The sequence below is a fragment of the Aeromicrobium sp. SORGH_AS_0981 genome, assembly GCF_031453195.1.
In the GTDB taxonomy this organism is placed as follows: domain Bacteria; phylum Actinomycetota; class Actinomycetes; order Propionibacteriales; family Nocardioidaceae; genus Aeromicrobium.
The window spans coordinates 615134-840712 of sequence record NZ_JAVIZD010000001.1; the positions used below are offsets into that span (position 1 = coordinate 615134).

At 71.8% G+C, this 225579-nt stretch carries 212 protein-coding genes, 4 tRNA genes and 1 pseudogene (2 of these 217 only partly in view); 99 read left to right on the forward strand and 118 right to left on the reverse strand.

The genetic code is table 11. From position 1 onward, the window contains the following. The 3 genes in view from QE370_RS03260 to QE370_RS03270 are tightly spaced (each overlapping or abutting the next) and all read right to left on the reverse strand, a layout consistent with a single transcriptional unit that may run on beyond the window. On the reverse strand, positions 1-360 hold the 5' portion of the coding sequence (locus QE370_RS03260; protein ID WP_309633408.1) for a hypothetical protein. It extends 243 nt beyond the left edge of the window; 360 of the gene's 603 nt are visible here — the first part of the coding sequence; its start codon is at positions 358-360; its stop codon lies off the left edge, out of view. Beyond that, the gene (locus QE370_RS03265; protein WP_309633409.1) at positions 357-1289 is read right to left on the reverse strand and encodes an FAD:protein FMN transferase; all 933 of its coding nucleotides are present in this window, start codon (positions 1287-1289) and stop codon (positions 357-359) included. The genes QE370_RS03260 and QE370_RS03265 overlap by 4 nt, the downstream gene beginning before the upstream one ends. Then, positions 1286-1552 carry a hypothetical protein gene (locus tag QE370_RS03270; RefSeq protein WP_309633410.1) on the reverse strand — a complete coding sequence of 89 codons (267 nt, stop codon included), beginning with the start codon at positions 1550-1552 and terminating at the stop codon, positions 1286-1288. The genes QE370_RS03265 and QE370_RS03270 overlap by 4 nt, the downstream gene beginning before the upstream one ends. Positions 1553-1683: 131 nt before the next feature. Between QE370_RS03270 and QE370_RS03275 the strand changes: the two genes are divergently transcribed. Continuing rightward, the gene (locus QE370_RS03275) at positions 1684-3030 is read left to right on the forward strand and encodes an FAD-linked oxidase C-terminal domain-containing protein (protein WP_309633411.1); all 1347 of its coding nucleotides are present in this window, start codon (positions 1684-1686) and stop codon (positions 3028-3030) included. A 7-nt stretch (positions 3031-3037) separates the two neighbouring features. Here the strand turns inward: QE370_RS03275 and QE370_RS03280 are convergent, their stop codons facing one another. Then, on the reverse strand, positions 3038-4735 hold the full coding sequence (locus QE370_RS03280) for an acyl-CoA dehydrogenase family protein (RefSeq protein WP_309633412.1): 1698 nt from the start codon (positions 4733-4735) through the stop codon (positions 3038-3040). Between the two features lie 74 nt (positions 4736-4809). On the opposite strand from QE370_RS03280, the gene QE370_RS03285 reads away from it, so the two are divergent. Together QE370_RS03285 and QE370_RS03290 are read left to right on the forward strand one after the other, a co-directional pair. Continuing rightward, positions 4810-5532 carry a PaaX domain-containing protein, C- domain protein gene (locus tag QE370_RS03285; RefSeq protein ID WP_309633413.1) on the forward strand — a complete coding sequence of 241 codons (723 nt, stop codon included), beginning with the start codon at positions 4810-4812 and terminating at the stop codon, positions 5530-5532. Between the two features lie 106 nt (positions 5533-5638). Then, the gene (locus QE370_RS03290; protein ID WP_309633414.1) at positions 5639-6031 is read left to right on the forward strand and encodes a tautomerase family protein; all 393 of its coding nucleotides are present in this window, start codon (positions 5639-5641) and stop codon (positions 6029-6031) included. Between the two features lie 59 nt (positions 6032-6090). Here the strand turns inward: QE370_RS03290 and QE370_RS03295 are convergent, their stop codons facing one another. The 8 genes from QE370_RS03295 to QE370_RS03330 all read right to left on the reverse strand — a co-directional run bounded on the left by QE370_RS03295 (position 6091) and on the right by QE370_RS03330 (position 10779). Further along, positions 6091-7284: a hypothetical protein gene (locus tag QE370_RS03295; protein ID WP_309633415.1), complete on the reverse strand. Its 1194-nt coding sequence runs from the start codon at positions 7282-7284 to the stop codon at positions 6091-6093. Further along, positions 7277-7804 (reverse strand): SigE family RNA polymerase sigma factor, encoded by a 528-nt coding sequence (locus tag QE370_RS03300; RefSeq protein WP_309633416.1) that lies wholly within the window; start codon positions 7802-7804, stop codon positions 7277-7279. Before QE370_RS03300 ends, QE370_RS03295 begins: the two co-directional genes overlap by 8 nt. 75 nt (positions 7805-7879) lie before the next feature. Beyond that, positions 7880-8665 (reverse strand): membrane protein insertase YidC, encoded by a 786-nt coding sequence (gene yidC / locus QE370_RS03305; RefSeq protein WP_309633417.1) that lies wholly within the window; start codon positions 8663-8665, stop codon positions 7880-7882. Between the two features lie 52 nt (positions 8666-8717). Further along, positions 8718-8993 (reverse strand): hypothetical protein, encoded by a 276-nt coding sequence (locus tag QE370_RS03310; protein ID WP_309633418.1) that lies wholly within the window; start codon positions 8991-8993, stop codon positions 8718-8720. A gap of 42 nt (positions 8994-9035) precedes the next feature. Then, a complete protein-coding gene (locus tag QE370_RS03315; protein WP_309633419.1) occupies positions 9036-9455 on the reverse strand; it encodes a hypothetical protein in 420 nt (139 codons plus the stop codon). Positions 9456-9509: 54 nt separating this feature from the next. After that, complete coding sequence (locus QE370_RS03320; protein ID WP_309633420.1) at positions 9510-9704, reverse strand: hypothetical protein; 195 nt, start codon at positions 9702-9704, stop codon at positions 9510-9512. Positions 9705-9838: 134 nt separating this feature from the next. After that, positions 9839-10501, reverse strand: a complete 663-nt coding sequence (locus QE370_RS03325; protein WP_309633421.1) for a hypothetical protein — start codon at positions 10499-10501, stop codon at positions 9839-9841. Positions 10502-10692: 191 nt separating this feature from the next. Continuing rightward, positions 10693-10779, reverse strand: a tRNA-Ser gene (locus QE370_RS03330). Positions 10780-10857: 78 nt separating this feature from the next. Here QE370_RS03330 and QE370_RS03335 point away from each other — a divergent pair. Continuing rightward, positions 10858-11496, forward strand: a complete 639-nt coding sequence (locus QE370_RS03335) for a nucleoside/nucleotide kinase family protein (protein WP_309633422.1) — start codon at positions 10858-10860, stop codon at positions 11494-11496. Between the two features lie 101 nt (positions 11497-11597). Here the strand turns inward: QE370_RS03335 and QE370_RS03340 are convergent, their stop codons facing one another. After that, a complete protein-coding gene (locus QE370_RS03340) occupies positions 11598-12746 on the reverse strand; it encodes an aminotransferase class I/II-fold pyridoxal phosphate-dependent enzyme (protein ID WP_309633423.1) in 1149 nt (382 codons plus the stop codon). Between the two features lie 88 nt (positions 12747-12834). Here QE370_RS03340 and QE370_RS03345 point away from each other — a divergent pair, with 88 nt between their 5' ends. From QE370_RS03345 to QE370_RS03355, 3 genes are all read left to right on the forward strand, one after another. Next, on the forward strand, positions 12835-13248 hold the full coding sequence (locus tag QE370_RS03345) for a hypothetical protein (RefSeq protein WP_309633424.1): 414 nt from the start codon (positions 12835-12837) through the stop codon (positions 13246-13248). Positions 13249-13272: 24 nt separating this feature from the next. Next, complete coding sequence (locus QE370_RS03350) at positions 13273-14358, forward strand: dipeptidase (protein WP_309633425.1); 1086 nt, start codon at positions 13273-13275, stop codon at positions 14356-14358. Positions 14359-14433: 75 nt separating this feature from the next. Then, positions 14434-16053 carry an AMP-binding protein gene (locus tag QE370_RS03355; protein ID WP_309633426.1) on the forward strand — a complete coding sequence of 540 codons (1620 nt, stop codon included), beginning with the start codon at positions 14434-14436 and terminating at the stop codon, positions 16051-16053. A gap of 37 nt (positions 16054-16090) precedes the next feature. Here QE370_RS03355 and QE370_RS03360 read toward each other — a convergent pair whose 3' ends face one another. Beyond that, positions 16091-17158 (reverse strand): hypothetical protein, encoded by a 1068-nt coding sequence (locus tag QE370_RS03360; protein WP_309633427.1) that lies wholly within the window; start codon positions 17156-17158, stop codon positions 16091-16093. A 121-nt stretch (positions 17159-17279) separates the two neighbouring features. Between QE370_RS03360 and QE370_RS03365 the strand changes: the two genes are divergently transcribed. Beyond that, positions 17280-18515, forward strand: a complete 1236-nt coding sequence (locus QE370_RS03365; protein WP_309633428.1) for an alpha/beta hydrolase — start codon at positions 17280-17282, stop codon at positions 18513-18515. Between the two features lie 7 nt (positions 18516-18522). On the opposite strand, the gene QE370_RS03370 is transcribed toward QE370_RS03365, so the two are convergent. The 12 genes from QE370_RS03370 to QE370_RS03425 form a co-directional block, all read right to left on the reverse strand. Further along, the gene (locus QE370_RS03370) at positions 18523-18822 is read right to left on the reverse strand and encodes a DUF2277 domain-containing protein (protein WP_309633429.1); all 300 of its coding nucleotides are present in this window, start codon (positions 18820-18822) and stop codon (positions 18523-18525) included. 78 nt (positions 18823-18900) lie between these two features. Further along, positions 18901-19509, reverse strand: coding sequence for a CE1759 family FMN reductase (locus tag QE370_RS03375; RefSeq protein ID WP_309633430.1), 609 nt, complete (start codon positions 19507-19509; stop codon positions 18901-18903). Further along, positions 19506-20615, reverse strand: coding sequence for an LLM class flavin-dependent oxidoreductase (locus QE370_RS03380; RefSeq protein WP_309635227.1), 1110 nt, complete (start codon positions 20613-20615; stop codon positions 19506-19508). The genes QE370_RS03375 and QE370_RS03380 overlap by 4 nt, the downstream gene beginning before the upstream one ends. Positions 20616-20783: 168 nt before the next feature. Next, the gene (tadA, locus tag QE370_RS03385) at positions 20784-21254 is read right to left on the reverse strand and encodes a tRNA adenosine(34) deaminase TadA (RefSeq protein ID WP_309633431.1); all 471 of its coding nucleotides are present in this window, start codon (positions 21252-21254) and stop codon (positions 20784-20786) included. A gap of 716 nt (positions 21255-21970) precedes the next feature. Continuing rightward, the gene (araA, locus tag QE370_RS03390; protein WP_253023869.1) at positions 21971-23479 is read right to left on the reverse strand and encodes an L-arabinose isomerase; all 1509 of its coding nucleotides are present in this window, start codon (positions 23477-23479) and stop codon (positions 21971-21973) included. A gap of 20 nt (positions 23480-23499) precedes the next feature. After that, positions 23500-24174 carry an L-ribulose-5-phosphate 4-epimerase gene (locus tag QE370_RS03395; RefSeq protein ID WP_309633432.1) on the reverse strand — a complete coding sequence of 225 codons (675 nt, stop codon included), beginning with the start codon at positions 24172-24174 and terminating at the stop codon, positions 23500-23502. Further along, positions 24171-25889, reverse strand: coding sequence for a ribulokinase (araB, locus tag QE370_RS03400; RefSeq protein WP_309633433.1), 1719 nt, complete (start codon positions 25887-25889; stop codon positions 24171-24173). Before araB ends, QE370_RS03395 begins: the two co-directional genes overlap by 4 nt. After that, positions 25886-26932, reverse strand: coding sequence for a LacI family DNA-binding transcriptional regulator (locus QE370_RS03405; protein WP_309633434.1), 1047 nt, complete (start codon positions 26930-26932; stop codon positions 25886-25888). The genes araB and QE370_RS03405 overlap by 4 nt, the downstream gene beginning before the upstream one ends. Then, on the reverse strand, positions 26929-27933 hold the full coding sequence (gene yjfF, locus QE370_RS03410) for a galactofuranose ABC transporter, permease protein YjfF (protein WP_253023877.1): 1005 nt from the start codon (positions 27931-27933) through the stop codon (positions 26929-26931). The genes QE370_RS03405 and yjfF overlap by 4 nt, the downstream gene beginning before the upstream one ends. Continuing rightward, positions 27930-28967: an ABC transporter permease gene (locus tag QE370_RS03415; RefSeq protein ID WP_253023879.1), complete on the reverse strand. Its 1038-nt coding sequence runs from the start codon at positions 28965-28967 to the stop codon at positions 27930-27932. Before QE370_RS03415 ends, yjfF begins: the two co-directional genes overlap by 4 nt. After that, entirely contained in the window at positions 28960-30588 is a 1629-nt protein-coding gene (locus QE370_RS03420) for a sugar ABC transporter ATP-binding protein (protein WP_309633435.1), read from the reverse strand. The genes QE370_RS03415 and QE370_RS03420 overlap by 8 nt, the downstream gene beginning before the upstream one ends. A gap of 88 nt (positions 30589-30676) precedes the next feature. Next, positions 30677-31669: an ABC transporter substrate-binding protein gene (locus tag QE370_RS03425; protein ID WP_309633436.1), complete on the reverse strand. Its 993-nt coding sequence runs from the start codon at positions 31667-31669 to the stop codon at positions 30677-30679. Between the two features lie 204 nt (positions 31670-31873). On the opposite strand from QE370_RS03425, the gene QE370_RS03430 reads away from it, so the two are divergent. From QE370_RS03430 to QE370_RS03455, 6 genes are all read left to right on the forward strand, one after another. Further along, complete coding sequence (locus QE370_RS03430) at positions 31874-33115, forward strand: D-arabinono-1,4-lactone oxidase (protein ID WP_309633437.1); 1242 nt, start codon at positions 31874-31876, stop codon at positions 33113-33115. 115 nt (positions 33116-33230) lie between these two features. After that, on the forward strand, positions 33231-33872 hold the full coding sequence (upp, locus tag QE370_RS03435) for a uracil phosphoribosyltransferase (protein ID WP_253023548.1): 642 nt from the start codon (positions 33231-33233) through the stop codon (positions 33870-33872). An 11-nt stretch (positions 33873-33883) separates the two neighbouring features. After that, the gene (locus QE370_RS03440; protein ID WP_309633438.1) at positions 33884-34480 is read left to right on the forward strand and encodes a hypothetical protein; all 597 of its coding nucleotides are present in this window, start codon (positions 33884-33886) and stop codon (positions 34478-34480) included. Between the two features lie 62 nt (positions 34481-34542). Then, positions 34543-35202, forward strand: coding sequence for a hypothetical protein (locus tag QE370_RS03445; protein ID WP_309633439.1), 660 nt, complete (start codon positions 34543-34545; stop codon positions 35200-35202). Positions 35203-35280: 78 nt separating this feature from the next. Further along, positions 35281-36726 carry an MFS transporter gene (locus QE370_RS03450; RefSeq protein WP_309633440.1) on the forward strand — a complete coding sequence of 482 codons (1446 nt, stop codon included), beginning with the start codon at positions 35281-35283 and terminating at the stop codon, positions 36724-36726. A gap of 73 nt (positions 36727-36799) precedes the next feature. Next, positions 36800-37825 (forward strand): GTP-binding protein, encoded by a 1026-nt coding sequence (locus QE370_RS03455; RefSeq protein WP_309633441.1) that lies wholly within the window; start codon positions 36800-36802, stop codon positions 37823-37825. Positions 37826-37832: 7 nt separating this feature from the next. Here the strand turns inward: QE370_RS03455 and QE370_RS03460 are convergent, their stop codons facing one another. The 4 genes from QE370_RS03460 to QE370_RS03475 all read right to left on the reverse strand — a co-directional run bounded on the left by QE370_RS03460 (position 37833) and on the right by QE370_RS03475 (position 41541). Continuing rightward, positions 37833-38153 carry a hypothetical protein gene (locus tag QE370_RS03460; RefSeq protein WP_253023561.1) on the reverse strand — a complete coding sequence of 107 codons (321 nt, stop codon included), beginning with the start codon at positions 38151-38153 and terminating at the stop codon, positions 37833-37835. Further along, on the reverse strand, positions 38150-38467 hold the full coding sequence (locus QE370_RS03465; RefSeq protein ID WP_253023564.1) for a helix-turn-helix transcriptional regulator: 318 nt from the start codon (positions 38465-38467) through the stop codon (positions 38150-38152). Before QE370_RS03465 ends, QE370_RS03460 begins: the two co-directional genes overlap by 4 nt. 114 nt (positions 38468-38581) lie before the next feature. Further along, positions 38582-39979 (reverse strand): Re/Si-specific NAD(P)(+) transhydrogenase subunit beta, encoded by a 1398-nt coding sequence (gene pntB / locus QE370_RS03470; RefSeq protein WP_396127829.1) that lies wholly within the window; start codon positions 39977-39979, stop codon positions 38582-38584. After that, a complete protein-coding gene (locus QE370_RS03475) occupies positions 39976-41541 on the reverse strand; it encodes a Re/Si-specific NAD(P)(+) transhydrogenase subunit alpha (protein WP_309633443.1) in 1566 nt (521 codons plus the stop codon). The genes pntB and QE370_RS03475 overlap by 4 nt, the downstream gene beginning before the upstream one ends. Before the next feature lie 131 nt (positions 41542-41672). Here QE370_RS03475 and QE370_RS03480 point away from each other — a divergent pair, with 131 nt between their 5' ends. Continuing rightward, the gene (locus QE370_RS03480; RefSeq protein ID WP_309633444.1) at positions 41673-42104 is read left to right on the forward strand and encodes a hypothetical protein; all 432 of its coding nucleotides are present in this window, start codon (positions 41673-41675) and stop codon (positions 42102-42104) included. Between the two features lie 139 nt (positions 42105-42243). Here the strand turns inward: QE370_RS03480 and QE370_RS03485 are convergent, their stop codons facing one another. From QE370_RS03485 to QE370_RS03510, 6 genes are all read right to left on the reverse strand, one after another. After that, entirely contained in the window at positions 42244-42912 is a 669-nt protein-coding gene (locus tag QE370_RS03485; protein WP_253023569.1) for an HNH endonuclease family protein, read from the reverse strand. 100 nt (positions 42913-43012) lie between these two features. Next, positions 43013-45637, reverse strand: coding sequence for a bifunctional diguanylate cyclase/phosphodiesterase (locus QE370_RS03490; protein WP_309633445.1), 2625 nt, complete (start codon positions 45635-45637; stop codon positions 43013-43015). Between the two features lie 90 nt (positions 45638-45727). Continuing rightward, a complete protein-coding gene (locus QE370_RS03495) occupies positions 45728-46420 on the reverse strand; it encodes a DUF4272 domain-containing protein (protein WP_309633446.1) in 693 nt (230 codons plus the stop codon). Beyond that, entirely contained in the window at positions 46417-47148 is a 732-nt protein-coding gene (locus tag QE370_RS03500) for a suppressor of fused domain protein (RefSeq protein WP_309633447.1), read from the reverse strand. Before QE370_RS03500 ends, QE370_RS03495 begins: the two co-directional genes overlap by 4 nt. Before the next feature lie 67 nt (positions 47149-47215). Further along, on the reverse strand, positions 47216-47557 hold the full coding sequence (locus QE370_RS03505; RefSeq protein WP_309633448.1) for a hypothetical protein: 342 nt from the start codon (positions 47555-47557) through the stop codon (positions 47216-47218). A gap of 52 nt (positions 47558-47609) precedes the next feature. After that, entirely contained in the window at positions 47610-48554 is a 945-nt protein-coding gene (locus QE370_RS03510; protein ID WP_309633449.1) for a 1,4-dihydroxy-2-naphthoyl-CoA synthase, read from the reverse strand. Positions 48555-48648: 94 nt separating this feature from the next. On the opposite strand from QE370_RS03510, the gene QE370_RS03515 reads away from it, so the two are divergent. Beyond that, entirely contained in the window at positions 48649-49569 is a 921-nt protein-coding gene (locus tag QE370_RS03515; protein ID WP_309633450.1) for an SDR family oxidoreductase, read from the forward strand. 235 nt (positions 49570-49804) lie between these two features. Here QE370_RS03515 and QE370_RS03520 read toward each other — a convergent pair whose 3' ends face one another. Continuing rightward, positions 49805-50446, reverse strand: coding sequence for an amino acid-binding protein (locus QE370_RS03520; protein ID WP_253023580.1), 642 nt, complete (start codon positions 50444-50446; stop codon positions 49805-49807). A 56-nt stretch (positions 50447-50502) separates the two neighbouring features. Between QE370_RS03520 and QE370_RS03525 the strand changes: the two genes are divergently transcribed. Continuing rightward, positions 50503-50907 (forward strand): DUF3817 domain-containing protein, encoded by a 405-nt coding sequence (locus QE370_RS03525; RefSeq protein WP_309633451.1) that lies wholly within the window; start codon positions 50503-50505, stop codon positions 50905-50907. Here QE370_RS03525 and QE370_RS03530 read toward each other — a convergent pair. Beyond that, the gene (locus QE370_RS03530) at positions 50898-51818 is read right to left on the reverse strand and encodes a GGDEF domain-containing protein (RefSeq protein WP_309633452.1); all 921 of its coding nucleotides are present in this window, start codon (positions 51816-51818) and stop codon (positions 50898-50900) included. The genes QE370_RS03525 and QE370_RS03530 overlap by 10 nt on opposite strands. Positions 51819-52052: 234 nt before the next feature. Here QE370_RS03530 and QE370_RS03535 point away from each other — a divergent pair, with 234 nt between their 5' ends. From QE370_RS03535 to QE370_RS03560, 6 genes are all read left to right on the forward strand, one after another. Beyond that, positions 52053-52541, forward strand: coding sequence for a hypothetical protein (locus QE370_RS03535; RefSeq protein ID WP_309633453.1), 489 nt, complete (start codon positions 52053-52055; stop codon positions 52539-52541). Between the two features lie 99 nt (positions 52542-52640). Continuing rightward, a complete protein-coding gene (locus QE370_RS03540; RefSeq protein WP_309633454.1) occupies positions 52641-53483 on the forward strand; it encodes a Ku protein in 843 nt (280 codons plus the stop codon). Positions 53484-53492: 9 nt separating this feature from the next. Next, positions 53493-55988, forward strand: coding sequence for an ATP-dependent DNA ligase (locus QE370_RS03545; protein WP_309633455.1), 2496 nt, complete (start codon positions 53493-53495; stop codon positions 55986-55988). A gap of 126 nt (positions 55989-56114) precedes the next feature. Continuing rightward, positions 56115-57512, forward strand: coding sequence for a glucose-6-phosphate dehydrogenase (zwf, locus tag QE370_RS03550; protein ID WP_309633456.1), 1398 nt, complete (start codon positions 56115-56117; stop codon positions 57510-57512). Continuing rightward, entirely contained in the window at positions 57509-59431 is a 1923-nt protein-coding gene (locus QE370_RS03555; protein ID WP_309633457.1) for a glycoside hydrolase family 15 protein, read from the forward strand. Before zwf ends, QE370_RS03555 begins: the two co-directional genes overlap by 4 nt. A 720-nt stretch (positions 59432-60151) precedes the next feature. Then, positions 60152-60727, forward strand: coding sequence for a hypothetical protein (locus QE370_RS03560; RefSeq protein WP_309633458.1), 576 nt, complete (start codon positions 60152-60154; stop codon positions 60725-60727). Between the two features lie 144 nt (positions 60728-60871). Here the strand turns inward: QE370_RS03560 and QE370_RS03565 are convergent, their stop codons facing one another. The 3 genes from QE370_RS03565 to QE370_RS03575 all read right to left on the reverse strand — a co-directional run bounded on the left by QE370_RS03565 (position 60872) and on the right by QE370_RS03575 (position 65828). Beyond that, a complete protein-coding gene (locus tag QE370_RS03565; RefSeq protein WP_308207040.1) occupies positions 60872-62998 on the reverse strand; it encodes a DEAD/DEAH box helicase in 2127 nt (708 codons plus the stop codon). A 796-nt stretch (positions 62999-63794) separates the two neighbouring features. Then, positions 63795-65255 carry an MDR family MFS transporter gene (locus tag QE370_RS03570; RefSeq protein ID WP_309633459.1) on the reverse strand — a complete coding sequence of 487 codons (1461 nt, stop codon included), beginning with the start codon at positions 65253-65255 and terminating at the stop codon, positions 63795-63797. 141 nt (positions 65256-65396) lie between these two features. Further along, on the reverse strand, positions 65397-65828 hold the full coding sequence (locus QE370_RS03575) for an SRPBCC family protein (protein ID WP_253023597.1): 432 nt from the start codon (positions 65826-65828) through the stop codon (positions 65397-65399). Positions 65829-65984: 156 nt separating this feature from the next. Here QE370_RS03575 and QE370_RS03580 point away from each other — a divergent pair, with 156 nt between their 5' ends. The 8 genes from QE370_RS03580 (at position 65985) to QE370_RS03615 (ending at position 72645) form a co-directional block, all read left to right on the forward strand. Further along, positions 65985-66470, forward strand: a complete 486-nt coding sequence (locus QE370_RS03580) for a pyridoxamine 5'-phosphate oxidase family protein (protein WP_309633460.1) — start codon at positions 65985-65987, stop codon at positions 66468-66470. A 25-nt stretch (positions 66471-66495) separates the two neighbouring features. Beyond that, the gene (locus QE370_RS03585) at positions 66496-66813 is read left to right on the forward strand and encodes a hypothetical protein (RefSeq protein ID WP_253023599.1); all 318 of its coding nucleotides are present in this window, start codon (positions 66496-66498) and stop codon (positions 66811-66813) included. A 241-nt stretch (positions 66814-67054) separates the two neighbouring features. Next, a complete protein-coding gene (locus tag QE370_RS03590) occupies positions 67055-68149 on the forward strand; it encodes a glycosyltransferase (RefSeq protein WP_309633461.1) in 1095 nt (364 codons plus the stop codon). Then, the gene (locus QE370_RS03595; RefSeq protein WP_309633462.1) at positions 68146-69222 is read left to right on the forward strand and encodes a glycosyltransferase; all 1077 of its coding nucleotides are present in this window, start codon (positions 68146-68148) and stop codon (positions 69220-69222) included. The genes QE370_RS03590 and QE370_RS03595 overlap by 4 nt, the downstream gene beginning before the upstream one ends. Further along, positions 69219-70241: a glycosyltransferase gene (locus tag QE370_RS03600; RefSeq protein WP_253027462.1), complete on the forward strand. Its 1023-nt coding sequence runs from the start codon at positions 69219-69221 to the stop codon at positions 70239-70241. Before QE370_RS03595 ends, QE370_RS03600 begins: the two co-directional genes overlap by 4 nt. Further along, positions 70238-71119: a galactosyltransferase-related protein gene (locus QE370_RS03605; RefSeq protein WP_309633463.1), complete on the forward strand. Its 882-nt coding sequence runs from the start codon at positions 70238-70240 to the stop codon at positions 71117-71119. Before QE370_RS03600 ends, QE370_RS03605 begins: the two co-directional genes overlap by 4 nt. After that, positions 71116-71733 (forward strand): MarC family protein, encoded by a 618-nt coding sequence (locus QE370_RS03610; RefSeq protein ID WP_309633464.1) that lies wholly within the window; start codon positions 71116-71118, stop codon positions 71731-71733. Before QE370_RS03605 ends, QE370_RS03610 begins: the two co-directional genes overlap by 4 nt. 459 nt (positions 71734-72192) lie before the next feature. Then, positions 72193-72645: a hypothetical protein gene (locus QE370_RS03615; RefSeq protein ID WP_309633465.1), complete on the forward strand. Its 453-nt coding sequence runs from the start codon at positions 72193-72195 to the stop codon at positions 72643-72645. 15 nt (positions 72646-72660) lie between these two features. Here QE370_RS03615 and QE370_RS03620 read toward each other — a convergent pair whose 3' ends face one another. After that, positions 72661-72945, reverse strand: a complete 285-nt coding sequence (locus QE370_RS03620; RefSeq protein WP_067860540.1) for a winged helix-turn-helix domain-containing protein — start codon at positions 72943-72945, stop codon at positions 72661-72663. Between the two features lie 158 nt (positions 72946-73103). Between QE370_RS03620 and QE370_RS03625 the strand changes: the two genes are divergently transcribed. After that, positions 73104-74150 carry a sodium-dependent bicarbonate transport family permease gene (locus QE370_RS03625; protein ID WP_253025145.1) on the forward strand — a complete coding sequence of 349 codons (1047 nt, stop codon included), beginning with the start codon at positions 73104-73106 and terminating at the stop codon, positions 74148-74150. Continuing rightward, positions 74147-74944, forward strand: coding sequence for an SDR family oxidoreductase (locus QE370_RS03630; RefSeq protein WP_309633466.1), 798 nt, complete (start codon positions 74147-74149; stop codon positions 74942-74944). Before QE370_RS03625 ends, QE370_RS03630 begins: the two co-directional genes overlap by 4 nt. A gap of 116 nt (positions 74945-75060) precedes the next feature. Here the strand turns inward: QE370_RS03630 and QE370_RS03635 are convergent, their stop codons facing one another. Continuing rightward, positions 75061-75345, reverse strand: a complete 285-nt coding sequence (locus QE370_RS03635) for a hypothetical protein (RefSeq protein WP_309633467.1) — start codon at positions 75343-75345, stop codon at positions 75061-75063. 257 nt (positions 75346-75602) lie between these two features. Continuing rightward, positions 75603-75675, reverse strand: a tRNA-Arg gene (locus tag QE370_RS03640). A 194-nt stretch (positions 75676-75869) separates the two neighbouring features. On the opposite strand from QE370_RS03640, the gene QE370_RS03645 reads away from it, so the two are divergent. Beyond that, positions 75870-77762 (forward strand): hypothetical protein, encoded by a 1893-nt coding sequence (locus QE370_RS03645; protein ID WP_309633468.1) that lies wholly within the window; start codon positions 75870-75872, stop codon positions 77760-77762. Between the two features lie 79 nt (positions 77763-77841). Here QE370_RS03645 and QE370_RS03650 read toward each other — a convergent pair whose 3' ends face one another. Together QE370_RS03650 and QE370_RS03655 are read right to left on the reverse strand one after the other, a co-directional pair. After that, on the reverse strand, positions 77842-78849 hold the full coding sequence (locus QE370_RS03650) for a phosphoenolpyruvate carboxylase (protein WP_309635228.1): 1008 nt from the start codon (positions 78847-78849) through the stop codon (positions 77842-77844). A 55-nt stretch (positions 78850-78904) separates the two neighbouring features. After that, a pseudogene (locus tag QE370_RS03655) lies at positions 78905-80701 on the reverse strand (phosphoenolpyruvate carboxylase); the annotation flags it as partial. A gap of 259 nt (positions 80702-80960) precedes the next feature. Here QE370_RS03655 and corA point away from each other — a divergent pair. The 3 genes from corA to QE370_RS03670 all read left to right on the forward strand — a co-directional run bounded on the left by corA (position 80961) and on the right by QE370_RS03670 (position 83980). Then, positions 80961-82112, forward strand: coding sequence for a magnesium/cobalt transporter CorA (gene corA, locus QE370_RS03660; protein ID WP_309633469.1), 1152 nt, complete (start codon positions 80961-80963; stop codon positions 82110-82112). A gap of 77 nt (positions 82113-82189) precedes the next feature. Beyond that, positions 82190-82633, forward strand: coding sequence for a hypothetical protein (locus tag QE370_RS03665; protein ID WP_309633470.1), 444 nt, complete (start codon positions 82190-82192; stop codon positions 82631-82633). 180 nt (positions 82634-82813) lie between these two features. Beyond that, positions 82814-83980 (forward strand): nucleotide sugar dehydrogenase, encoded by a 1167-nt coding sequence (locus QE370_RS03670; protein ID WP_309633471.1) that lies wholly within the window; start codon positions 82814-82816, stop codon positions 83978-83980. A 1694-nt stretch (positions 83981-85674) separates the two neighbouring features. Here the strand turns inward: QE370_RS03670 and QE370_RS03675 are convergent. The 4 genes from QE370_RS03675 to QE370_RS03690 all read right to left on the reverse strand — a co-directional run bounded on the left by QE370_RS03675 (position 85675) and on the right by QE370_RS03690 (position 89930). Further along, complete coding sequence (locus QE370_RS03675; RefSeq protein WP_309633472.1) at positions 85675-86826, reverse strand: hypothetical protein; 1152 nt, start codon at positions 86824-86826, stop codon at positions 85675-85677. After that, positions 86823-87653: a C39 family peptidase gene (locus tag QE370_RS03680; protein WP_309633473.1), complete on the reverse strand. Its 831-nt coding sequence runs from the start codon at positions 87651-87653 to the stop codon at positions 86823-86825. The genes QE370_RS03675 and QE370_RS03680 overlap by 4 nt, the downstream gene beginning before the upstream one ends. Before the next feature lie 152 nt (positions 87654-87805). Then, positions 87806-88102, reverse strand: coding sequence for a helix-turn-helix transcriptional regulator (locus tag QE370_RS03685; RefSeq protein WP_067860570.1), 297 nt, complete (start codon positions 88100-88102; stop codon positions 87806-87808). Positions 88103-88106: 4 nt separating this feature from the next. Then, complete coding sequence (locus tag QE370_RS03690) at positions 88107-89930, reverse strand: phosphoenolpyruvate carboxykinase (GTP) (protein ID WP_253025169.1); 1824 nt, start codon at positions 89928-89930, stop codon at positions 88107-88109. Between the two features lie 276 nt (positions 89931-90206). Between QE370_RS03690 and QE370_RS03695 the strand changes: the two genes are divergently transcribed. Together QE370_RS03695 and QE370_RS03700 are read left to right on the forward strand one after the other, a co-directional pair. Beyond that, positions 90207-90632, forward strand: coding sequence for a hypothetical protein (locus QE370_RS03695; protein WP_309633474.1), 426 nt, complete (start codon positions 90207-90209; stop codon positions 90630-90632). Positions 90633-90698: 66 nt separating this feature from the next. Then, complete coding sequence (locus QE370_RS03700; RefSeq protein ID WP_253025173.1) at positions 90699-91016, forward strand: hypothetical protein; 318 nt, start codon at positions 90699-90701, stop codon at positions 91014-91016. Positions 91017-91195: 179 nt separating this feature from the next. Here QE370_RS03700 and QE370_RS03705 read toward each other — a convergent pair whose 3' ends face one another. Continuing rightward, positions 91196-91918, reverse strand: a complete 723-nt coding sequence (locus QE370_RS03705; protein ID WP_309633475.1) for a hypothetical protein — start codon at positions 91916-91918, stop codon at positions 91196-91198. 194 nt (positions 91919-92112) lie between these two features. Here QE370_RS03705 and QE370_RS03710 point away from each other — a divergent pair, with 194 nt between their 5' ends. From QE370_RS03710 to QE370_RS03735, 7 genes are all read left to right on the forward strand, one after another. Next, on the forward strand, positions 92113-93804 hold the full coding sequence (locus tag QE370_RS03710) for a sigma-70 family RNA polymerase sigma factor (RefSeq protein ID WP_309633476.1): 1692 nt from the start codon (positions 92113-92115) through the stop codon (positions 93802-93804). A gap of 560 nt (positions 93805-94364) precedes the next feature. Beyond that, complete coding sequence (locus tag QE370_RS03715) at positions 94365-95927, forward strand: sugar transferase (protein WP_309633477.1); 1563 nt, start codon at positions 94365-94367, stop codon at positions 95925-95927. Positions 95928-95993: 66 nt separating this feature from the next. Next, a complete protein-coding gene (locus tag QE370_RS03720) occupies positions 95994-96965 on the forward strand; it encodes a glycosyltransferase family 1 protein (RefSeq protein ID WP_309633478.1) in 972 nt (323 codons plus the stop codon). Between the two features lies 1 nt (position 96966). Then, complete coding sequence (locus tag QE370_RS03725) at positions 96967-97899, forward strand: glycosyltransferase family 2 protein (RefSeq protein WP_309633479.1); 933 nt, start codon at positions 96967-96969, stop codon at positions 97897-97899. A gap of 2 nt (positions 97900-97901) precedes the next feature. After that, positions 97902-98408, forward strand: a complete 507-nt coding sequence (locus QE370_RS03730) for a hypothetical protein (RefSeq protein WP_309633480.1) — start codon at positions 97902-97904, stop codon at positions 98406-98408. A gap of 56 nt (positions 98409-98464) precedes the next feature. Further along, positions 98465-99004, forward strand: a complete 540-nt coding sequence (locus QE370_RS18135) for a glycosyltransferase family 4 protein (RefSeq protein WP_396127795.1) — start codon at positions 98465-98467, stop codon at positions 99002-99004. A 236-nt stretch (positions 99005-99240) separates the two neighbouring features. Beyond that, positions 99241-100047: a hypothetical protein gene (locus QE370_RS03735; RefSeq protein WP_309633481.1), complete on the forward strand. Its 807-nt coding sequence runs from the start codon at positions 99241-99243 to the stop codon at positions 100045-100047. On the opposite strand, the gene QE370_RS03740 is transcribed toward QE370_RS03735, so the two are convergent. From QE370_RS03740 to rfbB, 5 genes are all read right to left on the reverse strand, one after another. Then, positions 99992-101338 carry a hypothetical protein gene (locus QE370_RS03740; RefSeq protein WP_309633482.1) on the reverse strand — a complete coding sequence of 449 codons (1347 nt, stop codon included), beginning with the start codon at positions 101336-101338 and terminating at the stop codon, positions 99992-99994. The two genes, QE370_RS03735 and QE370_RS03740, sit on opposite strands and share 56 nt — an antisense overlap. Next, a complete protein-coding gene (locus QE370_RS03745; protein ID WP_309633483.1) occupies positions 101308-102228 on the reverse strand; it encodes a glycosyltransferase family 2 protein in 921 nt (306 codons plus the stop codon). Before QE370_RS03745 ends, QE370_RS03740 begins: the two co-directional genes overlap by 31 nt. A 42-nt stretch (positions 102229-102270) precedes the next feature. Beyond that, on the reverse strand, positions 102271-102870 hold the full coding sequence (locus QE370_RS03750; protein ID WP_309633484.1) for a hypothetical protein: 600 nt from the start codon (positions 102868-102870) through the stop codon (positions 102271-102273). Between the two features lie 770 nt (positions 102871-103640). Then, on the reverse strand, positions 103641-104735 hold the full coding sequence (locus QE370_RS03755) for a glycosyltransferase (RefSeq protein WP_309633485.1): 1095 nt from the start codon (positions 104733-104735) through the stop codon (positions 103641-103643). Between the two features lie 184 nt (positions 104736-104919). Continuing rightward, a complete protein-coding gene (gene rfbB, locus QE370_RS03760; RefSeq protein ID WP_309635229.1) occupies positions 104920-105918 on the reverse strand; it encodes a dTDP-glucose 4,6-dehydratase in 999 nt (332 codons plus the stop codon). 60 nt (positions 105919-105978) lie between these two features. On the opposite strand from rfbB, the gene rfbA reads away from it, so the two are divergent. After that, a complete protein-coding gene (gene rfbA, locus QE370_RS03765; RefSeq protein WP_309633486.1) occupies positions 105979-106842 on the forward strand; it encodes a glucose-1-phosphate thymidylyltransferase RfbA in 864 nt (287 codons plus the stop codon). A 12-nt stretch (positions 106843-106854) separates the two neighbouring features. Here the strand turns inward: rfbA and QE370_RS03770 are convergent, their stop codons facing one another. Next, positions 106855-108192 (reverse strand): bifunctional dTDP-4-dehydrorhamnose 3,5-epimerase family protein/NAD(P)-dependent oxidoreductase, encoded by a 1338-nt coding sequence (locus tag QE370_RS03770; RefSeq protein WP_309633487.1) that lies wholly within the window; start codon positions 108190-108192, stop codon positions 106855-106857. A gap of 174 nt (positions 108193-108366) precedes the next feature. On the opposite strand from QE370_RS03770, the gene QE370_RS03775 reads away from it, so the two are divergent. From QE370_RS03775 to QE370_RS03785, 3 genes are all read left to right on the forward strand, one after another. Next, entirely contained in the window at positions 108367-109995 is a 1629-nt protein-coding gene (locus tag QE370_RS03775; protein WP_309633488.1) for a polysaccharide biosynthesis tyrosine autokinase, read from the forward strand. A gap of 250 nt (positions 109996-110245) precedes the next feature. Then, the gene (locus QE370_RS03780; RefSeq protein ID WP_309633489.1) at positions 110246-110809 is read left to right on the forward strand and encodes an LPXTG cell wall anchor domain-containing protein; all 564 of its coding nucleotides are present in this window, start codon (positions 110246-110248) and stop codon (positions 110807-110809) included. A 124-nt stretch (positions 110810-110933) separates the two neighbouring features. Then, positions 110934-112745 carry a DUF4012 domain-containing protein gene (locus QE370_RS03785; RefSeq protein WP_309633490.1) on the forward strand — a complete coding sequence of 604 codons (1812 nt, stop codon included), beginning with the start codon at positions 110934-110936 and terminating at the stop codon, positions 112743-112745. A 331-nt stretch (positions 112746-113076) separates the two neighbouring features. Here the strand turns inward: QE370_RS03785 and QE370_RS03790 are convergent, their stop codons facing one another. Beyond that, on the reverse strand, positions 113077-113385 hold the full coding sequence (locus QE370_RS03790; protein WP_309633491.1) for a GIY-YIG nuclease family protein: 309 nt from the start codon (positions 113383-113385) through the stop codon (positions 113077-113079). Between the two features lie 1307 nt (positions 113386-114692). On the opposite strand from QE370_RS03790, the gene QE370_RS03795 reads away from it, so the two are divergent. Genes QE370_RS03795 through QE370_RS03815 form a run of 5 tightly spaced genes read left to right on the forward strand, consistent with a single transcriptional unit; the run spans position 114693 to position 120726 of the window. Then, the gene (locus QE370_RS03795; protein ID WP_309635230.1) at positions 114693-115406 is read left to right on the forward strand and encodes an ATP-binding cassette domain-containing protein; all 714 of its coding nucleotides are present in this window, start codon (positions 114693-114695) and stop codon (positions 115404-115406) included. Next, positions 115403-116188 (forward strand): ATP-binding cassette domain-containing protein, encoded by a 786-nt coding sequence (locus QE370_RS03800; protein WP_309633492.1) that lies wholly within the window; start codon positions 115403-115405, stop codon positions 116186-116188. The genes QE370_RS03795 and QE370_RS03800 overlap by 4 nt, the downstream gene beginning before the upstream one ends. Then, entirely contained in the window at positions 116185-117465 is a 1281-nt protein-coding gene (locus QE370_RS03805; RefSeq protein ID WP_309633493.1) for an MFS transporter, read from the forward strand. The genes QE370_RS03800 and QE370_RS03805 overlap by 4 nt, the downstream gene beginning before the upstream one ends. Then, entirely contained in the window at positions 117462-118973 is a 1512-nt protein-coding gene (locus QE370_RS03810; protein ID WP_309633494.1) for an ABC transporter substrate-binding protein, read from the forward strand. Before QE370_RS03805 ends, QE370_RS03810 begins: the two co-directional genes overlap by 4 nt. Next, entirely contained in the window at positions 118966-120726 is a 1761-nt protein-coding gene (locus tag QE370_RS03815) for an ABC transporter permease subunit (RefSeq protein ID WP_309633495.1), read from the forward strand. Before QE370_RS03810 ends, QE370_RS03815 begins: the two co-directional genes overlap by 8 nt. On the opposite strand, the gene QE370_RS03820 is transcribed toward QE370_RS03815, so the two are convergent. From QE370_RS03820 to QE370_RS03830, 3 genes are read right to left on the reverse strand one after another with little or no spacing between them, the layout of a single operon-like run. After that, positions 120713-121600 carry a hypothetical protein gene (locus QE370_RS03820; RefSeq protein WP_309633496.1) on the reverse strand — a complete coding sequence of 296 codons (888 nt, stop codon included), beginning with the start codon at positions 121598-121600 and terminating at the stop codon, positions 120713-120715. The two genes, QE370_RS03815 and QE370_RS03820, sit on opposite strands and share 14 nt — an antisense overlap. A gap of 54 nt (positions 121601-121654) precedes the next feature. Then, positions 121655-121975 carry a Dabb family protein gene (locus QE370_RS03825; RefSeq protein ID WP_309633497.1) on the reverse strand — a complete coding sequence of 107 codons (321 nt, stop codon included), beginning with the start codon at positions 121973-121975 and terminating at the stop codon, positions 121655-121657. Continuing rightward, positions 121972-122775, reverse strand: a complete 804-nt coding sequence (locus QE370_RS03830; RefSeq protein ID WP_309633498.1) for an MBL fold metallo-hydrolase — start codon at positions 122773-122775, stop codon at positions 121972-121974. Before QE370_RS03830 ends, QE370_RS03825 begins: the two co-directional genes overlap by 4 nt. A 71-nt stretch (positions 122776-122846) precedes the next feature. Between QE370_RS03830 and QE370_RS03835 the strand changes: the two genes are divergently transcribed. Further along, a complete protein-coding gene (locus QE370_RS03835) occupies positions 122847-123269 on the forward strand; it encodes a VanZ family protein (RefSeq protein WP_309633499.1) in 423 nt (140 codons plus the stop codon). 70 nt (positions 123270-123339) lie between these two features. Beyond that, positions 123340-123426 (forward strand) — tRNA-Ser (locus tag QE370_RS03840). A 733-nt stretch (positions 123427-124159) separates the two neighbouring features. Here the strand turns inward: QE370_RS03840 and QE370_RS18140 are convergent. The 6 genes from QE370_RS18140 to QE370_RS03865 form a co-directional block, all read right to left on the reverse strand. After that, the gene (locus QE370_RS18140; protein ID WP_396127796.1) at positions 124160-124378 is read right to left on the reverse strand and encodes a DUF6959 family protein; all 219 of its coding nucleotides are present in this window, start codon (positions 124376-124378) and stop codon (positions 124160-124162) included. Positions 124379-124380: 2 nt separating this feature from the next. Continuing rightward, positions 124381-125898, reverse strand: coding sequence for a polymorphic toxin-type HINT domain-containing protein (locus tag QE370_RS03845; RefSeq protein WP_309633500.1), 1518 nt, complete (start codon positions 125896-125898; stop codon positions 124381-124383). A gap of 159 nt (positions 125899-126057) precedes the next feature. Further along, positions 126058-126282 carry a hypothetical protein gene (locus tag QE370_RS03850; RefSeq protein ID WP_309633501.1) on the reverse strand — a complete coding sequence of 75 codons (225 nt, stop codon included), beginning with the start codon at positions 126280-126282 and terminating at the stop codon, positions 126058-126060. Positions 126283-126390: 108 nt separating this feature from the next. Further along, positions 126391-127191 carry a hypothetical protein gene (locus QE370_RS03855; protein ID WP_309633502.1) on the reverse strand — a complete coding sequence of 267 codons (801 nt, stop codon included), beginning with the start codon at positions 127189-127191 and terminating at the stop codon, positions 126391-126393. A gap of 71 nt (positions 127192-127262) precedes the next feature. After that, positions 127263-128036, reverse strand: a complete 774-nt coding sequence (locus tag QE370_RS03860; RefSeq protein WP_309633503.1) for a hypothetical protein — start codon at positions 128034-128036, stop codon at positions 127263-127265. An 83-nt stretch (positions 128037-128119) separates the two neighbouring features. Then, positions 128120-128818 (reverse strand): TetR/AcrR family transcriptional regulator, encoded by a 699-nt coding sequence (locus tag QE370_RS03865; protein WP_309633504.1) that lies wholly within the window; start codon positions 128816-128818, stop codon positions 128120-128122. A gap of 64 nt (positions 128819-128882) precedes the next feature. Between QE370_RS03865 and QE370_RS03870 the strand changes: the two genes are divergently transcribed. After that, entirely contained in the window at positions 128883-129638 is a 756-nt protein-coding gene (locus QE370_RS03870; RefSeq protein WP_309633505.1) for an SDR family oxidoreductase, read from the forward strand. 17 nt (positions 129639-129655) lie between these two features. Continuing rightward, on the forward strand, positions 129656-129988 hold the full coding sequence (locus QE370_RS03875) for a nuclear transport factor 2 family protein (RefSeq protein ID WP_309633506.1): 333 nt from the start codon (positions 129656-129658) through the stop codon (positions 129986-129988). A gap of 130 nt (positions 129989-130118) precedes the next feature. Here the strand turns inward: QE370_RS03875 and QE370_RS03880 are convergent, their stop codons facing one another. The 7 genes from QE370_RS03880 to QE370_RS03910 all read right to left on the reverse strand — a co-directional run bounded on the left by QE370_RS03880 (position 130119) and on the right by QE370_RS03910 (position 136208). Further along, on the reverse strand, positions 130119-130562 hold the full coding sequence (locus QE370_RS03880; RefSeq protein ID WP_309633507.1) for a MarR family transcriptional regulator: 444 nt from the start codon (positions 130560-130562) through the stop codon (positions 130119-130121). A gap of 27 nt (positions 130563-130589) precedes the next feature. Further along, positions 130590-131825, reverse strand: coding sequence for an FAD-dependent monooxygenase (locus QE370_RS03885; RefSeq protein ID WP_309633508.1), 1236 nt, complete (start codon positions 131823-131825; stop codon positions 130590-130592). A gap of 100 nt (positions 131826-131925) precedes the next feature. Further along, positions 131926-132330: a hypothetical protein gene (locus QE370_RS03890; RefSeq protein WP_309633509.1), complete on the reverse strand. Its 405-nt coding sequence runs from the start codon at positions 132328-132330 to the stop codon at positions 131926-131928. Positions 132331-132663: 333 nt separating this feature from the next. Next, positions 132664-132751, reverse strand: a tRNA-Ser gene (locus QE370_RS03895). Between the two features lie 50 nt (positions 132752-132801). Beyond that, positions 132802-133866: a hypothetical protein gene (locus QE370_RS03900; RefSeq protein ID WP_253021359.1), complete on the reverse strand. Its 1065-nt coding sequence runs from the start codon at positions 133864-133866 to the stop codon at positions 132802-132804. Continuing rightward, the gene (locus QE370_RS03905; protein WP_253021360.1) at positions 133863-134657 is read right to left on the reverse strand and encodes a carbon-nitrogen hydrolase family protein; all 795 of its coding nucleotides are present in this window, start codon (positions 134655-134657) and stop codon (positions 133863-133865) included. Before QE370_RS03905 ends, QE370_RS03900 begins: the two co-directional genes overlap by 4 nt. Before the next feature lie 90 nt (positions 134658-134747). Beyond that, positions 134748-136208, reverse strand: a complete 1461-nt coding sequence (locus tag QE370_RS03910; protein WP_309633510.1) for a cryptochrome/photolyase family protein — start codon at positions 136206-136208, stop codon at positions 134748-134750. A 711-nt stretch (positions 136209-136919) separates the two neighbouring features. Here QE370_RS03910 and QE370_RS03915 point away from each other — a divergent pair. From QE370_RS03915 to QE370_RS03930, 4 genes are read left to right on the forward strand one after another with little or no spacing between them, the layout of a single operon-like run. Further along, positions 136920-137891 (forward strand): NAD(P)H-quinone oxidoreductase, encoded by a 972-nt coding sequence (locus QE370_RS03915; RefSeq protein ID WP_067860711.1) that lies wholly within the window; start codon positions 136920-136922, stop codon positions 137889-137891. A 51-nt stretch (positions 137892-137942) separates the two neighbouring features. Further along, positions 137943-138494 (forward strand): bacterial proteasome activator family protein, encoded by a 552-nt coding sequence (locus QE370_RS03920; RefSeq protein WP_309633511.1) that lies wholly within the window; start codon positions 137943-137945, stop codon positions 138492-138494. A gap of 35 nt (positions 138495-138529) precedes the next feature. Beyond that, the gene (locus QE370_RS03925; RefSeq protein WP_309633512.1) at positions 138530-139084 is read left to right on the forward strand and encodes an HTH domain-containing protein; all 555 of its coding nucleotides are present in this window, start codon (positions 138530-138532) and stop codon (positions 139082-139084) included. A 19-nt stretch (positions 139085-139103) separates the two neighbouring features. Continuing rightward, a complete protein-coding gene (locus QE370_RS03930; RefSeq protein ID WP_309633513.1) occupies positions 139104-139496 on the forward strand; it encodes a VOC family protein in 393 nt (130 codons plus the stop codon). Between the two features lie 4 nt (positions 139497-139500). Here the strand turns inward: QE370_RS03930 and QE370_RS03935 are convergent, their stop codons facing one another. Together QE370_RS03935 and serS are read right to left on the reverse strand one after the other, a co-directional pair. Beyond that, positions 139501-140286, reverse strand: a complete 786-nt coding sequence (locus QE370_RS03935) for an HAD family hydrolase (RefSeq protein ID WP_309633514.1) — start codon at positions 140284-140286, stop codon at positions 139501-139503. Further along, positions 140283-141551, reverse strand: coding sequence for a serine--tRNA ligase (gene serS, locus QE370_RS03940; protein WP_309633515.1), 1269 nt, complete (start codon positions 141549-141551; stop codon positions 140283-140285). Before serS ends, QE370_RS03935 begins: the two co-directional genes overlap by 4 nt. 209 nt (positions 141552-141760) lie before the next feature. Here serS and QE370_RS03945 point away from each other — a divergent pair, with 209 nt between their 5' ends. Continuing rightward, on the forward strand, positions 141761-142750 hold the full coding sequence (locus tag QE370_RS03945) for a hypothetical protein (protein WP_309633516.1): 990 nt from the start codon (positions 141761-141763) through the stop codon (positions 142748-142750). An 80-nt stretch (positions 142751-142830) separates the two neighbouring features. Here QE370_RS03945 and QE370_RS03950 read toward each other — a convergent pair whose 3' ends face one another. From QE370_RS03950 to QE370_RS03960, 3 genes are all read right to left on the reverse strand, one after another. Continuing rightward, complete coding sequence (locus tag QE370_RS03950; RefSeq protein WP_309633517.1) at positions 142831-143523, reverse strand: hypothetical protein; 693 nt, start codon at positions 143521-143523, stop codon at positions 142831-142833. 102 nt (positions 143524-143625) lie between these two features. Next, a complete protein-coding gene (locus QE370_RS03955; RefSeq protein ID WP_309633518.1) occupies positions 143626-144561 on the reverse strand; it encodes a DUF808 domain-containing protein in 936 nt (311 codons plus the stop codon). Positions 144562-144642: 81 nt separating this feature from the next. Next, positions 144643-146085, reverse strand: coding sequence for a CCA tRNA nucleotidyltransferase (locus QE370_RS03960; protein ID WP_396127797.1), 1443 nt, complete (start codon positions 146083-146085; stop codon positions 144643-144645). 113 nt (positions 146086-146198) lie between these two features. Here QE370_RS03960 and QE370_RS03965 point away from each other — a divergent pair, with 113 nt between their 5' ends. Continuing rightward, positions 146199-148289, forward strand: a complete 2091-nt coding sequence (locus tag QE370_RS03965) for a DUF6049 family protein (protein WP_309633519.1) — start codon at positions 146199-146201, stop codon at positions 148287-148289. After that, positions 148282-149919: a murein biosynthesis integral membrane protein MurJ gene (murJ, locus tag QE370_RS03970; protein WP_309633520.1), complete on the forward strand. Its 1638-nt coding sequence runs from the start codon at positions 148282-148284 to the stop codon at positions 149917-149919. The genes QE370_RS03965 and murJ overlap by 8 nt, the downstream gene beginning before the upstream one ends. Before the next feature lie 13 nt (positions 149920-149932). Here the strand turns inward: murJ and QE370_RS03975 are convergent, their stop codons facing one another. Then, positions 149933-150853, reverse strand: a complete 921-nt coding sequence (locus QE370_RS03975) for a siderophore-interacting protein (protein ID WP_309633521.1) — start codon at positions 150851-150853, stop codon at positions 149933-149935. A 99-nt stretch (positions 150854-150952) separates the two neighbouring features. Between QE370_RS03975 and QE370_RS03980 the strand changes: the two genes are divergently transcribed. After that, on the forward strand, positions 150953-152101 hold the full coding sequence (locus QE370_RS03980) for a peptidoglycan bridge formation glycyltransferase FemA/FemB family protein (RefSeq protein WP_309633522.1): 1149 nt from the start codon (positions 150953-150955) through the stop codon (positions 152099-152101). 115 nt (positions 152102-152216) lie between these two features. Continuing rightward, positions 152217-153263, forward strand: coding sequence for an alanine racemase (locus QE370_RS03985; RefSeq protein ID WP_253021374.1), 1047 nt, complete (start codon positions 152217-152219; stop codon positions 153261-153263). A gap of 65 nt (positions 153264-153328) precedes the next feature. On the opposite strand, the gene QE370_RS03990 is transcribed toward QE370_RS03985, so the two are convergent. Next, a complete protein-coding gene (locus QE370_RS03990; protein ID WP_253021375.1) occupies positions 153329-155500 on the reverse strand; it encodes a transglycosylase domain-containing protein in 2172 nt (723 codons plus the stop codon). A gap of 1154 nt (positions 155501-156654) precedes the next feature. Between QE370_RS03990 and QE370_RS03995 the strand changes: the two genes are divergently transcribed. From QE370_RS03995 to QE370_RS04005, 3 genes are all read left to right on the forward strand, one after another. Next, the gene (locus QE370_RS03995) at positions 156655-157230 is read left to right on the forward strand and encodes a PadR family transcriptional regulator (protein WP_253021376.1); all 576 of its coding nucleotides are present in this window, start codon (positions 156655-156657) and stop codon (positions 157228-157230) included. Between the two features lie 50 nt (positions 157231-157280). Then, complete coding sequence (locus tag QE370_RS04000) at positions 157281-158387, forward strand: inositol-3-phosphate synthase (RefSeq protein WP_309633523.1); 1107 nt, start codon at positions 157281-157283, stop codon at positions 158385-158387. 133 nt (positions 158388-158520) lie between these two features. Then, positions 158521-160134, forward strand: a complete 1614-nt coding sequence (locus QE370_RS04005; RefSeq protein ID WP_309633524.1) for a phosphatase PAP2 family protein — start codon at positions 158521-158523, stop codon at positions 160132-160134. Positions 160135-160149: 15 nt separating this feature from the next. On the opposite strand, the gene QE370_RS04010 is transcribed toward QE370_RS04005, so the two are convergent. From QE370_RS04010 to QE370_RS04025, 4 genes are all read right to left on the reverse strand, one after another. Next, a complete protein-coding gene (locus QE370_RS04010) occupies positions 160150-161178 on the reverse strand; it encodes an adenosine deaminase (RefSeq protein WP_309633525.1) in 1029 nt (342 codons plus the stop codon). Continuing rightward, complete coding sequence (locus tag QE370_RS04015) at positions 161175-161609, reverse strand: hypothetical protein (RefSeq protein ID WP_067860746.1); 435 nt, start codon at positions 161607-161609, stop codon at positions 161175-161177. Before QE370_RS04015 ends, QE370_RS04010 begins: the two co-directional genes overlap by 4 nt. A 167-nt stretch (positions 161610-161776) precedes the next feature. After that, positions 161777-164314 (reverse strand): glycosyl hydrolase family 65 protein, encoded by a 2538-nt coding sequence (locus tag QE370_RS04020; RefSeq protein WP_309633526.1) that lies wholly within the window; start codon positions 164312-164314, stop codon positions 161777-161779. Next, positions 164314-165024: an HAD family phosphatase gene (locus QE370_RS04025; RefSeq protein WP_253021381.1), complete on the reverse strand. Its 711-nt coding sequence runs from the start codon at positions 165022-165024 to the stop codon at positions 164314-164316. Before QE370_RS04025 ends, QE370_RS04020 begins: the two co-directional genes overlap by 1 nt. A 246-nt stretch (positions 165025-165270) precedes the next feature. Between QE370_RS04025 and malQ the strand changes: the two genes are divergently transcribed. The 12 genes from malQ (at position 165271) to QE370_RS04085 (ending at position 185430) form a co-directional block, all read left to right on the forward strand. Next, positions 165271-167235 (forward strand): 4-alpha-glucanotransferase, encoded by a 1965-nt coding sequence (malQ, locus tag QE370_RS04030; RefSeq protein ID WP_309633527.1) that lies wholly within the window; start codon positions 165271-165273, stop codon positions 167233-167235. A gap of 38 nt (positions 167236-167273) precedes the next feature. After that, a complete protein-coding gene (gene glgX, locus QE370_RS04035; protein WP_309633528.1) occupies positions 167274-169385 on the forward strand; it encodes a glycogen debranching protein GlgX in 2112 nt (703 codons plus the stop codon). Next, complete coding sequence (gene treY, locus QE370_RS04040; protein ID WP_309633529.1) at positions 169382-171673, forward strand: malto-oligosyltrehalose synthase; 2292 nt, start codon at positions 169382-169384, stop codon at positions 171671-171673. The genes glgX (QE370_RS04035) and treY overlap by 4 nt, the downstream gene beginning before the upstream one ends. Before the next feature lie 134 nt (positions 171674-171807). Continuing rightward, positions 171808-172812, forward strand: coding sequence for an aldo/keto reductase family protein (locus tag QE370_RS04045; protein WP_309633530.1), 1005 nt, complete (start codon positions 171808-171810; stop codon positions 172810-172812). A gap of 2 nt (positions 172813-172814) precedes the next feature. Then, positions 172815-174488 carry a malto-oligosyltrehalose trehalohydrolase gene (gene treZ, locus QE370_RS04050; protein ID WP_309633531.1) on the forward strand — a complete coding sequence of 558 codons (1674 nt, stop codon included), beginning with the start codon at positions 172815-172817 and terminating at the stop codon, positions 174486-174488. Between the two features lie 25 nt (positions 174489-174513). Further along, on the forward strand, positions 174514-174654 hold the full coding sequence (locus tag QE370_RS04055; RefSeq protein ID WP_309633532.1) for a hypothetical protein: 141 nt from the start codon (positions 174514-174516) through the stop codon (positions 174652-174654). Positions 174655-174857: 203 nt separating this feature from the next. After that, positions 174858-176984 (forward strand): glycogen debranching protein GlgX, encoded by a 2127-nt coding sequence (glgX, locus tag QE370_RS04060; RefSeq protein WP_309633533.1) that lies wholly within the window; start codon positions 174858-174860, stop codon positions 176982-176984. A gap of 91 nt (positions 176985-177075) precedes the next feature. After that, positions 177076-179046 (forward strand): maltotransferase domain-containing protein, encoded by a 1971-nt coding sequence (locus tag QE370_RS04065; protein WP_309633534.1) that lies wholly within the window; start codon positions 177076-177078, stop codon positions 179044-179046. A gap of 29 nt (positions 179047-179075) precedes the next feature. After that, positions 179076-180908, forward strand: coding sequence for a maltose alpha-D-glucosyltransferase (treS, locus tag QE370_RS04070; protein WP_253021391.1), 1833 nt, complete (start codon positions 179076-179078; stop codon positions 180906-180908). After that, positions 180905-182290: a maltokinase N-terminal cap-like domain-containing protein gene (locus QE370_RS04075; protein WP_309633535.1), complete on the forward strand. Its 1386-nt coding sequence runs from the start codon at positions 180905-180907 to the stop codon at positions 182288-182290. Before treS ends, QE370_RS04075 begins: the two co-directional genes overlap by 4 nt. A 1-nt stretch (position 182291) precedes the next feature. Continuing rightward, entirely contained in the window at positions 182292-184235 is a 1944-nt protein-coding gene (gene glgB / locus QE370_RS04080) for a 1,4-alpha-glucan branching protein GlgB (RefSeq protein WP_309633536.1), read from the forward strand. Positions 184236-184245: 10 nt separating this feature from the next. Next, positions 184246-185430: an arginine deiminase gene (locus tag QE370_RS04085; protein ID WP_309633537.1), complete on the forward strand. Its 1185-nt coding sequence runs from the start codon at positions 184246-184248 to the stop codon at positions 185428-185430. A 198-nt stretch (positions 185431-185628) separates the two neighbouring features. Here the strand turns inward: QE370_RS04085 and QE370_RS04090 are convergent, their stop codons facing one another. The 4 genes from QE370_RS04090 to QE370_RS04105 form a co-directional block, all read right to left on the reverse strand. Continuing rightward, the gene (locus QE370_RS04090; protein WP_309633538.1) at positions 185629-186150 is read right to left on the reverse strand and encodes a cysteine hydrolase; all 522 of its coding nucleotides are present in this window, start codon (positions 186148-186150) and stop codon (positions 185629-185631) included. Positions 186151-186160: 10 nt separating this feature from the next. After that, positions 186161-187639 (reverse strand): cytosine permease, encoded by a 1479-nt coding sequence (locus tag QE370_RS04095; RefSeq protein WP_309633539.1) that lies wholly within the window; start codon positions 187637-187639, stop codon positions 186161-186163. A 117-nt stretch (positions 187640-187756) separates the two neighbouring features. Then, a complete protein-coding gene (locus tag QE370_RS04100) occupies positions 187757-188602 on the reverse strand; it encodes a DUF5926 family protein (RefSeq protein ID WP_309633540.1) in 846 nt (281 codons plus the stop codon). Between the two features lie 119 nt (positions 188603-188721). Then, positions 188722-189165 (reverse strand): ATP-binding protein, encoded by a 444-nt coding sequence (locus tag QE370_RS04105; protein WP_309633541.1) that lies wholly within the window; start codon positions 189163-189165, stop codon positions 188722-188724. Positions 189166-189280: 115 nt separating this feature from the next. On the opposite strand from QE370_RS04105, the gene QE370_RS04110 reads away from it, so the two are divergent. Beyond that, positions 189281-189589: a rhodanese-like domain-containing protein gene (locus tag QE370_RS04110; protein ID WP_067860774.1), complete on the forward strand. Its 309-nt coding sequence runs from the start codon at positions 189281-189283 to the stop codon at positions 189587-189589. Between the two features lie 72 nt (positions 189590-189661). On the opposite strand, the gene QE370_RS04115 is transcribed toward QE370_RS04110, so the two are convergent. The 3 genes from QE370_RS04115 to QE370_RS04125 form a co-directional block, all read right to left on the reverse strand. Beyond that, positions 189662-189934 (reverse strand): HU family DNA-binding protein, encoded by a 273-nt coding sequence (locus tag QE370_RS04115; RefSeq protein ID WP_202967795.1) that lies wholly within the window; start codon positions 189932-189934, stop codon positions 189662-189664. Positions 189935-190019: 85 nt separating this feature from the next. Next, positions 190020-190709 carry a leucyl/phenylalanyl-tRNA--protein transferase gene (gene aat / locus QE370_RS04120; RefSeq protein WP_309633542.1) on the reverse strand — a complete coding sequence of 230 codons (690 nt, stop codon included), beginning with the start codon at positions 190707-190709 and terminating at the stop codon, positions 190020-190022. Between the two features lies 1 nt (position 190710). After that, positions 190711-191379, reverse strand: a complete 669-nt coding sequence (locus tag QE370_RS04125; protein WP_309633543.1) for a phosphotransferase — start codon at positions 191377-191379, stop codon at positions 190711-190713. A gap of 358 nt (positions 191380-191737) precedes the next feature. Between QE370_RS04125 and QE370_RS04130 the strand changes: the two genes are divergently transcribed. Further along, a complete protein-coding gene (locus QE370_RS04130; RefSeq protein WP_309633544.1) occupies positions 191738-192424 on the forward strand; it encodes an EcsC family protein in 687 nt (228 codons plus the stop codon). A gap of 145 nt (positions 192425-192569) precedes the next feature. On the opposite strand, the gene QE370_RS04135 is transcribed toward QE370_RS04130, so the two are convergent. Both QE370_RS04135 and QE370_RS04140 read right to left on the reverse strand, forming a co-directional pair. After that, complete coding sequence (locus QE370_RS04135; protein ID WP_309633545.1) at positions 192570-193190, reverse strand: GyrI-like domain-containing protein; 621 nt, start codon at positions 193188-193190, stop codon at positions 192570-192572. Further along, positions 193187-193732 carry a CGNR zinc finger domain-containing protein gene (locus QE370_RS04140; protein WP_253021405.1) on the reverse strand — a complete coding sequence of 182 codons (546 nt, stop codon included), beginning with the start codon at positions 193730-193732 and terminating at the stop codon, positions 193187-193189. Before QE370_RS04140 ends, QE370_RS04135 begins: the two co-directional genes overlap by 4 nt. Positions 193733-193771: 39 nt before the next feature. Here QE370_RS04140 and QE370_RS04145 point away from each other — a divergent pair, with 39 nt between their 5' ends. Next, entirely contained in the window at positions 193772-194803 is a 1032-nt protein-coding gene (locus tag QE370_RS04145) for an EamA family transporter (protein ID WP_309633546.1), read from the forward strand. A 133-nt stretch (positions 194804-194936) separates the two neighbouring features. On the opposite strand, the gene QE370_RS04150 is transcribed toward QE370_RS04145, so the two are convergent. From QE370_RS04150 to QE370_RS04170, 5 genes are read right to left on the reverse strand one after another with little or no spacing between them, the layout of a single operon-like run. Further along, positions 194937-195509, reverse strand: coding sequence for a helix-turn-helix domain-containing protein (locus QE370_RS04150; RefSeq protein ID WP_067860788.1), 573 nt, complete (start codon positions 195507-195509; stop codon positions 194937-194939). Then, positions 195506-196255 carry a hypothetical protein gene (locus QE370_RS04155; RefSeq protein ID WP_309633547.1) on the reverse strand — a complete coding sequence of 250 codons (750 nt, stop codon included), beginning with the start codon at positions 196253-196255 and terminating at the stop codon, positions 195506-195508. Before QE370_RS04155 ends, QE370_RS04150 begins: the two co-directional genes overlap by 4 nt. A 56-nt stretch (positions 196256-196311) precedes the next feature. Beyond that, complete coding sequence (locus QE370_RS04160) at positions 196312-197475, reverse strand: WXG100 family type VII secretion target (RefSeq protein WP_253021409.1); 1164 nt, start codon at positions 197473-197475, stop codon at positions 196312-196314. Next, a complete protein-coding gene (locus tag QE370_RS04165; protein WP_067860794.1) occupies positions 197472-197780 on the reverse strand; it encodes a hypothetical protein in 309 nt (102 codons plus the stop codon). The genes QE370_RS04160 and QE370_RS04165 overlap by 4 nt, the downstream gene beginning before the upstream one ends. Beyond that, a complete protein-coding gene (locus QE370_RS04170; protein WP_067860796.1) occupies positions 197777-198073 on the reverse strand; it encodes an SAV_915 family protein in 297 nt (98 codons plus the stop codon). Before QE370_RS04170 ends, QE370_RS04165 begins: the two co-directional genes overlap by 4 nt. Before the next feature lie 136 nt (positions 198074-198209). Here QE370_RS04170 and QE370_RS04175 point away from each other — a divergent pair, with 136 nt between their 5' ends. After that, positions 198210-199790 (forward strand): bifunctional NAD(P)/FAD-dependent oxidoreductase/class I SAM-dependent methyltransferase, encoded by a 1581-nt coding sequence (locus QE370_RS04175; protein ID WP_309633548.1) that lies wholly within the window; start codon positions 198210-198212, stop codon positions 199788-199790. 106 nt (positions 199791-199896) lie between these two features. On the opposite strand, the gene QE370_RS04180 is transcribed toward QE370_RS04175, so the two are convergent. Genes QE370_RS04180 through QE370_RS04195 form a run of 4 tightly spaced genes read right to left on the reverse strand, consistent with a single transcriptional unit; the run spans position 199897 to position 205792 of the window. Continuing rightward, on the reverse strand, positions 199897-201321 hold the full coding sequence (locus tag QE370_RS04180; protein ID WP_253021410.1) for an NAD(P)/FAD-dependent oxidoreductase: 1425 nt from the start codon (positions 201319-201321) through the stop codon (positions 199897-199899). A gap of 40 nt (positions 201322-201361) precedes the next feature. Further along, positions 201362-202324 (reverse strand): hydroxymethylglutaryl-CoA lyase, encoded by a 963-nt coding sequence (locus QE370_RS04185; protein ID WP_309633549.1) that lies wholly within the window; start codon positions 202322-202324, stop codon positions 201362-201364. Then, a complete protein-coding gene (locus QE370_RS04190) occupies positions 202321-204177 on the reverse strand; it encodes a biotin carboxylase N-terminal domain-containing protein (RefSeq protein ID WP_309633550.1) in 1857 nt (618 codons plus the stop codon). The genes QE370_RS04185 and QE370_RS04190 overlap by 4 nt, the downstream gene beginning before the upstream one ends. Positions 204178-204184: 7 nt before the next feature. Beyond that, complete coding sequence (locus QE370_RS04195; RefSeq protein WP_309633551.1) at positions 204185-205792, reverse strand: carboxyl transferase domain-containing protein; 1608 nt, start codon at positions 205790-205792, stop codon at positions 204185-204187. Positions 205793-205837: 45 nt separating this feature from the next. Here QE370_RS04195 and QE370_RS04200 point away from each other — a divergent pair, with 45 nt between their 5' ends. Next, a complete protein-coding gene (locus tag QE370_RS04200) occupies positions 205838-206386 on the forward strand; it encodes a TetR/AcrR family transcriptional regulator (protein ID WP_309633552.1) in 549 nt (182 codons plus the stop codon). Between the two features lie 124 nt (positions 206387-206510). Here the strand turns inward: QE370_RS04200 and QE370_RS04205 are convergent, their stop codons facing one another. Next, complete coding sequence (locus tag QE370_RS04205; protein WP_309633553.1) at positions 206511-207395, reverse strand: EamA family transporter; 885 nt, start codon at positions 207393-207395, stop codon at positions 206511-206513. Between the two features lie 72 nt (positions 207396-207467). Between QE370_RS04205 and QE370_RS04210 the strand changes: the two genes are divergently transcribed. From QE370_RS04210 to QE370_RS04225, 4 genes are all read left to right on the forward strand, one after another. Further along, positions 207468-208361, forward strand: coding sequence for a LysR family transcriptional regulator (locus QE370_RS04210; RefSeq protein ID WP_309633554.1), 894 nt, complete (start codon positions 207468-207470; stop codon positions 208359-208361). A 140-nt stretch (positions 208362-208501) separates the two neighbouring features. Next, entirely contained in the window at positions 208502-209074 is a 573-nt protein-coding gene (locus QE370_RS04215) for a hypothetical protein (protein ID WP_309633555.1), read from the forward strand. A 10-nt stretch (positions 209075-209084) separates the two neighbouring features. Further along, on the forward strand, positions 209085-209303 hold the full coding sequence (locus QE370_RS04220; protein ID WP_309633556.1) for a hypothetical protein: 219 nt from the start codon (positions 209085-209087) through the stop codon (positions 209301-209303). A gap of 15 nt (positions 209304-209318) precedes the next feature. Beyond that, the gene (locus QE370_RS04225; RefSeq protein WP_309633557.1) at positions 209319-209528 is read left to right on the forward strand and encodes a hypothetical protein; all 210 of its coding nucleotides are present in this window, start codon (positions 209319-209321) and stop codon (positions 209526-209528) included. Between the two features lie 19 nt (positions 209529-209547). Here QE370_RS04225 and QE370_RS04230 read toward each other — a convergent pair whose 3' ends face one another. Next, positions 209548-211131, reverse strand: a complete 1584-nt coding sequence (locus QE370_RS04230; protein ID WP_309633558.1) for an MFS transporter — start codon at positions 211129-211131, stop codon at positions 209548-209550. Between the two features lie 148 nt (positions 211132-211279). On the opposite strand from QE370_RS04230, the gene QE370_RS04235 reads away from it, so the two are divergent. Together QE370_RS04235 and QE370_RS04240 are read left to right on the forward strand one after the other, a co-directional pair. Then, positions 211280-211807: a TetR/AcrR family transcriptional regulator gene (locus tag QE370_RS04235; RefSeq protein ID WP_309633559.1), complete on the forward strand. Its 528-nt coding sequence runs from the start codon at positions 211280-211282 to the stop codon at positions 211805-211807. Between the two features lie 62 nt (positions 211808-211869). After that, the gene (locus QE370_RS04240) at positions 211870-212997 is read left to right on the forward strand and encodes a glycerophosphodiester phosphodiesterase (RefSeq protein ID WP_309633560.1); all 1128 of its coding nucleotides are present in this window, start codon (positions 211870-211872) and stop codon (positions 212995-212997) included. A gap of 7 nt (positions 212998-213004) precedes the next feature. Here QE370_RS04240 and QE370_RS04245 read toward each other — a convergent pair whose 3' ends face one another. The 6 genes from QE370_RS04245 to QE370_RS04270 all read right to left on the reverse strand — a co-directional run bounded on the left by QE370_RS04245 (position 213005) and on the right by QE370_RS04270 (position 218466). After that, positions 213005-213556, reverse strand: coding sequence for a dihydrofolate reductase family protein (locus QE370_RS04245; RefSeq protein ID WP_309633561.1), 552 nt, complete (start codon positions 213554-213556; stop codon positions 213005-213007). Continuing rightward, the gene (locus QE370_RS04250) at positions 213553-214503 is read right to left on the reverse strand and encodes a helix-turn-helix transcriptional regulator (RefSeq protein ID WP_253021424.1); all 951 of its coding nucleotides are present in this window, start codon (positions 214501-214503) and stop codon (positions 213553-213555) included. The genes QE370_RS04245 and QE370_RS04250 overlap by 4 nt, the downstream gene beginning before the upstream one ends. A 52-nt stretch (positions 214504-214555) precedes the next feature. Continuing rightward, positions 214556-215155 (reverse strand): YigZ family protein, encoded by a 600-nt coding sequence (locus tag QE370_RS04255; protein ID WP_253021425.1) that lies wholly within the window; start codon positions 215153-215155, stop codon positions 214556-214558. A gap of 17 nt (positions 215156-215172) precedes the next feature. Further along, positions 215173-215934 (reverse strand): class I SAM-dependent methyltransferase, encoded by a 762-nt coding sequence (locus tag QE370_RS04260; protein ID WP_067860826.1) that lies wholly within the window; start codon positions 215932-215934, stop codon positions 215173-215175. Positions 215935-216645: 711 nt separating this feature from the next. Continuing rightward, a complete protein-coding gene (locus QE370_RS04265) occupies positions 216646-217449 on the reverse strand; it encodes a crotonase/enoyl-CoA hydratase family protein (RefSeq protein ID WP_253021426.1) in 804 nt (267 codons plus the stop codon). A 36-nt stretch (positions 217450-217485) separates the two neighbouring features. After that, positions 217486-218466, reverse strand: coding sequence for a MerR family transcriptional regulator (locus tag QE370_RS04270; protein WP_309633562.1), 981 nt, complete (start codon positions 218464-218466; stop codon positions 217486-217488). A gap of 178 nt (positions 218467-218644) precedes the next feature. Between QE370_RS04270 and QE370_RS04275 the strand changes: the two genes are divergently transcribed. Then, entirely contained in the window at positions 218645-218941 is a 297-nt protein-coding gene (locus QE370_RS04275) for a WhiB family transcriptional regulator (protein ID WP_067860831.1), read from the forward strand. A gap of 21 nt (positions 218942-218962) precedes the next feature. After that, positions 218963-219523, forward strand: a complete 561-nt coding sequence (locus QE370_RS04280) for a type 1 glutamine amidotransferase domain-containing protein (RefSeq protein WP_396127798.1) — start codon at positions 218963-218965, stop codon at positions 219521-219523. 96 nt (positions 219524-219619) lie between these two features. Here the strand turns inward: QE370_RS04280 and QE370_RS04285 are convergent, their stop codons facing one another. The 6 genes from QE370_RS04285 to QE370_RS04310 form a co-directional block, all read right to left on the reverse strand. After that, positions 219620-219931 (reverse strand): DUF4235 domain-containing protein, encoded by a 312-nt coding sequence (locus QE370_RS04285; protein ID WP_253021429.1) that lies wholly within the window; start codon positions 219929-219931, stop codon positions 219620-219622. 47 nt (positions 219932-219978) lie between these two features. After that, the gene (locus QE370_RS04290) at positions 219979-220119 is read right to left on the reverse strand and encodes a hypothetical protein (RefSeq protein WP_309633563.1); all 141 of its coding nucleotides are present in this window, start codon (positions 220117-220119) and stop codon (positions 219979-219981) included. A gap of 3 nt (positions 220120-220122) precedes the next feature. Then, the gene (locus QE370_RS04295; protein WP_309633564.1) at positions 220123-221481 is read right to left on the reverse strand and encodes an FtsX-like permease family protein; all 1359 of its coding nucleotides are present in this window, start codon (positions 221479-221481) and stop codon (positions 220123-220125) included. Then, on the reverse strand, positions 221478-222170 hold the full coding sequence (locus QE370_RS04300) for an ABC transporter ATP-binding protein (RefSeq protein ID WP_253021432.1): 693 nt from the start codon (positions 222168-222170) through the stop codon (positions 221478-221480). Before QE370_RS04300 ends, QE370_RS04295 begins: the two co-directional genes overlap by 4 nt. Then, the gene (locus QE370_RS04305) at positions 222167-222721 is read right to left on the reverse strand and encodes a PadR family transcriptional regulator (RefSeq protein WP_253021433.1); all 555 of its coding nucleotides are present in this window, start codon (positions 222719-222721) and stop codon (positions 222167-222169) included. Before QE370_RS04305 ends, QE370_RS04300 begins: the two co-directional genes overlap by 4 nt. 113 nt (positions 222722-222834) lie before the next feature. Then, positions 222835-223755, reverse strand: a complete 921-nt coding sequence (locus QE370_RS04310) for an NADP-dependent oxidoreductase (protein WP_253021434.1) — start codon at positions 223753-223755, stop codon at positions 222835-222837. Positions 223756-223819: 64 nt separating this feature from the next. Between QE370_RS04310 and QE370_RS04315 the strand changes: the two genes are divergently transcribed. Continuing rightward, entirely contained in the window at positions 223820-224299 is a 480-nt protein-coding gene (locus QE370_RS04315; RefSeq protein ID WP_253021435.1) for an NUDIX domain-containing protein, read from the forward strand. Between the two features lie 47 nt (positions 224300-224346). Here the strand turns inward: QE370_RS04315 and QE370_RS04320 are convergent, their stop codons facing one another. Then, positions 224347-224967, reverse strand: coding sequence for a LysE family transporter (locus tag QE370_RS04320; RefSeq protein WP_253021436.1), 621 nt, complete (start codon positions 224965-224967; stop codon positions 224347-224349). Positions 224968-225106: 139 nt separating this feature from the next. Between QE370_RS04320 and QE370_RS04325 the strand changes: the two genes are divergently transcribed. Both QE370_RS04325 and QE370_RS04330 read left to right on the forward strand, forming a co-directional pair. Beyond that, positions 225107-225544, forward strand: coding sequence for a DoxX family protein (locus tag QE370_RS04325; protein WP_253021437.1), 438 nt, complete (start codon positions 225107-225109; stop codon positions 225542-225544). A 34-nt stretch (positions 225545-225578) separates the two neighbouring features. Continuing rightward, position 225579: a 1-nt sliver of a universal stress protein gene (locus tag QE370_RS04330; RefSeq protein ID WP_067860848.1), read on the forward strand. Its footprint extends 386 nt past the window's final position; just 1 of its 387 coding nucleotides falls inside the window; only part of the start codon is in view: it crosses the right edge, with 1 base visible at position 225579; its stop codon lies beyond the right edge, outside the window.

Consider the following 225579-nt stretch of genomic DNA (forward strand, 5'->3'; position numbering starts at 1 on the left):
GACCCGCGAGCCCGCGAGGCGGCCCCGGGACAGTCCGCTCAGCGCAGTGGCCACGAACGCCCACACCCCGAGGGTGCCGAGCCCCACGGCGAACGGCGCGAAGCCCGACGTGAAGGGCACGACCACCGAGGTGAGCGACAGCGCCACGTGGGTGTCGAGCACGAGCAGCCCGACGTGCAGGGCCAGGGCGCCCAGCGCCACGAGCGCGACCGAGCGGTGCGCGAGCTGGCGGACCGCGCGTTGCTCGAGCGCACGACCGCCGCGCCCCGTCGACGAGGCGAGCGCGCCGAGGCACACGGACGCGGTGAAGCCGAGGAGGGCCACCATGCCGAGGGCACGGGCCAGGAACCAGAGCGTCATGCCGCGACCTCCGTCTCGGGCGGCCAGCCGCCGACGTGCTCGACGGCACCGTCGAGCGTGACCACGCGCGCCGCCACGTCGTCGCGCTCGAGCCAGGGCCGTGCCTCCGGGCCGCGGACGACCGCGGCCGTGCTGAGGGTGTTCGCCAGCACCGCGGTCGGCGCCCAGACCGTGACCGTGCGCCAGGGTCCGTCGGCGGGTCGGCCCGTGCGGGGGTCCAGCAGGTGGTGGGCCGGCGTGCCGTCGGCGGTGGTCCAGCGGCGCTCCTGGGTCGACGACGTCGCGAGCCCGCCGTCGGTCAGCGCCACGCGCGTGCCCGCCTCGCCGCGTAGCTCGGCGACGTCGACCTGCCACGGTCGGGACGGTCGGCCCGCGAGAGCGAGGTCGCCGCCGATCTCGACGAGGGCGGCGTGACCGTCGAGCGCGTGCACCCGTCGGGCCGCCTCGTCGGCCGTCCACGCCTTCGCCACGGCACCGAGGTCGAGCCCGACCCCGGCCGGGACCCCCACCAGCCGCAGCTCGGGGTCGACCCGGACGCTGCGCCAGCCAGGTCGGTGGGGCTCGTCGGGCCCGCCGTGCCTCGTCCCGGCCGAGCGACCTCGGGGCGCGCCACGCACCACGTCGAGGTCGGCGTCGTAGCCGAGAGCCGCCAGGTCGGCGCCGAGGGTCGGGTCGACGGCACCGTCGGTCGCGCGCGCGGCCTGCAGAGCCACCTGGACCAGCTCGACGGTCAGCGCCGACGCCGGCACCAGCCGGCCGCCGTGCCGAGCGACCCGCACCAGCTCGGCGTCGTCGCGGAACCGGCTCACGGCGGCGTCGACGTCGGCCATCAGGTCGCGGACGACACGCTCGGCACGGTCGGGCGATCCGCCCTCCACGGTGACGGACACGGTGCACGACCAGGCGTCCCACCGACGCACGACGCTCATGACGCGTTGCTCGACGCGTCGCCCTGGCCGCTGGAGCTGCCATGCTGCAGACCACTCCCGCCCTGGTCGGACGAGCCACCCTGGCTCGAGTCCTGCGACGACGCGCTCCCCGACGACGTGCTCGAGAGCGTGCTCTGCCCGGCGCTCGCGGCGGTGGAGCTCGTCTGCGCGACGACGGCCGCGAAGCCGCCGGTCGCCACGACGCCCAGCACGCCGGCGCCGACCGCCACGCGGCGGGCCCTGGTCCTCACGTCGGTCCTCATGGTGTCCTCCTCGTCGGTGCCGCTCCTGCGGCGGCACCCCGAGCATCGGACGGGACGGGTCAGCCCCAACCCAACCGGACCTCAAATCCACGTCAAGAACGGCGAGCCGTCGCGCGTGGCACGATCGACGGGTGAGCCTCGACGACCTCCCCCCGGCGATCGTGCAGACCGACCCGGACCTCGTGGCCGGGTTCGCGCACGACGAGGCGCGACTGGTGGCGCGCTCGACGCCCGTCGCCGTGCTGTCGCCGCGCGACACCGACGAGGTCGCCGCGTGCCTGCGGGCCGCGCGCGCGGCCGGGCTCGCGGTCGTCACGCGCGGCGCCGGCACGGGCCTGGCGGGCGGCGCGAACGCTCCGGCGGGCTCGGTCGTGCTGAGCACCCGACGGCTCGACCGCATCGTCGCGGTCGACGTCGAGGAGCGGGTGGCCGTCGTGCAGCCCGGCGTGCTGACCGGCGACCTCCGCGCGGCGGTGGAGGAGGTCGGACTGTTCTACCCGCCCGACCCCGGCAGCGTCGCCATCTCGACCATCGGCGGCAACGTCGCGACCGACGCCGGCGGCATGTGCTGCGTGAAGTACGGGGTGACGGGCGACTACGTGCTGGGGCTCGAGGTCGTGCTGGCCGACGGGCGGGTCCTGCGGACCGGGCGCCGCACGGTCAAGGGCGTCGCCGGCTACGACCTGACCCACCTGCTCGTGGGCTCCGAGGGGACGCTCGGGGTGATCACCGAGGTCACGCTGCGGCTGCGGCCGGCTCCCCCGGCACCCGCCACCGTCGTCGCGACGTTCGCCTCGCTGCCCGACGCGGGTCGGGCGGTGGAACGGATGACCGCGGACGCGCTCGACGTGTCGCTGCTGGAGCTGCTCGACGCGACCACGCTCCGGGCGATCGACGCGCACACCGGCATGGGGCTCGACGCGGCCGCGATGCTGCTGGTGCAGTCGGACCAGCCCGACCCCACGGCGACGCTCGCGGCCGTGCAGCGGGCGTGCGAGGGAGCCGGAGCGGTCGACGTCGCGGTCACGACCGACGTCGAGGAGGGGCGGCAGCTGCTCGAGGCCCGACGTCAGGCGCTGCCCGCCCTGGAGCGGCTCGGCGACTGGCTGCTCGACGACGTGTGCGTCCCGCGGCGCGCGATCGTCGCGCTCGTGCAGGGCGTCGAGCAGGTGGCCCGCACCGAGGGGCTGACGATCGGCGTGTTCGGCCACGCCGGCGACGGCAACATGCACCCGACGGTGATCTTCGACCAGCAGGACCCGGAGTCCGAGGCGGCCGCCCGGCGCGCGTTCGACGCGATCACGGCGCTCGCCCTCGATCTGGGCGGCACGGTGACCGGCGAGCACGGCGTCGGTCGGCTCAAGGCCGGGTGGCTGGCTCGCGAGCTCGACCCGGTCGCCCTCGACGTCCACCGCGCCGTGAAGGCCGCTCTCGACCCGGAGGGCCGGCTCAACCCCGGGAGCGTCCTCGACGGCTAGAGCCGGGTCAGGCGCTGGCCAGACCGGGCAGGGCCCGCTCGAGGATCGCGCCTGCGTCGACGTCGGCGTCGAGCGTGCCGAACGCCAGCCCGCCGTGCCCGTCGAGCCGGCTCGAGCAGAACGCGTCGGCCACGGCGGGCGAGGAGTGCCGCACCAGCAGCGACGCCTGCAGCGTCAGGGCCATCTGCTCGACGAGCCGGCGCGCCCGGAACTCGATGCTGCCGAGGTCGCGCGCGGCAGCGGCGAGGTCGGCGCCCAGGCGGTCGGCCGCGGCGTCGAGGCGGGCGTCGCCACCGCGGGCGAGGCCGATCTCGTGCATCAGGGCGTCGGCCACGACGGGCTCGCGGCCGAGCGCCCGCAGGACGTCGAGCGCGTTGACGTTGCCCGAGCCCTCCCAGATCGAGTTGAGCGGCGCCTCCCGGTAGAGCCGCGGCATGCCCGACTCCTCGACGTAGCCGTTGCCCCCGAGGCACTCCATGGCCTCGGCCGTGAAGGCGGGGCCACGCTTGGTGATCCAGTACTTCCCGACCGCCGTGCCGATGCGTCGGAACGCCTGCTCCTGCTCGTCGCCGCGCAGGGCGCGGTCGGCGGCGCCCGAGAGCCGCAGGGTGAACGCCGTCGCAGCCTCCGACTCGAGGGCGAGGTCGGCGAGGACGTTGCGCATGAGCGGCTGGTCGACCAGCCGGCGACCGAACGCAGCCCGGTGCTGCACGTGGTGGCCGGCCTCGACGAGCGCCTTGCGCATGAGCGCGGCGCTGCCCGTCGCGCAGTCCAGCCGGGTGCAGCTGACCATGTCGATGATGGTGCGCACGCCGCGGCCCTCCTCCCCCACGAGCCAGGCGACGGCGCCGTCGAGCTCGGGCTCGGAGGAGGCGTTGGAGCGGTTGCCGAGCTTGTCCTTGAGCCGTACGACGTGGAAGCGGTTGCGCGACCCGTCGGGGAGGATCCGCGGGACGAGGAAGCACGACAGGCCGCCCGGCGACTGCGCGAGCACGAGGAACACGTCGCACATGGGCGCCGACGTGAACCACTTGGCACCGTGCAGCGTGAAGACGCCGGGCTCCTCGGTCGACTGCGCGACGGTGGTGTTGGTGCGCACGTCGGAGCCGCCCTGACGCTCCGTCATGCCCATGCCGGCGAGCAGTCCCTGCTTCTCGGTGGGCACGCGCAGACCGGGCTCGTACACACGCGACGTCAGGAGCGGCTCGTACACCTCGGCCAGCGCCGGGGCGTGCCGCAGCGCTGGCACGACGGCGTAGGTCATCGTGACCGGGCAGCCGTGGCCGGCCTCCGTGTGCCCCCACACGAGGCTGCCCGCCGTGCGGGCGACGTGGGCGCCTGCTCGCTCGTCGGCCCAGGCGGCGCCGCCGAGGCCCTCGGAGATCGCGGTGTCCATGAGCTGGTGCCAGGCGGGGTGGAACTCGACCTCGTCGACCCGGTTGCCGTAGCGGTCGACGACGCGCAGCTCCGGCTCGAAGCGGTTGGCGTCCTCCGCCCAGCGCTGCGCCTCGGGACTGCCCGCCAGGCGGCCGAGTCGGCGTACGTCGTCCTCCGCCCAGCCGGCGCCCTCGCGGTGCAGCGCCTCGACGAGCGCGACGTCGGCCGACGCGTCGTAGGGCGCCAGCGGCGGCGCTTGGTTGGCGTCGGCACCGGTGACCGTGCCGGGGCGGACGTCGCTGACGGTGCGGGGCGGGGTGAGCGTCATGGTCCAAGCATTGCATCATCGTGACAGTTGTCAAGGATCTGCAAGGCCGATCTGCAAGGATGGAGACTGTGCGCATGGACGTCCGCCCCCTCAGCGCCCGGTCGATCGTGCTGAGCCTCATGCTCGCGGTGCACCCCCCGGAGATGACGCCGGCGCAGCTCGTGGCCTCCGGCGACGTCTTCGACGTCCCCGAGTCGACCCTTCGCGCAGCCCTGACCCGCCTGGTCGCGGCGGGCGACCTCGAGCGCTCGGGCGGCACCTACCGCATCGGCGCCCGGCTGCAGGAGCGTCAACGTCGGCAGGACGCCGCCCTGGACCCGCCGTACCGGCCGTGGGACGGCACGTGGGAGACCGCGGTCGTGGTCGCCGCCGGCCGGTCGGCGCCGGACCGCGCCGCGCTGCGCCAGGAGATGGAGAGGCTGCGGCTCGCCGAGCTGCGCGAGGGCGTCTGGACCCGCCCGGCGAACCTCGACCGGCCGCTCCCCACCTGGCCCGACGACCTCGTCGTCGTGGCGAGCTCGCGCCCGCTCGACGAGCAGGGGCTCACCGCTCGCCTGTGGGACCTCCCCGCCTGGACGGACACCGGCGCCCGACTGCTCGCGGCCCTCGACGAGCCACGACCGCCCGTGGAACGCCTGGCCGTGGCCGCCGCGCTGGTTCGGCACCTGCGGACCGACCCGGCCCTGCCGCCCGAGCTGCGACCGTCGGGCTGGAACGCGCCACGTCTGGTCGAGGCCTACGCCGCCTACCAGGCCGAGCTGGCGGCGTCCCTCGGTCGCCCGAGCCCCGCCACCTGACCGGTCGCGGCGGGGGCGGGGTGCCGGACCTCACGCCCGCTCGGGTCGCGCGCCGCACCGAGCGTGCCGACGATGAGGTGACCGCGTCCCGACGTCAGGAGCCCCCGTGCCGCTCGTCCACCTGCACCTCGTCGAGGGTCGACGCACGCCCGAGGAGGTCCGCCGCCTGGCCGACGTCGTCCAGCAGACCCTGCTCGACGTGTTCGCCGCGCCCGAACGCGACCGCTACCAGCTGATCTCCGAGCACAAGCCGGGCTTCATGATCGCGGAGGACACCGGGCTCGGCATCGAGCGCACCGACGACCTCGTGATCCTGCAGATCACCCAGCAGGGCCGCGACCTCGACCAGAAGCGCGCGCTCTACGCGACCCTCGCCGAGCGGCTCGAGGCCCAGTGCGGCCTCGCCCCGTCCGACCTGATCGTGTCGCTGACGGAGAACACCAAGGAGGACTGGTCCTTCGGCCACGGCGTGGCGCAGTTCGTGGAGGGCCTGCTCTAGGTGCACGAACGCCGTCGCCCGTCCTCTCGTGGGGACGGGCGACGGCGTCGCAGTCGTCGTCAGGAGCCGACGTAGGTCCCGGCGACGCGGATCTTTCCGGGGCCGTCCGGCACCGTGCGGGTCGAGCAGTCTCCTGTGGCGGCGTCGCACGTGGTGACCCGGCTGCCCTCGACCTTCACGAGCCGGCCGTCGGGAGTCCAGCCGTAGGTGAAGCCGTCCCCGGGCAGCGTGATCCGCCGGCCCGTGTCGAGGTCGGTGACGTGCACGACCGGGTTCCGGACCTCGTCGCCGTCCACCCCGTCGACGACCGTCCTGGTGCCGTCCTCGTCGGTGCTCACGAAGGTCGTCGTGGTCTGGACGAAGCGGCCGTCGGGCGACAGCTCGTTCGAGGCCCAGCGTGCGTCGCCGGAGCCCACGGTGAGGTCGGCGGTGGACCGCAGCTGACGCGAGTCACCCAGGCGGTAGGCCGTCGACCCGTGGTCACCACCGAGAGCGCGTCCGCCCCCGGTCGACGGGAGCTGCTCGCCGGGGACCGAGGCGACCTCCCGGCCGGTGCGCCAGTTGAGCACCTTCTGCGCCTCGTTCGTGCCGACCACGACGTAGTCGCCCGTGAGGCCGATGGGCGGGACGCTCCACCCGGCCCACGTGTACCCGCCGTCGAACGGCACCACGGCCAGCTCGTCGCCGGAGGACGCCTCGACGACGTGCACCTCGTACCCGCTGCCGGCCTTCGTGACGTACGCGAGACGGTCCGCGGAGGCGTCGGCGCCGGGCACGACCTTGCGCGGCAGGTCGAGCCGACGGACCGTGCCGTCGGTGCCGACGTACACCCAGCCGCGGGGCGCGTCGCCCGCGTCGTCGTCCGACACGGCGGCGATCACGCCGTCCGCCGTGTAGTACAGCGTCTGGACGGCCGTGCCGAGGTCGACGGAGTAGTCCGGGTCGCTGAACCAGACGGTGTCACCTCGTGAGAAGGCACCGCCCGTCCGGTACGCGCTGGACACGAGGTCGACGTCGGAGGCGGAGATGCTGCTCTCGACCTGCAGCGACGATCCGGCGTCGCGGCCCACGCCGCTGACGGCGACCGCGGTGCCGGCGACCGCCCCGATGGCGAGGGTCGCGACGGAGCGGCGGACCACGGCGCGACGACGACCGGCCCGACGGCCGCTGCGGATCACCCCGTCGAGGTCGAGCTCGGGGACGGGCTGGGAGGTGGCGTGCTGTCGGATGAGGTCGGTGAGGTTCTCAGTCATCCTGGGCTCCTTCGGTGACGAGGTCGGCGCGGGCTCGCAGTGCCGCGAGGGCGACGACGGTCTGGCTCTTGACGGTGCCGGTGGACACGTTCAGGAGGTCGGCGGTCTCCTGGACGGACAGGTCCTCGAGGAAGCGAAGGACGAGCACGGAGCGCTGCCCGAGGGGCAGGGCCCGTAGGGCGTCGGCGAGGGTGATGCGGTCGGCGAGGTCGCCGGCAAGGTCGGCCGTGTGGTCTGCGGCGCCTGCGGCGGACTCGTCGACGTCCCGGACGTCCTCGTGGTTCCATGCGTGCTTGCGGAACCAGTCGCGCGACACGGTGACCATCACGCGTCGGGTGTAGGCCCTCGCCTTCTCGGGCTCGCGCAGTCGGGGCCAGGCCAGGTAGGTCTTGACCAGGGCCGACTGCACGAGGTCCTCGGCGAGCTGCCGGTCCCCGACGATGAGCACCGCCGTCCGGTAGAGGTGCGGCCACGCAGCTCGAGCGAACTCGCTGTACGCAGCCTCGGTCGTCCGTCGCACGTGCACTCCTCGTCCCGTTGAACTCTGTCACCTCCTAGACGGGATGGGGGCGCGATTCGGTTGGGACGCCGCACGTCAGGAGCGTCGGCTCGCCGCCCGCGTCCCGGGCGTCGGGAACCAGCGCCACACCACGAACGACTGGCCGAGCGTCCACACCTGGCTGGCGACCCAGTAGACGAGCAGGCCGACGGGCACGAACGTCCCGGCCAGCAGGAGCCCTCCGGCCGAGAGGGTCGGCATCATCCGGGTGGCCTGCTGCATCGCCTCGGGCATCCCGTCCGTCGGGGTGTTGGGCATCACGAAGAGATGCTGGGTCGCGAACGAGACCAGCGCGGCCACGGCTGCGAGCGTGAGGACGACGGCCAGGTGGAGCCCGCCATGGCCGAGCATGCCGCTGTCGGCCAGACCGACGCCGAACAGCTGGGCACGGTCGAAGAGCGCCACATGCTCGGCGTCCATCGAGCCGACCGGCGAGCCGGCCGCGACGTCGGAGAGCAGGTGGTAGAGCGCGATCCACAGCGGTAGCTGCAGCAGCACGGGCAGGCACCCGAGCCGGGAGACGCCGTGCTCGGCCGACACGGCGCGACGCTCCTCCATCATGGCGCGCACGCTCTCGGTGTCGGTGCGGCCCTTGTACCGCTGGGCGATCTCCTGCATCTGGGGTCGCGCGTGGGCCGACCGGCGCGCGTTGCGGACCGTGTGCACCGTGATCGGCAGGAGCAGCGAGCGCACCACGACGACGATCGCGGCAATGCTCAGGCACCAGCCGACGGCACCACCGGGGTCGGCCCCGAGGTGCGTGAGGAGGGCGTGGGTGTGGGACAGCAGGGCGGACAGGACGTCCTTCAACGGGTCGAGCATGGGGTTTCTCCTGGTCTGAGGATCGGATCGGGCACGTCGCCCGAAGGCGACCTCAGACCAGACCGGGAGCGCGCGGACGCACCGGCTGCCGCACCGGGTCCGCGATGCGCGAGGAGAGCACGGGCACCAGCCGCACGGCCTCGCCAGGCCGCACCCCGACCCCCGTGACACGGTGCTCGACGACGACGCGCGAGCCCACCGCCACCACCAGCGCCGCGGCGATGAGCACCGCCACCCCCGCTGCTGCAGTGGACTCCGACGGCGCCGCGAGGCACAGGACGAACGCGAGCAGCCCGGTCACCCGGCTCAGCGTCGCGGTCTCGAACACCTCGTCAGCATAGACCTGCGGGGCGCAGGGGCGCGAGGACGACTAGTCCGGCCGCACGGCTGACTGCGCCTGCTCGACGTCGGCCTTGGTGTAGCCAAACTTCTTTCGAAGGATCCTGGAAACCTCGGTATGCAGTATCTCGTCATCGCCTGTCAGCCCAAGACGAACTGCCGCCTCTGCCTGCTCGCGTGGTTTCAGCTGTGCAGCTCGCTCGATCAACGCGTACCTGGAGAATCCCAGGCTCGTGTCCAAGATCAGCTCCGTCAGGAGAGGGAGGTCGCTGTCCACAACGGAAAGGTCCGCGATGGCGCCCGCGAGCGCCTCGCCCGCCCTCGTGTCGCCCTCGCCGCGCAGGAGGTCCACGAGCTCGTCGTACACGGCGTGGGCCGCCTTCGTCCCGGGTGCTCGGGCTGCGCCTGTCCTCAGCACCTCGTCCAGAGACTGGTCGACGACCATCTCCATCAGCACGTCGATCGCGGGCGCCAGGTCGATGACTCCACGGAGGGGATGCAGACCTTATGCCGAGTCCACGTTGTATCCCAGCCCTCGTAGCCTCGCCACGTACGGAGCCTCGGCCACTCGGCGCGCTTCGGCGATGCGCTCGAGCTCCGCCGCCTTGGCTTCTCGCTTTCGGACGTTCTCCGGGTCGTTCCAGCCCGGGATGTTCTCCGACAGGAGGCGCTCGAGGCGCTCCTCCTCGGACTCACTCATCGCTCAGACTCCTCGACCGATCGTCGGTCCAGTGGCGATCGCCACGATCGCTTCCTCGCGTCACTCGTTTGGCCGCCCCGCTGGCGCAATCGTGGAACCAGCATGGTCGGAGAAGGATGGCACGACTGTGCTGACTAGCGAGGTTTCCCGGTCTTCTGTGCCTGGACGACCTCGGCACGGCTGTAGCCGAAGGTCTTCCTGAGTGCCTTGGCCGCCTCCAGCTCGAGCCCTTCATCTGCGAGAGCCGCGACGATGGCGGCCTCAGCCGTCTCCTTCGGCCGCAGTCTGGCGATCCGTTCGATGAAGAGGAGTCGCTCTCCACCCAGGTGCTCATCGTTCAGGAGCTCGATCAGCAGCGGGAGGTCGCTATCGGCCACGGACAGGTCGGCGATCGCGGCCGCCAGCCCCTCTCCGACCGTGCTCTCCCCGTAGTGACGCAACAGGCTGACGAGCTCGTCGTAGACGGAATGCCCGGCCTTCGTGCCCATGGCTCTGGCCGCGCCTGACCTCACCCACTCGTCGACCGACTCGTCCTGGACCACCTCCAGCAGGATGTCCAAGGCGTTCGTGAGATCCAGCGCACCGTGCACCTGGACCAGGTCCCAGACCGATTTAAGGACGAAGCCGCGATCCCGCAGGAGCTGCACGTACGGCGCTTCCGACTCTCTCCTCTTCCGATGGATTCTCTCGAGCTCGTCGTCTCTGTCCTGACGCTTCTTGACGTTCTCGGGATCGTTCCATCCCGGAATGTGTTCCGTCAGCAGCCGCTGCAGACGCTCTTGCTCAGACTCGGTCATCGACTCACATCTCCGGAACCAGACGTAGGTCGATCCATCAGAAGAGATCGACCGCAGCAGTCATTCTCCTCGACGCGTCGCTGCCATCGCGTGCCGCGTGGGCCGACCCACGGAGCTCACTGGTGGGATCCGACACGAAAGAACCCCCGACAGGCATCAACCTGTCGAGGGTTCTCACGTGACTCATTCGGCGGTGGCGGTGGGATTTGAACCCACGGTGGGTTTGACCCCACACATCATTTCGAGTGATGCACCTTCGGCCGCTCGGACACGCCACCGCGGGGTACCTTACCGGACCCCTGCACGCCACCCGGCGGTGGGTTTGGCGAGCGGGAGCGACCCCGTGCAGGAGGAGGATGAGCGTCGTGGACCTCGACGACCTTGCCGCGCGAGTGGCCGCGCTGGCTGAGGCCAACCCGGCCCGTCGCGTGCTGCTCGGCCTCGTCGGCGCCCCGGGGAGCGGGAAGTCGACGCTGGCCCGACGACTCGCGAACCGGCTGACGGCGCGCGGGGTCCCGGCCGTGCGGGTGCCGATGGACGGGTTCCACCTCGCCGACGCCGCCCTGCTCGAGCGCGGGCTCCGCGCCCGCAAGGGTGCCGTCGAGACGTTCGACGCACACGGGTACCTCGCGCTCCTGCGTCGCCTCCGCGCGGAGACCGACCACGACGTGCTGGCGCCGGGCTTCGAGCGCGACCTCGAGCAGCCGATCGCCGCGTCGATCACGGTCACGCCGGAGCACCGTGTGGTCGTGACCGAGGGCAACTACCTCCTCGACGCCGACGAGCCGTGGCCCGACGTCCGGCGCGAGCTCGACGCCGTCTGGTTCGTCGACCTCGACGACGGACGTCGCCGGTCGCGCCTGGTGATGCGGCACGTCAAGCACGGGAAGTCGCGCGAGGACGCGCAGGCGTGGGTCGACGGCGTGGACGAGCCGAACGCCCGGCGCGTGCTCGCCCGGCGCGAGCAGGCCGACCTCGTCGTCCCCTCCCCCTGACCCCCACCGCGGTCCCCGCGTTCTGCGGAGCTGATGACGGTTCTGCGCCGGAGAACCGTCACCATCTCCGCACAACGCGGCCCCAGGCGCGGCGGGCGGGGTCAGGGCAAGGCGGAGGCGACGCGGGCGACGATCTCGCGCAGCACGTCGGGCGGGGTGGCGTAGGTGAGGCGCGCGCGGCCGTCGCCGACGCGCGAGGTGCCGCCGAACGTCGGGCCGGGGCCGAGGGCGACCCGACCCTGCTCCAGCAGGCGCACGGCCGGGTCGTCGCCGACGTCGTACGCGCGCAGGTCGAGCCAGGCCGTGTAGGTGCCGGGCCCGGCGACCAGCCGCGCTGACGGCAGGTGCTCGTCCACGAGCGCCTCGAGCAGCTCGCGGTTCGCGCGGAGGTCGGCGCGCAGCGCGTCGAGCCAGTCGCGACCCTCGCGCAACGCGGTCGTGTGCGCCAGCGTTCCGAGGTGGCTCGGACCGTGGCTGACGATCTCGAGGACCGCCGAGCGCTCAGCAGCGGTGGCCGCCCCGCCGACGACCACGGCAGCCTTCAGGCCCGCCAGGTTGAACGCCTTCGACGCCGACAGCACGGCGTAGGCGTCGTCGGTCCCCTCGACCGACAGGTACGGCACGAACGCGTCGGCCTCGCCCGACACCGGCGCGAGCGGCGCGTGGATCTCGTCGACCACGACCCGCACGCCGTGCTCTGCGGCCAGCCGGGCCACGGTCGACAGCTCCTCGTGGGTGTGCACGACCGCGGTGGGGTTGTGCGGGCTGCACAGCAGGTAGGCGGCGCCCGGGTGGCGGGCGAACGCGGTGGCCAGGCCGTCGAGGTCGAGCCGTCCGTCAGCACCCAGCGGCACCTCGACGCGCGAGCGCCCGACGTGCGCGACCGCGTCGTAGAAGGGCGGGTACACGGGCGGGTTCAGGATGACGGGCACGTCCGGGGCGTCGTGCAGCCGCAGCACCTCCTCGAGCCCGACCATCACGTCGGCGACGTCGAGCGTGCTGGCAGGGTCGAAGGTCCAGCCCCAGCGGTCGGCCGCGAACGAGGCCAGCGCCTGCGCGTACGTCCCGGCCTTCGGGTAGCCGGTGTCGCCGAGCGCGACGGCCTCGGACAGCGCCCGCGCGACGGGCTCCGCGAGCGGCACGTCCATCTCGGCGACGAACGCGGGCAGCACGTCGGGCGCGTAGAGCGTCCACTTGACGCTCGTGCGGCGACGCAGGTCGGCCAGGGTCAGCTCGTGCAACGGGTGCATACGACCCACCCTGCCACCGGCGTCGAGCCTTGACACCGCAGCCGACGCCACGGGACAGTCACGTCGACCCCGAGCCCCGAGGTGGCCCGTGACAGAGCACCGGACGACGGCAGACCCTTCGACGTCCCGAGGTATCGCCCTCGCATGGGCGTCCTGGGTCGCCGGGCTCCTCGCCTACCTCTGGACGGTCGCCACCGGCTTCAGCCTCGACGGTCTCACGCCGTCCGAGGAGACGAAGGTGCTCGTGGGCGCCACCGTCGCCATGGCGCTCACCACGGTGCTGCCCTTCATGGGCCTGTGCCTGGCGCTCGTGCAGGGTCGCGCCCTGGCCGCCGTCGGGCTCGGTCTTGCGGTGGCGCTGGCGCTCGTGCCCGTCGTGGCCGTGGGACCGGACGCCGCACGCGACTGGCGCGACCGCGCCGCACCCGAGCCGACGCCCGCACGACCGAACGGCGGGTGCGCGGTGCACAGCGGCGGCAGCAACACCTGCCCGGGCGGCTGACGCCCGGCGTCCTACCGTGGAGGCATGGACGCGACCCTCGGCTCCCTGCTCACCGAACCCGCCGCCCAGGAGGCCGTGCGCGTCGCACCCCTCGTCGACGGCCACGACGACCTCGCGTGGGAGGCGCGGGAGGCGGCCGGGTACTCCGTCGAGGGGCTCGACGCCGACCGCAGCGCCGACGGCGTCGAGCCGACGTTCCACACCGACCTCGCCCGGCTGCGCGCCGCGGGCGTCGGCGGGCAGTTCTGGTCGGTCTACGCGCCCTGCGAGCGGCGTGGGGCCGACGCCGTCACCTACACGCTCGAGCAGGTCGACTGGGTGCATCGCCTGGCCGCCCGCTACCCCGAGCGCACGGCGCTCTGCTGGACGGGCGACGACGTCCGCGCCGCCTGGGCCTCGGGGCGGCTCGCGTCGCTCCTCGGTGCCGAGGGCGGGCACAGCATCGACGGCTCCCTGGCGGTCCTGCGCCAGCTCGCGCGCCTCGGCGTGCGCTACATGACGCTCACCCACAACGAGAACACGCCGTGGGCCGACTCGGCCACCGACGAGCCGCAGCACGGCGGCCTCACCGCCTTCGGCCGCGACGTCGTGCGCGAGATGAACGCCGTCGGCATGCTCGTCGACCTCTCGCACGTCGCCGCGACGACCATGCACGACGCGCTCGACGTCAGCAGCGCGCCGGTGATCTTCAGCCACTCCTCGTGCCGCGCCGTCACGGACCACCCGCGCAACGTCCCCGACGACGTGCTGGAACGGCTCGCCGGCAACGGCGGGCTCGTGATGGTCACCTACGTGCCGTCCTTCGTCAGCGCCGAGTTCGCGGCCTGGTTCGAGCAGTACGAGACCGACCCCGCCACGGCCGGCGAGAAGCCCGTCGTCACCGTCGAGCACGTCGCCGACCACGTCGACCACGCCCGTGAGGTGGCCGGCGTCGAGCACGTGGGGCTCGGCGGCGACTACGACGGCTTCGACCACTTCCCGGTCGGCATGGACGACGTCACCGGTCACGCCGCGCTGCTCGACGCGCTCGCCCGACGCGGCTGGTCCGCCGACGACCTGTCCCGCCTCACGGGACGCAACATCCTGAGGGTGCTCGACGCCACCTCCTGAGGTGTGGCCGAGGGTGCGTCGTCGGCGCGTGGCAGACTCGACGTGACCCAGCACACACCGCCTTCGGGGGGACCGATGACAGCCCGACCCAGCCACGCGACCGGCAGCACCGACGTCCCGCTGCTCGAGACCACCATCGGCGCCGACCTGGCCGCCACCGTCGCGCGCGTGCCCGACGGCGAGGCGCTCGTGGAGTGCGCCACCGGACGGCGCTGGACCTACCGAGAGCTGTGGGACGACGTCACCGCGGTGGCGCGGGGGCTCGCGTCGCTGGGGCTGGAGAAGGGCGACCGCGTCGGCATCTGGGCGCCGAACTGCGCGGAGTGGACGCTCGTGCAGTACGCCACGGCGCGCCTCGGCGTCGTGCTGGTGAACGTCAACCCCGCGTACCGCGCCCACGAGCTCGGCTACGTCGTCGGCCAGTCGGGCATGCGCGCGATCGTGGCGGTGCCCGAGCTCAAGGGGGCCTCGTTCGCCGCCATGATCGAGCAGGTCCGACCCGACCACCCGCACCTCACGGACGTGGTGTTGATCGGAACCCCCTCCTGGGAAGCCATGACCGACGCCGGCCGCGCGAGCGACCTCGACGTCGACGCCGTGGAGGCCACGCTCGACCCCGGCGACCCGATCAACATCCAGTACACGTCGGGCACCACCGGCTTCCCCAAGGGCGCCACCCTCTCGCACCGCAACATCCTCAACAACGGCTTCGCGGTCGGTGAGCTCCTGCACTACACGGCCGACGACCGGATCGCGATCCCCGTGCCCTTCTACCACTGCTTCGGCATGGTCATGGGCAACCTCGCAGCCACGTCGCACGGCGCGACGATGGTCGTCCCCGCGCCCATGTTCGACCCCGCCGCCACGTTGCGCGCCACGGCCCAGGAGCGGTGCACGTCGCTGTACGGCGTGCCCACCATGTTCATCGCGATGCTGTCCGACCCGTCGTTCGACGAGCACGACCTGTCCGCGCTGCGCACCGGGATCATGGCCGGCTCCCCGTGCCCGGTGGAGGTGATGAAGCAGGTCATCGAGCGGATGGGCGCCGAGGAGGTCTCGATCTGCTACGGCATGACCGAGACGTCGCCCGTCTCCACCCAGACCCGCACCGACGACTCGGTCGAGCGTCGCGTCAGCACCGTCGGACGCGTGCACCCCAACCTCGAGGTCAAGGTCGTCGACCCGCTCACCGGCGACGTCGTCCCCCGCGGCACGGCGGGCGAGCTGTGCACCCGCGGGTACTCGGTGATGCTCGGCTACTGGGAGGAGCCGGCCAAGACCGCCGAGGCGATCGACGCCGACGCGTGGATGCACACCGGCGACCTCGCCGTCATGGACGACGACGGGTACGTCAGCGTCACGGGTCGCATCAAGGACGTCGTCATCCGCGGCGGCGAGAACATCTACCCGCGCGAGGTCGAGGAGTTCCTGCTCACCCATCCCGACGTGCTCGACGTGCAGGTCGTCGGCGTGCCCGACGAGCGCTACGGCGAGGAGCTCATGGCGTGGCTCCGGCTGCGCGAGGGCGTGGGCACGCTGACGGTCGAGGCGGTGCGGCAGTTCTGCGACGGACGCCTGGCCCACTACAAGGTGCCGCGGTACGTGCACGTGGTCGAGCAGTTCCCGATGACGGTCACCGGCAAGGTCCGCAAGGTCGAGATGCGCGAGGAGTCCCGGACCCTGCTCGGCCTCTGACCGCCGTCGACGCGGGTCGCCCGTCGCGGGTCGTGGGTCAGGCGGGCGGGTCCGGACGCACCCACCGGTCGACGTCGATGCCGTACGCCCAGCGACGCCCGGGCCACTCGGTGAGCGTCCACAGCTGACCTCGCTGGGGCCACCACGTGATGTCCTCCGGACCGGTCGGCAGCACGCCGCGGTGCCGCTTGAGCGCGCCAGGACGCCCGACCCACAGGTCCCCCGCGACGTCCTCACCGGCGCTCGCCGTGATCACCCACGTGCCGTCGACGAGCACGGCTCCCTGCATGCGCGGAGCGACGCCGTCGTGGGCCTCGACCGGCTCGGCCGGGCCCGCCTCGCCGCCACGCAACAGCTGCGTCTCTCGGTCCAGCTCGTAGCGCAGGAGACGGTGGGTGGCGCCCTTGCGGCCGTACTCGCCGGCCACCAGGTGGTCCACGTCGCCCGCGCGGTCGAGCGAGAGGAAGGAGTAGGTCATCGGTCGCGCGTCGCCCGTGGTCGACGCGTCGTAGGTCGTCCGCTGGGGCAGGACGTACCGGTAGCCGCGCGTGCGCCAACGGTTCCGCACGCGCACGACGTCGTCGACGCCGAACACGCGGATGCCGCGGGAGCTGCCCGCCACGAACAGGTGGTCGCCGTACCAGACGATCCCGCCCGCGTGCACCCGCACGGGCCGCAGCCGGTGCAGGCCGAACCGGCGCCGTGGCTCCACGAGCAGCACGTGCCGGTAGCGAGGGTCCGCGGGATCCGTGAGGTCGACGACGGACACCCGCGACCCGAGCGTCAACCAGCCGAGCGCTCCGTGGGCGTACCAGCTCGCGAGCAGCACCAGGCGGCCCGCGTAGGTGCCCGACTGCGGGTCCGGGCCGTACGCGTCGGCCGACGTCGTCACGCCCTGCGGCCACCAGCGGTCGGTGGTCGCGTCACGGTCCTCCCACGTGATGCCCTCCGCCGCGGCGTCGCCCGGGACCTGCGCCGGCGTCGCCCGACGGTCGAGGTCGGCCAGCACGCCACGCAGCCCGACCCGGCGGAACCGGCCGAAGAACCGTTCGCTCAGCCGACGTTCCGCGCGGGCGGGGACGAGCCGGTACGGGGAGGCGACCATCCCTCCACGGTAGGGCCCGGGGCCCCGCTCGCGACCTGGGCCGACCACGGGTACGGTCGCGGCCGGGGGGCCGGACGAGGAGAGGGACGACGTGGCAGCGGATCGGGCGGGAGGCGGAGCCGTGCGTGGGCTCGGCCGCACCGTGCTGGTGGTGCTCGTGCTCGTCACCGTGCTCGGTCAGGTGGTCGCCTGGACCCGGCCCTCCTGGTGGGAGCCCGTGCTCCAGCACCATGCCGCGCAGTACGTGGTCGTCGCCGTCGGCGTGTGGCGCGACGCGCTGGGTGTCTGGAACGTGGTGCTCGCGGCCCTGCTGCTCGTCATCGCGCTCGTGGGTGCCCGACGTCGCGGGCTCGACCCGTGGCGGCCGCTCCCGGTCGTCACGGCGGTCGCACTCGTCTCGTCGCTCGGGCTGTGGACCTACCAGGTGGTCGACGCGCAGAGGGTCGGCGCCGACGTGGGCGTCTTCGCGCCCACCCTGCCGTTCCAGCGGGGCGTGGTGCAGCCCGACCGGACCGTGACCGTCGGGCGGGTCGACGGCGACGCGCTGTCGGCCGACCTCTACCTGCCGCGGGGCGCCTCGGCCGACCGTCGCGTGCCCGTCGTCGTGAACGTGCACGGCGGCGGCTTCACCAGCGGAGCCCCGCGCCCCACCCCCTACTTCCCGCCCCTGCTCGACCGCGGGTACGCCGTCCTCGACGTCAGCTACCGGTTGGCGACCCGCGACCGCCAGACGTGGGACCTCGCCGTGGCCGACGTCGGCTGCGCCCTGACCTGGGTCACCCGACGGGGCCCGCGGGTCGGCCTCGACCCCGACCGCGTGGGGACGATGGGCGACTCCGCCGGAGGTCAGCTGGCGATCAACGCGGCGAACCTGGGCCGCAGCCTCGACCCGTCGTGCGGGTCGCGCGACGACCTGCCGCGGGTGTCCGCGGTGGTCGGGCTCTACCCGGCAGTCGACGGGTCGGCCGCCTACGACGAGTCGGCGCTGGGACGCGGCTACGGCGACCTGTACGTCGGCGGCTCGCCACGGGAGTTCCCCGAGCGGTACGCGTTCACCGACTCCGCCGAGCACGTCGAGGAGCCCCTGCAGCAGTGCCGGACCGTGGTCGGGGCGTGCGATGGTGCTCCGGTCCTCGTCGTCCAGGGCGGCGCCGACCACCTGATCCTCCCGGACCCGGTGCGTCGGTTCGCCGACGCGTCGCGCCGGGCCGGCATCACGACGCGCTACGTCGAGCTGCCCGGCCAGGAGCACACGCTCGGTCGAGGCCTGGGGACGTTGTCGTTCGGCACGCTCGTGGCGCGCGACCTCGTGCTGCAGTGGTTCGAGGAGCACCTGCCCGCGTCGACGTCCGGCTAGCGGTCTCCTAGGACGCGGCGCCGGTGCGCAGCCACACCTCGCGCTCCATGCGCTTCTCGTGCCGCTCGCGGCCCTTGACCGCCTCGACGTCCCGGTCGCGCGGCGGGGCGCTCGTCACGAGGTCGTCGAGCATCCGCCGGGTGGCCGCCGCGATCTCGTCCACCGCTCGCTCGAACGCCTCGGCGTTCGCGCGCGAGGGCCGGGTGGAGCCGCTCGTCTTGCGCACGAACTGCAGCGCGGCCTCACGCACCTCGTCGTCGGTGGTGGGCGGCTCGAAGTTGTGGAGCCTGCGGATGTTCCGGCACATCCTCCGACCGTACGCCCGACGACGTCGCCGCGGAAGACGTCCGCCACGGGAGCTGGGCGACGGTCCGGGGACGTGAGGTCAGGGTCGACGCTGCGGGTCGGAGATGCTCAACATCGTGTCGCTGAACAGGTCGATGTCGTCGTCGCGGGTGCGCCCCGTGCCGGCACCGCCCAGCAGGCTCATGAGCTCGCCGACGGCGCGGTCGACCCGGGTCGTCAGCGCCCCCTCGCCGTCGGCGCTCCAGTCGTGCGGCGATGCGAACACGCCGGTGGGCACCGGCACGGCCTGCAGGTAGGCCATCAGCGGACGCATCGCGTACTCGACGGCCAGCGAGTGCCGGGCGGTGCCGCCGGTGGCACCGAGCAGCACCGGCTTGCCGATGAGCGCGTCGGGCTCGAGGACGTCGACGAACGACTTGAACAGGCCGCTGTACGACGCCTGGAAGACAGGGGTCACGAACCCGACCGCGTCGGCCGCGGCGAGCTGGTCGATCACGTGCTGCAGCCGCGGCGACGCGAAGCCGCTGAGCGTGGCGTCGACGACGTCGTGCGCCAGGGGTCGCAGCTCGACGACCTCGATCGACGCGGTGACGTCGGCGCGCTGCACGCCGGCGGCGAGCTGGTCGGCGAGCAGGCGGGTGGTCGAGGGGTTGCCGAGGCCGGCGGAGACGATGACGACCCGCGTCATGCGCGCACCTCCTCGTCGCTGCTCTCGGCCTGCGCGGCGTCGCGGGCGGCCACGCGCGAGGCGTGGGTGGGCGCGTCGGGGACCCCAGCGGGCCGGCGGGCCTCGAACTCCTTGCGCAGCGTGGGCAGCACCTCGCCGATCATGTCGATCTGGTGCAGCACCTCCTTCTGCGGGAGTCCGGCGTGGTCGACGAGGAAGAGCTGACGCTGGTAGTCGCCGAAGTAGTCGGCGAAGGTCAGCGTCTTCTCGATGAACTCCTGCGGGCTGCCGACCGTGAGCGGCGTCTGCGCGGTGAAGTCCTCCAGGCTCGGCCCGTGGCCGTAGACCGGCGCCTTGTCGAAGTAGGGGCGGAACTCGCGCATCGCGTCCTGGCTGTTCTTGCGCATGAACACCTGGCCGCCGAGCCCGACGATCGCCTGCTCCGGCTCGCCGTGCCCGTAGTGGGCGTAGCGCTGCCGGTAGAAGTTGATCAGCCGGATGTAGTGCTCCTTCGGCCAGAAGATGTTGTTCGCGAAGTAGCCGTCGCCGTAGTAGGCGGCCAGCTCGGCCACCTCGGGGGTGCGGATCGACGCGTGCCAGACCATGGGCGGCACGCCGTCGAGGGGGCGCGGCGTGGCGGTGAAGCCGCGCAGCGGCGTGCGGAACCGGCCCTCCCAGTCGACGACGTCCTCGTCCCACAGGCGACGCAGGAGCTGGTAGTTCTCGACGGTGAGCTCGACGGCACGGGTCGGGTCCTGGCCGAACCACGAGTAGACGGGGGCGGAGTTGCCGCGCCCGAGCATGAGGTCGACGCGGCCGTCGGACAGGTGCTGCAGCACGGAGTAGTCCTCGGCCAGCCGGACCGGGTCGTTCGTCGTGATCTGCGCGATGGCCGTGGAGAACACGATGCGCTCGGTCTGCGCGGCCATGTAGGCCATGAGCGTGGTCGGCGACGTCGTCACGAAGGGCGGGTTGTGCTGCTGCCCGCTGGCGAAGACGTCAAGCCCGACCTCCTCGGTCTTCTTCGCGATCTCGACGAGCGCCTTGATGCGCGCGTTCTCCGTGGGCGTCGTCCCGTCGGTGGGGTCCTGGGTGACGTCGCCGACGGTGAAGATGCCGAACTGCATGCTGCTCATGGAAGCCTCCTGGTCCTCATGCTCGCACCAACTAGTTCAACTTTCAACTTATTCCGCGGTGGCGCCGCGCGCTGGTTCCCATGACCTCAGGGGAACCAGCGCCCTGCACCCTGGACGGGACCACACTCCCGAACCCGGAGGAAGGCACCGGGACGGCGCTCAGCGACGCTCGGCGAAAAAGGCGCGCAGGAGGGTGGACGACTCCTCCGCCAGCACGCCCGACGTCACCTCGGGGCGGTGGTTGAGGCGACGATCGCGCACGACGTCCCACAGGGACCCGACCGCCCCGGCCTTGTCGTCCCACGCCCCCAGCACGAGCCGACGGACCCGCGACGACACGATCGCGCCAGCGCACATCGTGCACGGCTCGAGCGTGACGACCAGCGTGCAGTCGTCGAGACGCCAGGTGCCGAGCCGCGACGACGCCGACCGGAGGGCCACCAGCTCCGCGTGACCGAGCGGGTCCTGGTCGCGCTCCCGCGTGTTGAAGCCCTCCCCCACGACCTCGCCCGCGGGGTCGAGCACGACCGCACCCACCGGCACGTCGTCGGCCGCGAGCGCCCGCTCTGCCAGCACGAGCGCGCGACGCATCGCCGCCGCGTCGTCGACCCGCCGCACCCCGCTGCTCACGCCTTGATCGTCCCAGACGGGGCGGGGGTCGGTGGGGGTGCGCTGCCTGCGGTGGTCTGGCCTTGCTGCTGCGCTGCCTGCGGGGGTCCCGACCTGCTGCTGCGCTGCCTGCGGGGGTCCCGACCTGCTGCTGCGCTGCCTGCGGGGGTCCCGACCTGCTGCTGCGCTGCTTCGGCTGGCACTGGGGGTGGCTTCCGAAAAGGCCTCGACCGGGCGGCTGGCACCTGCGCTGGTCTGGGGTCTCGGGCTGCGGCTTGGGCACGGGATGAGCGCAAGGTTCTGCGTTTGCTACGGGATCCCGTCGTGAACGCAGAAGTGTTCGATCTCCGAGCGCGGACGCAGCATCGTGCACGCCTGGAGGGGTGGGGGCGACGGAACTTTCTGCGTTCGTGTCGCCCGGGCGACACGAACGCAGAGACTTTCGCGCCGACAGCCCGCTATCGGTGGATCTGCAACCGCAGAACGGCTTCTGCGGTTGCAGATCCACCGATCGGACGCGCCAACGCAGAACGGTGGGTCAAGAACGCAGAAACGAAGAATCGTGCGTCACCCGAGAGCCCAGACCAAACCCCGAGACCCGAAGTCACCCCCGGGCCCGCTGCCGGTCGAGGCTCTTTCGGAGGCCGCCCCCAGCGAATGCCGAGGCAGCGCAGCGGCAAGTACAGACCCCCCGCAACCAGCGCACCAGCAAGGTCACGACGACCGCCGGGAACGCCTCAGATCCCGTCCGCCAGCCGGTAGTACGCCGCGTTCCAGCGCAGCTCCTGCAGGAAGCGGTGGGGGGTGGTGTCGGCGTCGATGTGCACGAGCTCGGTCCGCAGGATCTCGGCGAGGTCGCGGAAGGCCTCGATGCCGACGGCGGTGGTGAGCACCGTGTGGTGCGGTCCGCCCGACATCAGCCACGCCTCGGCGGCCGTCGGGAGCGACGGGTGGGCCTGCCACACGGCGCACGCGACGGGCAGGTTCGGCAGGGGCGCGTCGGGCTCGACCAGCGTCACGTCGTTCGCGGTGAGCCGGAAGCGGTCGCCGAGGTCGGCCAGGCCGACCACGACCGCCTCGCCCGGGTCGGCGACGAAGCGCAGCCGCACGGGGTCCTCACGGTTGCCCATGCTGAGCGGATGCGCCTCGGCCGACGGCCGCTGCGAGCTGATCGTCGGGCACACCTCGAGCATGTGCGCACCCAGCGACTTCTGGTTGCCGGGCTCGAGGTGGTACGTGTAGTCCTCCATGAACGACGTGCCGCCGGGCAGCCCCGCGGTCATCGTCTTGGTGGTGCGCACCAGCACCGACGTCTTCCAGTCGCCCTCGCCGCCGAAGCCGTAGCCGTCGGCCATGAGCCGCTGCACCGCGATGCCCGGCAGCTGGCGGAGCCCGCCGAGGTCCTCGAAGCTCGTCGTGAAGGCGCCGTAGCCGCCCTCCTCCAGGAAGCGGCGCAGCCCGACCTCGATCTGCGCGGCGTCACGCAGCAGGTGGTGCCGGTCGGCGCCCGCGTGCAGGTCGGACGCGACGTCGTACAGGTCTTCGTACTCCGCGACGACCTTGTCCACCGCGCCCGGCTCCACCGCGTCGACGACGTCGACGAGGTCGTTCACGCCGAACGTGTTCACCGAGACGCCGAAGCGACGCTGCGCCTCGACCTTGTCGCCCTCGGTGACGGCGACGTCGCGCATGTTGTCGCCGAAGCGCGCGAGCCGCAGGGTCCGCACGTCCTGCGCCGCCGTGGCCGCCCGCACCCAGGTCGCGATCCGCGCGCCGACGCTCGGGTCGCTGACGTGGCCCGCCACGGTCTTGCGCGCCACCCCCAGGCGGGTCTGCACGAAGCCGAACTCGCGGTCGCCGTGCGCCGCCTGGTTGAGGTTCATGAAGTCCATGTCGATGGACTCCCAGGGGATGTCGCGGTGCCACTGCGTGTGCAGGTGCAGGAACGGCTTCTGCAGCGCGTCGAGACCCTGGATCCACATCTTCGCCGGGGAGAAGGTGTGCATCCACCCGATCAGCCCGACGCACGCGTCGTCGGCGTTCGCCTCGAGCACGACCCGCCGGATCGCGTCGGCCGTGGTGAGCACGGGCTTCCACACGACGGGCACGGGGATCCGGTCGTCGCCGTCGACCATGGCGGCGACCTCGCGCGACTGCGACGCCACCTGCGCGAGCGTCTCCTCGCCGTAGAGGGACTGGCTGCCGGTCAGGAACCAGACCTCGCGCGTCTGCTGCTGGGTGCTCATGCGGTGCTCTCCCTCGGGGCTCATTGGCCGTAGACGTTCTGGTAGCGGTCGAACAGGCTCGTCACCTGCTGCTCGGGGATCGGCACGGGCTCGCCGAGCTGGCGCGCCACGTGCACCGTGCGGGCGACGTCCTCGCACATGACGGCGGCCTTGACCGCGGCGCGGGCGTCCTTGCCGATGGTGAAGACGCCGTGGTTCTGCATGAGGACGGCCGGTGAGCGGCTGTCGCGCAGCGTCTCGACGATGCCGCGCCCGATCGAGTCGTCGCCGATCAGCGCGAACGGCCCGACGGGGATCTCGCCGCCGAACTCGTCGGCCATCATCGTCAGCACGCACGGGATGGGCTCGGCGCGCGACGCCCACGCGGTCGCGTACGTGGAGTGGGTGTGCACGACCCCGCCGACGTGCGGCAGGTGCCGGTAGACGTAGGCCTGCGCGGCGGTGTCGGAGCTGGGGGCGAGGTCGCCCTCCTTGACCTGGCCGTCGAGGTCGCAGAGCACCATGTTGTCGGGCGTGAGGTCGTCGTAGGAGACGCCGCTCGGCTTGATCACCATGAGGTCGTGGCCGGGCACCCGCGCCGACACGTTGCCGGCCGTCCAGACGACGAGCTCGTAGCGGGTGAGCTCCGCGTGCAGCGCGCTCACCTGGGCGCGCAGCGTCCGCAGCGTCTCGGTGACGTCGGCGGTCACGGTCATGAGGCGTCCTTCCTGGTCCGGCGACGCCGTACGGCGTCGCGCCGCACCGCACGCAGGCGGTGCATCACGTCGTTGCCGCCCCGGCCGAAGTGGTCGTGCAGCGCGGTGTACTCGGCGAACAGGGCGTCGTACGCGAGCGCCGACTCCTCGTCCGGGACGAACACACCGCGCTGCACGGACCCCATGGCCTTCGCGGCGGCGCGTATGTCCGCGTACGCGCCGGCCGCGACGGCGGCATGGAGAGCAGAGCCCAGGGCTGGGCCCTGCTCGGACCCGACGACGGACAGCGGCAAGCGCGTCACGTCGGCGTAGACCTGCATGAGCAGGTGGTTCTTCGACAGCCCGCCGGCCACCACGAGCTCCTCGACGGGGACGCCGGAGGAGGTGAAGGCCTCGATGATGGTGCGGGTGCCGAAGGCCGTCGCCTCGATGAGGGCGCGGTACACGTCCTCCGGCCGGGTCGCGAGGGTCTGGCCGACGACGAGACCCGAGAGCTCGTGGTCGACCAGCACGGAACGGTTGCCGCTGTGCCAGTCGAGCGCGACGAGCCCGTGCTCGCCGACCTCCTGCTCGGCGGCGAGGGCGGTGAGGTGCTCGTGCACGCTGCGGCCGGCGGCGGCCGCCTCGGCGTGCACGTAGGGCGGCACGCCGTGCTCGACGAACCACCCGAAGATGTCGCCGACGCCGCTCTGCCCGGCCTCGTAGCCCCAGCTCCCGGCCACGATGCCGCCGTCGACGACACCGCACATCCCGGGCACCTCGCGCAGCACCCCGGCGCTCATCACGTGGCACGTGGAGGTGCCCATGATGGCCACCATCTGGCCGTGGTCGACGGCCTGCGCGGCGGGGGCGCTGACGTGCGCGTCGACGTTGCCGACGGCCACCGCGATGCCCTCGGGCAACCCGGTCCATGCGGCGGCACGGGCGGACAGGGAGCCGGCGCGGTCGCCGAGCTGGCCGATCGGCTGCTCGACCTTGGTCTCGACGTAGTCGGCGAACGCCGGGTTGAGCGCTGCGAGGAAGTCGGCCGAGGGGTAGGCGCCGTCCTGCAGGACGCCCTTGTAGCCCGCGGAGCACGCGTTGCGCACGTAGGTGCCGCACAGCTGCCAGACGATCCAGTCGGCCGCCTCGACCCACCGCTCCGTGCGGGCGTAGACGTCGGGGTCCTCCTCGAGCAGCTGCAGCCCCTTGGCCAGCTCCCACTCCGACGACAGCAGGCCGCCGTAGCGGGCGAGCCACGACTCCCCCCGCTGCTCGGCGAGCGCGTTGATGCGGTCGGCCTGCGCCTGGGCGGCGTGGTGCTTCCAGAGCTTGACGTAGGCGTGCGGCCGGTCGGCGTACCCGTCGACCTCGTTCAGCGGCGTGCCGTCGGCCCGGGTCGGGACCATCGTGCAGGCGGTGAAGTCGGTGGCGATGCCGATGACGCGGCTCGGGTCGACGCCGGCGGCCTCGACCGCGGCGGGGACGGCGACCTGGAGCACCTCGCGGTAGTCCTGCGGCACCTGCAGCGCCCAGTCGGGCTCGAGCGCGACCTCGGCGCCGCCGGTCAGGCTGGACGGCAGGCTCCGCTCCAGCACCGCGTGCCGGTAGGGGTGCACGGCCGAGCCCAGCTCGGTGCCGTCGGACACGCGCACCACGAGGGCGCGCCCCGAGAGGGTGCCGTAGTCGACGCCGACGACGTAGGCGCCGTCGTGGTCGTGCTGGTGCTCGCTCATCGCGCTCCTTCGGCGGGGCGGTCGCGCGGGACGCGCGGGGTGGTGCTGGCGCGGACCACGAGCGTGGGCTCCACCAGCCGGTCGACGTCCTCGGTACCGCCGACGATGGCCGCGTGGAGCACGGCGATCGCCCGACGTCCGACCTCGGGGAAGTCCTGGTGCACGGTCGTCAGCGGCGGGATCAGGTAGCCCGCCTCGGGCGAGTCGTCGAAGCCGACGACGCTGACGTCGTCGGGCACCGACAGCCCCGACTCCTGCAGCGCGCGGAGCACGCCGATCGCCATCTGGTCGTTGGCGACGAAGACGGCGTCGACGTCGCGCAGCACCGCGAGCTCGAGACCGAGCGCGTAGCCCCGCTCGGCCGTCCAGTCGCCCTCGAGCAGCGGCCCCGGTTGCAGGCCCGCCGCGGCGACGGTGTCGCTCCAGCCCTGGGCACGAGCCTCCGCCTCGGTCCAGCCGTGCGGTCCGCTCACGTGGGCGATCCGGCGACGACCGAGGTCGACGAGGTGCTGGGTGGCGATGACGGCGCCCCGGTGCTGGTCGACCCCGACGGCGAACGTCGCCCGCGACAGGTCGCCCTCGACGACCACGAGCGGGACGCCCGGGTCGGACCGACGCACGAGGTCGAGGGCCTCGTGCTGCGCGGCGATCATGACGATGCCCTCGACGGACTGGCGGCGCAGGTGGTCCACGGCGGCGGCGAGGCCGTCGGCGGTGATCGTCTTCAGCCCCACCGAGCCGGCGAAGTAGCCGGCCTCGCGTGCCGCCTCCTCGACCGTGCGGTGGATGCTGTTCGGCCCGTACAGCCCGGTCTCGGTGCTGATGATGCCGATGATCGACGACCGGCGGGTCACGAGCGTCCGCGCGGCCGTGTTGGGCCGGTAGTCGAGCTCCTCGATCGCGGCGAGCACCCGCTGCCGGGTGGCCTCGCCGACGTGCGGGAGCCCGTTGACGACCCGCGAGACGGTCTGGTGCGAGACCCCGGCGAGCGCGGCCACGTCGGCCATCACGGGGGTGCGGGACTGGTCCGGCCTGACGGTCATGCCTGCCTCCTGGTGAAGAAGCGCTGCATGACGACGAAGACCAGCAGGAGGACCCCGATCGAGATCTTGGTCCACCAGGAGCTCAGCGTGCCGTCGAAGGAGATGAACGTCTGGATGGTCCCCAGCACGAGCACCCCGAGCAGCGACCCCAGCACCATCCCACGTCCGCCGACGAGCAGCGTGCCGCCGATGACGACCGCGGCGATGGCGTCGAGCTCCATGCCGACCGCGTGCAGGCTGTACCCGGAGAGCATGTAGAGCGAGAACAGCAGCCCGGCCAGGGCCGAGCAGAAGCCGCTCACGACGTAGACCCCGACCTTGACCCGCGCGACGCGCAGGCCCATGAGCAGCGCCGACGCCTCGCTGCCACCGACGGCGTAGACGGTGCGGCCGAAGCGGGTCAGGTGCAGCACCCAGGCGGCGACGGCCACCACGCCGAGCGCGAGCAGCGCCGTCCACGTCACGTACACCCCGCCCGGCAGGGTCACGGTGCGGCTCGCGAGGTCGGTGAAGAACGGGTCGCGGATCGGGATCGACTCGACGTCGATCAGGTAGCAGAGCCCGCGGGCGAGGAACATGCCGGCGAGCGTCGCGATGAAGGGCTGGATGCCGAGGTAGTGGATCACCACCCCGTGGAAGAGGCCGATCACGACACCGGTCGCGAGCACCGCGGCGATGGCGAGGCCCGGGTTCCAGCCGGCCTGCAGCGTCGACGCGGCCACCATGGTGGACAACGCGACGACCGAGCCGACGCTGAGGTCGATGCCGCCGGTGAGGATGACGAACGTCATGCCGACGGCCAGCACGATGAGGAACGCGTTGTCGACGAACAGGTTGGCCACCACCTGCGGCGACGCGAACCCCTCGTAGCGGATCGACCCGAGGCCGAACATGCCCACGAAGACGGCGAGGGTGGCGACGACCGGCAGGTAGCGGTCGGGGGGCGTGAAGCCCTTGAGCCGGTCGATGGCCGAGCCGGCGGGGACGGTCGCGGTGGTCATGCGGGGACACCTGCCTTCGCGCGGGAGGGGGTCGTGCGGCGGGCCGCGAGCGTGCTGCGGACCTGCGGGGACTGCAGCAGGCAGACCGCGATCACGGCGACGGCCTTGAACAGGTAGTTCGTCTCCGCCGGGATGCCGATGCTGGGGATGGTCGTCGCGAGGGTCTGGATGAACAGCGCCCCGACGAACGTGCCGGCCAGCGAGAACCGGCCGCCGGCGAGCGAGGTGCCGCCGATGACGACGGCGAGGATCGCGTCGAGCTCGATCCAGAGGCCGGCGTTGTTGGCGTCGGCCGCGCTCGTGTTCGAGGCGATCATCAGGCCGGCGACCCCGGCGCAGAACGCGGCGAACACGTAGACGGTCCAGATGATCGTGCGGCTGCGGACCCCGGCCAGCCGGCTGGCCTCGGGGTTGATGCCGACGGCCTCGATGAGCATGCCGAGCGCGGTGCGTCGGGTCAGGAGCGCCGTGGCCGCGAAGACCGCCAGCGCGACGAGGACCGCCACCGGCACGGCCAGGAAGAAGCCGGCGCCGATCAGCTTGAACGTCGGGTTCGTGACCGTGGTGATCTGCCCGTCGGTGACGAGCATCGCCAGCCCGCGGCCCGCGGTCATGAGCACCAGCGTCGCGATGATCGGCTGGATGCCCAGCACGGAGACGAGGAAGCCGTTCCAGAGGCCGAGCAGGACGGCGACGGCGAGCGCCGTCGTCATCGCGACGATCGCCGTGCCGGCGGCGGACTCCTGGTTCGAGCCCGCGATCTGCACGCAGGCCACCGCCCCGGAGATCGCGGCGATCGCACCCACCGAGAGGTCGATGCCGCGGGTCGCGATGACGAGGGTCATGCCGAGCGCGACGAGCAGGACCGGGGCGCCGTTGCGCAGGATGTCGATGACGCTCCCGTAGAGCCGACCGTCCTGCAGACGCACCGACAGGAAGCCGGGGTTGACGACGACGTTGAGCGCCACGAGGGCGAGCAGGGCCACCACGGGCCACACGAGAGAGCTGCGCAGGAGCGCACGGACGTCAGGCACGGGGAGCCTCCTCGGAGTCGGGCACGACCTCGAGCGCCACGGCGGACTCGCCGGCGCCCGCGATGGTGCGGAGCACGTCGGAGACCTCGAGTCCGTCGTTGACCTGCTCGGCCACCTTGCGACGGTCGCGCATGACGACGACGCGGTCGGCGAGCCGCAGGACCTCCTCGAGCTCCGCGGAGATGAACACGACCGCCATCCCGTCGGCGGCCAGCTCGGCGACGAGCTGCTGGATCTGCGCCTTCGCGCCCACGTCGATGCCGCGGGTGGGCTCGTCGAGCACCAGGAGCCGCGGCTCGGTGATCAGCCAGCGGGCGAGCAGCACCTTCTGCTGGTTGCCGCCGCTGAGGTTGCGCATGAGGGCGTTCGGGTCGGCCGGCCGGATGTCGAGGGCCTCGATGTAGCGGCGGACGAGCTCGTCCTTCGTGCGCTGCGGCACGGGGCGCAGCCAGCCACGCGTCGCCTGCAGCGCGAGGATCATGTTGTCGGCGACGGTCAGGTCGCCGACGACGCCCTCGGCCCGCCGGTCCTCGCTGGAGAACGCGACGCCGGCGTCGATGGCCTGGCGCGGGGAGCGCCAGGGGCGGGTCCGGCCGCGGACCTGCACCTCGCCGCGGTCGGCGGCGTCGGCGCCCACCAGCAGTCGCGCCAGCTCGGTGCGACCCGAGCCGAGCAGCCCGGCCACGCCGACGACCTCCCCCTCGTGCAGGGCGAGGTCGGTGGCCTCGAGCTCGCCGGAGCGGCCCAGGCCGACGACCTTCAGCACGGGCTCGGCGGCGGGGGCGGCCGGGTCGGCGGGCTGGCGGTCGAGCCGCTCGAGCACCTCCAGCTCGCGGCCGATCATCTCCTGCACGAGCTCGAGCTGCGTGATCTCCGCCGTCCGGTGCTCGGCGACGAACCGACCGTTGCGCAGCACCGTCATCCGGTCGGACAGCTCGAAGACCTGGTCGAGGAAGTGCGACACGAAGAGCACCGCGACGCCCTGGTCGCGCAGGGAGCGCACGACGTCGAAGAGCACGCGGACCTCGTCGGCGTCCAGGCTCGACGTCGGCTCGTCGAGCACGAGCACCTTGGCGTCGACGTCGACCGCCCGCGCGATGGCGACGAGCTGCTGCACGGCGATCGGGTGGCTGCCGAGGGTCGAGGTCGGGTCGACGTCGAGACCGAGCCGCGCGAGCACCTCCGCGGCCCGGCGGTTCATGGCCCGGGTGTGGATGCGTCCGAGCCGTCGCGGCTCACGTCCGAGGAGCATGTTCTCCGCGACCGTGAGGTTCGTGCAGAGGTTGACCTCCTGGTAGACCGTGCTGATCCCCGCGGCCTGGCTCTCGGCCGGGCCGGAGAACCGGTGCTCCTGACCGTCGACCTTGAGGGAGCCGGCGTCGATGGCGTACACGCCGGTCAGCGCCTTGATCAGCGTCGACTTGCCGGCGCCGTTCTCGCCCATGAGCGCGTGCACCTCCCCCGGCAGGAGTCGCAGACTCACGCCGTCGAGCGCCTTGACGCCGGGGAAGCCGATCTCGATGCCGGTCAGCTCGACCACGGGCTCCACCGCGCTGTCGGCGGGCGGAGCGGGTCGGGCGGCGGGGGTCTCGGCCCTCGCTGCGGCGGTTCCTGCGCTCATGACGTGCTCCTCACGGTCGAGCGGACGGACGGTCGGGGGTGGGACGGGGCGAGGTCGTGGCAGCGACCCCGCCCCGTCACGGGCAGGCTCAGTACTGGCGGTCGGCCAGCACCTGCTTCGCCTGGTCCTGGGTGAAGGTCGTCTCCTCGGTGACGACCCGCTTCGGCACGTCCTCACCGGCGACGACCTTCTTCGCCAGCTCCATGAGCTGGGGTCCGAGGAGCGGGTTGCACTCGACGATGAAGTTGATCTTGCCCTCGCTCAGCGCGGTCATCCCGTCCTTCACGGCGTCGACCGTGATGATCTTGATGTCCGTGCCGGGCTTCTTGCCGGCCGCCTCGATCGCCTCGATCGCACCGAGACCCATGTCGTCGTTGTGCGCGTAGACCACGTCGATGTCGTCGTGGGACTGCAGGAACGCCTCCATGACCTTCTTGCCGCCGTCGCGGGTGAAGTCGCCCGTCTGGGAGGCGATGATCTTGATCGCGTCGTCGGAGGACGTGACGTCCTCGAAGCCCTTCTTGCGGTCGATGGCCGGCGCGGCACCCGTGGTGCCCTGGAGCTCGACGACGTTCACGTCGCCGTCCTTGTCGACGTCGGCGTCCTGGGCGTTGTCGACGAGCCACTGGCCGGCCTTCTCGCCCTCCTCGACGAAGTCGGAGCCGAGGAACGTGACGTAGAGCGAGTCGTCGTCGGAGTCGACGGCGCGGTCGGTCAGGATGACCGGGATCTTGGCGCGCTTGGCCTCCTGCAGCACCGCGTCCCAGCCGGTCTCGACGACCGGGCTGAAGGCGATGACGTCGACCCTCTGCTGGATGTAGGAGCGGATCGCCTTGATCTGGTTCTCCTGCTTCTGCTGGGCGTCGGAGAACTTGAGGTCGACGCCGTCCTTCTTCGCCGTCTCGCGGATCGACGTCGTGTTGGCGGAGCGCCAGCCGCTCTCGGCACCGACCTGGGCGAAGCCCATGGTCAGGCCGTCGCCACCGGATCCACCGTTGCCGCCGTCCGAGCTGCTGCCGCACGCCGTCATGCCACCGAGCAGGGCCAGGCCTGCCGTGACCGTGATGACCTTCTTGAACACTGCTTTCCTCCATCTGGTTCGGCGCCGGGACGGCACCTGCGGGGGGCTCGTGTGGCGGGCGGACAACCGGACACACTGGCGACGCGGGCACGTGACCTGCATCACTGATGCCTGATTGTTAACGCTCACAACGGGACGCGTCAAGCACTTCGGGAAAGAAATTGTGAGCGCTCACAATGGCCGACCTCCGTGGGAGGATGTGTCGTGACCACCACCCCGCGCCGCACCAGCTGGTCCGGCACCGTCCCGTACCACTTCGCCGCCGAGCACCGCCCCGACGACCTCGACGCACTGCGCCGCCTGGTCACCACCACGCCGCGACTGCGCCCGGTCGGCACCGGGCACACCTTCAACGACGTCGCCGACGGCGCCGAGGCGGTCGCGCTGACCGCCTTCGACACGGTCGAGGTCCTCGACGACGGCGCCGCCGTGCGGGTCGGCGCCGGGCTGACCCACGCACGACTGGCCGAGGAGCTCGCGCCGCACGGCCTGGCCCTGGCCAACCTGGCCTCGCTGCCGCACCTCAACGTCGCGGGCGCGGTCGCGACCGCGACGCACGGGTCGGGCACGCACACCGGCAACCTCGCCACGCAGGTGCGCGCCGTCGAGCTCGTGCTCGCCTCCGGCGACGTCCTGGGCGTCCGCCGCGGCGACCCCGACTTCCCCGGCGTCGTCGTCAACCTCGGCGTGCTCGGCGTGGTCACCGCCCTCGAGCTCGACGTCGTGCCCGCCGTCGACCACCGCCAGGTGGTGCTCCCCGACGCCGACGTCGCGAGCCTGGCCGACCGGCTCGCCGACCTGCACCGGCTGGGCCGCAGCGTCAGCGTCTTCACCCGCTGGGACGACGCACCGAGCCACGTGTGGGTGAAGTGGCGCGACGGTGACCCCGACCCCGCCCCGGGGTGGGAGGCGCTCGGGCTCAGGCCCGCCACGGAGGAGCTGCACCCGATCCCCGGCCTCGACCCGGTGCACTGCACGGCCCAGCAGGGCGTGCCTGGGCCGTGGGTGGAGCGGCTGCCGCACTTCCGACCCGGGTTCCTGCCGAGCGCGGGCGACGAGGTGCAGTCGGAGTACCACCTGGCGGCCGAGCACGGACCCGCGGCCGTGCGCGCCCTGCAGGAGGTCGGGCACCTGCTCGACTCCGCCCTGCTGACGTCGGAGATCCGCGCCGTCGCGGCGGACGAGCTGTGGCTGAGCCCGCAGTCGGGGCAGGACACCTGCTCCTTCCACTTCACCTGGACGGCCGACCTCACCCTCTCCTCGGCCGCGGCCCTCGTGGTCGAGCACACGCTCGAGCCGTTCGCGCCGCGCCCGCACTGGGGCAAGCACTTCGCGCTCGACGTGCGCGGCCTCTACCCGCGTCTGCCCGACTTCGAGGCGCTGCGCCGACGCCTCGACCCCGACGGCGTGCTGGCCGGCCCCTGGTACGACCGCGTCCTGGCCTAGCCCGACGACAGACGTCTCCACGATGCGGAACGTGGTGGCCCGTTCTCGCGCCCGGAACGGGCGATGGGGTTCCAAATCGTGGGGAGCGGACGGCGCTGGCACTAGGCTCGGCGTCATGCACGTCCACGTCGCCGACCACCCGCTCGTCTCCCACAAGCTCACGGTGCTGCGCGACGCGTCCACCGACTCCCCCACGTTCCGTCGGCTCGCGGACGAGCTGGTGACGCTGCTGGCCTACGAGGCCACGCGCGACGTCCGCGTCGAGACGGTGCAGGTGACGACGCCTGTTGCGCAGGCACAGGGCGTCCGGCTCGCCGACCCGCGTCCGCTCGTCGTGCCGATCCTGCGCGCGGGCCTGGGCATGCTCGAGGGCATGCAGCGACTGCTGCCGACGGCCGAGGTCGGCTTCCTCGGGATGGTGCGCAACGAGGAGACGCTCGAGGCCGACACCTACGCCGAGCGGCTGCCCGACGACCTGTCCGGGCGCCAGTGCTACGTGCTCGACCCGATGCTCGCGACCGGCGGCAGCCTCGCCGCCGCCATCCACTTCCTGGTGAAGCGCGGGGCCGACCACATCACCGCCGTGTGCCTGCTCGCCGCCCCGGAGGGCATCGAACGGATCGAGCGCGAGATGGCGGAGGTCGGCGTGCCCGTCACCCTCGTCGTCGCCGGACTCGACGAGCGGCTCGACGAGAACGGCTACATCGTCCCCGGTCTCGGCGACGCCGGCGACCGCCTCTACGGCGTGGCCGACTGACCGTGAGGCCGGTGCAGGAGCTCCGTCCGGGCGGCTGGGACTCCCGCGACCGTCTGGAGAACGTCCGCCGCTCCTGGCCGGCGCTCGTGGCTGCCGTGGCCCTCCTGCTCGTGGCGTCGCGCTCGTTGTCCGGGGGGACGCTGCTGGTCGTCGCCGGGCTCACCGTGCTGGTGACCGTGCCCGTCGCGCTGCTCTTCGAGCGGCTCGGCTACCAGCGCGAACGTCTGCTCGTGTCGCCCGACGCCGTCGAGAAACGACGCGGCACGAAGCTCCTCGCGCGCCTCGACCGCACCACCGGGACGCTCCGCGCCCTGCGCTTCGTACCCGAGTCCGCGGGCCGGACGATCGGGTTCGAGCAGCTGCTCCTGACCGACGGCGCCCAGCACCTGCGTCTCACCAGTGCTCGCTGGCACTCCCAGCACGGGGCGGTGCTCGACGCAATCGGCCTCGACGCCCCGCTCCTGCGCGCACCGGACGCCCACCGCGAGGTGCCGGGCGCCTTCGCGCTGTGGGAGCGCCGACCGAACCTCGTCGCCGGTCTCTCGGTCCTCGGCGTCATCGTCGCCCTCCTCGTCGGCGTCGTGGTCCTCGCCCTCGTCTCCGGCTGATCGGACGGGCCGTCCGGTGAATCGGCTGCGGTGACGACCGCGGGCGTGCGAGGGTGTGCGCCATGACCGAGCAGGGTCCTGACGCGGACGCATCAGCGCTCGTGCTGCGCCCCCTGGGCTGGCGCGAGGCCGACGGCGTGGCGCGGCTGTGGCGGGACCTGCTGGTGCTGGCCGTGCCGTTGACACCCGGGGTCCTCTGGCTGGCCCTCGGGAGCGAGCAGCACCCGTTGGTCGCAGTGGTGGTGCTGGCGGGCGTGCTGGCGGTGCTCGGGGCCTACGCGACGGAGCTGCTGATGGTGCGCCATGAGCGGGTCGTCGTCACCGCGAGCACGGTGGAGTGGTGGCGCGGGAAGCGGTTACGTGCCCGTCTCCGACGAGGTCCGACCCTGCGGGCCGCGCGCTACGTGCCCTGGCCGGTCGGCCGGCCCCTGGGCCTCATCCACCTCGCCGTCTCCGACGGGACCACGGGCTTCCGCCTCGGCGACGCACGCTGGATCGCCCACTTCGGGGCGATCACGCTCGCCGCCGAGGTGCCCGCGCCGCGGCTGACCCACACCAGAGCCCGGCGACGCATGCCGGAGTGCTTCACCGCCGTCGAGCGACTCCCCGACGCGCTCCGTGCGCAGGGCTCGACCCGAGTCGCGGTGGGTGTCGTCGTGCTCGTGTCAGCGAGCCTGGTCGCCGGCTACCTGATCGGGGCCCTCACGGGCGCAGGGCCATGAGCGACCCCGGTGCCGTGATCTGATCCCACGCCACACCGTTCGGCTTGCGCCGACCCTGGACTCGGCCACGCTGGTCTGGTGAGCGAGGAGCCGGTCGACACCCACGAGGACCGACCGACCACCTCGGACGAACCGAACCCGGCGCGCTGGCGGATCCTCGCGGTCACCCTCGTCGTCGGCTTCATGTCACTGCTCGACGTCACCATCGTCAACGTCGCGATCCCCTCGATCCAGGAGGGGCTCGAGACGTCGGCCTCGACCGTGCAGTGGGTGGTCTCCGGCTACGCGCTCACCTTCGGCCTGACCCTCGTGGCCGGCGGACGCCTCGGCGACGCCTACGGGCGCCGACGCCTCATGCTGATCGGCCTGGGCGGGTTCGTCGCGTCGAGTGCCGCGGTCGGGCTCGCTCCCACCGCCGAGCTGGTCGTCGTCGCGCGACTGCTCCAGGGCGCGTCGGCCGGGCTCCTCACGCCCCAGAGCTCGGGCCTCATCCAGCAGCTGTTCTCCGGCGCCGAAAGGGGCCGCGCGTTCGGCTACTTCGGCCTCACCGTCTCACTCGCGTCGGCCACCGGACCGCTCCTCGGCGGCCTCGTCATCGGCCTCGTCGGCGAGGACCTCGGCTGGCGGCTGGTGTTCCTCGTCAACGTGCCCATCGGTGTGGTCGCCGCGATCGCCGTCGCCCGCATGGTCCCCGGACGCGAGGACGACAGCACGCCCGGCCGCATCGACACCCTCGGCGCGGCGCTTCTTGGGGTGTCCGTGCTCTGCCTGCTCTACCCGCTCGTCAGCCTCGAGTCGGGGGCGCGCTGGCCGCTCGCACTGCTCGTCGGCGTGCCGGTGTTCGCGTGGGCGTTCGTACGCTGGGAGCACCGCGAGAAGCGGCTCGGGCACGATCCCCTGCTCGACCTCGACCTGCTGCGCCGCCTCCCCGGGTATGGCAACGGGCTGCTCGTCGGCACCGTCTACTTCACGGGCTTCACCGGAGTGTTCCTGGTCGCGTCGGTCTGGCTGCAGGACGCGCGCGACGTCAGCGCGCTGCACGCCGGTCTGCTGCTCACGCCGTTCGCCCTCGGGTCGGCGATCACCTCCCCACTCGCCGGACGCCTGGTCAGCACGGTCGGTCGACCACTGACCGTCATCGCGCTCGGCGTCATGATGGTCGGCGTCCTCGGTGCCGCGCTGGTCGCGCCCGGTCGCCCCACCGACGACCTCTGGTGGGCGCTCTCCCCGTTCCTCCTGCTCGCCGGTCTCGGCGGCGGCGCCGTCGTGTCGCCGAACATCACGCTGACCTTGCAGGAGGTGCCGCCGCGGATGGGTGGCGCGGCCGGTGGGGCCCTGCAGACGGGCCAGCGCATCGGCTCCTCGCTCGGCGCGGCCCTGCTGGCCACGACCTACCAGGTGGTCGCCGGCCGTTCCGACGGCGACGCCGGCATCCAGGTCTCGCTGCTCGTCGCGCTCGTCGTGCTGGCCCTCGCCCTCGCGGCGGCGCTGCTCGCCTGGCGCACCGCCCGCCAGCCCCGCTGACCGTGACGTTCCGGCCCTCGAACGGGGCCATCCGGGGCCAGATCGTCACGGTCAGGGTCCGTATCCTCGGGCCATGTCCGCCACCGTCCCCGTCGTCGCCCTCACCGGCAGCCTCGGGAGCGGCAAGACGACGATCCTCAACCACCTGCTCGCCCACCGGGGCCGACGTCGGGTGGGCGTGCTGGTCAACGACTTCGGCGCCGTCGACGTCGACGCGCTGCTCGTCGACGCCGGCTCGGCGGCCACCCTCTCGCTGGCAGGCGGGTGCGTCTGCTGCCGGGTCGACGACGACACCCTCGACTCGACGCTGGAGCAGCTGACGTCGCCACGGGCCGGGCTCGACCTGGTGCTGGTCGAGTCCAGCGGGGTGGCCGACCCGGCGACGCTCGCCGCTCGTCTCCACCGCGCGGTGCGCCACCCGGGGCAGGTCGGCGGGCTGCTGCACGTGCTCGACGCGCGCGCGTGGTCCGAGGACGTAACGGTGCTCGACCCCGCCGCGCTGGCACGCGCCGACCTCGTCGCGCTCACGAAGACCGACCTGCCCGGCTCCGTCCCGGTCGGCGAGGCGCGACGTCGGCTCGAGCCGATGCTGCGCACCGGGGTGCCCATCGTCGACGCCCCGCACGGCGCCGTCGACCCCGACCTCTTCGCCGACGCCTCGGCGCCGCTGGACGACGGCCCCCGTCAGTTGTCCCTCGCGGAGGCCCTCCCCCTCCCCGGCGGCCACCAGCACGTCCACGCGAGCACCTGGGAGCACGACGGGCTCGTGCACCCGCGTCGTCTCGCCGAGCTGCTCGACGGCGGGCTGCCGTCGGCCTACCGGCTGAAGGGCGTCGTCCGGCTCGACGTGCCGTGGGGTGCACGCTGGTGGACGGTGCACCGGGTCGGCGGGCTGCCGCGCGTGACCCCGGCACCGAGGCCCGCGCCGACGAGCCGCCTCGTGGCCCTCGGCCCGACGCTCGACGAGCGCGCGGCGGAGGTCGCCCTGACGCACGTCGGGCGCGACCTCCAGGAGGAGGTCGCGCCCGACGACCACGCGGCGCTCATGCGCTGGGTGCCCGACGACCTGCGCCCGGAGTGGGCGCGGATCGAGGGCTGAGCCCGGCTCAGGCGGCGTGCTTGCAGGTGCTGCAGGTGCAGTCGCTGCACACGCAGTTGGCGCAGCTGTCCGAGCAGTGGGCGCAGGAGCACGTGTTGTGGTTGCAGGTCGCGCACGTGCAGTCGGTGCAGGTGCAGGTCGCACAGCTGTCGCTGCAGTGCGCACAGGAACAGGTGGCGCACTCGTCGTAGTGGCCGTCGTGCTCGCGGTGCACGTGGCCGTCGTGGAGGTAGTCGACGTGGTCCTCGTGGACGACGGCGTCGTGGCCGCAGCCCGGGCCGTGCGTGTGGTCGTGCTTCTCGGCCTCGCGGTGGTCGATGACGGTCATGGGTGGTTCTCCTGGGTGTGCTGGAAGGCGTCGAGGAGCACGTGGGCCACGTGCTCGTCGGTGAGGGAGTAGACGACCTCGCGTCCGCGGCGCTCGCCCGAGACGAGACGTGCGGTGCGCAGGATCCTCAGGTGCTGCGACACGAGCGGCTGCGACCGCCCGGTCCACTCGACGAGGTCGCCGACGGTCTGCTCCCCCGCGCACAGGCGGTGCACGAGAGCGGCGCGCAGCGGCGTCGACATCGCGTCGAAGAGTGCAGCGACGGCGGCGTAGGCGTCGATGTCCCCCCGGCCGACGTCACCCCGCTCACTCATGCACACATCCTTATATAGCAATTCATGCATGTCAACCTCATCCGTCGTCCCTTCTCCCTCGGAGCACGACGGCCGGCCGCCCCCGTGGGCGACCGGCCGTCGTGCACCTCCGACTCACAGCGCGCGCAGGATGTCCTCCACGCGGTCCTTCGCGTCGCCGAACAGCATCTGGCTGTTCTCCCGGAAGAACAGCGGGTTCTGCACCCCCGCGTACCCGGCGGCCATCGAGCGCTTGAACACCACCACGTTCGACGCCTCCCACACCCGCAGCACCGGCATGCCGGCGATCGGGCTGGTCGGGTCCTCCGCGGCGGCCGGGTTCACGGTGTCGTTGGCGCCGATGACCAGCACCACGTCGGTGTCCGCGAGGTCGTCGTTGACCTCGTCCATCTCCAGGACGATGTCGTACGGGACCTTCGCCTCGGCGAGGAGCACGTTCATGTGCCCGGGCAGGCGGCCGGCGACCGGGTGGATGCCGAACCGCACGTCGACGCCGCGCTCGCGCAGCTTGCGGGTCAGGTCGGCCACGGGGTACTGCGCCTGCGCCACGGCCATCCCGTAGCCCGGGGTGATGACGACGCTCGACGCGTCCTTCAGCAGCTCGGCCACGCCCTCGGCGTCGACCTCGCGGTGCTCGCCGTAGTCCGTCGCCTCGCCGGCCGGGGCCTCGATGCCGAAGCCGCCCGCGATCACCGAGATGAACGAGCGGTTCATCGCCTGGCACATGATGTAGCTCAGGTACGCACCCGAGGAGCCCACGAGCGCTCCGGTGACGATCAGCAGGTTGTTGCTCAGCAGGAAGCCCGCCGCGGCCGCAGCCCAGCCCGAGTAGCTGTTGAGCATCGACACGACGACCGGCATGTCGCCGCCGCCGATCGAGGCGACGAGGTGCCAGCCGAGGGCGAGCGCGAGCGCCGTCACGAGGATCAGCAGCCAGATGTTCGGGCTCGCCACGAACACGACGGTCAGCACGAAGAACAGCACGAGCGCGCCGATGTTGAGGTAGTTCTTGCCCGGCAGCACGAGCGGGGACGACTTGATCCGTGCGCTCAGCTTCAGGTACGCGACGATCGACCCGGTGAACGTCACCGCGCCGATGAAGACGCCCACGAAGACCTCGGCCGAGTGGATCCGCTCGAGCGACTCCAACGGGTACACCGGGTGCTCCAGGTAGCCGTTCCAGCCGACGAGCACGGCCGCCATGCCGACGAAGGAGTGCAGGAGCGCGATGAGCTCCGGCATGCCGGTCATCTCGACCTCGCGGGCCCGCCAGATGCCGATGCCCGCGCCGATCGCGATCGCGCCGACCAGCAGGACGACGCCGACCGTCTCGGCGTCCTCGACGGCCAGCACGATCGTCGCGACCAGGGCGATGGTCATGCCGGCGATGCCGTAGGCGACGCCGGAGCGTGCCGTCTCGTGCTTGCTCAGCCCGGCGAGGCTGAGGATGAACAGCAGGGCGGCGACGATGTACGCCGCGGTCGCGATGCTCTGTGCGGTCACTGCGATCAGCCCTTCGCCACGGTGTCTTTGGAGAACATGCCGAGCATGCGGCGGGTCACGGCGAAGCCGCCGAAGATGTTGATGGAGGCCAGCAGCACCGCGACGAACGCGAGGAGGCGGATCGCCCACGCGTTGTCGGCCCCGTCGCCGACGCCGATCTGCAGCAGCGCACCGACCACGATGATGCCGCTGATGGCGTTGGTGACGCTCATGAGCGGCGTGTGCAGGGCGTGGTGGACCTTGCCGATCACGTAGTAGCCGATGACGACCGACAGCGTGAGCACGAAGAAGTGCTCGGGCAGCGGCGGCGGCGCGTACGCGTTGACGAGGAAGAGGGCGGCGATGCCCGCGGCGATGAGGAGGTACTTGCCGCGCTGGGTGAGGCCGGGGCGCGGCTCCGGCTTCTCCTGGACGGCGGGCATCTCGGCCGTCGGGGCGGGTGTCGCCGAGACCTGCACGGGCGGCGGCGGCCAGAGGACGTCGCCGTCGTGCACCACGGTCACGCCACGCTGCACCACGTCGGAGTGGTCGAGGACGAGCTGGCCGTCCTTGGCCGGCGTGAGCAGCGTCAGCAGGTTGACGAGGTTCTGCCCGTACAGCTGCGAGGCCTGCGTGGGCAGGCGACCGGCGAGGTCGGTGTAGCCGAGGATCGTCACGCCGTTCGCGGTGACGACCTTCTCGCCCGCCACCGAGCCCGCGACGTTGCCGCCCTGCGCCGCCGCCATGTCGACGATGACGCTGCCGGGCTTCATCGAGGCGACGTCGGCCTCGGTGAGCAGGCGCGGGGCCTGACGTCCCGGGATGAGTGCGGTGGTGACCACGATGTCGACGTCGGCGGCCTGCTCGGAGTAGATCTCCGCGGCGCGGCGGTCGTACTCCTCGCTGGTGGCCTTCGCGTACCCGTCGGTGGACTTCTCGACCTCGACGTCGACCGCGAGGTACTCGCCGCCGATCGACTTCACCTGGTCGGCGACCTCGGGGCGCGGGTCGGTGGCGCGCACGATGGCGCCGAGGCTGGACGCGGCGCCGATCGCCGCCAGCCCGGCGACGCCGGCACCCGCGACGAGCACCTTGGCCGGCGGCACCTTCCCGGCGGCCGTGACCTGCCCGGTGAAGAACCGACCGAACTCGTGGGCCGCCTCGACGACCGCGCGGTAGCCCGCGATGTTGGCCATCGACGACAGGACGTCCATCGACTGCGCCCGCGAGATGCGCGGCACGGCGTCCATCGCGAGGACGGTCAGCGGCCGGGCCGACAGCGCCTCGAGCAGCTCGGGGCTCGTGGCCGGCGCGATCAGGCTGACCAGTGTCGCGTGGTCGTTGAGCCGGTCGATCTCGGCCGTCGTCGGCGGGTTGACCTTGAGGACGACATCAGCCGTCCAGGCCTCCTCCCCCGCGACGACGGAGGCACCGGCCTCCGCGAACGCCTCGTCGGCGAACGCGGCCTTCGCCCCGGCCCCGGACTCGACGCTCACGTCGTACCCGAGCTTCAGCAGACGTGCGACCGTCGCGGGAGTCGCAGCGACCCGGGTCTCCCCGGCACGCGACTCGGCGACCACTCCGATCCTCATTCCGCGGACACTAGCGGAGGCCTCGGGAACCGACCACTGGATGAGACCGGTGTCTCAGGTACTGGCGGTATCTGAAACTTCCGGCCAGCCGGACGGCGTCGTGGGAGGCTGACCCCGACACGAGGGAGACCATGACCGACCTGCAGGACCGGGCCAGCCGGACGCCGCGCCCCGAGCTCACGCCCGAGCAGAGCCGGGTGTTCCTGTGGTTCTGCCTGCAGTCGATCCTCCTCGTGCCGGCCGTGGTCGACCCCACCTTCTGGCGAGACGTGCCGCATCTCGCGTGGCGCGACGCCGCGGTGATGCTCCCCGTCGTCGGGCTCCTCTCGTTCATCCTTGCCCGGACGACGTGGCGCATCGCGCGCCTTCCGTGTCCGGTGGCACGCGGCGGGTACGTCGTGATGGGCAGCCTGCTGGTGTTCCTCTCCTCCGGGCCGCTGTTCTGGTCCACGAACCCGGACCAGAACCTGCGCGGCGCGGTCACGCTCGCCCTGGGGCTCCTGCTCTGGACCTTGGTCGCCAAAGACGTCCTTGCCCACCGACGCGCCCGCACCGCCGCCTGATTCCCATCAGTTCATGGGAACCAGCAGCCCACCATGGTTTCCCTCGCTCACCTGCGGATGCAACCGCAGGTGAGCGAGGGATTCCCATCCCTTGATGGGAATCAGCATCGACGGCGACGGCGACGGGTCGAGCCGGGCGTCAGCACCCGGCCAGGACGTCCTGCAGGGCCGACTTCTCGGCGGAGTCGACGCTGAGGCCCCACCGGTACTTCACCGCGATCCAGTCCGACACGTACGTGCAGCGGTAGCCGGTGGCGGGCGGCAGCCAGGAGTCCGGGTCCTGGTCGCTCTTCGACCGGTTCGTCGACGCCGACACGGCGATCAGGCTGCGGGCGTCGCCGAGGTCGTTGGCGAACGACTCGCGCCGGCTCGCCGTCCAGCCGGACGCACCGGAGATCCAGGCCTCCTTCAACGGCACCATGTGGTCGATGTCGAGGCTTCCCGCGTCGGTGAAGCGCACGTTGTCGTAGCGCGACAGCCACGAGCCCGACGTGATCGTGCAGGTGCCGGTGCGCCCGGTCGCCGACGACGACTCGTCCATCAGCACCTCGGCGCGCGTGTTGCAGCCGTCGCCGTCCGCATCGATCCAGTGCCGGAACGCGTCGCGGTCGTAGGTGGAGCCGTCCGACTCCGCCCGGACCGTGAGCTCGGCGAGCTGCGACTCCGGCGACGCCGACGCGGCCGGCGCGACGAGGACGGTCGCGACGAGCGTCGCGACCAGCACGCCGACGACGTGGGCGAGGCGGTGCCGTCGCCGCACGACGGCGGGACGGACGTGGACGGTGGACGTGGCAGCACGAAGCGGCATGGTGGGACTCCCCCCGAAGTCACTGGTCAGGTCGAGAGGACCCTAGGCCGCGCCGTCGTCCGCACGGAAGCCTCGGAACCAGACGTTCACCCGAACGTCATCAACCGCGTCCCTGCGCGCCCACACCGGCCGTCGGCGGCGCGGCGGGAGCCGGCCGACCCAGGTGGTATCCCTGGAGCAACCGGTAGCCGAGGGACTCGAGCGCCGTCTGCTGCTCCGCCGTCTCCACCCCCTCGGCCACGACGTCGATGCCGATGCCCTGGGCCATCGCGACCACGCCGGCACAGACCGAGCGCGCCCGACGCGAGTGCGTCATGCGGGCGACGAACGAGCCGTCGAGCTTGACGACGTCGACGGGCAGGTCGACGAGGTGCGCCAGGGTGCTGTAGCCCGTCCCGAAGTCGTCCACCGCGATCCGCACCCCGTGGTCGCGCAGGGCGAAGAGGTCGACGACCAGACCGCCCGTCACGTCGAGCAGCTGCGTCTCGGTGATCTCGAGGACGAGCATCGACGGCGGGAGCCCGACCTCGTCGAGCACCGACAGCACCCGTGCCACCAGGCCTGCCCTGCCCAGCTCGACGGCCGAGACGTTCACGTGCACCGGCACCGGCGTGCCCTGCGCGGCCAGCGAGGCCGCGTGCGCGCACGCCGCGCGAAGCACCCCGTCGCCCACCTGGTGCATCAGGTCGCTGACCTCGAGCACGGGCATGAAGTCGCCCGGGCGCAGCTGGCCCCGGATCGGGTGGTCCCAGCGCAGCAGGGCCTCGACCGCGTGGAGGTAGCCGGTGGCGACGTCGACGATCGGCTGGAAGACCAGCGAGAACTCGCCCGACGCCTGCGCCCGCTCGAGGTCGACGAGCAGCCGCGCCGACGACTCGATGCCGGCGTGCACGGTCGGGTCGTAGAACTCCGCCCGGCCGCGACCGCGGTCCTTTGCCGCGTAGAGCGCCTGGTCGGCGTGACGCAGGAGCAGGGGCGCCTCGGCCTGCTCGTCGGCGGCGGCGATGCCGATGCTGACGGTCACCGAGACCGCGGCGCCGTCCTGGAGCACGACGGGCTCGGACAGCCGGTCCATGATCCGCTGCGCCTCGGCGGCGAGCTCCTCGCGCGTCCCCGCCGACGTGCACAGGACGACGAACTCGTCACCGCCGAGCCGGGCGACGGTCGCCCCGTCGCCGACGAGGGCCGAGAGTCGCTCGGCGAGCTCGACGAGCACCGCGTCGCCGACCGCGTGGCCGCGGCCGTCGTTGACCTGCTTGAAGCGGTCGACGTCGATGAACATGACCGCCAGGGCGGACCGCTCGGACCCGACGCCCTGCGCGGCGCGCTCCAGCGAGTCCGCCCAGAGGGCTCGGTTGGCCAGGCCCGTGAGGTCGTCGTGGAGGGCAGCGTGGGCGAGTGCCTGCTCGGCCTCCTTCTGCGCCGTCACGTCGATCATCTGCAGCGTGATGGCCGCCGACGACGCGCCCGACCCTCCGAGCGAGAGGCTCGGGTCGAGGTCGGGGTCGACGAGCGCCAGCGCCACGTCGACCCATCCACCGCCCCACGCGTCGTCGAGCCGCAGCTGGGTGCGCCAGCCAAGCGCGCGGCCCAGCGTCAGCTCGCAGATGCCCTGGCGGAACGCCTCGACGTCGTCGTCGACGAACCAGTCGCGCGGGTCGACCCCGAGGAGCGCGTGGCGGGGTCGACGGGTGAGCGTCACGAGCGCCGTGTTCACGGCGTCGACGTGCACGAACCCGTCGGGGTCGACCACCACGTGCGCCGATGCCAGCAGCGCCGCCTCCATGTGGTCCTGCAGCTGGTCGCGGTCGCGCCGGCTCTGCACGAGCGCGGCGTCGCGGGCGTCCTCGAGCGTCGCGAGCACCACGCCCACGACGGCCAGCACGAGGACGAAGGCCTGCGCCGCGACGACCCTCGCCTGGGGGTCGTCGAGCGACGCGAACTGTCCGTTGCCGGCGACCGTCGCGGCGACGACGAGCACGCCCTGCAGCGCCACCAGCACCGACGTCGCCTGCGCGCCGCAGCGCAGCGCCACGACGACGACGATCGGCACGATGGCGAAGTCGACCGGCCACGGCAGCCAGAGCAGCACGCCCGTGACGGCGAGCGCCGCAGCCATCGTCAGCGGGCACTCCGCGCCGCGCTCGCGCCGCGTGCGCCAGAGCTTGGGCAGCGCCAGCAGCGCGTTCAGCACCACGAAGGAGCTGACCACGTTGCGGAAGCCGATGATCAGCAGGCCCTCGAGGAACGGCTCGTCGAAGCGCCACCACGCGACCAGCGATCCCAGCAGGCCGCTGGTGGCGGCAGCCGCGGCTGCCACGGCGAGCAGCACGCCGACGTCGCCGAGCGTCGTCCACGTCGAGCGGAGCCACGCGGGACGCCAGCGGTGCAGCAGAGCCGCACCCACGGCGCCGTGCGACAGGTTGACCAGGCCGAAGAGCCAGGCGCCGAGGGGCTCGGTGCCGGTGAGCTGGTTGAGGACACCGCTCACCACGATGACGACGACGCACGCGACGAGCCGCTCGAGCGAGCTGCGGGCCACGAGCAGCCAGAGGATGACCACGCCGGCAGCGGGCCAGGCGAGCGCCAGCTGCGCCGGGGGCACGCGGGTCGCGCGGCCGGCGAGGAACGCGAGGGCGAAGAGCACGGCGAAGCCCAGCGCCAGCGCCGCGGATCGCGTCCGCGTGCGCGGGGCGCTGCTCTCGAGGCCGAGCAGCCGCTCCATCTCAGGCAGTCCCCTCCCGACGTTCCACCTGCGGAGAAGCGTAGACCTCGGTGAGGCCACGCGGGTAGGGATCGAGGCTCGACGTCCCGCTCAGGTGGACAGGTCCACGACGTCCCACGCGTCGTGGCCGCCGCTGCCGACGGTCCACTCCAGGGCGCGACGTCGCTCCCAGAGGACGGACGGATCGACGTGTCCGGGGTGCGGTCGGCCCGCGAGCCGTGCGTCGGCGATCCCCCACGTCAGGGCGAGGTGCAGGTCGAGCACGGGGAGCACCTCCTCGACGTATCGGCGCCGAGGGCCCGTGCGGGAGCGCCACGCCGTCACCGGCTCGCCGGTCCGCAGGTCGGGCATCAGCGACGCGAGCTGGTCGCCGCACGGTGTGCCCGCGTCGAGGTCGGGCACGAGCCCGAGCACCCAGGCCAGCGCCCACAGGGCCTCGACCTGCGCCTCGTCCGAGTCGTCCGGCTCGACCTCGCCTGCGACGAGGTGACGCTCGCGCGGGCTGAGGGACGCGAGCAGTCCCTGCTCCGCCAACCAGGTCCGCGCGAGCTCCGGCGGCATGCCGAGCGCCAGGTTGACGCGCACCGTCAGCACCAGCGCACGCTGCACCACGTGCTCCTCGTCCACGAGCACGAGGGGATCGGCAGCGTCGGCCACCAGGGGCAGGTGCGACGGGGGCTGCGGGAAACCGAGACCGGACAGCGCCGCGAGCGTACGGCGACGAGCCTCGGTGGCCGCGTCGTCGCGCTCACGCCGGGCGTCCCGACCTCGAGACCACCTCACCGTGGAGGGCCGAGGACGCTCGGCCGGTGCGGGTCCAGCAGCTCCGTCACGCCGTGCGCGTCGAGGCCGTCGAGGAGGCCGTCGACCCCCTCCGTCAGCTTCACCTCGAGCTCGTCGGGCAGGAGCGGCAGCATCGCCAGGAAGGCGACGTCTCGACCGTCGTCGGTGCGGAAGGTCCGCGCCTCCTGCGGCAGCCGGATCGGCGGGGCGAGCATGAGGCCGCAGAAGCGGGTGTCGTCAGCGTACGGCTCGGCCGGGTCGCCGTTCGGCAGCGAGTGCCAGGCACCCAGCCAGGTCCCGTACTCGTGCGGGAAGCGGGCGAGCACCTTCAGCGCGCGCACGGGCCAGTAGGAGCGCTCGTCGACCCAGGACGCCTCGTCGACCGGCCAGTCCGGCGGGAGCATGACCATGACCTCGAGCCGGTCCGGCACCTGCCCGCGCAGGTTCTCCGGCACGGTCATCCTGCGATCGGACATGCCCGACGTCGCCAACGTGTGGAACGGCCGACCCTCGCCGGCCGGCACGAGGTGCACGTCGACGTGCACGAGGTCCGACACGATCTCGTGGAACACCGTCTCCACGGGCCCGACCCACTGCTCCAGGTGACGGTCGACGGCGTCCACCGTCTCCGAGCACCCGAGGCCTGCCGGCTCGAACGGTCGCTCCCGCTCCTGGTGACGGAGGGTCGTCGGGTGCTCCCGACGCCGCGCGCGCCTGCGTCCGAACACGAGCCCTCCGTCCCTCGGTTCTCCCGGTGGGCACGACCCTAGCGTCGCTGCGGTGCCGGATCCAGGGTCAGCGGAACACCTGCACGACGTCGATCGTGCCGACGATGTGCTCGTTCAGCCCGGCGAGGTCCTCGGCAGGTATCCAGTACTCCAGGATGGTGTCGCCGCCCGCCTGCTGGACGTCGTACGCGTCGAGGAACGACGTCTCGACCTCGAAGCGCGTCACGTAGCCCACACCACTCGCCGGCACGTTCCAGTCGCGCGCGATCCGCACGGCGTAGTCCTCGTTCAGGACGGGGTAGAAGATCGGCTGGTCGGGCAGCCGTGGCGGCCACGCGCGCCACCCCGAGGCCTCGACCAGGGCGAGCTCCTGCGGCCCGGTCGGCCTCCAGAGCGTCGTCGTGTCCACCGCGCCATCCTGCCGCAGGACACGGTGGCGGACCCAGCGACGTCCGGCCCGCTCAGTAGTACCAGGGGAACGGCGACCAGTCGGGGTCGCGCTTCTCCAGGAACTGGTCGCGACCCTCCTGCGCCTCGTCGGTCATGTAGGCCAGGCGGGTGGTCTCGCCCATCAGCACCTGCTGGCCGACGAGCCCGTCGTCGATGAGGTTGAAGGAGTACTTGAGCATGCGCTGCGCGGTCGGGCTCTTCGCGTTGATCTTGCGCCCCCACTCCAGGGCGGTCGCCTCGAGCTCGTCGTGCGGGACGGCCCGGTTGACGGTGCCCATGCGGACGCCGTCCTCGGCGGAGTACTCGTCGGCGAGGAAGAAGATCTCGCGGGCGAACTTCTGCCCGACCTGGCGGGCCAGGTACGCCGACCCGAAGCCGCCGTCGAAGCTGCCGACGTCGGCGTCGGTCTGCTTGAAGCGGGCGTGCTCGGCCGAGGCGAGGGTCAGGTCGGCGACGACGTGGAGGCTGTGCCCGCCGCCCGCCGCCCAGCCCGGGACGACGCAGATGACGATCTTCGGCATGAACCGGATCAGGCGCTGCACCTCGAGGATGTGCAGCCGCGCGAGGCGGGCCTTGTCGATCGGCGACGGCTCCTCCGCACCCGTGTCGGACCCGGACGCCTCGCCGTCCTCGTACTGGTAGCCGAACCGGCCGCGGATGCGCTGGTCGCCACCCGTGCAGAACGAGCGCTTGCCGTTCTTCTCGCTCGGGCCGTTGCCGGTGAGCAGCACGCAGCCGACGTCGGCCGACGTGCGCGCGTGGTCGAGCACCTGCAGCAGCTCGTCGACCGTGTGCGGGCGGAACGCGTTGAGCACGTCGGGCCGGTCGAACGCGACCCGCACGGTGCCGTGCGTGCGGGCGCGGTGGTAGGTGACGTCCGTGAGGTGCTCGAAGCCGGGCACCTCGTCCCAGGCGGACGGGTCGAAGGTCTCGGACACACCGGGCAGCGCACTCATGGCCGCGAGGCTACTGGTGGGCGGCTGCAGGGCGCGCGTCGGGAATCGGTCACACCCGCGTGACGCGCTCAGATACCGTCGGTATCTTGACGCCATGGCACTGTTCGCCCGCAAGGGCTTCACCGGCAAGGTCCTGCTCGTCACCGGCGCCGCACGCGGCATCGGCGCGGGCGTGGCACGGGCGTACGTGGCACAGGGCGGCAAGGTCGCGCTGCTGGGCCTGGAGCCCGAGCTGCTCGAGGCGCTCGCCGCCGAGCTCGGCCCGGCCGCGGCGTGGTGGGAGGCAGACGCGCGCGACGGTCGCGCGATGACCGAGGCGATCGACGCCGCCGCCGCGCACTTCGGCCGCATCGACCACGTCCTCGCGAACGCCGGCATCGCGTCGTACGGCACCGTCCGCCAGATCGACGAGGCGTCGTTCGAGCGGGTCGTCGACATCAACGTCAACGGCGTCTACCGCACGCTGCACGCGTCGATCCCGCACCTGGAGCGCACCCGCGGGTACGCCCTCGTCGTCGCGTCGCTGGCCGCCTTCACCAACCTCGCGGGGCTCGCGTCGTACAACGCCAGCAAGGCCGGCGCCGAGTCGCTCGCCCTCGCGACCCGCCAGGAGGTCGCCCACCTCGGGATCAAGGTCGGGGTGGCGCACCCGTCGTGGATCGACACCGACATCGTGCGTGGCGCCGAGGCCGACCTGCCGACGTTCAAGCTGATCCGCGGCAAGCTCCCCTACCCCGCCAACAGCACCACCACCCTGGCCGACTGCGTCGACGCGATCGTCGCCGGCCTACGTCGTCGCAAGACCCGCGTGTACGTGCCGCGGGGCGTGCTGATCGCCAACTGGACGAAGCCGCTGCTCAACTCCCCGGTCGCGTGGCTCTTCATGCGTCCGCAGCTCAAGCGCCACGTGCCCGACCTCGAGCGCGAGGTCGCCGCCCTGGGCCGCTTCCAGCACGCGCACGTCCCCCTCACCGACCCCAAGAAGCCGCTCGAGGAGACCCCCTCCGCCCCCTGACCCACCCCGGCCGCCCTTGGGGTAGGGCCCCACCCTAGGTGTGACTCCCCCACCCAGCGCTGGGGTGGGACGCACCGTTGGGGTGGGGCCCCACCCCAAGGTCAACTCCCCCACGCCAACGACGGCCGAAAGCGCGCGTTGACGTGGGGCCCCACCCAAGGGGTTCATCCCACCCCAGCGCTGGGGTGGGAGGACACACTTGGGGTGGGGCCCCACCCCAAGGGTGAAGCGGGGGTCAGGCCTGGACGGACCCCGCGAGCGAGGTCATGTGGCCCAGGCGGGCGAGCTCGGAGGCGAGGAACTCCGGGCCCCCGTGCCGTCCGACGACGACGACGAACCCGCGACCCTGGCGGTCCTTCGCGTGCGTGCCGGCGAGCAGCGTCGACGACCACGCCTCGACACCCTCCAGGCGCGACGACGAGCGGATCGACAACCACTCCGCGGCCTCGGGCACGAGCTTGGGCGCCGACGGCGACGCGAACAGCACCGACGCCTCGCCGTCGACGCGACGCAGCGCCATGGCCCAGTCGGTGCGGAACGTGGCCGGCACGACCTCGACGAGCCGCTCCAGCGCGTGCTCAGGCTCGGACGTGAACTGCTCGACGGCCTCGAGGTCCATGCTCAGGTTGGCGCCCGCGTTGTAGCGCGAGATCCAGTGCACCCGCACGCCGTCGAGCTCGTGGCACGCCGTCACGAGGGCGTCGGCCATCACGCTCGGCGGCAGCTCGAGCAGCACGTCGTCGACCGCCTTGCCGTCGGCACGGTGCTCCACGATCTCGATCGCCTCGATGTCGGCACCCGCACCACCGAGCGCCGTTGCCAGCGCACCGAGCGAGCCCGGGACGTCGGGCAGCTCGACGCGCAGCAGGAAGGCCATGTCCCCATCTCACCACGAGGCTGTTTCCTTTGTGTGACGCCACTACGCTGTGGGTCGTGACCGATCCTGCGGCCTCCGAGACCGTCCCCCAGCCTCACGACCGGGCCCGGTCGGTGCGGCGCTGGTTCCGCATCTTCGCCTTCGCCGAGGCGGTGTCGTGGGGCGCGCTGCTCGTCGCGATGTTCTTCAAGTGGGTCGTGCAGGACGACCCGCACACCGGCCTGGAGGGCGGTGTGCCGATCGTGGGCCCGATCCACGGCGTCCTGTTCCTCGCCTACTGCTCGCTCGCGGTCGTGGCGTGGTCGACGTTCCGCTGGAACCTCAAGACCCTCGCCCTGGCGCTCGCGGCGTCCATCCCGCCGTTCTTCACGATCTGGTTCGAGACCTCGGCGGAGCGCCGCGGGCTGCTCACGTCGGTCGCCGACGACCCCGACCCTGCCCCCGGCGTCAGTCAGGTCTGATCCGGCTCCGGGCGACGCCCCTGCTTCTGCGCGTACATCCGGTCGTCGGCCCGCGCGAGCAGCGACGCGACGTCGTCGTCGGCGCGCGCCTGCGCCACCCCGCACGACCACGACGCCGGGGCACCCACCTGCAGCCGCCGCGCGACGACGTCCGCGACGCCGTGGTCGGCTCCAGGCATGACGACGAGGAACTCGTCGCCGCCGAGGCGGCCCAGCACGTCACCCTCGCGCAGCCCCGCCCGCAGGTGCTCGACGACCGACGTCAGCAGCCGGTCGCCCGCCGCGTGACCACCGAGCGTGTTGACGGCTCGCAGGTCGTCGACGTCGAGGGCGAGGACGGTCAGCGGCGTGCCCAGCCGGCGGCGCCGGACCAGCTGCGCGTCGACCACGGCCTGCACGCCCCACCGGTTGAGCGCGCCGGTGAGCTGGTCGGTGCGGGCGAGGCGGTCGAGCCGGCGCCGCAGCCGACCCAGGACCTCGGTGCCCACCAGCACCTGCACGACGACCCCGACCGTCGGCCCGAGCATCTGCGGATCGTGGTGCGACGCGACGGCGAGCACCCACAGCGCGGTGCCGACGTACGACACCACGCGTGCCAGCGCGAGCGGAAGGAACCACACGGCGAAGACGGCCAGGGTCGGCGTGCTCGTGCCGTTGGCGAGGACGGCGATCTGGCGCTCGGTGCCCCAGGTCAGCACGGCGAGCGCCACGAAGCAGAGCGAGACCATCACCGCGACCTCGCGCGGCTCGAGCAGCGGACCGCGCCTGACCGTCCAGCCGAGTCCGCCGAGCGCCACGACCACGAGGAGGTAGAGCACCCATCGCGGGTTGTTGTCCGGCTGCCAGGTGGCGAGGGTGAGCGCGAGCATGCACAGGGCGGTCAGGCTGAGCAGCACCGTCGCCGAGGTCATGGCCGGCCATCCCACGGCCCTCCGCAGCCCGGAGACCTTGCGCAGCACCTGGACCTCCCCTGGACGGCACTCCGACGACGCCCGCCATGATCGCAAGAAGGGGGTCTCTCGCGCCGCCGAACGTCGAAAACTGGGTGAATGTCCGGTCGCGTCGACGGCCAGGGTGCGTCGCCCAGGCCCCGGCGATAGTGTCGTGAGCAGAAGCATCCACGCCGACCGAGGAGCCGTGCCAGCATGTCGCTGAGGAAGAACAAGACCGTCCGGGACAAGGTCCAGGAGCGCCTCGAGGGCCGCCTCGACGACCTCGTCGCCCAGGCCGACAGCGTCCGCCAGCAGCTCGCCGACCGTGCGCCCGAGGTGCGCGACACCGTCGTCGCCAAGGCGCAGTCCGGTGTCGCCGACCTGCGCGAGCGTCTCCCCGAGATCGGGCACGACCTGCTCGACCGCGCGCCGGAGCTGAGCGAGAAGACCTACGACCGCCTCCCCAAGGGCGTCGCCGACCGTCTCCCCGACGAGGTGAAGCCGAAGAAGAAGCGTCGTCTGCGCCGCATCGTGGGGATCGGCCTGATCCTCGGCGCGGGCGCTGCCGCCTTCGCGACGCTGAAGGGCAAGCAGACGCCGCCCCCGCCGCCGTACCAGCCGGCGACGCCCCCGCCCACCCCGCCGAAGCCGGCCGCCCCGGCCGACTCGCTCGACTCCGTCGACGCGCCGGGCACGAACTAGTCGACCGCATCACCCCACGCACGGGCCGGGACCTTCGGGTCCCGGCCCGTCGTGCGTCACGGAGTGGCCGCCGACGTTCCAGTGCGGAACACTGATCCCATGCGTTCGCTCTGGAAGGGGTCGATCAGCTTCGGCCTGGTCAACGTGCCGGTGCGTGTCTACAGCGCCACCGAGAGCCACGACGTCTCGCTGCACCAGGTGCACGCGGAGGACGGCGGACGCATCCGCTACCAGCGCCGGTGCGAGGTCTGCGGCGAGGTCGTCGCCTACGAGGACATCGCGAAGGCGTACGACGACGGCGAGAACACGGTGGTGCTGACCGCCGACGACCTCGCGTCGCTGCCGGCGGAGTCGGCCAAGGAGATCGAGGTGCTGGAGTTCGTGCCGGCCCAGCAGATCGATCCGATCCGGCTCGACAAGGCGTACTTCCTGGAGCCCGACAAGACCGCGATCAAGCCCTACACGCTGCTGCGCCGCGCCCTCGAGGACACCGACCGCAGCGCGGTGGTGAGGTTCGCGCTGCGGCAGAAGTCGCGTCTGGCGGTGCTGCGCGTGCGCGACAAGACGCTGCTGCTGCAGACGATGCTGTGGGACGACGAGGTGCGCACCGCCGACTTCGACGTGCTGGAGACCGTGCCGCGGATCAGCGCGAAGGAGCGCGACATGGCCTCGCAGCTGGTCGACTCGCTCGCGGCCGACTTCGACGCGTCGCAGTTCACCGACGACTACCAGGAGCAGCTGCGGACGCTGGTGGAGGCGAAGCTCGAGCAGGGCGACACGATCGACACGGCGGCCACGTTCGGCACGAGCGACGACGAGGGTGACGACGCCGAGGTGGTCGACCTGATGGAGGCGCTCAAGCGCAGTGTCGAGCGGAGCAAGGAGCGTCGCGGCCAGGGTGGCAGCAGCGCGTCGAAGTCGCGCGCTCGCAAGAAGGCCTGACCCGGCGGCATGCCCAGCCGCGGGTCGTCGAGCAGCCAGACCGTCACGATCGACGGTCGGCGCCTGCGTCTGACGAACCCCGACAAGGTGCTGTACCCGGCGACGGGCACCACCAAGGCCGAGGTGATCTCCTACTACGTGGCCGTCGCGGACCGCCTCCTCCCGCACGCCTCCGGACGACCGGTCACCCGCAAGCGCTGGCCGGACTCCGTCGGCACGATAGATCGACCAGGCGACCTCTTTTTTGAGAAGAACCTGCCGGACTCCGCGCCCGACTGGGTGCGCCGCGTGGTGGTGCGCCACAAGAGCCACGTGAACGTGTACCCGCTCGTGGACGGTCCGGCGGCGCTGGCGTGGCTGGGCCAGGTGTCGGCGCTGGAGCTGCACGTGCCGCAGTGGCGGGTGGAGGCCGACGGGACGCCGCGCCACCCGGACCGCCTGGTGCTCGACCTCGACCCCGGCCCGGGCGTGGGGCTGGCGGAGTGCGTGGAGGTGGCGCACGCGGCGCGCGACCTGCTGTCCGACGTCGGGCTGGAGGCGTTCCCGGTGACGAGCGGCAGCAAGGGCCTGCACCTGTACGCGCACCTGACGGGCGAGCACGACGCCGACTACGTGAACGCCTTCGCGAAGCAGGTGGCTGCGGCGCTGCAGGACGAGCTGCCCGACCTCGTGGTCTCGTCGATGAAGAAGTCGTTGCGCGAGGGTCGGGTGCTCGTCGACTGGAGCCAGAACAACCAGGCGAAGACGACGATCGCGCCGTACTCGCTGCGCGGTCGCGCCGCGGCCGACGGGGAGGGTCCGTTCGTCGCCGCGCCGCGGTCGTGGGACGAGCTGGGGCCCGACCTGCGCCACCTGACGATGGAGGAGGTGCTGGAACGTGACGACGACCCGCTCGCGGGGCTGGACCCGCAGCCGACGTCGGGCGACGAGAGGCCTGCGGCCGCGCCGGACCGGCTGACGGTCTACCGCTCGATGCGCGACGCGTCGCGCACTCCTGAGCCGGTGCCCGCGGAGGCGCCCACGAAGCGCGGCGACGACCCGATCTTCGTGGTGCAGGAGCACCACGCCACCCGCCTGCACTACGACGTCCGGCTCGAGCGCGAGGGCGTGCTCGTGTCGTGGGCCGTGCCGAAGGGGCCGCCCACCGACCCGAGCCGCAACCACCTCGCCGTCCCCACCGAGGACCACCCGATGGAGTACGCGACGTTCGAGGGGACCATCCCGAAGGGCGAGTACGGCGCGGGCCAGGTCAGCGTCTGGGACCACGGCACGTACACGCTGGAGAAGTGGAAGGAGGGCGAGGTGATCGCCGTGCTGCACGGCTCCGCTGGCGGCGGGCTGGGCGGCAGCGTGCGGTTCGCCCTCCTCCGCACCGGTGAGAACTGGCTGATGCACCGCATGGACCCGCCGGCGGCCCCCGACCCGGAGACGGCCGACCCGGCGACGCCGGAACCAGAGGCGCGCGACGCTGCGACGACGGACGAGCCCGACGGCGGGAGCCCGCCCGACGCCGGCCGTCTCGGGACCGTCGCACCCATGCTCGCGAGCCGGCCCGACGGCCTCGACCCGCACCGCGACGCCGACGCCTGGGCGTTCGAGATGAAGTGGGACGGCGTCCGCGTGGTGGCGACGTGCGACGGCGAGGCCGTGCGCCTCGTGGGACGCAGCGGCAAGGACGTGACGACGACGTACCCCGAGGTCGCCGAGGCCCTCGCCGGGCTGCACCTCGACGACGCCGTCGTCGACGGCGAGGTCGTCGCGCTCGGCGACGACGGGGCGCCGTCGTTCGGGCGCATCCAGCAGCGCATCGGGCTCGTCCGGCCGCGCGACGTCACGGCTGCGCGCCGGGCCGTCCCCGTGCGGTACGTCGTCTTCGACCTGCTGCGGCTGGGCGGGGCCGACGTGAGGGGCCTGCCCTACGTGCAGCGACGCGAGCTGCTCGAGGGTCTCGACCTCGACGACGCCGACCGGCTCGACGTGCCCGTCGCCTTCGACGGCGACCTCGACGCCGCGCTCGCGTCGAGCCAGGAGCTCGGCCTCGAGGGCGTGGTCGCGAAGCGGCGCAGCAGCCGGTACCGACCCGGCAGCCGCTCGGCGCACTGGGTGAAGCTCAAGCACGAGGACCACGTGGAGGTGGTCGTGGTCGGGTGGCGACCTGGCCGAGGCGGGCGCACCGGCGGGGTGGGCTCGTTGCTCGTCGCGGTGCCTGACGCGACCGGCGGCCTGCGCTACGCGGGTCGGGTGGGCACCGGGTTCGACGAGCGCGCGCTGACCGACCTCGCGCGACGGCTCGAGCCGCTGCGGCGTGAGCAGCCGACCGTCCAGGCTCCGCGCGACGTCGCCCGGGAGGCGGTGTGGACCGCGGCCGAGCTCGTCGGCGAGGTCACCGCGGCGGGCTGGACCGACTCCGGCCACCTGCGCCACCCCGTCTGGCGCGGTCTGCGCGCCGACAAGACCGTCGCCGACGTCGAGACCGTCCCGGACCCCCGACCCGGCCCGACCTGACGCTGCTCCCGCCGGACCACCACGGGCGTCCGTCGCACGACCACGTCACGTCCAGTCGGCATGCGCTCCACCACGGTCGCTCCTAGCGTGGAACGTGACCCCGTTCCCCTGACGCCAGGACGTGTCGTGAGCTCCTCCTCTTCCCTCCCTCCGCAGGTCGTCGTGCTGTTCGGCGCGACCGGTGACCTCGCCAAGCGCAAGCTGTTCCCCGGTCTCTACCGGCTGGCGCTCGCCGACCGGCTGCCCGCCGACTACCGCGTCATCGGGTCCGGGCGCCACGAGCCGAAGAAGGACTTCCGCGAGCAGGTGATGGACGGGCTCAAGGAGTTCGTCGACGACCTCGACGTCGACGTCGCCGAGCAGCTCGTGTCGCGCACCAGCTTCCAGACCTCCGACGCCGACGACGGCAGCGACCTCGCGGCCGCCGTGCGCGACGCCGAGTCCGAGCTGGGCGGCGACGCACGCCGCCTGGTCTACCTGTCCGTCCCGCCCGCGGCGATGGAACCGATGATCCGCATGCTCGGCGAGACGGGCATCGCCGACGGCGCACGCATCGTCGTGGAGAAGCCGTTCGGCACCGACCTGGAGTCGTCGCGTTCGCTGCAGGCGACGCTCGACGAGGTCGCCGGCGAGGACAGCGTGTTCCGCATCGACCACTTCCTCGGCAAGGAGGCCGTGCAGAACGTGCTCGCGCTGCGCTTCGCGAACGGTCTGCTCGAGCCGTCGTGGGACGCCGAGCACGTCTGCGCCGTGCAGATCGACGTGCCGGAGGAGCTCACCATCGAGGGCCGCGGCAGCTTCTACGAGGCCACCGGCGCGCTGCGCGACATGGTCTCGACGCACCTCTCGCAGGTGCTCGGTTTCCTGGCGATGGAGCGGCCCGAGAGCATCGACGCCGATCACCTCCGCGACGCGAAGGCCGCGGTGTTCGCCGACGTGCAGCCGCTGCGCCCCGAGGACGTCGTCCGGGGCCAGTACGAGGGCTACCGCGACGAGGAGGGCGTCGACGACGACTCCGAGGTGGAGACCTTCGTGGCCGTCCGCGTGCACGTCGACAACGACCGCTGGCGCGGCGTGCCGTTCCTGCTGCGCACCGGCAAGGCGATGGCGGCGACCCGCCGCACCGCGACCCTGTTCTTCCGGGCGCCTGAGCCGCTGTTCGACGAGCGTCAGGACGGCGACGACCGCCTCGTGCTCGAGCTCGGCGAGGCGCCCGAGGTGACGGCCGCGCTGCACGTCAAGCGCCCCGGCCCGACGTTCGAGCTCACCCGCGCGTCGGCGACCTTCACGCTGCCCGAGGACGACCCGGAGCACCGCCCGCTCGAGGCGTACGAGCGGTTGCTGCTCGACGTCATGCACGGCGACCAGACGCTGTTCACGCGAGGCGACGAGGTCGACCGGCTCTGGCAGGTCATCACGCCCGTGCTGGAGGACCCGCCGCCGGTGCAGTCGTACGAGAAGGGCTCGTGGGGCCCGCAGGCGGCGCTCGACCTTGCGGGCGAGCGCGGCTGGCACCTGCGATGACGGGAATCCCACCGGGTCCGACGTCGGGGCCGCTGCCGATCTCCGACCACGGCCTGGTCGGGGACCTGCGCACGGCCGCGCTCGTCGGCACCGACGGGACCATCGGCTGGTTCTGTCCCGGGCGCTTCGACGCGCCGAGCGTGTTCGCGTCGGTGCTGGACGACGAGCGCGGCGGGGCCTGGGAGCTCGAGCCGGTCGACGGGTCGGTGCGGTCGCAGCAGTTCTACTTCCCCGACACCGCGATCCTCGCCACCCGCTTCCTCACCGACGACGGCGTCGTCGAGGTGCACGACTTCATGCCCGTGCTCCGCGCGGAGGACCCCGACCACCGCCAGCGCCTCGTGCGTCGCGTCGTGGCCGTCCGCGGACGCTCCGTGGTCCGCACCCGAGTGGCGGCCCGCCCCCACTACGGGCGCACGACGCCCGACCTCGAGCCGCTCGACGTGGCGTCGGGCCACGGGGTCTCCCTCACCTGCGAGGGCCGGGGTGACGACCCGGGCGTGCGCATGGCGTTCGGCGCGACGGTGCCGCTCGAGGTCGATGCGGGCGACGTGACCGCCGAGTTCACGCTCGAGGAGGGCGAGCGGGCCCTGTTCGTGCTGGAGGTGCTCGACCCGCACGCCGACACCCCCACCGACGGCTGCGACGACACCGACACGTCGGCGCTGTTCGAGGCGACGTCGCAGTTCTGGCGCAGCTGGCTGTCGCAGTCGACGTACGCCGGACGCTGGCGCGAGACGGTGCACCGCTCCGCCATCACCCTCAAGCTGCTCACCCACGAGCCCAGCGGCGCGGTCGTCGCCGCCCCCACGACGAGCCTGCCGGAGACGATCGGCGGCACCCGGAACTGGGACTACCGGTACGTGTGGATCCGCGACGCCGGCTTCAGCCTGTACGCGCTGCTGCGCCTGGGGTTCACGTCGGAGGCTAACGCGTTCACGCGCTGGCTGTCGGAGCGGCTCGGCGAGGAGCGCGACGACGAGGCCGAGCTCGGACCGCTGCGCGTGCTCTACGACATCGACGGATCGGCCCCCACCGACGAGCACGAGCTCGACCACCTGGCGGGCTACCGCGACTCGCGTCCGGTGCGCGTCGGGAACGCCGCCGTCGACCAGCTGCAGCTCGACATCTACGGCGAGGTCATCGACGCCGTCTACCTGTTCGACAAGTACGGTCCGGGCATCAGCCACGACGCGTGGAACGACCTGCGGCGCGTGCTCGACTGGGTGCTCGAGCACTGGGACGCCGACGACGCCGGCATGTGGGAGATCCGCGGCGACGTGCGCGCCCACACCACGAGCCGGCTCATGTGCTGGGTCGCGGTCGAGCGGATGATCCGCATGGCTCGGCGCCGCGGGCTGCCCGGTGACGTGGGCGCGTGGTCGCGGGTGCGCGACGAGATCCACGAGCGGATCCTCAGCGACCACTGGGACCCGCACCACGAGACGTTCCTCATGGCCGAGCACGACCCGGACGCCGACCCCGACGCCGACCCGGTGCTCGACGCCGGCGTGCTGCTGATGCCGATGGTGAAGTTCTGCTCGCCCGTCGACCCGCGGTTCCTGTCGACGTTGGCCGCCGTCGAGGAGCAGCTCGTCGCCGACAGCCTCGTCTTCCGCTACGACGTCCACGCCGCGCCCGACGGCATCGAGGACGCCGACGCCGACGGCGACGGAGTGGGCGACGGCGAGGGCACCTTCAGCCTCTGCTCGTTCTGGTACGTCGAGGCCCTCACCCGCGCCAGCCGTCTGCGCGAGGCCGAGGTCGCGCTGGAGAAGATGTTCACCTACGCCAACCACCTCGGCCTCTACGCCGAGCAGATCGGCGCCACCGGCGACCAGCTCGGCAACTTCCCCCAGGCCTTCACCCACCTGTCCCTCATCAGCGCCGCCATCAACCTCGACCGCGCGCTGGCCTGACGCGGGGCCTTTCCAGGCCGGTGCGCTTGCTGCGGGGGTCTCGTCCTGCTGCTGCGCGGCCTGCGGGGGTCTCGTCCTGCTGGTGCGCTGCCTTGGCTGGCGCTGGGTCTGGCCTCCGAGAGGGCCTCGACCGGCAGCGGGCCGGGGGCTGCCTCGGGTCTCGGGGTCTGGCTTGGGCCCGCCCTCGGCGCACGATTCTTCGTTTCTGCGTTCTCGGGCCAAGGTTCTGCGTTGGCGCGTGCGGGCGGTGGATCCTCCACCTTCTGAGCCCGTGTTCGGTGGCAGATCCACCGCTGGCGGGCGCGAGCGCGGAAGGATTCTTCCTTCTCGTGGACCGGTCCACGAGAAGGAAGAATCGTGCGACTTCCCACGGCAAACCGCGGCCACGATGCTGCCTTCGCGCGTCGACGCTGAACGCTTCTGCATTCGCGACGGGATCCCGTAGCCAACGCAGAACCGTTGGACCCTCAGCGCACCAATGCAGCATCCTGCGTCCACCCCGAGCGAGACCCGCAGCCCGAGACCCCAGACCAGCGCCGCCGCCAGCCGCCCGGTCGAGGCCCTTTCGGAGACCAGCCCCAGCGCCAGCCGAGGCAGCGCAGCAGCGAGTCGAGACCGCCTGCGGCAGCGCAGCAGCAGGCCGCGCCTGCAGCAGGCAGCGCACCAGCAGGACGACCCACCCCGCTACGGCACGACCCCGAAGATGCCAGGATCTCCCGCATGGGCACCCCGACGACGACGCGCCGTGGCTCGAGGGCGAGAGGCATCCGGGCAGCGCTCGTGGTCCTCGTCGCGCTCGCGGGCTGCGGGGCTCCCGGCGGCCCGCGCCACGACATCCCTCACGACGCGGAGTCGGGCGGGCAGACGTTGCGCCAGGCGCAGGCTGCCGTCTCGAGCATCCCCGGCCTGACGATCGACCTGGCCGGGGGCGAGCCGCCGAACATCAAGGGCAACACCGGCTACGACGTCCGCGTCACGGTCGCGCCGGGGTACCGGATCGTCGACGGGCCCGCGCTGGTCACCTTCCTCGTGGAGTCGGCGTGGTCGGTGCGCACCGGGTACCTGCCGAACACGCAGATCACGGTCAGCGTCGACACCGGCGACGGACCCGAGTTCGAGGTCGACGCGGCAGCGGCCGAGGCCGGGTGGGTGGAGCGCGGCGAACCCGTGCCGGGACAGACGACCTTCAGCCTCGTCAACGTCCGCACGGACGACGGCTCACCCGGTCGCGAACGGCTGGGCGACTGGCCCGGCGACGTCCCCGACGTCCCGCGCGACGTCACCGCCCGGCGCTGATCCGCGCGGCCCCCGTCCGCCTCGCGTCCGCCGGCCCGTTTGCGTGGGGCCCCACGCAAACCCGCTCCCCCCACCGCAACCATGCGTCGTTCTTGCACGTTCGGGTGGGGCCCCACGCAAACGCGCGGGTGGAGGCGGGTCGGGTCAGCGGCGACGCGAACGGAGCGAGTCCGACAGGATGCCGACGAGTGCCTCGAGCTGGACGTCGGTGACGTCGACCTCGGTGTCCTCGCCGTCGAGGGCGCGCGCGGCGAGCCCGGCCTTGCTGTCGATGAGCTCCACGATGCGCGTGTCGATCGTCTGCGAGGCGATGATGCGCCACGCGGTGACCGGCTCCTCCTGGCCGATGCGGTGCACGCGGTCGATCGCCTGCATCTGCTCGGCGTCGGTCCACGACAGCTCCGCGAGGACGACGTTCGACGCCACCTGCAGGTTGATGCCGACACCGGCCGCCGTGAGCGAGCAGACGATGATCTGCGTGCCCGGGTCGTTCTGGAACGCGTCGATCGCCTTCGCCCGGGCCGCGGCGGTCTGGTCGCCGCGGATCGTCGAGTAGCCGATGCCGCGCTCCTCGAACGCCTTCTGCGCGGCGTCCATGACGTCGAGGTGCTTCGCGAAGAACACGACCTTGCCGACGCTGCGCGCCAGCTGGGCGGTGTAGTCGGCGGCCAGACCGGCCTTGGCCTGGCCGATGCGACGCACCATCGAGAACACGTTCTCGCCGGTCGACTCGTTGGCCTCCTCGCGCTCCCACGCGGCGACCTTGCGGACGAGGTCGAGGTCGAGCACCTCGGCCACCGGGTGACCGGCCTCGACGCGCGCGGCGGCCGCCCGGTCGTAGCGGGCGACGAGCCGGCGGGCCAGCTCGGCCTCGGCGGCGCGGATGGAACGGCCGGCCTCGCCGTCGAGCTCGACGGGCATGTCGGCGATGCGGCGGGCGGGGATGTCGGCGGCGACGTCGATCTTGCGACGGCGGACGATGCCCATGTCGATGACGGCCTGCCGGGCGGCGGGGAAGAAGCCGGGGTCGAGCGGCGTCAGGCCGGTCTCGTCGAGCCGGTGCATCAGCTCGGGCAGCGGCTTCTTCTCGTCGATCCAGCCGAGGAACTGCCAGATGGCGCGGAAGTCCTCGACGTCGTTGATGAGCGGGGTACCGGTGAGCGCCATCATGAGCGGTCGCGCGGTGCGGCTGCGGATGCGGTCGGCGATGCGGAGCACGTGGCGCGACCGCTGCGACGACGTGTTCTTGATGAAGTGGGCCTCGTCGAGCACCATGCCGCGGAAGCCGAGGTCGCCGAGCCAGCCGGCGTGGCGGTCGAGGATCTCGTAGTTGACGACGACGATGTCGGCGAACGCGTCGATGTCGTCACCGTTGCCGTGCACGACCGTGACGGCGCGCTGCGGCGTCCACAGCCCGACCTCGCGCGCCCAGTTCGCCTTGACGACGTTCGGCACGACGACGAGCAGCGGGTACGCCTGCGCGGCGTGCGCGGCGAGCAGCGACTGCGCGGTCTTGCCGAGGCCGGGCTCGTCGGCGAGCAGGAACGTGCGGTGTCCCTCGGCGGCGGACGACACGAGCTGGGCCTGGTGACGCATCAGCTCGGGTCCGCGGTGGTTCAGCGGCAGGGGCTCGGGGAGCTCCATGCAGGCGGGCGCGCCGGCGGCGGCCCGCTCGAACGACGACAGCAGAGGGCCGATGAGCTCCCACGTCGCGAGTCGGCTCGGCCCGGTGCGGGGCGGCGGCTCGGGGGAGAACTCCGGCGGCATGAAGGGGTTCGCGAGCTGGCGCGCGACGACGGAGCGGGGCACGACGGAGCGGTCGACCCGCAGCTCGGTGGTGGAGGCGGGCGGCTCGGCGGCCAGCTCGAGGCCGGCGGCTGCCATCAGCTCACGCTTGAGGGCGAGGGTCGAGCTGGAGATCTCGGCGTCGTCGGTGAGCAGCATGAGCAGCGCGGGCTCGCGCGTCGCGGTCTTGGCCAGGATGGTGGCGACGCCGTCGAGGCGCTTGAGCTGGTCGGCGCGCTGCGGCTCGGTGAGGTCGGGGTCGGTCTTCACGCGGGCGCGCTCCTCGCGCACCAGCAGGCCGACGGCCTGGAAGGTGGCGCGGGTCGACGCGGTGACGCGTCGTCGCTGCACGGCGTTCTCGACCTCGCGCACCGCCTTCGCGAGCACGGGCATGAGTCCGGTGTCGTCGTCGTGCTTCTTGCGCCGGGCCCCGCTGCCGTTCTGGCGTGCCTTCTGCGGGTTCCGCTGCTGCGTTCTCGTGGCCAACAGGCTCCTCCTCCACGGCCGGACGTCTGCCTCGGCCGGCGGCGGACGGGTCGTGCCCGTCACCGCGACAGGGCGTACGGCGACTCGGCCGCCAGTGATCTCGGCGGCGGGTCGGTGGCTGAGCACCCACCCACGAGTGCGGGCCGTACGGCTCCTGCTCCGGCAAGTGTAGACGAGAGTGGTTCCTTTGGCGCGTTCTGCCCAGTTGTGGCGCCGGATCCACGTGGTCCCGACGGGGTGGTGCCCGTCGGGTCTCGTCCTGCTGGTGCGCTGCCTGCGGTCGTCGTGACCTTGCTGGTGCGCTGCCTCGGCCTTCGCTGGGTCTGGCCTCCGAGAGGGCCTCGACCGGCAGCGGCTCTGGGGCTGGTTTCGGGTCTCGGGGTCTGGTCTGGGCTCTCGGGTGATGCACGGTTCTTCGTTTCTGCGTTCTCGGGCCAAGATGCTGCGTTGGCGCGTCTCATCGGTGGATCAGCAACCGCAGGAGCGCTTCTGCGGTTGAGAATCCACCGATGAGGGGCGTCGCGGCCGAAGGCTTCTGCCTTCACGACGGGATCCCGGAGCAAACGCAGAACTTTTCGAGCTCCGATGCGCGAACGCAGCATCCTGCGTCCACCCCAGCACCAACCCACAGCCCGAGACCCCGGACCAGCGCCGCCGCCAACCGCCCGGTCAAGGCCCTTGCGGAGACCACCCCCAGCGGGGGCCGAGGCAGCGCAGCAGCACGACGAGACCCCCTGCGGCAGCAGACCAGCAGGACGAGACCGACCGCAGGCAGCGCACCAGCAAGGTCAGACCCTCAGTGCACGACCTCCCCCGACCCACTCGCCTTGCGCAGGAAGGGGGAGAAGGCGACGAGCACGAGGCTGAGGATCGCGCCGACGAGGAACGCGCGCTGCACGCCGTCGACGAAGGCGGGACCCTCGCCGAGCCCGGCGTCGACGCCGCTCGCGGAGACGACGGTCATGATGGTGATGAACAGGGCTGCGCCGGCCGCGCCGGCCACCTGCTGCAAGCTGCCGACGACGGCGCTCGCGTAGGAGTACAGACGAGGCTCGACCGACCCGAGGGCGGTCGTCATGAGCGGCGTGAACGTGGCCGACAGACCCAGCATCAGCACCAGGTTGGCGCCCACCAGCCACGCGACCGACGTGTCCGCGTCGACGTCGACCAGCAGCCACAGGCCCGCCGACACGAGCAGCGAGCCCGGCACGACGAGCACACGCGGGCCGAACCGGTCGTAGAGCCGGCCGACGAACGGTCCGGTCACGCCCATCACGACGCCGCCGGGCAGGGTGATGAGTCCGGTCTCGAGCGCGCTGAGGCCGAGCGCCTGCTGCGCGAACAGCGGCAGCAGGAGGAACGAGCCGAACATGGCTGCCATGGCGATGAGCATCGCGCCGGTGGCGATGCGGAACTGGCCCGACGTGAACACGCGCAGGTCGAGCAGGGCCCGGTCGTCGCGCTGCAGCTGCAGCTGGCGGGCGACGAAGGCGGCCAGGGCCACGCCGCCGACGACGAACGGCAGCCAGGTGGGCGTGCCCGACGACCCCTGCGCGTGCTCGCCGATGCCGACGAGTCCGTACACGAGGCCGCCGAGGCCGAGCGCCGAGAGCGGCACCGACACGACGTCGATCCTCTGGTCGCCCGTGGCTGCCACGCTCACCACGTACCGGGCGCCCACCACGAGGGCGGCGAGCGCGACGGGTGCGACGACGCCGAAGATCCAGCGCCACCCGAAGTGGTCGAGCACGAATCCCGAGAGCGTCGGGCCGAGCGCGGGGGCGACCGCGATGACGACCGTGATGTTGCCCATCATCGCACCGCGCCGGGCGACGGGCACGATCGTCATGACCGTCGTCATGAGCAGCGGCAGCATCACGGCGGTGCCCGACGCCTGCACGACCCGCGCGACCAGCAGCATCGCGAAGCCCTGCGACGCGAACGCGAGCACCGTGCCCGCCGTGAACAGCGACATCGCCGCGACGTAGAGCGTGCGGGTCGCGACGCGCTGGATCAGGTAGCCGGTGAGCGGGATGACGACGGCCATCGTGAGCATGAACGCGGTGGTCAGCCATTGGCCCGTCGACGGCGGCACGCCGAGGTCGTCCTGGAGCACCGGCACCGCCACGCTCATGACCGTCTCGTTGAGGATCACCACGAACGACGCCACCAGCAGCGTGCCGATGACGAGCAGGTGCTCGCGCGGCAGCGGCGGCGTGTCCGTCGTCGCGGTCGGGTCGGTCGTGGCGGTGCTCATGCGGTCCCCTGGGGTCGGTGCCGGGCGTGCTCGTGGCGCGCGGACTCCATCGTCGACCACGGCGCGGACCTGGGGGTGAACGTCAGGAGGCAGCGGGATGTTCCCGCCCCGCCCCCGAGGTCCGGTCCAGCAGCAGATGCCTCAGAGCCGGTTGAGCACCTGCACGAGGTCGTCCTCGGTGTCGCTGCCGATCTTCTCGAAGACCAGCTTGACGACAGGCGTCGCGAGCTTCGCGGCACCCTTGAGCTGGATGTCGGCGACGTAGGTGATCTCGCTGCCCGAGCCGTGCGGCTGGACGGTGATGGTGTCGGTCGAGTGGGCGGTGTCGTTGGTGCCCACGAACTGCACGTGCGTGTCGTCGAGCTCGGTGAGCTCGTACTCCAGCTCGGTGCTCACGCCCGCGATCTTCGACGTGTTGCGCCACCGGCTGCCGACGGCCACCGGACCGTCGTCGATCCGCTGGCACGACTCCGTGCCCGGGTCCCACTCCTCGGCGTGCGAGAAGTCCTTCAGGTAGTCCAGGACGGTCGACGGAGCGGGCTGGACGGTGAACGTGCGGCTGATCTCGGTCATGCCTCCAGGTTCGGCGACGATCCCGACCCCTGCACCTCGAGCCGCCGCAGCGCCACCCGCGCCGCACGCCGTCCGGGTCCAGGCCCGCGGCGTTCGGGAGGCGCACCTGCCGACCCCGTCCTACGGTCGAAAGGACCCCCGAGACGAGGAGCCACCATGAGCGACACCACCGACGAGAAGACCCTCGACGACCTGCTGACCGACCTGCGGATCGCGATGTTCACGACCATCACCGACGACGGCACCCTGCGCAGCATCCCGATGGCGCGCCAGGACACCGACCTCGACCCCGCCGAGCTGTGGTTCATCACGGCGAAGGACACCGAGCACACCCGCGACGTCGCACAGCGTCCCGACGTGCAGCTGACGTTCAGCTCGTCGGACTCCTGGGTGGCGCTCACGGGCCACGCGGAGGTCGTCGACGACCTCGCCAAGCTGAAGGAGCTGTGGAACACCTTCGCCGAGGCGTGGCTGCCCGAGGGCCCCGAGGGCGACAACTCGACGCTGATCAAGGTGCGCGTCGACAAGGCGGAGTACTGGGACACGCCCGGCAGCAAGGTGGCGTCCGCGATCAGCCTCGTGAAGTCGAAGCTGACCGGCGAGCCGTACAAGAGCGACCACGGCGTCGTCGAGAACCCCTGATCAGCCTGACGGAGGAGGTCCGACGATGAGCGAGGGCAAGCACCAGCCGCCGAAGGGCGTGCAGGAGACCGCACAGCGCGCGGTCCGCTGGATCGAGGACGGCAAGGCCGGCAAGGGCTTCACCGACACCGGCGACCACCGGGCCCACCAGCTCGCGAACGGCGAGAAGCTCACCGACGAGCAGGCCACGAAGATGCGCGCCTACTTCAAGCGGCACGACGTCGACAAGGACGCCGAGGGCTTCAAGAACGGCTCCGACGGCTTCCCGTCGCCCGGTCGCGTCGCCTGGGACGCGTGGGGCGGCGACGAGGGCGAGCGCTGGGTGGGCACGCTCGACCTCTGAGCCCCACCCCCGATGGGCCGAGGGCTCGCAGCAGGGGGAGAGCGTCGAGCGACGCTCTCCCCCTGCTGCGTCCGCGGAGGGGTTGACCCCCTCGGGCACGGGTACCTCCTGGGACGCGACCGGTCCGCGGTCGCCCACAGCCTCGAGGGGGTCAGTCAGCATGCCGCTCGCCGACACGGAACCGTCCAGCGGGCAGTCCACGGCCTCACGCCAGGGTCGGCCCGAGATCAGGATCGCGTCCGTGCCCTCCGGGCACGTGTACGTGCGGCACCTGTCGTCGCCCGACCGCGACCTCGACGACCCCGTCCGCCGCCTGGCCGACCCCGCGCCCGGGGGTGGCCCGGCCGCCGCGGGCCAGCCGTGGTGGCCGCCCGCCATGCTCGACGCAGCCTGGGTGGAGCGGTCGCACGACTCCTTCGACCTGATGCACGTGCACTTCGGCTTCGATGCCCTCGCCCCGGCGCAGCTGACCGCGCTGGTCGAGGCGCTGCGCACGCACGGCAAGCCGCTCGTGCTCACCGTGCACGACCTGCGGAACCCTCACCACCTCGACCGTGCCCTGCACGACGCCCAGCTCGACGTGCTCGTGCCCGCGGCGTCGGTCGTCGTCACCCTGACCGACGGAGCGGCGGCCGAGGTGCGCCGGCGGTGGGACCGCGACGCGCTGGTGCTCCCCCACCCGCACGTCGTCGAGCCCACCACGATGGAGCGGCTCGCCCGACACCGTCCCGCACCCGCGGAGCGCGGCGGCGAGTTCCGCGTCGGCCTGCACGTCAAGAGCCTGCGCGCCTGCATGGACCCGGCCACCCTCCTGCCCACGCTGCTCCGCGCCGTCCAGCAGGTGCCGGGCGGCGTGCTGCAGGTCGACGGCCACACCGACGTGCTCGACCCGGGCGGCGCGCGCTTCGACGCCGACCTCGCCGCCTGGCTCGCCGACGCCCCCGTCGTCGTCGACGTGCGCGTGCACGACTACTTCACCGACGACGAGCTGGTCGACTACCTGGCGTCGCTGGACCTCTCCGTGCTGCCCTACCGCTTCGGCACCCACTCGGGCTGGCTCGAGCTCTGCCGCGACGTCGGCACCCCCGTCGCCGCTCCGAGCTGCGGCTACTACGCCGACCAGGGGCCGGTGCACGCGTTCACGTTCGACGAGCACCGGTTCGACGCCGACAGCCTCGTGGCCGCGGTGCGCGACGCGTGGACGTCGACGCCCACCCCCGCACCCACCGTGGCGCAGCGGCTGGCGCAGCGTCGCCAGCTCGCCGAGGCCCACGCCACCGTCTACACCGACGCCCTGACGGGTGCGTGCAGCATCGCGACCGTGGGTGGCCGATGAGGATCTGCCTCGTCGCGTCCGCCCGCTTCCCCGTCGCCGAGCCGTTCCAGGGAGGCCTCGAGGCGCACACGGCCACGCTGGCCCACGCGCTCGCCGACCGCGGCCACCGGGTGAGCGTCTTCGCCGCACCCGGGTCCGACCCCTCACTCGACGTCGAGGAGCTCGACGTGCCGCCGTTCGAGCCGAGCGCGGCGGCGCGCGCCGACGTGGGGGCCCATCCGGACGCATGGATGCGCGAGCACCACGCGTACCTGGCGCTCATGCTCCGGCTCGCCCGCGGCGGGCAGTCGCGCTTCGACGTCGTGCACAACAACAGCCTCCACCACCTCCCCGTCGCGATGGCGCCGATGTTGTCGGTGCCGATGGTGACGACGCTGCACACCCCGCCGCTGGGCTGGCTCGAGTCGGCCATCGCGATGTCGGGCGACGCGTCGACGTTCGCCGCGGTCAGCCGGCACACCGCCGCCGCCTGGTCCCACGCCGTGCAGGCCGAGGTGGTGCCCAATGGCGTCGACACGTCCCGGTGGCAGCCTGGGCCGGGGGGCGGGCGGGCGGTGTGGACCGGCCGGCTGGTGCCGGAGAAGGCTCCGCACCTGGCCATCCTCGCCGCCCGACGCGCCGGGCTCGCGATCGACCTCGCGGGACCCGTGCTGGACGCCGACTACGTGCGTCGCGAGGTCGAGCCGCTGCTCGGCGACGACGCCCGCCTGGTCGGCCACCTGCACACCGACGCCCTCTGCGACCTCGTCGGGCGCGCCGGCGTGGCGCTCGTGACGCCGCAGTGGGACGAGCCGTACGGCCTCGTCGCGGCGGAGGCCATGGCCTGCGGCACCCCGGTCGCGGCGTTCGCGCGCGGCGCTCTGGCCGAGGTGGTCGGGGTCTCGGCCGGGCGGCTGGCCCGGCCCGACGACGTCGACGACCTCGCCCGAGCCGCCCGCGAGGCCGTGGCGCTCGACCGCGCCGCCGTCCGCGACCACGCGGTGCGGCTCTGCTCCGTGCACCGGATGGTCACCCGCTACGAGGAGCTGTACGCCCGCGCCTCGAGCCCGACCCGGCCGGCCGAGGCCTCATGATCGGCTACTACGTGCACCACCACGGGCACGGGCACGTCATGCGGGCGACGACGCTGCTGCCCCACCTCGTCGGGCACGAGGTGACCGGGCTGTCGACGCTGCGCGCCCCGCGCAGCTGGCCGCAGCTGTGGATCGGGCTCGACCCGGACGCCGACGACGACCCGTTCGAGCTCCCGCCGGACCCGACCGCCGGTGGCGTCTTCCACTGGGTGCCTCGCGGGCACGACGGACTGCGCTCGCGCATGTCGACGATCTCGCGGTGGATCGACGCGACCGACCCCGACGTCGTCGTCGTGGACACGTCGGTCGAGGTGGCTGCTCTCTGCCGCCTGCACGGCGTGCCCGTGGTGCAGATGCTGCAGCCCGGCGTGCGCACCGATCGGCCGCACCAGCTGGCCCTCGACCTCGCCGACCGCATCGTCGCACCGTGGCCTGCCGACGTCGCAGGCGTCGTCGAGGGGGTCGCCGCCGACGACCCACGACTCGTGCACGTGGGCGCGTTCTCCCGCTTCGACGACCGGCCGGAGCCGGACGCCGTCGCACCACCGGCCACCCGTCAGGTGACCGTCCTGTCGGGCACCGGTGGACCCGGCATCGACGACGCCTCGCTCGAGCGCGCCCGACGCAGCACCCCCGGCTGGACGTGGACGGTGCTCGGCGGCCACGCCGGCACCTGGCTCGACGACCCGTGGCCCGCCCTGCTGCGCGCCGACGTCGTCGTGACCCACGCCGGGCAGAACGCGCTGGCCGAGGTGGCCGCGGCCCGTCGACCCGCCGTGGTCGTGCCGCAGGAGCGCCCGCACGACGAGCAGCGGACCACCGCTGCGGCGCTGCGGGCCGACGGGCGACTGCCGGTCGTCGTCGCCGAGGCGCCCGCCGACGACGACTGGGCCACCCTGCTGGAGCAGGCGGTACGTCGCGACGGCCGCGACTGGGAGGTCTGGAACGACGGCAAGGGCGCCGCCCGCGCCGCCGAGGTCGTCCTCGAGGTGGCGCACGCACGGACGGCCGACCGATGACGCCGCAGGGTCCGGGCCGGGTCGCGGTCGTCACGGTCGTGCACGGGCGGCACCGACACCTGTGGCTGCAGCAGCGGTCGCTCGCGGAGGGTGCCGTGCCACCCGACGACCACGTCGTGGTCGCGATGGACGACCCCCGCGCCGCGTCGTGGCCGGCGCCCGGGCGACGTCCGCACGTCGTGCACCTGCCCCGCACCGACGAGCGGCTGCCACTCGCCGCGGCCCGCAACCTCGGGGCGCGCACGGCCATCGAGCGCGGAGCCGACCTGCTCGTGTTCCTCGACGTCGACTGCATCGCCTCCCCCGGGCTCGTCCTCGCCTACGAGGAGGCGTCGCGGCGTCCACTCACCGAGGACGCGGTGCTCTGCGGACCGGTCTCCTACCTCCCCCCGCCACCAGCCGGCGGCTACGACCTGCACACGGTGCACGCCCTCGCGACCCCTCACGCCGCTCGCCCCTGTCCGTGCCCCGGTGACGTCGTGGTCGACACCGACGGGCACGACCTGTTCTGGTCGCTCTCCTTCGCCCTCACGCCGCAGACCTGGGAGCGGGTCGGCGGGTTCGACGAGGCGTACGCCGGCTACGGCGCCGAGGACACCGACTTCGGGCAGCGGGCGGCGGCCGCCGGGGTGCCGCTCGCGTGGGTGGGCGGCGCGCGGGCCTCGCACCAGCACCACCCGACGCAGACCCCGCCGGTGCAGCACCTCGACGACGTGCTCCGCAACGGCCGCCTGTTCCGCGACCGCTGGGGGCGGTGGCCCATGCAGGGCTGGCTGGACGCCTTCGAGGAGCAGGGCCTGGTGCGTCGCACCGGCGACGGGGACTACGAGAGGGCCGACGCGCCCGCGTCGTCCGTGGCTGCCACGATGGAGGCGTGACGTCCGTCTCCGTGGCCATCGCCGCCCTCGCGGCGCTGCTGCCGATCACCAACCCGCTCGGGGCCGTGGCCGCCTTCGCGGCCCTCACCGAGGGACAGCCCGCCGACCAGGTGCGACGCCAGGCGTGGCGCACCGGCATCTACGTGGCGGCCATCCTGGGCGTCTTCGCGCTCCTCGGCAGCCTCGTGCTGAGCGCCTTCGGCATCACGATCGCCTCGCTGCAGATCGCCGGCGGCCTCGTCGTGGCGCACTCGGGCTTCGGCATGATCGTGCCGCGGGAGACGAGCACGGACGCCGAGAAGGAGCATGCCGCCGCGAAGGCTGACGTGTCTTTCTCGCCCATGGCGCTGCCGCTGGTGGCCGGGCCCGGGGCGATCGGCGTGGTCATCGCGCTGTCCGCGCGCCACCCCGACCCGCTCGACCGCGTCGGCATCCTCGTCGCGGGCCTCGCGATCGGTCTGCTCATCGCGCTCGCGCTGCGCTTCGCCACGCCGGTCGTCGACCGGCTCGGCCCGACCGGCATCGGCGCCCTCACCCGCGTGATGGGCTTCCTCATCCTCGCGATCGGCGTCGAGCTGTTCGTGCACGGCGTGCTGGCCGTCCTGCCCTCGTAGGCTCCCGAGCACCGCCAGCTGCACGTCGATCACGAGGAGCTTGATCCAGACTCGACCGCGCGAACCGCCCGGGACGTCATGCGCCACCATGGGTTCATGTCATCGACATCTGCACGATCACGGGTAAATCGTCAGTTCCTCGCCGGCGTCCTGGTCGGGTGCGCGTTGACGACTGTGGCGATAGTGATCGCAGCCGCGTGGATGGGCCGTGGAGATCTTGCTCAGCGATGCCTTGAGGCCGCGCCGAGTGATCTTGAGGTCTCGCAGGCGTCTCTGGCGTACGACGCCGACTACCTCAAGGCGGCGTTGACGTGCACATGGAGCGGGGAGGGAGGCCGCGGGCCTTCCCGAACGATCACGATCCCGCTGTACCGGTGATGTGGCCGGCACGGGGCAGCTCGTCCCTCGACTTCGCCGACCTGGACCGTCCGCGGCACTCGCCCTCGTAGGCTCCTGCCCATGAGGGAGGCCGAGATCTTCGACGTCGACGGCACGTTGTGCGACGTCTCGGGCGTCCGGCACCACGTGCGTGGGGAGCGACGCAACTTCGAGGCGTTCCACGAGGCTGCGCTCGGCTGCCCGCCGCACGCCTGGGTCGTCGACGGCGCACGGGCCGCGGCGCGGGAGGGTCGGGCCGTCGTCGTGGTGACCGCCCGCCGCGAGCACTGGCGCGCGGGCACGTCGTTCTGGCTGGCGCTGCACGACGTGCCGTCGGACCACCTGTGCCTGCGCGGCGAGCACGACGGCCGCCCCGACGTCGAGGTCAAGCGCGACGTCCTGGCCCAGGTGCGCCAGCGCTACCGCGTCGTCCGCGCCTGGGACGACAACCCGAACGTCATCTCGCTGTGGGAGTCCGAGGGCATCGACGTCGTCGTCGTGCCCGGCTGGGACGACGAGCCGTCCCGCCCGTAGAGGCCGACGCGCCGCTCAGCGGCCGAAGGCGGCGAGGAGGTCGCTGACCATGGTGGTCGACTCCTCGGGGTGGCGCAGGGGACCGTCGGGGTGCACCTCGTAGCGGTTGCGACGTCCGACCTTGGTGCGCGTGAGGTACCCGGCCTCCTCGAGGTCGCGCAGGATCGTGCGGGCGGCGCGCTCGGAGATGCCGACCCGCTCGCTGAGGCTGGTGAGCAGGATGCCCGGCTCACGCGCGACGAGGACGAGCACGTGGCCGTGGTTGCTGAGAAAGGTCCACGAGGAGCGCTCCGACGTCACGCGCACAGCCTAGCCGCGGAGGTGTCGTGCCTCACGTCTGCCACACCGGCATCTCAATACCGGTATCGTGCTTCCCGTTAACGATCTCTCACCGCTCGGCGCCGGACGGGGTGGCGACACCGCGCGGACGAGATCCCCCTGCCAGCCCAGGAGTCCCCATGGATCTCTCCATGCTCAGCAACCTCACCGACCCGGTCATCCTGTTCTTCGTCCTCGGGCTGCTCGCCGGCACCCTGCGCTCGAACCTCGAGGTGCCGCCTGCCGTCACGAAGTTCCTGTCCCTCTACCTGCTCATGTCGATCGGCTTCAAGGGCGGCGAGGCGCTCGCGGCCACCGGCATCACCAGCACCGCCCTCACCGTGATGGGTCTCGCGGTGCTCCTGTCCGTCGTCATCCCGGTCGTCGGGTACCGCGTGCTGCGGCGTCGGGTGGCGCCCTTCGACGCGGCGGCGATCGCGGCCACGTACGGCTCCGTCAGCGCCGTCACCTTCGTCGCGGCGACGCAGTTCGTGACCTCACGCGGCGACGAGCCGGGCGGCTACATGACCGTGGCGCTCGTCATGATGGAGACGCCCGCGGTGGTCATGGCCGTGCTGCTCGCCACCTGGGTGCGCGCGCAGCGGCAGGTGGCCGAGCCGGCCCTCGTGGCCGCGCGGGCCACCGACTCCGGACCCGACGCCCCCACGCCGCCGACGTCGGACCTGCCCCCGGCCGGCACCACCGTGGGCAGCGTCCTGCGCGGGGCGTTCACGGAGGGCACGTTCCTGCTCCTCGTCGGCTCGCTGGTCATCGGCGTCGCCTCCGGCTCGACCGGCGCCGAGACCATGGCACCGCTGCTGCACGACCTCTTCAAGGGGCTGCTCGCGTTCTTCCTGCTCGACATGGGCCTCGTCGTGGCCCGGCAGCTGCGCGAGGTCAAGGGGGTCCCGCCGTTCCTGATCGGCTTCGCCGTCGTGATGCCGCTCTTCGGCGCGACGCTCGCGCTGGTCCTGGGCGTCCTGACCGGTCTGTCCGTCGGCGACCTGACGCTGCTGACCGTGCTGGCCGCCAGCGGCTCGTACATCGTCGTCCCGGCCGTGGCGCGCCACGCGATCCCGGAGGCGCTGCCGTCGCGCTACCTCACGATGTCGCTCGGCATCACGTTCCCGTTCAACATCGTCCTCGGCATCCCGCTGTACCACGCGATCGCCGGGGTGCTCGCGTGAGCGCGGGGCTGCTGGTCGGCAAGGTCGTGCTGGTGACGGGCGTCGTCACCACCGAGAGCATCGCCTACGGCGTGGCCCGACGGGCCCGCGACCTGGGCGCCGAGGTCGTGCTCACCGCCCTCGACCGCGACCTCGAGCGCGCGACGGAGGCCGCGCAGTCGCTCGACGTCGACACCGTCCTCACCTACGACGTCACCCGACCGGGCGCGGGCGTGGAGCTGGTCGAGGCCGTCGGCGACCGCTACGGACGTCTCGACGCGGCGCTGCACGCCATCGCGTTCGCACCGAGGGCGGCGCTGTCGGGCTCGATGCTGGGGGTCGACCCCGCCCAGCTCGAGCAGGCGTTCCGCACGAGCACCGTCTCCTACGCGGAGCTGGCGGAGGTGCTGCGCCGTCTCAGTCCGGCGTCGGGGGCCAGCCTCGTCGGTCTCGACTTCGACGCCGCCGGCGCGTGGTCGGTCTACAACTGGATGGGGGTGTGCAAGGCGGGGCTGGAGTCGCTCAACCGCTACCTCGCCCGCGACCTCGGCGCGATCGGCATCCGTACCAACCTGGTAGCGGCCGGCCCCGTCCACACCCGCGCCGCCAGCGGCATCCCCGGCTTCGAGGAGCTGCTCGGCGCGTGGGAGCAGCGGTCGCCACTGCCGTGGGACCCCCGCGACACCAAGCCCGTCGCCGACTCGGTCTGCTACCTCTTCTCCGACCTCGCACGAGCCGTCACCGGCGAGATCCTGCACGTCGACGGCGGCTACCACGCCATGGCCGGCCCCTTGAGGGGACCGAGGCGGGGGTGAGGGGACGGCTGGACGCAGGATTCTGCCGTCCTGCGTCCAGCCCCGAAGGATGCTGCGTTCGTGACGGGATCCCGTGGCCAACGCAGCATCCTTCGACCCTTGGCACGAGCGCGGAGTCAGTCACGGACGCGTCCGGCCTTGATGGAGCGGCGCGCTGCGCGCGGCTCGACCCCCGCGTGCCAGAGGGCGAGCGGCACGGCGAGCCGAGGGTCGTCGAGAGGCGCGTAGGCGCCGGGAACCGAGCGGCGCTTCATCTCCTCGAGGAGCAGATCGGGACCCGCGTCGCCGTTCGTCCCACGCTTCTTCCATGCCGCTCGGTACGCCGCGGCGGGGGTCTGGGAGCGGTCGAGCCGGTCCAGGACCTCGCAGACGATGTCCAGAGCCAAGAGAGAGTCGAGCATCGCCTGCCCCTCCCAGCCATCTCGATACCTGCTCCGTGCATTGAGACCGACCTTACGGTCCTCCGTCGAGGTCCACGGCACCCGACGATGCTGCGTTCACGACGGGATCCCGTCGCGAACGCAACATCCTTCGACCGTGGCACGCGGACGCAGAGTCGTGCGTCCACCCCGGACTGCCCCCGGTCCCCCACGACGCCCACGAGGCCCACGAGGCCCACGAGGCCCGGAGCATCCTCAGATGCTCCGGGCCTCGTCTGCGCGCCCGTAGGGATTCGAACCCCAAACCTTCTGATCCGTAGTCAGATGCTCTATCCGTTGAGCTACGGGCGCACGTCCCGAAGGACAGCGAAGAGTCTACGGGACGCCCCTCGGCGTCGTGCAACCGGGGCCGTCGCTACGCAAAGTCCCGCCCGGTCCACCGACGACAGGTGTCTGTTTGGTGAATCCGCCCAGGAACCACGTCCGCGCCCACTACGGTGAGCGCAGCCGCCCCGTGGTGGGGCACCGTGGAGAGAGAAGGACCCATGACCAGCAGTCGTCTGGCGCTGCCGGCGCTGTGCGCATCCGCCGCACTCGTCGCCAGCACCGTCGGCCTCGTGGCCGCGCCCGCCCAGGCCGAGCCGACCGACGCCCCCTCGTCGTCCGCCGCGTGCGAGACGTACCCCGCCGACCAGCTCGAGGAGGGTCAGGAGGTCACCGGTCTCACCACCGCCGGCGTCACCCCCGGTCGCCCGTCGTCGAAGGTCGAGCCGGAGTCGTTCACGGGCACCTACCTCGACACCCTGAGGAGCGACGACGGCGACACGCTCGTCTTCGACCTCAAGGGCTCGCGCATCACCAAGGCCGACGGCACCATCGACGCCGGCGTCTGGTCGGGCATGTCCGGCTCCCCCGTGTACGCCGCCGACGGCCGCCTCATCGGCGCCGTCGCCTACACGTTCGGCGGCTCGCAGGGCTCCTCGATCGCCGGCGTCACGCCCGCCGCGGCCCTGCAGGCCCTGCGCGCCAACGGCGGCCAGGCGCCCGCCAGCATCCGCCTGACGTCGCGCGAGAAGAACCGCCTCGTCGCCGCCGGCGCCGACCGCAGCGAGCTCGGCACCGGCGCGCGCAGCATCAAGCCCGTCACCGCCATCACGCTGCCCAGCAGCCTCGGCCGCGGCTACGCCAGCATCGCCAAGCGCGCCGGCAACACGGCCCGCACCGTCATCGCGGGCGCCAGCGGCGGTGCCGCCGCCGACGCACCCATCGTCGCGGGCGGCAACCTGGCCGTCGCCGACTCCTACGGGTCGATCGCCTCCTACGCGCTCGGCACCGCGTCGCTCGTGTGCGACGGCGACGTCGTCGGCTTCGGCCACCCCATGGAGTTCGCGAACGCCCAGCGCACCCTGCACAACGCGTCGACGGCGCTGATCCAGGCCGACGGCGGCGAGTCGTACAAGCTGGCCAACCTGGGCGCCCCGCAGGGCACGCTCCTGCACGACGGCCTCGCCGGCGTGTTCGGTCGCCTCGGCGCACTGCCGCTCACCACGACCGTCACCTCGACGGCCTCGTCCGACGGCAAGCCGGCCCGCACCTACCTGTCGTCCGTCCCCAACCCGGACGCCCTGGCCGAGATCGCCGCCACGCACGCCTACCGCGACGCCGCCCTCGCCCAGGACCAGCTGGCCGGCGGCGAGTCGCTCGTGACCTGGACGGTCAAGGGCACGAGCACCGTCAACGGCAAGCCCGTCGAGATGCGCCGCACCGACCGCTACAGCCGCCGGGACTACCTCGCGGAGTTCGTCGGCACCGGTGTCGCGTCGAACATCGAGGCGCTGCAGGACAACCCGTTCTCGAACATCGACGTCACCGACGTGACCATCGACGACACCCTCACGTCGCCGTACAAGGCGCTCAAGGTCACGGCCGCCGAGCGCTACGACACGAAGAAGCGCCGCTGGGTGAAGCTGCGCGAGGGTGGCACCATCACCGCCACCAAGGGACGCACGATCAAGCTGCGCATCACCCTCGACCGCGCGAACCGGTACTCGAAGGCCACCAAGCGCTACGTGACCACCGAGGTGCGTCCCGCGTCGACCGCGATCGGCACCGGCCGCATCGTCATCACCGGTGGCAACACCAACAACTGGGACGACGAGGACTACTACTACGACGACTTCGCTCCCTGGGACGACGAGGACTACTACTACGACGACGAGGACGAGCTGTCGCTCCCGGCCAAGCAGCCGACGTCGGCGCAGGGCGTGGCCGACCAGCTCGCGAACGACGTGCGCAACGACGACCTCCTCGTGTCGCAGGACTACTTCACGAAGCCGTCGAAGCGCTCGAGCAAGCGCGTGCTGGTGAACCAGGACAAGCGCCTGCGCCAGACGTCGATCGTCGACGGACTGCTGTACTTCAGGGTCCGCTACCGCTGACCCCCGCGTCACCCGCACACGACGACGGCGCTGCCTCCCGCTCGGGGAGGCAGCGCCGTCGTCGTGGTGGCGGGACCGCTCAGCCGGTGTTGCGCAGACCGGCGGCGATGCCGTTGATCGTCAGCAGCAGCGCCCGCTCGGTCTCGGCCGACGGCGACTCCGCCGACCGGGCCCGACCGAGCAGCGACACCTGCAGCGCGTGCAGGGGCGCGAGGTAGGCGTCGCGCAGCTCGAGCGTGCGACGCAGCACCGGCGCCGACTCCAGCAGCGACGTCTGGCCGGTCACCCGCAGCACCTGCCCCACGGTGCGCTCGTGCTCGGCACGGATCACGTCCATCAGGTGGCGGGCGTCGTCGGGCACCAGCGCGTCGACGTAGGACGAGGCGATCTCGAGGTCGGTCTTCGCGAGCGTCATCTGCACGTTCGACAGGAACGTGCGGAAGAACGCCCACGACCCGTACATCTCGCGCAGCGTGTCCTCACGGCCGTCGTCGAACGCAGCCTGCAGGCCCGAGCCGACGCCGAACCAGCCGGGCAGGATGATCCGCGACTGGGTCCACCCGAAGACCCACGGGATGGCGCGCAGGTCGTCGAGGCCACCGGCACCGCCCGGGCGCTTCGCCGGGCGCGAGCCGATGTTCATCTTGCCCAGCTCGTCGACCGGCGTCGCGGCCACGAAGAACGGCACCAGCGCGTCGTCGCGCACGAGCGCGCGGTACGCCTGCTTGCCCTGCTCGGCGACGACGTCCATCGTGCCGTTCCAGCCGTCGAGCACCTCGCGCGGCAGCAGCGACGTGCGGTGCAGCGCCGACGCCTCCACGACCGCGGCGAGCGCGCCCTCGAGGTTGTGCCGGCCGAGGCCGGGCAGGGCGTACTTGTCGGAGATGACCTCGCCCTGCTCGGTGATCTTGATGGCGCCGTCGAGCGAGCCGTACGGCTGGCTCATGATCGCCTCGGCCGTGGGACCGCCTCCGCGGCCCACGGACCCGCCGCGACCGTGGAACAGCCGCAGCCGGACGCCGTGCTCGCGGGCGACGTCGCGCAGGGCGCGCTGGGCGCGGTGGATCTGCCACTGCGACGCGGCGATGCCGGCGTCCTTCGAGGAGCGGGAGGAGCGGCGAGCAGGGGGGGTCGGAGTAGCCGAGCATGATCTCCTGCAGGTCGCCTCGCGCCGCGACCACGCGGCGGTACGACGGGTCCGACAGCAGCGCGTCGAGCAGGGGTCCGGCCGACTCGAGCTCGGCGACGGTCTCGAACAGCGGCGCGAAGCCGATGCGCGCCACCGGCTCCTCGCCTGTCAGGTCGACGAGACCGGCCTCGCGGGCCAGCACGACGACGGCGAACAGGTCGTCCACGTCGTGCGTCATCGAGACGATGTAGGTCTCGACCACCTCCGGCCCGTACGTGTCGAGCGCGGTGCGGATGGTCTCCATGAGCGCCAGCGACGCCGACGCCGCGTCGCCGAGCCGCTCGCGGTCGGCGGCCGCCGCGGCACCCAGCAGCGGACGCGCGGACCGCAGCTCCTCGGCGAGCCGCTCGATGCGCTGCGGGCGCTCGAGGTCGCCGTACCCGGTCTCGCCGACCCTGGCGTAGAGGTCGGCGAGGGCCGCATGGTGCTTGGCGGAGTGCTCGCGCACGTCCATCGTGGCCAGCCCCGCCCCGAACGTGACCGCGGTGCGCAGCAGGCGACGGATGGACCCGTTGCCGGTCAGGTCGTCGCCGGCCGCCAGCATCGAGTCGCGCACGAGCGCGAGGTCGCGCACCAGCTCGTCGAAGCCGAGGTAGTCGCGACCGGGCTCGTGCGGGGTGTCGTCGACGAGACGGTCGCGGGTGCGCAGCAGCCGCACGCGCACGAAGCTCAGCTTGAGACGGTAGGGCTCGTCGGCATTGAGGCGACGGATCGTGCTCCACGTGATCGGCAGCGCCTCGGCGTCCTCCGCGAGGCTGTCGAGCAGCTCCTGGCTGGCCTCGACCACGCGCGTCGACGCGGTCATCTCGGTGAGCAGGTCGTCGACCATCGTCACCAGCTCGGCGAGCCCCGACGTGTGCTGCAGGTGCAGCACGTCGAGCGTGACCTCCGGCGTGACGTTCGGGTTGCCGTCGCGGTCGCCGCCGGCCCACGTGCCGAAGCGCAGCGGTCGGGCCGCCGGCGCCAGCTCGACGCCGACGCGCGCGGTCTGCCGGTCGAGCTCGTCGAGCAGGCCCGGCACGACCTCCGACGCGATCGAGCGCAGGTAGTAGACGGCGGTACGCGCCTCGTCGAGCGGCTCGGGCTTGACGACCCGCAGCTCGTCGGTCTGCCACAGCAGGTCGACCAGCTCGGCCAGACGTCGCTCGTCGGCCGCGGCGTGCGCGGCGGGGCGACGCGGGTCCTCGAGGTCGCGCACGACCTCGGCGACCTTGCGCAGCAGCCGCAGCACCGTGCGCCGGCTCGCCTCGGTGGGGTGGGCGGTGAACACGGGGCGGTACTCCACGCGGGTGAGCACGTCGGCCAGCTCCTCGGCCGACAGGCTGCCGTCGGCGAGGGCCTCCTCGATGCGCCCGAAGGTGCTCGCGAGCGGGCCCTCGCTGCTCAGCGTCAGCTCCTGCCAGCGGTGCAGCTGCTCGGTGATGTTGACCAGCTGGAAGTACAGGGCGAACGCCCGGGCCAGCACCACGGCGCGCTCGGGCTCCAGGCCGTCGAGCGCCTCACGCAGCTCGCCCGACCCCGCGCCGGGCCGTCGCGCGAGGTGCCGCACCCGCTCCACCAGCTCGAGCAGCTCCGCGCCCTCGTGGCGGGTGAGCGCCTCGCCCAGCAGCGTCGTCAGCTGTCGCACCGACGCCCGCAGCGCCGCGTGCTCCTCGTCGGAACCGACCCCTCCGGCGAAGAGGGCGACGTCGGGCTCACGGCGGTCGGACGCGAGGATCTGCTCGGTCGACCGGGTGCTGGGGGAGGTCATGGCACCATCCTGCCGTCCCGAGGTTTCTCGCGCGTGACGCCCGTCCGCCGTACGGACGAGTAGGCGCGGCGGACGAGCTACCCTGGTCGGTGGAACGTCCGCAGGCTGACGAGGGAGGTGGTTGCCGTGTCCGGTGAACCTCCCAGTCGACGACCGCGCTCCTGAGCGCCGTCGTCGCCCCGGTCGCCCGCACCGGGACCAGCACCGTCGTCAGCACCGGCCCGCCGCAGCCCTGCGGCCCACCCCGACGGAGTCCGTCATGTCCGATCGTTCCTTCACGTCCCTGCGCACCCTGACCACCCGCGTGCGCCGCCAGCACCCGACCCCCGACCGTCGCCGCGCGGACCTGCCGCCCGCGGACCAGACCACCGACCGCCAGGCCGACGGTCGCGAGAGCCTCGTCGACAGCGCCGTCTACGTCGACGGCGACCGCGTCGCGTCGCCCCGCACGCTCGCCGACACCTACGGCGCACTGCGCGAGCACGCCGACGCCTTCGCGTGGGTGGGCCTCTACCGGCCCGACCAGCACGAGCTCGGGTCGCTCGCCGACGAGCTCGACCTGCACAGCCTCGCCGTGGAGGACGCGATCGTCGCCCACCAGCGGCCCAAGCTCGAGCGCTACGACGACACCCTCTTCGTCGTGCTGCGCGCCGCCCGCTACCTCGACGACGTCGAGGAGGTGGAGTTCGGCGAGGTGCACGTGTTCGTCGGGCCCGACTTCGTCGTCACGCTGCGGCACAGCGAGGCACCCGACCTGTCGGCCGTGCGTCGCCGGCTCGAGAGCAACCCCGACCTGCTGCGGCTCGGCCCGGAGGCCGTCCTCTACGCGGTGCTCGACCGGGTGGTCGACGGCTACCTGCCGGTGGTGGCGGGCCTCTCCAACGACATCGACGAGATCGAGACGGAGGTCTTCTCCGGCGACCCACGCGTCTCGCGGCGCATCTACGAGCTGACCCGCGAGGTGATCGAGTTCCAGCGCGCCGCCGCACCGCTCGCACGCGTGCTGCGCTCGCTGGCCGGCGGCTTCACGAAGTACCGCATCGACGACGAGCTGCAGCGCTACCTGCGCGACGTCGAGGACCACCTGACCCAGGTGACCGAGCAGATCGACGGGTTCCGCCAGCTGCTGCGCGACATCATGACCGTCAACGCCACGCTGGTGGCGCAGAAGCAGAACGAGGAGATGAAGGCGCTCACGGAGGCCAGCCTCGACCAGAACGAGGAGGTCAAGCGGATCTCGGCCTGGGCGGCCATCCTGTTCGCGCCCACCCTCATCGGCACCGTCTACGGCATGAACTTCGACCGCATGCCCGAGCTGCACTGGCGGCTGGGGTATCCGTTCGCGCTGCTGCTGATGGGCTGCGTGAGCGTCGGTCTGTGGGCCGTGTTCCGTCGGCGCCGGTGGATCTGACGCACCGTCAACCTCTCCAGATGCTCCGCACGGCGCGTTGAGATGCGCGTGCCCTCCAGGATGCTTACCGTCAAAACATGATCGCGGAGGAGTACCAGATCGCGTCGCCCCAGACGCGTGCCCAGCTGTGGGCGAGCCTCCTGCGTCTGGAGACCCTCGGCGAGTGGAGTGCCGTCGGCCGCTGCCTGTCCACCGACACCGACGTGCTCGCGCAGGCGCAGTCGTACCTGTGCGTCCTGCAGCACCGCGACGAGGAGCTCGACGCGTCGATCGTGGTCACGAACCTCGACCCGCCGCACGAGTTCGCGCTGCGCACGGCGTCGCCGATGGCGGTCGTGAACGAGCGCATCGTGCTCGAGCCCGACGGTCGCGGCACGATGGTGCGCTACACGGCGGCGGCGACGTCGTCGATGTTCGGCCCGGCCGTCACGGTGTGGCTGCACGACCACGTGGCGCTCGTGCAGGAGCGGCTGACCCGCTTCGTCCAGCGGACCGACGCCTACGCGGTCGACGAGTCCTGACCCGCTGAGGGCGACGACGAGGCCCCGCCGCCTTCTCCAGGGGTGAGGAAGGCGACGGGGGTGCGATCATCGTAGCGGCGTGGACGGGTGCCGCGACAGCACCTGAGGGGGCCTGTCGCAGCACGACGTCACACCACCGCGTGCGGTCTGGGCCGCTGAGGCGGACGTTAGGCTGCGGCCATGAAGATCGCAGTGGTGGGAACCGGCTACGTCGGCCTGTCGAACGCCGTCATCCTCGCCCAGCGCCACCAGGTGGTGGCCGTCGACATCGACGCCGCCAAGGTGGAGCAGATCAACGCGCGCACGTCGCCGATCGAGGACGTCGAGCTCGAGCAGTACCTGGCCGAGAAGCCGCTCGACCTGACCGCCACCACCGACGCCGCGTCGGCGTACGAGGACGCGGCGTTCGTCGTGGTCGCGACGCCCACCGACTACGACCCGCAGTCGAACTACTTCAACACGCGCTCCGTCGAGAGCGTCGTGGCGGCGGTCGGCGAGGTGAACCCGGCTGCGGCGATCGTCATCAAGTCGACCGTGCCCGTGGGGTTCACGGCCCGCATCCGCGAGCAGCACCCGGACCTGACGATCCTGTTCTCGCCGGAGTTCCTGCGCGAGGGTCGGGCGCTGTACGACAACCTGCACCCGTCGCGGATCGTCGTGGGCGCCCGTACCGCCGAGGGCGAGGCGTTCGCGGAGCTGCTGCGCGAGGGCGCGCTGGAGGACGACGTGCCGGTGCTGCTGACCGACTCGACGGAGGCCGAGGCGATCAAGCTGTTCGCCAACACCTACCTGGCGCTGCGGGTCGCGTACTTCAACGAGCTCGACACGTACGCGGCGATCCACGGCCTCGACTCGCGGCAGATCATCGAGGGCGTGGGCCTGGACCCGCGCATCGGCAGCCACTACAACAACCCGTCGTTCGGCTACGGCGGCTACTGCCTGCCGAAGGACACGAAGCAGCTGCGCGCGAACTTCGAGGACGTGCCGCAGAACCTGATCGGCGCGATCGTCGACGCCAACTCGACCCGCAAGGACTTCGTCGCCGAGGACATCCTGCGTCGTCAGCCGAAGACGGTCGGCATCTACCGGCTGGTGATGAAGTCGGGCTCGGACAACTTCCGCGCGTCGAGCATCCAGGGCGTCATGAAGCGGCTGAAGGCGAAGGGCATCGAGGTGCTGGTGTACGAGCCGCTGCTGCCCGACGAGCCGTTCTTCGGCTCGGAGGTCCTGCGCGACCTCGAGGAGCTGAAGCGTCGCAGCGACGTCATCGTCGTCAACCGCCACACCCCCGACCTCGCCGACGTGGCCGACAAGATCTATACCCGCGACCTCTTCGGCAGCGACTGACCCCCCGACCGCTGCTCGAGCGGCCCACCCGACCGCTGGTCGAGTAGCGCGGAGCCGCGACGAAGGAGCGTGCTCCGTGCGTATCGAGACCACCCCACGCCATCACTGGGGGCCGACCCACGCTGAACCGCCGCCGAACGGTCTCGCTCCGTCGCAAGGACCCCACGGCTCGACCAGCGGCGGGTTTCGTTGGTCGAGTAGGCCGACCGGCGACGAAGGAGCGTGCTCCGGGCGTATCGAGACCACCCCAAGCCGACGCTGGGGGCCGACCCACGCTGAGCCGCCGCCGAACCATCTCGCTCCGTCGCAGGGACCCCACGGCTCGACCAGCGGCGGGTTTCGCTGGTCGAGTAGGCCGACCGGCGACGAAGGAGCTCGGTCGGACGTATCGAGACCACCCCACGCCACCGCTGGGGGCCGACCCACGCTGAACCGCCGCCGAACCATCTCGCTCCGTCGCAAGGACCCCACCGCTCGACCAGCGGCGGGTTTCGTTGGTCGAGTAGGCCGACCGGCGACGAAGGAGCTCGGTCGGACGTATCGAGACCACTCCACGCCATCGCTGGGGGCCGGCCCGCGCTGAGCCGCCGCCGAACGGTCTCGCTCCGTCGCAAGGACCCCACGGCTCGACCAGCGGCGGGTTTCGTTGGTCGAGTAGGCCGAGCCGGCGACGAAGGAGCTCGGTCGGACGTATCGAGACCACCCCACGCCACCGCTGGGGGCCGGCCCACGCTGAGCCGCCGCCGAACGGTCTCGCTCCGTCGCAGGGACCCCACGGCTCGACCAGCGGCGGGTTTCGTTGGTCGAGTAGGCCGACCGGCGACGAAGGAGCTCGGTCGGACGTATCGAGACCACCCCACGCCACCGCTGGGGGCCGACCCACGCTGAGCCGCCGCCGAACGGTCTCGCTCCGTCGCAGGGACCCCACGGCTCGACCAGCGGCGGGTTTCGTTGGTCGAGTAGGCCGACCGGCGACGAAGGAGCTCGGTCGGACGTATCGAGACCACCCCACGCCACCGCTGGGGGCCGACCCGCGCTGAGCCGCCGCCGAACGGTCTCGCTCCGTCGCAGGGACCCCACGGCTCGACCAGCGGCGGGTTTCGTTGGTCGAGTAGGCCGACCGGCGACGAAGGAGCTCGGTCGGACGTATCGAGACCACCCCACGCCATCACTGGGGGCCGACCCACGCTGAGCCGCCGCCGAACCATCTCGCTCCGTCACAGGGACCCCACCGCTCGACCAGCGGCGGGTTTCGTTGGTCGAGTAGGGCGACCGGCGACGAAGGAGCTCGGTCGGACGTATCGAGACCACCCCACGCCACCGCTGGGGGCCGACCCACGCTGAACCGCCGCCGAACGGTCTCGATACGTCACAGGGACCCCACGGCTCGACCAGCGGCGGGTTTCGTTGGTCGAGTAGGGCGACCGGCGACGAAGGAGCTCGGTCGGACGTATCGAGACCACCCCACGCCACCGCTGGGGGCCGACCCACGCTGAACCGCTGCCGAGTGGTCTCGATACGTCAGGACCTCGCAAGCTCGTCCTGACTACTCGACCATCGAAACCCCTCGCTGGTCGAGCAAACCGCCCCACCCCACGCCACCGCTGGGCGCTGGCCCACTCTGATCCCGTGCCGAGCGGCCGCGCTCCCTCGCAGGGACCTCGCACGCCCTGCCCGTCCCGTGGCCGAACGCGTCATCCGACCCAGCGCGCGATCCGGTACTCGACGTCGCCGTGCTCGTCCTCGACAGCCCAGGCGACGGTGTCGTCCGACGCGTGCACGACGCTGAGCCCCGGAAGGTCGCCGAGTCTCCAGATGTCGTGGTCGTCGAGGTCGAGCAGGTACTGGCCCGCATCACCAGGGGCAGACCCGTTGCCCCAGACGGCGAACGTGTCGGTGAGCTGCAGGCTCATGGTCGGCAGACCGGGCTGGTGCAGCTCGACAGCCTGCTCGTCGCCCGTGGCTCGGTCGTGGACGACGAGTGACGAGCGTCCGTCGTCACCTGCCACGACCCACGAGAGATGCGTCGGCGTCGCAGCGAGCGCGTTGACCTGCTCACCGTCGTCGAGGGGGATGGTGAGAACACGGTTCGACGAGCCCGTCTCAGGGTCGACACTCAGCACGTGCGCGGGGCCACCGTCCGCCCGCCCCTGGGAACGTGGCGAGCTGAGGACGAGCAGGTGCGCGCCGTCCGAGGCGGGTAGCTCCACGTCCTTGAGTCGGCGCACCTCGCCGTGACCGTCGAGGTCGCGTCCGAGCACGACCTGGCGGACGTCGCTGCCACGACCGTCCGTGGCTGCCCAGTAGGCCGTGCTGCCGGCGATCACGGGGCGCGTCTCGCCGACGGCTCGCGCGACGCTGTCCGTGAGCCGACGGGAGTCGCCGAGGAGCGTGCGACCGCTGCCGTCGCTGGACCACACACGCCAGTCGAAGGCGTCCATCGTGGTGCTCGACGTCTCCACCCACACCCGATGCCGTCCGTTGTGTGAGAGCGCGGTGACCTGCGTGGCGCGCGACGGCGCCGTGTCGTACGAGAGCGTCCGATCCCCCGCGTCACCCAGGGTCCCGACCCGAGGCGTCCCGAGGTCCGTGCCGCTTCCTTGGGAAGTGGCGATGTCGAGGTCGCCCGACGCCTGCGTTCCGAGCACGGTGACTCCAGGGCGACCCGGCCTGGTGCCGAGGACCCGTAGCTCGTCGGCGCCGGCCGGCTGTGCGTCGGGCAGGGCTGTCAGAGTGGGTCTGGCCGACGGTGCAGCGTTCTTCGACGGGGCCTGCGGGGAGCAGCTGGTGAGCGTGGCGGTGGCGACGAGCGTCGCCACCGCCACGCCGACGATGCGCACGGTCACCAGGCGATCCCGTTGTGGCGCAGCCACTGCGACGTGAACGAGCTGGTTCCCCACTCGAAGTAGGGCACCGTCCCGTAGCGGTCGCCCCAGATGCTGGACGACGGATCAGCGATCTGCAGGAAGTCGCCGTTGGTGTGGTACCCGTAGAAGACGATCCAGTGGCCGATGGTCTGGTTGACCGGGTGTCCGTTGTAGTGCCGCTCACCGGCCAACTCGACCGTGTCGGCGGCAACCGGCATCCCCTTGCGGCCGATGTTCGAGAGCACGGCCGACCGCACCTGGCTGCTGGTCGGGGTGTTGAGCTGTTGGTAGTGGTCGGCACCGAGCCAGGCGTTCAACCCCTTCACGAAGTTGCCGCTGCCCCAGCTCGTCTTGCCGTTGGCCGCGGTCTTCATGTGGCTGGAGTTGCCCATCGCGTCCTGCGACAGCGCGGCACCCGTAGCCCTGCTGGCGGTGGAGACGTTCCGCGCGGCGAGGTAGGCGTGGGCGATCATCTGGCCGGACGCGGGGCCGCAGAAGTAGCCGTTCTTCTGTCCCCAGTGCTTGAACGGGAGCTTGCGTGCAGCAGGTGTCGGGGTGGGGACGTCGTCAGACGCGGCGGCGGTCCTCGAGGTACTGGTCGAGCCGACGGAGTCGAAGGTCTGGGCGGAGATCTCTCCTCGCTCCACCTTCTCCTGCAGCTGCTTCTGCTGGGTGATCGTGAGACCCGCGGCAGCGGGCTCGACGTCCACCGCCTGGGCGGGGAGTGGTCCGAGCGCGAGCCCCGCCGCAGCGAGTGACAGCGTCGCTCCCGCGGTGGCACGCCTCAGGGTCGGACTGATGGGCATGACTTCCTCCTTCGGCCCGCCCGGCGCGGGCCACCGCTCCACCGTCCCGGCGCTCGCTGCGAAACCACTGCGACGCGGTCGCAGCCGTTCGTCGGACGCAGACGCACGCGACCCCGCCCAGCGGACGCTGGACGGGGTCGGGTGGGGGTGGGTCAGGGCAGGACGTTGAGCAGGGCCCTGCCGGCGGCGAGCAGCTCGGCGACGCGGTCGGTCGCCAGCGCGTACTCGACGGTGCCGCCGCGTCGGGTCGACGTCACGAGGTCGGCCCGACGCAGGACGGCCAGCTGCTGCGACAGCGACGACGACTCGACCTCGATGTCGGCGAGCAGCTCGCGTACCGCCATCGGCCGGTCCTCCAGCAGCTCGAGCACCCGGATGCGGACCGGGTGCCCGAGCGTGCGGAAGAGCTCGGCCTTGCTGTGGTGCAGCGGCGCGCTCGTGGCGGACACCGGCTCAGGCGTCGTCGAGTGCCGCGGCGACGCGGCGGTGCGCCTCCCAGATCTCCTCGGGCAGTCCGTGGAACTGCTCCAGGTGCACCTGGCGGTGGCCGATCTCCTCGCGCCAGCGGTCGACGTCGATCGTGAGGATCGTGTCGAGGTCGGCCAGGGCCTGCTCGTCCAGACCCTCGAGGAGCAGCTCGTCGCGCTTCGGGATGACGCCGACAGGCGTCCGCTCGCCCTCGACCTCGCCGTTCATGTACTGCATGAGCCACACGAGCGGGCGCAGGTTCTCGCGGTAGCCGGGCCACAGGAAGCGGCCGTCGTCGCCGCGCTGGAACCAGTTGACGTGCGCGAACACGGGCTTCTTCTGGGCGCGGGAGAAGACCTCGAGCCAGTGGGCGGCGTAGTCGCCCTCGGAGTAGGACATGAACGGACGCATCGACATCGGGTCGTAGCGCAGGACGCCCTCGAGGCCGTCGGCGGCGGCCGTGGCCTCGGCGCCGAGGGTCAGGCCGTCGTAGACGCCCTCGGCGACGTCGTCGATGGCGCGGACGAGCGGCTCACGGTCGCGGGTGCGGCCACCGAAGATCACGCCGTGGATCTCGACGCCCTGCGGCTCCTCGAAGTCCTTCGCGACGTTGGGCACGTTCTCCAGCGTGGTGGTGAAGCGGCTGTTGGGGTGGGCCCACGGCGCGTCGACCTCCTCGCCCTGACGGTCGGCGATGAGGTCGCCCTTCCAGTCCTCCCAGCCGTCGAGGTCGGTGGGCTTGTCGCCCTTGCCCTCCCACCAGACCTCCTGGGTCTTGGGGTTGTAGGCGACGTTGGTGAAGATGGCGCCGGTGCCCTCGACGATGGAGTCGACGGCGGTCGGGTTGGTCTTCTCGTTGGTGTCCTTCGCGACGCCGAAGACTCCGTTCTCGGGGTTCATGCCGTAGAGCTTGCCGTCGTCGCCGACCCACAGCCAGGCGATGTCGTCGCCGTAGAACTCGACGTAGTAGCGGTCGCCGAGGGCGTCGGGGGCGAGCGTCATGGCGAGGTTGGTCTTGCCCGACGCGGACGGGAAGCCGCCACAGATGTGGTACTTCTTGCCGGTCTCCTTGTCGACGATGCCGAGCAGCATGAACTGCTCGACGAGGAAGCCGTTCTTCCAGCCGTCGTAGGAGCCCTGGCGCAGGCCGTGGGCGATCTTGCCGAGCAGCGCGTTTCCGCCGTAGGAGGAGCCGAAGTGCAGGATGGTGCGCTCGTCGGCGACGGTGACGAAGTACCGCTTGTCGTCGGGGGTGCCCTGGCCGAGGTTCTCCAGGTCGCCGGTGACGTGCACGGCGCGGACGAAGGAGTCGCCGAGGTCGTTGATGTACTCGGCGCCGACGCGGGCCATGCGGATCATCTGCAGCACGACGTTGCGGTTGTCGGTGAGCTCGACGCCGGCGGCGTACTCCTCGAGGGGCGAGCCCTTCGGTGCCATGAGGTAGGGGATGACGTACATCGTCTTGCCCTCGGAGGCGCCGGTCATGAGCCCGACCAGCTTCTCCTTCATCTCGGTGGCGGGGCGCCAGTTGTTGTAGACGCCCTTGTCGGCCTCGTCGTGCGTGGCGACGATGGTGCGCTCCTCGGCGCGTGCGGTGTCCTTGAAGTAGGAGCGGGAGTAGTAGCGACCCTCGCCGGCGGGGAGGAGCTCCCCGGCGTCGAGCGCCTCCTGGATGAGTCGGGCGTCGTCGGCGGCCGAGACGACCTCGATCTGCGAGGCGCCGGTCACCCCCGCCCAGTGCTCCACGTACTCGCGCACGTGCGTGTTGGTCAGTCCGGCCTTGTCGAGCGCCGCCGCCACGTCTGCCATCGTGTCGTTTCCTCTCGTTGCCCCGTCCGGGGACACGTTCCGGGGGGTCCTCCCCCGCAATCGGTTGGAGCGACCGTACCGGAGTTGAAGAACTTTTCATCTACCTGGTCGTAACAAGTGGGAAATGTCACGGGTGCCTGCACGTCGTGGCGCCTGTGCTGCCAGCGCTCGCCGGGGGAGGAGCGCCGACGCTCGCGCGCTCCAGCCCCGCAGATGATTGAGGTTTCAATGGTTTCTCGCACTGCGGACGCGCCGAACCGGACCTACCGTTCAAGGATGCTCATCGATGGTCACGAGATCGAGTCCTCGCTCGCCCGCGAGCGACTGTGGGACGAGCTCGTGTCCCTGGAGAACATCTCCGAGTGGAGCGCGCTGGAGGAGTGCGTCTCCACCGACAGCCCGGTCCTGGATCCTGCGTCGTCGTACGTGTGCAAGCACCACAACGGCCTGCACGGCGTCGACGCGACGGTGCACGTCGCGGACTTCAGGGCGGGTCAGTGCCTCGCGCTGCGCACCGAGACGCCGATGGCGGACCTGCTGGAGACGATCGAGCTGCACGACCACCTGACGGGCAGCCGCCTGACGTACTCGGTCGACGCGACGTCGGCGTCGTTCGGTCCCGCAGCGACCGTGTGGCTGCACCGCCACGTCGTGTTCGTCTGCGAGAAGCTGAACCAGTTCGCCAACCGCGAGCTGGTGTGACCTGGTCGGTGAACAAATTTTCAACCAGAAGTTGGTCAGAACCTGTTCAGTGAATAGGTTAGGGACATGTCCCTCCTGATCAACCAGCAACCGACGCCCTCGGGGACGCCGGTGCCGCTGGCGAACCCCCGGCCCGTCTGGGTCGGCTGCCTCTGGGACCACGGCGGCGAGCAGGTCAAGGAGCTCGTGCCCGCCATGGCAACCCACACCTACGAGAGCCTCGTGCTCTGCGACTTCTGGGATCCGCGCACGGGCGCGAACCGCCTGCACTGGATGGAACGCGAGTTCGTCCGAGATCGTCCGACGTCGATCGCACCCCCGAAGCGACCGACGTCCGAGCACCCTGCCGCTGCACCGTCGCCGAAGTTCGACGTCGGCAGCTGATCCTTCGCACGCGTCGCCGGCGGCGACCGCCGTTGCTCCCGGTGCTGCTCCCTCCGCAGCACCTCTGAGCCGGTCGGTCGCCGCCGGCGTCTTCATGTGCGCCGTCCCCCCGAGGGAGCGTGCTCCCCACCGCGGACCTGCACCCCTGGTCACGTCCGTGGACGGCGGTCTCGTTCGCCTCACATGGCGAGGTCCCTGACGAGCGCGCCCCGTGCGCCCGCTTCGGACGGCACCGGCTCGAACCAGGCGGCGACGTCGATGTCGGCGCGCCACCGTCCGAGCCAGCGACGTGACCGGCTCACCCCGGCCACGAGGGCCGCGACGTCGGCGACGTCGACGAGGGCCGCGAGCCGGTGCGGGCCCAGGCGCGACCAACGCCCGCAGTGCCGATGGTCGGTGGCGCCCAGCTGGTCGTCGAGGACGGCGCGCACCAGCGCGAGACTCAGCTCGGCCTCCACATCACGCAGCGCGCCACGGTCGCACTGCACCAGCTCATCGACGATCACCTCGGCCACCAGCACGCGCGGCGACGCCGCGAGGCACACCCGCTCGAGCTGGCCACGCAGGTGCTCCGCCCCCGGCGTGCCGGTGAGCGGGTTGTCGACGTCCTCGCCGCGTCGGCACCGCTCCTTGGTCCATGCCTCGAGCGCCGCGCGCGCCACGTGCGGCGTGGCCGGCGAGCGGCCGGCGGCGAGGAGGGTGTCGTCGATGCAGGCGAGCAGGCCGTGCAGGTCGGCGCCCTCCTGGGCGTGCAGCCGTCCGAGGCGTGCCGCGAGCGTGGGCTGCCAGCCGCCTCCCGGCGTGCAGCGCGCCAGCAGTCCGGCGACGTGCGCGATGTCGTCGCCGGGACCCCCGACGAGACGCAACGTGGGGGGTCGGCAGGGCAGGGCTCGGATGCTCACGGTGTGCCGCTTCCTCTCGCCCCTGGAATGACGGGACGTTCCCGCCGACGAGAGGAAAGGAGTGGGTCACGGTGGGACGATCACGCGGATCTCCTTGATCTTTTTTCCGAATTTTGCGTGACGGGACGATGACGACGCACTCTTGGTGACAGGGCTACCCCCCAGATCCCTCTTCACCAGCCGAATGGCGACCCATGCCTGACCTCTTTCTCGACCCGAGCGACGCCGAGCTGATCCAGCGCTACCGCGATGGAGACGACGACGCCGCAGGTCCCCTGTTCGAGCGCCACCACCCCCCGGCCGTCCGTCTCGCGACGGCCCTGGCCGGCCGCTCCGCCGCCGACGACCTCGCCTCCGAGGCGTTCGTCGGTGTGCTCCGCGCGATCCGCAACGGCGCCGGACCGGAGTTCGCGTTCCGCCCCTACCTGCTCACGTCGGTGCGCAACGGCTTCTACCGCGCGTCGAAGGCAGCGTCGCGGGTCGACCTCTACGAGGACGTCGACGAGGCGCCGGTTCCGGCGGCGGGCGACGGCGTGGACCTGCGCGAGGAGTCGAGCCTGCTGGCCCAGGCGTTCGCGACGCTCCCAGAGCGGTGGCAGGCGGTGCTGTGGCACACGACCATCCACGACGAGTCGCCCGAGCAGGTGGCGCAGACGCTGGGGATCCGCCCGAACGCGGTCTCGTCGCTGGCGCTGCGCGCCCGTGAGGGCCTGCGGAACGCGTACCTCACCGCGCACCTGGGCCAGACCGACGACCCGGAGTGCCGCGAGGTGCGCGAGCTGCTGCCGGCCTACGACCGCGGGAAGCTGCGGCCGCGCGCGCTGGCCAAGGTCGAGGCGCACCTCGAGCACTGCGAGGGCTGCAACGAGGCCGCGCTGATGGTCGGCGGCATCACCGCCAACCTGGGCCTGCTCCTGCTGCCCGCGCTGCTCGGCGCGCCGGGCGTGGCCGCGTTCGGCGCCACGAGCAGCACGGTGGGCACCGGTCTGGTCGCGACGTCGTCGACGACCGGCGGTTCGTCGTCGGGCGGCTCGTCGTCGTCCGGCGGCGCCGCTGGCGCGTCGGGGGTGGGCGGCCTGGCCGGTGCCGGCCTCGGCGTCGTCGCCGCCGTGGCCGCGACCGTGCTGGTCGCGGCAGTGGCGGTGGGCGCCGTGCTCGTGTCGCGCCAGGACGACTCCTCACGGGTGACCGCGAAGGAGTCCCCCGACGCCGTGACCACGCTGCCCGAGGTCACGCCTGAGGCGTCCGAGTCCCCCACCGTCGAGCCCACGGTCGCGCCGTCCCTCCGACCGCTCGCCTCTACCGTGCCGCAGGCGACGCCCTCGGCGTCCCCGCCCGCGGCACGGCCGGCCCCAGCCGATCAGCACGCCCGGCCCCAGCCTGCACCGGTGAAGCCCGTGCCCACCCCGCGGCCGGCGCGCCCCGACCCGACGCCGAAGCCCACCACCGAGCCCACCCCGGAGCCCACGCCCGAGCCGACCACCCAGCCAACCCCGGAGCCGACCACCGAACCCACCCCTGAGCCGACGCCTGAGCCCACTCCCGAGCCGACGCCCACGCCGGACGAGGACCTGTCGATCTCGGCGACGGTGGAGAGCACCGCACTCGAGCGCATCGTGCGACTGACGGTGGTGGCGACGCGCGACGTCCCGCAGGTGACGCTGACGTTCCCGCAGGAGCTCTCGGTGGGCTGGGTGCAGCAGAACGGCTGGTCGTGCACCGGAGGCGGGACGTCGAGGGTCGTGATCTGCACGGCGTCGGGGCCGAACCCCGGACCGCTCGTGGCGTCCTGGTCGCCCCCCGAGGCTTCCGGTTTCTTCGCGACGGTCACGTCGCCCGGTCGCACCGACCCGAACCTGAGCAACAACACGGTCTCGGTCGACTGACGGTCGTCAGCGCTTCCGCGTGCCGAGGCCCTTTCTGCCCTCCCTGGTGTGCAGCTCCAGGTGGGGGCAGGCGTATCCGTACTTCAGCCGGCAGCGCCAGCGCCTCCAGGTGCGTCTCATCACCCTCCTCCTTCTGATCCGAAGGTAGGGAAGAAAGATGACAAGAACGTGTCACTTCCAGGTGGGCTGCGTCACCAGCGGAAGCGCGGTTCCGGCATAGAGAAACCCCGCTGATCTCGGGGGGTGAATCAGCGGGGCTTCGAGAAGAACACTACCCACCGCCTCCACGCGCGTCAGCGTTTTCTCCACATTCGTCTCGACGTTCTCCGATCCCGTCCGACCCGACTGCATCCGCGCTGACTTTCGCCCGCACGCCGTCCGGGTCGATTGCCCTGTCGTTGCAGGAGGCACAGGTCCCGGAGGTGTCGGGGATCACCGTTTGCCGCATGTGATGTCACACCTCGTTCACACAAAGTGGTCGTTTCTCCCTGGAATTCCCCCTAACCTGAGCGGGTGCTGGCCCGGGGGAGCACACTGAAGAAGCTCGGAGAACGGTGCACATGACCATTCAGGACGTCAGTCGGACGACCTCAACCCATGCGGACCTCTCGAGAGCGCGGCGAACTCAGGAGCCTGGTGTCGCCGTCGAACCTCCAGAGGACCCCGCCATCGACAGCTCAGCGACACATCGCGCGCCCTGGCACAAGCAGGTCGCGCACCGCGTCTTCCTGTCCGACACCGCTGTTCTCTTCGCCGTGGTCATCCTGGGAGCCGTCCTGCGCTTCGGCGCTGACGCCGAGGTCACCACCAACGGCCCGCTCTCCGTCTCGTACTGGACGTTCGGCGCCACTCTTGCCGTGGGTTGGTCGGTCGCCCTGCAGGCCTACCGCACCCGCGACAGCCGCGTCCTGGGCGACGGCGTCGAGGAGTACCGCCGCATCGTCCGCGCGTCCGTCACGTTCTTCGGGCTCGTGGCCATCGCGTCCCTCGTCTTCAAGATCGACTCGTCGCGCGGCTACCTCGCCATCACGTTCCCTCTCGGCCTCCTGGGGCTGATCGTCACCCGCCGCGTGTGGCGCTCGTGGCTGAACCGCCAGCGTCAGCGGGGCGCGATGATCACGAACGCCCTGGTGATCGGCGGCATGCGATCGGCCGAGGACATCACGCGCCACCTCGGCAACAGCCCGCAGTCTGGTGTCCGCGTGACGGGCGTGTGGGTCCCGGACCGCGCTACATCGCTGTGCGAGTGGCTCCCGGTGCCGGACGCCTTCGTGCCCGTGATGGGGACCGAGCGCAACCTCGACGCCGCGCTGAGCGTGGCGGAGGCTGAAATGGTGATCGTCACCGACACGGAGCACCTGGGTCACGCCGGCCTGAAGGAGCTGACCTGGGAACTGGAGAGTCTTGACGTTGATCTCCTCGTCTCGCCCAACGTGGTCGACGTCTCGGGATCTCGCATTCAGCTCAGTCGTGTAGGGACGATGCCGTTCCTCAGCGTTGACAAGCCGACGTACGGCGACGCTGCAACATGGCCCAAGCAAGTTTTCGATCGCCTCGGCGCCACAGCACTACTGGTCTTGACGTCCCCTCTGCTCGTTGGCGCAGCTCTCCTGGTCAGGCTCACCAGCGCTGGCCCCATCTTTTATCGACAGGAACGCATCGGTAAGGACGGGCAGCCCTTCGCCATGATCAAGTTCCGGTCGATGCATCCTGACGCCGATCAGAGGCTCGCGAGCCTGATCAAGGCGGAAGGAGCAGAGGTTGGGCCTCTCGCCAAGCTGACAAACGACCCCCGCCTGACGCCAGTGGGGGGATTCCTCAGGCGATTCTCTTTGGACGAGCTACCTCAGCTTTTTAACGTCCTCACCGGCTCGATGAGCCTGGTCGGGCCTCGCCCGCAACGACAGTTCGAGGTCGACCTGTACGACCACATCGCCCGACGGAGGCTGGCAGTCCTACCCGGCATGACCGGGCTATGGCAGGTGTCCGGTAGATCGGACCTTTCGTGGGAAGACACCGTCAGACTCGACACGTACTACGTGGAGAACTGGTCGCTGGTCGCTGACCTGGCAATCTTGTGGAGGACAGTCCGAGCGGTTCTGGGTCGCTCAGGCGCAAGATGAGACCTGGCGCGTATCCGCCGCGGGCGCCCCGCCGATCGTCCGCCGCCCATGAAGGATGTTGAACACGTGAGTCGCTTGCTAGTTGACGATCGGTACACGGGTCAGCACGGGATCGGCCGTTACGCTCGCGAAGTTCTCTCTCGCTTGAGTATTCGCTGGGAGCCCCTCGGGCTTGGCGGACACCCTGCGTCCCCGCTCGATGCGCTGAGATCTCTGAAGAGCCTCGAACAGGACCAGGTCATCTACTCACCTGGCTACGCCGCCTTCGCCTCCAGACGCCACCAAATCCTCACGCTGCACGACCTCATCCATCTCGAGACTTCCTGGCCCGGCCGTGCAAAGTACAACGCGTACTACAACCTCGTCATCCGTCCGCGAGCGAAACAAGCGGGCTTGGTGTTCACGGTCTCGTCCACCTCGGAAGAAGCAATTCGACGCTGGATTGGCGATGACTCCGTTCACATCGTCAACACCGGTAATGCCTGCTCTGACGCATTCAGTCCGGGAGCCCCGCGAGAAGAGCCAGCCGTTCCGTACATCCTCTTCGTGGGCAACCTCCGCGCGCACAAGAACTTTCCGATCGTTCTGAAGATCCTCGCCGCTCTAGAACGATTGGAGGCTCGGGTGCTCGTGCCACTCGGCGAACGAGCGAGCGGGGAGGCGCTGGCCTCGGCCGCGGGTGTTTCGACCCGGATCAGGTGGCTCTCGTCGCCTAGCGACGAACAGCTCGCGGAAGAGTATCGAGGCGCAACGGCCACGCTCGTGCCTTCAAGCACCGAAGGGTTCGGGCTGCCAGCTCTGGAGAGCGTTTCGTGCGGCACGCCTGTCGTGCACTGGCGCGGCTGCCCTGCCTTGAGCGAGGCTTCCCTCGGTTGCTCGGTGACCGTGAGCGAACTTGACGACATCGAGGCGTGGGTCGAGGCGGTCACGGAGCTTCTCGAACATCCAACGAGGGTGACTCCGCCCAGTCGCCCCACCTGGGACGAGGTGGCCGGACGGGTCGACGTCGGCCTTCAGCGTGCATTGGAGAGGAGGTAGCGTGACGTTCGATCAGACCATCTCTGACGAGGGACGAAGCATCAAGATCGATGCACTCCTTTTGAACTGGCACGACGAGGAACGGACGACCGAGGCCATCAACCGGCTTCTCGACGAGGAACTCGTGCGGAATGTCATCGTCGTCGACAACGAGAGCTCGGGGCGCTTGCGTCCCCAGGTGCGCCCACGGGTCGGACTCATCGAGCAAGCAGAGAACCGAGGCTTTGCTGGCGGCATCAACCCGGGTTTGAGGTCGTCGCTCGAGCGCGGCGTCGACGCGGTGCTGGTGATCAACACCGATGCCTATCTTCTACCGGGCGCCCTCGAACGGTTGCGCGACGCCTTCGAGGTCACGCGTAGCGATGGGGTTCCCGTGGGACTCATCGCCCCTAGAGTCATGAATACGGACGGTAGCCCGCAATCAACAGGCGGCTCATTCAATCCTTGGTTCGCTTCGACCGACGACCTCAGCAGCCGCGCGATCGATTACCTCACCTGGGCGTGCGTGCTCGTCCCATCGACCTCGCTGGAACGCATCGGATTGTTAGACGAGTCATTCTTCATGTACTGGGAAGACGTCGACTACGGACTACGGGTGCTGGACGGCGGCCTGCACCTCCTGACCGTCCCGGATGCGATCGCCGTGCACGAGAAGTCTGTCTCCCACTCGAAAGCCGGAGGGGTTATCGACCGGTACAGTGCTCGCGGCCTTACAGTGCTCTGCTTGAAGAGGCGGGGCCCGGCCCTCTGGTTTGGCCTTCCGTTCCGTGTCGCAGGGCGACTCCTCATACGGTTGGTGACACGGAGATCTCCGCACTTCGTGGCGCAGGGTGTATTTGATGGGGTCCGTGCTCATCGGCAGGCGAAAGACCACCGGCGTGCGGTCAATGGTGGTTCCGCGCACGACCTCACCCCGTCGAGAGAGATTCCGTAAGCATGAGCGTTGCCCGGTACTACCGAGTGGCTCGCACTGCTCACCTCGAACGACTGCACGACATGGTTCCCGGGGACTTCTTCTATCGCAAAGCGATGTACGACTTCGATCTCACGAGAGCCCCCACGCACGCCCGAGTCAAAAAAGTGTCGTTGTCCCAGGTGCTCCGCGACGCCTGGCGGGGAACGTATGACACGATGGAAATTGTCGAACCCTTAGCTCCGAGCGCCATTGTGGAGACCGTTGCGATCTCGCTCGTGACCCGCCTTCGTGGCAGACGCAATGGGACGCGTTTGGTCACGTACGCGATCGAGAATGCCGATCTACCAGAGAAGCTCGCCGCGAAGCTGCCGATTCCTGTCACTCTGGCTCGACTCGCTTATCGCAGCCTCTCTGGGTTTGGATACCGCTCGATGACGAGAGTGTGCTTCGGGACTACCGACGCCGAACGAAACTACCGGCGGCTCCTCGGTACACGCGCACTGTCGCGCGCGCCGAAACCCGCGTGATCCCCGCGTTGCCCTCACCGCACGAAATCGACCCTGCGCCGACCCGTCTTGACAGCGTGATCTTCGTCGGGACCTTTGAGCACAGGAAAGGAATCATTCAGCTCCTCGAGGCTTGGCCGGAAGTAAAACGCCTCCAACCCACCGCCCGTCTGACAGTCCTTGGGCGCGGCTCGCTTGAAGCTGAGGTCCGAACGCAATGTAGGGATCTGCGAGATGTTGACCTGCAGGTTGCACCGCCCCGAGAGCTAATTTGGAGGTCTCTCGCCTCGCATCACGTGCTCTGTCTGTTCTCGCAGCCTTCGCTTCAGTGGAAAGAGCAAGTCGGCTTGCCCATCGTAGAAGCGCTGAGCTTGGGGCTCGAAGTTGTTGCAAGCGACGAGACAGGTCTCGCGGAGTGGCTCGAGAGCCACGGCCACATCGTCGTGCCATGGTCCTCAACTGCAATGGAGCTCGCGCGTGCGATCTCAGACGCCATAGGCAGCCCGAGGACGAGGGCCAGCATCCAGGCCGCTCTTCCGGAAACGGACGGTCGCCTGGAAGCCGACAGGTGGCTGCACAGCGATCCAGCCCGAGACGTGGGCGGCCAATCTGCATGAGACGATCCGCAACGCTGGCCGCGGACGGCATTCGCCCTCTCCGCGTTCTCTCGAGCGAACCCAATAATCGCCCGCCGTCCAACCCCTACATCGCACAGCTCTTCGACGCTGTGAACGCGCTCCCCGACACAGTGCTGATCCCGATGTCTGCCGGCGCGGTTTTTCGGCCGTTCGATGCACTCCACGTTCACTGGCCAGAGGTCCTCGTACGGAAACGGTCGAGGACGCGCAGCTCCGTGGCCGTGCTCCTGTTCGTCGTGCTGCTCATTCGCGTCAAAATCGGCAACAAGCCCGTTGCAAGAACAGTCCACAACCTCGACGCCCACGCGCCACTTGGGCCCTTCCGCTCATGGCTGTTGAGTCGCTTGTTCGGAGCGCGGACGGCTGAGATTCACCTCAGTGCATGGACTGTGGCCGAGACGCCGGCTGAAACCAAGGTTCACATCCCGCATGGTCACTATCGCGATTGGTTCGCACGGTACGAGACAACCGAACGGGTTAGAGGGCGATTCGTGTACTTCGGCCTCCTTCGGGCTTACAAGGGCGTCCCGGCATTAGTCGCCGCCTTCCAAGAGCAACCTGGACCAGAATTCAGTCTCCACCTCGCCGGCGCCCCCGATACCGCGACGTTCCACGCAGCGCTCGCCGCGGAGGTCGATCGGGACGACCGCATCAGCCTCGACGCCAGGTTCTTGCCGGAAGACGAAACAGCGATGATCATCAGCGCGGCCGAGCTCGTAGTCCTGCCGTACGACTACGTGGTGAATTCGGGAGCGGCTCTACTCGCGCTCTCGCTCGGCCGACCTGTGCTGCTGCGCGACGGTCCAACAGCACGTGAACTCCGCGACGAGTTCGGCGAATCGTGGGTGCACACCTTCACCGGCGTCTTGTCAGGAACTGACCTGACGTCAGCCTTGGACCGCGCGAGAACCGCTCCAGGAGATTCTGAACCCGATATGGCCGCTCGAGAGTGGCCGGACGCAGCGGTCAAGCACGCAAAGTTCTTCCACGCCCTGATGGTGGCCTCACGCCATCACCCCTGACCAATCCTGCGTCGACTTGTACGGGGCTCTTCGAGCGCGCGACGACCGCGGCGATGAAAGCAAACTCGAGCAGATTCGAATAGATCGGGGAGAAGAGCACGTGCCAGACCCCCCAGACGCAGAGGAAGATGGTGAGCAGCTCCGGGCTCCTATGCCGGAGAGCCGTCGAAAGGCCAGTACCGACCAGGATCAGCATGAGTCCTGCGGCGCAAAGGCCCGCGATCCCAGCGTTGACCCAGAGATCGCCCCAGAACGAGTGCAACTTGATGTGGCCCGCGAACGAGTAGGTGTCGAGATAGTTCACGTTCGCGTCCACAAGCCTCTGGTACGCACCCGCGTAGTAATCCTGGGCGGTTGGCACGTATCCGGGCCCATAGCCCCACGGGTTGTCCCGCATGAGGCCGAGAGCGATTGGCGCCTCGGCGCGTCCGCCCAGGATGATCGAGCCGAACTGAGCAATCTGGAGCTCGGTCTTGAGTTGTAGCGACTCCCCGAAGGCGCCTCCTAGAAGGAGCTTCTCAACCGCCTTGTACGTCAAGTACGTGAGGAGAACGATCGGGGGTCCGATCTTGAGGAGATCTCGGCCGAGAGCCTTTGTAGTGAGTGCCTGACCTCTCCGGGCCGTGAATCTTGCAAGGAGGAGCAGCGCCACACTCAACGTCAGGAACGCGACGAGCGCGCGGTACTCGGCAATCGCTGCGATCGCCAGCACCCCGGTCGCCATGAGGCCGATCGCTAGCCTCCTTTCGAGACGAGAGACGAAAGCCAGCAAGAGAACGACCATCCACCACGAGAAGTGATACTTCAACTGAACTGCGTCAGTCGTGATTCCATAATCGACGAAGGCTCTGAGCAGCCCGAGCGCCCCGTAGACAAACGCGAGGTTGATGATTCCTAGGACCGAACGGCACCAAACGAAGACCCCGAACGCCACCCCGGCGCGCGCGATCAAGGTGAGGTCGCCCACCGCATTCGAAGCACTGTAGGAACCTTCCGCGGGGTTCACCACCCACAGCACGAGAGCACCGCAGACGCAGGCTGCCATGGCCACGAAGAAGAGCCGCGCGTAGTCGAACCTGCGAAGAGTGGGAAACCAGATCGGCGAAGCGACGAGAGCAGCAAGGGCGCCAATGGGACCGAGGAATTGGGTGAGGACAAGGACTAGCGCGACGAGGACGGCTAGAGCGTCCCGCTGATCCCCCTCCAGCCTAGGTTGGCTGCTCAGGACGGCGCGCTCGGTGCTGCCGCTCAATCCTGAACTCATCTGTGCCTCCACCGCCGGCTTACCCACTGAGCATCCGAGAAGAACTCCGCGATTGCAGCGAGAAACGCGAAAACGTAGGTCCGGAGGTAATGATCGCTGGCGGGACCTCCAGGTTCCGGTCTGCTGACGCGGATCATGCTGAACATGTAAGTCGGTGTCAAGAGCAGCCACCAGAGCCGGTGCGCAGGAGACAAATTCTTCCGACAGAAGCGTCCTCGATTGGCGAGGTTGTAGAAGACGTAGACCTGCGACTTCTGTCGATGTCCTGGCTGCGACGAGCCGACACCGTGCGTCGCCTCCACGTCCGTGGCGACGATGAGATCGCCACCCAGCTTCTTCCAACGGAATGTGAGGTCGACGTCCTCCCAGTAGAGGAAGTAGGAGACGTCGAAGCCGCCGACTCTCTCCCACGCGGCTCGCGAGACCAGGAGACAGGCCGCCGTGAGCCAGTCGATTTCCCGGCCGACATCACCGGAACTCGTGTGTCTTGCCCGCCCTCGCACAGAATCCAGCACGCCGCCCGAGAACCATGTCGATCCACCACTCTCGCGAAGAATCACCGGCGACACCATCGCGTCGGGGTGCTCCATGCCGGTCCTCCAGAGACGCTGGAGGGACGAGCGATCGATGCTGGCGTCAGGGTTGAGGAACAGCACATGGCTACAGCCCCGATCGAACGCCCGATGCGCGCCCGCGTTGCAGGCGGCCCCGAAACCCGTGTTCTCTGCATGCGCGATGAAGATCCAGCCTCGGTCCTCCGCGAGACGACGAGCGTCCTCCTGCTCTTTCAACGAGTGGAAGTTGTCGACAAGAACGATCAAGACGCTTTGGTCGTACATACCAGCTGGCAGTCGAGCAGCGACCTCTTGTGTCGTCCCGTAGTTGACAACCACCACCCCGAGCCTCTCGGTTGTCATCGGCTATCCCCTCGCGTCGACAGAAACATGGCTCGGAGGCATCTACCCATTCTTCTTCTCCTTCAGGATGAAAGCTCCGAACGGGACGATCTGGAAGATCAGAGTGGAGAGCGCGACAGACAGAGGAACCGAAACGATCCCCAGGGACGGTGCGAAGAAGGTGACCAACGCGAGCGACGAAACGCATACCAACACCGCGGGTACCACCTGAAACCGGATCCCCCTCGGGCTCATCAGATACATGCCCAGCGGGTAGAGGGCGGCCTGCGCTGCCATCTGTAATCCGAAGCACAGGACAACAGCGCGTGATGGTTCTACCGTCCCACCAGTCATGGCGTCGAACAGCCATGGAGCCACGGCTACCCAGCCGAAGACACCGACCGTCGCCGCAGCCAGGAAGAGCGCCGAGAGCTGGAAGGGACCGCGAACGTCCCGCCCTTCGCCACGAGCGCCCGAGTAGTACGGCCACAGCGTGATGCCAACGGCGCTAACCAGCCCCATGGCAGGTATCAAGATCTGCATGAGCACTCCGTACTCAGCCAGCGCCGTGACGGAGACAGTCTGGGCAACGATGAGCCTGGTCACCTGGGTGGTGATCGGTGGCGTCAATAGTTGAACCAACATCGGAAGGCCCACGTTCATGACGCGACTCCCTCGTGCGGAGGAACCGCAGGACTTGCCGCATCGCTGCCCCAGGAATCCGTTCACTCTCGCGGCTGGCGGCAAAGAACCCGATGCTCGAGACGATGAAGATCGATAGGTAAGCACACGTGACGACGAACTCTTGATGCTTTCCCGGAGCGTGCTGGAGGTAGACCCATGTCAGTAAGAGCGTGAGGGGAGCCTGTGCTCCCTGGATCAGGATTGTCCAGTGATTCTTGCTTAGACCTAGGAGGATCTTCGTCCACATCCCGAGGGGCGCAGACAGGCAGAACGACGTCACGCATACGAAGGCGACGAGAGAGGAGTTATCGGCCTCGCCAGCGGATCCGAGTACTCGGCTCCACCCGTCGGTCGCGTAGAGCACTGCGTTCAATGCCATCAGAGCGCACGCGAACCCGACCGAAATGCGGGCGACCGCGAGAGTCTGAGATTTGAGTAGATCGTTCCCCACTGACCTGCGCAGCGCGAAAGAGTTGACGAGGACAGCGCCCGAGCCGAGGTCTGTGAAGGGCACCAACGCGGGCAGTGCAACGACCAGCGAGTACAGCGCAAAGTTCTCGACGCCCGTCGAGGAAAGGATCAAGCGTGTTGTCAGCAGTGCACACAGGAACCCGGACACGAGCGTTCCGAGCCGAGCAACAAACGATGCTGCCGCCGTCATGCGATCAACAAACGCGTGAGGCGCTCCCGGGGGAGAGCGACGCCGATAGGGAGGGGCATGGACGTGCCGCCCGGCTGGTCACCCGCCATCAACGAGCGCCTACCCATGCGCGCACAGCGCTCCGGAACTCCTGGTCGTCAAACGATGCGACTGACTCGAGTCCAGCTTCGCCTTTTCGCTCGATCGCGCTCAAAGCGGCTCGCGTTACCCCGTCCCAGTCCCGCGGATCGCACCTCTCTCCAGCTTGCGTTCGCGCGACCCCTTCCCACGCACCACCCCGCGAGTTCACCAGCACTGGCGCGCCCGCTGCTACTGCCTCCAAAGGCATGATGCCGAAGTCCTCAACCGGCAAGAACACGTACAACCGTGCTCTACGAAAAAGCTCATAGAGGGCCCGATCACTCACACGCCCCAGAAAGTGGACGTCGACGTCCAGTTTCCGTGCGTATGCCTCCAAGTCCCCCCTCGCAGGACCGTCACCAGCGATGACCGCTGGGCACCGCAGGGACTCGGCTAGGCGGAGAACCAGATCGAGACGCTTGTAGTCGACCAGTCTGGATGCGCCGAGGATGAAGTTGGAAGGAAGCTCTGAGAGGACTCGCTTATCGTCGGGGCTGAGCTCAGTCGAAAGAGTCTTGCCAATCTCCACCACTCGGATGGGCGGGTGGATGACCTCTCCGCCTACCCCCCAGCTCTTCAGCATCCGGTCGCGGACGAACACACTGTTTGCCGCGTAACTCACCTTCGGGCTCACCGTCCGCCGGTCTAGCACGCGCTGGGGCTTCGCCAAGGTGCGGACGACCCGGCCCTGTCCACGCCGATCTTCTTCGGGTGACCAGATGTATCGAGCAGGCGAGTGGACGTAGGCGAACGCGGGGCGACCCGCGCGCGCCGCCCGGGTCGCGAAGTAGTGCCCGAAGGCGTGCGAGCTGCTAAGCACGGCGTCGTAGCCGCTCAGATCCACTCCGCGTATCGCCTGCCGTTCGAACGCGAGCGCCAGTGGCTTGCTGCGCCTGAGAGGCGTCCTGCCCAACCAGGTCTCACGAGCGTCGGGGAACCTCTGCTCGTCGTCGTTCCACAGACACACCTGATCAGCGTCCGGGAACTCTCGCACGAACTGTTCGAACACATTCTCAGAACCGCCCGCACCGGCGATCCACTCGTGCGTGAGCAGCAGGCTCATTGAGCACGCCCTGGCTGCGAGTCCGGAGCACCACACGACGAAGCCCTCCACGGCTGGGTCCGCGGTAGCACCATCACGGGCCGGCGACATGCGTTCCGGCGAAGATCATGTCGATTCGAGAGCACAGCTCGATTGACACCATCCGCTGCAGCGCGATCGCCCGTCCGGCGCTCGGCGGGCGCGATCACTTGCGCGCCTCAGAGTAGGCGCGTTCCACGGCTTGTTTGTCCTGCTGCCACCATTTCGCATTCGACCGATACCAGTCGATCGTCGCGGCCAAGCCCGACTCGAAGTCCCCCACGGACGGCGTCCATCCAAGCTCTGCGCGGAGCCTCGACGAGTCGATCGCGTACCGCAGGTCGTGTCCAGCTCTGTCTGTCACGTGGTCGAAGGCATCCTCAGATTGGTCGAGGAGCCGCAGAATCAACCGCACGACCTCGAGATTGTTCTTCTCGCCGTCCGCGCCGATCAGGTAGGTCTCGCCCATCGCACCCTTCTCTAGGATCGTGAGGACTGCAGAGCTGTGGTCGTCGGCGTGGATCCAGTCGCGCACGTTCAGTCCAGCGCCGTAGAGCTTCGGACGTCGACCATCGAGCACGTTGGTGATCTGGCGAGGGATGAACTTCTCGATGTGCTGACGCGGGCCGTAGTTGTTCGAACAGTTGCTGATCGTGGCGCGTAGACCGAACGAGCGCACCCAGGCCCGGACGAGCAGGTCCGAACCCGCCTTCGTCGACGAGTAAGGGCTCGACGGGTTGTAGGGGGTCGACTCGGTGAACCGCGCCGGGTCGTCGAGCTCGAGGTCGCCGTAGACCTCGTCGGTGGAGATGTGGTGCAGCCGCACGTCGTGCTTGCGGCACGCCTCGAGGATCACGTACGTGCCGATGATGTTCGTGTCGAGGAAGGGCCTCGGATCGCGCAGCGAGTTGTCGTTGTGGCTCTCGGCCGCGTAGTGGACGACGGCGTCGTGCGACGACACCAGGTCGTCCATCAGGTCGGCATCGGCGATGTCGCCCATCACCAGCCGCACGCGGTCCTCGGGAAGTCCGTCGAGGTTGGCGCGGTTGCCTGCGTAGGTCAGCTTGTCGACGACCGTCACGACGAGGTCGGTGTGCTCCACCACGTAGTGGACGAAGTTGGAGCCGATGAACCCGGCACCGCCCGTGACCAGGATCCGCTGCATGTGGCAGACGTTACCGTCGAGATGGTCCGCGGAACTCCGGAAATCCGTATGGTTCGTCACATGAAGGGGATCATCCTCGCCGGCGGTACAGGCTCGCGACTCCACCCGATCACGCAGGGCATCAGCAAGCAGCTCATGCCGGTCTACGACAAGCCGATGATCTACTACCCGCTCTCCACGCTCATGCTCGCCGGCATCCGTGACGTCCTCGTGATCACGACGCCGCACGAGGCGAGCGGCTTCGAGCGGCTGCTCGGCGACGGCAGCCAGTTCGGCATCTCGATCACCTACGCACAGCAGCCGTCGCCCGACGGGCTCGCCCAGGCCTTCACGATCGGCGCCGACCACGTCGGTGACGAGAACGTCGGCCTGGTGCTCGGCGACAACATCTTCTACGGCGCCGGTCTCGGCTCAACCCTCGGCCGCTTCGACGACCTCGACGGCGGGGCCGTGTTCGGGTACCACGTGGCCAACCCCACCGCCTACGGCGTGGTGGAGTTCGACGACACCGGCCGCGTGATCTCCCTCGAGGAGAAGCCCGAGAAGCCCAAGAGCAACTACGCCGTGCCAGGGCTGTACTTCTACAGCAGCGACGTCGTCGACTATGCCCGCGAGCTGCAGCCCTCGGCCCGCGGCGAGCTGGAGATCACCGACCTCAACCGGGTCTACCTCGAGCAGGGCCGCCTGAAGGTCGAGCTTCTCGAGCGAGGGACCGCCTGGCTCGACACCGGCACCATCGACGACCTCAACGACGCCGGCAACTTCGTGCGGTCCGTCGAGAACCGACAGGGCCTCAAGATCAGCTGCCCGGAGGAGATCGGCTGGAGCCTCGGCTACCTCAGCGACGACGACCTCCACCGCATCGCCCAGCCGCTCGTCAAGAGCGGCTACGGCCGCTACCTGCTGGGGCTGCTCGACCGCTGAACCGTCCGCTGCTCACTCCAGGGTGCTGAAGCGCGGGCGCGGAGCCAGCTGCTTGCCTCGCCCGTACTCCTCCGTGCTCGTCGGCGAGACCCGCTGCGGGTCGTGGCCGGCGTCCGCGAACGCCTGGCGCGCGATCTCGAACCACGAGCGCGGCTCGCCGCCGCTCGTCACGTTCACCGTCCCGTAGGGCGCGTGCTGACGCAGCAGCGTGATGATGCCGTCGGCGAGGTCCGACGTGTAGGTCAGACGTCCGACCTGGTCGTCGACGACCGCCGGATCCACGCCCTTCTCGGCCAAGGACTGCATGGTGCGGATGAAGTTCGCACCATCGCCGATCACCCAGCTCGTCCTCACCACGTAGTGCTTGGGCACCACGCTCACGGCGACGTCGCCGGCGGCCTTCGACTGCCCGTACACGCCGAGCGGCGCGAACGACTCGTCCACCGCATGGGTCTCCCGCTCACCGTCGAAGACGTAGTCGGACGAGACGTGCACGAGGGTCAGGTCGTGCGCCACCGCGGCCTTCGCCAGGTGGGCCGGGGCGTGCGCGTTGGCCAGCCAGGCCGCCCGCCGTCCCTCCAGCGTCTCCGCGGCGTCGACAGCGGTGTACGCGGCGGCGTTGATGATCGTGTCGAACTGCGACCAGTTGACGGCCCAGACCGCGCCCGGGTCGGTGATGTCGAGGTCCGCGACGTCCCACGCGGTGGCGTGCGGCAGGCGCTCGACCAAGGCACGGCCCAGCTGGCCGCCGGCCCCGATCACGAGCGTCCGCGGCGAGTCGACCTCGAGCAGTGCCACCTCGTCGGTAGCGAAGGGCGTCACGTCGGCCAGCGGTGGGTGGCGACGGTCCTTCTCCGACAGCTCAGCGTCCGACAGGGCGATCGGCCACTCGATGCCGAGCGTCTCGTCGGCGAGGTTGACGAAGGTGTACGACGCCTCCGGGCTCCAGTGCTCGTTCACGAGGTAGCTGTAGATCGTCTCGTCCTCGAGCGCCTGGTAGGAGTTCCCCACCCCCTTCGGCACGAACACCGCCTGGTCCACCCCGAGCTCTAAGGTCGCCACGCGACCGAACGTCTCGCCCTCCCGCAGATCGACCCAGGCGCAGAACGCGCTGCCGTTGACGATCGAGATGAGCTTGTCCCAGGGCTCCGCGTGGATGCCCCGCGTGGCTCCTCGGTTGGCGTTGAACGAGACGTTGTTCTGCACGGGCTCGAAGTCCGGCAGACCGTGCGCCGCCATCTTCTCGCGCTGCCAGTTCTCCTTGAACCAGCCGCGGTTGTCGCCGTGGACCGGCATGTCGACGATCCACAGGCCCGGTATCTCGGTTCCTCGCACGGCAAGCTCCCTCATGCGCCCATCCTGGCAGCCCGCACAGGTCCCTCATCGCGCTTTGGTTGTGCAACGCCCCACGTCCTGCGGCACGACGTCACAGCCAAGTCGTCCACGATCACCACGCGCCTCGCCTAGAGTGAGGCGCATCCCTCGGTCTCGGGGGCCGCCGTCATCACCACTCGGGAGCTGTACGTGGACCTGCGGGACTACCTGACCATCCTTCGTCACCGTTGGTTGCTCATCGCGTCCGTCGCCCTCGGTGTCGTCGCCCTGGCAGCGCTCGCCACTTGGCGCACCACGCCGCAGTACGCGTCGTCCACCGACCTGTTCATCTCCACCTCGCAGGCCGCTGACGACAGCCAGGCCTTCCAGGGCAGCCAGTTCTCGCTGCAGCGCGTGAAGAGCTACGCCGAGATGGTCAACCAGAACGAGATCACCCGTCGCGTCATCCGCGACCTCGACCTCGACGAGACCCCCGCCGAGCTGAGCCAGCAGATCACCGCCACGTCGCAGCTCGACACCGTCATCCTGACCATCACGGTCACCGACCCGTCGCCCGAGCGCGCGCAGCGCATCGCCGAGACCACCGCCGACGTGTTCGTCGGCTACGTCGGCGAGCTGGAGACGCCGCCCGGCAAGGATCAGGCCACCATCAAGGCCACCGTCACCAACCAGGCCACCGCGCCGACGTCGCCCGTCTCGCCCCAGCCGCTGCGTAACCTCGGCCTCGGACTCATCCTCGGCCTGCTGCTCGGCGCCGGCATCGCCGTGCTGCGCGAGACCCTCGACTCGTCCGTCAAGACGCACAAGCAGCTCGAGGAGCTCGCCGAGGCGCCCGTCATCGGCGCGATCCCGTTCGACAACGCCGCGGACGGCGCCCCGCTCATCTCCGAGATCGACACGTACTCCCCGCGCGCCGAGGCCTTCCGCGTGCTGCGCACCAACCTGCAGTTCATTGACCCCGACGCCAACAAGAAGGTGTTCGTGCTCTCCAGCGCGCTGCCGGGCGAGGGCAAGAGCACCACGGCCGTCAACCTCGCGCTCGCGCTCGCCGAGGGCGGCCAGAAGGTCGCGCTGATCGAGGGCGACATGCGCCGACCGCGCGTGGCGCAGTACCTCGGTCTCGTCGAGGCCGTCGGCCTCACCACCGTGCTCGTCGGCCGTGTGGAGCTGCCCGACGCCATGCAGGAGACCGGCGTCTCTGGCCTGTCGGTGCTCTCCAGTGGCAAGACGCCGCCCAACCCGGCCGAGCTGCTGCAGTCGCGCGCCATGGTCGCGGTCGTCGAGCAGCTGCGTGCCGAGTACGACGTCGTCCTCATCGACGCCCCGCCGCTGCTCCCCGTCACTGACGCCGCGCTGATCTCCAGCGTCGTCGACGGTGCCGTCCTCGTCGTCCGCCACGGCAAGACCACGGCCGACCAGGTACGCGCAGCCGTCGACCGGCTCGAGGGCGTCGGCGCCAAGCCCGTCGCGGCGGTCTTCAACATGACGCCCGTGAAGTCCGGTCGCTACGGATACGGCTACGGGTACGGGTACGGCTACGCGCCCACGGACTCCGACAGCGTGGAGGCCGCGGAGGACCGTCCCGAGCCGATGTCGACCCGACGCGGCTCGAAGCGTCGCGCCGACACCACCCAGCAACAGCAGCAGCGTCAGGCCCACCTCACCGCGCCCCGGCGCACGGACCGTTCAGGTGACCTCGACGCCGTCCAGGACGCCGTCGGACGCCAGTCGCGCACCCGGCTCGACGCGAGCCGCGGCCTGGAGGACCCCGAGCCCGAGACCGACCACCAGCGCGGCGAGCGCGACGACGAGAGCTGAGTCTGCAGGCTTTTCCCCGTTCTCAGTCCGTACGGACGGGTCGCCCGCACCACTGGGCTTGTGTCATGAGTCACATGGCGGGTTCCTGAAAAGACGGGAAAAATCTCGGCGACGCGCCGTCGGCGAGTTGGCCCGTGTTGCGTCCGTGTGAATAGTTTGGACAAGTTTGGTTCGTGACGGGATTTCACCGCTACTGTTAGCCGGGAACCACAGGTCTCGTGGTCGTCTTCTACATCCCTCGGAGCTTCACATGCGCAGCACTCGTCTGGCCATCGCTGGCCTCGTGGCCGGTCTGGTCACCCTCTTCTCCGCCGGCTCGGCGTTCGCCTACGGCGACGAGCCCGTCCTCACCCCCGCGGGCGGAGGCGGCGCGACCGTCACCGCTGCCCCCGGCGGCCCCTTCACCAAGTCGGGCAGCTTCGGTGGCGCCGAGGTCCAGTCCTACAGCGCCACGCTGCTCGGCCAGGGCGTCGGCAGCGGCCAGAACACCACCACGTGGACCGTCAACGGCACGGCTCCCGCGGAGGAGGGCACCTACGACATCGTCTTCACGGTCGAGACCAACGAGGACTTCAACGTCAGCGCCTCCGGCCTCTCCTCCGCGTTCAAGCCGGCTCAGGCCACCTACACCCGCACGCTCAAGCTCGTCGTCGGTGACGGCGTCGCCGGCAACGGCGCGGCTTCCGGCGGTGGCGACAACGCCAGCGGCGCGCTGCCCGACACGGGCGGCTCGAACGTCCTCCTCCTCGCGGGTGGCGCAGCCCTCGTGCTCGCCGGCGCCGGCGTCATCGTCGCCCGCCGTCGTCACAGCTGATCGCGTCGCTCCGCGAAGCACGACCCTGACGTCCGCCACCTCCACCAGCCTCCGGGCTGGGGAGGTGGCGGAGTCATGTCTGCGCCGAAACCGTCGGCTCGACCCGCGACCCTAGGATCACGCCATGGCCTCCCGTACCCGCTCGTCGCGCTCCTCAGGCAGCGCACGGCGCAAGAGCCGCAAGCAGCGCAACCGCAAGCCGCTGTGGATCGGCCTCGGCGTCGTCGTCCTCGTCGTGATCGGTGTCGTCGGCTGGATGGGCTACGAGGCGTCGCAGGCGCAGAAGGCCATCACCTCGGCCACCGGTGAGGCGCAGGACCTTCAGTCCCAGATCACCAGCGGCGACACCGACCTCGCGCGCAACACCCTGCGCGCCCTGCAGCAGAGCACCACCACCGCCCGCACCCGCACCGACGGGCCCCTCTGGGGCGCCGCCACCCACGTGCCGTTCGTCGGCTCCAGCGTCGACGCCGTGCAGACCGCCGCCGACGCCCTCGACGACATCGCCCAGCGCGCCCTGCCGCCCGTCGTCGACACCGCGCAGTCGCTCGACGCCAACACCTTCCGGCCCAAGGACGGCCGCTTCCCGCTCCGCGAGTTCGCCGGGCTCGTCCGTCCCGTCAGCACCGCCGCGAACGTCCTCACCGAGAACCGTCGCCGCATCGACGCCATCGACGACTCCGCCATCGTCGGCCCCCTCCGCAAGCCGGTGCAGGAGCTCAAGGACAAGCTCGGCACCGCGCAGCAGGCCGCCGACGCCGCCGCCAAGGCGCTGCGCATCGCCCCCCGCATGCTCGGCGCCGACGGGACGCGCACCTACCTGGTCCTGTTCCAGAACAACGCGGAGTCGCGCTCGCTCGGCGGCATCCCCGGCGCGCTCGCGCTCGTCACCGCCCGCAACGGTCGGCTCAGCTTCAACCAGCAGTTCACCATCCGCGAGCTGGGCGAGTTCAACGACCCGGTCGTACCCGTCAGCGATGACGAGGAGCGCACCTTCGGCAGCCTCATCGCCGAGGACATCCGCGACACCACCATCACCCCCGACTTCCCCCGCGTCGCCACCATCGCCCGCGCCATGGTGCAGCGCTCGCTCGGCACCAAGGTCGACGGTGTGCTGTCGATCGACCCCGTCGCCCTCTCCTACGCGCTCGAGGGGACCGGCTCCATCCGGCTCACCGACGGCACCACGCTCACGTCGGCGAACGCCGTCGAGATCCTGCTCAACACCGTGTACGCGCGGTTCCCCGACCCGCAGGTGCAGGACCTCTTCTTCGCCGACGCCGCCCAGCGCATCTTCAGCTCCGTCCTCGGCGGACGCGGCGACTCCCGCAAGACCCTCGAAGGGTTGACGAAGGCCGTCGACGAGCGCCGCATCCTGCTGTGGAGCGCCGACCAGACGGTCGAGGACGACCTCGCCGGCACGCACCTGTCCGGGGAGCTGCCCGAGCCGAGCACCACGCCCCACGTCGGCGTGTACCTGAACGACACCACCAGCTCGAAGATGCAGTACTACCTCGACTGGAGGACGACCGTGAAGTCCGAGGGGTGCCGCACCGACGGTCGCCAGACCCTGGTCGCCACCACCACCATCACCTCGAATGCGCCGGCCGACGCCGCCGACCTGCCGCAGTACATCACCGGCAACGGGAACCGGGCACCGCGCGGCGACCAGCAGCTGACCGTCCGCGTCGTCGCCCCCGCCGGCGGCACCGTCGACGAGGTGCAGGCCGACGACGCCATCTCCCTCGACGAGAGCGGCCGGCTCGGCACCCGCCCCGTCGCCTACACGGCCTACGTCATCAAGCCCGGCCAGACCGTCACCATCCGCACCACCATGACGACCGGCAAGGACCAACGTCGCGGCGCGGTCGTGACGACCACGCCAGGGGTCCAGTCCTTCACCCAGGACCGCCGCTTCCCCACCTCCTGCTCCTGACCCCGCTGGTCGAGCAGCGAACGGTTTCGCTGGCCGCGTATCGAGACCACCCGGCAACGGATCAACGCGACCCGGCTCCCAGCGACGGCTTGGAGTGGTCTCGATACGTCTCCGTCTGCTCCTTCGTCGCGACGTCGACGACTCGACCAGCGAAACCCTCCGCTGGTCGAGTAGCGGCCACGCGCGACGTAGGAGCGCCGTGGCCGCGTATCGAGACCACCCGGCAACGGCCCAGCGCGGGCCGGCTCCCAACGTCGGCTTGGAGCGGTCTCGATACGCCCAAAGCACGCTCCTCCGTCGCGGCTCCGGGCTACTCGACCAGCGGTCAGGCTCAATCGCGCCAGGGGCGCGGGTCGCGTCGACGGAAGTCCTTGCGCGCGAGGGTGGGGAGGAGGTCGTAGTCGCCGCGGATCAGCGCCTCGCGCTTCGCCCGCGACCACCCCTGCACCCGCTTCTCCGCGGCGTAGGCGTCGGCGACGTCCTCGAACTCGTAGGCGTAGACGAGCTCGACCGGTCGGCGACAGCGGGTGTACTCCGCGCCGATCCCCGTCTGGTGCTGGTAGAGACGTGACTCGAGGTTCCGGGTGCTGCCGACGTAGTAGCTGCCGTCGGAGCAGCGCAGGATGTACATGTAGGCCATCCAGTCAGTGCATCGACGTCGGCGGAGTCGGTCGAGCTGTCGTCCACAGCTCTGGCCTGGCTCCTACCGACTGCCAGGCATTGGGGCAGCGTGGGCCGGCTTCCAGCGTGCGCTTGGAGTGGTCTCGATACGTCCGCCCGAGCTCCTTCGTCGCCGGTCGGCCTACTCGACCAGCGAAACCCACCGCTGGTCGAGTAGACGTCACGGCGAGCGCCAGCGAGCGCGTGACGGCCTATCGAGACCACCCGGCAACGGCTCAGCGCGAGTCGGCTCCCAGCGACAGCTTGGGGTGGTCTCGATACGCCTCCGCCTGCTCCTTCGTCGCGACGTCGGCTACTCGACCAGCGAGGCCCTCCGCTGGTCGAGTAGACGTCACGGCGAGCGCCAGCGAGCGCGTGACGGCCTATCGAGACCACCCGGCAACGGCTCAGCGCGGGCCGGCTCCCAGCGACAGCTTGGGGTGGTCTCGATACGCCTCCGCCTGCTCCTTCGTCGCGACGTCGGCTACTCGACCAGCGAGGCCCTCCGCTGGTCGAGTAGACGTCACGGCGAGCGCCAGCGAGCGCGTGACGGCCTATCGAGACCACCCGGCAACGGCTCAGCGCGGGCCGGCTCCCAGCGACAGCTTGGGGTGGTCTCGATACGCCTCCGCCTGCTCCTTCGTCGCGACGTCGGCTACTCGACCAGCGAGACCTTCCGCTGGTCGAGTAGACGTCACGGCGAGCGCCAGCGAGCGCGTGACGGCGTATCGAGACCACCCGGCAACGGCTCAGCGCGAGTCGGCTCCCAGCGACAGCTTGGGGTGGTCTCGATACGCCTCCGTCTGCTCCTTCGTCGCGACGTCGGGCTACTCGACCAGCGAGACCTTCCGCTGGTCGAGTAGACGTCACGGCGAGCGCCAGCGAGCGCGTGACGGCCTATCGAGACCACCCGGCAACGGGTCAGCGCCGGCTAGCTCCCAGCGACTGCCCGGAGTGCTCTCGATACGCCTCCGCCTGCTCCTTCGTCGCGACGTCGGGCTACTCGACCAGCGACGCCCTCCGCTGGTCGAGTAGACGTCACGGCGAGCGCCAGCGAGCGCGTGACGGCGTATCGAGACCACCCGGCAACGGCTCAGCGCCGGCTAACGCCCAGCGACAGCTTGGGGTGGTCTCGATACGTCGGGCTCCGGCTCGTTCCTCGCCAAGCCCGACTACTCGACCAGCGAACTCTTCCGCTGGTCGGTCAGCGAAGGGTGGTTGCGGCGGGAAACCTCGACGTGGGGTGGCCTCGGGACGCCACATCGAAGTGACTACCATTCCCATGTGATGGCGCAGGGAGCGGTGGAGGTGGAGGGCCTCTCGGTGTGGGTGGGGGCGACCCCGCTCGTGCGCGACGTGTCGTGGCAGCAGGCGGCCGGGGAGCGCGTGGCGCTGCTCGGACGTTCCGGCTCCGGCAAGTCGACGATCGCGCGTGCCGTCGCCGACGTCAGCCCGCCGACGCTGCGCGTCCAGGGGCGGGTCAGCGTCGGTGGCAGCCAGCCCGACCGCCCCCGCGCGTCGCTCGTCGCGCAGGACTCTCAGGTCGCGCTGAACCCGCTCACCCCCGTCCGGCGACAGCTGGCCCGACCGCTGCGCTCCGCGGGCCTGCGCGGCGACGCCCTCGACGCACGCCTCACCACCCTGCTCGCCGACGTCGACCTCGACGCCGCCGCGGTCCTCGACCGGCTGCCCGCGGAGCTGTCCGGTGGCCAGCGCCAGCGGGTGTGCATCGCGCTCGCGATCGCCGTCGACGGTCCCCTGCTGGTCGCCGACGAGCCGACCAGCGCGCTCGACGTCGTCACGCGTCGCCAGGTGGTCGACGCGCTGCGCGCCACCCGGTCGACGCTCCTACTCATCACCCACGACCTCGAGGTCGCGCAGGCGCTCTGCACCCGGGCGCTGCTCGTCGACGGCGGCCGCCTCGTCGCCGACGTCGACCTCAGAACGCTGCTCGACGGACCCGACCGGTACCTCACGCACGACCTCGGACTCGTCGCATGAGCACAGCCACCCTCACCCCAGCCGCGACCAGCCCCACGGTCGACGCGCAGGGGGTCGGCGTCCGCCTGCCCGACGGCACCGACGCCCTGGCCGACGTCGACCTGCGGCTCACGTCGGCGACGTCGCTCGGCCTCGTCGGACGCTCCGGAGCCGGCAAGTCGACGCTGGCCCGCGTGCTGCTCGGCCTGCAGCGCCCGACGTCGGGCGAGGTGCTGCTCGACGGCGCCGCGCTGCCCCGACGTCGCGCGGGCCTGCGACGGTTCCGGCGCTGCCTCCAGTACGTGCCGCAGGACCCCGCCGGCAGCCTCGACCCACGCCGCGACGTCGCCGCTTGCCTCACCGAGCCGCTGCGCAGCCTGGCCATCGACGACGACCACGACACCTGCGTCGAGCGCGCCCTCGACGCCGTCGGGCTCGACACGACGTTCGCGCGACGTCGCTGCTCGAGCCTGTCCGGCGGGCAGGCACAGCGGGTCGCGATCGCCCGCGCGATCGGCACCGGCGCGACGTTGCTCGTGGCCGACGAGCCGCTCAGCTCCGTCGACGTCGGCCTGCGTCGCGACCTCGCCGCGCTGCTGCACCACCTGCACGTCGACCACGACCTCGGGCTGCTGCTCATCACCCACGACCTGCACGCGGTCTCGTCGGTGTGCAGCACGGCGGCCGTGCTGCACGAGGGCCGCGTGGTGGAGCACGGCAGTACCGCGCAGGTGCTCGACGCACCCACCCACCCCGCGACCCGGGCGCTCGTCGACGCGTCCCGTCCGGGGGCGTTGGGGTGACACGCCGTGCCACGGCTGCACCCCTGCTCGGGGCGCAGCTGGTCTTCAACGTGGGCTTCTACGCCGTCGTGCCGTTCCTGGCGATCGTCCTGCGTGACGACTACCTGCTGTCGGGGGCGGCGATCGGCCTCGTGCTCGGCGCTCGCACGTTCGCCCAGCAGGGCCTCTTCCTCCTCGGCGGCGTGCTGGTCGACGCCCTCGGCGCACGTCGCCTGATCCTCACCGGCTGCGCGGTGCGGGTGGCCGGCTTCGGCACGCTGGCGCTCGCCGACGACCTGCCGACGTTCGTCGCCGGAGCCGTGCTCACCGGCCTCGGCGGGGCGCTGTTCTCCCCCGCGATCGAGACGCTCGTGGCCACCGCCGAGCAGGCGCGCCCCAGCGCATCAGGCGCCCGGGCGACGCTCTTCGCCTGGCTCACCGTGGTCGGGGAGACCGGTGCCGTCGTCGGCCCGCTCGTGGGGGCGCTGCTGCTCGACTGGGGCTTCTCGACCGTGGCGGGATCGGGTGCGGCACTGTTCAGCGTCACGGCCCTCGCGCTGGCACGACTGCTGCCCGCCGACCCCGCCCGACCCGACGGCCACACCCTGCGCGCCGGCCTGCGCGACGTCGGCTCGGGCCTCAGCCTGCGGCACCGCACCTTCGTCCTGTTCGCCGTCGTGCACGCCGTCAACCTGCTCGCCTGGAACCAGCTGTACCTCGGGCTGCCCGTCGAGCTGGAGCGCGTGGGACGCGGTGCCGGCACCTACGCCGCGCTGTTGGCGGTGGTCTCGGCCGTCACCATCGGCCTGCAGCTTCCCGTCGCACGCCTCGCCCGCCGCCTCCCCAGCCGCATGGTGCTGCCCGTCGGTTACGGGCTGCTCGCGTCGGCGTTCGGCACGCTCGCCGTCGCGTCCGCCCTGCCGGCGGCGTCAACGTCGGTCGCCCCGGTCACCACCTCGGTCGTGCTGCTGACCCTCGGCCACCTCGTCGTGGGGCCGGCCGCGCTCGACCTCGTGCCGACGTTCGCTGCCGGCCGTCGGCTCGGCTCCTACTACGGCCTGTTGGCGACGTGCGGCGGCGTGGCCGTGCTGGTGCTGTCGGTCCCGCTCGGCGCGCTGTACGCCGACGCCGGCACGACGTCGCTCACGGCGTCGCGTCCGTGGGCACTGCTCGCCGCCCTCGCGCTCTGCTCGAGCGTGGCCGCCGCCGTCCTCCTGCGCCGTCCCCTCGCCGCACCACCTCTCGACCCCCAGAGCTCCGCACCACCCACCCCCTCCCCTTCGAAAGGACCTCGATGACCCCCCTCCGTCCCCTGCTGTGCACCGGCGCCGCCGCTCTGGTGCTCACCCTCGCCTCCGGCTGCTTCGCCGGCGGTGGCGGCGACCAGGCGAGCGACGGCCGCATCTCCGTCGCCATGCTGCAGCCGCCGCGCTCGGGCCTCTCCCCGCTCAGCGACGACGCCTTCAAGCTGTCGCGCTGGAGCACCGCCGAGACGCTCGTGCAGCTCGACGCCGACGGCGTGGCTCAGCCGATGCTGGCCACCTCCTGGCAGCGCACCGACGACCGCACCTGGACGTTCGAGCTGCGTAGTGACGTCACCTTCCACGACGGCACGCCCCTGACGTCGAAGGAGGTGGTGGCGTCGCTGCAGACCGCAGCCCAGGCGTCGCCCGTGCCGCGCATCCTCGACGGCGTGGAGCTCACCGTCGAGGCGTCCGGCCCCGACACCGTCGTCGTCACGACGGCCGTGCCCGACCCGCTCGTCCCCCAGCGGCTCTCGAGCCCGCAGCTGTCGGTCCTGGCGCCGAAGGCGTACGCGGCCAAGGCCGTCGACCCGGTCGGCGCCGGCACCGGCCCGTTCGAGCTCACCAAGGTCGACGGCACCTCCGGCGCGACCCTCGACCGCTACGACGACTACTGGGGCGAGAAGGCGAAGGCGTCGGGCATCGACGTGCGCTTCGTTCCCGACGGCACCGCCCGCGCGGCCGCGCTGCGCACGGGCGACGCCGACGTCGTCGAGGCGGTGCCGGTGGGCCAGGTGGCGCAGCTCGACGAGGACCTCGTCGTCGAGGTGCCGATGCCGCGCACGAACACGCTCTACCTCAACACCAAGAAGGGGCCGTTCAAGGACCCGGCCGTCCGCGCCGCCGCACGCGAGGCGATCGACCGCGCCCGCCTCGTGAAGGACGTGTACGAGGGGCGCGCCGACGAGGCGAGCGGCCTGCTCGGTCCGGCGCTGCCCTGGGCGGCCGACCTGCGCGCCGACCCCGAGTACACCGAGCTCCTCGCCCAGCGCGCGGAGCCCGCGAAGGTCGACGGCGTGCGGATCACCCTCGGCACGTTCACCGACCGCGCCGAGCTGCCCGAGGTGGCGGTGCTGCTGGAGCAGGAGCTCGAGGCCGCCGGCTTCGTCGTGCAGCAGGACGTGCGCGAGTACCAGTTCATCGAGGCCGACGCGCTCGACGGCGCCTTCGACGCGTTCATCCTGTCCCGCGCCACGGTGCTCGACTCCGGCGACCCGGTGGCCTACATGGCGTCCGACTTCGGCTGCGAGGGCGGCTTCAACATCGCCCAGCTCTGCAACGACGACGTCGACGCCGCGCTCGACCGCGCAGCCCGCGTGGAGCCCGGCGCGGAGCGTCAGCGCCTGACGATGCTCGCGGAGGCGCAGGTGCTCGGCCTCGACGCCGCCGTCCCGCTGCTGCACGAGCGCGTCATCCAGGGCGAGGCGCAGGGCGTGTCGGGGGTCGAGCGCGACCCGCGCGAGCGCGACCTGATCGACAGCGACAGCAGCGCCGGTGCCTGAGCCCCGGCCGCGCCGCGACGCCGTCGTCACGGCGGCGTCGCGGCTGCTGGCGGCGTCGGGCCTGCTGGCCCTGGTCGGCGCGCTGCCGTGGCTCGCCTCGCGCGACCCGGCGCTCACCGTGCTGCGCGCCCGGTACGCCGACCGCGAGGCGACACCCGAGGCGCTGGCCGCGGTCCGCGCCGAGCTCGGCCTCGACGCCGGACCGTTCACCCTGCTGGGGCAGTGGGTGTCGGGGCTGCTGCGCGGCGACCTGGGCACGTCGTGGATCAGCGGACGTCCGGTCGGGCCGGGCCTGCTCGACAACCTGAGCGTGTCGCTGACGCTCGTCGGCTTCTCGCTCGTGGTCGCGTTCGTGGTGGCCACCGTGAGCGTCGCCGTGGCGATGCGGGCGGGTCTGCGCGGGCGTCCGTCGTTCGGGTCCGGGTCGGGCTCGGTGCTGCTGACCGCCCTGCCGGAGTTCCTGCTGGCGACGGTGCTGCTGCTCGTCGGTGCCGTGTGGCTCGGCTGGTTCCCGCCGTTCGGCTGGGACGGCCCGGGCCAGGCGGTGCTGCCGGCCCTGGCGCTCGGCCTGCCGGCGGGCGGTCTGCTCGGCCGACTCACGGCGACCGCGGTGACGGCCGTGTTCACGGAGCCGTGGGTGACGACGTGGCGTGGCGCCGGCTTCAGCCGCCGCGAGGTGGCGCTGGCGGTGCTGCGTCGCGCGGTGCCGTCGGTGCTGCCGCAGCTCGGTCTCGTGGTCGTGGGCCTGACGGGCGGTGCGGTGGCGGTCGAGGAGATCTTCGCGATCCCGGGTATCGGTCGCGCGCTGCTCGGAGCGGCCGCCGCGCAGGACCTGCCCGCCCTGCAGGCCGGTCTGCTGCTCCTCGTGGTCGTCGCCGCCGTCGCGGGCGGGCTGGCGTCGCTGGTCGGCCGGCTGATGCTCGGTCGGGCGGTGCGGCTGTCGGCGCTGTCGCTGCCGGAGCCGGTGGTGGTCCTGCGTCGTCGCGACCTCCTCGTCCCCGGCGTGGCCGGTGCGCTCCTGCTCGTCGTCGTGGTCGCTGGCCTCCTCGGCGATCCGTCGACGTCGGCGCACCCCCGCCTCGCGCCGCCGTCGCCCGGGCTCTGGCTGGGTGCCGACGCCAGCGGTCGCGACCTGCTCGCTCGGGTCGGTCACGGCGCGCTCACGACCGTCGGCACGGGGATCGTGGTGCTGGTCCTGTGCCTGCTGATCGGGCTGGCGGTCGGGTGTCTCTCGCACGCCGCCACCGGGCCGATCGAGATCGCGAACGCCGCCCCGCCGGTGCTCGCGGGCCTCGTCGTGGCCGCGGTCGCCGGACCGTCGCAGCTGGGTGCTGCGGTGGCGGTGACGGCGGTGAGCTGGGCGCCGCTCGCCGCGCACACGTCGGCGTTGCTGCGCGAGGCGAGGTCACAGCCGCACGTGGCCGTGCTGCCGGTGCTGGGGGTGGGGCCGGTGCGCCGCCTCGTGCGGCACACGCTGCCCGCCGTCATGCCGGCCGTCACCCGCCACGCAGCGCTGCGGCTCCCCGGCATCGTGCTCGCCCTGGCGTCGCTCGGCTTCCTGGGGCTCGGCGCACGGCCTCCTCGGCCGGAGTGGGGGCTGGTGCTCGCCGAGGGCTCGGCCTACGTCGAGCGTGCCCCGTGGACGGTGCTCGGCCCGGCCGGCGCTCTGGTGCTCGTGTCGGTGCTGTCGGTCGGCGCGACGGCCGTCCTCACCACCCGCCGGAGCGGGCGCGCCACCCCTACGGCTGCGTGAACTTCTGGCCCTGGTCGTCGCTGACGTAGCTCTGCGGGTCCTCGCCGACCACGGCCGCGACGAGGGTGTCGTTGGCGGCGATGCCGCGGGCGGGATCGCCGACGATGCAACCGCCCGGCGCCCAGGTGCGGCCCGAGTCCTTCGTGCTGAACAGCTGGGCGGCGCAGCCCTCGAAGCGGGCGAGCGCGTAGCCGGCGTTGAACGTCGTGAACACGGCGGTGCGGCTGTTGTCGAGGCGACCGAGCAGCAGCCACTTGCCGCCACCGTCGCCGCTGCCGACGACGTCGCCGTCGATGCAGGTGACGCGCGCGAAGTCGTCGTCGATCTGCGACAGCGACGAGAAGGTGCACCCGGGCTTGGACTCACCCTTCGAGGGCGACACGGCGACGGTCGGGTCGGACGGCGACGTGTACCAGCGGGTGATCGTCGGGTCGTCGACCCAGGTGGCGCCGCCGTCGGTGGACGAACGCTGGCGGGCCTGGCAGTCCTCGCCGGCGCCGACGACGGTCAGCTCGCCGCCCGAGCGTGCCTGGACTGCGGTGATGACCTTGAGCTCGGGGTCGCGCTTGGTGGGCGAAGCGCCGTTCTTCGTGGAGGTCCAGAGCGTGGCGTTCGTACGTCCCTCGCAGGCGCCACGGGTGGCGAACACCCAGGTGCCGTCGTTCGCGAGGTCCATGGAGGCAGCCTGGGCGGGCTTGAAGTCGAACGCCTGCTGGTTCGTCTTGCGCTCCGGGGTGGGCGACTCCGTGGCGGCGGCCGGGCCGAGGCCGCTGCCGGGCGGCGCGCGGTGGACGTGCTGGAAGACCAGGACGACGAGCACGACGTCGACGAGGACGAACGCGACGAGCGCGATCAGGGACAGGGGCTTCGGCACGTGGCCGAGTCTAGGGGCCGGACGGCCCACCGGGGCCTACTCGCGCAGACCGGGTCACGTGATGTCGTCGGCGTCCCGGCCCTGGGGTTCGGGGTAGTCGCCCACCCACCAGTCGGCGGTCTCGCGCAGCAGCGCTCCGGCCTCGGCGTGCCGCGGGTGGGCCTGGAACGCCCGGAACGCCGCCTCGCTCTCGAAGAGCGCGTTCTCGACGACCACGACGCCCTTGCGAGTGTCGTCAGAGACCCGCACGGTCCACTCGAGGACGCCCGGCAGGTCGTGCAGGCTCGCGAGCGCCGCGACGGCCGCGTCGCGGGTGGCGTCGTCGGTGCCGTCGTGCAGCCGGAAGAGGACGACGTGCCGGTAGGCGTCGCTCACGTGGCGGGGCCGTCGACGAGCTCGTCGGTGATGCGTCGGTCGTGCGCGGGGACGACGAGCACGTCGGGCAGGGAGGACAGACGTCGCAGCTCGCGGTGGTTGGCGCGGATGCGGGCGCGGTCGCGGCCGACGGTCTGCTCGAACGCGCGCAAGGTGCGCACCGGCGAGAGACGCTGGCCGTGCGGGCTGTGGTCGCTGACGTGGCTGGCGTCGAAGACGGCGTCGCCCGCGTGCACGACGACCCCGTCGGGGGTCTCGACGGCGACGGCCGCGTGCCCGCGCGAGTGGCCGGGCATGGGCACGAGCACGATGCCGGGCAGCACCTCGTGCCCGGTGAGCCCGTAGCGCCACTCGTCGCCGCGGCCCTCGTGCAGGACGAAGCGGGGCCCGTGCTCGAGCTGCTGCGGCCGGTAGCGGGTGCGGTCGAGCAGGTCGGGGTCGGTGACGGCGGCGTGCTCGTCGGCGGTGGTGTGCACGGCCGCGTCGGGGAAGTCGGAGAGTCCGCCCGCGTGGTCGAGGTCGAGGTGGGTGAGCACGACGTGGGCGACGTCGGACGCGTCGAGCCCGCGGGCCCGCAGCTGGTGCAGGACGGTGCGGTCGGGGTCGCCGTCGGGTCGCAGCAGGTGACGGATGGGCCCGAAGCGACGGGCCGGGTCGGCGACGTCGGCGGTGCCGAAGCCGGTGTCGACGAGGACGAGGCCGTCGTCGGTGTGCAGCAGGAAGACGTGTGCGGGGAGCCCGGGGAGGGTGAGGGGGTTCATGACGGCTGCCCTGAGGTGCTCGACGCGCATGTCGCTCATGGTGGCAGAGGTGCGGTGTGTTGGGTCACGAACGGCGGTGGCCGGGTGGGGGCTCGCCCTAGGCTCGGGGGATGCGCCGCTCCCCCACCCACGTCGTGCTGGCGCTCGTGTACCTGGCGGTGCTGGCGGCGATCGCGTTCTGGCCGACCCCGGTCGACCAGGGCGTCGACGTGCTGAACTCGTGGCCGGTGCGCTGGCTGGAGTCGTCGTTCGGGATGCCGCGCCCGACGGGTTACGACGTGGTGCAGACGGCGGCGAACGTCGTGCTTTTCGTGCCGCTCGGCTGGCTGGCGGTCGCGTTGACGCGGCTGTCGTGGTGGCAGGTCACGGCGGCGGGCTTCGTGCTGTCGTCGGGCATCGAGGTGGGCCAGGCGCTGCTGCGTCCGGAGCGGTTCGCGACGGTGTCGGACGTCGTCGCGAACACGTCGGGGGCGCTGCTGGGCGCGGTCGCGGCGACCGTCGCCCTGCGTCGTGGCGTGCCGGCGAGAGCCTGAGGGTCGGCCCGATTCGTCCTGCGCGGCGGGGCCTCGCTATCCTGTACCGGTTGCCGCCCGGCGGCGACGTGGAGATGTCGCATAGTGGCCTAGTGCGCCCGCCTGCTAAGCGGGTTGAGGGTTAAACCTCTCGCGGGTTCAAATCCCGCCATCTCCGCCGAATGCCGAAGGCCCCCAGCGCTCTTTGCTGGGGGCCTTCGGCATTCGATGAAGGACGTCGGGATTTGGGAGGAGCGGCGAGGGACGAGCCGCGACGGCTCCCGCCATCTCCGCAGACGCGAGAGGACCTCCAGCGCTCTTTGCTGGGGGCCTTCGGCATTCGATGAAGGACGCCGGGATTTGGGAGGAGCGAGGAACGAGCGACGGTTCCCGCCATCTCCGCAGCCCCGCCGGCCTCAGTCCGGTTTACCCCACCGGATCCACTTGTCGTCGCGGACCGAGGAGAGCAGCAGCAGTGCACAAGGAGCCCATAGCAACGCATGCAAGTCCAACGAAGAGTCGACTGTTGCTCTCCGACTCGCCTCATCGCATGAAGAGAACGAGCGCGAGACAACAGACCGTGCGAAGAATGGCTTGTATCGCGGCGCACCCCACCGTCTCGCAGCGTTCCACCGGACGAGTTACCCCAGGTCGCATATCGTCTGTAGGTTCAGCAGTCGCAGGCGACGCTCTCGAAGTTCGGAGTCTCGCGCGCCGAGCTCTTCCGACTGCCGCCGTTGCCTGCTCGGGCGGTCCACTTCAAAGGCCCGTTGCTGTGTGGTCACATACGGCAGTGAGTCTGTCGCCGGTGTACCCGACCCGCGATAGTTGCTGCCAGCGCTTGACTTGTGGGAGGGCGCTCGAATTCCTCGATCACATCCCGCAGGCGCACTGGGACGGCGTGCGAAATCTCAATACGGAAGTCGTAGCCCTCTAGCCGACATGAGTTCCTCATATGCACTGATCCATTGCTGAACGGTTTCCAACGCGAAGCTTCCGGGCGCTTCTTCCTGAAGATCTGACAGCAGGACACGGAGCGTGTCCCCCTGGATCAGGAGTCCCGGAAACTTGCGCTCCAAGTCTCGCGCCAACTGCACGTTCCCAGCGCGGCCCAAAGCTTCGATCTCCATTGCTATCTTCTCCTGGGATTGAAGGTGATGTGTGGGAGGGTCTCGTCCAGTTCTGCGTCGAAGATGTCAAGCCGTCGTCCAAAGCCTAGCTCTTCCGGTCCGCGCGGAAGAGAACTCGAGACCGAGTGCTTCGTGCGAGAACGGACGCCGGTGATCACGTAGTCCCAGTCCGATATGGCGTTGGCCGTTCCGCTTGCGCGGCTCCCCACGACTGAGATCGGAAGCCCGATACGATCCGCCGCGTTCTGGATTCGTTTGGATTCACCGACAGAGATGTTCTCGAGCGAGGCCCCTCCGCCCGTTCTGGCGGTGCCGCAATTGTGGACCAGGACGCTTGCCTGGCCCACGTGATAAGTGTGGAGTTCCTCGACAGTCAGGTTGTAAGCCGTACCTCCCGACCACGTCGGGTCGTCCAGCCCCACTGCTCGAACGGCATGGCCATCGCTTCTGAGCAGACTTTCACCGATCCAGAGCTCTTCGGCGTCCTTGAACCGGCCCTCGCTCTCGGACCAGAACGGGTGGTCCTCGGTCGTGGTGATCGTCTCGCCGTCGACCTTCAGATCCACCAGCGCATCACGGTGCTTCCACACGTGCGTGACCGTCCGTCGACCCTTCTCGCCGGTCTTGGGATCAGTGGCCCAGACCTTCTCGCCGACCCTGACCTTCTCGATGGGCTTCTTGGACTTGTCCCCCATCAACACCAACGTGCGACCAGCGAACGAGTTCAACGAACAGGCGTGTTCGCGCGGGCCCGAGCTCTTGCTGCTACCCCCACCCCCGCGCCTCGGAGCCTCCGTCTTCGCGCTCGCCTTGCGCGCACCACCAGCACCACTGCTCGGCGAACGCTTCACCTTCGCCGCCAGCGACTTCAGCTCCGCAGCCTGCTTCGAGATCTGACCATCGAGCTTGCTCAACGCCGCCGACGCAGCCCGCTTCGCAGCGTTGAACGAGCGGACGTTGTCGATCAGGTTCTTGACCTTCTTGATCGTCTTGCCGGCCTTGAAGATCGCCGCCCCAGCCGTCCCCGCGACGGCCCACGCGCACGCGCCGACATCGCGGTCCATCACGCACCGCTTGATGTCACCCAGACCCGAGGCCTCCACCCCCAGGTCGACCAACGCGCCCTTCCAGTCGAACTCCGCAGCAGCCTTCTTCGCCAACGCCTCGCGACGCGACATCGACGCCGCCAGCTCCGCCTCACCCCGACGCTGCAGCTCAGCCGCCGTGTAGATCGACCCGTCCGGACGGACCGTCTTGCCCGTCTCACGGGTCTTCCCGTTCTCCGTCACGCTGCACGGACTCGGCCCCTCCGTGCAAGTCACCCGGTGACCATCGGGATCCATCATGTTCACCGGATTGCCGTTCACGTACGTGTACGTGTTCGCCGTCAACGGATCCGTCGTCACCGACAGGTCCGTCGGAGGCGCAGCCACCCGATACGTGTCCGGCGTCGTGAACGCCGCATCCGACGGGTCGTAGGTGCGCGTGCCCAGCTGGTACGAACCCGTCGACCGCGTCACGCGCCTGACCCCGATACCAGAGGCTGTTCGCCGTGGCACTCATCGCCGTCCCCGAGCGGCAGACGTCGTTGCCGCCCGTGGTCGCCGGGTTCACCGGGTTGCCGAACGGATCCAACGGCGCAGCACATTGCACCGCATCATCGGTCCCGACGACGGTCGTCACGTTGCCCCGACCATCGGTGTCCAGGAACGCCTTGCCCGCACCGCACCGGACTGCTCGTAGGCCATCGCCTGACCATCGGCACCCAGCTGGTAGACGATGTCCGGCGCCGAGTTCGCGCCGTTGACCGCATCGGTCTGACCCACCATGGTCGTCGTCATGCCGTCATAGACGTTGCGGGTCGTCACGTTCGCTGCCGCGACGCTGTCGCCCGTGACCGCCATCGAGCGCTGACGATCCAGCCCGTCATAGGTGTACGTCGTCGAGCGCCCGCCATCGGACCCGCAGCGTTGCGCCCCGGACTGGTCCTGGGTCTTGATTGGCGGTAACGGCTAGAAGACGAAGAGGTCCGCCGTCGGCGACCAGACCACTGACACGAACCGGCCGTCGGAGCGGACGGCGGCCCGCCAGCCCGTCCACGACGTCTCGGCCTCGACGGCGCACGACTCTCCCTCGAGCACTGGGCTCTCGAGAGCCGGTCGGCCCGACCAGCGCTCGAACCGGTGGGCGAGCTCGGAGCAGGTGACCTCGGAGTCGTCCCACACCCGCAGCGCCTGGGGCGGCTCGTCGGGTGACGAGTCCGCGGCAGGCTCGTCGGGCTGCGCCGGTCGGCTCTCGCCCTCGGACGGGAAGTCGGCAGCTGCCGACGCGAGGCGCGCCTCCACCCGGGCGGCGTAGAACGCCATCGCTCCGCCGACGAGGACCGGCACGAGCACGGCGGCGGCGCAGAGCGCGGTGGCGAGTCCACGCCGGCGCGGGAGGAGCAACGCCGTGACCACGGCCAGCGCCGCACACGCGAGACCGATCCAGCCAGCCCACCACATGACCGTCCCTGCGGCGTCCGACGTCCCGAGTGCGATCCAGAAGCCCGCGGCCCCGCACACCACCGGCACAGGCGTGGCGAGGACGGCGAGGGCTGCGCGGGGCACCCTCCGCCGACCCGCCTGCGGGGCAGGGCCGAACAGCGCCACCAGCACCTCGACGAGACTCCAGGCCAGCAGCCCGACGCCGATGCCGGACCACAGCGCCGACTCCAGCACCTCGATGCCGGAGCCCAGCGTCGCGACCACGGGGATGCCGACCGCGGGCGCCACGAAGCTCCCGACGAACCTCCACCACCCGGCCGATGCCATGAGGCACGCTAGCGCCCGGACGGTGCACTGCGCCTCGGCTCGTGAGCCCTGACGGAGCTACGGGTCGCTGACTACTGCGCGACCCACGACGCCGTCGGCGACCAGGCGGCGACGAGCAGGGTCCCGTCGGGACGGAGCGCGGCGCGACGGCCGAGCCATGCCGAAGTGTGCTCGAGCCTGCACGTGCGGTCGCCAGGAACGGACGCCACGGCACGTCCCGTCCAGTCCTCGAACCTCCGCGCGAGGTCGGCGCAGGTCAGATCAGCACCAGGCCACGCGCGGACCACCTCGACCATCTCGTTCTCGGAGAGATCGACCGCTTCGTCTCCGTCCGCCGGGCGGCTCGGGCCGCGCGCCGGGAAGTCGTCCACGGCCGCCTCGACCCGCTCGTCGGTACGCAGGGCGACGATCCCCATCGGGACGGCGACAAGCACCGGGACGACGGCCCCGACGAGGCACAGCCCCACGCTCACCTCGCGGGTGCGCGGCCCGAGCAAACCGAGGACCGCCGCGACGAGCAGGCAGCACGCTCCGACCTGCACCCCACGGACGATCCAGTCGCCTGCCGCCTCGGACCTCCCCAGGCCGACCCAGATGCTCACGACGAAGCAGACCGCCGGGCCCACCGCCGCAGCGAGCACCAGCGCCAGGACCGGCGTCGGCCGTCCGAGCGACCCGGCGTGCTGCGACGAGGACACGGCCCACCCGACCAGGCCCGTCAGCACCCCGTTCGTCGCGGCCACACCGACGTTCTCGACGCCGAGCGCGAGGGCGAGCAGGACGGTGGTCACGACGGCGGGCAACAGGCCCGCCTGCACGAGACGTACCCACCCGTCCGGCTTCATCCCTGCACGCTAGTGGGACCACAGTGCCGTGGGCGGCGTCGTCCGCCGGCGATGGGGTGGGCGCACCGCCGGCGATGCAGGAGTCAGCCGTCCGACCCCGCAGCCAGGAGACGGCTCAGCCACTTCGTGAGCAGCGCCGTCTCCTCCCCTCCGAGGAGGTCACGCTGCGTCACGGCGTGCTCGAGGACGCGACGCACGTCGGCCTGGAGGGACGGCGACGAGCTCGCGGAGCCGGTGATGGCGGCGATCACTCCCTCGCGCACGGCGATCGAGAGATCTCGGTCCTCGGTCGCGAGGACGATCTGGCGGAGGGTGACGCCGATGTTCGTGACGAGCACGTGCGCTGCCGCCTGCTCCGGGGTCGTGCAGAGTCGTCCCTGCTCGTGCGCCTTCTTCGTCAGCTCGCGCAGCAGCTCGCTCGGCCGGGCCTGCGCCGACGGCGAGTAGCCGGGGCGGACCTTCCCGTACATGAGCGTGTAGAACCCGGGGTTCCTCAGGCCGAACGCGACGTGGGCGTCCCACCCGTCGCGGATGTCCTGGATCGGGTCTCCCGTGCTCTCGCCAGCCGACTTCTCGGCGAGGTAGAGGTCGAACCCACGCTCGACGACGGCGTCGGTCAGGCCCTGCTTGTTGCCGAAGAAGTGGTAGAGCGTCGGCATCTGCACGCCGGCCGCAGCGCACACCGCCCTGAGCGAGACCTCCTCGCCGGGAGCGCTCGCGATCATCTCGGCGGCCGCGTCGAGAAGACGAGTCCGTGTATCGGCTCGCACTTCCTCTGTCATATCGCTACAGTACTCGTGTATCGATGATACACGTTCCTATCCACCCGACACAGAAGGAGTGACCATGTCCACCCACACGTTGGAGGGCAAGACCGTCCTCGTCGCCGGAGGTGCCAAGAACCTCGGAGGACTCATCAGCCGACAGGCCGCCGAGGCGGGCGCGAACGTCGCCCTGCACTACAACTCCGCGTCCACGCGCGCCGACGCCGAGGAGACGCTCGCCGCGGTCGAGGCCACCGGCAGCAAGGGCGTGATCCTCACCGGCGACCTCACCGTCCCCGACAACGTCGCGACGCTGTTCGCCGACGCCGAGTCGGCGCTCGGGCGCGTCGAGGTCGCGGTCAACACCGTCGGCAAGGTGCTGCGCAAGCCCATCGCGGACACGACCGAGGCCGAGTACGACGCGATGTTCGACATCAACAGCAAGGCGGCCTACTTCTTCATCAAGGAGGCCGGCCGGCACGTCGCCGACGGCGGCAAGGTCATCACGATCGTCACGTCGCTCCTCGGCGCCTTCACCGACGGCTACTCGACGTACGCCGGAGGCAAGTCGCCGGTCGAGCACTTCACGCGCGCCGCGGCGAAGGAGTTCGCCGAGCGGGGGATCTCCGTCACCGCCATCGCACCGGGCCCGATGGACACCCCGTTCTTCTACGGCCAGGAGACGCCCGAGCGCGTCGAGTTCCACCGGTCGCAGGCGATGGGCAACCAGCTGACGCAGATCGAGGACATCTCCCCGATCGTCCGCTTCCTCGCGACCGAGGGCTGGTGGATCACCGGCCAGACCATCTTCGCCAACGGCGGATACACGACCCGCTGACCCTGAGGAGACCTCCCATGACTGCACCACACCTGCCCGAGCCCGTGGCCTCCTTCGTGGAGACCGTCAACCGCCACGACGACGAGGGCTTCCTCGACGCGTTCGCCGCCGGCGCCGTCGTCGACGACTGGGGTCGCACCTTCACTGGTCGCGACGAGATCAAGGCCTGGAGCGATCGGGAGTTCATCGGCTCCCAGGGCGTCCTGACCGTCGAGGAGGTCAGCATCCAGGACGACAGCCACGTCACGGTCGTGGGCGACTGGCGCTCCACCCACGCCAACGGTCGCTCCCGCTTCGCGTTCGAGGTGGCGGGCGACCGGCTCACCCGCATGACGATCCGCGATGGCTGAGCGCCGACGCGCCTGGCTCCGGCGTCGGCTCAGAACAGCCGGCCGACGTCGACCAGGCGCGGCCACGTCGCGACGTCGTCCTCGAGGCTCAGGAGCGAGCCGTCACCAGGACCACGCAGCGTCAGGTGGGTCAGGGATGACGCGGGAGGACGGCGGCGAAACGGTCGAGGGTGGCGCGGACGGCGTCGAGGACAGTGTCGTCGTGCTCCGCGAGCAGCGCCTGCAGCGCCAGCCCCGCCTGCGTCGTGAACTCCTCGGCTCGACGTCGCGCGGCCGGCGTCGGGCGCAACGTGACCACCCGACGGTCGTCGCTCTCGCGGCTGCGAGCCACCATCCCGTCGCGCTCGAGCCGGTTGACCAGGGCGTTCGTGGCGCCCGACGTCAGCCCGACCCGCTCCGACAGGCGCGCCGGCGACATCGGCCGCCCCGTCGCCTCCGCCCACAGGACCTCGCCGAACGCGGCACCGTCGGACAGTGGCAGGCCCATCCAGCGCGCGAGGTCCTGGACCGACTCCTGGTACGCGACCACGTAGCCACGCAGCGCCTCGAGCATCCTCGCCGCCGACTCGGTCATCCAGCACCTCCTGGTCGGAGCAGGACTCTACGCCGCCGGACGCCCCTCGCGCCGGGAGAACGCGTAGTCCGGGAGGATCGGCTCACCCTTGCGGTCGGGCAGGAACACGCGATCGAGCAGGGAGCTCAGCGGCTTCGTCCCCGCCAGCCGGAACATCGTGTTGATCACCCGCACCCCGAAGCGCGACGACGGGTGCATCACCCGGGCACCGCCGGGCGGCAGCGACTGGTGCCGGTCGACGTAGGCGCGCAGCATCGACTCGTACGTCGCGAAGGCGTCGGCGTGGGTGCGCTCCTCGTGCAGTGTGCGCTCTAGCTCCCCGGCGAGGACGTACGCGCCGACGAGCGCGAGCGTGGTGCCCATGCCGGTCGGACCCGAGCCCCACGCGGCGTCGCCGAGGAACGCGACCCGGCCCTCGCTCCACGTCGGGAGCACGATCTGCGCGAACCGCTGGGCGTAGAGCTCCTCCGGGTGCTGCTCGAACCCGTCGAGGACGCGCTCGGTCTGCCAGCCGGCGTCAGCGAAGCGCTCGCGCAGCACCGTGAGCTGGGCGTCGGTGTCGAGCCGCTCGAACCCGAACGGCTCGCACGCGAAGGTCAGCGTGGCGCGGATCGTGCCGACGTCGTCGGGCCGCAGGGTGACGGACCGGCCGCGCGGGGCGGTGTACCAGTCCCAGAAGTCGGTGTCGTCGGGGCGACGGTCGATCGTGCCGTACGCCATCGAGACGCCGGCGTCGCGGACCTCGGTGCGGTCGCCCATCACGAGCCGGCGGGTGCGCGACCCGCGCCCTTCGGCGACGAGGAGCAGGTCGTACCGCTCTCGCGTGCCGTCGGCGAGCTCGACGTCGACGCCGTCGGCATCCTGCGCCACGGCCGTCACGTAGGTGCCCCACCGCTGCTCGACGTCGGACGGCACGGTGCCGAGCACGATCTGCGACAGACGTCCGCGGAGGATCTCGATCTCGGCGGTGGGACCGTCGACGTCGGCGCCCTCCTGCTTCGGCAGCACGGAGACCGGGGTCCCGTCCGGGCCGATGAAGCGGGTGCCGTCCTCCCCGGTCAGGTGCGCCAGCACCTCCTCCTCCACCCCCATCCGACGCAGGACCTGTCGGCCGAGGCCGCGGACGTCGATGTTCTGGCCGGTCGTGCGCGGCTCGGGCGAGCGTTCGAGCACGGTGACGTCGAAGCCGGCGCGCGACAGGCCCCACGCCAGCGCGGGTCCGGCGATGCTCGCGCCGGTGACGAGCACGGTGGGTCGGGTCATGGGTTGCTCCTCAGCGAGTGGACTCACTTCACTGTGAAGCGTTCTCGCGCATCGCGCACCCCGAATGGAACGGGGGCGGGAGGTCCGGACGACCCGCCGGTCACTCGAAGCGGCGGTAGCCGTGCGCGGTGTTCAGCCGGTCGTACACCTCGCGCACGAGCTCTGGCGCCCGCGCACCCACCGTCGCGAGCGAGAGCCGCAGCGCCTTCTGGTCCGCCCCCTCCTCGCCCAGCGCGAGCAGCAGCATGCCGTCGCGCACGGACACGTCGGCGACGTCGACCCAGCGCTCCCGCGCCCGACGCGTGCGGATGCCGTGCTCGTCGAGCCGCGCCACCACGGGCGGCCTCGCCACGAGCACCACCGCCGCGAGCAGGAGCAGCACCGTCACCACCCCGGCGAGCGCCGACGTCGCCACGAACGCGACGAAGCCCGTGACCGCCGCGACCACCACGACGACCCCCACCACGGCGAGGGCGGGGGCGCGGTCGAGGCGGTAGGTGGTCATGAGGTGCTTCAGTCTGCCCTACCCCGCTGAGTGTGACGTTTGGGGCCCGATTCGTGGTATTCGGGGCCCGAAACGTCACGCTCAACGGGGGTGGGGCGCTGCGCGGCGCAGAGCAGAGGGGGCGGGACTCCGTCGCGCACGACGAAGCAGGCGCTGCGCGCAGGGCGTCGCGCGCTCCTCCCCGAATCCGGAGCCCTCTGCGAGGGGCCGCTGCGCGGAGCTGAGCAGAGGGGGCGGGACTCCGTCGCGCACGACGACGCAGGCGCTACGCGCAGGGCGTCGCGCGCTCCTCCCCGAATCCGGAGCCCTCTGCGAGGGGGCGCTTCGCGCCGGTGGCAGAGGGGGCGGGATTCGAACCCGCGGTAGCTCTCGCTACGACCGCTTTCAAGGCGGTTCCGATCGGCCACTCCGGCACCCCTCCACGGCAGCCGCCAGGTCAGGACCGAGGCGACGCCACCGCCGATTCTCGCACTACTTCAGCGGCGCGATCCGGCCAGGCTCCGAGCGCAGCGTCGGCATCAGCACCCGCGACGACCGCGACCCGCGCTCGCGCACCAGCAGGAACCGCGCCACCAGGCCCACCAGCACGCCCAGCACCACCGAGTACGCCGTCGACAACGCGATGTACGACGGGTAGGCCCCCGGCGACACCAGCGACGTCGTCAGCACGCCCGTGCCCAGCACCGCGAACACCAGCACCCACCAGCCGTCGCGCCGCTTCGACCGCAACGACACCCCGACGATCAGGGCCGGGAAGCCGATGAAGACCTCCACCGGCCGGGGCACGCCACCGACCGTCTCCCGCATCCACGTGACGGCGTTCGAGATGCCCTCGACCAACGACTCCGAGCCGTGCGTGCGCACCACGCTGGAGTAGGCCAGCAGCACCACCAGCACCATCGCGACGCCCGAGATGATCGCCAGGTTCTGCTTGCCGAGCCCGTGCAGACCGGCGCCGAGGTTCCAGACGAACGCGATCGCCACCGTCAGCGACGCCGCCAGCACCACGAGGTTGAACCGCTGGTAGGCCACCGGCGCGTTCCACGCCGCCACCGCCACCGTGCCGCTCAACGCCACGAGCAGCGCGATCGCGAACTCCTTCACCGCACCGACTGCGGTTCGTGCGGGCCTGGTCGCGACCACCGCCCACACGCTCGCCAGGATCGCCGACACCGCCGCCGCGGAGGCCACGAGCAGGTTCACGCCCGTCGCCAACGCTGCCACGGCGAGCACCGACGACGCGACCGTCCAGATGCGCATGTGGCCACCACCGCGGTGCGTCAGGCCGATGCTGAACACGACGAGCAGCAGCGCCGCACCCACCCGCTCGATCCACTGCGGGTGCGCGACCGCCACGAGGGACGAGCCCGCGGCCACCACACCCACGACCCACGCGACGATCGTGGCCGCGAACGCGTACCGGGTGGCGGTCGGCGACTCCAGCCGCGGCTGACGGACCGGGACGTCGTAGTCGACCGGCACCGAGGTGTCGAGCCGACGGCGTCCGCCGCTGCTCGTGGCGTGCGTGCGGCTCACCGCTGGCCCATCCGTCGGTTGGCGAGCGACGGGTTGACCTCGCGGGCTCGCGCGACGTCGGCGGGGTCGATCTCGGCGGTCACCACGGCGTCCTCTCCTGCATCCCCCTCGGCGAGGGTAGTGCCCCACGCGTCGAGGACGAGGGAGTGTCCCGTGTACCGCTCGCCACCCTGCGCGGCCGCCACCACGGGCACGACGTCCTCCACCGCGCGGGCGGTGAGCAGCGTGCGCCAGTGGTGCAGCTTGTGCTCGCCCGCCACCCAGGCGGCCGGCACCACGAACGTCTCGGCACCTGCGTCGACGAGGGCGCGGCCCAGCTCGGGGAAGCGCAGGTCGTAGCAGGTCATGAGGCCGACCGACGTCGAGGAGCCGTCCGCCACCGGCACGTCCACGACCACCGGATCGACGTCGCCGCCGCGCAGCCGCGAGGACTCCGTGTAGCCGAAGGAGTCGTAGAGGTGGATCTTGCGGTACGTGGCGCGCAGGCCGCCGTCGGCACCCAGCACCACGAGCGTGTTGTAGGGCAGGTCGTCGGTCTCCTCGAACATGCCGGCCACGACGGTCGCGCCCAGACGTCGGGCCTGCGCGGCCAGCGTCGCGACGAAGGGTCCGTCGAGCGGCTCGGCGACCGCGGCGAGGTCGTGGTCGGCGGGACCGAAGTCGTGCATGGTCGCCTCGGGCAGGACGACGAGGTCGAGGTCGGCGGGGAGCGCGCCCAGGCGGGCCTCGACGAGGCCCCGGTTCGCGGTGGAGTCGATCGTCGACGCCACCTGCACAGCCGCCACACGCATGCCGTCCAGTGTGACAGGGGCGGACTGAGAGCGGGATGAGACCGGTTCCCGACGACCTTCGGGTGCCGGTCAACCCTGCAATGCCAGGCGTCAGTCGCGCAGGAACGGCGCGGCGGCCCGGGTGTGCGCGGCCTTCGTCGCGGGCTCCATGCCCTCGTAGGAGCGGGCCATCATGCGCGAGCGCGGGTTGGTCGCGAAGACGTCAAGGTGGTCGCGGACGAACGTCCAGTAGAGGCCGTCCCACGCCTCGCACCAGTCACCCTTCGGCAGGTCGGACATGCGGCGCAGGTACGCCGACCCGGACACGTACGGCTTCGTGGTGACCAGCGGACCCGCCGCGAACTGGCTCATCGCGTACACGTTGGGCACCATCACCCAGTCGTAGGCGTCGACGAAGAGCGCCATGAACCACTCGTAGGCGTCGTCGGGGTCGATGCGCATCAGGCACATCGCGTTGCCGACGACCATGAGCCGCTCGATGTGGTGCGCGTAGCCGCTCTCCAGGACCCGCTCGAGCACGACGTCAACGGGCGCCAGGCCCGTCGTCGCGTCCCACCAGCCGCTCGCGAGCGACCGGGTGTGGCCGAGGTGGTTGGTACTGCGCATCCGCCGTCCGTGGGTGACGTAGACGCCGCGCATGTACTCGCGCCAGCCGATCACCTGGCGGACGAAGCCCTCCAGCGACGCCAGCGGCACGTCGTGGTCGTCGGCGTGCGCGAGCACGCGGTCGAGCACCTGCTGAGGCGTGAGCAGCCCGATGTTGAGGGCCGGGGTGAGGACCGAGTGGAACACGGTCGCCGACCGGGTCGTGATCGCGTCCTCGTAGGGACCGAAGGTCTCGAGCCGCTCCTCGACGAACTGCTCGAGCATCTCGGCGGCCTCGTCGTGGTCGGTCGGCCACGCGAAGGCGTCGACGTCGCCGGGCGCGTCGGGGAAGGCCTGCTTGACCCAGGCGATCGCGCCGTCGACCGCGTCGACACGCTCCGGTCGCGTCACGTCGGGCACGTCGACGCCCTTCGGCAGCTTCTTGCGGTTGTCCTCGTCGAACGACCACTTCCCGCCCACGGGCTGGTCGCCGTCGACGAGGACGTCGAGACGCTGCCGCTGCCACGCGTAGAAGTGCTGCATGCGCGGTCGCTTGCCGCCGAGCTGCTCGCGCACCTGCTCGCGGGTCGTGAGGAAGCAGGGCGTCTCCAGCCACTTCAGCTCGACGCGCACGTCGTCGGCGCACGCCTCGAGGTCGCGCTCGAGCCAGTCGTCGACGACGTCGTACACGCTCACCTCGTCCGTCGCCCGGAGCTCGCGCGCCAGCGCAGCCCGGCTCGTCGTCCGCCCGTCGGTCCGCACCCACACGACCTCGTGACCGGCGTCGGCGAGCCGCTGTGCGAACCGCTCCATCGACGCCCGGTGCAGCACCAGCTTCTGCGCGTGGAACGCGTACTGCCGGAAGAGCAGGTCGTGCTCGACCAGGACGAACGTCGTGCCCGAGGGCGCCTCCAGGTGCTCCAGGAACAGCTGGTGGGGCAGCACCAGGCGGATGCGTCGACTCACGCGTCCACGCTAGGGCGGGGTGCGGGGGTCCGCCTGTCCAGTGGGGTGCAGCTCTCTGCTCGGGTGGGGCTGCGCTGGCGTGGCTTCTCTCTCGGGTGGGGCTGCGTCGGTGCGGCTTGTCGTGGACCTGCGCTCCGAAAGGCCTCGACCGGGCGGCTGGGCGGGCGCCGGTCCGGGGTCTCGGGCTGCGGGTCGGTGTTGAGGGTCGAGCGGTGGGTTTGCCACCGCATCGCCGTTGGCGGTGGATCTGCCACCTTCTGAGCGCTGTACAGGTGGTAGATCCACCTCCGAGGGGTCAGACGTGGCAGAGGTTCTCCCTTCTCGTGGACCGTGCCACGAGAAGGGAGAAGCACTGCCCACCCCACCCCCAAGTCCACCCACGATTCTTCCTTCGTGCGTCGAAGGTCGAACGCTTCTGCATCGATGACGGGATCCCGCAGAAAACGCAGAAGTCTTGGCCCTCCGACGCACGAACGCAGATTCTTGCGCCCCACGCGGCCCGCAGCCCGAGAACCCGAGCCGCCGAAGCACCCAGCCGCCCGGTCGAGGCCCTTGCGGAGACCACCCCCAGCGACGGCCGAGGCAGCGCACCAGCACGACAAGACCCGCGCAGGCGGCGCACCAGCACGACGAGACCCCCACACACCACCCCACCCGTCCATCCCGTGACCGCCGAGGCGTACCCAAGGTGGCGCGGCTAGCCTCGGACGCATGCGTGCTGTCGTGGTTCCGGAGCCGGGTGGGGTCGAGGCCCTGCAGGTCGTCGACGTCGAGACGCCTGAGCCGGGGCCCGGTGAGGTGCTGGTGCGGGTCACCGCGGCCGGCGTCAACCGGGCCGACCTGATGCAGCGCCAGGGGTTCTACGACCCGCCGGAGGGTGCGACGCACGTGCTGGGCCTGGAGTGCTCGGGCGACGTGGTCGCGCTGGGCGAGGGCGTCAGCGAGTACACGGTCGGCGAGCACGTCGTGGCGCTGCTGTCCGGCGGCGGCTACGCGGAGTACGTGGCGGTGCCGGTCGGGCAGGTCGCGATGGCGCCGCGCGACATCGACCTCGTCGACGCGGCCGGCCTCATGGAGGTGGCGGCCACCGTCTGGTCGAACGTGTTCATGATGGCCAAGCTGCAGCACGGCGAGACGCTGCTGGTGCACGGTGGCGCGAGCGGCATCGGCACGATGGCGATCCAGCTGGCCAAGGCGTTCGGCGCGCGGGTCGTGGTCACCGTCGGCAGCGAGGAGAAGGCGGCCTTCTGCCGCGACCTCGGCGCCGACCTGGTCGTCAACTACCGCGAGACCGACTTCGTCGACGCGCTCGACGAGGCGGGGCTCAAGGCCGACGTCATCCTCGACATCATCGGCGCGAAGTACCTCGACCAGAACGTCCGCGCGCTGAACACGGCCGGACGTCTGGTCGTCATCGGGCTGCAGGGCGGCGTCAAGGGCGAGCTGAACCTCAACCGGCTCCTCATGAAGCGTGCGGCGGTCATGGCGACGTCGCTGCGGGCACGACCGACGCAGGAGAAGGCGGCGATCGTGTCGGCGATGGTGGCGCAGGTGTGGCCCCTGGTGGCCGAGGGCACCGTGCGTCCGATCATCCACGCGCGCCTGCCGTTGGAGCAGGTGCGCGACGCCCACCAGCTGCTCGAGGACTCCTCGCACACCGGCAAGGTGCTGCTGACGCTCTGAGCGACGCGCGGCCGAGGGGTGCGTGTCGGCGTGCTCTCCTAGGGTGGGGTCATGAGTGATGCTCCCCGTGAGTCCGCGATCCCGCCCCAGGTGATCGGCCCCGACGGTTCCCCCGTGCACGGCTCGGCCGCGCCCGGCGGCGACGTCGAGCCGCAGCAGCGTGGCACCGCGCTGGGCGACCTGGTGGAGCAGCCGGCGAAGGTCATGCGCATCGGCGGCATGATCCGTCAGCTGCTGGAGGAGGTGAAGGCCGCACCGCTCGACGACGCCAGCCGCGTCCGTCTGCGCGAGATCCACCGCCAGTCGGTGAAGGAGCTCGAGGACGGCCTGGCGCCGGAGCTGGTGGCCGAGCTGCAGCGGCTCAGCCTCCCGTTCGAGGACGAGGCGCCCTCCGACGCCGAGCTGCGGATCGCCCAGGCGCAGCTGGTCGGCTGGCTCGAGGGGCTGTTCCACGGCATCCAGGCCGCGCTCTACGCGCAGCAGGTGCAGGCGCAGGCGCAGTTCCAGAACATGAGGCTGGCACTTCCGCAGTCAAACGGCACCGAAGGTGACCAAAGTACCGATTCGTCGCAATCGGCTCCCACGGGAGGCATGTACCTCTAGGGTGTCGCCAAAGGATGCGAACGGGAGAGGGACCCATGACCATCGTGACCGACATCGACGCGCCTCCGTGCACCCGGGAGCCCGTCTTCCGTGACGAGCGCCTGTACCTCGGCGCCCACGAGCTCGACGCGGCCAGCCGCGCCGGGATGGGCGAGGTGCTGGCGCAGGCGCACCGCCGCTGCGCCGGCTGCCCCATGCTCGTCGACTGCCTCTACCGCGCGGTCGTCGAGGTCGACGTGTCCGGCTTCGTCGCCTGCACCACCGAGGCCGACCGCGCGGCCATCCGCGACAGCCTCGGCATCGTCGTCGACGCAGCACCCACCGGCTCGTACGGCCCCGCCCGCAGCGGCGCCGGACCCGTGAGCCACGAGGCGGTCCTCACGGCGCGCACCACGCACCCGAAGGACACCTGCCAGCAGCTCGCCGAGCGGCTGGGCTGCTCGACGTCGACCATCAAGCGCCACCTGCGCCGGGCCCGCGCCGAGGCCGCCCAGGCCGACGTGCAGGTCGCGCCCAGCCCCCGCCGGGTGCCGACCGTCGACGACGTCCTCGACGCGTTCGACACGCTCGATGCCGCGCGCCTCGCCTGACCCCCTGGACCGGACGACGATGGCCAGCGGGCTGCACCACGTCGAGCTCTGGGTGGCCGACCTCGACAGCGCGCGACCCCGGTGGGCCTGGCTGCTCGAGCGGCTCGGGTTCGAGCTCGACGACTCCTGGCCGGCGGGCTCCTCCTGGTCCGCCGGAGGCGCCTACCTCACCGTCACCACGCCGCCCGCCCTGTCCGGCGAGCCGCACGACCGCCGCCGGCCCGGCGTCAACCACCTGGCGTTCCGAGGCGGCTCACGATCCGACGTCGACGCCCTGATGGCCGACGCGCCGGCGCACGGCTGGCAGCCGCTGTACCACGACCGCTACCCGCACGCGGGCGGCCCGCAGCACTACGCGGGCTGGCTCGAGGACGCCGACGGGTTCAAGGCCGAGGTCGTCGCGGACGACTGAGCCCTCAGAGCCAGCGACGCAGCTCGGTGGCCAGGCCGTCCTCGAGCACCGTGCCGGTGACGTCGTCGGCCACGGCCTTCAGCTCGTCCGAGCCCTGGCCCATCGCGACGCCGCGTCCGGCCCAGCGCAGCATCTCGTAGTCGTTCATGCCGTCACCGACGGCGAGCACGTCGGCCCGGTCCACGCCGAGCCGCTCGCAGACGACCTCGAGGCCGGACGCCTTCGAGACGCCGTCGGGGGCGATGTCGAGCCAGGCCGTGTAGCCGATGTTGTAGTTCACCTCGTTCAGCCCGAGCCCGTGCACGAGCCGGCCGAACTCCTCGACGTCGTGCTCGGGGGCGCGGATGATGACGCGGGTGACCGGCTCGGCGACCAGCTCGTCGACCGTCTGGATGGTGACGGTGCCGTCGATCTCCCACTCCGGGAACGGCGCACTGATCCGGTAGCCGGTGCCGACCTCCTCGACGGCGACGAGCGCGTCGGGGATGTGCTCGAGCACGCGGCGCACGGCCTCGCTCGCGTCGAAGGTGACGGTGTGCACGACTTCCACGGGCGAGTACGTGTGCACGACCGCGCCGTTGCTGGCCACGGCGATGCCGTCGTCGAGGCGCAGGTTGCGGGCCGCGTCGAGCACGCCCGGGATGGCGCGACCAGTGGAGATGACGACGTGGACGCCGGAGTCCTTGATGGCGTGCACGGCCTCGCGCACCGTGTCGGTCATCCGGTTCTCCCAGTCGACCATGGTGCCGTCGACGTCGAGCGCGACGATCTTCGGACGCCAGCCCGTCATGCGCGCGCCCCGACCGGCTGCAGCACCTCGCCGAGGAAGGGGTGCAGCGCCGCCGGCAGACGCACCGAGCCGTCGGCCTGCTGCCCGTTCTCGAGCAGCGCGACGATGATGCGCGGCATGGCGCAGAGCGTGCCGTTGAGGGTGGCGGTCGGCTCCGTGCCGCCGTCGTCGAGCCGGTTGCGGATGTCGAGGCGACGGGCCTGGAACTGCGTGCAGTTCGACGCGGAGCTGACCTCGCGGTACTTGCCCTGCGTGGGGATCCACGCCTCGCAGTCGAACTTGCGGACCGCCGAGAGGCCCAGGTCGCCGGCGGCGACGTCGATGACCCGGTAGGGCAGCTCGAGCAGGTCGAGCCACTGCTTCTCGAAGCCGAGGATGCGCTCGTGCTGCGCGTAGGACTCCTCGAGCGAGGTGTAGACGAACATCTCGACCTTGTCGAACCAGTGCACGCGCACGATGCCGCGCGTGTCGCGGCCGTGCGAGCCGGCCTCGCGCCGGAAGCAGGGGCTGAACGCGGCGTAGTGACGCGGACCGTCGAGGATCTCGTCGGAGTGGTACGCCGCGAGCGGCACCTCCGACGTTCCGACGAGGTACAGGTCGTCCTTCTCGAGGTGGTAGACGTCGTCGGCTGCCTGGCCGAGGAACCCGGTGCCCTCCATGGCCTGCGGCTTGACGAGCGCGGGCGGGATGATCGGCGTGAAGCCCCACTCGGCGGCCTTCGACATGGCCAGCTGGGTGAGCGCGAGCTCGAGCTGGGCGCCGACGCCGGTGAGGAAGTAGAACCGCGAGCCGCTCACCTTCGCGCCGCGCTCGACGTCGATCGCGCCGAGCAGCGTGCCGAGCTCGAGGTGGTCGCGCGGCTCGAAGCCCTCCGCGGCGAAGTCGCGCGGGGTGCCGACCTCCTCCAGGACCACGAAGTCGTCCTCGCCGCCGGGCGGGGCGTCGGGGGCGGGGTTGGGCAGCGCCTTGAGCAGGGTCGTGAACTCCTCGCCGGCCGCGGTCTGGTCGGCGTCGGCGGCCTTGACCTGCGCACTGAGCTCCTTGGTGCGCGCGAGCAGCGCCTGCTTCTCCTCGCCCTTCGCCTGCGCGACCTGCTTGCCCATCGACTTCTGCTCGCTGCGCAGCGCCTCGAACGCGGCGATGGTCGAGCGACGTCGCTCGTCGGCGGCGACGAGCGCGTCGACGAGGGAGGGGTCCTCCCCGCGGCGCCGCTGCGCCTCTCGGAGGGACTCGGGGTCGTCTCGCAGGAGCCTGGCGTCGATCACCCCGCCAGCCTATCCGTGCCGGCTGCTCTCTCCCCCTCAGCGGTAGGTAGAACGCGGAACTCCGGCCTCCGGTAAGTCTCGTGCGCTCGAGGGCTGCGAAGACGCGCTTCATCCACCGCCGACGATGCCGGCCCCTGCTTGCGGACCCGCCGTCCACAGGCAGCCGTCACGTCCTGTCCGCGCCGCTCGCCGCGCGGTCGAGTGGGTACATGCCCAGACCAGCCCAGATTCCCGAGGCCCTCCTGCGCGGACCGTTCCACGTCGATGACGCGGCCGCCGTCGGCGTCACCCACGACCGCCTACGCGGCGCTGCCTACCGCCGACTCCTGCCGCGCGTGTGGGTCGTGCGCACGCACGTCATGTCCGAGCCCGACTGGCACCAGGCCGCCCTCCTGTACGCACCGGACGATGCCTGCCTCACCGGAGTCACCCGTCTGCAGCAGCTCGGACTCGACATCGGACCGCACCGGCCGTTGCAGCTCGTCGTGGCCCGCGACCTGCACCGCACGTCTCCGGACGTCTTCATCCATCGCACGGACGCGATGCCCGAGCATCGCGGTCGCCTCGTCTCACCGCTGGCGGCATGGGTGGAGGCGTGTCGCACGCTCTCGTTGCTCGACGCCGTGGCAGCCGGCGACTGGCTGCGGCAAGAGCACGGAGTGGGCACCGAGCGGTTCCGGCAGTTCTGCACGAGGGACCACTGGCGCGAGGGCGTGCCGGAGGCGTGGTGGGTGTGGCCGCTGCTGGACCCGGGATCGAGATCACCGCAGGAGTCGAGGATCCGTACCTGGTTCCACGCTGCGGGCCTGCCCCGACCTGAGTCGAACGCCGAGGTACGCGACGGGGATCGTCTCGTGGCGATCGTCGACTGGTGGTGGCGCTCCTGGCGTCTGGCCGCGGAGTACGAGGGCCTGCACCACCAGGTCGATCGACACCAGTACGTGGCCGACATCGACCGCTACCGACGGATCCGTTCGCTCGACGCCGACTACGTGCAGATCACCCGCGAGCTGTACGCCATGCCCCGGACGATGGTCCGTCGGATCCATGGGGCTCTGGTCGAGCGCGGCTACGACGGTCCTGCGCCCACCTTCGGCGCCGCGACCGACTCCCTCACGCTTCCGGTGGCTCGTGCCATGGCCCTGGCGCCCCGGCTCTCGCCGGCCGGTCCTCGCCCTCTTCCCCCGGCCAGGCGGTAGTTGGCGCGCGGTCTGCGTCCCTCTTGGCACGCGCCACCTACCGCTGGTCCGTATTCCGCGCGCTAACTACCGCTGGGGGGTCAGGAGATGGTGACCGAGCCCTCGCCCTCGACGCGGTCGTCGTGGAGCAGCTCGCCCTGGGCGTCGACGGGGGTGTAGGTGACCTTGACGTCGAGCTTCGTGCCCTTCTCGTAGCGGAAGTTCTCGCCGTAGGAGAACGTCTCGCCCTTCCCGAGGGTGTAGACGGACGGGTCGGCGAAGGCGCCGGGGGCGACGCCGGACGTCTGGACGTCCTGCGCCTCGTAGAGGTCGTTGTCGGTGATGCCGTCCATGCCCTGCACGTACGGCCAGTCGACGTAGCGGGCCGAGACGTCGACGAGCGAGGAGCCGAGGTCGATCGGGTCGCCGGTGTTGGTGACGACGTAGTTGACGAACACGATCTCGTCGCCCACGGCGATGATCGGCTTGTTGTCCTTCGGGTCGACGAAGTTGCCGGTCTTCGTGGCCTTGGTGGTCCCGACCTGGTAGACGTCGACGGTCACGTCGCCGGCCTTGACGGTGCCGATCTTCGTGCCGGGGGTGGTGACGGGCTTGGCCCAGGCGGGCGCGCCCTCGGTCGACGTCGACTCCTCGGTCGCCTCGGCGCTGGGCGAGGAGCTCGCGGAGGCCGAGCTGCTCGACTCGGCCTGCGGCTCGTCGTCGGACCCGCAGGCGGCGAGGCCCAGCAGGGCGAGGGTGGCGACGGCGGCGGTGCACGTGCGACGGATGGTCACGATGGTCTCCCGAATGTTGGTGGATCTTCCCAGACGGGACCCTAGCGACGTCGGGAGACGCCTCGACCACCGGAGGGGGGTAGACCTGGACGTTCGTGCCGTTCAGTGCCGACCGCGGCGCGGTACCAGATGCAGCACGGTGACCACCACCGCGCCGACCGCGAGCCCGAGCAGGGCGGAGAAGAAGGTGTTCGTCAGCCACGCCAGGACGGATCCGAGGCCGCCGGCGACCGCGTCGTGCACGGCCTCCTCGGCGTGGTGGACCAGGTCGTAGAGCGCGTGCCACCCGAGGTCGTGGGTGCCGACGAGCAGGATGTGCCCGCCGACCCAGAGCATGGCCACGACGCCCACCGCGGCCAGCGTGGCCAGCACCTTCGGCATCGCCTTCACGAGCCCCCGCCCGAGGGACTGCGCTGCCGACGACGACCGCTCGGTGAGCGCGAGGCCGACGTCGTCCATCTTCACGATCAGCGCGACCGCGCCGTACACGAGCGCGGTGATGCCGATGCCGACGACGGCGAGGATGACCGCCCGCGACACGAACGGCTCGTCGGTGACCTCCTTGAGCGCGATGACCATGATCTCCGCGGAGAGGATGAAGTCGGTGCGCACGGCGCTGCTCACGACGACCTTCTCCTGGTCGGCGCCGCCGACGGAGCGGGGCTCCTCGGTCTTCGCGTGCCCGGACACCTTCTCCCAGAGCTTCTCGGCGCCCTCGAAGCACAGGTAGGCACCGCCGAGCATGAGCAGCGGCGTGAGCAGCCACGGCACGAACTGGCTGAGCAGCAGCAGCGCGGGAAGGATGATCACGAGCTTGTTGATCAACGAGCCCCGCGCGATGCGGCCGATGACCGACAGCTCCCGCTTCGGGTCGAGGCCCTGCACGTAGCGCGGCGTGACGGCGGCGTCGTCGACCACCACGCCCGCTGCCTTCGCGCTCGCCCGGCCTGCCGCGGCGCCGACGTCGTCGACCGAGGCGGCCGCCAGGCGCGCGAGCGCGGCGACGTCGTCGAGGAGGGCGACCAGTCCGCCGGCCATCAGAGGGCTCCTGCTGCGTTCATGCCCACAGCGTAGGCGCCAGCGGCCCCGCAGGTGCGGCCGTCGACGTCGGCCGCGCGGTCAGGAGCGGGCCGACCACCAGGCGCGCAGGGCCTCGGCGGCCAGGTCCTCGCCCAACGGTCCGCGGTCGAGGCGCAGGTCGAGCAGGAACCGGTAGGCCTCGCCGACCTCGCGGCCCGGGCCGATGCCCAGGAGCTGCTGGATCTGGTTGCCGTCGAGGTCGGGCCGGATGGCGTCGAGCTCCTCCTGCGCGGCGAGCTGCTCGATGCGGCGTTCGAGGTCGTCGTACGTGCGCTGCAGCCGCTGGGCCTTGCGCCGGTTGCGGGTGGTGCAGTCGGCACGGGTGAGGATGTGCAGTCGCTCCAGCTGGTCGCCCGCGTCACGGACGTAGCGACGCACGGCGGCGTCGGTCCACTCCCCCGAGCCGTAGCCGTGGAAGCGCAGGTGCAGCTCCACGAGCAGGCTGACCTGCGCGATCTGCTCGTTGCTGAAGCGCAGCGCCTTCATGCGCTTGCGCGTCATCTTGGCGCCCACCACGTCGTGGTGGTGGAACGTCACCGTGCCGTCGTCGAGGAAACGTCGCGTGCGCGGCTTGCCGATGTCGTGGACGAGCGCAGCGAACCGGACGACGAAGTCGGGACGCTGCTCGAGCCGGTGCTCCAGCTCCACGGCCTGCTCCAGCACGGTCAGCGAGTGCTCGTAGACGTCCTTGTGGCGGTGGTGCTCGTCGGCGGTCAGCCGCAGCGCCGGCAGCTCGGGCAGCACGTGGTCGGCCAGGCCGGTGTCGACGAGCAGGCGCAGCCCGGCCACGGGCTCGCGCCCGCACACGAGCTTGACCAGCTCGTCACGCACCCGCTCGGCCGACACGATCTCGATCCGGTCGGCCATCGCGGTCATGGCCGCGGTCGTGGCCTCGTCGGCCTCGAAGCCGAGCTGCGCGACGAACCGCGCGGCGCGCATCATGCGCAGCGGGTCGTCGCTGAAGGACTGCTCGGGCGTGACCGGCGTGCGCAGCACCCCGGCGGCGAGGTCGCCGAGACCCCCGAACTCGTCGACGAACTCGGCCGAGGGCAGCCGCAGCGCGAGGGCGTTGACGGTGAAGTCGCGGCGCGACAGGTCGCCCTGGAGCGTGTCGCCGAAGGCCACCTGCGGCTTGCGCGACGTCGGGTCGTAGGCGTCGGTGCGGTAGGTCGTGATCTCGATCTGGTCGTCGCCCTTGCGCAGGCCGAGCGTGCCGAACTCGCGGCCCACGTCCCACACGGCGTCCGCCCAGCCGGCGACGAGACGCTCGACGTCGTCGGGCCGGGCCGACGTCGTCAGGTCGAGGTCGCTGACCCGACGGCCGAGGAGCGCGTCGCGCACCGGCCCGCCCACGAGCGCCAGCTCGTGACCCGCTGTCGCGAACAGATCGCCCAGCTCGGCGAGCACGGGGTGGTCGCGCAGCACCGCGTCGGCGGCGGCGCGCACGGCGGAGGCGTCGTAGGGCGAGGAGGGGGCGGACACGGGGCCCGAGTGTAGTGCGCGCTGCCCGGTCGGCCCGGGGCCGTGCCAGCGCGACCGCAGCGCGCGCCGTCGAGGTGGCCGGAGCGATGGGGGCCGACCACTACGATGGGCGGGTGACGAACCCGGCCCGACGTGTGCGTCCGGGCCCGGGACGTCTGGTCCGCCTGGTCGTGTGCGCCCTCGCGATGCTGCTCGGCAGCTCACTGACGGTCGCCGTCGCGGCACCCTCTCAGGCCGCCGTCGACCCTGACGTGGCCGTGCGGATCACCGGCGTGAGCCCCACCGAGCTGCGCGACGGCGCCACCGTCACGCTCACCGGCACGATCACCAACCGCGGCAAGGAGCGCTGGACGAAGGCGCAGGCCTACCTCGTGATCGCGCGGACGCCGTTCACCACGCGCCAGCAGGTGAGCGACGCGGTCGAGAGCCAGGCCAGCTACACGGGCGAGCGCGTCGTCGAGCTCGACTCGATCGACGAGGTCGGCACCCTCGCCCCCGGCAGCACCCGACCGTTCCGCGTGCGGGTGCCCTACGCGCAGCTGCGCGTCTCCGACGCCGAGGGCGTCTACCCGGTGGGCGTCCAGGTGCTCGCGACGGCCGAGGACGGCACGCGCGACAACGCCGCGATCGCCCGCGCCACCACCTTCCTGCCGCGCCTCGACCGCGACTCGACGCGCGTGCCGGGCGGCCTGGTGTGGCCGTTCGTGCTGCCCGACCGCCTCGGCCCGTCCGGCACGTGGATGGACGCCCCCGGTCTGGCCGAGCGCGTCGCGCCGGGCGGCCAGCTCCGCAACCTGCTCGACCAGGCCCTCTCCGCGCCCTCGGGCGGCACGTCGCTCGTGCTCGACCCCGCCCTGCTGGTAGCCGTCGACGACCTGGCCGAGGGTCGGCGCCTGCCGCGCGACGTGCGTCTCGACGACGCTCAGCGGGAGGCCGCGCGCACGTTCGTCGAGGACCTCACCGGCCTGTCGCGACGGGTCGCCACGTGGACGCTCGGCTACGCCCGGCCCGACTGGCTGGCGCTCAGCCGCTCCGACGCCCACGACCGGCTGACCGGCACGATCGAGCGCGCGACGTCGTCGGCCCTCGCGCAGTTCCAGGTGTCGGGTCGCCGGGTCACGTGGCCGACGCGAGGGGGAACGACGGCGGAGCTGATCGACCAGGTGCGCGGGAGCGGCGACCGACCCGTCATCGTCACCCGCGACGCCGTGCCCGACTGGGAGCCGCGGCTCGGCTCCGTCGTCACCCTCCGGTCGGACAGCGGACCGGTACCCCTCTTCGTCGACGCCGGGCTCGACGTCGGGGTGCCCGGCGGCGCGACGGTCGCGACGCTGCGTCAGCGGCTGCTCAGCGAGGCCGCGCTGGCGTCGCTCGAGCGCAGCGCCGACGCGGAGTCCAAGGCGGACGCGTTCGTGCTCGTCGACCCGCGCTGGAACCCCGGTGACACCGACGACGACGCCTTCGCCGGTGCCTTCGACCCCGACTTCGTCTCGCCCGAGGACCTCGAGGACCTCATGACGACCCGTCGCGCCGCGTACCGGGGCGACGTCGCGAGCACCGCGGAGGCGCGTCCGCTCTCGCAGGCACAGGTGACGGCCGTCGAGCAGCTGGCGCGCGAGGGTGGCGTGCTGGCAGGCCTGGCCGTCGAGGGCGACGACCTCGCCGCCCGCACCGACCGCACCTCGACGGGTCTGCTGTCGACCGCCTGGCGCTCCGACCGCGCCGAGGGCCTGCGCGCAGCCACGGGCGCGCTCGGTCGGGTGCGTGCGGAGCTGGGCCGGCTCGCCGTCGAGGGTCCGCCCGCCATCACGCTCTCGAGCGCCGAGGGCAGCTTCCCGCTCACGGTCAGCAACGACACCGACACCGCCGTGCGGGTGGGCGTGCGCATCAGCGCGAGCAACCCCGCACTGCGCATCCCCGACGTCGACCCGGTGCAGGTGGAGGCCGGCGAGCGGCGCACGGTCACCGTGCAGGTCGACGTCGGCGACCAGACGTCGTCGACGCTGACGGCGCAGCTGATCTCGCCCGACGGGACCGCCGTGGGCCGCGCCGACTCCTTCAACGTGCGGTCGAGCCGGGTGGGCGTGGCCCTGTGGGCGCTCATGGGCGCCGCGGGGCTGTTCGTCCTGTTCGCGCTCGGCCGACGCTTCCTGCGCGGCCGCCGGGCCGCCACGACCCCCGAGGAGACCCCGACCGATGGCTGAGCGCAACGTCGCCCGCGCGAGTGCCGGCATGGCGATCGGCACGGTCGTCTCCAGGGTCACGGGCTTCGGCCGGCTGCTCATGCTCGCGGCGACCATCGGCACCGCGCTGAACGCCGACCTCTTCAACAACGCCAACACGGTGCCGAACGCGCTCTACATCCTGGTGGCGGGCGGCGTGTTCAACGTCGTGCTCGTCCCCCAGCTCGTCCGAGCGATGCGCAACGACGCCGACGGTGGCGACGCGTACGCCAACCGGGTCATCACGCTGGGCCTGCTGGTCCTGGGCGTCGCGGCCGTGGTCCTCACCCTCCTCGTCCCCGCGATCATGCACGTGGTGTTCGACGGGGAGCTGTTCTCCGACCGGAACGAGGCGCAGCGCGAGTCGGCGCAGCTGCTGATGTACCTGTGCATGCCGCAGGTGTTCTTCTACGGCGCCTTCGTGCTCGTCGGGCAGGTGCTCAACGCGCGGCAGAAGTTCGGACCCATGATGTGGGCGCCCATCGTCAACAACCTGGTGGCCATCGGCTCCCTGGCCGTGTACCTGGTGCTCTACGGCGCCTCGAGCGGCACGGGCGGATTCTCCACCGGGCAGGCGCTCCTGCTCGGCGGCGGCGCGACGCTCGGCATCGCCGTCCAGACCCTGGTGCTCGTGCCGTTCCTGCGGCAGGCCGGGTTCCGGTACGCACCACGCTTCGACTTCCGCGGGGTCGGCCTCGGCCACACGCTGCGCCTCGGCGCCTGGACGCTCGGCTTCATCGCGGCGAACCAGGTCGCGTTCATCGTCATCCAGCGGCTCGGCGTGGCGGGCACGCTCGCCGGAGAGCGGGAGGGGACTGCGGCCACCGGGTCAGCCGTCTACGAGATCGGCTTCCTGGTGAGCCAGATGCCGCACGGTGTCATCACGGTCTCGCTCGCGACCGCCATCATCCCGACCCTCTCGGCCCTCGCCTCGGAGCGCCGCTACGACCGCATGGCGCTGGAGCTGCAGCGCACCCTGCGGGTCACGCTCGCCATCATCGCGCCGCTCGCCGCCGCCGTCGGGTGTCTCGGCTGGTCGGCGGCGGCGGTGCTCGGGTTCGTGCCGACGCTGCGCCCGAACGCCGACGCCATCGGTCTCGCCGTCGCCGCGTTCGCGCCGGCCATGGTCGCCTTCACCATCCACTACCTGGTGCTGCGCGGCTTCTACGCCGACGAGGACACGCGGACGCCGTTCTTCGTCCAGCTGGTCGTCGCCGCGACCAACATCGTCGCCGCCCTCGTGCTCACCCACGACGTGGAGCCGCGCCACGTCGCGCCGATGCTCGCGCTGTCGTTCGGCATCGCCTACGCCGTCGGCGCGACCGTCTCGGCGACGCTGCTGTCGCGCCGCCTCGGCGGTCTGGTCGACCGCGAGACGCGCGTCTTCGCGGTCCGGCTGCTGATCTCGCTGGCCCTGGCCGTCGGCGCGATGCTCGGCTCCGTGGCCGCCCTCGACGCCTTGGGGCTCGACCGCGGCGAGCCCGTCGGCGCGCTCGTGACGCTCGTCGTGGCCGGTGGCCTCGGTGCCGCGGCCTACCTGGTGGGCACGCGCCTGACCCGCATGCAGGAGCTCACGCACCTGGTCCGCTCGCTGCGCGGCCGCGGCGCCTGACGAGGACGACCGGCTAGAGACCGGCCTTCTCGTAGATCTCCTCGATCGCGTCGAGGTAGGCGCCCTGGTCGGTCTCGGCCAGCTCGAGGTAGGCCTGGCGGGCCTTCTCGCCGACCTCCTCCGCGACCTCCTCGTAGCGGGCGTTCCACTTCTCGGCCTCGATCTGCCAGTAGCCGCAGGTGTAGAAGTCGGTCTGCGGCCAGCCGAGCGTGCGTCGCAGGAGCTTGCGGGCCGCGCGGCTGGCGCGTGCCTCGCCGGCCAGCCACACGTACCGGCTGAGCGGCACGTCGTCGGTCGCCTCGCCGGCGGCGGGTAGACCGCGTCCGGTCACGGCCGACTCGAGCGCACCGCAGATGTCGGTCTCGCGCTCGACGACGACCCAGCGCACGTCGACGTCGGCTGGGCTCGGCAGGGCGATGCGGTCGCCCTCGTCGGTGAGGACCACGACGGCCTCGACCCGCTGCCCGGGGCGCAGGTCGCGCAGGATGCGGGCCAGCGCGGGGAGTCCGGTGATGTCGGCCACGAGGAGCTGCCAGGCGGTGTCGACGGGCGCGGCGTAGAGGCCGTGCGGCACCATCATCCCGACCTCGTCGCCCGGCACGCAGCGCCTGACCCAGTCGGCACCCACACCGTGGTCGTGCACCGCGATGTCGATGTCGACCTCAGGCACGCCGTCGACGACCCGGTGGTCGGAGATCGTGTAGACGCGGGCGGCGGGCTCGACCGCGCCCTCGGGGACCCGCATGACCCAGTTCTCGTCGTAGGTGGGGATCGCGAGCTCGACCCCCTCCGGCGCGATCATCAGCCGCACGTACTCGTCGGGCACGCCGGTGGAGGTGAACTCCTCCGGACGCAGCGTGACCGTGACGAGGTGGGCGGACAGCCGCACCTTGCGCACGACGGTGGCCCGGCAGACCGGTGGGACCTCGCTCATGGTTCTCCTCCCCGGGCGGGACGACGACGGTGTGGCGTGATGCTTAGGCTAGCCTAACTGACCCTGCTCCCCGGACGTCGCGCTGGTAGTTTCGACCGGGTGAGCCCCTCCCCCGTGACCGTCCGCACGATCACCCGCGAGGAGCACCTCGACTTCGTCGCCGGGCGACCCTCCGTCTCTTTCCTGCAGACGCCCGCGTGGGCGCAGGTCAAGGCCGAGTGGGGGTCGGAGTCGGTCGGCTGGGTCGACGCGTCCGGCCAGGTCGTGGGTGCCGCGCTGGTCCTCTACCGCCAGGTGCCGAAGGTCAGGCGCTACCTGGCCTACCTGCCGGAGGGCCCGGTGCTGCCCTGGGTCGACGCGGGTGCCGACCTGGGCGCCTGGCTGGAGCCGCTGGCCGCGCACCTGAAGGCCAAGAAGGCGTTCGGCATCCGGATGGGGCCGCCGGTCGTGACCCGCCGCTGGCACGCGGCCACCGTCAAGGCCGCCGTGGCGGACCCTGCGCTCGGCACGCTCGGCGAGGTGCCGGCCGACGTGAACGACGCCGCAGCGCTCGCCGTCGCCGACCGGCTCCACGACCTCGGCTGGCGCCGGCTCGCCACCGAGGGCGGGTTCAGCGCCGGCCAGCCGCAGTACAACTTCTGGCTGCCCCTGGCCGACGCCGACGGCACCCCACGCACCGAGGAGCAGGTGCTGGCCGGCATGAACCAGCTGTGGCGGCGCAACATCCGCAAGGCCGCGAAGGCGGGCGTCGAGGTGACGCTGGGCGGCCGCGACGACGTGGAGGCGTTCCACCGCGTCTACGTCGAGACGGCCGAGCGCGACCACTTCACGCCGCGTCCGCTGTCGTACTTCCTGACCATGTGGGACGCGCTGACGGGCGAGGACCCCGACCGCATGCGCCTGTACCTCGCGCAGCACGAGGGCGACCTCGTCGCGGCGACCACGCTCGTGCGCGTGGGCACGCACGCCTGGTACTCCTACGGCGCGTCGACGTCGGCCAAGCGCGAGGTGCGCGGGTCCAACGCCGTGCAGTGGCAGATGATGCGCGACGCGCTCGCCGCGGGCGCCACGGTGTACGACTTGCGCGGCATCACCGACACGCTCGACCCGGACGACCCGCACGTGGGCCTCATCCAGTTCAAGGTCGGCACGGGCGGCGAGGCGGTCGAGTACCTCGGCGAGTGGGACCTCCCCCTCAACCGCCCCCTCTACGCCGCCTTCACCGCTTACATGAGGAGACGAGGATGAAGCGCGACGTGCGCGCCGTGCACGACCACGGCAGCGATGCACCCGCTGCGCGCACGATCGCGTTTCAGCCGAGCGACGAGTGCGGCGACGCAGGATCCGATATGAGGAGACGAGGATGACGTTCGAGCTGCACGTCGACGTCGAGCGCTGGCGCGGTCATCTCAAGACTGCGGCGGAGCGTCTGCCGGGGCTGGTCCCGGTGATCAAGGGCAACGGCTACGGCCTGGGTCGCGACCGGCTCGCCGCGGAGAGCGCGGCGCTCGGCGCCGACACCGTCGCGGTCGGCGTCTACGCGGAGGTGCCGGAGGCGCTCGAGGCGTTCAGCGGCGACGTGATGGTCCTCGGCCCGTGGCGCCCGTTCCTCGACGGCGCCGCGGTCGAGCAGGCGCTCGCCGACCCTCGGGTCGTGCACACGGTGGGCCGGGTGGCCGACGTGGCGGCGCTGGCCGAACGCGCACCGGGTGCGCGGGTGGTCGTCGAGGGCGAGACGTCGATGGCGCGCCACGGCTTCGACCGGCACGAGCTCGCCGCTGCGGTGGCCGCGCTCGGCGACCTCGAGGTCGTGGGCTTCGCCGCTCACCTGCCGATGACCGGGAGCAACCTCGCGGAGGCGGAGTCGTGGGCGGCGGCCCTGGAGGCGTCGCAGCTCGACACGACGACCTTCTTCGTGTCCCACCTCAGCCCCGGCGAGATCAGCCAGCTGCGCGAGCGCCGGCCCGGGCTCACCGTGCGCCCGCGGGTCGGGACGTCGCTGTGGCTCGGCGACCTCGGTGCGCTCGACGTGCGCGCGAAGGTGCTCGACGTGCACCGGGTCTCCCGCGGCGAGCGGGTGGGCTACCGGCAGCGTCCCGTCCCCCGCGACGGCTACCTGCTCGTGATCTCCGGCGGCACCAGCCACGGCGTCGGGCTCGAGGCACCGCGCTCCAGCGCGGGCGTGGTGCAGCGGGGCAAGACCCTCGCCAAGGGCAGTCTCGAGGCCGCCGGCCTGATGCTCAGCCCGTTCACGGTCGACGGCCGGCAGCGCTGGTTCGCCGAGCCGCCGCACATGCACGCGTCGCAGGTGCTGCTGCCCGCGTCGGCCACGGCCCCGGCCGTCGGCGACGACGTGCGCTGCGCCGTGCGGTTCACGACCGCCACCTTCGACCGGGTCGTCCTGGACTGACCTCACGCCCACGACGCGGACGCGGCGGTCACCCCTCGGGGTGACCGCCGCGTCGTCGTCCTGGCTCAGCCTCCGAACGGGGGAGGTGCCGTCGTCTCTGTCGGCGGGGTCGGCTCCGTCGCCGTCGGCGTGGGCGTCGGCGTGGGCGTCGGCGTCGGCGTCGGGGTGGGACGCGGGGTCCGCGACGGCGTCGGCGTCGGCGTCGGCGACGGGGTCGCCGTGGGCGCCGGCGGCACGTACGTGCGGCCCTTGTCGGCCTGGATGTTGCCGGGCGGCGGGAAACTGCCGCAGTCGGTGCCCTGCAGGGCCGGGTCCATGAACGCCTTGAACGTGCGGGCCGGGTACTGGCCGCCGAAGAACGGCACCAGGTAGCCCTCGATGTCCTCGTTGCCCACGCCGCGGCTCAACGTCACGGCCGTCGCCAGCTTGGGCGTCGCGCCGACGAACCACGACGACGAGACGTGCTGGTCCGCGTCGTCCTTGCCCGCCGTGGCGGTACCCGTCTTGCCGATGGTCGGACAGATGGTGCGGCCGTTGGTTCCCGTGCCCGCCGAGGTCACCTTCTGCAGCGCCGCGACCGTGTCGCCCGCGACGTCCTCGGGGATCGAGCGGCGCGTCTCACGCTTCGGCAGCTCGAGGTCGTTGCCCCCGGGGCCGGTGACCTTCTTCAGGACGTGCCACTGGGCGCGCTCGCCACCGGCGGCGATGGTCGCGTAGGCGTTGGCCATGTCGACGGCCGGCACGCCGGCGAAGCCGAGCGACGTGACCGCGACCGGGTTGATCTTGTCGGTCACCGAGCGCGGGATGCCGGCCTGGTTGGCGGCCTTGAGGATCTTGCGCGCGCCGATGCTCGCGTCCGCGTCGGCGCCACCGCTCATCTGCTGCGTCAGGTCGACGAACGCGGTGTTGATCGACTCCTGCGTCGCCATCTCGAGCGTGACGGGACCGAACGAGCGTCCGCCGCTGTCGCCCTGGTTGCCGACGATGCTGTTGCCGATGCGCAGCGGCGAGCTGCCGTTCAGCGTGGTGCGCAGGCCGTAGCCGTCCTCGAGGCCCGCGATCACGGCGAACACCTTGAACGTCGAGCCCGGCTGGACGCTCTGCATCGCCCAGTTGAGCTGGCTCTTGAGGTAGTCGCGGCCGCCGTACATGGCCTTCACGTCGCCCGTGCCGGGCTCGACGGAGACGAGTCCGACGTTCAGCTCGTCGAGGTTCTGCGGGATGATCGTGCGCACCGCGTTGACGGCGTCGCGCTGCAGGCGACGGTCGAACGTGGTCGTGACCCGCAGGCCGCCGCCGTCGATCTCGTTGTCGGAGAAGCCCGCCTGGCGCAGCTGGGTGCGGACCAGCTCGAGCAGGTAGCCGCTCGTGCCCCGGAACCGGTTGCTGTTCTTCTTGGGGACGACGCGCGGCAGCTGGTCCTGGTACTTCGCGGCCTCGTCGGCGGTGATCGCGCCCGACTTGACCATGCCGTCGAGCACGTAGCGGTAGCGCGGGAGGATCCGCTCCTTCGCCCCCTCGGCGTACGGGTCGTAGTAGCTCGGGCTGTTGATGATGGTGGCGAGCAGCGCGGCCTGCGCGTAGTTCAGCTTCGAGGCCGGACGGTCGAAGTACGTCTGCGCGGCGACCTGGACGCCGTAGGAGCCGTTGCCGAAGTAGATGGTGTTGAGGTAGCCCTCGAGGATCTCCTGCTTGGAGAGCTGGTTGTGGATCTTGATCGAGAGGATCGCCTCGCGCACCTTGCGCTTGTAGGAGCGCTCCTGGTTCAGGTAGAGCACCTTCACGTACTGCTGCGTGATGGTCGACCCACCACTGGTGATCTGCCCGCTCGTGGCGTTGTCGCGCACGGCGCGCAGGATGCCCTTGAAGTCGATGCCCTGGTTCTCGTAGAAGGTGCGGTCCTCCGCGGCGATGACGGCCGCCTGCATGACGGAGGGCACCTCGTCGAGCGGGATGCTCTCGCGGTCCTGCATCGCGAAGGTGCCGAGCTCGCTCTTGCCGTCGGAGTAGTAGACCTTCGTCGTCTGCGTCTGGAAGTCGGCGTTCGCGTCGGGGATCGAGATGATCCGGTAGAGCACGAAGAACAGCAGCGCCGCTCCGAGGATGCCGAGCACCAGCAGGAGCGCCAGCCAGCGGAGCGCCCGCTTCCAGCGCGGTCCGTCGCCGCCGATGCGGCGGAACAGACCGGGCTTGCGGGGCGTGCTCTTCGGCTTGGTTCGGTGCGTGCTGGTGGCCACGGACCACTTCCTCCGTCTCGGCCCTGCGGGCAGGGCGTGGTGCTGTGCGTGCGCCCGGGACACGGCGCGGCATCGCTCCAGTGTGCCCGATCATCCTGAGAACCCAAGGATCGCGGGTCGACGCCGGACCCGTCGGCAGTTCCGTCGGTTCTCCCGCGGCACCTCTCGCTGGTCGGGTGCCTCCACCAGCGCCGGCGAGGAGAGGTGCATCGAGGTCCTTCCACGGTTTCGCTGGGAACCGGGCAGCGCTGGGCCGTTGCCGGGTGGTCTCGATACACGGCACGGCGCTCCTTCGTCGCGCGTGCCGCTACTCGACCAGCGGAACGGTCCCGCTGGTCGAGTAGCGCGGAGCCGCGAGGAACGAGCATGCTCCGCGCGTATCGAGACCGCTCCAAGCGGACGCTGGGGATCGACCCGCGCTGAGCCGCTGCCGGGTGGTCTCGATACGCCGTCACGAGCTCGCTGGCGCTCGCCTTGTCGGCTACTCGACCAGCGGAAGCCCTCGCTGGTCGAGTAGTCGGCTCCGCCGAGGGACGAGGCGTGAGGCGACGTATCGAGACCACCCCAAGCGGACGCTGGGGGTTGGCTCGCGCTGGACCGTTCCCGAGTGGTCTCGATACGTCAGGACTTCGCAAGCCCGTCCTGACTACTCGACCAGCGGAAGCCCTCGCTGGTCGAGTAGTCGGCTCCGCCGAGGGACGAGGCGTGAGGCGACGTATCGAGACCACCCCAAGCGGACGCTGGGGGTTGGCTCGCGCTGGACCGTTCCCGAGTGGTCTCGATACGTCAGGACTTCGCAAGCTCGTCCTGACTACTCGACCAGCGGAAGGTCTCGCTGGTCGAGTAGCGCGGAGCCGCGAGGAACGAGCGTGCTCCGCGCGTATCGAGACCGCTCCAAGCGGACGCTGGGGATCGACCCGCGCTGAGCCGCTGCCGGGTGGTCTCGATACGCCGTCACGAGCTCGCTGGCGCTCGCCTTGTCGGCTACTCGACCAGCGGAAGCCCTCGCCGGGACCGGACATGACCGGACAACAGGACCTGACATGACCTGACACCAGCACCTGACATGGGCTGACATGAAATGCCGATCTGATGTATCGTCCCGATATAGCGGGTCGTCGCCGGACGCCCCACCGAGCAGCGGGGAGGGTCCGATGGCACGTCGTGGCGCGACCCTCGAGCTGGCGGTCATGGGCCTGCTGCACGACACGCCGATGCACGGCTACGAGCTGCGCAAGGAGCTCATCAGCCTGCTGGGACTGGGGCGGGTGCTCTCGTACGGCACCCTCTACCCCTGCCTGAAGACGCTGGTCCGCGCCGGTCTCATCGAGGCCGACGAGGACCGCGACGTCGAGGTGCGCGGACGCCGCAACCGGATCGTCTACCACCTCACCGCCGCCGGCAAGGAGCACTTCGCCACCGCGATGGAGGACTCCGGACCGGCCACCTGGGACGACGAGACGTTCAGCGTGCGGTTCGCGTTCTTCGGCCGCACCGAGTCGGCCGTCCGCGTGCGCATCCTCGAGGGCCGGCGCAGCCGGCTGCAGGAGCGGCTCGAGCACGTCCGCGAGGCCAACCAGCGCGGTCGCGACCGCGCCGACGCCTACACCCGCGAGCTCCAGCGCCACGGCCTGGAGTCCGTCGAGCGCGAGGTGCGCTGGCTCACCGACCTGATCGAGCGCGAGCGCAACCCCCATCCCGACCCGGCCGAGCGGCCCGGGTCCCCCTGACCCTCTTCCACCGAGCACGAGCAACCAACCACCCACCTGAAGGAGAACCCATGGGTTCGGCGAACCACCAGATCCGCGTCGCCATCGTCGGCGTCGGCAACTGCGCCACCTCCCTGATCCAGGGCGTCGAGTACTACAAGGACGCTGATCCGGCGGGCACGGTCCCCGGACTCATGCACGTCCAGTTCGGCGACTACCACGTCAGCGACATCGAGTTCGTGGCCGCGTTCGACGTCGACGCGAAGAAGGTCGGCTTCGACCTCGCCGACGCCACCACGGCCAGCGAGAACAACACGATCCGCATCACCGACGTCCCGCCGACCGGTGTCACCGTGCAGCGCGGTCACACGCTCGACGGTCTCGGCAAGTACTACCTCCAGACCATCGAGGAGTCCGACGCCCCCGCGGTCGACGTCGTCCAGGTGCTCAAGGACACGCAGGCCGACGTGCTCGTCTCCTACCTGCCGGTGGGCTCGGAGGAGGCCGACAAGTTCTACGCGCAGTGCGCGATCGACGCGAAGGTCGCCTTCGTCAACGCGCTGCCCGTCTTCATCGCCTCCGACCCCGAGTGGGCGAAGAAGTTCGAGGACGCGGGCGTCCCGATCATCGGTGACGACATCAAGAGCCAGGTCGGCGCGACGATCACGCACCGCGTCATGGCGAAGCTGTTCGAGGACCGCGGCGTCGCGCTCGACCGCACCTACCAGCTGAACGTCGGCGGCAACATGGACTTCAAGAACATGCTCGAGCGTGAGCGTCTGGAGTCCAAGAAGGTCTCGAAGACGCAGGCCGTCACCTCCAACCTCACCGGCTCGCTGGCCGGCGTGGGCGCCGACGACCGCAACGTGCACATCGGCCCGTCGGACTACGTGGCGTGGCTCGACGACCGCAAGTGGGCCTACGTGCGCCTCGAGGGTCGCGCGTTCGGCGACGTGCCGCTGAACCTGGAGTACAAGCTCGAGGTCTGGGACTCCCCCAACTCCGCCGGCATCATCATCGACGCCATCCGCGCGGCGAAGATCGCCAAGGACCGGGGCGTGGGCGGCGCGCTGCTGAGCGCCTCGTCCTACCTGATGAAGAGCCCGCCGGAGCAGCGTCCCGACGACGTCGGCCGCGCGCGCCTCGAGGCCTTCATCTCCGGCACCGAGGAGCGCTGACCCGCCACCCTGCGTGACCCCGAGGCGGTGTCGCCCGGTCCTCCCCCTGGGAGTCCGGCGACACCGCCTCGGCGCGTCCGGGCCCGGTCCGCACTACGCTGAACCCGGCCAGACCCCGACCGGAAGGACGCCTGTGTCGATCGACCTGCGTCGCGCCGAGCCCGGCCGCGACGGCGTGTACGCCACCGTGCTCGTCGTCCTCGTGACGCTGCTCGCCCTGCTCGCGTTCCTCGTCGGCACCGACGCCGCCTGGCTGCAGGACGTCGACGACGGCGTGGCCCGGGAGGCGTTCGACGTGAGCGTCGCGCGACCGTGGCTGGTCGACGTGCTCGAGGTGCTGGCGGTCGTGCTGTCCAACGTCGGCGTCGGCATCGTCCTGGCCCTGCTGGCAGGCACGGCGCTGGCCCGACGCGAGTGGCGCATCGCCACCTGGATCGCGCTCAGCGGCGTGGTCGGCATCGGCGGCAACGCCCTGGTCAAGCTCGTGTTCCAGCGTCCGCGACCGGCGTGGGAGGAGCCGATCCACGAGATCGGCGGCTACTCCTTCCCGAGCGGGCACTCCGCCGGCGCCGGCGTGCTGTTCACGGTCCTCGCGCTGCTGACCATCGTGCTGACCGGCCGCGGGTGGCGGCGTCGACTGCTGATCACGCTGTGGGTCCTGCTGGCCCTCGTGACGGCCGCCGACCGCGTGCTCCTCGGCGTGCACTACCTCTCCGACGTCACCGCCGGCCTGACCCTCGGCACGCTGGTCACGGTCGTGCTCTGGCTGGCGGTCGCGACCGACGCGACCCGGCTCCCGCCGGAGCTCGCGGTGGTCACGGGCACGGGCCGCAAGCGCGTGGCGGTCGTCCTCAACCCCTCCAAGCTGACCGACGTCGAGGAGTTCAAGAGCCTCGTGCGCCTGGTCGCCGGCCAGCACGGCTGGAACGAGCCGGCCTGGTTCGAGACGACGGTCGAGGACCCCGGCTACGGCCAGACCGAGGCGGCGCTCGAGGCCGACGCCGACCTCATCATCGCCGCCGGCGGCGACGGCACCGTGCGCGCGGTGTGCGAGGAGGCCGCCCGCACGGGCGTCGCCGTCGCGATCATCCCGCAGGGCACCGGCAACCTGCTGGCGCGCAACCTCGGCATCCCGCTCAACCCGCGCGACGCCCTCGAGGTGGCGTTCGGCGGCCAGGACAAGGCCATCGACCTCGCGCGGTTCAGCACCGACGCCGGCGTCGAGACCAGCTTCCTCGTCATGGCAGGCCTCGGCATGGACGCGATGATCATGACCGGCGTCAACGACGAGCTGAAGAAGAAGGTCGGCTGGGTCGCCTACGTCGTCTCGGGCGTCAAGGCGCTCCGCTACTCCGGCACCAAGGTCACGATCACCGTCGACGACGGCGAGCCGCGCACGTTCCGCGCCCGCACGGTCGTCATCGGCAACGTCGGCTACCTGCAGGCGGGGCTGCCGCTGCTCCCGGAGGCGCAGATCGACGACGGCGAGCTCGACGTCGTGGTGATCGCGCCGCGCCGGTTCTTCGGGTGGGTGTCGATCGCGGTCCGCGTGATCACCCGCCGCAAGCGCACCAACGACCGTCTCGACCGGTTCACCGGACGCCGGGTGCACGTGAAGGCCACCGGCCCGACCCCGATGCAGCTCGACGGCGACCCCGTCGACGAGGGCACCGAGATCACCGCCGAGGTCCGACCCGGCGTGCTGCTCGTGCGGGTGCCGGTGGCCCCGACCGTGCAGAAGGGCTGACGTCGCCCGAGCAGGTCAGACGGCGTCGAGCTCGGCGCGGATCGACGTCTTCACCGCGTCGGGGGCGAACGACGCGTCGACCGCCGCCCGCGCGAGGTCGACGACGCCGGGGCGGTCGAGCGACAACAGGTCGGCCGCCACGGCGTACTCACGAGTGAGGGTCGTGCCGAACATCGGCGGGTCGTCGCTGTTGATCGTGACCGGGACGCCCGCGGCGACGAGCGCCGGCAGGGGGTGCTCGTCGAGCGAGGGCGTCGACCGGGTGCAGACGTTCGACGTCGGGCACACCTCGAGCACGATGCCGCGCTCGGCGAGCAGTTCCATGAGCGCGGGGTCCTGCGCCGCTGCGATGCCGTGGCCGATGCGCTCGGCACCGAGGTGCTCGATCGCGTCGCGGATCGTCCGGGGTCCGGTCGACTCCCCCGCGTGCGGGACGCTGTGCAGCCCGGCCGCGCGCGCCGCCGCGAAGTGCTCCGCGAACTGCGGGCGGGGCACGCCGATCTCGGGCCCGCCCAGGCCGAAGCCGACGAGGGCGTCGGGTGCGTGGTTCAGGGCGACGTCGAGCGTGACGTCGGCGGCCTCGAGGCCGGACTCGCCGGGGATGTCGAAGATCCACCGGAGCACGAGGCCGGTGTCGGCCTCGACCCGACGTCGCGCGTCCTCGACGGCCTCGAGGTACGCCTCGACGGGGATGCCGCGGACGATCGACGTGTACGGGGTGAGCGTCAGCTCCGCGTAGCGCACGTTCTGCGCGGCGAGGTCGGTGCCGACCTGGTGCGTGAGGGTCCAGATGTCGTCGGGGGTGCGCAGCAGGTCGACGACCGACAGGTAGACCTCGACGAAGTGCGCGAAGTCGGTGAAGCGGAAGTAGTCGGCGAGCGCGGTGGGGTTCGTGGGCACCGGGGTGCTGCCCTCGTGCCGGGCCGCCAGCTCCGCGACGGCGTCGACGGAGGCGGAGCCGACGTGGTGCACGTGCAGCTCGGCCTTCGGCAGGCCCTGCAGGAACGCGAGGTCGACCGACTCGACGTCCTGCGGCCCGCTCACGGCTGCTCGGTGGTGTCGTCGGGGTCCGGCACCAGGGTGAGGTGCGGCTGCGCGGCCTGCTGCCGCTCGACGACGCTGCCGCGGTCGGCGAACTCGACCTCGAGCGACAGCACGTTCTCGTCCTGCAGGTCGAAGGTCACCCGCCGCGCGGTCGCGGTGAGGTTGCCGGCCTTGCCCTCGGCGAGCCACTCGGTGCTGCCGTCGTCGCTGACCAGGCCGACCCGCGCCTGCTCGCCGCGCTGACCGCGGAAGACGACGGGGCCCGGGCCGCTGTCGCGGATGACGAGCGCACCGCGGCTGACCCGCCGGTCGTCGGTCTCGACGGTGGGGGCCTCGTCGCCGCCGACCCGCCCGAACGACCACTTCTGGTCGACGAGGACGACGTCCTCCCCGGACCTGCCGTCACTGACCTCGTACCTGACGATCAACACACCCTGCAGTCTAGGGCGGGTCTGACAGGGCCCGCGCGACGGACCGCCCCGCCCGCGCACGTTTGCGTGGGCCCCCACCCAAACGTGCAGAAACCGCGGACGTTTGCCGTGGGGAGAGCCGGTTTGCGTGGGCCCCCACCCAAACCGGCTCCGCAGGCGAGGGTGGGTCAGGCGCCGGGGACGATGGCGGAGATGATCGTGCCGTCGGAGCGGCGGGTGCCGATGGGGCTGGGCGGCTCGCCCTCCAGGCGCGGACCCTGACCGTCCAGCGGCACGGTGACCGGTGCGTCGGGCCCGACCACGACCTCGGCGCCCCGGACCTCGAACGCCAGGTGGCCCTGGCCGTCCTCGACCACGAGCTCGAGCTCGTCGGGACGCACGGTCACGCGCACGCGGGTGCCGCGCAGGGTGAGCCGGTAGGTGAGCGACTCCCAGTCGTCGGGCAGGCGCGGGTCCATCGTCCACTGGCCTGCGCCGAGGTCGCGGAAGCCGCCGAACCCGGCCGCCACCGCGCTCCACACCCCACCGGTCGACGCGACGTGCACGCCGTCGGACGTGTTCCCGTGCCGGTCGGCGAGGTCGACGAACAGCGCGGACAGGAAGTAGCGGTACGCGAGGTCGTGGTAGCCGACCTCGGAGGCGATGATCGACTGCACGACCGCCGACAACGTCGAGTCGCCCGTGGTGATCGGGTCGTAGTACTCGAAGTCGGCGCGCTTCTGCTCGGGCGTGAAGTCCTCGCCCTGCAGGAAGAGCGCGAGCACGACGTCGGCCTGCTTCAGCACCTGGAACCGGTAGATGACGAGCGGGTGGTAGTTCAGCAGGAGGGGACGCTTGTCGAGCGGCGTGTGGTCGAGGTCCCACATCTCGCGCTCGAGGAAGTGCGAGTCCTGCGGGTGGATGCCGAGGTGCTCGTCGAACGGGATGCTCATGTTGCGCGCCGCGCGACCCCACTCCTCGACCTCCTCGTCGGTGAGCGAGAGCCGCGCCTTCGCGTCGGCGTACGCCGAGGGGTTCACGTCACGCAGCGTGCGCACCGCCTCGGCGGCCCGCCGCAGGTTGAAGCGCGCCATGACGTTCGTGTACAGGTTGTCGTTCACGACCGTCGTGTACTCGTCGGGCCCCGTGACGCCGTGGATGTGGAAGGTGCTGCCCTCCTCGCTGCGCCAGAAGCCGAGGTCGGCCCAGAGCCGGGCGGTCTCCACGAACACGTCGATGCCCTCACGGTCGAGGAACTCGACGTCGCCCGTGGCCCCGACGTACTGGCTCAGCGCGTACGCGATGTCGGCGTCGATGTGGTACTGCGCGGTGCCCGCCGCGTAGTAGGCCGACGCCTCCTCGCCGTTGATGGTGCGCCAGGGGAACAGCGCGCCCTTCTGCGCGAGCTGGCCGGCACGGCGACGTGCCGCGTCGAGCAGCGAGTAGCGGAAGCGCAGCGCGTTCCGCGCGGCCCGCGGCGTGGTGTACGTCAGGAACGGCATGACGTAGACCTCGGTGTCCCAGAAGTAGTGGCCGCCGTAGCCGGACCCGGTGACGCCCTTGGCCGGGATGCCCTGGCCCTCCGCGCGGGCCGCGGCCTGCATGATCGAGAACAGGTTCCAGCGGATCGCCTGCTGCACCTCGGGCTGGCCGGGCACCTCCACGTCGGCGCGCGTCCAGAACGCGTCCAGCCACGCACGCTGCTCGGCCCGCAGCTCGGGCACGCCGAGGTCGCGGGCGCGGTCGAGGGTGCGACGGCAGCGGTCGAGCAGCTCGCGCGACGGCACGCCGCGCGACGTGTGGTACGCGACGGTCTTGGTGAGCCGGACGGGGACGCCGGGCTGCGCCGCGATCCGGTAGGTGGTCTTCGCGAGGTCCTCGCCCGTGACCACGCGGCTCGTGAACTCGTTCTCGGTGACGATGTCGTGGTCGGCCATGACGCCGAGCGTCATGCCGCTCTCGGCGCACCGGAAGCCGAGCGCGACCCGGCCGGTGCCGGCGTCGCCCTCGTTCGTCTGCGGCTCCAGCACCCGACGGGTGAGCTGCTCGGCCTTGCGCGGGTCGCTGCCCTCGCCCATGGCCTTGTGCCGCACGTGGTACTCGTCCTCGCCGTCCTGGCGGTTGAGGATCTGCGAGGAGATCGCGACGGGGGCCGGGTCGTCGAGCAGGGTGACCTCGAACGTCATCACCGCGAGGTGCTTCTGCTCGAGGCTGACCATGCGCGTGGACTCCACCAGCACCCGCTTGCCCGACGGGGTGCGCCACAGCAGGCGACGTCGGAGGACGCCGTCGCGCAGGTCGAGCGAGCGCTCGTACTCGTGCAGGTCGGCCACCGAGAGCAGCAGCGGCTCGTCGTCGACGTAGAGCCGGATGATCTTCGCGTCAGGAGCGTTGACGATCGTCTGCCCGACGCGCGCGAACCCGAACGCCTCCTCGGCGTGCTGGATCGGCCACGTCTCGTGGAAGCCGTTCACGAAGGTGCCGTGGGTGTGGGAGTCGCGGCCCTCCTCGACGTTGCCGCGCAGCCCGAGGTACCCGTTGCCGACGGCGAACAGCGTCTCGGTGAGGCCGAGGTCGCCGGCGTCGTAGCGGCGCTCGGTGAGCCGCCACTCGTCGGCGGGCCAGCGCGAGCGGTCGAGGAAGTCACGCACGGGCGGCGCCTCGTGCGACGGTCCGAGGCCGCGGTCCTCGTCGACGGACTCGGTGGGCTGGTCCAGCGGCGACATCAGACGAGCTCCTGCAGGTCGTCGACGACGACGTCGGCGCCGTGCTCGCGCAGCGCGTCGGCGCCTGCCCCACGGTCGACCCCGACGACGAGTCCGAAGCGTCCGGCCCGACCCGCCGCCACGCCCGACGTCGCGTCCTCGAGCACCACCGCGCGCGAGGGCTCGACGTCGAGCTGCTGCCCGGCGAACAGGAACGTGTCGGGGGCCGGCTTGCCCGCCAGCTGACGGTCGGCGGCGACGGCACCGTCGACGATGATCGGGAACCGCTCGATGAGGCCGGCGGCGCGCAGCACCTTCGGCGCGTTGCGCGAGCTGGACACCACCGCCACGCGCGTGCCGCGGTCGGCGAGCGCGTCGAGCAGGGCGACGGAGCCGGGGTAGGCCTCCACGCCGTCGCGCTCGAGGATCTCCTCGAAGAGGACGTTCTTGCGGTTGCCGAGCCCGCCGACCGTCTCCTCCTCGGGCGCGTCGTCGGGCGTGCCCTCGGGCAGCTCGATGCCGCGCGACTCCAGGAAGGAGCGGACGCCGTCGTAGCGCGGCTTGCCGTCGACGTAGCGGTAGTAGTCGTCGTCGGTGTACGGCTCCTCGACACCCCGCTCCGTCAGCACGTCGTTGAACATCTTGTCCCAGGCGCGCCGGTGCACCTCGGCGGTCGGCGTGATCACGCCGTCGAGGTCGAAGAGGGCCGCGTCGTAGTCGCTCCAGTCCACGCGAGAAGCGTAGGCCGGTCTCGTGTCGGCCACGTGAACGGTGTCGAGTTCGGGTGCGGAGGTCGACGCTTCTGCGTTCGCAACGGGATCCCGTCGTGGACGCAGGATCGTCCGAGCCCGGACACACGGATGCAGACCCTTGCGTGCCCTCGGCGCAGCTCGCGACGGCCCGTCCCGCGCGTGCGTCGGGACACACGGACCTCACCGAAGTGGTGGGCGGGGCCGGTCGCGACCATGCTGGGCGTCATGCCCTTCCCCGACGACGACCTCGCCGCCCTCGCCGCGGCCCACGGCGTGGCCGTGTCCTACGAGGGGTCCGACCGCAGTCCGGTCGACGTCGACCCCGACGTCGTCGTCGCGGTGCTGTCCGAGCTCGGTGTCGACGCGAGCACGCCGGAGTCGGTCGCGAGCGCCCTGGACGACGTCCGGTCGACGCGCTCGCCCGTGCCGGGCACGGTGGCCGTCGTGCAGGGCGAGCCCCGCGAGCTCGGCGTGAGCGGTCGGATGGAGCTGGAGGACGGCACCACCCTCGACGTCGACCACGCGCTGCCGGCCGACCTGCCGCTGGGCTGGCACCGCCTCGTCACCGACGACGGCGACGAGGTGACCGTCGTCGTGGCGCCGGCCCGGCTGCCAGAGGTGCCGCGGACCTGGGGATGGATGCTGCAGCTGTACTCGGTCCACTCGTCGGGCTCGTGGCAGATGGGTGACCTCGCCGACCTCGCCGAGCTGGCCCGGCGCGCCGCGACCGAGCAGGGCGCGGGGGTCCTGCTCGTGAACCCGGTCCAGGCGTTCGTGCCGTCGAGCCCACTCGTCCGTTCGCCGTACTCGCCGTCGAGCCGACGCTTCGCCAGCCCGCTCTACCTGCGCGTCACCGACGTGGCCGCGTTCGCCGCCGCCGACGACGCCACCCGCGCGGAGGTGCTGGGACTCGCGCCCGAGCCCGAGCCGGCCGACGACCTGCTCGACCACGACGCCGTCTGGGCCGCCAAGCGCCAGGCGCTGGAGCTGCTGCGACCCTTCGCCGCGCCCGAGGAGGACCCCGACCTCGACGCCGAGCCCGACCTCGCCGCCTTCGCGACGTTCTCCGCCCTCGCCGAGCGGCACGGTGCCGACTGGCGCGAGTGGCCGGAGGAGCTGCGCGACCCGACGTCGGACGCCGTGGCGCGCAGCCGCGCCGACCTCGCCGACCGCGTCGCGTTCCACGCGTGGCTGCAGCACCTGTGCCGCGAACAGCTCGACGCCGCCCGCGACGCCGCGCACGACGCCGGCATGGCCGTCGGCCTCGTCCACGACCTCCCCGTGGGCGTGCACCCGGGCGGCGCCGACGCGTGGGCGCTGCAGGACGTGTTCGCCTCCGACGTCCGCGTGGGCTGCCCCGCGGACGCCTTCAACCCCCTCGGGCAGGACTGGGGCCTCCCGCCCTGGCGGCCCGACCGCCTGCTCGAGACGGGCTACGCCCCGTTCCGCGACGTGGTGCGCAGCGTGCTGCGCCACGGCGACGGCATCCGCGTCGACCACGTCGCCGGACTGTGGCGGCTGTGGTGGATCCCGCCGGGAGAGCCCGCCCACCGTGGCGCCTACGTGCACTACGACGCCGACGTGATGCTCGCCGTGCTGCTGCTCGAGGCCACCCGCGCCGGCGCCGTCGTGGTCGGCGAGGACCTCGGCACGGTCGAGGACGTCGTCACCGAGACCATGCACCAGCGCGGCCTGCTCAGCTCGGCCGTGCTCTGGTTCGAGCGCGACTGGGACGCACCCGGCCAGCCGCACGTGCCCCCTCGGGAGTGGGAGCCGGAGACGATGGCGAGCATCAGCACGCACGACCTCCCGACCGTCGAGGGGTGGCTGCGCGACGAGCGCATCCGCGTGCAGGCCGACCTCGACCTGCTCGGCGAGCCCGTCGAGGACGCGCTCGCCACCGCCGCCGCCGACCGCGAGGCGCTGCTCGCGCTGCTGCGCGAGGAGGGCATCGACACCGGCGACCTGCTCGTCGCGCTGCACGCCGTCATCGCTCCGGCGGCCTCGCGGCTCGTCCTCAGCTCGCCCGCCGACGCCGTGGGGCAGGTGCGCCAGCCGAACCTGCCCGGCACCGTCGACGAGTACCCGAACTGGCGGGTGCGCCTGCCCGTCGACCTCGACGCGTTCTTCGACCACGACCGGGTACGAGCAGCGGTGGCGCCCCTGCGAGCCGCCCGGCCGACCCCCTGACCTGCTCCACCCCCCCCCCCCACGACGAGGAGACCCCCGTGCGCACCTGGCCCGGATCGCCCTACCCGCTCGGCGCCACGTACGACGGCACCGGCACCAACTTCGCCCTGTTCTCCGAGGTCGCCGACCACGTGGAGCTCTGCCTCTTCGACGAGGCGGGCACCGAGACCCGCGTCCGGCTCGAGGAGGTCGACGGGTTCGTGCACCACGGGTTCCTGCCCGGCATCGGCCCGGGCCAGCGCTACGGCTACCGCGTGCACGGCCCCTGGGACCCCGAGCAGGGCCTGCGCTGCAACCCGCAGAAGCTGCTCATCGACCCCTACGCCAAGGCGGTGCAGGGCCAGCCCGACTGGGACCCGTCCCTCTTCGCCTACGAGATGGGCTCCCCCGAGGAGCCGAACGACGAAGACTCCGCGGGTCACGTGCCGTTCTCGCTCGTCGTCGACCCGTACTTCGACTGGGCCGACGACCGGCTGCCGCGTCACCCGTACCACGAGACGATCGTGTACGAGGCGCACGTGCGGGGCCTGACGATGACGCACCCCGACGTGCCCGAGGAGCTGCGCGGCACGTACGCCGCCCTCGCGCACCCGGCGATCGTCGAGCACCTGACCGGCCTCGGGGTGACGGCGATCGAGCTGCTCCCGGTGCACCAGTTCGTCACCGACCACTACCTCGTCGAGAAGGACCTGACGAACTACTGGGGGTACAACACGATCGGCTTCTTCGCCCCGCACGACGCCTACGCCTCGCACCCCGGACGTCAGGTGCAGGAGTTCAAGGGCATGGTGCGCGAGCTGCACGCGGCCGGCATCGAGGTCATCCTCGACGTCGTCTACAACCACACGGCGGAGGGCAACCACCTCGGCCCGACGCTCTCGATGCGCGGCATCGACAACCAGGCGTACTACCGGCTCGTCGAGGACGACCCGCAGCACTACATGGACTACACGGGCACCGGCAACTCCCTGAACGTGCGTCACCCCAGCCCGTTGCAGCTCATCATGGACTCGCTGCGCTACTGGGTGACCGAGATGCACGTCGACGGGTTCCGCTTCGACCTCGCCGCCACGCTCGCGCGCGAGTTCTACGACGTCGACAAGCTCGCGACGTTCTTCGAGCTCGTGCAGCAGGACCCGGTGGTCAGCCAGGTCAAGCTCATCGCCGAGCCGTGGGACGTCGGCCCGGGCGGCTACCAGGTGGGCAACTTCCCGCCGCTCTGGACCGAGTGGAACGGGCTGTACCGCGACACCGTCCGCGACTTCTGGCGCGGCGAGCCGGCGACGCTCGGCGAGTTCGCGTCGCGCATCAGCGGCTCGTCCGACCTGTACCAGGACACCGGCCGCCGGCCCTACGCGTCGATCAACTTCGTCACGGCGCACGACGGGTTCACGCTCGACGACCTCGTCTCCTACGAGCAGAAGCACAACGACGCGAACGGCGAGGACGGCCGCGACGGCGCCGACGACAACCGCTCGTGGAACTGCGGCGTCGAGGGCCCCACCGACGATCCCGAGGTGCTCGACCTGCGCCGGCGCCAACGTCGCAACTTCCTGGCGACGCTGCTGCTCTCGCAGGGCGTGCCGATGGTGCTGCACGGCGACGAGCTCGGCCGGTCGCAGGGCGGCAACAACAACGTCTACTGCCAGGACAACGAGACGTCGTGGGTCGACTGGGACCTCGACGAGCACGAGCACGCCCTGCTCGGCTTCACGTCGGCGCTCGCGGCGTTCCGCACGGCGCACCCCGTGTTCCGTCGGCGTCGCTTCTTCCAGGGCAAGCCGGTCCGCAAGGCCGACGAGCTGCGCGACATCGCGTGGTTCACGCCGTCCGGGGAGGAGATGACCGACGAGAACTGGGACGACGACTTCGGCCGGGCGGTCGCGGTGTTCCTCAACGGCCGGGCGATCGACGAGCGGGACGAGCGCGGTGAGCGGGTCGTCGACGACTCGTTCCTGCTCGCCTTCAACGCCCACCACGAGGACATCACGTTCACCGTGCCCGACGGCGAGTACGCCAGCACCTGGGGCGTCGTCGTCGACACGGCGACCGGCAGCGTGCACGAGCCCGACGACGACCTCGTCGCCGGCGGCGCGACGATCGACGTCACCGCCCGCTCGCTCGTCGTGCTGCAGCGGGTCGAGTCGTGAGCGCGCCCACCTCGACCTACCGCCTGCAGCTGCGGCCGGAGTTCGGCTTCGCCGAGGCGCAGGCGCTCGTGCCGTACCTGCGCGACCTCGGCGTCGGCGCGGTGTACGTGTCGCCCGTGCTCGACGCGACGCCCGGGTCGACGCACGGCTACGACGTCACCGACCCCACCCGCGCGCGCCCGGAGCTCGGTGGCCCCGAGGGCTGGAACGCGTTCACGGCTGCCGTGCGCGACGCGGGACTCGGCCTCGTCGTCGACGTCGTGCCGAACCACATGTCGGTCGAGGTGCCCCGCGCGAACCCGTGGTGGTGGTCCGTGCTGGCCGCGGGCGAGGCGTCGCCCTGGGCGGGCCACTTCGACGTCGACTGGTCGCGCGGTCGCGTGCTGGTACCGGTGCTCGGTGACGACGCCGACGTCGCGGAGCTGTCCGTCGACGGCGACGAGCTGACCTACTACGACCACCGGTTCCCGGTCGACCGCGCCACCCTCGACGACCCGGGCTTCGCGTCGATGACGCCGCAGCAGGTGCACGACCGGCAGCACTACGAGCTGGTCGGCTGGCGGCGCGGCGGGTCGGAGCTGAACTACCGACGCTTCTTCGACATCACGACGCTCGCCGCCGTGCGGGTCGAGGACCCCGACGTCTTCGACGACACGCACCGCGAGGTGCTGCGCTGGGTCGAGGAGGGGCGGGTCACGGGTCTGCGCATCGACCACCCCGACGGGCTCTCCGACCCGGGCGGCTACCTGCGGCGACTGCACGACGCCGCTCCCGACGCGTGGCTGGTGGTCGAGAAGATCCTGCACCCGGGTGAGGAGCTGCCGACGACCTGGCCCGTCGACGGCACCACCGGCTACGACGCGATGCGCGAGGTCGCCGGCGTGCTGCTCGACCCGGCCGGCGAGGCACCCTGGCAGGCGCTCGCCGAGCGGCTCGGCGCACCGGCGGACTACGCGGCGGTCGAGGAGGACGCCCGGCGCATGGTCACCCAGAAGGTGCTCGTGGCCGAGGTGCGCCGCATCGCCGCCCTGGTGCGCGACGTCCACGAGGACGCTGCCCGGACCGCCGTGGCCGAGACGATGGTCGCGTTCGGCGTGTACCGGTCCTACCTGCCCGAGGCGGGACGCGAGGCGTGGGACGCGGCGATCGAGCGCGCGCGCACGCGTCGGCCCGACGTCGACCCGGCGATCCGTGCCCTCGACCTGCAGGTGACCGGGGAGCCGACCGGCGAGCTCGCGACGCGCATCCAGCAGACGTCGGGGATGGTCGTCGCGAAGGGGACCGAGGACACCACCTTCTACCGCTTCACCCGGTTCGCGGCGCTCAACGAGGTCGGCGGCTCCCCGGACGTCTGGGGCGTCGACGTCGACGGCTTCCACGCACTGGCCGCGGCGCGCGAGGCCGAGCACCCGACGGCCATGACCGCCCTGACGACGCACGACACGAAGCGGTCCGAGGACACCCGCGCGCGCATGCTGGTGCTCGCCGAGCTCGGCGAGGAGGTCACGTCGACGGTCGCGGACTGGTCGGCGCGCTGCGGCATCGACGAGCCCGCGCTCGACCTGCTCGCGTGGCAGACGCTGCTCGGCGCCTGGCCGATCAGCGACGAGCGGCTGTCGGACTACCTGCTGAAGGCCGCGCGCGAGTCGAAGATCCGGACCACGTGGACCGAGACCGACGAGGCGTTCGAGGAGTCGATCGCGGCGTGGCCGGCGCGCGTGCGGGCCGAGCTCGGCCCGCAGGTGCAGGCGCTGGTCGGGCGGGTCCAGGCGTTCGGCTGGACGGTGTCGCTGTCGCAGAAGCTGCTGCAGCTGGCCGGCCCGGGCGTCCCCGACGTCTACCAGGGAACGGAGGGCTGGGACTTCTCGCTCGTCGACCCCGACAACCGGCGCCCGGTCGACCACGAGGCGTTCCGCACCCTGCTGCGTCGCCTCGACGACGGCTGGCTGCCGCACGTCGATGCGTCGGGCGCCGCGAAGACGTCGCTCGTGCGTCGGGTGCTGACCCTGCGTCGCGACGAGCCGGCGCTGTTCCGCGGGTACACGCCGCTGGCGGCGTCGGGCGAGGCCGCCGACCACGCCGTCGCGTTCGGTCGCAGCGCCGACCTGGTGGCCGTCGCGACCCGCCTCCCGGTCGGGCTCGAGCGCCGCGGCGGCTGGGGCGGGACCACCCTGTCCCTCGCCCCGGGAGCGTGGACCGACACCCTCACCGGCGAGGCGTTCGACGGCGGCGACGTCCGGCTCGCCGACCTCCTCGCCACCTACCCCGTCGCCCTCCTCACCCGCTGACGTCTCTCTGCCCCCGCGTTGTGTGGACTTCGCGACGGTTTCCGCGCGAGGAATCGTCGCAAGGTCCACATAACGCGGGGAGGGGAGGGTGGCGGCCGGGTCGCGCGACGGCGCAGCGCGCCTAGGCTCAAGGCATGGAGTTCAGGTACCTCGGGAACAGCGGCCTCAAGGTCAGCGAGATCATCTACGGCAACTGGCTGACCCATGGGTCGCAGGTGGAGAACGACGCGGCCACCGCGTGCGTGCGGGCCGCGCTCGACGCCGGCATCACGACGTTCGACACCGCCGACGTGTACGCCAACGGCAAGGCCGAGAGCGTCCTCGGCGAGGCGCTGAAGGGCGAGCGGCGCGCGTCGCTGGAGATCCTCACCAAGGTCTACTGGCCCACCGGCCCCGGCGGACCCAACGACACCGGACTCTCCCGCAAGCACATCATGGAGTCGATCGACGGCTCGCTGCAGCGGCTGCAGACCGACTACGTCGACCTCTACCAGGCGCACCGCTACGACCACGAGACGCCGCTGGAGGAGACGATGCAGGCGTTCGCCGACGTCGTCCGTGCCGGCAAGGCGCACTACATCGGCGTCAGCGAGTGGACCGCCGACCAGATCCGCGCCGGGCAGGAGCTGGCCCGCGACCTCGGCTTCCGGCTCGTCTCGAACCAGCCGCAGTACTCGATGCTCTGGCGGGTCATCGAGGGCGAGGTCGTGCCCGCGAGCCAGGAGCTGGGCCTGTCGCAGATCGTGTGGTCGCCGATCGCGCAGGGCGTGCTCACCGGCAAGTACGAGCCCGGCGCGGCGCCGCCCGAGGGCAGTCGCGCGACCGACGAGAAGGGTGGCGCCGACATGATCAAGCGCTTCCTCGACGACGAGGTGCTCACCGCCGTGCAGGGGCTGCGTCCGGTCGCCGACGACCTCGGCATCACGATGGCCCAGCTCGCCATCGCCTGGGTACTCGCGAACGACAACGTCGCCGGCGCGATCGTCGGCGCCTCGCGTCCGGAGCAGGTCGAGTCGAACGCCGCCGCGAGCGGGATCACCCTCGACGCCGACGTGCTCGCGACGATCGACGAGGTGCTGGGCAGCATCCCGACGACCGACCCGAGCAAGACGGCGTCGCCGCCGACGCGGGTGGTCTGAGCGTGGCCGTCACCCTCTGGGCCCCCGACCACGACCGCGTCCGCGTGCGGATCGACGGCGTCGAGCACCGGATGCAGGCGTGGGAGCCGGGCGAGGCGCGCTCCGGGTGGTGGTGGCACGACGTCGACGTCGCGCCGGGCACCGACTACGCGTTCCTGCTGGGCGACGACGACACCCCGCTGCCCGACCCCCGTTCGGTCTGGCAGCCGCAGGGCGTGCACGCGGCGTCGCGCACCTACGACCACGACGCGTTCGCGTGGACCGACGACGCTTGGGAGGGCCGCGCCCTGCGCGGTGCCGTGGTCTACGAGCTGCACGTCGGCACGTTCACGCCCGGCCGGACCTTCGACGCCGCCGTCGAGCGGCTCGACCACCTCGTCGACCTCGGCGTCGACCTCGTGGAGGTGCTGCCGGTCAACAGCTTCGACGGCCCGTACGGCTGGGGCTACGACGGCGTCCTGTGGGGCGCGGTGCACGAGCCGTACGGCGGACCCGACGGGTTCAAGCGGTTCGTCGACGCCTGCCACGCGCGAGGCCTCGGCGTCGTGCTCGACGTCGTCTACAACCACCTCGGGCCCTCGGGCGCCTACCTCGACCGCTTCGGCCCGTACTTCGCCGGCGAGAACGACTGGGGCCCCGGCCTCAACCTCGACGGCGAGGGCTCCGACGAGGTGCGTCGCTACGTGCTCGACAACGCGATCTCGTGGTTCGAGGACTTCCACGTCGACGCCCTGCGCCTCGATGCGGTGCACGCGCTGTCCGACGCGCGGGCGCTGACCATCCTCGAGGAGCTGTCGCTCGAGACCGAGCGCGCGTCGCAGCGGCTCGGCCGGCCGTTGTCGCTCGTCGCGGAGTCCGACCGCAACGACCCGCGCACGGTCGTCCCGCGCGACGAGCACGGTCTCGGCATGGACGCGCAGTGGGCCGACGACGTGCACCACGCGCTGCACGTGGCGCTCACCGGCGAGACCGACGGCTACTACGCCGACTTCGCCGAGCCCGGCGCGCTCGCCAAGGTGCTGCGCGGCGCGTTCTTCCACGACGGCACGTGGTCGTCGTTCCGCGGCCGCACCCACGGTCGCCCGGTCGACGTCCACGCCGTGCCGGGCCACGCGTTCGTCACCTACCTGCAGGACCACGACCAGGTCGGCAACCGGGCCACCGGCGACCGTATCTCCGACACCGTCTCTCCGGACCGGCTGGCGTGCGGCGCCGCGCTGGTGCTGCTCGGACCGTTCACGCCGATGCTCTTCATGGGCGAGGAGTGGGCCGCGAGCACGCCGTGGCAGTTCTTCGCCTCCTTCCCCGACCCCGAGCTGGCCGAGGCCGTGCGCACCGGACGTCGGCGCGAGTTCGGCCGCCACGGCTGGGGCGAGTCCGAGGTGCCCGACCCGATGGACCCGGCGACGCTCGAGCGCTCGACGCTGCGGTGGGACGAGCTCGACGAGCCCCGGCACCGTGGTGTGCTGGAGGTCTACCGCTCGCTGGTCGCGCTGCGCCGGGCCCACCCCGAGCTGCGCGACCCGTCCCTCGTCGACACGAGGGTGGAGGTCGCCGACGACGATCGCCGCGTGGTCCTGCACCGCGGGCCGTTCGTCGTCGACGTCGACCTGCGCACCGAGCGGGCGGAGGTCCGGCGCGACGACGAGGTGGTCTGGTCCTCCGACGAGCGCTGACGTCGCGCCCGCCGCACACTGAGGCATGAGCGACATGCCGAGCGAGGACCCGCGCAAGCGCGAGGACTGGGACGACGACCAGAAGCACAAGAAGCAGGACCCGGGCGTCGAGGGCGACGTCGACGCCCCGGACGCGCCCGCCCCGTTCTCGGGCCCCTACACCTGACCCGCCCCTTCCCCCGCTGGTCGACCAGACCCACCCGCCGCCCGCTGGTCGAGTAGACCCTCCGGCGACGAAGGAGCACGGAGGGTCGTATCGAGACCACCCGGCAACGGCTCAGCGCACCACACCGTCACGCCCACCCGACGCACGCCGCCCCGTAGGCGAACCAGCCTGCGCCGGACCCGGCGCCTGAGAGACTGGGGCGCATGACGTCGAGCCCCCAGGACCTGCCCGTGCTCGCCGGCCGCCCGTTCCCGCTGGGGGCCCACCCGGAGGCGGGCGGTGTCCGCTTCGCCGTCGCCAGCAGCGTGGCCGAGCGGGTCGAGCTGTGCCTGGTCGACGACGACGGCAGCGAGCGACGGATCGAGCTGACCGAGCGCACCTTCGGGGTGTGGCACGGCCTCGTGCAGGGCGTGCTGCCCGGGCAGACGTACGGGTACCGCGTGCACGGGCCGTACGAGCCGAAGACCGGCCTGCGGTGCAACCCGCACAAGATCCTCCTCGACCCGTACGCCCGCCGCGTCACCGGCGCGCTCACCGACATGGAGGCCGCCCGCGGGTGGGCCGACGACCCCGAGGGGGTCGAGATGTCGACCGTCGACTCCCTGGGCCACGTGCCGCTCGCCGTCGTCACCAGCCCCGGCGGACCCGACACCGGCACGAAGCCCGAGGTGCCGTTCGAGGAGACCGTCGTCCTCGAGCTGCACGTCAAGGGCTTCACGCAGCAGCACCCTGACGTCCCGGAGCACCTGCGCGGCACCTACCTCGGCCTCGCCCACCCCGCCGTGGTCGAGCACCTGCTGCGGCTCGGCGTCACCACCGTCGAGCTGCTGCCCGTGCAGGCCTTCACCGACGAGCCGTCGCTCGTGGCCGCCGGTCGGCACAACTACTGGGGCTACTCCCCGCTCGGCTACTTCGCGCCGCACCCCGGGTACGCGAGCGAGCCCGGACGCGAGGTCGAGGAGTTCCGGACGATGGTCGCCGCGCTGCACGCCGCGGGCATCGAGGTGCTGGTCGACGTCGTCTACAACCACACCTGCGAGGGCGGCCCGGACGGCCCGACGCTCAGCCTCCGCGGGCTCGAGGCCCCGGCGTACTACCTGCACGACGACGACGGGCACATGGCCGACATCACGGGCTGCGGCAACACGCTGGAGGCCGGGTCGCCCGCGGTGGTCCGGCTCGTGACCGACTCGCTGCGCTACTGGACCACCGAGCTCGGCGTCGACGGGTTCCGCTTCGACCTCGCCTCGACGATGGGCCGCCCGCGCGGCGGCGCGTTCGACCGTGACAGCACCCTGCTGACCGCCATCACGACCGACCCGGTGCTCGCCCGCTGCAAGCTCGTCGCCGAGCCGTGGGACGCGACCGGCGAGGGCTACCGTGTCGGCGCGTTCGGGGCCCAGTGGGCCGAGTGGAACGGCATGTACCGCGACACGGTGCGCGACTTCTGGCGCGGCGCGTCGGGCGGGGTCGACCAGCTCGCGTACCGGCTGTCGGGCTCCTCCGACCTGTACGACCACACGCTGCGTCGACCCTGGCAGTCGATCAACTTCGTCACCGCCCACGACGGGTTCACCTTGCGCGACCTCGTCTCCTACGACCACAAGCACAACGAGGCCAACGGCGAGGACAACCGCGACGGGACCGACGACAACCGCTCCTGGAACCACGGTGTGGAGGGCGAGACCGACGACGCCGAGGTCGTGGCGCTGCGGGCGCGTCAGGCGCGCAACCTGCTGGCCACGCTGCTGCTGTCGACCGGCACGCCGATGTTCGTCGCCGGCGACGAGCGCTGGCGCACCCAGGGCGGCAACAACAACGCCTACTGCCTCGACGACGCGACCTCGTGGGTCGACTGGACCTCGACGCCCGAGAGCGACGCGATGCTCGCCTTCGCGCGGCGCGTCGTGCACCTGCGCGCCAACAGCCCGGCCCTGCGCCAGGCGGAGTTCTTCGACGGCCGCACCACGCCCACCGGACGCCCCGACCTGATCTGGCTGCGGCCGGACGGCCAGGAGATGACCGAGCCCGACTGGCTCGACCCGGAGCGGCGCACCCTGGGCATGTGGATCGACGGCTCCCACAGCCAGTCCCGCACCCGTGACGGGGAGCTGCTCACCGACCATTCCTGGCTGCTCCTGCTGCACGCCGGCGCGGACCCGCTCGAGGTCGTCCTGCCCGGGCCGGAGTTCGGGGAGACGTTCGAGCCGACCCTCGACACGACGTCGCCGGACGGGTCGCCCTCCACGACCGACCCGCTCCCGGCCGGCGGGCGCGTGACGGTGCAGGGCCGATCGCTGCTGCTGCTGAAGGCACCGCGCCAGGACTGACGCCTCGGCGGATCGCGCAACCCCTCGATCCTGGGTACGTTCGAGACGACGGCGGACCAGTCGTCGGACCCGAGCGACGGGAGTGCACCGCATGACGGACCGGATCGGCATCGACGACGTCCGACCCTTGTCCGGCGACGGGACCTACCCGTCGAAGGCGGTCGTGGGCGAGCACGTCCCCGTGCGGGCCACGGTCTGGCGCGAGGGCCACGACGCCGTGGCGGCCACGGTCGCCTGGCGCGGTCCCGGGGAGCGGCGCGACCGCACCGTCCGGATGCACGAGCAGGGCACCGGCCTCGACCTCTTCGCCGCCACGATCGTCCCCGACGCCCCCGGGCTGTGGACCTTCCGCGTCGACGCGTGGAGCGACCCGTGGGCCACCGCGGTGCACGCCCTCGAGGCGAAGCTGGCGGCGGGCCAGACCCCCGCCGAGCTGGCCAACGACCTCGAGATCGCCGCCCGCCTGATCGACGAGGTCGCCGCCCGACGCGACCGGCGCGCCGAGGCCGGCACGCTCACCGGTGCCGCCGCTGCGCTGCGCGACGACACCCTGCCCCTCGGTGCCCGCGTCGGCCCCGCGCTCGACGCAGCCGTCCGCACGGTGATGCACGACCACCCCGTGCGCCAGCTCCTCACCCGCGGCCCCGTCCGTCGTGTGTGGGTCGACCGGCGGCGCGCCGCGTTCGGCTCCTGGTACGAGCTCTTCCCCCGGTCCACGGGCGGTGTCGACGCCGACGGACGCCCGGTGCACGGCACGCTGCGCACGGCCGCCGACGCGCTCGACCGGGTGGCGGCCATGCAGTTCGACGTCGTCTACCTGCCCCCGATCCACCCGATCGGGCGCGAGAACCGCAAGGGACCGAACAACACCCTCACCCCCGGCCCCCACGACGTCGGCTCGCCCTGGGCCATCGGCGCCGCCGAGGGCGGTCACGACGCGATCCACCCCGAGCTCGGCGACGAGGCCGACTTCGCCGCCTTCGTGGCACGGGCCGAGGAGCTCGGGCTCGAGGTCGCCCTCGACCTCGCCCTCCAGGCCGCGCCCGACCACCCCTGGGTGCGCGAGCACCCCGACTTCTTCACGACGCTGCCCGACGGCACCATCGCCTACGCCGAGAACCCGCCGAAGAAGTACCAGGACATCTACCCCCTGAACTTCGACCTCGACCCCGACGGCATCTACGCCGAGGTGCTGCGCGTGACGCTGCACTGGGTCGAGCGCGGCGTGCGCATCTTCCGCGTCGACAACCCGCACACGAAGCCGCCGAGCTTCTGGGCGTGGCTCATCGCCGAGGTCAAGGAGCGCCACCCCGACGTGCTGTTCCTGTCCGAGGCGTTCACGCGTCCCGCGCGGCTCTGGGGGCTCGCCCGCCTGGGCTTCACGCAGAGCTACACCTACTTCACGTGGCGCACCACGAAGGAGGAGATCGTCGAGTTCGGCGAGGACCTGCGCGACCACTGGGACGAGGGTCGCGGCAACCTCTTCGTCAACACGCCCGACATCCTCCCCGAGCACCTGCAGGTGGGTGGCCCCGGCATGTTCGCGCTGCGCGCGGCGCTCGCGGCCACGCTCGCCCCCACGTGGGGCGTCTACTCCGGGTACGAGCTGTTCGAGGCCGAGGCCCTCCGCCCGGGCGCCGAGGAGTACCTGCACTCGGAGAAGTTCGAGCTGCGTCCGCGCGACTACGCCGCAGCGCTGGCCGAGGGGCGCTCGCTGGAGCCGTGGATCACCCGTCTGAACGAGATCCGCCGCGCCCACCCCGCGCTGCAGCAGATGCGCACCCTGCACTTCCACCACGTCGACCACGACGCGCTGCTCGCCTGGTCGAAGCGGGACCCCGAGACCGGCGACCTCGTCGTCGTGGTCCTCTCGCTCGACCCGCACGAGGCCCGCGAGGGCACGGTCTTCCTCGACCTCGACGTGCTCGGCCTGTCGCCCGACACCGAGCTCGTCGCGCACGACGAGGTGACCGGCGAGACCTTCCCCTGGGGTCCGGCCACGTACGTGCGTCTCGACCCCGCCCGCGCGCCCGCGCACATCCTGCACGTGACCCCCCGATGACCCCGCGCCCCCTCCCGGGAGGAGACCAGATGGCCGACGCACCACCCGAGGCGACAGCACCCGACGCTGCGCTCGACGGGCTCGAGCAGACCCCGCACACCGGCGACGAGGTCGCCGCCGACGGGACGCTCTCCGAGCCGAGCGCCGACGACTTCGACCACGCCGAGCAGGCGCCCTCGGACCCGGAGTGGTTCAAGCGCGCCGTCTTCTACGAGGTGCTGGTCCGCGCGTTCAACGACTCCAACGGCGACGGCACGGGCGACCTGCGCGGCCTCGCCGACAAGCTCGACTACATCCAGTGGCTCGGTGTCGACTGCCTGTGGCTGCCCCCGTTCTACGCGTCGCCGCTGCGCGACGGCGGCTACGACATCAGCGACTTCCGCGCCGTCCTGCCCGAGTTCGGCACCGTCGAGGACTTCGTCCACCTGCTGGAGGAGGCGCACCGACGCGGCATCCGCGTGATCACCGACCTCGTGCTCAACCACACGTCCGACGCCCACCCCTGGTTCCAGGCGTCGCGCCAGGACCCCGACGGGCCGTACGGCGACTTCTACGTGTGGAGCGAGACCGGCACCGAGTACAGCGACGCGCGCATCATCTTCGTCGACACCGAGACGTCGAACTGGACGTACGACCCGGTGCGCGGGCAGTTCTTCTGGCACCGCTTCTTCAGCCACCAGCCCGACCTGAACTTCGAGAACCCGGCCGTGCGCGAGGCGATGCTCGACGTCCTGCGCTTCTGGCTCGACCTCGGCATCGACGGCTTCCGGCTCGACGCCGTGCCCTACCTGTTCGAGGAGGAGGGCACGAGCAGCGAGAACCTGCCGCGCACCCACGAGTACCTCAAGGAGGTGCGCGCGACGATCGACCGCGAGTACCCCGGCCGGGTGCTGCTCGCCGAGGCGAACCAGTGGCCGTCGGACGTCGTGGAGTACTTCGGCGACCCCGAGGTCGGCGGCGACGAGTGCCACATGGCCTTCCACTTCCCGCTCATGCCGCGCATCTTCATGGCGGTGCGCCGCGAGTCGCGCTTCCCGATCTCGGAGATCCTGGCGCAGACGCCGCCCATCCCGGCGGGCACGCAGTGGGGCATCTTCCTGCGCAACCACGACGAGCTGACCCTCGAGATGGTCACCGACGACGAGCGCGACTACATGTACCGCGAGTACGCCCGCGACCCGCGGATGAAGGCCAACATCGGCATCCGCCGCCGGCTCGCGCCCCTGCTCGAGAACGACCGCAACCAGCTCGAGCTGTTCACCGCCCTGCTGCTGAGCCTGCCGGGCTCCCCGGTGCTCTACTACGGCGACGAGATCGGCATGGGCGACAACATCTGGCTGGGCGACCGCGACGCGGTGCGCACGCCGATGCAGTGGTCGCCGGACCGCAACGCCGGCTTCTCGCGCTCCGACCCCGGTCGTGTCTACCTGCCGCCGATCATGGACCCGACGTACGGCTACGAGGCGGTCAACGTCGAGGCGCAGATGGGGAACTCGGCGTCGCTGCTGTCGTGGACGCGGCGCATGATCGAGGTCCGCAAGCAGCACCTGGCCTTCGCCGAGGGCGACTTCGTCGACCTGGGCGGCTCGAACCCGAGCGTCCTGGCCTACCAGCGCGTCTGGACCCGTCCGGACGGCGAGCGCGACGTCGTGCTGTGCGTCAACAACCTGTCCCGCTTCCCCCAGCCCGTCGAGCTCGAGCTCGGCGAGCACGAGGGCTGCACCCCCGTCGAGCTGACCGGCAGCGTGCGCTTCCCGCGCGTCGGGGAGCTGCCCTACCTGCTGACCCTCCCGGGTCACGGCTTCTACTGGTTCCAGCTGGTCGAGCTCGGCGACGAGGGCGAACGAAGGAGCATGCTGTGAGCCAGCCCGTGACCCAGCACGACGTCGACCAGGTCGCAGCCGCCCTGCCCGGGTGGCTGCCGTCCCAGCGGTGGTTCGGCGGCAAGGACCGTCCGGTGACCTCCGTGCGCCCCATCGACTGGACGGTCGTCGAGGACGGCGACCCCGCCCTCGTGCACCTCGTCGTCGAGGTCGGGCAGGACGACCGCACCGAGCCGTACCAGCTCCTGCTGGGCCGGCGCAGCGACGGGCTGCCGGACGTCCCGGCGACGGCAGCGATCGGGGTCGAGGACGGTCCCGTCTGGTACGAGGCCAGCGGCGACGCCGACCTCACCGGGGTGCTGCTCGACCACGTGGCCGCGGGCGACGTCGTCGGCGACCTGCGGTTCGAGCCGGAGCCGGGTGCCGAGCTGGTGACCGGCCTGCGCGCCCACCCGATCACGTCGGAGCAGAGCAACACGTCGCTGGTGTACGGCGGGCAGTACATCCTCAAGCTCTTCCGCCGGCTCACGCCCGGCACCAACAAGGACCTCGTGCTGCACCGCGCGCTGCGCGAGGTCGGGTCGTCGCACGTCGCCGAGCCGCTCGGCTCGATCAGCGGCACGCTCGGCGACGACGAGGTCACCTTCGCCATGCTGCAGCGCTTCCTGCCCGACGCGGCGGACGGCTGGGTCATGGCGACCACGAGCGTCCGCGACTACATGGCCGACGACGCGGGGCTGCCCCCTAGCGACCTCGGCGGCGACTTCGCGGGCGAGGCCTACCGGCTCGGTCGCGCCGTGGCCGACGTCCACGCCGACCTCGCCCGCGCCCTGGGCACCGAGACGGCTGCCGGCGACGACCTTGCCCGCTCGGTCGAGGCCATGGAGCGCCGGCTCGACCGCGTGGCCGCGGCCGTGCCCGCCCTGCGCGAGCACACCGACGGGATCCGCGACGCGTTCCACGCCGTGGTCGACGTCGAGCTGGCGCTCCCGCTGCAGCCCGTCCACGGCGACCTGCACCTGGGCCAGGTGCTGCGCACCGTCTCCGGCTGGCTCGTCCTCGACTTCGAGGGGGAGCCCGCGGCCAGCCTCGCGGAGCGCTCCGCGCTGCGGTCGCCGCTGCGCGACGTCGCCGGCATGCTGCGCTCCTTCGACTACGCCGCCCACCAGCTGCTCGTGGGCCAGCCCCACGACGAGGACCGACGCGAGCGCGCCGACGCGTGGGCCGTCCACAACCGGACGGCGTTCTGCGACGGCTACGCCAAGGCCGCCGGGCACGACCCGCGCGACGAGGCCGTGCTGCTGCGCGGGCTCGAGCTCGACAAGGCGGTCTACGAGGTGGGCTACGAGCACGCGAACCGGCCCGACTGGACCGACGTGCCGCTCGGCTCCATCGCCCGCATCCTCACCGAGGAGGCCTGACATGACGTCCGAGGACACCCCCACCCCCAGCGAATCGACCAGCGGCGAGCCGGCGGACGGCTGGCCCGCCGCGGTCGGCGAGCTCGACCTGCACCTCATCGGCGAAGGTCGCCACGAGCGGCTCTGGGACGTGCTGGGCGCCCACGTCCGCGCCCACGACGGCACCGCCGGGCCCGTCGAGGGCACCTCGTTCGCGCTCTGGGCCCCGAACGCCCGCAGCGTGCAGGTCGTCGGCGACTTCAACGGCTGGGACGGCGGCGCGCACGCCATGCGACCGCTCGGCGGCCCGGGCGTCTGGGACCTCTTCGTCCCCGGCGTCGGTGCCGGCGCGCGGTACAAGTTCCGGGTCGAGGGTGCCGACGGCGCCTGGCACGAGAAGATCGACCCGCTCGCCTTCGGCACCGAGGTGCCGCCCGCGACGGCGTCGGTCGTCGTCGAGCCGACGCACCGCTGGCGCGACGACGCCTGGGTCGAGCAGCGTGACGCCACCCGCTGGACCGAGGCGCCGGTGAGCATCTACGAGGTGCACCTCGGGTCGTGGCGTCCCGGGCTGACGTACCGCGAGCTCGCCGAGGAGCTGGGCGACTACCTCCTCGAGATGGGCTTCACCCACGTCGAGCTGCTGCCCGTCGCCGAGCACCCCTTCGGCGGCTCGTGGGGCTACCAGGTCACGTCGTACTACGCGCCGACGTCGCGGTTCGGCTCTCCCGACGACTTCCGCTGGTTCGTCGACGAGCTGCACCAGCGGGGCCTCGGCGTCGTCGTCGACTGGGTGCCCGCGCACTTCCCGAAGGACGAGTGGGCCCTGGCACGCTTCGACGGCACCGCGCTCTACGAGCACCCCGACCCGCGCCGCGGCGAGCAGCCCGACTGGGGCACCTACGTGTTCGACTTCGGACGTCCGGAGGTGCGCAACTTCCTCGTCGCCAACGCGCTGTTCTGGCTCGAGGAGTTCCACCTCGACGGCCTGCGCGTCGACGCCGTCGCGTCGATGCTCTACCTCGACTACTCCCGCAACGACGGCGAGTGGGTGCCCAACAAGCACGGCGGCCGCGAGAACCTCGAGGCCGTGCAGCTGCTCCAGGAGCTCAACGCGACGGTCTACAAGCACCACCCCGGCGTGATGATGGTGGCCGAGGAGTCGACGGCCTGGCCGGGCGTCAGCGCGCCCACCGACGCGGGCGGTCTCGGGTTCGGCTTCAAGTGGAACATGGGCTGGATGCACGACACGCTCTCCTACCTCGGCCACGACCCCGTGCACCGCTCGTACCACCACGGGGAGATGACGTTCGCGATCGACTACGCCTGGACCGAGAACTTCGTGCTGCCGCTGTCGCACGACGAGGTCGTGCACGGCAAGGGCTCGCTCTGGGGCCGGATGCCGGGCGACGCGTGGAACAAGGCGGCCGGCGTGCGCGCCCTGCTGGCGTTCATGTGGGCCCACCCCGGCAAGCAGATGCTGTTCATGGGCGGTGAGTTCGGGCAGGAGGGCGAGTGGGCGGAGTCGCGCGGGCTCGACTGGGACGAGCTGCGCGACCCGCTGCACGCGGGCGTCCTCGAGCTCGTCGCCGACCTGAACCAGACGTACCGCGCGACGCCGGCGCTCCACACCGCCGACACCACCCCCGACGGGTTCCGCTGGATCGACGCGTCCGACGTCGCCGGCAACGTCGTGTGCTTCCTGCGGCTCGGCAGCGACGGGTCGCAGCTGGCGTGCCTGGCCAACTTCTCCGGAGCGCCGCACCACGACTACCGCGTGGGGCTGCCGCTCCTGGGCCGGTGGCGCGAGGTGCTGAACACCGACGCGCAGGCGTACGGCGGCTCGGGCGTCGGCAACCTGGGGGCGGTCGAGGCCGAGGGGATCCCGCACCACGGGTTCGCGGCGTCGGCCGTCGTCCAGCTGCCCCCGGCCGGGGTGCTCTGGCTGGAGCCCGACGCCACCTAGGGTGGGCCCCATGACGACGTGGGGTGCCTCGAGCGAGGTCGGCCGCCTGCGGACGGTGCTGCTGCACCGGCCGGGCCAGGAGCTCGCGCGGCTGACGCCGCGCAACAACGACTCGCTGCTGTTCGACGGCATCCCCTGGCTCGGCCGCGCGCAGGAGGAGCACGACGCGTTCGCGCAGGCGCTGCGCGACCACGACGTCGAGGTGCTGTACCTCGTCGAGCTGCTCACCGAGACGCTCGAGCAGGCCGACGCCCGGGCCGAGATCGTCGAGAGCACGACGTCGACGCTGCACCTCGGCGACAGCCTGCGTCGCTACCTGGTGGCCGCGCTGTCGGACCTCGCGCCCGCCGACCTCGCCGCGGTCGTGACCGCGGGCCTGCGCAACGACGAGGTCGCGCACCGCAGCATCGTCACGAGCCTGCTGCGCCCCGACGACTTCCTCGTCGACCCGCTGCCCAACCTGCTCTTCACGCGCGACTCCTCCGTGTGGCTGCCCGACCGCGTGGCCGTCACGAGCCTGGCGATGCCGGCGCGCGTCCGCGAGACCCAGCTGACCGGCCTCGTGTACGCCCACCACCCACGCTTCGCGGGTGTCGAGCGCGTCCACGGTCCGCACCTCGAGCACCTCGAGGGTGGCGACGTGCTGCTGCTCGCGCCGGGCGTCGTCGCGGTCGGCGTCGGGGAGCGGACCACCCCCGCCGGGTTCGAGCGGTTCGCCGCGCAGGTGCTGCGGGACCGGCTCGCCGAGACGGTGCTGGCCGTGCCGATCGCGCAGGAGCGCGCCACGATGCACCTCGACACGATCGTCACGATGGTCGACGTGGACACGGTGGTCATCTACCCGAACATGGCCGACGAGCTGCGGGCGCTGGCGGTGACGCTGGACGACGACGGCACGCTGCGCGTGGCGCCGGAGCGCTCGTTCTTCGAGGCCGCGGCCGACGCGATGGGCATCGAGCGCCTGCACCGCATCGACACCGGCCTGGACCCGGTGACCGCCGAGCGCGAGCAGTGGGACGACGGCAACAACACGCTCGCCATCGACGCCCGTCTCGCCGTCGCCTACGAGCGCAACGAGCAGACCAACGCCCGCTTGGAGGAGCACGGCATCGAGGTCGTGGCCATCAGCGGCTCCGAGCTCGGGTCGGGCCGCGGCGGCCCCCGCTGCATGTCCTGCCCCGTCCTCCGCGACTGACCCACCCCTCCCCTCCCCTCCCCCTCCCCCTCGCCGCCCGTGCGCGTTTACGTGGGGCCCCACCCAAACGCGCACTTCCGGCGCCTGTTTGCGTGGGGCGGAGCCGGTTTGCGTGGGGCCCCACCCAAACGCGCACTTTCGGCGCGTGTTTGCGTGGGGCGGAGCCGGTTTACGTGGGGCCCCACGCAAACGTGCACGTCAGGCGAGGGTGACCTGGGGCGCGTAGAGGGCCATGGCGTCGAGGGCGCGACGGTGGTTCTCGGGGGTCGAGCCGGCGCACGCGTCGACGGCCACCCGCACGGTCGCTCCCGCGTCGGCGGCGGCGAGCACGGTCGACAGGACGCAGCAGTCGGTCGAGACGCCGGCGACGACGAGGTCGGGCGCCTCGCCCGTCACTGCCCGCACGACGTCCCACTTGCCGAACGTCGGCGCGTCGACGACGGTCGCCACGGCCGCGACGTCGGCCAGCTCGGGGACGACCTCGAACATGGGGTCGTCGGCCGGGCGGTCGGCGAACGGCCACGCGTCGAAGTACGCACGCCACGAGCCGACCCGTTCGGCGTCGGGCGCGGGCACCCAGCGCGTGACGATCGTCGGCAGCGTCGCCGCCAGCGCGCGCACCGGCTCGAGGGTCGCGGCGAACATCGGCGATCCCCAGGGCGAGCCGACGTCGGCGAAGACCCGCTGCGGGTCGACGACCACCAACCAGGTCTGCGTCATGCCCCGACCCTCACGCGGCACCGGCCTCCTGGCGACGCACGGTCGACCGTCGGGCGACGAGGGTCACGACCAGCCCGATCGCGAAGGCGGCCAGCACGCCGAGGTTCGCGTAGGGCCATGCACCGTCCCAGCCGGCGCCGTCGGGCAGACGGGTGCCGAGCCCGAACGGCTCGATCAGGTAGCCCTGCCAGTCGTTCCACGCGGTCCCGGAGATCTGGTTGACGACGAGGCCCCAGCCCACGACCGACGCGCCGACCATCGTCGCCACCGACGTCCACGCGACGGCGCCGTAGCGTCCCGACGCGTCGAACAGCGCCGCCTCGTCGTAGTCGCGACGCCGCAGGGCGATGTCGCCGATCATGATGCCGGCCCACGCGGCGACGGGGACGCCGAGCGTGATGAGGAAGCTCTGGAACGGCCCGAGGAACGTCTGCGCGACGAACACGACGTACACCGTCCCGGCCGTCAGGATGACGCCGTCGACGAGGGCGGCCGCCGGGCGCGGGATGCGCACACCGAGGCTGAGGAGCGTCAGGCCGGAGGAGTAGATGCCGAGCACGGCGCCCGACACGAGCGCCAGCACCGACGCGACGAGGAACGGCACGAGGAACCAGGTGGGCAGGACCGACGCGAGCGTGCCGACGGGGTCGTCCACGATCCCCGCGCTGAGGGTGTCCGACGAGCCCGCGAGCAGGATGCCGTAGACCACGAGCACGACAGGTGCGAGCGCGCCGGCCAGCGTGTTCCACGCGACGATCTGCGCGCCCGACGTGTCACGCCGCTGGTACCGCGACCAGTCCGCGGCGATGTTGATCCAGCCGAACCCGAACCCGGTCATGACCATGACGAACGCCCCGACCATGGCCTGGCCGGACCCGCCGGGCAGCGACGTCACGCGGTCGAGGTCGATCTGGTCGAACGTCAGGAGGATGTAGCCGATGGTCGCGGCACCCGTGAGCCAGGTCAGCACCGACTGCAGCCGCATGATCACGTGGTAGCCGGCGACCGACGCGGCGACGATCAGGGCCGCGATGACGGCGCACGCCACGACCTTCGTGGCCGTGCCGCCGCCCCAGCCGAGCTCGCGCAGGACGGTGGCGGTGGCCAGGGTCGCGGTGATGGCCAGGAACGTCTCCCAGCCGATCGAGATCAGCCAGCTGAAGACGCCGGGCAACTTCTGGCCGACGACGCCGAACGGTGCGCGGCTGAGGATCATCGTCGGCGCCGAGCCGCGCTTGCCGGCGATCGCGACGAGGCCGCACGCCGCGAACGACACGACGACGCCGAGGACGGTCACGAGCACCGCCTGCGTCAGCGAGAGCCCGAAGCCGAGCACGAAGCTGCCGTAGGAGATGCCGAACACCGAGACGTTCGCGGCGAACCACGGCCAGAACAGGTCGGACGGCTTCGCGGTGCGCTCCGCCTCGTCGACGATCTCGATGCCCGTGACCTCGATGCCGGCCCGTCGGACCGCGTCCAGCTCGCTCATGGGGTCAGCGTCCCACGTCGGGGTCGGCGCGTCTCCCCCACGCAACCGTGCAGATCGTGCGCACCGTTGCGTGGGGGCGAGCCCGTTTGCGTGGGGCCCCACGCAAACGGGCTGGGGTCAGCGGATGGTGAGCTGACGGCTGGTGAGGTTGGCGCGGGCGTTGCGCTGCTCCTGGGTCAGGGGCGCGTCATCGGCGATCGCACCCTCCAGCCGCTGCGCGAGGGCCGCGACGGGCTCCTCGAGCGCGGCCGCGCCGTCGTCGACGACGGCGGGGTCCATCTCCCACACCGGCACCAGCAGTCCGTGGGCTCGGAACATGCCGATGAGCTTCGTGCCGTCGCCGAGGGTCTCCTCGCCGGCGGCCGCGAGACGCGCGAAGCCGTCGAGCACCGTCGCCTCGCTCTGGGTGACGACCCAGCGCAGGTAGCGCTTGTCGCCCATGCGCACCCAGTAGGCCGCCTCGACCGACGTCAGGCGCTCGGTGGGGGCGATGGACTCGTTGGCGGCGGCCAGCGCGTCGGAGCCCTCGGCGTCGGTGCCCTCGACCCAGAAGTCGAAGCCGTCGTGCACCTCCACGTCGAACGACGACGCCGGGTCGACGATCTGCTGCAGCCGGTCGCCCACGCCCGGGTCGGTCAGGCGCACCGGGTTGCCGGGCTCGGTCTCGCGGGCGGCCTCGATGGCGCCGGCGAGGTCGCGACTCACGTCGCCGTAGTTGTGCAGCACCTGCAGGCCCAGCCAGATCTCGCCGTCGGGGCGACGGATGCCGGCACCGCCACCGGGCAGCAGCGAGCACACCCGCACCTGCTCCCCGTCGGTGAGCGTGACCGTGGCGGTCGCGGACGGCACGAACTCGCGCAGCGCGATCCAGTCACCCTCGTGCGGCAGGCCCTCGAACGTGCGGGCGACGAAGGGCATGCGGGCCGGCTTCGGCGCCTTGGTGCGGCGCGACTTCTTTCCCATGGGTCGCACCCTAGCCAGAGGTGCGGGCGGCGGCAGGCCGCAGGGTCGCCCCTGACCGAGAGGTGCTCAGTGGGCCCAGGGTGATCAGCTGGCCCGGGTAGTCAGCTGGCCCAGCGTGGTCAGCGGGCGAGCGGCAGCTCGGCGCCCACGCGGGTGCCGGCGGACATGTCGACCCACCAGCGGTCGGCGACGCGGTTGATGATCGAGAGTCCACGGCCGCTGAGGGAGTCCTCGTCGAAGTCGATCGGCTTGAGCGATCCGCCCTGGCCGTCGTCGTGGACGCTGATCTCGAGCAGCTGCCGCTCGGGGTCGATCGTCCACGCCAGCTCCATCGTGCCGTCGTCGGACGGCTGGCCGTGCGCGACGGCGTTGGCGACCATCTCGCTCAGCACGATGAGGGCGTCGTCGATGACGGTCGACGAGGCGCGGTGCACGGTGAGGAAGCCGGCGAGCTTGGTGCGGGCGATGCTCGGCGTCGAGGGCTCGAACGGCAGACGCACGGTCGCGGACGGACGGGTGGTCGCGGCGGCGTTGCCGTCGACCTGTTCTCCGCCCGGGTGCATATAGTCCAAAGTAACCAGTCAGCAGCCGATAATCCAGCCCGTGTGGCCCACCTCCCGCCGCGGACGCCGCGCGAGAGCCGCTCTGCACAGGCACCAGACCTTCGAGGAGCCCCCCGTGGACGTGCCCACGACGACCGTCGCCGACCTGCCCGACCCGCTGCCCGACGACCTCGTCGTGCTCGACGTCCGCGAGCCCCACGAGTGGGACGCAGGGCACGTCCCGGGCGCCGTGCACGTGCCGCTCGGCGACCTCCCGACGCGTGTCGGCGAGCTCGACCCGCAGGCGCGCACGCTCGTCGTCTGCCACCTCGGTGGTCGATCGGCGCGGGCCACGGCCTGGCTCGGGCAGCAGGGCCACGACGTCGTCAACCTGGCCGGCGGGATGGACGCGTGGGAGGCCGCCGGCCGACCCACCGAGAGCTGAGCGTCCCCGGACGCGGAAAGGCCCCCTGGACCGTGTGGTCCGGGGGGCCTCTCCGTGGCTGACGGGCCTAGCTCACTTGGCGGCAGCCTTGAGCTTCGAGCCGGCGCTCACCTTCACGCCGTAGCCGGCGGGGATGTCGATGGTCTCACCGGTCGCGGGGTTGCGGCCCGTGCGAGCGGCGCGCGAGACGCGCTCGACCGAGAGGATGCCGGGGATGGCGACCTTCTCGCCCTTGCTGACGGCGTCGATGAGGACGTCGGCCAGCGCGCTGAGGACGTCGTCGGCGGTGGACTTGGTGGTGTCGGCCTTCTCGGCGAGGGCCGAGACGAGGTCGCTGCGGGAGATAGCCACGGGGACTCCTAGAGAGTTCGGATGTTGTGCGCTCAGCAGTCTAGGCAGGAAACCCCGACATTCCGGTGCACCCCGGCCCCTACGGCGTGCCTTCTGCCCGTGATATCGGGCCTCGGAGGGCGTCCCAGTCGGGGCCGGGGGCGTCGACGAGCCCGCGCAGCGCCTCCAGGTACCTCTCCCTCGGCCACCGCACGACCCCCAGCGACTCCAGGTGCGGGGTCGCCCACTGCACGTCGACGAGCCCCTCGGGACCCACGGCGTCGACCAGCGCCACCAGCGCCACCTTCGACGCGTCACGTGCGTGGTGGAACATCGACTCCCCCGCGAACAGGCGTCCGACCGAGAGTCCGTACAGCCCGCCGACGAGGGCCCCGTCGGCGTCGCGGGTCTCGACGGAGTGCGCCCAGCCGAGCTCGTGCAGACGCACGTACGCGTCACGGATGCCGCGGTCGATCCAGGCTCCGGGCCGGCGGGGGTCGGCGCACGCGTCGACCACCTCGGCGAACGCGGTGTCGATCGTGACCGTCAGCCGGCGCACCGCCTGGCGCAGCGACCGCGAGACCCGCAGCGCCGACGGCTCCAGCACGCCGCGCTCGACCGGCGACCACCACAGCAGGTCGCCCTCGTCCGGCATCGGGAACGCGCCGTGGCGGTAGGCCTCGACCACCGTCGACGGCTCGAGGTCGGCGCCGGCCGCGACGCAGTCGGACCGCGGCCACAGGTCGGGTCGGAACTCCCAGGGGGACGGGGGCAGCGGGGCGGCGGGCACGTCAGGCCTCCAGCACGCGGCTCAGGTGGTGTGCGGGCATCCCGCCCCACTCGCGCCACTCCTCGTCGGTGGCGCCCTCGAGGGAGTCCCACCAGGTCAGGGCACGGTTGACCGGCTGCGTGAAGGCCGTGGCGGCGCGCAGCTCGGCGAGGTCGCGCGGGTCGGCGACGTCGGACCACATCTCGGAGTAGGTGGCGAGCACGTCGTCCCAGGCCAGCGCGCTGCGTGTCGTGATCCAGCCGTAGGGCACGCTCAGGACCTCGAGCGCGTGGGACCACTGCAGGTCGCCGAAGTCGAACACGCGCAGGTCGGCGAAGGCGTTCCAGGGGTGCACGTCACCATGCTGCACGGTGACCGGGACGCTCGACGACGCGAGGCGCGCGACGGCCTCGAGCAGCTGCTCCCGGCGTCCGGCGAGCGCGGTGGCGCCGGCGTGGTCGAGCGCCGAGGGGTGCTCGGCCGGCAGCGTCGCGAGGCGTTCGAGCAGCGCGTCGAAACGGGCGGGGACGGTCTCGGGCGAGCAGTCGGGGACGCCGGTGGCGAGCACGGCGTCGCGACGGTCGACGAGACGACGCTGCAGGCGCGCCGTCGCGATCATGACGCCGCGCCAGTCGGCGAGGGTCGGCTCGCGGGAGTCGCCCAACGTGACGCCGCGGTCGGCGGTGAGCATCCAGCCCCGCGCCGGGGTCGACCGCGAGCGGTGCGGCCACCTGGTCGGGCGCGACGTCGGCCAGCAGGGCGTGCAGCGCCGGCTCGAACGCCATCGACCGGCAGTTCGCCTTGAACCAGAGGCGCCCGCGGTCGGTGGGCACGACCAGCTGCGTCGACCACGGCCGGACCCGACGTTGCTCGATCGGGCCGGCGAGCGCGTGCCCGGCCTCCTCGGCGCGGGCGTGGATCCAGGCGTGCGTCTCCTCGAGCCAGCCCGGCGAGGTGACCTGCCGGCTGAACGCCTGGTCCATGCGCTGAGCGTAGGGCCCGCGGCCGTTTGGGGGGCGGACCTCGACCGCGTCCCTAGGATTGTGGGCATGGCTGGACTTCGAGGCAGGGCCGCGGTGGCGGCGACGAACAAGTTCGCTCCGCAGGTGGCAGGCGGGTTCGTCCGCCAGGTGCTGGACCGCGCGATCGACGGCGTCGGGCCGCTCCCGTCGGCGCGCAAGGCCGCCGACGCCCACCTGGTCGACACCGACGGCGACGTCGAGGCGGCGATCACGCGTCTCGTGCGCCGCCACACCGCGCTGGCCGGCGCGCAGGGGTTCGTGACGAACCTGGGCGGCATCGCGGCGGTGGCCGTGGCGGTGCCGGCGAACGTCGTCGGCGTCACGCTGGTGCAGGCGCACATGGTCGCGGGGGTGGCCGCGCTGCGCGGCTACGACCTCACCGACCCGCGGGTGCGCAACGCGATCCTCGTCTGCATGCTCGGCGAGGACGCGGTGAAGGACCTGCTGAAGTCGGGCAAGCTGCCCTCGCCGCCGATGACGCTCGCGACGTCGCCGGTGCACTCCCCCGAGCTCGACCGGATCATCTCCCACGAGGTCACCGCCGAGCTGGTCACCCGCACGGTCGGCCGACGCGCCGTCACCCTCGTCGCCCGCCGCGTGCCGCTCATCGGCGGTGCCGTCGCGGGCGGGTCCGACGGCTGGTCGACCCGCCAGATCGGCCAGTACGCCGCGCGGGAGCTGAAGGACCGCAACATCCCGAAGCGGCAGGCCTGACCGCCGGTTCCATCCCTGACTCCCATCAGCTGATGGGAATCAGCATCTGACCATGGTTTCCCTCACTCACCTGCGGATGATTCCGAGGGTGAGCGAGGGATTCCCCTGACGTCATGGGAATCAGCGGCCTGACGATGACAGCGGGTCAGGACTCGACGGGCGCGACCGGCTGCCGCAGGATCGTGCGCAGGCGCTCGGGCGCGGTCCGCCGGGGGTCTCCGAGGTAGACCTCGTGGTGGCGGCCGGTCAGGCGCAGCCCGGCCGACGGGATCTCGACGTCGTGCATCCGCGCCAGCACCGGGCCCTCGTCGTCGTAGGGGCCGACGTGCAGCGTCTGGATGCACAGACCCTCGTGCAGCACCCGCAGGTCGACGCGGGCGAGGCCGGTGAGCCCCGGCTTCCTGCGCGCGACGGTCGCGACGGCGTCGGCGAACGCGGCGTCGTCGACCCAGGTGGGCGCGAGGACCAGGGCGGTCCAGCTCCAGCGGCTCTTGTCGCGCGCGCTCGTGAAGGCGGCCATGTCGTCGGACCACCAGAGCGCCTCGAGCGGCATGACCGTCTCGTCGTGCCCGCGCTCCTTGCCGGCGAAGCGCAGGGCGTAGGCGACCGGGTAGAGCACGGCGAGCGCCTCGGCGTAGGAGGCCGACGTGTTGGGGTCGCCCTGGCCGTCGACCGCCAGGTACGTCATCAGGGGCACCTCGAGCACGTCGAAGACCCCTCGCCGCGCGCGGTACTGGGGAAGGGTGCGCTTGCGGTCGAGCGTCACGCCTGCTCCTGCTCGCGCTGGCGTGCGCGGTACTCCGCCGCGGCGTGGCGGTTGCCACAGGTGGTGCTGCAGAAGCGGCGGGAGCGGTTGCGGGAGAGGTCGAGGACGATGCCGTCGCAGCCGTCGTCGGCGCAGGTCGCGAAGCGGGACAGCTCGCCCGCGGTGACCACCTCGCTGAACGCGACGGCAGTCTCGAGGGCGATCCGCTCGTGCAGCGGCCGGTCGTCGTCGACCACGTGCAGGTGCCAGCCCAACGGACCGTGGTTGACGAGTCGCGGCTGCGCGGGGAACGCGGCGAGCAGGTCGTTGACGACGGCGACGGCCTCGTCGAGCTCGGCCGTCATCAGTCGACGCAGGGTGGCGCGCAGCGCGCGGACCTCCTCGAGCTCCGCGCGGTCGCGGTCGTGCCGGCCGGTGTAGCCGTGCCGTTCGTAGTAGCCGTCGAGCTCCGCCACGGAGGTGAGCGTGTCGGGCTGCTCGGCCGAGTTCGCCAGCTCGACGGCGGCCAGCAGGTTCGCCTCGGTGTCATGAGCGAAGACCATGTTGACACCTTATGACACCGAGCCCTATCGTCAGGACCCATGACTGGGAACGCTCCTGACGCAACGTCGCTGACGAGTGCCTCGGCGACGCCGCGACGTTCCCCGAACGCCGGGAGCGGGCGCACCGCGTCGGGCCTCGCGTTCGCCCTGGTGTCGGCCTCCGCCTTCGGGCTCTCCGGGTCCCTGGCGCGCGGGCTGCTGGAGTCGGGCTGGAGCGCCGGTGCGGCCGCAGGGGTCCGCATGGGCGTGGCCGCGGCCGTCGTGGCCCTCCCGGCCGCCCTCGCGATGCGCGGCCGCTGGGGCCTGGTGCGCCGCGCCACGCCGATGGTGCTGCTCTACGGCCTGCTCGCCGTCGCCGGCGCGCAGCTCTGCTACTTCTACGCCGTGCAGACGCTGCAGGTCGGCGTGGCGCTGCTCATCGAGTACATGGCGCCCGTCGCCGTCGTGGTGTTCCTGTGGGTGGCCCGCGGGGAGCGCCCCGGACGGCTCACCGTCGCCGGCGCCGTCGTCGCGATGGCGGGTCTCGCGCTCGTGCTCGGCCTGCTGTCGGGTGTCTCGCTCGACGGGGTCGGGGTGCTGTGGGCCCTCGGCGCCACCATCGGTGCCGCGACCTACTTCCTGCTGTCGGCCGACGACCGGGTCGGGCTGCCGCCCGTCGCGCTCGCCGGCGGCGGGCTGCTCGTCGGCAGCGCCGCCCTCGGTCTTGGTGGGCTGGTCGGCGTGCTGCCGATGACCGCGTCGACCGCCGACGCGACGCTGGGCGACGTCGCGCTCCCCTGGTGGCTGCTCGTCGGCCTGCTGGGCGTCGTGACCGCGGCGCTGGCCTACGTCACAGGCATCGCGGCGGGACGTCGGCTCGGGTCGCGCGTGGCGTCGTTCGTCGCCCTCTCCGAGGTGCTCATGGCCGTGCTGTTCGCGTGGCTGCTGCTCGACGAGCTGCCGACCACGGCCCAGCTCCTCGGCGGCCTCCTCGTCCTGGCGGGCGTCGTGCTGGTGAAGGTCGGCGAGCCCCGGCACGTCGAGGAGCACGGGGCGACGTCGCCCACGGTCGAGCCGCTGCCGCCCACCTGAGCCGCCCGCCCCACCCTCGCCGGCAGCGCCCGTTTGCGTGGGGCCCCACGCAAACGGGCTCGCCCCCACGCAAGGATGCGCCAGATCTGCGCGCTTGGGTGGGGCCCCACGCAAACGCGCAGCGGAGGCGGGGTCAGGTGCGGACGTGCATCCGCTCGCCCTGAGGGCCGAAGATGGCCAGCACCTCGGTGGGGTGCGGGCCGGGGTTGCTCACCCAGTGCGGGGTGCGGGTGTCGAACTCGACCACCTCGCCGGGCCCGATCGTCAGGTCGCGCGAGCCCAGGACCAGGCGCACCTGCCCCGAGAGGACGTACATCCACTCGTAGCCGTCGTGGGTGCGCAGGCTCGGCTCGGCGTCCGCCTCCACCGGCATGACGATCTTGTACGACTGCAGCCCGCCCGGACGTCGCGTCAGCGGCACGAACGTGCGACCGTGCCGCACCACCGGACGGGCCCGCACGCGGGGGTCGCCGGTCTCGGGCGCGTCGACGAGCTCGTCGAGTGCGACACCGTGCGCGGCGGCGAGGGGCAGCAGGAGCTCGAGTGTCGGCCTGCGCTGCCCCGACTCCAGCCGCGACAGGGTGCTCACGGAGATGCCGGTCTGCTCCGCGACGTCGGCGAGGGTCGCGTCGCGCTCCAGGCGCAGCTGGCGCAGCCGGGGCCCGACGCCCGCCAGCACCTCGCCGAGGTCGGAGGGGGCGGTCATGCGCCGGGTTCCAGTCGACGCAGCGACGCCTCGGTGCCGAGCTCGGCACGGTCACGGCGAACACGACGCCAGTGGTCGAGCGCGGCGATAAGGACGGCCGGGTCTCCACTCAGGTGCGGGAAGGAGATCGCCAGCGCCCTCTCGGCCTCCGGGATCGGTCGTGCCTGCTGCTCGCCGAACCCGGTCGGGGCGCGCAGCACCCGCACCTGGTCCGCCGTGCGTGCGTAGACGACGAGTGTACGACGCGGCTGCTGCAACGCGACCACCTCGACGACGTCGTCCCAGGCGACCTCGCGTTCGGAGCTCCAGGTGCGCAACCGGACGGTGTCGGGGGTGAGCACCAAGGCGCCCCGAGGGCGGCGACCGGCGACCACGGCGACCACGGTCGGCACGGCGAGGACCAGCACGACCGCCGCACCGACGAGCCCGACCGACGGCCCCGTCGAGCCCGACCCCGCGACCGCCGAGAGGACCAGGAGGGCACTGAAGAGCACGGCGGCCCCGGTGGTGCCCCACGCGAGGAACCGCGCCAGGCGCGACTCCGGGAGCACGGTGGCGGCGTCGGCGAGCGTCGACGCGTGGGCGCCCCGCGGCGTGGCGAGGAAGCGCAGCAGGTATCCGACCGCGAGGACGGCGGTCGCCGCCATGGCGGCACCGGCCAGGGCGAGGAGCAGGTCGCCACGGGTGAGCAGCAGCACCGACGCCGCGAGGAGGGCCGGCCCGAGCAGCACAGCGGCCGCACCCATGCCGAGCACCTGGCCCACCGGCGGTCTCGGCGACGACGGCCGCGCGTCCGCGCCGCTCACCACGGGGTCACCGCGTCCCACACGTCGCTCGCCGTGTCCTTCACGCCCTCGCCGAAGTCGCGCAGACCCTCGTCGATCGCCTCGGTGACGTCCTCGGGGACCCAGTGGTCCCAGGCGTACTCCGCCAGCATGCCGACGCCGACGGCCGCGACGGTGCCGACCGCGGCGACGGCCAGGACGGGAGCACCTGCCGTGACCGCGATGGCCCCGGCGGCGATGCCGGCCCCCGTCGCGAGCACCTCGCTGGAGATGACCTGACCGGGCGAGTCACCGTTGGCGATGTCGTTGCCCGCGAGGCCGACGGTGAGCAGCCCCCCGACGATGGGGAGTCGCCGGGCGATCCGCTCCGACCCCTCGGCGAGCGCGTCCAGGCCCCGCGCGGCCTGACGGTTGCCGCGGACGTCCACGGCGTCGCCCGCCGCGCGTCGGGCGGGGTTGCCGGAGCGCTGCGCACGGCGCGCCTCGGCCGCCTCGCGACGCAGGCGTGCCGCCTCGCTGCCGTGGTGGTTCGCCAGCTCCTCGAGCCGACCCTTGCGCAGGTCGATCGTGAAGAGCATGGCCGTGGCGGGCAGCTTCTGCAGCTGCTTGACGAGGTAGGACAGCAGAGTCGGGTCGTCGGCCGTCGCGATGTGGGTGAGGTTCGCGTCGATCCACTCATCGAGGGTGGTGCGCTCCTGCTCGACCTCCCCCAGCAGCCGGTTGTAGAGCTCGACCTTGTCGTTCGCCTGCTCGAACCGGTCGTTCTCCGCGTCCCACGCGGTGCGCTCCGCCTCCGTCGACCCGGCGGGCAGGTCGGCGGGACGTTGCGGCTCCGGCGGGGTCTGGATGACGGTGCCGGCCACGGTGAGCCCGCCCTCCGTGGCCTCGGCACGGCGATCGGCCATGTGCTCCTGGGCGTGCGTCAGCTTGACGGCGTAGGTGCGGAACTTCTCCGCCACGCGACCGAGGTGCTCCTCCTGCTCGTCACCGGCGTCGATCACCTGGCTCGCGACGTCACGGTAGGCCTCGGCGGCGGCTCCTTCCCAGTCGCGACCGGCGCGCTGCCGGGCCGAGGTGCCCCGCTCGCCCGCCTCGCCGACCTTCGCGCGCAGGGTGTCCGAGACCCACGTGGCGGCGGCACGGACCGCCGCCGGGTCCCCCTCCAGCTTCGTCTCGATCATCGTCCGCCCTCGTCGGCAGGGAGCCCGCGCGTGACCTGGTCGAAGGCGTCGCGGATGGATTCGTCGGTGGCGTCGTACTGGTCGACGACCTGGCCCATCACGGTCGCGACGGCCCGGTGGACGGCCGCGAGGTCGCTCGCCTCGGACATGACGTTCGACAGGATCGCCGAGATCGCCGAGGACCCGGGACCGGCGTCGACGGTGCCGGGCGCCGACTCCCCCGTGCCCTCGATCAGCTCGGCTCCCTCGAGGTGGAGGTCGCGGATCGCCTCGCCGGCACCGGGCTCGATCCGCAGGTCGCTCACAAGGAACCTCCGGTGTGCCGGACCTCGGCGGGCAGCTCCTGATCGAGCAGCACGACGTCGTAACGCGCTTGCTCACGCAGGGTGGAGAGGTGGCCGGTCTCCATCAGCGTCCAGGGCTGGTGGTCCCCGCAGCAGCGCGCCAAGCGGTCGAGCGCGGTGTATGCGAGGAGGGCGAGCCGACCGTCCTCGAGGGTGCGGAGCTCGACCTGCGGGGACTCGCCCGGGATGGTCGGACGGCAAGGCAGGTACAGCACCGGCGGAATCTGCCGGCGTCCATCTGGCTGGTCGGTCATGTCTTCCCCCCAGGGTGTGGCCGCTCACGCGGCACCGAAGTCGTGAACCCATCGTGCCAGACGCTGCAGCACCCCGAGGTTGCCAGAACAGCAAAGTTCTTTGTCGCCTGAACGCCGCGGAGCGCATGCTCGACCCATGAGCACGAACATCGAGGTTCCCCGTTCCTCCGGCACCCCCGTCGACGTCGTCGTGGTGGGAGGAGGCGCCGCCGGGCTGAGCACCGCGCTGGTGCTCGCCCGCTCCCGCCGATCCGTCGTGGTGGTTGACGCCGGCGAGCAGCGCAACGCGCCCGCCGCCCACATGCACAACTACCTGGGCCGCGAAGGCACCCCGCCGCTCGAGCTGGCCCGGCTCGGCCGCGAGGAGGTGGAGTCCTACGGCGCGACGGTCGTCGCCGGTCGCGTCCTCGCCGCGGAGGCGCTGCCCGGCGACGTGCCGACCTTCGCCGTGACGCTCGACGACGGCAGTCGCTTCCTCGCGCGCCGCGTCGTGCTCGCGACCGGCGTCGTCGACGAGCTGCCCGACGTGCCGGGTCTCGCCGCACGGTGGGGCAAGGACGTCCTGCACTGCCCCTACTGCCACGGGTGGGAGGTGCGCGACCAGCGGGTCGGCGTGCTGCTGACGTCGCCGATGGGGCTGCACCAGGCCGGGCTGTTCGGCCAGCTCACCGAAGAGCTCACGGTGCTCGCGCACGACGTCGATCTCGGCCACGGCGAGCGCGAGCCGCTGCGGGCTCGCGGCCAGGCGGTGGTCGAGGGCCGGGTCGAGGAGGTCCTGTCCGCCGACGACCGCCTGGTCGGCGTGCGCCTGGCCGACGGGACCACCGTCGAGCTCGACGCGATCGCCGTGCAGTCGTTCCCCCGCGCCCGGACCGAGGTCGCCGACCTGCTCGGGGTGCCGACCCGGCCGCTGGAGATGCACGGCACCACCCTCGCCGTCGGGCTCGAGGCCGACGCGAACGGCGCCACGCCCGTCGCCGGCGTCGTCGCGGTCGGCAACGCCGCGGCCCCCATGGTCACGGTCGCCGCGGCCGTCGCGTCGGGCGTGCAGGCAGGCGCGTTCCTGAACGCCGGGCTCGTCGAGGAGGACACCCAGGCCGCCGTCGAGCGGTCGCGGGCAGAGATGCGCGAGCCCGAGGCCTGGGAGGAGCGCTACGGCGCGGCGGCCGCCGTGTGGAGCGGCCGCGTCAACCCGCAGGTCCCCGCCAAGGCCGAAGGACTGGAGCCCGGCCGGGCGATCGATGTCGGCTGCGGCGAGGGCGGTGACGTCATCTGGCTCGCGCAGCACGGCTGGGAGGTCACCGGCATGGACTTCTCGCCCGCCGGGCTCGACCGCGCGCGGCAGCACGCGCACGACGCCGGGGTGGGCGAGCGGACGTCGTTCCGCGTCGGCGACGTCCGTACCTGGGAGCCGGGCGACGAGCGGTGGGACCTCGTGACGGCGCACTACCTGCACCTGCCCCCGGAGCCGATGCTCGACGTCGTGCGCCGGCTCGCGTCGGCCGTGGCACCCGGCGGCACGCTGCTCGTCGTCGGGCACCACCCGGGCGACGTCCCGGCCGGCGTGAGGGCACGCGACGACCTCTTCGAGCCCGAGGCGCTGCTGCCGGCGCTCGACGAGACGTGGGACGCACGCGCCGAGGTCGTCGAGCGCACCCACACCGGCATGGGCGCCCACGTCGTGCGCGACAGCATCCTCGTCGCCACCCGCCGCTGACTCTCCCCCCTCCCCGCTGAGCGTGACGTTCGCGGGCCGGAAACCTCGTTCTCGGCCCGCAAACGTCACACTCAGCGGAAGGGTGCAGGCGGGCGGGGGGTTGGGGTCAGAGGCGGCGGAGGGCGGTCTCGGCGGCGTTGAAGCCGCCCATGCCGTGCACGCCGCCGCCGGGCGGGGTGGCGGCGGAGCAGAGGTACACGCCCTCGACGCCGAGCGAGTAGGGATCGAGCGTCGGACGGGGGCGCAGCGGGATCTGACGCCACGTGTTCGCGCCGGTGCCGATGTCGCCGCCGACGTAGTTCGGGTTGTACGCCTCCAGCTGCGCCGTGCCCTTCGAGACCACCTGCACGATCCGGTCCTGGAAGCCGGGCGCGAAGCGCTCGACCTGGCCGATGATCTGCTCGGTCGCGTCCCCGGGCCACGCGTGCGGCACGTGCGCGTACGCCCAGACCGGGTGCACGTCGCCCTGCGAACGGCTCGGGTCCGCCACGTACTGCTGGCCCAGCAGCACGAACGGACGCTCGGGCATCGTGCCGCGCGCCGTGCGACCCTCGGCCTCGACGACCTCCGACGCGTCGCCCGCGACGTGGACGGTGCCGGCACGACGCACGTCGTCGTTCGTCCACGGGATGCCGCCCTCGACCGCGAGGTCGATCTTGAACGCCGCCGGCCCGTACCGGTACGCACGAAGCGCACGCGCGACGATCGACGGCATCGCGTCGCCCACGATGCCGAGGGCACCGCGCGGCGAGGTGTCGAGCATGACGACGTCGGGACGCGCACCGGTGCGGTCGGCCAGCTGGTCGAGGCTCGTCACCTGCACGCCGGTGCGCACGGTGCCGCCGAGCTCCTCCAGCAGCGACACGAGCGCGTCCGCGATGGCCTGCGACCCGCCCTCGGCGACCGGCCAGCCGTACCGGTGGCCCGCGGCGGTCAGCATGAGACCGACGGAGGCGCTCAGCGGGGTGTCGAGGCGGCCGAACACGTGCGCGGCGACCCCCATGAACAGCGCCCGCGCCGGCTCGTCGTCGAAACGGCGGGCGAGCAACGTGGCGGGGAGGGCCGCGTTGAGCCCGAACCGACCGAGCGCCAGAGGGTGGGACGGCACGTGGACGACGGGCCGCAGGACGTCGGCGAGCAGGTCGTCGAACCCGTCGCTGAGCGGCTCGAACAGCCGACGCCACCTGCGCGCGTCGACGCCGAGCGACGCGGCCGTGCGGTCCATGTCGCGGCTGACGACCCCGGCACGGCCGTCGTCGAGCGGGTGGGCGAGGTCGATCTCGGGCCAGAGCCAGCGCAGCCCGTGCCGCTCGAGGTCGAGCGAGCCGAGGAACGGCGAGGCGACGCCCATCGGGTGGAAGGCGGAGCACTCGTCGTGCAGGAGGCCGGGCACCGTCAGCTCCGACGTGCGCGTGCCGCCTCCGACCCGGTCCGAGCGCTCCAGCACGGTGACGTCGAGACCCTCCTGCGCGAGTCGTACCGCCGCCGCCAGACCGTTCGGACCGCTGCCCACCACCACTGCCGACGTCATGTCCTCATCCTCGCACCGGGCGGACGATGCAGCGCGTCGCTCAGGTGCCCAGCGCCCGCACCACGGCGCTCGCGGGCGCCTTGCCGAGCTGCTCGGCCATCCACGTGCTGGTGGCGACGAGCGCGTCGAGGTCGACCCCGTGCTCGATCCCGAGCCCGGTGAGGAACCACACGAGGTCCTCCGTGGCCAGGTTGCCGGTCGCGCTCCTCGCGTACGGGCAGCCGCCGAGCCCGCCCGCCGACGCGTCGAACGTCGTGACCCCCGCCTGCAGCCCCGCGTGGACGTTGGCGAGGGCCTGTCCGTAGGTGTCGTGGAAGTGCAGCGCCAACCGCTCCGGACCGACGCCGGCCGCACCGAAGCGGCGCACGAGGTCGCCGACCTGGCCGGCGGTCCCGACGCCGATGGTGTCGCCGAGCGACAGCTGGGTCGCGCCGAGCTCGAGCAGCGCGCACCCGACCCGCACCACGGCGCCGGGGTCGACGGGACCCTCCCACGGGTCACCGAAGCACATCGACACGTAGGCGCGGACGTCGGCGCCGGCGTCGAGCGCGCGTCGCACGACGGGCGCGAACATCGTCATCTGGTCGGCGACGGTGCTGTTGAGGTTCTTCTCGGCGAAGGTCTCGGTGGCGCTGGCGAAGACGGCCACGTGGGCGCAGCCGGCCTCGAGCGCACGGTCGAGGCCGCGCTCGTTGGGCACGAGGACGGGGTGCGGGAACGTGGGACCCTCGCGCAGCTCCTCGACGAGGTCGGCGGCGTCGGCCAGCTGCGGCACCCACCGCGGGTGCACGAAGCTCGTCGCCTCGACGACGGGCAGGCCCGCGGCGACCAGCCGGCGCACGAACGCGGCCTTCACGTCGAGCGGGACGACCGTCTTCTCGTTCTGCAGGCCGTCGCGGGGGCCGACCTCGTAGATGGTCACGCGGGCCGGCAGCCCGGGCTCGGCCACACGCACGGGCAGGGCTCCGGGGCCCGCGGCGGTCGACGTCCCCGGGGCCGTCACGCGTCCTCCTCCACGTGCACCACGACGTGGCCCATGGCGACCTGGTCGCCGACCGCGGCGCCGACGTGGGTGACGGTGCCGGCGTGGGGGGCGACGAGCGCGAGCTCCATCTTCATCGCCTCGACGGCACCGAGCCGCTGGCCCTCGATCACGACGTCCCCGACCTCGACGTCGAGCGCGACGACCGACCCGGGCATGGGTGCGACGACGTCGGCGTCACCGACCGCCGCCGAGGAGGTGCGTCGCATGGCGTCGGCCTGCTCGAGGACCCAGGTCTGGCCCTGCCAGGTGGCCCAGACGCGACGCCCGCGCGCGGTGGCGTCGGCGTGCTCCTCCTGGGGGTCCACCGTGACGGCGTGGGTCGTGCCGTCGGGCTCGGCGACGTGCACGACGAGCGGCGTCGCGGGTCCGGCCGAGCGCCAGCCGTCGCCCCGGCCGAACGGCGAGGTGTCCTCGGGCTCGCCGAGCAGCAGCGCGGCCGCACGCAGTGCCTCGGGTGCGACGTCGGGCCGCTCGAGGAGCGGTCCGTCGTAGGCGTCGAGCCATCCCGTGTGCACCTCACCGGAGCGGAACGGCGCGGAGTCGACGAGCCGCCGCACCCACCCGAGGTTGGTGGCGATGCCCTCGACGGCGGACCCGTCGACGACGTCCAGCAGCGCGTCGACCGCCGTGTCGCGGTCGGGGCCGTGGGCGACGAGCTTGGCGAGCATCGGGTCGTACGCCGACGACACGTGAGCCTCGCCCTCGATCGCGGCGTGGACCTCGTGCCCCTGCTGCCCGCCCCACCGTGCGTCGAGCACGTGTCCGGCCTGCGGCAGGAACCCCGTGTAGGGGTCCTCGGCGTACACGCGCACCTCGACGGCGTGCCCGGTGCAGGTGATGTCGTCCTGGGCGAGCGGCAGCGGCCGGCCGGCGGCGACGTCGAGCTGCCACTGGACGAGGTCGAGGCCGGTGACCTGCTCGGTGACGGGGTGCTCGACCTGCAGACGCGTGTTCATCTCCAGGAAGTAGGCGGTCTGCCCCTGCCCACCGTCGCCGACGGCAGCGGCCACGAGGAACTCGACCGTCCCGGCGCCGACGTACCCGACCTCCTCGCACAGCGCCACCGACGAGCGGTGCAGCAGGTCGCGCAGCGCGGGGTCGAGGTCGGGCGCGGGCGCTTCCTCGACGACCTTCTGGTGGCGGCGCTGGGCGGAGCAGTCGCGCTCGAAGAGGTGCACGACGGTGCCGTGGGTGTCGCCGAAGACCTGCACCTCCACGTGCCGACCGCCCTCGACGTACGCCTCGACCAGGAGCGTGTCGTCGCCGAACGACGACGACGCCTCGCGCCGGGCGGTGGCGACGGCGTCGGCGAGGTCCTCGGGGCGACGCACCACGTGCATGCCCTTGCCGCCTCCACCGGCAGCGGCCTTCACCAGGACGGGGTAGGCGTCGGCGGGGACGTGCTCGGTGTCGTGGCGCGGCGTCACGGGCACGCCGGCGCGCACGGCCACCTCACGGGCGCGGTCCTTGCGGCCCATCAGCTCGATCACGTCGGGCGTCGGCCCCACGAACACGAGGCCGGCGTCGCCGACGGCCCGCGCGAAGCCGGCGTTCTCCGACAGGAAGCCGTAGCCGGGGTGCACGGCGTCGGCACCCGACGCGACGGCAGCGGCCACGACCTCCGCGCCGTCGAGGTAGGAGCCGACGCGCACGGCGTCGTCGGCCTCGGCCACGTGCAACGAGGTGACGTCGAGGTCGGTGTGGACGGCGACGCTCCGCAGTCCCGCGGCCCGGCAGGCACTCACGACGCGGCGCGCGATCTCGCCGCGGTTGGCGACGAGGACGGTACGGATCAGGCGGGTCTCGGTCATGGTCGGCTCACATCCGGAAGACGCCGAAACCGGGCGCACCGGTGTCGGCATCGGGTCGGTCGGCGAAGGACGGGACGGGCGCGTTCGCGCAGGCCTGCAGGGCGAGGCCGAGCACCCGGCGGGTCTCGCGCGGGTCGATGATGCCGTCGTCCCAGAGGCGGGCGGTGGCGTAGTAGGGGTTGCCCTGCTCCTCGTACTGGGCGCGGATCGGGGCCTTGAACGCCTCCTCCTCGTCAGCCGACCACGCCTCGCCGCGCCCCTCGACGCCGTCCCGACGGACGGTGGCGAGCACGGAGGCGGCCTGCTCGCCGCCCATCACGGAGATGCGCGCGTTCGGCCACGTCCAGAGAAAGCGGGGGTCGAAGGCGCGGCCGCACATGCCGTAGTTGCCGGCGCCGAACGAGCCGCCGATCACCACGGTCAGCTTCGGCACGACGCTCGACGCGACGGCCGTGACCAGCTTGGCGCCGTCCTTCGCGATGCCGCCGTTCTCGAACGAACGCCCGACCATGAATCCGGTGATGTTCTGCAGGAAGAGCAGCGGGATGCCCCGCTGGTTGGCCAGCTCGACGAAGTGCGCGCCCTTGAGCGCCGACTCGCTGAACAGGATGCCGTTGTTGGCGACGATCGCGACGGGGTAGCCCTCGACGTGCGCGAACCCGCAGACGAGGGTGTCGCCGTAGAGCGGCTTGAACTCGTGCAGCCGGGAGTCGTCGACGACCCGCCGGATCACCTCGCGCACGTCGTAGGGGGTGCGGCCGTCGACAGGCACGACGTCGAGCAACGTCTCGGGGTCCTCGCGCGGCGGCAGGGCGGGCTGCGGCTCGAGGTGGGTGCGCGCCGGGCCCAGCGTGCCCACGATCGAGCGGACGATGTCGAGCGCGTGCGCGTCGTCGTCGGCGAGGTGGTCGACGACCCCGGAGGTGCGGGCGTGCACGTCGCCACCGCCGAGGTCCTCGGCCGTGACGACCTCGCCGGTGGCGGCCTTCACGAGCGGCGGTCCGCCGAGGAAGATCGTGCCCTGCTCCTTCACGATGACGGTCTCGTCGCTCATCGCCGGCACGTACGCACCGCCGGCCGTGCACGAGCCCATCACCGCCGCGACCTGCGCGATGCCGCGCGCCGACAGCTGCGCCTGGTGGAAGAAGATGCGGCCGAAGTGCTCGCGGTCGGGGAACACCTCGTCCTGCATCGGCAGGAACGCGCCGCCGGAGTCGACCAGGTACACGCAGGGCAGGCGGTTCTGCAGCGCCACCGTCTGCGCGCGCAGGTGCTTCTTGACCGTGAGCGGGTAGTAGGTCCCGCCCTTCACGGTCGCGTCGTTGGCCACGACCATCACCTCGCGGCCCGCCACGCGCCCGATGCCGGTGACGATCGACGCGGACGGGACGGCGTGCTCCTGGCCGTCCTGCCCGTACATGCCGTACGCCGCCAGCGGCGCGATCTCCAGGAACGGCGAGCCGGGGTCGAGCAGGCGGTCGACCCGGTCACGGGGCAGCAGCTTCCCGCGGGCGACGTGCCGCTCCCGCGACGCCTCGCTGCCACCGCGACGCACCACCGCGAGCCGCTCGTGCAGCTGGTCGACCAGGTCGCGCATCGTCGGGGAGGACGTCATGCGGCGAGGTTAACACCCATTAACCTGCTGCGGTATCGTGCTCCCATGACGACCCGACGACGCGAGATCGCCCGCAGCGCGGTGCACCTCTTCGCCGACCGCGGGTTCCACGGCGTGAGCGTGGGCGACGTCGGCGCGGCGTCGGGCATCTCCGGCCCCGCGATCTACAAGCACTTCCGCGGCAAGGAGGAGGTGCTGGCGCAGGCGCTGGTCGACATCAGCACCGAGCTGCTCGACACCGGGCGCGCCCGGGTTGCGGCGCACGACGACGCGTCGGACCGGCTGGACGCCCTCGTGGACTGGCACATCGACTTCGCCGTCAGCCACCCCGCCTACATCGTCGTGCAGGAGCGCGAGTGGTCGCGGCTCGACGCCGACGCGCGTGCGGAGGTGCGGGCCCTGCAGCTGGCCTACGTCGACCTCTGGGTCGACGTCGTCCGCTCGTTGCGCGACGACCTGCAGCGCGCCGAGGCCCGGGCCGTCGTGCAGGCGGTCTTCGGGCTGCTGAACTCCACCCCGCACAGCGCGCGCATCGGCGAGGACGCCCTGCGCACCCTGCTCGCCCGCATGGCCCGCGCCGCCCTCCTCGCCTGACCCGGCGGTAGGTTGCCCACCTTTCGGCCGCTGGCGGTGGGTGACGCACGCCTCGAGCCGCCGGAAGGGTGGGGCACCTACCGCCCCAGCACGTTCGGTGGCACATCCACCGCCCAGGACGCGCTCACGTCGCGGTCGCTGCGACGACGACGGGCCGTCGCGCCGACGTCACCGCCACCGCGACCCCCACGAGCATGACGACCGCACCGATCGTCTCGAGCAGGTTGGGCACCTCGTCGAGGACGAGCCACGCGGAGAGCATGCCGATCGGGGGCACGAGCAGGATGTACGGGACGACCGACGACGCCGGGTGGCGCGCGACGAGGCCGTTGAAGATCGTGTAGCCGACCAGCGAGGCGGCCACGACGGTGTAGAGCGTGCTGAGCAGCGCGGTCCAGCCGAACCCCGCCAGGGCCTCCCCGATGGCGGCAGGACCGTCGACGACGAGCGAGACGGCCAGGCAGGGCAGGGGCACGACCAGCGCCGACCAGACGACGAGCGAGAGTCCCGACTCGACCTTCGCCGCACGGGCCACGACGTTGCCGATCGCCCACGAGAGCGCTGCGCCGACGGTGACGAGCAGCGGCACGATCGACGCGCCGGAACCGAAGCCGACGGCCACGGTCGCGAGACCGACCGTGCCGACGAGCGCCCCGCCGACCTGGCGACGCGTGGCCCGCTCGCCCAGCGCGAGCGACGCGATGACCATCGTCAGCACGACCTGCGCCTGGAGCACGAGCGACGCCAGCCCGGCCGGCATGCCGATCGCCAGCGCCAGGTAGAGCAGACCGAACTGGCCCAGGCTCATGAAGACGCCGACCGCGACCACCGCCTGCCACGACGCCCTCGGCCGCGGCACCAGCAGCACGAGCGGGAACGCGACGAGCACGAACCGGATCGCGAGGAACAGGAACGGCGGCACGTCGCGCAGACCCAGGTGGATGGCGACGAAGTTGCACCCCCACAGCACGGCCACGAGCACGGCAAGGAGGCTGTCACGGCGGGTCACGGGCTCAGTCTCGTCGGGTCGACGATGTAGGTCCAGTGATGCTTTCTTCACGATTCGATGTACGTTTCGTGCATGATCGACCTGAGTGCGCTGCGTTCGCTGCTCGCCGTGCACCAGCACGGCAGCGTGGTCGCCGCGGCGCACGCGCTCGGCTACACGCCGTCGGCCGTGTCGCAGCAGGTCAAGCGGCTCGAGCGTCAGCAGGGCCGTCCTCTCCTCGAGCGTGTCGGCCGCGGCGTGGTGCTCACCGACGTCGGCCGGCTGCTTGCCGAGCGCGGCGCGGGGGTGCTCGACGAGCTCGAGACGCTCAGCCACCTCGGGCACGACGTCGACCAGCCCCAGGGCTCCTTCCACGTCGCGACGTTCACCACGGCGCACCGCGGTCTGCTGGCCCCCGCGCTCGCGGCGCTGGAGGCGTCGGCTCCGCAGCTGCGCGTGACCGTGACGGAGGCCGACCCGCGCGACGTCGTGCTGCAGGTGGCGCGCGGCGCTGCCGACGCCGGGATCGTCCACGACTGGGAGAGCGTGCACCTGGACGTCCCGCCCGGTGTCGAGCAGGAGCACCTCCTGCTCGACCGGGCCGACCTCGTCGTCCACCGCGAGCACGCCCTCGCCGACCGCGAGACCGTCACGCCGCGCGACCTCGTCCGGGAGCGCTGGGTGTGCACCCCCGCCGGGACCCTCTGCCACGACTGGTTGCTCGTCATGTTCGCCCGGCACGGCCTGCGACCCGACCTGCGCTTCACCGACAACGAGTACGCGTCGCACGTGGCGCTGGCCGCCGCTGGCGTGGCGGTCGCGCTCGTGCCCCGCCTGGGTCGCGGCCCGCTCCCCGACGAGGTGGTGTGCGTGCCGGTCGTCGACCCCGTCCCGGAGCGCCGCATCGGTCTCGTGTGGCGGCGGGCCACCACCGGCAACCCGGCGCGCCGGGCCCTCCGCGACACCCTCGCCGCGGCTGTCTCCTGACCGGTCCCCCAGCGCCCCGGGACGTTGCCCACAGCCCGGACCTGCCGTTGTCAATCCCATCCACAGACATCGTGAAGAGGTCTGGTCGTCGACCTCGGAGGTCGAGAGGGTCGAGGCATCGACGATCCAGGGGGACCACGATGAGACACATCGCCACCGCGCTGGCCGGCGCGCTCGCCCTGAGTCTGCTGGCCTCACCCGCCCAGTCCGCACCCGCCCAGTCCGCGCCCGCACAGTCCGCACCCGCCCAGTCCGCACCGCACCCCGACACCGGTCTCGACGGCGCGAGCGCCGTCCGGACGGTCGGCCTCGAGCTGCACACGGACGACGCGACGCTCGAGCATGCCCTGGCGGCCCTCTCGGCGGCCACGACGCCGACCGAGGCCCAGGCGGTACTCGAGGACACCCTCGGCGTCGCAGCCGTCGTCGAGCTGGCCGAGGAGGTCGGTGCGTCGGCGGACGCACTGTTCGGCGAGGAGGTGCGGACCCTGAAGAAGCGCTCCTTCATGCAGTGCATGAAGGCCCGCGTCGGCAGGGACATCCGGTCGATCTTCAACGTGAACGCCATCGCGGCGCTCATCGGGCGGGAGAAGTACCTCGAGGCGGCGAAGGCCGCCGTGAAGTACCTCGCGAAGCAGGGGGTCAAGCGCAACGCCGCGGGCCTGGCTGCGACGCTCGCGTACTACGCCGCCCGGTGCAGGTTCTTCGGATAGGGACGTCCTGATGCCATCCACCTCGCCAGTGCCGCGCGTCGTCCTGGGCTTCGTCGTCCAGGCGCTCGCACTGGCCGTACTCGCCCTCGTCTTCGTCGCCGCGCGCCGCGCACTCGACGTCGACGCCACCATGAACTGGGGCCTCTACGCCCAGCTCGTGCTGTTCACGACCTTCGCGTCCGTCCTCGGAGCGATCTACCGACGCCCCCACCGCGATCAACACGACTGACCACCGGAGGTAGCCATGCACCGCCCCAGCCGCAGCTGGACCACGATCCCCGGCATCCTCGTCCACTGGACGGAGATGACCCTGCTCGCGCTCGCCTACGTGTACGCGCGGCACCTCGTCGGCGTCGATCCCACACCTGACTGGGACCTCGCCGGGTCGATCGTGCTCCTCGGCACGCTCGTCCTCTTCCTGGTCTGGAACTACGGACGGCCGCGTCCCCGATGAACGGGGACGCAGCCCGTCCTCAGTGCGAGACGTTCTCCACCGACGGCGCGTGCTTGAGGGTCCGCCACGACACGAGGGCGGCGAGCAGGGCCACGCCGATCGCCAGGCCCGACGTCCGCTGCACGCCGAGGTCGAAGGCGGCGCGCGCCGACTCCGCGAGCGCGGCACCCATCTCGTTCGGGTACCGGTCGGCCATCCTCAGCGTGCTGCCGAGCGTCTCGAACGCGTGGTCGCGCTCGCCGTGCTGCAGCATGGCCGGCACGGTCAGCTCGGCCCGGTAGGTGGCCGTGAGGATGCTGCCCAGCACCGCCGTGCCCAGCACGGCACCGATCTCGTAGGCGGTCTCGGAGATCGCCGACGCCGACCCTGCCTTGTGCGGCGGGACGGCCGCGAGCACGAGGTCGTTCGTCAGGGTCTCCGCCAGACCGATGCCCACGCCCATCACCGCGAAGGCGACGAGGACGCTCACGACCGTCGGGTGCCCCGTGAACGCCGCCACGGCGTAGCCGAGCGACGACGCGACGAAGCTCAGGCTCACCAGCACGCGCACCGGGAAGCGGCGCACCAGCCGCACCGCGACGAAGCCGCACGCCATCGTGACCAGCAGACCGGGCAGCAGCACCATCGCCGACGTCATCGGCGACAGCCCCAGCACCAGCTGCAGCAGCTGGGCTGCGAAGAACAGGAAGCCGGTGAGGCCCATGAGGCTCAACAGGTTGGCGGCGAGCGCCCCGCTGAACACCGGGTTCCGGAACAGCGTGAGGTCGAGCATCGGCGACGCACTGCGCCGCTGACGGCGGACGAACAGCACACCGGCGGCGACCCCGAGACCGAACGACGCGAGCGTCACGTCGTCGAGGCCGGCCTTCGCGAGGTGCTTGATGCCGTAGACCACCGGCAGCATCGCCACCACCGCGAGCAGGATCGACGTCGGGTCGAGCGGGCCCGGGTTCGGGTCCTTCGACTCCGGCACGAGCCACAGCGCCAGCGGCACCAGCAGCACGATCAGCGGCACGTTGATGAGGAAGACCGAGCCCCACCAGAAGTGCTCGAGGAGGTAGCCGCCGAGCACCGGGCCGAGTGCTGCACCACCGGAGAACATGGCCGCCCACGCGGCGATGGCGAGCCGGCGATCGTGGGCGTGGTGGAAGACGTTGCGCAGCAGCGAGAGCGTCGACGGCATGAGCGTGGCGCCGAAGAAGCCCAGCAGCGCACGAGCCGCGAGCAGCATCTCGGCGCTGCTCGCGTAGGCGGCGACGAGCGAGGCCGCGCCGAAGCCGATCGAGCCGATCACCAGCAGCCGGCGCCGGCCGACGCGGTCGCCGATGCTGCCCATCGCGATGAGCAGACCCGCAAGCATGAGCGCGTAGACGTCGACGATCCACAGCAGCTGGGAGCCCGTGGGACGCAGCTCGGTGCTGATCGACGGCAGGGCGAAGCTGAGCACGGTGTTGTCGACCGAGACGAGCAGCACGGGGATCATCAGGACGGCGAGGGCGCACCACTCGCGCAGGCCCGCGCGCACGGGGGGCACCTCGGGCAGTGCCGATGCGTGGGGGCTCGACGGACGGGTGTCGTCGAAGCGGGGGTCGATGGTGGTCATGGCGGGGCCTCCTCTCGGCGGACGTGGAAGGGTCCGGGCGACGCCCGGACCATGCCCTCCACTATACCGTCCAGCCGGTACAGTTCCCAACCCGGGCGGACGCTCGCGTCGGTGATCCGTGTCGCAGCCGGCCGGGTAGGCTCACGCCATGCCGCCGGCCGAGCGCTCCACCCGCGACCGCGTGCTCGACGCGTTCGAGACGCTCCTCGTCACCCAGGGCAGCCGCGCGGCCACCCTCGACGCCGTCGCCGCGCAGGCCGAGGTCTCCAAGGGTGGTCTGCTGTACCACTTCCACAGCAAGGACGAGCTGGTCGACGGCATGCTCACCCGGCTGCGGGAGCAGGGCGCGCGCGACGCCGCGGCCATGCGCGAGGCGACCCAGGGCCCGGTCGACTACTACCTCGAGACGTCCGTCGACTCCGGCTCCGACTTCGACCGCGCCCTCATCGCCGCCGCCCGCGTCTCCCAGGAGAACGACACGCGCGCCTCCGACGCGCTCGCCGACCTGCGCGAGGCCTGGTTCGTGGTCCTGCACGAGCACCTCGGCGACGAGCCCCTGGCCCGCACCATCCAGCTCATCGGCGACGGCCTCTACTTCGACGACACTACCGGCCTGGCGGAGAAGAACGCGCTCCAGCACGTGCGCGACGTGCTGCAGCGCCTCGGCGCCCTCTGACCGTCATGTGATCGGCGACGCGATGTCGCCCGATGTTCACCCGCGGCGGCTGCCCTGGTGTCATGAAGCTGCTCGCTGTCAGTCTCGCCGCCGCCGGCGCGATCGCCACCCCCAGCGTCGCGGTCGCCACGCCGGTCGCACCCACGCACGACAAGCCGGTCGTCCAGCACGGCAAGAAGCCGACCCGCACCGTCACCGTCTTCGCGCACCGCGGCGCGTCGGGCCACCGGCCCGAGCACACGCTCGCCGCGTACGAGCTGGCCATCCGCCAGGGCGCCGACGTCATCGAGCCCGACCTCGTCAGCACGAAGGACGGCGTCCTCGTCGCGCGGCACGAGAACGAGATCAGCGGCACCACCGACGTCGCCTCGCACCCGGAGTTCGCGGACCGGCGCACCACCAAGGTGATCGACGGCGTCGACGTGACCGGCTGGTTCACCGAGGACTTCACGCTCGCCGAGCTGAAGACGCTGCGCGCGGTCGAGCGTCTCCCGCAGGTGCGGCCGGGCAACACCGTGTACGACGGGCGCTTCGAGATCCCGACCTTCGCGGAGGTCGTCGAGCTGGCGAAGCGCGAGAGCCGCGGCCGCCGCACCATCGCGGTCGCCCCCGAGACCAAGCACCCCACCTACTTCCGCTCGATCGGGCTCGACCTGAACCGTCCGCTCGTGCGCGCGATCCGCAAGGCCGGCTGGGACCGGCGCAACGCGCCGATCGTCGTCCAGTCCTTCGAGACCTCCAACCTCAAGGAGCTCGCCCGCTGGACCCGCGTGCCGCTCGTGCAGCTGACGTCGGCGTCGGGCGCACCGTACGACCTGGTCTCGCGCGGCGACGACACGACGTACGCCGACCTGACGACGCCGCAGGGTCTGCGCTCCGTCGCCCGCTACGCCCGCTGGATCGGGCCCGACAAGAGCCAGGTCATCCCCCGCGACGCGAAGGGCGCGCACACGACGCCCACGTCGCTCGTCGCCGACGCGCACCGCGCCGGGCTCAAGGTCGTGGTCTACACGATCCGCAACGAGAACCAGTTCCTGCCCACCGACCTGCGCATCGGGACCGACCCGAACGCGCAGGGCGACGTGCGCACCGAGCTGTTCCGCTACTTCGACGCCGGCGTCGACGGCGTCTTCGCCGACTACCCCGACTCCGCCGTCGCAGCCCGCGCCGCCTGGCAGAAGCGCCGCTGAGCCGCGCTCAGCCCGCGCGGCGGCCCAGCACGTCGTAGTGGGCGACGACGAAGGCCCGGTTGCGGTCGACGTCGCGCAGGCGCAGGTCAAGGCGCGCCGGCAGCAGCGGCCTGCCCGACCCGAGCGTGACGGGTGCGATCGAGACGACCAGCTCGTCGAGCAGTCCCTCCCCGGCGAGGTCGGCGGCGAGCCCACCTCCCCCGACCACCCACACGTCCCGACCGTCGGCCGCCGCGACGACCTGCGGCCACCAGGCCGTCGGCGCGCCGTGGACGAGCCGCACGCTCGACGAGGCGAGGTCCGGCGTCCGATGGGTGACGACGAAGGTCGGCTGCGCGTAGGGCCAGTCCTCCCCCGAGCGCGCGACGTGGTCGACGATCCAGCGGTAGGTCGTCGCCCCCATCACGAGGGCACCGGCACCGTCCATGTGCTCGTGCCCGCCGGCGCCCTCAGGGTCGTGGTCCTGCTCCAGCAGCCAGTCCAACGAGTCGTTCTCGTCGGCGAGGAAGCCGTCGAGCGTGGTGGCGGTGACGTAGCGGACGCGGGGACGTTCGGTCATGGATGGAGGCCTCTCGGGTCGTCGTGCCCGGCACGGCGGTGCCAGAGGATCGGGTCGGGGTCGGGCAGGTCGGTGGCGCCGGCCTGCGCGAGCATCCACCGAGCCACGTGCCGACGCTGCATGGAGAACGTCAGCACATGCGACGCCACCTGACCGAGGCGGAAGGACTCCGGGGGTTCGCACAGCGCGTCGACCACGGCGTCGCCCCAGGCGGAGCGTCGCTGCACGTCGCGGACCCAGGCGAGCCAGGGCGGGGACAGCTCGTCGTGCCGTTCGACGAGGTCCGCAACGCTGACGACGCCGAGGTCGGACGGCGCCACGCCGCCCTCCACCACGGCCAGCCACGGCTCCACGCCGAGGGCGAGGTGGGTCAGCACGGCGCGCAGGGTCTCCTCGGGCCCGTGCCAGTCGGTGAGGCGGTGGCCCGGCATCCGCACGGCGTCCAGCACCTCCGCCTCGAGCGACCGCGCCGCCCGCAGCAGCGCCCCGACGTCGTCGACGTCGTGCCGAACGAGCATCTCCAGGACGTCGCCGGCGGGGTGCTCCCGCGCCTCCCCCGCATCGAGGTACAGGACCGACGGGCCGTGGAAGTGGATGCCGTTCGGCGCCGGGAGCCAGTGCCCTCGCTCCACGGCGGGCGGCAGCTGCGACGGCGGGTGTCCGAACGCGCGACCGAAGGCGCGAGCGAAGCCGTCGACCGAGTCGTAGCCCGCGGCGAGGGCCACGTCGGTGACGCGGGCGCCGCGCTGCAGCTGCCAGGCCGCCCGCTCCAGCAGCACCCGGCGGCGCAGGGCGACGGGCGGCTCGCCGGTGGCCGCGCTCAGCTGGCGCGAGAGGTGGAAGGCGGACAGGTGCGCGCCTGCGGCCATGTCCCCCAGTCGAGGACGCTCGTCAGCCAGCACCGCGTCGAGCAGGGCGACGAGACGGTCCGGCGGAGGAGCGGGCATGCGACCAGTCTGGACGCCACGACCCGGGCCACGCCCGACCGTTCTTGCTGACCTACCGCCAGGTCTCGCCGACCGTCGAGACGTCGCCGCGTCCCGACGTCAGCGAGGCGACGGTCGCGCCCAGCTCACCGTCGCGGCCTGGCTCGACGGCGAGCGTCAGCGCCACGCGCGTCCCGTAGACGACGTCGACGACGTCCCACCCGGAGCGCAGGCGGTTCTCGACCACGCCGACGAGGTCCACCGGCACGGTCACGTCGACGAGGAGTCGACGTCGACGCACCCGCGTGCCAGCGGCGTCGAGGGCGAGCGCGGTCGCGTCGCCGTAGGCCCGCACCAGGCCGCCGACGCCCAGCAGCGTCCCGCCGAACCACCGCGACACAACGGCGACCACGTCGCTCACGCCACGTCCCGTCAGCACCTCCAGCATCGGCCGACCCGCGGAGCCGGACGGCTCGCCGTCGTCGTTCGAGCGGCGCAGCCGGGCGTCCGGGCCGACGACGAAGGCCGTGCAGTGGTGCCCGGCCGTCGGGTGCCGTGCCCGCACGGCACCGACCACGGCGCGAGCCGCTTCCTCGTCGCCGACCGGGGCGACGTGCGCGACGAACCGCGAACGGCTGACCTCGAGCTCGGCGTCGGCCGAGCCCGCAGGCACCAGGTACTGGTCGGCGGTCAGCGGCGGCGCAGCTCGAGGAAGATGCTCGGGCCGAAGTCGCGCGACGCGAGCCGCTCCTGCAGGGCCTTCTCGACCGAGACGAGCAGACCGGTCGGGAGCGCCTTCTTCAGCTTCTCGCTGCGCAGGTTCGAGACCGACAGCTTGCGCTCCAGGTGCAGCCCGGCGGATGCGAGCTGCTCGACGACGGTGTCGACGTTGTGGTTGACGAACGCGATCGCGTCGGGCTCCTCGGCCGTGGCCGTGCGGATGCTGACGGGCTCCTTCGGCAGGGCCTTGCCCTCCTTCTTGAACCGGCGACGGTTCTTGAAGTGGCCGTAGTTCGCGACCTCGATGAGGGCGGTCGCGCCGGGCTTCAGCACCCGCGCGATCTCGGAGAACTCGGTGGTCGGCTCGGGGATGTGGTGCATGACGCGCACCATCGTCAGCAGGTCGAGCGAGGCGTCGTCGAACTGCAGGTCGTCGGCCTGCATCTGCACCTGCGCGATGTCGGTGCCGGCGAGCACGCGCTCGGCCGCCTCCAGCTGGGTGCGGCTCGGCTCGGCGAGCGTGACGTGGTCGGCGTACTCGCGCAGCAGCAGGCAGAGCCGGCCGAAGCCGCCGCCGACGTCGGCCGCCCGGCCGAAGTGACGGCCGTCCAGCAGACGGCGGATCGCCGCCTCCTCGGCAGCGTGCTCGTAGTCGCGGTTGTCCCAGTAGGCCGTGTAGTCGTAGCCGCGGTCGTACTGGTCGGCAACCTTCTTGCGCTTCTCGTCCGTCACGCGCGCCAGCCTAACAACGCACCCCGCCCCCAGCCCGTGCGGTGCGCCCCGCCCTCCGCCGGTCGGTGCTACGGAGCCGCGCCCACCGCTGGTCGAGTAGCAGGGACGAGCTTGCGAGGTCCCTGCGATGGAGCCGTCGCACGAGGGGCGTAGCCGCGACGGAGCGAGACCACCCGGCAACAGCTCAGCGCGAGCCAACCTCCAGCGACCGCTCGGAGTGGTCTCGATACGCCCGGACCACGCTCCTTCGTCGCAGCTCCGCGCTACTCGACCAACGGTTGTCTCGCTGGTCGAGTAGCGGCGACGGCGAGCGCCAGCGAGCTCGTCGCCGCGTATCGAGACCACCCGGCAGCAGCCCAGCGCGAACCAACCCCCAGCGAACGCTTGGAGTGGTCTCGATACACCCGGAGCACGCTCCTCCCTCACGGCTCCGCGCTACTGGACCAGCAACACTCACCGCTGGTCGAGTAGCGGCCACGCGCGACGAAGGAGCGCCGTGGCTGCGTATCGAGACCACCCGGCAGCGGCTCGGCGCGAACCGGCTCCCAGCGAAAACTTGGAATGGTCTCGATACGTCTCCGCCAGCTCCTCCGTCGCGGCGTCGACTACTCGACCAGCAACACTCACCGCTGGTCTCGATACGGCGGGACCGGCTTCGCCGGTGCACCACTCGACCTGGCTTCACCGTTCAGGCGCTGGGCGCCTTCAGGTTCAGCCAAACGTGCGGGGGCCGAACTCCGGCTGCTCGCGCTTCATCCCGGCCTTGCGGGCGATCACGGTGTTCGGGGAGCGGAACATGGCGAGCTGGTAGAGGCGCTCGCGGCGGAACGCGGAGCGCAGCCCGCCGAGGCGCACCTGGTTGAGCAGCTTCTTGCTGGCTGCGACGGAGTCGGGCGACCGGGCGACGATCGCGTCGACCAGCTCCAGCGCCGGCTTCAGCGGGTCGTCGGCGACGCCGGACGCCAGACCGATCTCCGCAGCCTCGGCGCCCGAGACGGTCTCACCGGTCATCGCGAGCCGCTTGGCGACGTCGGCGCCCACCAGCTCCACGAGGGGCACGGTGCCGCTCATGTCGGGCACGAGGCCCCACTTGGCCTCCAGGAGCGACCACTGCGCGTCGGGCGCGGTGAAGCGGAAGTCGGCGGCGAGCGCGAGCTGGATGCCCGCACCGAACACGTGGCCGTGCGTCACGGCGATCACGGGCACCGGCAACTCGCGCCAGGCCCAGAGCGCCTGCTGGAAGCCGTTCGTCGCCCGCCAGGGCAGGGTGAGGAAGAACCGGGCGACCTTTGCCCGCTGGGGTTGCACCGACGCGAAGTCGAGGCCGGCGCAGAAGGAGTCGCCCTCGCCCTGGAGCACGACGGCGCGAACGCCGCGGTCGCGGCGCACCTCGGCGGCGGCGTCGAGCAGACCCTGCAGGACGTCGAAGTCGACGCCGTTGAGCTTGTCGGGCCGGTTGAGGCTCACGTAGGCGACGGGCCCGTCGATGCGGGTGAGGACGGCAGACGTGGTCATGGACCCAGGCTAGACCTCGCCCCGACGCGGTCGCGGTCAGCGCACGCGGTCGAGGACCTTGCGCACGGCGGTGCCGACGTCGGCGGCGACCTCGGGGGCCTCGGTGCCGTAGCGGATCCGCAGCTCGTCGGGCCAGCCGGGAGTGGCCCGGATGAAGGCGGCGCGTCCACCGTTCTCGACGTGGTGACGCACGATCCCCGCCGAGTCGCCCGGAGCGTTCCAGAGCACGACGACCGACGGAGACAGCCTCCAGGCGAGGTCGAGCACCTCCCGCGGGCCGATGTCGGGACCGATGACGCGCAGCACGACGTCGGCCTGCGCGAGCGCGGCCGCCCAGGCGACGAACGGGAGCGCCTGCGACTCCTCCGTGAACGTCGCGAGCAGCACCTGCGGCTTGAGCCCACCCTGGGCGGGCGGGGCGCTGGGTCCGCGCACCTCGAGCAGCGCGTCGAGCACCGCCCGCAGCGCCAGGGTCAGCGCGTCGCGCTCGAGGTTCCCGCGGGTGGCCTCCTGCGTGAGGCGGCTCAGGGTGGGAGACAGCACGTCGCGCCACGCCTCGAGCACGGACGACGACTCCAGCACGCCGGTGACGAGCTGCTTCATACGTGTCTCGTCGCTGGCGGTCGCTGCGGCGAGCAGGGAGTCGAGGAGGTCGTCGGTCTCCACCTGAGCCGTGTGGCCGGTCTCGCCCCGCAACGCCGACGCGAGATCGTCGCGGTCGAGGTGCCGGGCGACGCGCGCCGCGTCCTGCGCCGAGACACCGCGCGAGACCATGCGGCGCACCAGCTCGACGCGGGTGATGTCGCGCTCGGTGTAGCGGCGGTGCCCGCCGTGCGTGCGGTGGCTCGGACCGATGCCGTAGCGACGCTCCCAGGTGCGCAGGGTCGACGCAGCGACACCGAGTCGCGAGGAGACCGCTCCCACGCCCCACGTCAGGTCAGTGCCGGCGTCGGCGACGTCGCTCCACTGTCCCGCGGGCTGACGGGGTTCCTCGGGACGTCCTGGTGTTTCCTTCACCCACGCCACCTCCCAGCCTTCCTGGGTAGGTTGCTCATGTTACGGAGGATCCAGGATCTTGCCATTCTGGTTCAAGGTGCATAGATTGTGAGCAAGTTGTGTTTCTGGTCGGAGCCTCTCCGTCCCGGAGCCCATCAAGGTCGCCGGAGACTCCGACGCGACCGAGAGGGGGCACGAAATGGTCAACATCAGACGCCTGCCGATGCCGCTGCAGGAGACGTACGACTGGCAGTACGACGGTCTCTGCCGTGAGGTCGATCCGGAGAGCTTCTTCTCCCCGGAGGCCGAGCGCGGAGCGCCGAAGGCCCGCCGAGAACAGGCCGCGAAGGCACTCTGCCTGCGCTGCCCGGTGATCGAGCAGTGCCGTGAACACGCGCTTTCGGTGCAGGAACCGTACGGTGTGTGGGGAGGGCTCAGCGAGGCCGAGCGGCGCGACATCCTCAGCCGCAGCCCGCACCCTCACCGCGCTGCCTGACCCCTACCGAGAGGACTCCCCGTGTCCGACGCATCCCTGTCCGGCAAGACGATCGCCTTCCTCACCGCCGAGATCGGCGTGGAGAAGCCCGAGCTCGAGGAGCCGTGGAAGGCGGTGGTCGAGGCCGGTGGCACACCCGTGCACATCGCGCCCGAGGCCGGCACCGTCCAGTCGATGGTCAACGACACCGACAAGGACGCCACGTTCGAGGCGACCGTCGCCGTGGCTGACGCCTCGGCGTCCGACTACGACGCCTTGGTGCTGCCCGGCGGCACCGTGAACGCCGACAAGGTGCGCTCCGACGAGACGTCGGTCGCGCTGGTCAAGGCGTTCGTGGACGCCGGCAAGCCGGTGGCCGCGATCTGCCACGCACCGTGGACGCTGGTCGAGGCCGACGTGCTCCCCGGCAAGACGCTCACGTCGTTCCCGTCGCTGGCGACCGACGTGAAGAACGCCGGCGGCACCTGGCAGGACGCCGAGGTGTTCCACTGCCCCGCCAACGGCTGGGACCTCATCACCTCGCGCAACCCCGACGACATCCCGGCGTTCAACGCCAAGCTCGTGGAGGTCTTCGCGGGCTGAACCCCGCGACCCCCGAACGACGACGAAGGCGCTGTCACCCGACCGGGGTGACAGCGCCTTCGTCGACCGAGGGGCCTTCGTCGTGCGCGAGGCGCGTCAGGAGCCGGGCCACTCGCCGGTGACCTTCTCGAACGTCCGGGCGCCCTGGCGGTTGATGACCGCCTTGACGACGGCGTAGATCGCGCCCTGCAGCGCCGCTGCGACGAGGATCTCCTTGATCGGGTACTCGCTCTCGAGCGGGCCGGGTGCGTCGGAGCGCTCGTCGCTGCTGGGGCTGACCCGCTTCCAGATCTGCTTGAAGATCAGGCTCGACAGCAGCCCGCCGAGGATCGAGCTCACGATCCCCACGGGGCGGTAGAGGAGCTTGGCCGAGGTGCTGGGCTGCTTCGAGGGTGCGCGACTGGGCATGGGACCGACGGTAGCCATCCGCACGGGCGCGCGCACCCCGGCGACGATCAGGCGTCGTCCCGACGGCGGACCACGTCGGGACGGGTGAACGCCGACCCGAGCAGCGCCGTGGCCACGACCTGCTGCACGCGCTGCCGGCGTCGGCTGAGCGCAGCGCGACGTCGGGTCGCCGTGGTGAATCGGTCCACGGCCTACTCCGTCCGCAGGTGCACTGGGCGGGCCGCGTCGACCGCCACCGGCCTGACGAGTCGGGCGGCCGCCCAAGCTGCGAGGCTGACGCACGCCCAGGTGCCGAGGATCCCGACGACGACCGCCACCAGCCGGGGTCCGGCGAGCGACTCCCCGACGAGCAGCAGACCGGAGTAGCCGAGGGCACCGATCGTCGCACCCGTCACGCCGAGCGGGACGGCGACGAGCCGCACCTGGCGCAGGAGCGCCTGGTCGAGGTCGGCCTGGGTCGTGCCCGTCGCCGCGAGGAAGGCTGTCTCCCGGCGCGACTCCCAGATCGACTCGACGGCGTGCACGGCCAGGGAGCCGGCGACCACCGCGAGCGCGACGAGGGCCGCCACGGCGGTGGCGACCGCACCGACGTCATAGGTGTCACCGCCGCCCCACTGGCCCATCGCCATGACGTCCCCCGAGAAGACGGCCGTGGTCCCGAGCGTGAGTCCGATCGCGCCGACACCAGCCGCCGCCCTGCCGGCGGCACCAGGAGCCACGAGCACGCGCTGCGCCGCCAGGAGCTCGGGGGCCGTGCTCGCACGTCGGAGAGCACGACGGGCGACGCCGTAGGCGACCCATGGCGCGGAGCCCACCAGGCCGAGGACGATGAGTCCGAGGGCCGCGAAGGTGAGCACGAGGTAGAGGTCGCTGCCGTACCCGGACCCCAGCTGCGTGACCAGCAGGACGGCACCGACGACCAGCGCTGCGGGACCCCGCCACGACAACCCCGAGCGCAGATCGACCCGGCGTGTGACCCCCAGCGGGTCGTCCTGGCCCGCTCGCGCACCGACACCGGCGCCGACCAGGACGACTCCGACGAGGACGAGTGGGACGAGCCACAAAGGCGGGAACGACGTCGGGGCGAGGAAGCCCGGGCCCGCGAGCAGGGACCGGAGCAGCAGGAACGCGGGGATGCCGAGCACTCCTCCGACGAGCGCGGGCAGCGCCACCTCGAGGGCCGCGAGGGCTCGCACGTCGCGCCGGGTGGCCCCCGCGAGCCGGAGGGCCGCGTCGCGTCGTTGCCTGGAGGTGGCGCCCAGCCGCACCGCCTGGTCGAGCAGCAGCAGCGGGGGCAGCACGAGGACGATCGCGCCGAAGAGCACGCCGCCGCGCGTCCCTGGGTCGGCGACGATCCAGTTGACGGCCTCGAGGTCGGTGCCGTAGCCGACGGCGTCGACCACGAGGTCGGAGGGGACGCCGTCGAACCAGAGCATCGCGATCGACGCGGCCGCCATGAGCACGGCGGTCGCGACCGCGGTCGCGGCGACCACGACCAGCGCGCGCGACCCTGCCCCGGCGCGCAGGAGCGCGGGCACGACGGTCCTCATCGGGCCGTCTCCTCGCTGACGACACGACCGTCGCGCAGCACGACCTCGCGGTCGAGGGCTGCGGCGACGCGATTGTCGTGGGTGACGACGACGAGGGCCGCGCCGGACTCCGCGGTGGCGGAGCGCATCACGTCGATCACCTCCTCGGCGGTGACGGTGTCGAGCGCGCCGGTCGGCTCGTCCGCCAGCACGAGACGGGGCGAGGTGACGAGGGCGCGGGCGATCGCGACCCGCTGCTGCTCACCGCCCGACAAGGCGCCCGGCCGCTCGCCGGCGAGGTCCCCGACCCCGAGCCGATCCAGCCAGTGGTGGGCGGCTGCCTCGGCCGCATCTCGAGCCGACTTCTCGAGCAGCAGCGGGAAGGCCACGTTCTGCAGGGCTGTGAGCTCGGGGACGAGCTGCCCGAACTGGAGCACCAGACCGATCTCGCGCCGCCGTAGCCGCGTGCGCTGTGCGTCGTCGAGGGTGTCGAGGTCGTGCCCGACGACCTCGACCGTCCCCGACTGCGGCCTGAGGACACCCGCCAGGGCGAGCAGCAGCGTCGACTTGCCGGACCCGGACCGCCCGGTGACCGCCACCCGCTCACCTTCCGCCACCTGGACGGAGGCGCCTGCGAGGGCGAGCGAACGGCCGTAGGACTGGTGCACCTCGTGGGCGCGTGCGACGACGGCGGGCGGGGACGTGGTCATCGGGTGGCTCCTGCACTGGAGGGGCGTCGGGGTTCGAGGGAGGCTCGCGCAAAGCGGTCGGCGGCGGCCTGGAGCCACTGCAGGTCGGCATCGAGGTGCGCGACGGCGTGGTCGACGCTGACGCGCGCGGCGACGTCGGTGGCGCCGTCACGCTGACGCACGAGCCGGCGCATGGCCTCGAGGTGGGCCTCGCGCTGTCGGCGGAGGTAGCCGACGGCATCGCCCCCTGCGTGCAGCGCGGTGATCGTCTTGCGGACCACGTCGTCCGCGGCCGCCGGAGCGGGCGGCTCGACGTCGTCGAGCCAGGCCTCCAGACGGGCGCGCCCGTCATCGGTGAGGGCGTAGGTGGTGCGCTCGGGACCGCCGGACGGGTCAGCGGTCTCCACCACCTCGACCGCCCCGTCGTCCGACAGCTTGCTGAGCGTCGCGTACACCTGCCCGTACGCGAGCGACTTGGCTGCTGGGAAGCGGGCGTCGTGGGCGCGCTTCACGTCGTAGCCGTGCGCGGGTCCGTCGGCGAGGATGCCGAGCAGCACGTGAGCGAGAGCCATGGCGCGACTATACACATCGTGTATTCATGTGGTGAAGAGTTGCGTGAGATCCCGCGGACGCAGGACGCCCTCCCACCCGAGGGGTGGGAGGGCGTCGACGTCGCTGCGGCGGCTCAGCCGTTGCTGACGCGGATGGCGAGCTTGCCGTGGACGTGGCCCTCGCGGCTGCGCGCAAACGCGTCGGCGAGGTCCTCGAGGTCGTAGACGCCGTCGACCTCGACGCGGACGGTGCCGTCGTCGACCAGGCCGACGAGGCGGCCGAGGTCGTCGGCGTCGGGACGGACCCACAGCCAGAGGCCGCCGTGCTCGAGCACGTCGGGGTCGGCGATGGACGCGTGGCGCCCGTCGTCCTCCAGCACGGCGACGGTCTGCTCGACCACGCCGCCGACGAGGTCGAGCACCACCGAGACGCCGTCGGGCGCGAGCTCGCGGACCGCGTCGACGAGACCGTCGCCGTACTCGACGGGCTCGCCGCCGAGGTCGCGGATGCGGTCGTGCTGCGACGCGGACGCCGAGCCGATCACGCGGGCCCGGAAGGCGCGCGCGGCGAGCTGTACGGCGAAGGAGCCGACGCCACCGCCGGCGCCGTGCACGAGCACCGTGTCCTCAGGGCCGACCTCGAGCCGCTCGAGCGCCTGGAACGCCGTGAGTCCGGCGAGCGGCAGCGACGCCGCCTCCTCCCACGACAGGTCGCGCGGCTTCCGGGCGGCGGCGCGCACCGGGACGGTCGTGTACTCGGCGAAGGTGCCGCGGTGCACGTAGTCCTGGCGGTTGTAGGCGACGACCTCGTCACCGACCGCGAACTCGGGGGTGTCGATCCCGACGGCGGAGACGACGCCGGCGACGTCCCAGCCCGGGACCACCGGGAAGCGGACGTCCATCATCGCGTCGAGGCCGCCGCTCATCAGCTTCCAGTCGACCGGGTTGACCGAGGCGGCGCGCACCTCCACGAGGATCTCGCCCGGCCCGACCTTGGGGGTCGGCTGGTCGGTGAGCTCGAGGACGTCGTCGTCGCCGTACTGGGCATAGGTCATGGCACGCATGGAGATGTCAACGGACGCGACCGGTGGACCATTCCGCGACGTCTAGGCTCGAGGCATGGCCACCCCGGACTTCGTCCTCGCCCTCCGCGCCAAGATCGGCACGGACCCGCTCTGGCTCCCAGGGACGACGGCGGTGGTCACGCGCGGCGACGACGTGCTCATGGTGCGTCGCGCCGACACGGGCCAGTGGACGCCGGTCACGGGCATCATCGACCCCGGCGAGGAGCCGGCCGACGCCGCCGTGCGGGAGACGCTCGAGGAGGCCGACGTCGTGGCGCGGCCCGTGCGGCTCGCGTCGGTGGGCGTGACCGACGAGGTCGTCTACCCCAACGGCGACCGGACGCAGTTCGTCGACCTGACGTTCCGCCTGGAGTGGGTGTCGGGCGAGCCGCACCCCGCCGACGGCGAGAACACCGACGCCCGCTGGTTCCCCCGCGACGCGCTCCCGGAGATGACCGAGGAGATGCGGGGACGGGTCGACGCCGGCCTCTCCGACGAGCCCTCCGCCCGATTCGGGACGTCATCGCCCATCTGAGCGCGCCGTTCGGGCGATGACGTCCCGAATCGGGGGGACGTGGCCGGTCAGCCCTCGGCGGCGAGCGCGGTGGCGAAGCCGAGCATGACCACACCCGTCCCGCCGTCCACCCCGCGGCGGAAGCCGGGGCGCGCGATGCGCGACGCCGCACCCGAGGCCGCCAGGACGACCGCGAGCAGCACCACCGCGCCAACGACCACGAGCGTCAAGGCGTAGGCCGCGAGCACCGCGACCCCCTGGTCGCGCCCGACGAACTGCGGCAGCACGGCCAGGTTGAACGCCAGCACCTTCGGGTTCGTCACGTTGCAGACGAAGCCCTGCCGGAAGGCGGTACGGCGGCGGACCTGGGCACGACCGGAACCGACGGTCCAGGCCGACCCGTCGCGACGCAGCGCCGCGCGCAGGGCGCCGACGCCCAGCCACGTCAGGTAGACGACACCGGCCCAGCGGATGGTCTGGAACACCGGCTCCGACGCCGCGAGCACCGCACCGAGTCCCATCGCGGCCAGCAGACCCTGCAGCGCACCGGCCGTCGAGATGCCGGCAGCGGTGAACAGTCCACGAGGTCGTCCGCCGACCACGCTGGCGCGCAGGGTCAGGAAGGTGTCGGGGCCCGGCGCGACAGCGAGGAGCGCCGCGAAGGCCAGGAAGGAGAGGTAGGTCGCCACCCGAGGATCGTAGGCCTCGTGGCCGCTCGCGCGGACCCCTTCACGACCTCGCGCGACTCGCCTCACACGGGCCGCGCGGAACTCGACCCCATAGTCGTTCGTCCCTCACACGTACCGTCCACATACCTCGGGGGTTCCCATGTCCACCATCGCTCGCACGCTCGACCACCGCCGACACGCCACCGCGCAGGACCTCGGCCTCCTCATCGGGCGGGCGGTCGTCGGCGTCACGTTCGTGGTCCACGGCTGGCAGAAGTGGTCCGGCGGCATCGGCGGGACGCAGGACGGCTTCGCCGCGATGGGCGTGCCGCTGGCCGACGTGTCCGCGGTCGCGCTGGCCACGCTCGAGGTGGTCGGCGGGGCCCTGCTGGTGCTCGGCGCGCTGACGACCGTCGTCGCCCCGCTGCTCGGGCTCGGCATGCTCGGCGCGGCCTGGTACGCCCACCGCGACGCGTTCCTCGTCTCCGACGGCGGGTCGGAGTTCGTGCTCGTCCTCGCGGCCGTGGCGTTCCTGCTCGCGCTCGTCGGACCCGGCCGCTGGAGCGTCGACGCGCTCGCCGCGCGTGGCCGCCGCTGAGGGCTACGGTGGGAGGGACCGACCAGGAGGAAGCA

What these genes read in the sequence shown, in the direction of transcription:
- QE370_RS04055 (WP_309633532.1), top strand. Translation starts at nt 174,514, where the DNA reads ATGAGCGACATGCCGAGCGAGGACCCGCGCAAGCGCGAGGACTGGGAC.
- corA (WP_309633469.1), top strand. Translation starts at nt 80,961, where the DNA reads ATGTCCGATCGTTCCTTCACGTCCCTGCGCACCCTGACCACCCGCGTG.
- QE370_RS04125 (WP_309633543.1), bottom strand. Translation starts at nt 191,379, where the DNA reads ATGCTCACCGCCGACCGCGGCGTCACGTTGGGCGACTCCCGCGAGCCG.
- QE370_RS03920 (WP_309633511.1), top strand. Translation starts at nt 137,943, where the DNA reads ATGAGTGATGCTCCCCGTGAGTCCGCGATCCCGCCCCAGGTGATCGGC.
- QE370_RS03830 (WP_309633498.1), bottom strand. Translation starts at nt 122,775, where the DNA reads ATGAGCGACATGCGCGTCGAGCACCTCAGGGCAGCCGTCATGAACCCC.
- QE370_RS18140 (WP_396127796.1), bottom strand. Translation starts at nt 124,378, where the DNA reads ATGGAGATCGAAGCTTTGGGCCGCGCTGGGAACGTGCAGTTGGCGCGA.
- QE370_RS04215 (WP_309633555.1), top strand. Translation starts at nt 208,502, where the DNA reads ATGAGACACATCGCCACCGCGCTGGCCGGCGCGCTCGCCCTGAGTCTG.
- QE370_RS04170 (WP_067860796.1), bottom strand. Translation starts at nt 198,073, where the DNA reads ATGACCGACCAGCCAGATGGACGCCGGCAGATTCCGCCGGTGCTGTAC.
- QE370_RS03955 (WP_309633518.1), bottom strand. Translation starts at nt 144,561, where the DNA reads ATGGCCGGCGGACTGGTCGCCCTCCTCGACGACGTCGCCGCGCTCGCG.
- QE370_RS03750 (WP_309633484.1), bottom strand. Translation starts at nt 102,870, where the DNA reads ATGAACGTGGGCCTTCCGATGTTGGTTCAACTATTGACGCCACCGATC.
- QE370_RS03930 (WP_309633513.1), top strand. Translation starts at nt 139,104, where the DNA reads ATGGCCAGCGGGCTGCACCACGTCGAGCTCTGGGTGGCCGACCTCGAC.
- QE370_RS03985 (WP_253021374.1), top strand. Translation starts at nt 152,217, where the DNA reads ATGACGTTCGAGCTGCACGTCGACGTCGAGCGCTGGCGCGGTCATCTC.
- QE370_RS04245 (WP_309633561.1), bottom strand. Translation starts at nt 213,556, where the DNA reads ATGACCGAACGTCCCCGCGTCCGCTACGTCACCGCCACCACGCTCGAC.
- QE370_RS03695 (WP_309633474.1), top strand. Translation starts at nt 90,207, where the DNA reads ATGCTCATCGATGGTCACGAGATCGAGTCCTCGCTCGCCCGCGAGCGA.
- QE370_RS03315 (WP_309633419.1), bottom strand. Translation starts at nt 9,455, where the DNA reads ATGGAGATGGTCGTCGACCAGTCTCTGGACGAGGTGCTGAGGACAGGC.
- QE370_RS03460 (WP_253023561.1), bottom strand. Translation starts at nt 38,153, where the DNA reads ATGACCGTCATCGACCACCGCGAGGCCGAGAAGCACGACCACACGCAC.
- QE370_RS04160 (WP_253021409.1), bottom strand. Translation starts at nt 197,475, where the DNA reads ATGATCGAGACGAAGCTGGAGGGGGACCCGGCGGCGGTCCGTGCCGCC.
- QE370_RS03295 (WP_309633415.1), bottom strand. Translation starts at nt 7,284, where the DNA reads ATGACTGAGAACCTCACCGACCTCATCCGACAGCACGCCACCTCCCAG.
- QE370_RS04130 (WP_309633544.1), top strand. Translation starts at nt 191,738, where the DNA reads ATGGCTGGACTTCGAGGCAGGGCCGCGGTGGCGGCGACGAACAAGTTC.
- QE370_RS04265 (WP_253021426.1), bottom strand. Translation starts at nt 217,449, where the DNA reads ATGACCACGTCTGCCGTCCTCACCCGCATCGACGGGCCCGTCGCCTAC.
- QE370_RS04240 (WP_309633560.1), top strand. Translation starts at nt 211,870, where the DNA reads ATGAAGCTGCTCGCTGTCAGTCTCGCCGCCGCCGGCGCGATCGCCACC.
- QE370_RS04175 (WP_309633548.1), top strand. Translation starts at nt 198,210, where the DNA reads ATGAGCACGAACATCGAGGTTCCCCGTTCCTCCGGCACCCCCGTCGAC.
- QE370_RS04150 (WP_067860788.1), bottom strand. Translation starts at nt 195,509, where the DNA reads ATGACCGCCCCCTCCGACCTCGGCGAGGTGCTGGCGGGCGTCGGGCCC.
- QE370_RS04300 (WP_253021432.1), bottom strand. Translation starts at nt 222,170, where the DNA reads ATGACCACGTCCCCGCCCGCCGTCGTCGCACGCGCCCACGAGGTGCAC.
- araB (WP_309633433.1), bottom strand. Translation starts at nt 25,889, where the DNA reads ATGAGCGAGCACCAGCACGACCACGACGGCGCCTACGTCGTCGGCGTC.
- QE370_RS03870 (WP_309633505.1), top strand. Translation starts at nt 128,883, where the DNA reads ATGTCCACCCACACGTTGGAGGGCAAGACCGTCCTCGTCGCCGGAGGT.
- QE370_RS04190 (WP_309633550.1), bottom strand. Translation starts at nt 204,177, where the DNA reads ATGACCGAGACCCGCCTGATCCGTACCGTCCTCGTCGCCAACCGCGGC.
- QE370_RS03880 (WP_309633507.1), bottom strand. Translation starts at nt 130,562, where the DNA reads ATGACCGAGTCGGCGGCGAGGATGCTCGAGGCGCTGCGTGGCTACGTG.
- QE370_RS03905 (WP_253021360.1), bottom strand. Translation starts at nt 134,657, where the DNA reads ATGCGTGTGGCGGCTGTGCAGGTGGCGTCGACGATCGACTCCACCGCG.
- QE370_RS04305 (WP_253021433.1), bottom strand. Translation starts at nt 222,721, where the DNA reads ATGGCTCTCGCTCACGTGCTGCTCGGCATCCTCGCCGACGGACCCGCG.
- QE370_RS03420 (WP_309633435.1), bottom strand. Translation starts at nt 30,588, where the DNA reads ATGAGCGCAGGAACCGCCGCAGCGAGGGCCGAGACCCCCGCCGCCCGA.
- QE370_RS03445 (WP_309633439.1), top strand. Translation starts at nt 34,543, where the DNA reads ATGACCGAGCAGGGTCCTGACGCGGACGCATCAGCGCTCGTGCTGCGC.
- QE370_RS04220 (WP_309633556.1), top strand. Translation starts at nt 209,085, where the DNA reads ATGCCATCCACCTCGCCAGTGCCGCGCGTCGTCCTGGGCTTCGTCGTC.
- QE370_RS03915 (WP_067860711.1), top strand. Translation starts at nt 136,920, where the DNA reads ATGCGTGCTGTCGTGGTTCCGGAGCCGGGTGGGGTCGAGGCCCTGCAG.
- QE370_RS03865 (WP_309633504.1), bottom strand. Translation starts at nt 128,818, where the DNA reads ATGACAGAGGAAGTGCGAGCCGATACACGGACTCGTCTTCTCGACGCG.
- araA (WP_253023869.1), bottom strand. Translation starts at nt 23,479, where the DNA reads ATGAGCACCCAGCAGCAGACGCGCGAGGTCTGGTTCCTGACCGGCAGC.
- QE370_RS04310 (WP_253021434.1), bottom strand. Translation starts at nt 223,755, where the DNA reads ATGACCTATGCCCAGTACGGCGACGACGACGTCCTCGAGCTCACCGAC.
- QE370_RS03350 (WP_309633425.1), top strand. Translation starts at nt 13,273, where the DNA reads ATGGACGCGACCCTCGGCTCCCTGCTCACCGAACCCGCCGCCCAGGAG.
- QE370_RS03340 (WP_309633423.1), bottom strand. Translation starts at nt 12,746, where the DNA reads ATGCACCCGTTGCACGAGCTGACCCTGGCCGACCTGCGTCGCCGCACG.
- QE370_RS04105 (WP_309633541.1), bottom strand. Translation starts at nt 189,165, where the DNA reads ATGCACCCGGGCGGAGAACAGGTCGACGGCAACGCCGCCGCGACCACC.
- QE370_RS03975 (WP_309633521.1), bottom strand. Translation starts at nt 150,853, where the DNA reads ATGAGCGAGGTCCCACCGGTCTGCCGGGCCACCGTCGTGCGCAAGGTG.
- QE370_RS03480 (WP_309633444.1), top strand. Translation starts at nt 41,673, where the DNA reads ATGACCGACCTGCAGGACCGGGCCAGCCGGACGCCGCGCCCCGAGCTC.
- QE370_RS03860 (WP_309633503.1), bottom strand. Translation starts at nt 128,036, where the DNA reads ATGAAGCCGGACGGGTGGGTACGTCTCGTGCAGGCGGGCCTGTTGCCC.
- QE370_RS03670 (WP_309633471.1), top strand. Translation starts at nt 82,814, where the DNA reads ATGAAGATCGCAGTGGTGGGAACCGGCTACGTCGGCCTGTCGAACGCC.
- QE370_RS04200 (WP_309633552.1), top strand. Translation starts at nt 205,838, where the DNA reads ATGACGACCCGACGACGCGAGATCGCCCGCAGCGCGGTGCACCTCTTC.
- QE370_RS03745 (WP_309633483.1), bottom strand. Translation starts at nt 102,228, where the DNA reads ATGACAACCGAGAGGCTCGGGGTGGTGGTTGTCAACTACGGGACGACA.
- QE370_RS03375 (WP_309633430.1), bottom strand. Translation starts at nt 19,509, where the DNA reads ATGACGCGGGTCGTCATCGTCTCCGCCGGCCTCGGCAACCCCTCGACC.
- QE370_RS04285 (WP_253021429.1), bottom strand. Translation starts at nt 219,931, where the DNA reads ATGCCCAGTCGCGCACCCTCGAAGCAGCCCAGCACCTCGGCCAAGCTC.
- QE370_RS03520 (WP_253023580.1), bottom strand. Translation starts at nt 50,446, where the DNA reads ATGGCCTTCCTGCTGCGCGTCGAGCTGCCCGACGTCCCGGGCTCGCTC.
- QE370_RS03370 (WP_309633429.1), bottom strand. Translation starts at nt 18,822, where the DNA reads ATGTGCCGGAACATCCGCAGGCTCCACAACTTCGAGCCGCCCACCACC.
- QE370_RS03270 (WP_309633410.1), bottom strand. Translation starts at nt 1,552, where the DNA reads ATGAGGACCGACGTGAGGACCAGGGCCCGCCGCGTGGCGGTCGGCGCC.
- QE370_RS03540 (WP_309633454.1), top strand. Translation starts at nt 52,641, where the DNA reads ATGCGTTCGCTCTGGAAGGGGTCGATCAGCTTCGGCCTGGTCAACGTG.
- QE370_RS03335 (WP_309633422.1), top strand. Translation starts at nt 10,858, where the DNA reads ATGAGCGTCGTGGACCTCGACGACCTTGCCGCGCGAGTGGCCGCGCTG.
- QE370_RS04275 (WP_067860831.1), top strand. Translation starts at nt 218,645, where the DNA reads ATGGTCAACATCAGACGCCTGCCGATGCCGCTGCAGGAGACGTACGAC.
- QE370_RS04315 (WP_253021435.1), top strand. Translation starts at nt 223,820, where the DNA reads ATGGCCACCCCGGACTTCGTCCTCGCCCTCCGCGCCAAGATCGGCACG.
- QE370_RS03380 (WP_309635227.1), bottom strand. Translation starts at nt 20,615, where the DNA reads ATGCAGTTCGGCATCTTCACCGTCGGCGACGTCACCCAGGACCCCACC.
- QE370_RS03490 (WP_309633445.1), bottom strand. Translation starts at nt 45,637, where the DNA reads ATGGAGCGGCTGCTCGGCCTCGAGAGCAGCGCCCCGCGCACGCGGACG.
- rfbB (WP_309635229.1), bottom strand. Translation starts at nt 105,918, where the DNA reads ATGCAGCGGATCCTGGTCACGGGCGGTGCCGGGTTCATCGGCTCCAAC.
- QE370_RS03360 (WP_309633427.1), bottom strand. Translation starts at nt 17,158, where the DNA reads ATGGTCGCCTCCCCGTACCGGCTCGTCCCCGCCCGCGCGGAACGTCGG.
- QE370_RS03795 (WP_309635230.1), top strand. Translation starts at nt 114,693, where the DNA reads ATGGCGCAGGGAGCGGTGGAGGTGGAGGGCCTCTCGGTGTGGGTGGGG.
- QE370_RS04250 (WP_253021424.1), bottom strand. Translation starts at nt 214,503, where the DNA reads ATGCCCGCTCCTCCGCCGGACCGTCTCGTCGCCCTGCTCGACGCGGTG.
- QE370_RS04155 (WP_309633547.1), bottom strand. Translation starts at nt 196,255, where the DNA reads ATGGGTGCGGCCGCTGTGCTGCTCGGGCCGGCCCTCCTCGCGGCGTCG.
- QE370_RS04210 (WP_309633554.1), top strand. Translation starts at nt 207,468, where the DNA reads ATGATCGACCTGAGTGCGCTGCGTTCGCTGCTCGCCGTGCACCAGCAC.
- QE370_RS03625 (WP_253025145.1), top strand. Translation starts at nt 73,104, where the DNA reads ATGGATCTCTCCATGCTCAGCAACCTCACCGACCCGGTCATCCTGTTC.
- QE370_RS03680 (WP_309633473.1), bottom strand. Translation starts at nt 87,653, where the DNA reads ATGCCCATCAGTCCGACCCTGAGGCGTGCCACCGCGGGAGCGACGCTG.
- QE370_RS03850 (WP_309633501.1), bottom strand. Translation starts at nt 126,282, where the DNA reads ATGGCGGTCACGGGCGACAGCGTCGCGGCAGCGAACGTGACGACCCGC.
- QE370_RS03755 (WP_309633485.1), bottom strand. Translation starts at nt 104,735, where the DNA reads ATGAGCCTGCTGCTCACGCACGAGTGGATCGCCGGTGCGGGCGGTTCT.
- QE370_RS03555 (WP_309633457.1), top strand. Translation starts at nt 57,509, where the DNA reads ATGACGGGAATCCCACCGGGTCCGACGTCGGGGCCGCTGCCGATCTCC.
- glgB (WP_309633536.1), top strand. Translation starts at nt 182,292, where the DNA reads ATGACGTCCGAGGACACCCCCACCCCCAGCGAATCGACCAGCGGCGAG.
- QE370_RS03875 (WP_309633506.1), top strand. Translation starts at nt 129,656, where the DNA reads ATGACTGCACCACACCTGCCCGAGCCCGTGGCCTCCTTCGTGGAGACC.
- QE370_RS03835 (WP_309633499.1), top strand. Translation starts at nt 122,847, where the DNA reads ATGCGCCGCTCCCCCACCCACGTCGTGCTGGCGCTCGTGTACCTGGCG.
- QE370_RS03585 (WP_253023599.1), top strand. Translation starts at nt 66,496, where the DNA reads ATGAGCGAGGGCAAGCACCAGCCGCCGAAGGGCGTGCAGGAGACCGCA.
- QE370_RS03890 (WP_309633509.1), bottom strand. Translation starts at nt 132,330, where the DNA reads ATGACCACCTACCGCCTCGACCGCGCCCCCGCCCTCGCCGTGGTGGGG.
- QE370_RS03785 (WP_309633490.1), top strand. Translation starts at nt 110,934, where the DNA reads ATGGCCTCCCGTACCCGCTCGTCGCGCTCCTCAGGCAGCGCACGGCGC.
- QE370_RS03570 (WP_309633459.1), bottom strand. Translation starts at nt 65,255, where the DNA reads ATGAGCACCGCCACGACCGACCCGACCGCGACGACGGACACGCCGCCG.
- yjfF (WP_253023877.1), bottom strand. Translation starts at nt 27,933, where the DNA reads ATGACCACCGCGACCGTCCCCGCCGGCTCGGCCATCGACCGGCTCAAG.
- QE370_RS03770 (WP_309633487.1), bottom strand. Translation starts at nt 108,192, where the DNA reads ATGAGGGAGCTTGCCGTGCGAGGAACCGAGATACCGGGCCTGTGGATC.
- rfbA (WP_309633486.1), top strand. Translation starts at nt 105,979, where the DNA reads ATGAAGGGGATCATCCTCGCCGGCGGTACAGGCTCGCGACTCCACCCG.
- QE370_RS04145 (WP_309633546.1), top strand. Translation starts at nt 193,772, where the DNA reads ATGACTGGGAACGCTCCTGACGCAACGTCGCTGACGAGTGCCTCGGCG.
- upp (WP_253023548.1), top strand. Translation starts at nt 33,231, where the DNA reads ATGCACGTCCACGTCGCCGACCACCCGCTCGTCTCCCACAAGCTCACG.
- QE370_RS03700 (WP_253025173.1), top strand. Translation starts at nt 90,699, where the DNA reads ATGTCCCTCCTGATCAACCAGCAACCGACGCCCTCGGGGACGCCGGTG.
- QE370_RS03925 (WP_309633512.1), top strand. Translation starts at nt 138,530, where the DNA reads ATGACCATCGTGACCGACATCGACGCGCCTCCGTGCACCCGGGAGCCC.
- QE370_RS03280 (WP_309633412.1), bottom strand. Translation starts at nt 4,735, where the DNA reads ATGACGCTCACCCCGCCCCGCACCGTCAGCGACGTCCGCCCCGGCACG.
- QE370_RS03855 (WP_309633502.1), bottom strand. Translation starts at nt 127,191, where the DNA reads ATGGCATCGGCCGGGTGGTGGAGGTTCGTCGGGAGCTTCGTGGCGCCC.
- QE370_RS04045 (WP_309633530.1), top strand. Translation starts at nt 171,808, where the DNA reads ATGGAGTTCAGGTACCTCGGGAACAGCGGCCTCAAGGTCAGCGAGATC.
- QE370_RS03575 (WP_253023597.1), bottom strand. Translation starts at nt 65,828, where the DNA reads ATGACCGAGATCAGCCGCACGTTCACCGTCCAGCCCGCTCCGTCGACC.
- QE370_RS04095 (WP_309633539.1), bottom strand. Translation starts at nt 187,639, where the DNA reads ATGAGCGAGCTGGACGCGGTCCGACGGGCCGGCATCGAGGTCACGGGC.
- QE370_RS03535 (WP_309633453.1), top strand. Translation starts at nt 52,053, where the DNA reads ATGTCGCTGAGGAAGAACAAGACCGTCCGGGACAAGGTCCAGGAGCGC.
- QE370_RS03580 (WP_309633460.1), top strand. Translation starts at nt 65,985, where the DNA reads ATGAGCGACACCACCGACGAGAAGACCCTCGACGACCTGCTGACCGAC.
- QE370_RS03600 (WP_253027462.1), top strand. Translation starts at nt 69,219, where the DNA reads ATGATCGGCTACTACGTGCACCACCACGGGCACGGGCACGTCATGCGG.
- QE370_RS03605 (WP_309633463.1), top strand. Translation starts at nt 70,238, where the DNA reads ATGACGCCGCAGGGTCCGGGCCGGGTCGCGGTCGTCACGGTCGTGCAC.
- QE370_RS03485 (WP_253023569.1), bottom strand. Translation starts at nt 42,912, where the DNA reads ATGCCGCTTCGTGCTGCCACGTCCACCGTCCACGTCCGTCCCGCCGTC.
- QE370_RS03885 (WP_309633508.1), bottom strand. Translation starts at nt 131,825, where the DNA reads ATGACCCGACCCACCGTGCTCGTCACCGGCGCGAGCATCGCCGGACCC.
- QE370_RS04100 (WP_309633540.1), bottom strand. Translation starts at nt 188,602, where the DNA reads ATGGGAAAGAAGTCGCGCCGCACCAAGGCGCCGAAGCCGGCCCGCATG.
- QE370_RS04295 (WP_309633564.1), bottom strand. Translation starts at nt 221,481, where the DNA reads ATGAGGACCGTCGTGCCCGCGCTCCTGCGCGCCGGGGCAGGGTCGCGC.
- QE370_RS03635 (WP_309633467.1), bottom strand. Translation starts at nt 75,345, where the DNA reads ATGCTCGACTCTCTCTTGGCTCTGGACATCGTCTGCGAGGTCCTGGAC.
- QE370_RS04225 (WP_309633557.1), top strand. Translation starts at nt 209,319, where the DNA reads ATGCACCGCCCCAGCCGCAGCTGGACCACGATCCCCGGCATCCTCGTC.
- QE370_RS03515 (WP_309633450.1), top strand. Translation starts at nt 48,649, where the DNA reads ATGGCACTGTTCGCCCGCAAGGGCTTCACCGGCAAGGTCCTGCTCGTC.
- QE370_RS03265 (WP_309633409.1), bottom strand. Translation starts at nt 1,289, where the DNA reads ATGAGCGTCGTGCGTCGGTGGGACGCCTGGTCGTGCACCGTGTCCGTC.
- QE370_RS03510 (WP_309633449.1), bottom strand. Translation starts at nt 48,554, where the DNA reads ATGAGTGCGCTGCCCGGTGTGTCCGAGACCTTCGACCCGTCCGCCTGG.
- QE370_RS03455 (WP_309633441.1), top strand. Translation starts at nt 36,800, where the DNA reads ATGTCCGCCACCGTCCCCGTCGTCGCCCTCACCGGCAGCCTCGGGAGC.
- QE370_RS03320 (WP_309633420.1), bottom strand. Translation starts at nt 9,704, where the DNA reads ATGAGTGAGTCCGAGGAGGAGCGCCTCGAGCGCCTCCTGTCGGAGAAC.
- QE370_RS03715 (WP_309633477.1), top strand. Translation starts at nt 94,365, where the DNA reads ATGACCATTCAGGACGTCAGTCGGACGACCTCAACCCATGCGGACCTC.
- QE370_RS03780 (WP_309633489.1), top strand. Translation starts at nt 110,246, where the DNA reads ATGCGCAGCACTCGTCTGGCCATCGCTGGCCTCGTGGCCGGTCTGGTC.
- QE370_RS03615 (WP_309633465.1), top strand. Translation starts at nt 72,193, where the DNA reads ATGAGGGAGGCCGAGATCTTCGACGTCGACGGCACGTTGTGCGACGTC.
- QE370_RS03665 (WP_309633470.1), top strand. Translation starts at nt 82,190, where the DNA reads ATGATCGCGGAGGAGTACCAGATCGCGTCGCCCCAGACGCGTGCCCAG.
- QE370_RS03465 (WP_253023564.1), bottom strand. Translation starts at nt 38,467, where the DNA reads ATGAGTGAGCGGGGTGACGTCGGCCGGGGGGACATCGACGCCTACGCC.
- QE370_RS04140 (WP_253021405.1), bottom strand. Translation starts at nt 193,732, where the DNA reads ATGGTCTTCGCTCATGACACCGAGGCGAACCTGCTGGCCGCCGTCGAG.
- QE370_RS03475 (WP_309633443.1), bottom strand. Translation starts at nt 41,541, where the DNA reads ATGAGGATCGGAGTGGTCGCCGAGTCGCGTGCCGGGGAGACCCGGGTC.
- QE370_RS03730 (WP_309633480.1), top strand. Translation starts at nt 97,902, where the DNA reads ATGAGCGTTGCCCGGTACTACCGAGTGGCTCGCACTGCTCACCTCGAA.
- QE370_RS04180 (WP_253021410.1), bottom strand. Translation starts at nt 201,321, where the DNA reads ATGACGTCGGCAGTGGTGGTGGGCAGCGGTCCGAACGGTCTGGCGGCG.
- QE370_RS04235 (WP_309633559.1), top strand. Translation starts at nt 211,280, where the DNA reads ATGCCGCCGGCCGAGCGCTCCACCCGCGACCGCGTGCTCGACGCGTTC.
- QE370_RS04325 (WP_253021437.1), top strand. Translation starts at nt 225,107, where the DNA reads ATGTCCACCATCGCTCGCACGCTCGACCACCGCCGACACGCCACCGCG.
- QE370_RS04085 (WP_309633537.1), top strand. Translation starts at nt 184,246, where the DNA reads ATGACGACGTGGGGTGCCTCGAGCGAGGTCGGCCGCCTGCGGACGGTG.
- QE370_RS04020 (WP_309633526.1), bottom strand. Translation starts at nt 164,314, where the DNA reads ATGTCGCCGCTGGACCAGCCCACCGAGTCCGTCGACGAGGACCGCGGC.
- QE370_RS03995 (WP_253021376.1), top strand. Translation starts at nt 156,655, where the DNA reads ATGGCACGTCGTGGCGCGACCCTCGAGCTGGCGGTCATGGGCCTGCTG.
- QE370_RS03530 (WP_309633452.1), bottom strand. Translation starts at nt 51,818, where the DNA reads ATGACCTCGGCGACGGTGCTGCTCAGCCTGACCGCCCTGTGCATGCTC.
- QE370_RS04065 (WP_309633534.1), top strand. Translation starts at nt 177,076, where the DNA reads ATGACGGACCGGATCGGCATCGACGACGTCCGACCCTTGTCCGGCGAC.
- QE370_RS03325 (WP_309633421.1), bottom strand. Translation starts at nt 10,501, where the DNA reads ATGACCGAGTCTGAGCAAGAGCGTCTGCAGCGGCTGCTGACGGAACAC.
- QE370_RS03645 (WP_309633468.1), top strand. Translation starts at nt 75,870, where the DNA reads ATGACCAGCAGTCGTCTGGCGCTGCCGGCGCTGTGCGCATCCGCCGCA.
- QE370_RS03810 (WP_309633494.1), top strand. Translation starts at nt 117,462, where the DNA reads ATGACCCCCCTCCGTCCCCTGCTGTGCACCGGCGCCGCCGCTCTGGTG.
- murJ (WP_309633520.1), top strand. Translation starts at nt 148,282, where the DNA reads ATGGCTGAGCGCAACGTCGCCCGCGCGAGTGCCGGCATGGCGATCGGC.
- QE370_RS04090 (WP_309633538.1), bottom strand. Translation starts at nt 186,150, where the DNA reads ATGACGCAGACCTGGTTGGTGGTCGTCGACCCGCAGCGGGTCTTCGCC.
- QE370_RS03595 (WP_309633462.1), top strand. Translation starts at nt 68,146, where the DNA reads ATGAGGATCTGCCTCGTCGCGTCCGCCCGCTTCCCCGTCGCCGAGCCG.
- QE370_RS03935 (WP_309633514.1), bottom strand. Translation starts at nt 140,286, where the DNA reads ATGACGGGCTGGCGTCCGAAGATCGTCGCGCTCGACGTCGACGGCACC.
- QE370_RS04230 (WP_309633558.1), bottom strand. Translation starts at nt 211,131, where the DNA reads ATGACCACCATCGACCCCCGCTTCGACGACACCCGTCCGTCGAGCCCC.
- QE370_RS03945 (WP_309633516.1), top strand. Translation starts at nt 141,761, where the DNA reads ATGCCCAGACCAGCCCAGATTCCCGAGGCCCTCCTGCGCGGACCGTTC.
- QE370_RS03690 (WP_253025169.1), bottom strand. Translation starts at nt 89,930, where the DNA reads ATGGCAGACGTGGCGGCGGCGCTCGACAAGGCCGGACTGACCAACACG.
- QE370_RS04195 (WP_309633551.1), bottom strand. Translation starts at nt 205,792, where the DNA reads ATGACGTCCTCCCCGACGATGCGCGACCTGGTCGACCAGCTGCACGAG.
- yidC (WP_309633417.1), bottom strand. Translation starts at nt 8,665, where the DNA reads ATGCTCGACCCGTTGAAGGACGTCCTGTCCGCCCTGCTGTCCCACACC.
- glgX (WP_309633533.1), top strand. Translation starts at nt 174,858, where the DNA reads ATGACGTCGAGCCCCCAGGACCTGCCCGTGCTCGCCGGCCGCCCGTTC.
- QE370_RS03790 (WP_309633491.1), bottom strand. Translation starts at nt 113,385, where the DNA reads ATGGCCTACATGTACATCCTGCGCTGCTCCGACGGCAGCTACTACGTC.
- QE370_RS03710 (WP_309633476.1), top strand. Translation starts at nt 92,113, where the DNA reads ATGCCTGACCTCTTTCTCGACCCGAGCGACGCCGAGCTGATCCAGCGC.
- malQ (WP_309633527.1), top strand. Translation starts at nt 165,271, where the DNA reads ATGCCCTTCCCCGACGACGACCTCGCCGCCCTCGCCGCGGCCCACGGC.
- QE370_RS03545 (WP_309633455.1), top strand. Translation starts at nt 53,493, where the DNA reads ATGCCCAGCCGCGGGTCGTCGAGCAGCCAGACCGTCACGATCGACGGT.
- QE370_RS03800 (WP_309633492.1), top strand. Translation starts at nt 115,403, where the DNA reads ATGAGCACAGCCACCCTCACCCCAGCCGCGACCAGCCCCACGGTCGAC.
- QE370_RS03560 (WP_309633458.1), top strand. Translation starts at nt 60,152, where the DNA reads ATGGGCACCCCGACGACGACGCGCCGTGGCTCGAGGGCGAGAGGCATC.
- QE370_RS04000 (WP_309633523.1), top strand. Translation starts at nt 157,281, where the DNA reads ATGGGTTCGGCGAACCACCAGATCCGCGTCGCCATCGTCGGCGTCGGC.
- QE370_RS03405 (WP_309633434.1), bottom strand. Translation starts at nt 26,932, where the DNA reads ATGACCGTCAGGCCGGACCAGTCCCGCACCCCCGTGATGGCCGACGTG.
- QE370_RS03285 (WP_309633413.1), top strand. Translation starts at nt 4,810, where the DNA reads ATGGACGTCCGCCCCCTCAGCGCCCGGTCGATCGTGCTGAGCCTCATG.
- QE370_RS03395 (WP_309633432.1), bottom strand. Translation starts at nt 24,174, where the DNA reads ATGACCGTGACCGCCGACGTCACCGAGACGCTGCGGACGCTGCGCGCC.
- QE370_RS03355 (WP_309633426.1), top strand. Translation starts at nt 14,434, where the DNA reads ATGACAGCCCGACCCAGCCACGCGACCGGCAGCACCGACGTCCCGCTG.
- treS (WP_253021391.1), top strand. Translation starts at nt 179,076, where the DNA reads ATGGCCGACGCACCACCCGAGGCGACAGCACCCGACGCTGCGCTCGAC.